Origin of the sequence: Wolbachia endosymbiont (group A) of Trypoxylon clavicerum (genome assembly GCF_947251665.1) — a bacterium.
GTDB lineage: Bacteria > Pseudomonadota > Alphaproteobacteria > Rickettsiales > Anaplasmataceae > Wolbachia > Wolbachia pipientis.
In genome coordinates this window covers 1-230686 of the sequence record NZ_OX366374.1, presented here as the reverse complement: position 1 = coordinate 230686, position 230686 = coordinate 1, and the positions used below count along the sequence as shown (strand labels likewise).

General features: G+C 35.3%; 219 protein-coding genes, 9 tRNA genes and 16 pseudogenes (1 of these 244 cut by a window edge). 126 read left to right on the top strand and 118 right to left on the bottom strand.

What is annotated here, in order from left to right:
* From infB to OPR60_RS01200, 3 genes are all read right to left on the bottom strand, one after another.
* Positions 1-1838, bottom strand: the 5' portion of a protein-coding gene (gene infB / locus OPR60_RS01210) for a translation initiation factor IF-2 (RefSeq protein ID WP_265039770.1). Its footprint begins 487 nt before the window's first position; only the first 1838 of its 2325 coding nucleotides appear in the window; it begins with the start codon at positions 1836-1838; the stop codon falls past the left edge of the window.
* Between the two features lie 9 nt (positions 1839-1847).
* Positions 1848-3419 (bottom strand): transcription termination factor NusA, encoded by a 1572-nt coding sequence (nusA, locus tag OPR60_RS01205; RefSeq protein WP_065095046.1) that lies wholly within the window; start codon positions 3417-3419, stop codon positions 1848-1850.
* 88 nt (positions 3420-3507) lie between these two features.
* The gene (locus OPR60_RS01200) at positions 3508-4539 is read right to left on the bottom strand and encodes an efflux RND transporter permease subunit (RefSeq protein ID WP_265039768.1); all 1032 of its coding nucleotides are present in this window, start codon (positions 4537-4539) and stop codon (positions 3508-3510) included.
* A gap of 88 nt (positions 4540-4627) precedes the next feature.
* Between OPR60_RS01200 and OPR60_RS01195 the strand changes: the two genes are divergently transcribed.
* Together OPR60_RS01195 and OPR60_RS01190 are read left to right on the top strand one after the other, a co-directional pair.
* Entirely contained in the window at positions 4628-5380 is a 753-nt protein-coding gene (locus OPR60_RS01195) for an IS5 family transposase (RefSeq protein ID WP_265039632.1), read from the top strand.
* Entirely contained in the window at positions 5368-6081 is a 714-nt protein-coding gene (locus OPR60_RS01190; protein ID WP_265039767.1) for a TomO hydrophobic C-terminal domain-containing protein, read from the top strand. The genes OPR60_RS01195 and OPR60_RS01190 overlap by 13 nt, the downstream gene beginning before the upstream one ends.
* On the opposite strand, the gene OPR60_RS01185 is transcribed toward OPR60_RS01190, so the two are convergent.
* From OPR60_RS01185 to OPR60_RS01175, 3 genes are read right to left on the bottom strand one after another with little or no spacing between them, the layout of a single operon-like run.
* Complete coding sequence (locus OPR60_RS01185) at positions 6026-6949, bottom strand: tyrosine recombinase XerC (protein ID WP_065094582.1); 924 nt, start codon at positions 6947-6949, stop codon at positions 6026-6028. The genes OPR60_RS01190 and OPR60_RS01185 overlap by 56 nt on opposite strands.
* Before the next feature lie 2 nt (positions 6950-6951).
* Positions 6952-8322, bottom strand: coding sequence for a dihydrolipoyl dehydrogenase (gene lpdA, locus OPR60_RS01180; protein WP_265039764.1), 1371 nt, complete (start codon positions 8320-8322; stop codon positions 6952-6954).
* Positions 8315-9424, bottom strand: coding sequence for an outer membrane protein assembly factor BamB family protein (locus OPR60_RS01175; protein ID WP_265039763.1), 1110 nt, complete (start codon positions 9422-9424; stop codon positions 8315-8317). Before OPR60_RS01175 ends, lpdA begins: the two co-directional genes overlap by 8 nt.
* Positions 9425-10012: 588 nt before the next feature.
* On the opposite strand from OPR60_RS01175, the gene OPR60_RS01170 reads away from it, so the two are divergent.
* From OPR60_RS01170 to OPR60_RS06980, 3 genes and pseudogenes are all read left to right on the top strand, one after another.
* Positions 10013-10825: a transposase family protein gene (locus tag OPR60_RS01170; protein WP_406829593.1), complete on the top strand. Its 813-nt coding sequence runs from the start codon at positions 10013-10015 to the stop codon at positions 10823-10825.
* A 63-nt stretch (positions 10826-10888) separates the two neighbouring features.
* Positions 10889-11641, top strand: a complete 753-nt coding sequence (locus tag OPR60_RS01165; RefSeq protein WP_265039632.1) for an IS5 family transposase — start codon at positions 10889-10891, stop codon at positions 11639-11641.
* Positions 11629-12537: pseudogene (locus tag OPR60_RS06980) on the top strand (IS5 family transposase). The gene OPR60_RS01165 and the pseudogene OPR60_RS06980 overlap by 13 nt, the downstream one beginning before the upstream one ends.
* Before the next feature lie 106 nt (positions 12538-12643).
* Here OPR60_RS06980 and OPR60_RS01150 read toward each other — a convergent pair.
* From OPR60_RS01150 to OPR60_RS01135, 4 genes and pseudogenes are all read right to left on the bottom strand, one after another.
* Positions 12644-12730, bottom strand: a tRNA-Ser gene (locus OPR60_RS01150).
* 29 nt (positions 12731-12759) lie between these two features.
* A pseudogene (locus OPR60_RS01145) lies at positions 12760-13368 on the bottom strand (DUF2163 domain-containing protein); the annotation flags it as partial.
* A gap of 14 nt (positions 13369-13382) precedes the next feature.
* Positions 13383-14135, bottom strand: a complete 753-nt coding sequence (locus OPR60_RS01140) for an IS5 family transposase (RefSeq protein WP_265039632.1) — start codon at positions 14133-14135, stop codon at positions 13383-13385.
* A 699-nt stretch (positions 14136-14834) separates the two neighbouring features.
* Positions 14835-14907: transfer RNA gene (locus OPR60_RS01135), tRNA-Gly, on the bottom strand.
* A gap of 172 nt (positions 14908-15079) precedes the next feature.
* Here OPR60_RS01135 and OPR60_RS01130 point away from each other — a divergent pair.
* Positions 15080-15700: a ribonuclease D gene (locus OPR60_RS01130; protein WP_065095202.1), complete on the top strand. Its 621-nt coding sequence runs from the start codon at positions 15080-15082 to the stop codon at positions 15698-15700.
* Between the two features lie 47 nt (positions 15701-15747).
* Here OPR60_RS01130 and OPR60_RS01125 read toward each other — a convergent pair whose 3' ends face one another.
* Positions 15748-15936: a hypothetical protein gene (locus tag OPR60_RS01125; protein ID WP_265039753.1), complete on the bottom strand. Its 189-nt coding sequence runs from the start codon at positions 15934-15936 to the stop codon at positions 15748-15750.
* Complete coding sequence (locus OPR60_RS01120; protein ID WP_265039745.1) at positions 15924-16676, bottom strand: IS5 family transposase; 753 nt, start codon at positions 16674-16676, stop codon at positions 15924-15926. The genes OPR60_RS01125 and OPR60_RS01120 overlap by 13 nt, the downstream gene beginning before the upstream one ends.
* Before the next feature lie 243 nt (positions 16677-16919).
* Here OPR60_RS01120 and trxA point away from each other — a divergent pair, with 243 nt between their 5' ends.
* The 7 genes and pseudogenes from trxA (at position 16920) to radA (ending at position 21694) form a co-directional block, all read left to right on the top strand.
* A complete protein-coding gene (gene trxA, locus OPR60_RS01115) occupies positions 16920-17243 on the top strand; it encodes a thioredoxin (RefSeq protein WP_065095178.1) in 324 nt (107 codons plus the stop codon).
* Positions 17244-17285: 42 nt separating this feature from the next.
* Positions 17286-17362: transfer RNA gene (locus tag OPR60_RS01110), tRNA-Ile, on the top strand.
* Positions 17363-17440: 78 nt separating this feature from the next.
* Positions 17441-18056: pseudogene (locus tag OPR60_RS01105) on the top strand (CADD family putative folate metabolism protein).
* 39 nt (positions 18057-18095) lie between these two features.
* On the top strand, positions 18096-18494 hold the full coding sequence (locus OPR60_RS01095; RefSeq protein ID WP_065095180.1) for a dihydroneopterin aldolase: 399 nt from the start codon (positions 18096-18098) through the stop codon (positions 18492-18494).
* Positions 18494-19363, top strand: coding sequence for a 2-amino-4-hydroxy-6-hydroxymethyldihydropteridine diphosphokinase (gene folK, locus OPR60_RS01090; protein WP_265039748.1), 870 nt, complete (start codon positions 18494-18496; stop codon positions 19361-19363). Before OPR60_RS01095 ends, folK begins: the two co-directional genes overlap by 1 nt.
* Positions 19364-19420: 57 nt before the next feature.
* A complete protein-coding gene (locus OPR60_RS01085; RefSeq protein ID WP_265039745.1) occupies positions 19421-20173 on the top strand; it encodes an IS5 family transposase in 753 nt (250 codons plus the stop codon).
* Positions 20174-20350: 177 nt separating this feature from the next.
* Entirely contained in the window at positions 20351-21694 is a 1344-nt protein-coding gene (gene radA / locus OPR60_RS01080; protein ID WP_065095383.1) for a DNA repair protein RadA, read from the top strand.
* Here radA and ftsY read toward each other — a convergent pair.
* Complete coding sequence (ftsY, locus tag OPR60_RS01075) at positions 21681-22592, bottom strand: signal recognition particle-docking protein FtsY (RefSeq protein ID WP_265039744.1); 912 nt, start codon at positions 22590-22592, stop codon at positions 21681-21683. The genes radA and ftsY overlap by 14 nt on opposite strands.
* Before the next feature lie 191 nt (positions 22593-22783).
* Between ftsY and iscU the strand changes: the two genes are divergently transcribed.
* Genes iscU through OPR60_RS01055 form a run of 4 tightly spaced genes read left to right on the top strand, consistent with a single transcriptional unit; the run spans position 22784 to position 25875 of the window.
* Positions 22784-23167, top strand: coding sequence for a Fe-S cluster assembly scaffold IscU (iscU, locus tag OPR60_RS01070; protein ID WP_007548853.1), 384 nt, complete (start codon positions 22784-22786; stop codon positions 23165-23167).
* Between the two features lie 12 nt (positions 23168-23179).
* Entirely contained in the window at positions 23180-23593 is a 414-nt protein-coding gene (locus OPR60_RS01065) for a HesB/IscA family protein (protein ID WP_007548854.1), read from the top strand.
* Positions 23586-24044 (top strand): iron-sulfur cluster co-chaperone HscB C-terminal domain-containing protein, encoded by a 459-nt coding sequence (locus OPR60_RS01060; protein ID WP_065095133.1) that lies wholly within the window; start codon positions 23586-23588, stop codon positions 24042-24044. Before OPR60_RS01065 ends, OPR60_RS01060 begins: the two co-directional genes overlap by 8 nt.
* Positions 24022-25875 (top strand): Hsp70 family protein, encoded by a 1854-nt coding sequence (locus OPR60_RS01055; protein WP_065095132.1) that lies wholly within the window; start codon positions 24022-24024, stop codon positions 25873-25875. The genes OPR60_RS01060 and OPR60_RS01055 overlap by 23 nt, the downstream gene beginning before the upstream one ends.
* Positions 25876-25882: 7 nt before the next feature.
* On the opposite strand, the gene lepB is transcribed toward OPR60_RS01055, so the two are convergent.
* The 5 genes from lepB to rlmB all read right to left on the bottom strand — a co-directional run bounded on the left by lepB (position 25883) and on the right by rlmB (position 30514).
* A complete protein-coding gene (gene lepB / locus OPR60_RS01050; protein WP_065095134.1) occupies positions 25883-26629 on the bottom strand; it encodes a signal peptidase I in 747 nt (248 codons plus the stop codon).
* 633 nt (positions 26630-27262) lie between these two features.
* Positions 27263-28240, bottom strand: a complete 978-nt coding sequence (locus OPR60_RS01045; protein ID WP_265040306.1) for a quinone oxidoreductase family protein — start codon at positions 28238-28240, stop codon at positions 27263-27265.
* A 170-nt stretch (positions 28241-28410) separates the two neighbouring features.
* Positions 28411-28947 (bottom strand): cytochrome c oxidase assembly protein, encoded by a 537-nt coding sequence (locus tag OPR60_RS01040; protein ID WP_265039738.1) that lies wholly within the window; start codon positions 28945-28947, stop codon positions 28411-28413.
* On the bottom strand, positions 28948-29670 hold the full coding sequence (locus tag OPR60_RS01035; RefSeq protein WP_265039735.1) for a Bax inhibitor-1/YccA family protein: 723 nt from the start codon (positions 29668-29670) through the stop codon (positions 28948-28950).
* Between the two features lie 79 nt (positions 29671-29749).
* Positions 29750-30514, bottom strand: coding sequence for a 23S rRNA (guanosine(2251)-2'-O)-methyltransferase RlmB (gene rlmB, locus OPR60_RS01030; protein WP_065094395.1), 765 nt, complete (start codon positions 30512-30514; stop codon positions 29750-29752).
* A 93-nt stretch (positions 30515-30607) separates the two neighbouring features.
* Between rlmB and OPR60_RS01025 the strand changes: the two genes are divergently transcribed.
* Complete coding sequence (locus OPR60_RS01025) at positions 30608-31102, top strand: Smr/MutS family protein (protein WP_065094394.1); 495 nt, start codon at positions 30608-30610, stop codon at positions 31100-31102.
* Between the two features lie 814 nt (positions 31103-31916).
* Here OPR60_RS01025 and OPR60_RS01020 read toward each other — a convergent pair.
* On the bottom strand, positions 31917-32951 hold the full coding sequence (locus tag OPR60_RS01020; protein WP_265039731.1) for an aspartate-semialdehyde dehydrogenase: 1035 nt from the start codon (positions 32949-32951) through the stop codon (positions 31917-31919).
* Positions 32952-33091: 140 nt separating this feature from the next.
* On the opposite strand from OPR60_RS01020, the gene OPR60_RS01015 reads away from it, so the two are divergent.
* Positions 33092-33544, top strand: a complete 453-nt coding sequence (locus OPR60_RS01015; RefSeq protein WP_265039729.1) for a hypothetical protein — start codon at positions 33092-33094, stop codon at positions 33542-33544.
* A gap of 311 nt (positions 33545-33855) precedes the next feature.
* Here OPR60_RS01015 and OPR60_RS01010 read toward each other — a convergent pair whose 3' ends face one another.
* Positions 33856-35130, bottom strand: a complete 1275-nt coding sequence (locus tag OPR60_RS01010) for an APC family permease (protein WP_265039728.1) — start codon at positions 35128-35130, stop codon at positions 33856-33858.
* A gap of 158 nt (positions 35131-35288) precedes the next feature.
* Here OPR60_RS01010 and OPR60_RS01005 point away from each other — a divergent pair, with 158 nt between their 5' ends.
* From OPR60_RS01005 to OPR60_RS00985, 6 genes and pseudogenes are all read left to right on the top strand, one after another.
* Entirely contained in the window at positions 35289-36707 is a 1419-nt protein-coding gene (locus tag OPR60_RS01005; RefSeq protein ID WP_265039726.1) for a hypothetical protein, read from the top strand.
* A gap of 489 nt (positions 36708-37196) precedes the next feature.
* Positions 37197-38363, top strand: a complete 1167-nt coding sequence (locus OPR60_RS01000) for an aspartate kinase (protein WP_065094391.1) — start codon at positions 37197-37199, stop codon at positions 38361-38363.
* A 91-nt stretch (positions 38364-38454) separates the two neighbouring features.
* The gene (locus OPR60_RS06740; RefSeq protein ID WP_007549940.1) at positions 38455-38658 is read left to right on the top strand and encodes an IS5 family transposase; all 204 of its coding nucleotides are present in this window, start codon (positions 38455-38457) and stop codon (positions 38656-38658) included.
* Positions 38659-38777: 119 nt separating this feature from the next.
* Positions 38778-39530: an IS5 family transposase gene (locus tag OPR60_RS00995; RefSeq protein WP_265039632.1), complete on the top strand. Its 753-nt coding sequence runs from the start codon at positions 38778-38780 to the stop codon at positions 39528-39530.
* 30 nt (positions 39531-39560) lie between these two features.
* Positions 39561-40838 (top strand): adenylosuccinate synthase, encoded by a 1278-nt coding sequence (locus OPR60_RS00990; protein WP_265039722.1) that lies wholly within the window; start codon positions 39561-39563, stop codon positions 40836-40838.
* A 103-nt stretch (positions 40839-40941) separates the two neighbouring features.
* Positions 40942-41670, top strand: a pseudogene (locus tag OPR60_RS00985) (IS5 family transposase).
* Between the two features lie 332 nt (positions 41671-42002).
* Here OPR60_RS00985 and OPR60_RS00980 read toward each other — a convergent pair.
* From OPR60_RS00980 to OPR60_RS00970, 3 genes are all read right to left on the bottom strand, one after another.
* A complete protein-coding gene (locus OPR60_RS00980) occupies positions 42003-42815 on the bottom strand; it encodes a transposase (protein ID WP_265040287.1) in 813 nt (270 codons plus the stop codon).
* Between the two features lie 76 nt (positions 42816-42891).
* Entirely contained in the window at positions 42892-43272 is a 381-nt protein-coding gene (locus tag OPR60_RS00975) for an RNA-dependent RNA polymerase family protein (RefSeq protein WP_265039721.1), read from the bottom strand.
* The gene (locus OPR60_RS00970; RefSeq protein ID WP_265039650.1) at positions 43260-44012 is read right to left on the bottom strand and encodes an IS5 family transposase; all 753 of its coding nucleotides are present in this window, start codon (positions 44010-44012) and stop codon (positions 43260-43262) included. Before OPR60_RS00970 ends, OPR60_RS00975 begins: the two co-directional genes overlap by 13 nt.
* 66 nt (positions 44013-44078) lie before the next feature.
* On the opposite strand from OPR60_RS00970, the gene OPR60_RS00965 reads away from it, so the two are divergent.
* Positions 44079-44828, top strand: coding sequence for a WH2 domain-containing protein (locus OPR60_RS00965; RefSeq protein WP_265039719.1), 750 nt, complete (start codon positions 44079-44081; stop codon positions 44826-44828).
* Between the two features lie 45 nt (positions 44829-44873).
* Here the strand turns inward: OPR60_RS00965 and OPR60_RS00960 are convergent, their stop codons facing one another.
* Positions 44874-45098: a hypothetical protein gene (locus OPR60_RS00960; RefSeq protein WP_265039718.1), complete on the bottom strand. Its 225-nt coding sequence runs from the start codon at positions 45096-45098 to the stop codon at positions 44874-44876.
* 83 nt (positions 45099-45181) lie between these two features.
* Here OPR60_RS00960 and proS point away from each other — a divergent pair, with 83 nt between their 5' ends.
* From proS to OPR60_RS00940, 4 genes are all read left to right on the top strand, one after another.
* Entirely contained in the window at positions 45182-46450 is a 1269-nt protein-coding gene (gene proS / locus OPR60_RS00955; protein ID WP_265039716.1) for a proline--tRNA ligase, read from the top strand.
* Entirely contained in the window at positions 46447-46827 is a 381-nt protein-coding gene (locus OPR60_RS00950) for a holo-[acyl-carrier-protein] synthase (RefSeq protein WP_065094517.1), read from the top strand. Before proS ends, OPR60_RS00950 begins: the two co-directional genes overlap by 4 nt.
* A 618-nt stretch (positions 46828-47445) precedes the next feature.
* Entirely contained in the window at positions 47446-48198 is a 753-nt protein-coding gene (locus tag OPR60_RS00945; RefSeq protein WP_265039650.1) for an IS5 family transposase, read from the top strand.
* 105 nt (positions 48199-48303) lie between these two features.
* Positions 48304-49785 carry a proton-conducting transporter transmembrane domain-containing protein gene (locus tag OPR60_RS00940; RefSeq protein ID WP_265039712.1) on the top strand — a complete coding sequence of 494 codons (1482 nt, stop codon included), beginning with the start codon at positions 48304-48306 and terminating at the stop codon, positions 49783-49785.
* Between the two features lie 6 nt (positions 49786-49791).
* Here the strand turns inward: OPR60_RS00940 and OPR60_RS00935 are convergent, their stop codons facing one another.
* The 7 genes and pseudogenes from OPR60_RS00935 to OPR60_RS00905 all read right to left on the bottom strand — a co-directional run bounded on the left by OPR60_RS00935 (position 49792) and on the right by OPR60_RS00905 (position 54542).
* Positions 49792-50451 carry a conjugal transfer protein TraJ gene (locus OPR60_RS00935; RefSeq protein WP_065094519.1) on the bottom strand — a complete coding sequence of 220 codons (660 nt, stop codon included), beginning with the start codon at positions 50449-50451 and terminating at the stop codon, positions 49792-49794.
* Positions 50452-50509: 58 nt separating this feature from the next.
* Positions 50510-51030 (bottom strand): annotated as a pseudogene (locus tag OPR60_RS00930) (hypothetical protein); the annotation flags it as partial.
* A 16-nt stretch (positions 51031-51046) separates the two neighbouring features.
* Positions 51047-51799 carry an IS5 family transposase gene (locus tag OPR60_RS00925; protein ID WP_265039632.1) on the bottom strand — a complete coding sequence of 251 codons (753 nt, stop codon included), beginning with the start codon at positions 51797-51799 and terminating at the stop codon, positions 51047-51049.
* A 78-nt stretch (positions 51800-51877) separates the two neighbouring features.
* Positions 51878-52156 (bottom strand): annotated as a pseudogene (locus OPR60_RS00920) (hypothetical protein); the annotation flags it as partial.
* 73 nt (positions 52157-52229) lie between these two features.
* On the bottom strand, positions 52230-53051 hold the full coding sequence (locus OPR60_RS00915; RefSeq protein ID WP_065094521.1) for a DNA polymerase III subunit delta': 822 nt from the start codon (positions 53049-53051) through the stop codon (positions 52230-52232).
* Between the two features lie 17 nt (positions 53052-53068).
* Positions 53069-53656 carry an L-threonylcarbamoyladenylate synthase gene (locus OPR60_RS00910; RefSeq protein WP_265039704.1) on the bottom strand — a complete coding sequence of 196 codons (588 nt, stop codon included), beginning with the start codon at positions 53654-53656 and terminating at the stop codon, positions 53069-53071.
* A 415-nt stretch (positions 53657-54071) separates the two neighbouring features.
* A complete protein-coding gene (locus OPR60_RS00905) occupies positions 54072-54542 on the bottom strand; it encodes a hypothetical protein (RefSeq protein ID WP_065094523.1) in 471 nt (156 codons plus the stop codon).
* Positions 54543-54617: 75 nt separating this feature from the next.
* On the opposite strand from OPR60_RS00905, the gene miaA reads away from it, so the two are divergent.
* On the top strand, positions 54618-55502 hold the full coding sequence (gene miaA / locus OPR60_RS00900) for a tRNA (adenosine(37)-N6)-dimethylallyltransferase MiaA (RefSeq protein WP_265039702.1): 885 nt from the start codon (positions 54618-54620) through the stop codon (positions 55500-55502).
* Here miaA and OPR60_RS00895 read toward each other — a convergent pair.
* Positions 55499-55771, bottom strand: a pseudogene (locus OPR60_RS00895) (hypothetical protein); the annotation flags it as partial. The gene miaA and the pseudogene OPR60_RS00895 sit on opposite strands and share 4 nt — an antisense overlap.
* Positions 55772-55847: 76 nt before the next feature.
* On the opposite strand from OPR60_RS00895, the gene OPR60_RS00890 reads away from it, so the two are divergent.
* Together OPR60_RS00890 and OPR60_RS00885 are read left to right on the top strand one after the other, a co-directional pair.
* The gene (locus OPR60_RS00890) at positions 55848-56600 is read left to right on the top strand and encodes an IS5 family transposase (RefSeq protein ID WP_265039632.1); all 753 of its coding nucleotides are present in this window, start codon (positions 55848-55850) and stop codon (positions 56598-56600) included.
* Positions 56588-57490, top strand: coding sequence for a phage major capsid protein (locus tag OPR60_RS00885; protein ID WP_265039700.1), 903 nt, complete (start codon positions 56588-56590; stop codon positions 57488-57490). The genes OPR60_RS00890 and OPR60_RS00885 overlap by 13 nt, the downstream gene beginning before the upstream one ends.
* A gap of 389 nt (positions 57491-57879) precedes the next feature.
* Here the strand turns inward: OPR60_RS00885 and OPR60_RS00880 are convergent, their stop codons facing one another.
* From OPR60_RS00880 to OPR60_RS00865, 4 genes are read right to left on the bottom strand one after another with little or no spacing between them, the layout of a single operon-like run.
* The gene (locus tag OPR60_RS00880; RefSeq protein WP_245611455.1) at positions 57880-58512 is read right to left on the bottom strand and encodes an amino acid ABC transporter ATP-binding protein; all 633 of its coding nucleotides are present in this window, start codon (positions 58510-58512) and stop codon (positions 57880-57882) included.
* Entirely contained in the window at positions 58505-59152 is a 648-nt protein-coding gene (locus OPR60_RS00875; protein WP_265039698.1) for an amino acid ABC transporter permease, read from the bottom strand. Before OPR60_RS00875 ends, OPR60_RS00880 begins: the two co-directional genes overlap by 8 nt.
* Before the next feature lie 31 nt (positions 59153-59183).
* Complete coding sequence (locus OPR60_RS00870) at positions 59184-59924, bottom strand: IS5 family transposase (protein WP_265040305.1); 741 nt, start codon at positions 59922-59924, stop codon at positions 59184-59186.
* Between the two features lie 38 nt (positions 59925-59962).
* A complete protein-coding gene (locus tag OPR60_RS00865; RefSeq protein ID WP_265039696.1) occupies positions 59963-60739 on the bottom strand; it encodes a substrate-binding periplasmic protein in 777 nt (258 codons plus the stop codon).
* A gap of 223 nt (positions 60740-60962) precedes the next feature.
* Between OPR60_RS00865 and OPR60_RS00860 the strand changes: the two genes are divergently transcribed.
* Both OPR60_RS00860 and OPR60_RS00855 read left to right on the top strand, forming a co-directional pair.
* Positions 60963-61715, top strand: a complete 753-nt coding sequence (locus OPR60_RS00860; RefSeq protein WP_265039632.1) for an IS5 family transposase — start codon at positions 60963-60965, stop codon at positions 61713-61715.
* Positions 61703-62173, top strand: a complete 471-nt coding sequence (locus tag OPR60_RS00855) for an arginine repressor (RefSeq protein WP_265039694.1) — start codon at positions 61703-61705, stop codon at positions 62171-62173. Before OPR60_RS00860 ends, OPR60_RS00855 begins: the two co-directional genes overlap by 13 nt.
* 53 nt (positions 62174-62226) lie before the next feature.
* On the opposite strand, the gene tatC is transcribed toward OPR60_RS00855, so the two are convergent.
* The gene (tatC, locus tag OPR60_RS00850; RefSeq protein ID WP_065094905.1) at positions 62227-62988 is read right to left on the bottom strand and encodes a twin-arginine translocase subunit TatC; all 762 of its coding nucleotides are present in this window, start codon (positions 62986-62988) and stop codon (positions 62227-62229) included.
* Positions 62985-64082, bottom strand: a complete 1098-nt coding sequence (locus OPR60_RS00845) for a type I glyceraldehyde-3-phosphate dehydrogenase (RefSeq protein WP_065094906.1) — start codon at positions 64080-64082, stop codon at positions 62985-62987. The genes tatC and OPR60_RS00845 overlap by 4 nt, the downstream gene beginning before the upstream one ends.
* A 94-nt stretch (positions 64083-64176) precedes the next feature.
* Here OPR60_RS00845 and OPR60_RS00840 point away from each other — a divergent pair, with 94 nt between their 5' ends.
* The gene (locus OPR60_RS00840) at positions 64177-64377 is read left to right on the top strand and encodes a hypothetical protein (RefSeq protein ID WP_065094907.1); all 201 of its coding nucleotides are present in this window, start codon (positions 64177-64179) and stop codon (positions 64375-64377) included.
* A 294-nt stretch (positions 64378-64671) separates the two neighbouring features.
* Here OPR60_RS00840 and OPR60_RS00835 read toward each other — a convergent pair whose 3' ends face one another.
* The gene (locus OPR60_RS00835) at positions 64672-65424 is read right to left on the bottom strand and encodes an IS5 family transposase (RefSeq protein WP_265039632.1); all 753 of its coding nucleotides are present in this window, start codon (positions 65422-65424) and stop codon (positions 64672-64674) included.
* 95 nt (positions 65425-65519) lie between these two features.
* On the opposite strand from OPR60_RS00835, the gene OPR60_RS00830 reads away from it, so the two are divergent.
* Together OPR60_RS00830 and OPR60_RS00825 are read left to right on the top strand one after the other, a co-directional pair.
* Entirely contained in the window at positions 65520-65642 is a 123-nt protein-coding gene (locus OPR60_RS00830; protein WP_406829580.1) for a hypothetical protein, read from the top strand.
* Between the two features lie 11 nt (positions 65643-65653).
* A pseudogene (locus OPR60_RS00825) lies at positions 65654-66088 on the top strand (IS481-like element ISWpi4 family transposase); the annotation flags it as partial.
* A gap of 2 nt (positions 66089-66090) precedes the next feature.
* Here the strand turns inward: OPR60_RS00825 and pth are convergent.
* Together pth and OPR60_RS00815 are read right to left on the bottom strand one after the other, a co-directional pair.
* The gene (gene pth / locus OPR60_RS00820) at positions 66091-66639 is read right to left on the bottom strand and encodes an aminoacyl-tRNA hydrolase (protein ID WP_065094970.1); all 549 of its coding nucleotides are present in this window, start codon (positions 66637-66639) and stop codon (positions 66091-66093) included.
* Complete coding sequence (locus OPR60_RS00815; RefSeq protein WP_010962412.1) at positions 66639-67250, bottom strand: 50S ribosomal protein L25/general stress protein Ctc; 612 nt, start codon at positions 67248-67250, stop codon at positions 66639-66641. Before OPR60_RS00815 ends, pth begins: the two co-directional genes overlap by 1 nt.
* Positions 67251-67395: 145 nt before the next feature.
* Here OPR60_RS00815 and OPR60_RS00810 point away from each other — a divergent pair, with 145 nt between their 5' ends.
* A complete protein-coding gene (locus OPR60_RS00810) occupies positions 67396-67695 on the top strand; it encodes an NADH dehydrogenase ubiquinone Fe-S protein 4 (protein ID WP_065094969.1) in 300 nt (99 codons plus the stop codon).
* A 95-nt stretch (positions 67696-67790) separates the two neighbouring features.
* Here the strand turns inward: OPR60_RS00810 and OPR60_RS00805 are convergent, their stop codons facing one another.
* From OPR60_RS00805 to OPR60_RS00795, 3 genes are all read right to left on the bottom strand, one after another.
* Positions 67791-68543: an IS5 family transposase gene (locus tag OPR60_RS00805; RefSeq protein WP_265039650.1), complete on the bottom strand. Its 753-nt coding sequence runs from the start codon at positions 68541-68543 to the stop codon at positions 67791-67793.
* A 251-nt stretch (positions 68544-68794) separates the two neighbouring features.
* Positions 68795-69970: a CCA tRNA nucleotidyltransferase gene (locus tag OPR60_RS00800; RefSeq protein ID WP_265039691.1), complete on the bottom strand. Its 1176-nt coding sequence runs from the start codon at positions 69968-69970 to the stop codon at positions 68795-68797.
* Positions 69971-70057: 87 nt separating this feature from the next.
* On the bottom strand, positions 70058-70984 hold the full coding sequence (locus OPR60_RS00795) for an OTU domain-containing protein (RefSeq protein ID WP_265039690.1): 927 nt from the start codon (positions 70982-70984) through the stop codon (positions 70058-70060).
* A 126-nt stretch (positions 70985-71110) separates the two neighbouring features.
* Here OPR60_RS00795 and ychF point away from each other — a divergent pair, with 126 nt between their 5' ends.
* Entirely contained in the window at positions 71111-72205 is a 1095-nt protein-coding gene (ychF, locus tag OPR60_RS00790; protein ID WP_265039688.1) for a redox-regulated ATPase YchF, read from the top strand.
* A gap of 233 nt (positions 72206-72438) precedes the next feature.
* On the opposite strand, the gene OPR60_RS00780 is transcribed toward ychF, so the two are convergent.
* The gene (locus OPR60_RS00780; RefSeq protein WP_265039687.1) at positions 72439-73191 is read right to left on the bottom strand and encodes an IS5 family transposase; all 753 of its coding nucleotides are present in this window, start codon (positions 73189-73191) and stop codon (positions 72439-72441) included.
* Between the two features lie 100 nt (positions 73192-73291).
* Complete coding sequence (locus OPR60_RS00775; RefSeq protein ID WP_265039686.1) at positions 73292-74044, bottom strand: IS5 family transposase; 753 nt, start codon at positions 74042-74044, stop codon at positions 73292-73294.
* Between the two features lie 613 nt (positions 74045-74657).
* Here OPR60_RS00775 and OPR60_RS00770 point away from each other — a divergent pair.
* From OPR60_RS00770 to OPR60_RS00750, 5 genes are all read left to right on the top strand, one after another.
* Positions 74658-75842 carry an ankyrin repeat domain-containing protein gene (locus OPR60_RS00770; RefSeq protein ID WP_265039685.1) on the top strand — a complete coding sequence of 395 codons (1185 nt, stop codon included), beginning with the start codon at positions 74658-74660 and terminating at the stop codon, positions 75840-75842.
* Positions 75835-77640 (top strand): pentapeptide repeat-containing protein, encoded by a 1806-nt coding sequence (locus tag OPR60_RS00765; protein WP_065094598.1) that lies wholly within the window; start codon positions 75835-75837, stop codon positions 77638-77640. Before OPR60_RS00770 ends, OPR60_RS00765 begins: the two co-directional genes overlap by 8 nt.
* On the top strand, positions 77624-78229 hold the full coding sequence (gene gmk / locus OPR60_RS00760; protein WP_065095341.1) for a guanylate kinase: 606 nt from the start codon (positions 77624-77626) through the stop codon (positions 78227-78229). Before OPR60_RS00765 ends, gmk begins: the two co-directional genes overlap by 17 nt.
* Before the next feature lie 754 nt (positions 78230-78983).
* Positions 78984-79736, top strand: a complete 753-nt coding sequence (locus tag OPR60_RS00755) for an IS5 family transposase (protein WP_265039632.1) — start codon at positions 78984-78986, stop codon at positions 79734-79736.
* A gap of 59 nt (positions 79737-79795) precedes the next feature.
* Positions 79796-81673, top strand: coding sequence for an ankyrin repeat domain-containing protein (locus OPR60_RS00750; protein WP_265039683.1), 1878 nt, complete (start codon positions 79796-79798; stop codon positions 81671-81673).
* Here the strand turns inward: OPR60_RS00750 and sdhA are convergent.
* From sdhA to OPR60_RS06720, 5 genes are all read right to left on the bottom strand, one after another.
* Positions 81645-83450: a succinate dehydrogenase flavoprotein subunit gene (gene sdhA, locus OPR60_RS00745; protein ID WP_065094600.1), complete on the bottom strand. Its 1806-nt coding sequence runs from the start codon at positions 83448-83450 to the stop codon at positions 81645-81647. The genes OPR60_RS00750 and sdhA overlap by 29 nt on opposite strands.
* 734 nt (positions 83451-84184) lie before the next feature.
* Positions 84185-84937 carry an IS5 family transposase gene (locus tag OPR60_RS00740; protein WP_265039632.1) on the bottom strand — a complete coding sequence of 251 codons (753 nt, stop codon included), beginning with the start codon at positions 84935-84937 and terminating at the stop codon, positions 84185-84187.
* Between the two features lie 100 nt (positions 84938-85037).
* Positions 85038-85343 (bottom strand): transposase, encoded by a 306-nt coding sequence (locus tag OPR60_RS06730; RefSeq protein WP_406829820.1) that lies wholly within the window; start codon positions 85341-85343, stop codon positions 85038-85040.
* A gap of 6 nt (positions 85344-85349) precedes the next feature.
* The gene (locus tag OPR60_RS06725; RefSeq protein ID WP_406829575.1) at positions 85350-85562 is read right to left on the bottom strand and encodes a hypothetical protein; all 213 of its coding nucleotides are present in this window, start codon (positions 85560-85562) and stop codon (positions 85350-85352) included.
* 87 nt (positions 85563-85649) lie between these two features.
* A complete protein-coding gene (locus tag OPR60_RS06720; protein ID WP_406829573.1) occupies positions 85650-85790 on the bottom strand; it encodes a hypothetical protein in 141 nt (46 codons plus the stop codon).
* A gap of 79 nt (positions 85791-85869) precedes the next feature.
* Between OPR60_RS06720 and OPR60_RS00730 the strand changes: the two are divergent.
* Positions 85870-86616, top strand: a pseudogene (locus OPR60_RS00730) (transposase); the annotation flags it as partial.
* Between the two features lie 561 nt (positions 86617-87177).
* On the opposite strand, the gene OPR60_RS00725 reads toward OPR60_RS00730, so the two are convergent.
* The 3 genes from OPR60_RS00725 to OPR60_RS00715 all read right to left on the bottom strand — a co-directional run bounded on the left by OPR60_RS00725 (position 87178) and on the right by OPR60_RS00715 (position 89422).
* On the bottom strand, positions 87178-87795 hold the full coding sequence (locus tag OPR60_RS00725; RefSeq protein WP_265039682.1) for a hypothetical protein: 618 nt from the start codon (positions 87793-87795) through the stop codon (positions 87178-87180).
* A 229-nt stretch (positions 87796-88024) separates the two neighbouring features.
* On the bottom strand, positions 88025-88699 hold the full coding sequence (pyrF, locus tag OPR60_RS00720) for an orotidine-5'-phosphate decarboxylase (RefSeq protein ID WP_065095194.1): 675 nt from the start codon (positions 88697-88699) through the stop codon (positions 88025-88027).
* Between the two features lie 30 nt (positions 88700-88729).
* Complete coding sequence (locus tag OPR60_RS00715; RefSeq protein ID WP_265039681.1) at positions 88730-89422, bottom strand: hypothetical protein; 693 nt, start codon at positions 89420-89422, stop codon at positions 88730-88732.
* 94 nt (positions 89423-89516) lie between these two features.
* On the opposite strand from OPR60_RS00715, the gene OPR60_RS00710 reads away from it, so the two are divergent.
* From OPR60_RS00710 to OPR60_RS06975, 3 genes and pseudogenes are all read left to right on the top strand, one after another.
* Positions 89517-90269, top strand: coding sequence for an IS5 family transposase (locus OPR60_RS00710; protein ID WP_265039632.1), 753 nt, complete (start codon positions 89517-89519; stop codon positions 90267-90269).
* A 100-nt stretch (positions 90270-90369) separates the two neighbouring features.
* Positions 90370-91122 carry an IS5 family transposase gene (locus OPR60_RS00705; protein WP_265039632.1) on the top strand — a complete coding sequence of 251 codons (753 nt, stop codon included), beginning with the start codon at positions 90370-90372 and terminating at the stop codon, positions 91120-91122.
* Between the two features lie 17 nt (positions 91123-91139).
* Positions 91140-91843, top strand: a pseudogene (locus OPR60_RS06975) (IS3 family transposase); the annotation flags it as partial.
* A 44-nt stretch (positions 91844-91887) separates the two neighbouring features.
* On the opposite strand, the gene OPR60_RS00695 reads toward OPR60_RS06975, so the two are convergent.
* The 5 genes from OPR60_RS00695 to rpmE all read right to left on the bottom strand — a co-directional run bounded on the left by OPR60_RS00695 (position 91888) and on the right by rpmE (position 95583).
* A complete protein-coding gene (locus OPR60_RS00695; RefSeq protein ID WP_265039679.1) occupies positions 91888-93378 on the bottom strand; it encodes a hypothetical protein in 1491 nt (496 codons plus the stop codon).
* 193 nt (positions 93379-93571) lie between these two features.
* Positions 93572-93694, bottom strand: a complete 123-nt coding sequence (locus tag OPR60_RS06960; RefSeq protein ID WP_410541807.1) for a hypothetical protein — start codon at positions 93692-93694, stop codon at positions 93572-93574.
* Positions 93682-94434 (bottom strand): IS5 family transposase, encoded by a 753-nt coding sequence (locus OPR60_RS00685; protein ID WP_265039632.1) that lies wholly within the window; start codon positions 94432-94434, stop codon positions 93682-93684. Before OPR60_RS00685 ends, OPR60_RS06960 begins: the two co-directional genes overlap by 13 nt.
* Positions 94435-94546: 112 nt before the next feature.
* On the bottom strand, positions 94547-95341 hold the full coding sequence (locus OPR60_RS00680) for an NAD kinase (protein ID WP_065094418.1): 795 nt from the start codon (positions 95339-95341) through the stop codon (positions 94547-94549).
* A gap of 38 nt (positions 95342-95379) precedes the next feature.
* A complete protein-coding gene (gene rpmE / locus OPR60_RS00675; RefSeq protein ID WP_007548602.1) occupies positions 95380-95583 on the bottom strand; it encodes a 50S ribosomal protein L31 in 204 nt (67 codons plus the stop codon).
* A gap of 128 nt (positions 95584-95711) precedes the next feature.
* Between rpmE and fabD the strand changes: the two genes are divergently transcribed.
* Positions 95712-96692, top strand: a complete 981-nt coding sequence (fabD, locus tag OPR60_RS00670) for an ACP S-malonyltransferase (RefSeq protein ID WP_265039677.1) — start codon at positions 95712-95714, stop codon at positions 96690-96692.
* 39 nt (positions 96693-96731) lie between these two features.
* Here fabD and gpmI read toward each other — a convergent pair whose 3' ends face one another.
* The 3 genes from gpmI to purH form a co-directional block, all read right to left on the bottom strand.
* Entirely contained in the window at positions 96732-98252 is a 1521-nt protein-coding gene (gene gpmI, locus OPR60_RS00665; protein WP_065094416.1) for a 2,3-bisphosphoglycerate-independent phosphoglycerate mutase, read from the bottom strand.
* Between the two features lie 33 nt (positions 98253-98285).
* Positions 98286-98357 (bottom strand) — tRNA-Asn (locus tag OPR60_RS00660).
* Between the two features lie 116 nt (positions 98358-98473).
* Positions 98474-99994 carry a bifunctional phosphoribosylaminoimidazolecarboxamide formyltransferase/IMP cyclohydrolase gene (gene purH, locus OPR60_RS00655; protein ID WP_065094415.1) on the bottom strand — a complete coding sequence of 507 codons (1521 nt, stop codon included), beginning with the start codon at positions 99992-99994 and terminating at the stop codon, positions 98474-98476.
* Between the two features lie 120 nt (positions 99995-100114).
* On the opposite strand from purH, the pseudogene OPR60_RS06970 reads away from it, so the two are divergent.
* Positions 100115-100265 (top strand): annotated as a pseudogene (locus tag OPR60_RS06970) (WPE palindromic element domain-containing protein); the annotation flags it as partial.
* An 87-nt stretch (positions 100266-100352) separates the two neighbouring features.
* Here the strand turns inward: OPR60_RS06970 and fmt are convergent.
* The 5 genes from fmt to OPR60_RS00625 all read right to left on the bottom strand — a co-directional run bounded on the left by fmt (position 100353) and on the right by OPR60_RS00625 (position 103256).
* Positions 100353-101252 carry a methionyl-tRNA formyltransferase gene (gene fmt, locus OPR60_RS00645; RefSeq protein WP_065095289.1) on the bottom strand — a complete coding sequence of 300 codons (900 nt, stop codon included), beginning with the start codon at positions 101250-101252 and terminating at the stop codon, positions 100353-100355.
* A gap of 12 nt (positions 101253-101264) precedes the next feature.
* On the bottom strand, positions 101265-101630 hold the full coding sequence (gene rplT / locus OPR60_RS00640; RefSeq protein WP_065094413.1) for a 50S ribosomal protein L20: 366 nt from the start codon (positions 101628-101630) through the stop codon (positions 101265-101267).
* A 20-nt stretch (positions 101631-101650) separates the two neighbouring features.
* On the bottom strand, positions 101651-101857 hold the full coding sequence (rpmI, locus tag OPR60_RS00635) for a 50S ribosomal protein L35 (protein ID WP_007548610.1): 207 nt from the start codon (positions 101855-101857) through the stop codon (positions 101651-101653).
* A 98-nt stretch (positions 101858-101955) separates the two neighbouring features.
* Positions 101956-102399: a PAS domain-containing protein gene (locus OPR60_RS00630; protein ID WP_010962890.1), complete on the bottom strand. Its 444-nt coding sequence runs from the start codon at positions 102397-102399 to the stop codon at positions 101956-101958.
* Between the two features lie 104 nt (positions 102400-102503).
* On the bottom strand, positions 102504-103256 hold the full coding sequence (locus OPR60_RS00625) for an IS5 family transposase (protein ID WP_265039632.1): 753 nt from the start codon (positions 103254-103256) through the stop codon (positions 102504-102506).
* A 412-nt stretch (positions 103257-103668) separates the two neighbouring features.
* On the opposite strand from OPR60_RS00625, the gene OPR60_RS00620 reads away from it, so the two are divergent.
* Positions 103669-104694 (top strand): extracellular solute-binding protein, encoded by a 1026-nt coding sequence (locus OPR60_RS00620; protein WP_065095171.1) that lies wholly within the window; start codon positions 103669-103671, stop codon positions 104692-104694.
* Positions 104695-104897: 203 nt separating this feature from the next.
* Positions 104898-105782, top strand: coding sequence for an aspartate carbamoyltransferase catalytic subunit (locus tag OPR60_RS00615; protein WP_065106858.1), 885 nt, complete (start codon positions 104898-104900; stop codon positions 105780-105782).
* A 148-nt stretch (positions 105783-105930) separates the two neighbouring features.
* Here OPR60_RS00615 and OPR60_RS00610 read toward each other — a convergent pair whose 3' ends face one another.
* Complete coding sequence (locus OPR60_RS00610) at positions 105931-106086, bottom strand: hypothetical protein (protein ID WP_265039676.1); 156 nt, start codon at positions 106084-106086, stop codon at positions 105931-105933.
* Entirely contained in the window at positions 106074-106826 is a 753-nt protein-coding gene (locus OPR60_RS00605) for an IS5 family transposase (RefSeq protein WP_265039675.1), read from the bottom strand. The genes OPR60_RS00610 and OPR60_RS00605 overlap by 13 nt, the downstream gene beginning before the upstream one ends.
* Positions 106827-106929: 103 nt before the next feature.
* Between OPR60_RS00605 and OPR60_RS06965 the strand changes: the two are divergent.
* Positions 106930-107013 (top strand): annotated as a pseudogene (locus OPR60_RS06965) (WPE palindromic element domain-containing protein); the annotation flags it as partial.
* 214 nt (positions 107014-107227) lie between these two features.
* Here the strand turns inward: OPR60_RS06965 and OPR60_RS00595 are convergent.
* The 3 genes from OPR60_RS00595 to OPR60_RS00585 all read right to left on the bottom strand — a co-directional run bounded on the left by OPR60_RS00595 (position 107228) and on the right by OPR60_RS00585 (position 111489).
* On the bottom strand, positions 107228-108079 hold the full coding sequence (locus OPR60_RS00595; RefSeq protein WP_065095053.1) for a ParB/RepB/Spo0J family partition protein: 852 nt from the start codon (positions 108077-108079) through the stop codon (positions 107228-107230).
* Positions 108076-108918, bottom strand: coding sequence for a ParA family protein (locus tag OPR60_RS00590; protein WP_006280226.1), 843 nt, complete (start codon positions 108916-108918; stop codon positions 108076-108078). The genes OPR60_RS00595 and OPR60_RS00590 overlap by 4 nt, the downstream gene beginning before the upstream one ends.
* Before the next feature lie 90 nt (positions 108919-109008).
* Positions 109009-111489, bottom strand: coding sequence for a response regulator (locus OPR60_RS00585; protein WP_265039674.1), 2481 nt, complete (start codon positions 111487-111489; stop codon positions 109009-109011).
* Between the two features lie 160 nt (positions 111490-111649).
* Here OPR60_RS00585 and hemF point away from each other — a divergent pair, with 160 nt between their 5' ends.
* The 13 genes from hemF (at position 111650) to sucD (ending at position 120433) form a co-directional block, all read left to right on the top strand.
* Positions 111650-112474 carry an oxygen-dependent coproporphyrinogen oxidase gene (gene hemF, locus OPR60_RS00580; RefSeq protein ID WP_064124995.1) on the top strand — a complete coding sequence of 275 codons (825 nt, stop codon included), beginning with the start codon at positions 111650-111652 and terminating at the stop codon, positions 112472-112474.
* Between the two features lie 261 nt (positions 112475-112735).
* Positions 112736-113548 carry a transposase gene (locus OPR60_RS00575; RefSeq protein ID WP_265040287.1) on the top strand — a complete coding sequence of 271 codons (813 nt, stop codon included), beginning with the start codon at positions 112736-112738 and terminating at the stop codon, positions 113546-113548.
* Positions 113549-113651: 103 nt separating this feature from the next.
* Positions 113652-113963, top strand: coding sequence for a hypothetical protein (locus OPR60_RS00570; protein WP_265039673.1), 312 nt, complete (start codon positions 113652-113654; stop codon positions 113961-113963).
* Positions 113964-113989: 26 nt separating this feature from the next.
* Positions 113990-114742 carry an IS5 family transposase gene (locus OPR60_RS00565; protein ID WP_265039672.1) on the top strand — a complete coding sequence of 251 codons (753 nt, stop codon included), beginning with the start codon at positions 113990-113992 and terminating at the stop codon, positions 114740-114742.
* 100 nt (positions 114743-114842) lie between these two features.
* The gene (locus OPR60_RS00560) at positions 114843-115595 is read left to right on the top strand and encodes an IS5 family transposase (protein WP_265039632.1); all 753 of its coding nucleotides are present in this window, start codon (positions 114843-114845) and stop codon (positions 115593-115595) included.
* Between the two features lie 100 nt (positions 115596-115695).
* Positions 115696-116448 (top strand): IS5 family transposase, encoded by a 753-nt coding sequence (locus OPR60_RS00555; RefSeq protein WP_265039632.1) that lies wholly within the window; start codon positions 115696-115698, stop codon positions 116446-116448.
* A 4-nt stretch (positions 116449-116452) separates the two neighbouring features.
* Complete coding sequence (locus OPR60_RS00550) at positions 116453-116827, top strand: hypothetical protein (RefSeq protein ID WP_265039671.1); 375 nt, start codon at positions 116453-116455, stop codon at positions 116825-116827.
* Between the two features lie 68 nt (positions 116828-116895).
* Positions 116896-116967: transfer RNA gene (locus tag OPR60_RS00545), tRNA-Glu, on the top strand.
* A 28-nt stretch (positions 116968-116995) separates the two neighbouring features.
* Positions 116996-117682 carry a 16S rRNA (uracil(1498)-N(3))-methyltransferase gene (locus OPR60_RS00540; RefSeq protein WP_006279818.1) on the top strand — a complete coding sequence of 229 codons (687 nt, stop codon included), beginning with the start codon at positions 116996-116998 and terminating at the stop codon, positions 117680-117682.
* 209 nt (positions 117683-117891) lie between these two features.
* Positions 117892-117965, top strand: a tRNA-Pro gene (locus OPR60_RS00535).
* Between the two features lie 199 nt (positions 117966-118164).
* Positions 118165-118365 (top strand): 30S ribosomal protein S21, encoded by a 201-nt coding sequence (gene rpsU / locus OPR60_RS00530; RefSeq protein ID WP_006279819.1) that lies wholly within the window; start codon positions 118165-118167, stop codon positions 118363-118365.
* Positions 118366-118402: 37 nt separating this feature from the next.
* A complete protein-coding gene (gene sucC, locus OPR60_RS00525; protein ID WP_265039670.1) occupies positions 118403-119554 on the top strand; it encodes an ADP-forming succinate--CoA ligase subunit beta in 1152 nt (383 codons plus the stop codon).
* Between the two features lie 3 nt (positions 119555-119557).
* The gene (gene sucD / locus OPR60_RS00520) at positions 119558-120433 is read left to right on the top strand and encodes a succinate--CoA ligase subunit alpha (protein WP_065094448.1); all 876 of its coding nucleotides are present in this window, start codon (positions 119558-119560) and stop codon (positions 120431-120433) included.
* An 8-nt stretch (positions 120434-120441) separates the two neighbouring features.
* On the opposite strand, the gene dapF is transcribed toward sucD, so the two are convergent.
* Both dapF and OPR60_RS00510 read right to left on the bottom strand, forming a co-directional pair.
* On the bottom strand, positions 120442-121230 hold the full coding sequence (gene dapF, locus OPR60_RS00515) for a diaminopimelate epimerase (RefSeq protein WP_265040303.1): 789 nt from the start codon (positions 121228-121230) through the stop codon (positions 120442-120444).
* Complete coding sequence (locus tag OPR60_RS00510; protein WP_065094450.1) at positions 121211-121798, bottom strand: nitroreductase family protein; 588 nt, start codon at positions 121796-121798, stop codon at positions 121211-121213. The genes dapF and OPR60_RS00510 overlap by 20 nt, the downstream gene beginning before the upstream one ends.
* 85 nt (positions 121799-121883) lie before the next feature.
* On the opposite strand from OPR60_RS00510, the gene OPR60_RS00505 reads away from it, so the two are divergent.
* The 6 genes from OPR60_RS00505 to petA all read left to right on the top strand — a co-directional run bounded on the left by OPR60_RS00505 (position 121884) and on the right by petA (position 127866).
* Entirely contained in the window at positions 121884-122411 is a 528-nt protein-coding gene (locus tag OPR60_RS00505; RefSeq protein WP_065094451.1) for a biotin transporter BioY, read from the top strand.
* A complete protein-coding gene (locus OPR60_RS00500) occupies positions 122408-122797 on the top strand; it encodes a DUF1284 domain-containing protein (protein ID WP_065094452.1) in 390 nt (129 codons plus the stop codon). Before OPR60_RS00505 ends, OPR60_RS00500 begins: the two co-directional genes overlap by 4 nt.
* A gap of 168 nt (positions 122798-122965) precedes the next feature.
* Positions 122966-123841, top strand: coding sequence for a tetratricopeptide repeat protein (locus OPR60_RS00495; RefSeq protein ID WP_265039669.1), 876 nt, complete (start codon positions 122966-122968; stop codon positions 123839-123841).
* A gap of 505 nt (positions 123842-124346) precedes the next feature.
* Positions 124347-124419: transfer RNA gene (locus OPR60_RS00490), tRNA-Val, on the top strand.
* A 52-nt stretch (positions 124420-124471) separates the two neighbouring features.
* A complete protein-coding gene (gyrA, locus tag OPR60_RS00485) occupies positions 124472-127174 on the top strand; it encodes a DNA topoisomerase (ATP-hydrolyzing) subunit A (RefSeq protein WP_065094454.1) in 2703 nt (900 codons plus the stop codon).
* 92 nt (positions 127175-127266) lie between these two features.
* Complete coding sequence (petA, locus tag OPR60_RS00480) at positions 127267-127866, top strand: ubiquinol-cytochrome c reductase iron-sulfur subunit (RefSeq protein WP_065094455.1); 600 nt, start codon at positions 127267-127269, stop codon at positions 127864-127866.
* A 9-nt stretch (positions 127867-127875) separates the two neighbouring features.
* Here the strand turns inward: petA and priA are convergent, their stop codons facing one another.
* The 6 genes from priA to acpP all read right to left on the bottom strand — a co-directional run bounded on the left by priA (position 127876) and on the right by acpP (position 135270).
* Positions 127876-130200: a replication restart helicase PriA gene (gene priA / locus OPR60_RS00475; RefSeq protein WP_406829562.1), complete on the bottom strand. Its 2325-nt coding sequence runs from the start codon at positions 130198-130200 to the stop codon at positions 127876-127878.
* A 167-nt stretch (positions 130201-130367) separates the two neighbouring features.
* Positions 130368-131180 (bottom strand): transposase, encoded by an 813-nt coding sequence (locus OPR60_RS00470; RefSeq protein ID WP_265040287.1) that lies wholly within the window; start codon positions 131178-131180, stop codon positions 130368-130370.
* Between the two features lie 280 nt (positions 131181-131460).
* Entirely contained in the window at positions 131461-132315 is an 855-nt protein-coding gene (gene thyX, locus OPR60_RS00465) for an FAD-dependent thymidylate synthase (protein WP_065095284.1), read from the bottom strand.
* A 9-nt stretch (positions 132316-132324) separates the two neighbouring features.
* Positions 132325-133602: a UDP-N-acetylglucosamine 1-carboxyvinyltransferase gene (gene murA / locus OPR60_RS00460; RefSeq protein WP_065094458.1), complete on the bottom strand. Its 1278-nt coding sequence runs from the start codon at positions 133600-133602 to the stop codon at positions 132325-132327.
* A gap of 122 nt (positions 133603-133724) precedes the next feature.
* A complete protein-coding gene (gene fabF / locus OPR60_RS00455; protein ID WP_265039667.1) occupies positions 133725-134996 on the bottom strand; it encodes a beta-ketoacyl-ACP synthase II in 1272 nt (423 codons plus the stop codon).
* A gap of 13 nt (positions 134997-135009) precedes the next feature.
* Entirely contained in the window at positions 135010-135270 is a 261-nt protein-coding gene (acpP, locus tag OPR60_RS00450; protein WP_006279836.1) for an acyl carrier protein, read from the bottom strand.
* A gap of 145 nt (positions 135271-135415) precedes the next feature.
* Here acpP and OPR60_RS06955 point away from each other — a divergent pair, with 145 nt between their 5' ends.
* Together OPR60_RS06955 and OPR60_RS00440 are read left to right on the top strand one after the other, a co-directional pair.
* Positions 135416-136423, top strand: coding sequence for a polyprenyl synthetase family protein (locus OPR60_RS06955; RefSeq protein WP_265039666.1), 1008 nt, complete (start codon positions 135416-135418; stop codon positions 136421-136423).
* The gene (locus tag OPR60_RS00440; protein ID WP_065094461.1) at positions 136416-137339 is read left to right on the top strand and encodes an FKBP-type peptidyl-prolyl cis-trans isomerase; all 924 of its coding nucleotides are present in this window, start codon (positions 136416-136418) and stop codon (positions 137337-137339) included. The genes OPR60_RS06955 and OPR60_RS00440 overlap by 8 nt, the downstream gene beginning before the upstream one ends.
* An 86-nt stretch (positions 137340-137425) precedes the next feature.
* On the opposite strand, the gene hslU is transcribed toward OPR60_RS00440, so the two are convergent.
* A complete protein-coding gene (gene hslU, locus OPR60_RS00435) occupies positions 137426-138916 on the bottom strand; it encodes an ATP-dependent protease ATPase subunit HslU (protein WP_265039665.1) in 1491 nt (496 codons plus the stop codon).
* A 1-nt stretch (position 138917) separates the two neighbouring features.
* Positions 138918-139472, bottom strand: a complete 555-nt coding sequence (gene hslV / locus OPR60_RS00430) for an ATP-dependent protease subunit HslV (protein WP_065094463.1) — start codon at positions 139470-139472, stop codon at positions 138918-138920.
* Positions 139473-139587: 115 nt separating this feature from the next.
* Here hslV and gshA point away from each other — a divergent pair, with 115 nt between their 5' ends.
* A complete protein-coding gene (gene gshA / locus OPR60_RS00425; protein WP_065094464.1) occupies positions 139588-140748 on the top strand; it encodes a glutamate--cysteine ligase in 1161 nt (386 codons plus the stop codon).
* On the opposite strand, the gene OPR60_RS00420 is transcribed toward gshA, so the two are convergent.
* Positions 140745-141536 carry a hypothetical protein gene (locus OPR60_RS00420; protein WP_065095282.1) on the bottom strand — a complete coding sequence of 264 codons (792 nt, stop codon included), beginning with the start codon at positions 141534-141536 and terminating at the stop codon, positions 140745-140747. The two genes, gshA and OPR60_RS00420, sit on opposite strands and share 4 nt — an antisense overlap.
* Positions 141537-141614: 78 nt before the next feature.
* The gene (hemH, locus tag OPR60_RS00415; RefSeq protein WP_265039664.1) at positions 141615-142637 is read right to left on the bottom strand and encodes a ferrochelatase; all 1023 of its coding nucleotides are present in this window, start codon (positions 142635-142637) and stop codon (positions 141615-141617) included.
* Between the two features lie 8 nt (positions 142638-142645).
* Between hemH and OPR60_RS00410 the strand changes: the two genes are divergently transcribed.
* Positions 142646-142843 (top strand): hypothetical protein, encoded by a 198-nt coding sequence (locus OPR60_RS00410; protein ID WP_156517966.1) that lies wholly within the window; start codon positions 142646-142648, stop codon positions 142841-142843.
* Between the two features lie 65 nt (positions 142844-142908).
* Here OPR60_RS00410 and OPR60_RS00405 read toward each other — a convergent pair whose 3' ends face one another.
* Positions 142909-143691 (bottom strand): hypothetical protein, encoded by a 783-nt coding sequence (locus OPR60_RS00405; protein WP_265039663.1) that lies wholly within the window; start codon positions 143689-143691, stop codon positions 142909-142911.
* Positions 143692-143804: 113 nt separating this feature from the next.
* Here OPR60_RS00405 and ndk point away from each other — a divergent pair, with 113 nt between their 5' ends.
* Positions 143805-144224 carry a nucleoside-diphosphate kinase gene (gene ndk / locus OPR60_RS00400; protein ID WP_065094769.1) on the top strand — a complete coding sequence of 140 codons (420 nt, stop codon included), beginning with the start codon at positions 143805-143807 and terminating at the stop codon, positions 144222-144224.
* 712 nt (positions 144225-144936) lie between these two features.
* On the opposite strand, the gene OPR60_RS00395 is transcribed toward ndk, so the two are convergent.
* On the bottom strand, positions 144937-145689 hold the full coding sequence (locus tag OPR60_RS00395; protein WP_265039632.1) for an IS5 family transposase: 753 nt from the start codon (positions 145687-145689) through the stop codon (positions 144937-144939).
* 459 nt (positions 145690-146148) lie between these two features.
* Here OPR60_RS00395 and recR point away from each other — a divergent pair, with 459 nt between their 5' ends.
* On the top strand, positions 146149-146748 hold the full coding sequence (gene recR, locus OPR60_RS00390; protein ID WP_174525397.1) for a recombination mediator RecR: 600 nt from the start codon (positions 146149-146151) through the stop codon (positions 146746-146748).
* 3 nt (positions 146749-146751) lie between these two features.
* Positions 146752-147972 carry a KAP family P-loop NTPase fold protein gene (locus OPR60_RS00385; protein ID WP_065094767.1) on the top strand — a complete coding sequence of 407 codons (1221 nt, stop codon included), beginning with the start codon at positions 146752-146754 and terminating at the stop codon, positions 147970-147972.
* 45 nt (positions 147973-148017) lie between these two features.
* Here the strand turns inward: OPR60_RS00385 and OPR60_RS00380 are convergent, their stop codons facing one another.
* The 3 genes from OPR60_RS00380 to OPR60_RS00370 form a co-directional block, all read right to left on the bottom strand.
* The gene (locus OPR60_RS00380; RefSeq protein ID WP_265039662.1) at positions 148018-148254 is read right to left on the bottom strand and encodes a hypothetical protein; all 237 of its coding nucleotides are present in this window, start codon (positions 148252-148254) and stop codon (positions 148018-148020) included.
* Between the two features lie 5 nt (positions 148255-148259).
* Positions 148260-148916, bottom strand: a complete 657-nt coding sequence (locus OPR60_RS00375; RefSeq protein WP_265039661.1) for a hypothetical protein — start codon at positions 148914-148916, stop codon at positions 148260-148262.
* Positions 148917-148995: 79 nt separating this feature from the next.
* Positions 148996-150342, bottom strand: a complete 1347-nt coding sequence (locus tag OPR60_RS00370; protein ID WP_265040300.1) for a pyruvate dehydrogenase complex dihydrolipoamide acetyltransferase — start codon at positions 150340-150342, stop codon at positions 148996-148998.
* 73 nt (positions 150343-150415) lie between these two features.
* Between OPR60_RS00370 and OPR60_RS00365 the strand changes: the two genes are divergently transcribed.
* Complete coding sequence (locus tag OPR60_RS00365; RefSeq protein ID WP_245610993.1) at positions 150416-150895, top strand: SH3 domain-containing protein; 480 nt, start codon at positions 150416-150418, stop codon at positions 150893-150895.
* On the opposite strand, the gene OPR60_RS00360 is transcribed toward OPR60_RS00365, so the two are convergent.
* From OPR60_RS00360 to OPR60_RS00330, 7 genes are all read right to left on the bottom strand, one after another.
* The gene (locus OPR60_RS00360; protein ID WP_265039660.1) at positions 150892-151377 is read right to left on the bottom strand and encodes a WBM0748 family T4SS-associated protein; all 486 of its coding nucleotides are present in this window, start codon (positions 151375-151377) and stop codon (positions 150892-150894) included. The genes OPR60_RS00365 and OPR60_RS00360 overlap by 4 nt on opposite strands.
* A 123-nt stretch (positions 151378-151500) precedes the next feature.
* Positions 151501-154329, bottom strand: coding sequence for a hypothetical protein (locus OPR60_RS00355; protein ID WP_265039659.1), 2829 nt, complete (start codon positions 154327-154329; stop codon positions 151501-151503).
* Complete coding sequence (locus tag OPR60_RS00350) at positions 154289-156643, bottom strand: VirB4 family type IV secretion/conjugal transfer ATPase (protein WP_065094771.1); 2355 nt, start codon at positions 156641-156643, stop codon at positions 154289-154291. Before OPR60_RS00350 ends, OPR60_RS00355 begins: the two co-directional genes overlap by 41 nt.
* Before the next feature lie 44 nt (positions 156644-156687).
* Positions 156688-157062, bottom strand: a complete 375-nt coding sequence (locus tag OPR60_RS00345; RefSeq protein WP_265026661.1) for a hypothetical protein — start codon at positions 157060-157062, stop codon at positions 156688-156690.
* Between the two features lie 101 nt (positions 157063-157163).
* Entirely contained in the window at positions 157164-158276 is a 1113-nt protein-coding gene (locus OPR60_RS00340) for a hypothetical protein (protein ID WP_265039658.1), read from the bottom strand.
* Between the two features lie 122 nt (positions 158277-158398).
* On the bottom strand, positions 158399-159427 hold the full coding sequence (locus tag OPR60_RS00335; RefSeq protein WP_065094761.1) for an NAD(P)H-dependent flavin oxidoreductase: 1029 nt from the start codon (positions 159425-159427) through the stop codon (positions 158399-158401).
* A 5-nt stretch (positions 159428-159432) separates the two neighbouring features.
* A complete protein-coding gene (locus OPR60_RS00330; protein ID WP_265039657.1) occupies positions 159433-159954 on the bottom strand; it encodes a cytochrome b in 522 nt (173 codons plus the stop codon).
* A 993-nt stretch (positions 159955-160947) separates the two neighbouring features.
* Here OPR60_RS00330 and OPR60_RS00325 point away from each other — a divergent pair.
* The 3 genes and pseudogenes from OPR60_RS00325 to OPR60_RS06690 form a co-directional block, all read left to right on the top strand.
* A complete protein-coding gene (locus tag OPR60_RS00325) occupies positions 160948-162135 on the top strand; it encodes a phosphoglycerate kinase (RefSeq protein WP_174525396.1) in 1188 nt (395 codons plus the stop codon).
* A gap of 58 nt (positions 162136-162193) precedes the next feature.
* Positions 162194-163021 (top strand): EndoU domain-containing protein, encoded by an 828-nt coding sequence (locus OPR60_RS00320; protein WP_065095034.1) that lies wholly within the window; start codon positions 162194-162196, stop codon positions 163019-163021.
* 97 nt (positions 163022-163118) lie between these two features.
* A pseudogene (locus OPR60_RS06690) lies at positions 163119-163259 on the top strand (diacylglycerol kinase); the annotation flags it as partial.
* A 30-nt stretch (positions 163260-163289) separates the two neighbouring features.
* Here OPR60_RS06690 and OPR60_RS00315 read toward each other — a convergent pair.
* The 4 genes and pseudogenes from OPR60_RS00315 to OPR60_RS00305 all read right to left on the bottom strand — a co-directional run bounded on the left by OPR60_RS00315 (position 163290) and on the right by OPR60_RS00305 (position 165748).
* Positions 163290-164042, bottom strand: coding sequence for an IS5 family transposase (locus OPR60_RS00315; RefSeq protein WP_265039632.1), 753 nt, complete (start codon positions 164040-164042; stop codon positions 163290-163292).
* 100 nt (positions 164043-164142) lie between these two features.
* Positions 164143-164754, bottom strand: a pseudogene (locus tag OPR60_RS00310) (IS5 family transposase); the annotation flags it as partial.
* Between the two features lie 12 nt (positions 164755-164766).
* Positions 164767-164895, bottom strand: a complete 129-nt coding sequence (locus OPR60_RS06685) for a hypothetical protein (RefSeq protein WP_265040281.1) — start codon at positions 164893-164895, stop codon at positions 164767-164769.
* Positions 164896-164995: 100 nt separating this feature from the next.
* Complete coding sequence (locus tag OPR60_RS00305) at positions 164996-165748, bottom strand: IS5 family transposase (protein WP_265039632.1); 753 nt, start codon at positions 165746-165748, stop codon at positions 164996-164998.
* A gap of 251 nt (positions 165749-165999) precedes the next feature.
* Here OPR60_RS00305 and purN point away from each other — a divergent pair, with 251 nt between their 5' ends.
* Positions 166000-166566 (top strand): phosphoribosylglycinamide formyltransferase, encoded by a 567-nt coding sequence (purN, locus tag OPR60_RS00300; protein WP_265039656.1) that lies wholly within the window; start codon positions 166000-166002, stop codon positions 166564-166566.
* Here the strand turns inward: purN and OPR60_RS00295 are convergent.
* From OPR60_RS00295 to ribF, 4 genes are read right to left on the bottom strand one after another with little or no spacing between them, the layout of a single operon-like run.
* Complete coding sequence (locus tag OPR60_RS00295; protein ID WP_265039655.1) at positions 166560-167879, bottom strand: M16 family metallopeptidase; 1320 nt, start codon at positions 167877-167879, stop codon at positions 166560-166562. The genes purN and OPR60_RS00295 overlap by 7 nt on opposite strands.
* Positions 167866-169206 (bottom strand): M16 family metallopeptidase, encoded by a 1341-nt coding sequence (locus OPR60_RS00290; RefSeq protein WP_265039654.1) that lies wholly within the window; start codon positions 169204-169206, stop codon positions 167866-167868. Before OPR60_RS00290 ends, OPR60_RS00295 begins: the two co-directional genes overlap by 14 nt.
* Positions 169207-169235: 29 nt before the next feature.
* The gene (gene lspA / locus OPR60_RS00285; RefSeq protein WP_265039653.1) at positions 169236-169712 is read right to left on the bottom strand and encodes a signal peptidase II; all 477 of its coding nucleotides are present in this window, start codon (positions 169710-169712) and stop codon (positions 169236-169238) included.
* Complete coding sequence (ribF, locus tag OPR60_RS00280) at positions 169709-170641, bottom strand: riboflavin biosynthesis protein RibF (RefSeq protein WP_065094575.1); 933 nt, start codon at positions 170639-170641, stop codon at positions 169709-169711. The genes lspA and ribF overlap by 4 nt, the downstream gene beginning before the upstream one ends.
* Positions 170642-170709: 68 nt before the next feature.
* Between ribF and grxC the strand changes: the two genes are divergently transcribed.
* The 9 genes from grxC to OPR60_RS00235 all read left to right on the top strand — a co-directional run bounded on the left by grxC (position 170710) and on the right by OPR60_RS00235 (position 178395).
* A complete protein-coding gene (gene grxC / locus OPR60_RS00275) occupies positions 170710-171048 on the top strand; it encodes a glutaredoxin 3 (RefSeq protein ID WP_265039652.1) in 339 nt (112 codons plus the stop codon).
* 115 nt (positions 171049-171163) lie between these two features.
* Positions 171164-172036 (top strand): hypothetical protein, encoded by an 873-nt coding sequence (locus OPR60_RS00270; protein WP_265039651.1) that lies wholly within the window; start codon positions 171164-171166, stop codon positions 172034-172036.
* 616 nt (positions 172037-172652) lie between these two features.
* A complete protein-coding gene (locus OPR60_RS00265) occupies positions 172653-173405 on the top strand; it encodes an IS5 family transposase (RefSeq protein ID WP_265039650.1) in 753 nt (250 codons plus the stop codon).
* A 353-nt stretch (positions 173406-173758) separates the two neighbouring features.
* The gene (locus OPR60_RS00260) at positions 173759-174358 is read left to right on the top strand and encodes a peroxiredoxin (protein WP_065094578.1); all 600 of its coding nucleotides are present in this window, start codon (positions 173759-173761) and stop codon (positions 174356-174358) included.
* Positions 174345-175283: a thioredoxin-disulfide reductase gene (trxB, locus tag OPR60_RS00255; protein WP_065094579.1), complete on the top strand. Its 939-nt coding sequence runs from the start codon at positions 174345-174347 to the stop codon at positions 175281-175283. The genes OPR60_RS00260 and trxB overlap by 14 nt, the downstream gene beginning before the upstream one ends.
* Before the next feature lie 85 nt (positions 175284-175368).
* The gene (locus OPR60_RS00250) at positions 175369-176052 is read left to right on the top strand and encodes an ankyrin repeat domain-containing protein (RefSeq protein ID WP_265039649.1); all 684 of its coding nucleotides are present in this window, start codon (positions 175369-175371) and stop codon (positions 176050-176052) included.
* 63 nt (positions 176053-176115) lie between these two features.
* Positions 176116-176928 carry a transposase gene (locus OPR60_RS00245; protein WP_265040287.1) on the top strand — a complete coding sequence of 271 codons (813 nt, stop codon included), beginning with the start codon at positions 176116-176118 and terminating at the stop codon, positions 176926-176928.
* Positions 176929-177072: 144 nt separating this feature from the next.
* Positions 177073-177825 carry an IS5 family transposase gene (locus OPR60_RS00240; RefSeq protein ID WP_265039632.1) on the top strand — a complete coding sequence of 251 codons (753 nt, stop codon included), beginning with the start codon at positions 177073-177075 and terminating at the stop codon, positions 177823-177825.
* Between the two features lie 153 nt (positions 177826-177978).
* Positions 177979-178395: a hypothetical protein gene (locus OPR60_RS00235; protein WP_006279382.1), complete on the top strand. Its 417-nt coding sequence runs from the start codon at positions 177979-177981 to the stop codon at positions 178393-178395.
* Here OPR60_RS00235 and OPR60_RS00230 read toward each other — a convergent pair.
* Positions 178388-178918, bottom strand: a complete 531-nt coding sequence (locus tag OPR60_RS00230) for a Na+/H+ antiporter subunit E (RefSeq protein ID WP_265039647.1) — start codon at positions 178916-178918, stop codon at positions 178388-178390. The two genes, OPR60_RS00235 and OPR60_RS00230, sit on opposite strands and share 8 nt — an antisense overlap.
* Positions 178919-179088: 170 nt before the next feature.
* Between OPR60_RS00230 and OPR60_RS00225 the strand changes: the two genes are divergently transcribed.
* From OPR60_RS00225 to dapA, 13 genes are all read left to right on the top strand, one after another.
* Positions 179089-179901, top strand: a complete 813-nt coding sequence (locus tag OPR60_RS00225; protein ID WP_406829543.1) for a transposase family protein — start codon at positions 179089-179091, stop codon at positions 179899-179901.
* A 62-nt stretch (positions 179902-179963) separates the two neighbouring features.
* Complete coding sequence (locus OPR60_RS00220) at positions 179964-181910, top strand: ankyrin repeat domain-containing protein (protein ID WP_265039646.1); 1947 nt, start codon at positions 179964-179966, stop codon at positions 181908-181910.
* A 120-nt stretch (positions 181911-182030) separates the two neighbouring features.
* Positions 182031-182480 carry an SsrA-binding protein SmpB gene (gene smpB, locus OPR60_RS00215; protein ID WP_065094569.1) on the top strand — a complete coding sequence of 150 codons (450 nt, stop codon included), beginning with the start codon at positions 182031-182033 and terminating at the stop codon, positions 182478-182480.
* A 6-nt stretch (positions 182481-182486) separates the two neighbouring features.
* Positions 182487-183278: a prolipoprotein diacylglyceryl transferase gene (lgt, locus tag OPR60_RS00210; protein WP_265039645.1), complete on the top strand. Its 792-nt coding sequence runs from the start codon at positions 182487-182489 to the stop codon at positions 183276-183278.
* Between the two features lie 279 nt (positions 183279-183557).
* Positions 183558-184310: an IS5 family transposase gene (locus tag OPR60_RS00205; protein ID WP_265039632.1), complete on the top strand. Its 753-nt coding sequence runs from the start codon at positions 183558-183560 to the stop codon at positions 184308-184310.
* A 511-nt stretch (positions 184311-184821) separates the two neighbouring features.
* The gene (locus OPR60_RS00200) at positions 184822-186567 is read left to right on the top strand and encodes a type I secretion system permease/ATPase (RefSeq protein ID WP_065094799.1); all 1746 of its coding nucleotides are present in this window, start codon (positions 184822-184824) and stop codon (positions 186565-186567) included.
* A gap of 418 nt (positions 186568-186985) precedes the next feature.
* Positions 186986-187738 carry an IS5 family transposase gene (locus OPR60_RS00195; RefSeq protein ID WP_265039632.1) on the top strand — a complete coding sequence of 251 codons (753 nt, stop codon included), beginning with the start codon at positions 186986-186988 and terminating at the stop codon, positions 187736-187738.
* Between the two features lie 42 nt (positions 187739-187780).
* On the top strand, positions 187781-189220 hold the full coding sequence (locus tag OPR60_RS00190; RefSeq protein ID WP_265039644.1) for a hypothetical protein: 1440 nt from the start codon (positions 187781-187783) through the stop codon (positions 189218-189220).
* Between the two features lie 4 nt (positions 189221-189224).
* Positions 189225-189833, top strand: a complete 609-nt coding sequence (locus OPR60_RS00185; RefSeq protein ID WP_065094800.1) for a hypothetical protein — start codon at positions 189225-189227, stop codon at positions 189831-189833.
* A gap of 4 nt (positions 189834-189837) precedes the next feature.
* Positions 189838-190653: a hypothetical protein gene (locus OPR60_RS00180; protein ID WP_065094808.1), complete on the top strand. Its 816-nt coding sequence runs from the start codon at positions 189838-189840 to the stop codon at positions 190651-190653.
* Between the two features lie 13 nt (positions 190654-190666).
* Positions 190667-190740: transfer RNA gene (locus OPR60_RS00175), tRNA-Arg, on the top strand.
* Between the two features lie 67 nt (positions 190741-190807).
* The gene (gene ssb, locus OPR60_RS00170; protein ID WP_010082448.1) at positions 190808-191290 is read left to right on the top strand and encodes a single-stranded DNA-binding protein; all 483 of its coding nucleotides are present in this window, start codon (positions 190808-190810) and stop codon (positions 191288-191290) included.
* A 9-nt stretch (positions 191291-191299) separates the two neighbouring features.
* Positions 191300-192271 carry a 4-hydroxy-tetrahydrodipicolinate synthase gene (gene dapA / locus OPR60_RS00165; protein ID WP_065094801.1) on the top strand — a complete coding sequence of 324 codons (972 nt, stop codon included), beginning with the start codon at positions 191300-191302 and terminating at the stop codon, positions 192269-192271.
* Between the two features lie 396 nt (positions 192272-192667).
* Here dapA and ligA read toward each other — a convergent pair whose 3' ends face one another.
* Positions 192668-194665, bottom strand: coding sequence for an NAD-dependent DNA ligase LigA (ligA, locus tag OPR60_RS00160; RefSeq protein WP_265039643.1), 1998 nt, complete (start codon positions 194663-194665; stop codon positions 192668-192670).
* Positions 194666-194879: 214 nt separating this feature from the next.
* Between ligA and gltX the strand changes: the two genes are divergently transcribed.
* The 7 genes from gltX (at position 194880) to OPR60_RS00125 (ending at position 203741) form a co-directional block, all read left to right on the top strand.
* Entirely contained in the window at positions 194880-196202 is a 1323-nt protein-coding gene (gene gltX / locus OPR60_RS00155) for a glutamate--tRNA ligase (RefSeq protein ID WP_265039642.1), read from the top strand.
* Between the two features lie 949 nt (positions 196203-197151).
* A complete protein-coding gene (dnaE, locus tag OPR60_RS00150; protein ID WP_065094496.1) occupies positions 197152-200481 on the top strand; it encodes a DNA polymerase III subunit alpha in 3330 nt (1109 codons plus the stop codon).
* Positions 200482-200529: 48 nt separating this feature from the next.
* Complete coding sequence (locus OPR60_RS00145) at positions 200530-201303, top strand: 30S ribosomal protein S6 (RefSeq protein ID WP_065094495.1); 774 nt, start codon at positions 200530-200532, stop codon at positions 201301-201303.
* A complete protein-coding gene (gene rpsR / locus OPR60_RS00140) occupies positions 201303-201578 on the top strand; it encodes a 30S ribosomal protein S18 (protein ID WP_007548890.1) in 276 nt (91 codons plus the stop codon). Before OPR60_RS00145 ends, rpsR begins: the two co-directional genes overlap by 1 nt.
* Before the next feature lie 7 nt (positions 201579-201585).
* Positions 201586-202140 (top strand): 50S ribosomal protein L9, encoded by a 555-nt coding sequence (rplI, locus tag OPR60_RS00135; RefSeq protein WP_006279792.1) that lies wholly within the window; start codon positions 201586-201588, stop codon positions 202138-202140.
* 236 nt (positions 202141-202376) lie between these two features.
* The gene (purB, locus tag OPR60_RS00130; protein WP_265039641.1) at positions 202377-203669 is read left to right on the top strand and encodes an adenylosuccinate lyase; all 1293 of its coding nucleotides are present in this window, start codon (positions 202377-202379) and stop codon (positions 203667-203669) included.
* Positions 203669-203741: transfer RNA gene (locus OPR60_RS00125), tRNA-Met, on the top strand. Before purB ends, OPR60_RS00125 begins: the two co-directional genes overlap by 1 nt.
* 170 nt (positions 203742-203911) lie before the next feature.
* Here the strand turns inward: OPR60_RS00125 and OPR60_RS00120 are convergent.
* On the bottom strand, positions 203912-205198 hold the full coding sequence (locus tag OPR60_RS00120; RefSeq protein ID WP_065094494.1) for an iron-containing alcohol dehydrogenase: 1287 nt from the start codon (positions 205196-205198) through the stop codon (positions 203912-203914).
* Positions 205199-205240: 42 nt separating this feature from the next.
* Between OPR60_RS00120 and dapE the strand changes: the two genes are divergently transcribed.
* Positions 205241-206437 carry a succinyl-diaminopimelate desuccinylase gene (gene dapE, locus OPR60_RS00115; protein WP_065094493.1) on the top strand — a complete coding sequence of 399 codons (1197 nt, stop codon included), beginning with the start codon at positions 205241-205243 and terminating at the stop codon, positions 206435-206437.
* Positions 206438-206554: 117 nt separating this feature from the next.
* On the opposite strand, the gene nth is transcribed toward dapE, so the two are convergent.
* Positions 206555-207193 carry an endonuclease III gene (gene nth, locus OPR60_RS00110; protein WP_065094492.1) on the bottom strand — a complete coding sequence of 213 codons (639 nt, stop codon included), beginning with the start codon at positions 207191-207193 and terminating at the stop codon, positions 206555-206557.
* A gap of 39 nt (positions 207194-207232) precedes the next feature.
* The gene (locus OPR60_RS00105; protein ID WP_265039640.1) at positions 207233-208564 is read right to left on the bottom strand and encodes a DnaJ domain-containing protein; all 1332 of its coding nucleotides are present in this window, start codon (positions 208562-208564) and stop codon (positions 207233-207235) included.
* A gap of 113 nt (positions 208565-208677) precedes the next feature.
* On the opposite strand from OPR60_RS00105, the gene OPR60_RS00100 reads away from it, so the two are divergent.
* Complete coding sequence (locus OPR60_RS00100) at positions 208678-209430, top strand: IS5 family transposase (RefSeq protein ID WP_265039632.1); 753 nt, start codon at positions 208678-208680, stop codon at positions 209428-209430.
* Between the two features lie 70 nt (positions 209431-209500).
* On the opposite strand, the gene icd is transcribed toward OPR60_RS00100, so the two are convergent.
* The gene (gene icd / locus OPR60_RS00095; RefSeq protein WP_265039639.1) at positions 209501-210937 is read right to left on the bottom strand and encodes an isocitrate dehydrogenase; all 1437 of its coding nucleotides are present in this window, start codon (positions 210935-210937) and stop codon (positions 209501-209503) included.
* A 358-nt stretch (positions 210938-211295) separates the two neighbouring features.
* On the opposite strand from icd, the gene OPR60_RS00090 reads away from it, so the two are divergent.
* On the top strand, positions 211296-212108 hold the full coding sequence (locus OPR60_RS00090) for a transposase family protein (protein WP_406829543.1): 813 nt from the start codon (positions 211296-211298) through the stop codon (positions 212106-212108).
* A 145-nt stretch (positions 212109-212253) separates the two neighbouring features.
* On the opposite strand, the gene OPR60_RS00085 is transcribed toward OPR60_RS00090, so the two are convergent.
* The 3 genes from OPR60_RS00085 to OPR60_RS00075 all read right to left on the bottom strand — a co-directional run bounded on the left by OPR60_RS00085 (position 212254) and on the right by OPR60_RS00075 (position 214730).
* Positions 212254-213006 (bottom strand): IS5 family transposase, encoded by a 753-nt coding sequence (locus OPR60_RS00085; RefSeq protein WP_265039637.1) that lies wholly within the window; start codon positions 213004-213006, stop codon positions 212254-212256.
* A gap of 26 nt (positions 213007-213032) precedes the next feature.
* Positions 213033-213188, bottom strand: a complete 156-nt coding sequence (locus OPR60_RS00080) for a hypothetical protein (RefSeq protein WP_265039636.1) — start codon at positions 213186-213188, stop codon at positions 213033-213035.
* A gap of 369 nt (positions 213189-213557) precedes the next feature.
* Complete coding sequence (locus OPR60_RS00075) at positions 213558-214730, bottom strand: NADH-quinone oxidoreductase subunit D (RefSeq protein ID WP_065095077.1); 1173 nt, start codon at positions 214728-214730, stop codon at positions 213558-213560.
* Positions 214731-215005: 275 nt separating this feature from the next.
* On the opposite strand from OPR60_RS00075, the gene OPR60_RS00070 reads away from it, so the two are divergent.
* The 8 genes from OPR60_RS00070 to OPR60_RS00035 all read left to right on the top strand — a co-directional run bounded on the left by OPR60_RS00070 (position 215006) and on the right by OPR60_RS00035 (position 223291).
* The gene (locus OPR60_RS00070) at positions 215006-216184 is read left to right on the top strand and encodes an aspartate aminotransferase family protein (protein WP_265039635.1); all 1179 of its coding nucleotides are present in this window, start codon (positions 215006-215008) and stop codon (positions 216182-216184) included.
* An 89-nt stretch (positions 216185-216273) separates the two neighbouring features.
* A complete protein-coding gene (locus OPR60_RS00065; RefSeq protein ID WP_065095075.1) occupies positions 216274-217557 on the top strand; it encodes an HlyC/CorC family transporter in 1284 nt (427 codons plus the stop codon).
* Positions 217558-217570: 13 nt separating this feature from the next.
* Entirely contained in the window at positions 217571-217837 is a 267-nt protein-coding gene (locus OPR60_RS00060) for a DUF2312 domain-containing protein (protein WP_065095074.1), read from the top strand.
* A complete protein-coding gene (locus OPR60_RS00055) occupies positions 217830-218510 on the top strand; it encodes a UbiX family flavin prenyltransferase (RefSeq protein ID WP_156518053.1) in 681 nt (226 codons plus the stop codon). Before OPR60_RS00060 ends, OPR60_RS00055 begins: the two co-directional genes overlap by 8 nt.
* Positions 218494-219372, top strand: a complete 879-nt coding sequence (folD, locus tag OPR60_RS00050; protein WP_265039634.1) for a bifunctional methylenetetrahydrofolate dehydrogenase/methenyltetrahydrofolate cyclohydrolase FolD — start codon at positions 218494-218496, stop codon at positions 219370-219372. Before OPR60_RS00055 ends, folD begins: the two co-directional genes overlap by 17 nt.
* Before the next feature lie 372 nt (positions 219373-219744).
* Positions 219745-220497, top strand: coding sequence for an IS5 family transposase (locus OPR60_RS00045; protein ID WP_265039632.1), 753 nt, complete (start codon positions 219745-219747; stop codon positions 220495-220497).
* A gap of 4 nt (positions 220498-220501) precedes the next feature.
* Positions 220502-221017, top strand: a complete 516-nt coding sequence (locus tag OPR60_RS00040) for a hypothetical protein (protein ID WP_265039633.1) — start codon at positions 220502-220504, stop codon at positions 221015-221017.
* A gap of 9 nt (positions 221018-221026) precedes the next feature.
* Complete coding sequence (locus OPR60_RS00035; protein ID WP_191111445.1) at positions 221027-223291, top strand: hypothetical protein; 2265 nt, start codon at positions 221027-221029, stop codon at positions 223289-223291.
* A gap of 110 nt (positions 223292-223401) precedes the next feature.
* On the opposite strand, the gene OPR60_RS00030 is transcribed toward OPR60_RS00035, so the two are convergent.
* From OPR60_RS00030 to OPR60_RS00020, 3 genes are all read right to left on the bottom strand, one after another.
* Positions 223402-224154 (bottom strand): IS5 family transposase, encoded by a 753-nt coding sequence (locus OPR60_RS00030; RefSeq protein WP_265039632.1) that lies wholly within the window; start codon positions 224152-224154, stop codon positions 223402-223404.
* Positions 224155-224254: 100 nt separating this feature from the next.
* Positions 224255-225007, bottom strand: a complete 753-nt coding sequence (locus tag OPR60_RS00025; RefSeq protein WP_265039632.1) for an IS5 family transposase — start codon at positions 225005-225007, stop codon at positions 224255-224257.
* Between the two features lie 277 nt (positions 225008-225284).
* Positions 225285-226307 (bottom strand): IS110 family RNA-guided transposase, encoded by a 1023-nt coding sequence (locus tag OPR60_RS00020; RefSeq protein ID WP_265039631.1) that lies wholly within the window; start codon positions 226305-226307, stop codon positions 225285-225287.
* 617 nt (positions 226308-226924) lie between these two features.
* Here OPR60_RS00020 and OPR60_RS00015 point away from each other — a divergent pair.
* Positions 226925-229705, top strand: a complete 2781-nt coding sequence (locus tag OPR60_RS00015) for an ankyrin repeat domain-containing protein (protein WP_264377396.1) — start codon at positions 226925-226927, stop codon at positions 229703-229705.
* 452 nt (positions 229706-230157) lie between these two features.
* On the opposite strand, the pseudogene OPR60_RS00010 reads toward OPR60_RS00015, so the two are convergent.
* Positions 230158-230277, bottom strand: a pseudogene (locus OPR60_RS00010) (zinc ribbon domain-containing protein); the annotation flags it as partial.
* 50 nt (positions 230278-230327) lie between these two features.
* Positions 230328-230588: pseudogene (locus OPR60_RS00005) on the bottom strand (hypothetical protein); the annotation flags it as partial.
* Between the last annotated feature and the right edge of the window lie 98 nt (positions 230589-230686).

Below are 230686 nucleotides of genomic sequence, written 5' to 3'. Positions count from 1 at the left end.
ATCCCTCCTACTGCTTTGTGTAGGATATTTAATTTCACTTGGTCTTTACCGAGTTTATCAATTGAACTTGATATTGCTTCAATAGATCCAGTTACGTCGCATTTTAAAACTACAGATAATTCTTCTATTTCACTGTTATTACGGCTGAATATATCTAAATCATCCTCATCTAAATTTTCTTCTTTTTTCTTGATTAACTCTAGCCTGTATTCAACAATTTCACGCGCCTGCTTTTCAGAATTTATAACAACAAATTTATCTCCAGCATTTGGCACACCATTTAGACCAGTAATTTCAATTGGAGCGGAGGGTAGTGCTGCTTTTTCTCTTTGACCGAGGTGATTAACCATACTACGTACTTTGCTGTATGTTGTACCAACTACCAATATATCACCAACCTTTAACGTTCCTTCCTCAACTATCAATGTGGCTGATATTCCTTTCGCTTTATCTATTTTGGATTCTATTACCCATCCAAGTGCTCGACAATCTTCTATTGCTTCTAGCTTCATTAATTCAGCGATTAACAAAATCGTCTCTTCTAGTTTATCTAAATTAGTTTTCTTTTTTGCTGATACTGGCACAATCATAACATCACCACCAAGCTCTTCAGGAATGAGATCATATTGAGGCAAACTATTAATTATTTTTTCTACATCACCAGGCTCAGATTTATCAATTTTATTAATAGCAACTATAATAGAAACATTTGCTGCTTTTGCATGATTTATTGCTTCAACTGTTTGTTTCATGATTCCATCGTCAGCTGCAACTACTATTACAACTATATTAGTAATATTGGCACCACGTGCACGCATCGCAGTGAACGCTTCATGTCCTGGTGTATCAATAAAGGTAATTTTTTGCTTATCTTTTGTCGTTATTTGATAAGCACCTATGTGTTGAGTTATGCCACCTGACTCTCTTTCTGCAACATTAGATTCACGAAATGCATCGAGCAATGAGGTTTTACCATGATCGACGTGTCCCATAAAAGTGACGATTGGTGGTTTAGGTTTTTTAGGCAGGCTTCCTCTGCCTTCTATAAAAAATAAATCTTTTTCTCTGTTGGTATCGCTCACTCGTTTAGCCGTATGATTAAATTTTTCCACTATTTCACATGCTATATCTGGATCCACCAGATCATCTACTCTATAACTCTCACCGACTTCTTCTTTGAACATTTTTAGCACACTCTTGCTATCTTCTGCCATGCGAATAGATAACTCCCTGATAGTTATTTTATCTGGTATAATAACTTCTCTTGATATATTTTTACCCTTAGTAAACTTTGACTTTCTACCTCTTATACCAAACCTTTGCTTAAATACAGGGGGTTGTTCAGTTTTTTCATCTATTGCCTGTGCAATTACCAGTTTAGAATGCTTAGAATATATATCTTTGTTGACTTTAAAAGACTTTTTATCGTTGTCCTCATGGTCAATACTATCTTCTTTTGGTTCAACTAAGTGGGTATTACTTAAAACTTGCTTATTTATTTCCTTAGATAAAGCGTCCGCTTCATTTTTCTCGTCAATCTCTTTATTGCTGTCTTCTTTTGCTGTTTTCTCTTTTTCTTCTCTCTGATTTCTTTCTTTCAGCAAAGCAGCATTCTGCACAGCATTAATGCGAAAAATTTGTTCTTTCTCTGTTAAAGAACATAATTTACTCTCGTCAAATAAATTATGTTCTTCTGCATCATGAGATTTTTTTCTTCTTTTTTTTACTATTGTAGCTCCAGTACTTGGGCTAGTTGAAGAGTTTAAATTGAGGTCTAATTTAAGCTTGCTTAAGCCTTGGAGCGTTAATTTTTTATTACTAATATCTTCATTATTCATATTATTTTATTATATTAACCCAAGCTTTTTACGTGCTTCTATGATTATTGAGTCTACTGTATCTTTTAGATTTTCTGAATTCATCTTATTATCAGCTGAGGAAGAGAGTATGCTGCAAAACTCATAACTTGATAAATCTGCTATGTCCTCTAAAGTCTTAATATCATGTTTACTAAGAGCAATTTTATTGTCTATTGATAAAGTTAAATTGATTACATCATCTTCCATACCTAGACTTTTTAGCTCTTCTATTTTTCTATCATTTTCTGCTTTCAGATACTTGTTTGCTCTATTGTGAAGTTCGTTTGCAATATCCTCATTAAAGCCCTCTATTGAAGCAAGCTCTTTAATTGAAGCGCTGGATATATCTTCTACGCTTGAAAAACCTTCTGTCACCAATAGCTGACCCATAATCTCTTCTAAGTTTAAAGCTTCAGCAAATAAAGCTGAACATTGACTAAGTTCTTTACTTCGCCTTTCTGATTCTTGCTGAGTGCTTAATATCTCAATTTTCCATCCAACAAGCTCTGAAGCTAATCTTACATTCTGGCCCTTTTTTCCTATAGCTAAACTCAATTGATCTTCAGCAACTATTAATTCTATGCAATTTTCATTTTCATCAATAATAACCTTCGATACTTCTGCAGGAGTAATGGCTTTAATAACAAATTGACCCAAATCTGAGGAGTAATTTATAACGTCAATTTTTTCACCATTTAATTCGTGTATAATGGTTTTTATTCTATCTCCCTTAACTCCAACACAAGCACCTACTGGATCAATGTTCTTGTCAGGAGAGAAAACAGCAACCTTAGACCTTGAGCCGGCGTCTCTAGCTATACCTTTAATTGTTACTAACCCATCAGCAATTTCTGGTATTTCTTGATTTAATAATGCCTCTAAAAAGCCTTCATGAGTCCTAGAAAGAATAATTTGACGTCCATCATCAGAGCGCTTAACAGTCTGTATATAAGTTTTAACCTTATCGCCTTCACGAAATGATTCACCACCGGTTAAATTTCGTAATGGAAGATATGCCCTAGTGCCATTTATGTCTATAATAAGATCTGAATATTCTACTTGTTTAACAATACCATACCTTATTTCTCCCACCTTATCTTTAAATTCCTCATATTGCTTTTTTGACTCTTCATCTTTAATTATTTGAGCAATTTTTTGCTGGGCAATTCTTGCTGAAGCAAGATCAGTGTTAAGAGAGAGTAATTCACTAACAGTATCTCCAATTTTTGCATCTTCTTTTATTAATTTAGCTTGTGTCAGCGTAATTGATTCATACTCAGTATTCTCTTCTCTATTTGATTCGTCATCAATAACTTTTAGTTTTCTGTATGAAGTAACTTTGCCTGTGTTTCTATCTATATTAACTACAATTTTACTTTTGCTACCATATTTTTGATAAGCCACTGCTTCTATAGCACTTTCTAGTGCCTTTATTACAACATCAAAATCTAAACCTTTTTGAAGTGAAAGCTCTCCTGCTGTTTTTATTACATCAAGGCTTCCAACTATGTTATTCTTGTTACTTTTCTGCTTAACACTGCTTTTACGATTAGCAATCATAATAAATAAATCCAATGTAATTAGTTATAATTATAGCTCCAACGGGCAAAGAACACTATCTTAAATGTTAAATGATTGCTAATTTAAGTCAAGTTTTTTCATGTTTTTGTATAACAAGCAACGCAGGAGTAAAGAATAAAGTTAAAACCGTTGCAACTAATATTCCACTTGCTATGGTTGTTGAAATGTCAACCCACCACTGGCTTGATGGAGCATCATATGTGATTTGTAGCGTAAAAAAATTGATATTTAACCTGGTAATCATCGGTATTAAACCAAGAACTGTGGTTGCAACGGTAAGCAATATTGGCCTAACGCGAGAAATTGCAGCGTTTATTACACATCGCTTGATGTCATTTTTGTGTACCTTAATTTGGTGATGAAAGGCATCAAGTAATAGTATGTTATTATTCACTATAATTCCCGCCAAAGCAATTATCCCCACTCCACACATAACAACTACGAAAACTTGTTGGATAAGAAAGAAAACAAAAAACACACATGTTGTGGATAAAAACACTGCTGTCATTACGATAAATGTATGGTATACATTATTAAACTGTGTCACTAATACCAATATCATTAGTGTAATCGCTAATATAAAAGCCTTTAACAAAAATGCTCCTGATTTTTGTTGATCTTCTTTGTCGCCTTTAAAATCAATTTTTACTCCCTTGTCCCAATCCTGGGCAATAGAATTCTGAATGAACTTTACTCTTTCATCAACAAGATAGCCAGTATCAACGTCAGCAGAGATTGTCACTGTGCGTAATCCATCAATCCTGTTTAGTTTGTTTACCTTTTTTTCGGGAGCATATTTTACTATATTGCTCATAGGATACGGGCCATTAACTGTATTGATAAAAAGATTGTCTATAGTCTTCATGTTGCGATCCTTTCCAGGGAAACGGAGTACAATATCGATTTCTTCATCCGTGTTATTTGGTCTATATTTTCCAATCAACACTCCATTTGTAACCATCTTTATAAAATCGCCAATGGTTGCAACACTTACTTCAGAGCTTGTAGCCTTACTCTTATCAACACTCATATTCCACTCTATTTCAGGTGCTGATCTGCTATCTTGAATATTTATAAACCCGGATGAAGGTTGGTTCATAATTTCTAGGCTCTGTGGACAAAAAATATGAAAAGAGAGAAAAAGATGGTAGTTTAGCCTAATAGGTAAAAAATGGAGAAACTACCATATGCAATATTACATCAAAGAGGAAAATTGGAAACAAATTTTAGAGTTCATAAAAAGCGTAAAAGGAATGCACAGCAAAGATGAAAAACGTTTAAGAATATTCATAGAGGCAGTGTGGTACATAGTGCGAAGTGGTTGCCAATGGAGACTTTTACCAAAAACTTATGGTAATTACAGGAGTATACATAAGCGATTTAAAAGATGGTGTGAAAGAGATGTCTGGAAAAAATTGCTTGAATATACTAAACAAGAGCCTGATTTAGAAGTTGCTATAATCGACGGTACGATCATCCGAGCCCATCCATGTTCATCTGGATATACAAAAAACTCCAAGGATCAAGAAGCTTTAGGGAGGAGCAAAGGTGGCTTTACAACTAAAATACATGCGCTTGTCGATGCACTTGGAAATCCACTTAAATTTACTCTGACTCCTGGTCAAAGAAATGAAATTACGCAGGCACAAGTGTTGACCGAAAGTATCTATAACTCTACTGTAGTAGCTGACAAGGGCTACGATAGCAATGCCTTTGTTACAAGTCTTGAAGACAAGGGATGTACAGTAGTTATTCCGCCAAAACGGAATCGAAAAGTGCAAAGGTATTACGATGAGCATATCTACAAAGAACGTCATTTGATTGAGTGTTTTTTTGGTAAAATTAAAAATTTTAGGCGCATTTTTTCCAGATTTGATAAAACTGCTGAGGTTTTTATTGGTTTTCTCAATTTTGTTGGAGCTCTTGTATGGCTTCTCTAAAATTTTGTCCACAGAGCCTAGATGATGTAAAAGAATTGGTAAAGGATAATTGCTTCATAAATCGTGCAATTGTTACTGCTGCATTGAGAAATGCTAGTGAGCCAACTGAGTCCATTAAAAATTATCTAAATGAAAAATTTCCTGCAAGTGTGGAACAACCTGTGGCAAATACGAATAATATACCAGCAGGTTTTGAGCGAGCTTTTCAAGAAGTTATAATTGAGCTTGAAAAAATAAAAGCTCAACTTGCAGAAACAGAGCAAGAGCTGGATAGTGCAAAGCAAGAGAAATTAAGTCAGCAAGCAAGGATTAGCGCTCTTACTAATCAAGTAGCTCGACTGACTGAAGAAAGAGATAGGCTTTCATCAGAAAATAGACTGCTCCGTACTAAAAGTCTGAGTAATAAAAACGAAAAATCCTCGCAAGCAATTTCTCCTGGTAGAAAACTAAGCAACTACGCTTCTGCTGCTTTTGTGTTGTCTGGAGCGTTTGCTGTTGGTGCATGTTTAGCAGTTTTATACGATTATCCAGTAATAGGTGCTTGTCTTGCAGCAGTTGCACTTGTTCTTCTTTTAGTAGGATATTTTTTATACAAAGGAGATGAAAAAGATATAGAACCTGGTAGTGCCACAGATAATCCTCGAGTTACAAGGGTTTTGGCTTCTTCTCCAAACTTTGTTGGAAATTCTTATACATATTAAAAACATCTTGATAATTGAGGTGAGTGTAAACTTGAGTGGTCTCAAGACTCGAATGACCAAGCAGTTGTTGTATTGATCTTATATCAATATCTTCCTGAAGCAAATGAGTAGCAAAACTATGACGAAATGCATGTGGAGATAAGATTTCTGGCAGATTTAATATTCTCCTTATTTTCTGCAAACGATTAGCGACATAAGTTCTCCCCAATTTTTTTCCTCTTACTCCCAAAAAAAGATGTTGTGCTTCATCAAGGTAAGGACAGGCTTTTACATATTCTTGTATACATTTTTTTACTACCGGAAGAATGAATACCTGCCTTTGTTTATCTCCCTTACCTGTTACTATTAAACTTTCATTGTTAATATCACTAACCCTAAGGTTCAACGCTTCACTGATTCTTAAGCCTGTACCATATAGCAGGACGATAATTGCAATTTCTCTTTTTACCACCCAAGGTTCACCCAGGTCGGATAGTTTCATTTCTTTTAATAAAGCTTTTATATTAGATATTGAAAGTGCTTTGGGCAAAGTTCTTCTCTGAATTGGCCTTGATAAGGAAAATACAGCTTCATTGTCTATATTGTGGTTGTTTTTTATGTACTTGAAGAAATTTCTGATTACTGAGAGTGCTCGAGTGTTGGATCTTGCGTTTACACCTCTTGCGTAACGAGAGGTAAGCCAACTTCTTAACTCAGGTACGCTCAATTTTTCCAAAGTGCCGACATTTACTTCTTCACCAATGTGAGTGCTTAGGAAATTTATGAGGTCCTTCAAGTCCCTCATGTATGATTCCAAAGTGTTTGGTGAATAAGATCTGTTGCACCTCAGCCACTCATACCATTTTTCAATGATTGAACCGAGGTCCACAATTATTTTTTAAAGAAAGCATCGATGCACGCATCACGGAAAGCTTCGTTTATATCAGGATGAGAGTGACAAATTCTGTATATATCCTCTGCTGCTGCGCCGTATGCCATTGCAACTGCTGCTTCGTTGATTAGCGTATCAGCGTATGCCCCTATGATATGCACACCTAGTATTGTATCTGCTCTGTTACAAGTTAGCACTTTCACGAATCCTTCAGCATCATCAGTTATTTTTGCTCTGCCGTTTGCAGCAAATTGACACTTACCCACTTTGTATTCACGGCCAGCATTTTTGAGTTCTTCTTCGGTTTTACCAATCGAAGAAACCGCAGGGTGAGTGTAAATGACAGATGGTATGATTCCATAATCAACGTGAGGTACTTGCCCAGCGATTATCTCTGCAACTGCTACCCCTTCTTCCTCTGCTTTATGAGCAAGCATTGCTCCACCGATCACATCACCAATAGCAAATATTCCTTTCACATTAGTTTCATATCTGTTGTTAACTTGAACGAAACCGCGATTATCTTTTTCTATTTTTTCAAGACCATCAGTACATGGTTTGCGTCCTGCTGCCACCAATACCTTATCCGCCTCTATAGTGTTTGTTTGATTATCTTTTACAGAACAAACTTTCACACTCAAAGAGTTACTACTTTGTTTTATCTCCTCAACTTTAGTGCTAAGTAAAAATTTTATTCCTTGTTTTTGTAGACTAGAAAGTAGAGACTTACTTAATTCTCCATCCATTGCTGCAGCGATTCTGTCAAAAAATTCTACTACAGTGACTTCAGACCCTAGCCTCCTCCATACAGAAGACATTTCAAGCCCTATTGCCCCGGCTCCGATTACGACAAGTTTTTTTGGTACTTCAGTTAAAGATAGTGCACCGGTGGAAGAAATAATGTCTTTCTCATCGATATTAATTCCTGGCAAAGAAATAACGTCAGAACCGGTTGCAATTACTATATTTTTTGTCTTCAGCACCTTACCTTCAACTGAAACTTCAAGATTACCTTGGTCAAAAGAAGCAAGCCCATTGATTTTAGTGATTTTGTGAAGGTTAAACAGATATTCTATACCTTTTCTGAGTTCCTGAACTCTGGCGTCCTTATAACCTAGCATTTCTTTTAAATCGAAACTTGCATCCTTAATTTTTATGCCAAGCTTCGACAGATCATTTTTCGTGTGAGCATACTGATAGGAAGAATGAAGTAGTGCTTTGGAAGGTATGCACCCAACTCGCAAGCATGTACCACCAAAAATGCTATTTTTATCTATGCAGGCAACTTTCAATCCAAGTTTTGCAGCAGCGATAGCACACTTATAACCGCCTGGACCACCACCTATAACAATCAGATCATAATCAATCATAAAGAACAAACCTATTTTCTAAAGAATAAACACCATTTCCCTCAGTTGTTACATATATTTTATCGTGAGTAAACACTGGAGTGTGAAACACATTACCAGGTACTTTGACTACCTTTCCTGCACTTTCAGATCCAGGAAAAGCAAGCATTGAACCTTTATTGCTTGTCACCCACAGTGTATGGGCATGCACAATTGGAGCAAACAATTGCGTATTTTCTATTAAATCAGATGCCCAGACTGTTTCTCCATTTTTTATATCCAGGCCGATTATTTTATTATCTTCAGTTACTATAAAAATTCTTCCGCCTTCTTTTTGTTTCTCTGCAGGAATAAGAGGACTATAATATGACTCAATGTCTGATACACTTTTTACTTGCAGTGACTTTGACCATAAAATATTTCCTGATTTCACCTCAATGCCATAAATATAAGAATTATTTGTAGCTATTAAAGTATCGCCAAGCACTCTCGGTGTAGTAGTTACATCTGTGAGCTGTGTATCCAAAAGGTTTGTAGCCAATTTTTGGCTCCACAATTTTTTACCGTCTTTATTAAAAGCTATTAACTCACCATTTGAAAATGGCGCTATTATTTTATCGTTAGAAATTGCTGGCGATATGGAATATAAACCTCGAACCTCATTGATACCGTTTTGATAAGTCCAAACGGAGCTGCCATCTTTTATATCAAACACGTACAGATAATTATCAATAGTCAATACTGCCAATTTATTGTTTATTACTCCTGCTTTCCCTCTTACTGGAGCTCTCAATTCTTTTTCCCACTGAATCTCGCCGGTTTTTGCATCTATTGTGTGTAGAACGTTATCCACTATAAAGAAAACATTTCCTCCGTGACGCAATAGGCTCATGTTACCGATTTTTTTCCTATGTGAGAGGTGTAATTTCCAATTCATAGCCTTTGAGTTATCAATATCAAAGGAATATAAAGCGCCGTGCTTGTCTGGTAAAATAACGCTATTTTCTGTAAGCACTGGAGCTACATACCCTTGAGATAGTTTTTTATCCACTAGACTTATTCGCTCGCTTGCCATTGTATAGTTGCTACACAATAACATTATTATAATAATTATTACTTTCATTACTTAGTTGAGAACAAGATTTATTAATATACATACTAGAAATCTTAATCACAATGAAAATGTTCTTGTTGTACGTTGAAACATTGATTTATGAACAGAATATCACATTATTATGTAAAAAACTATACTCTTAGAGGTAATACACCTCATCCACTATGCAGCAACGTGCATAGCTGTATGAACATTGAGATATAAAAGTAATTTATACCAAGAAGAAAGATGTCATCCAAATAGCCTCTTTTCCTGTCATCCCAGTGCTTGACACTGGGATGGCTTTGTTGCATAGCAACTGAAAAAATCTGGTGGCTACTGACAAAATTCATTATAAATAGCTATTTAACTGTTGAAGAAAAAATATGCCACAAAAAATGAGAGTTAGTAACTGCCATGAATATAACAAATTTCTAGGCTCTGTGGACAAAAAATATGAAAAGAGAGAAAAAGATGGTAGTTTAGCCTAATAGGTAAAAAATGGAGAAACTACCATAAGACCTGCTGCAAAAGGTGATTGAAAAAATGATGTGAGAGGGGTAGAAGAAGAATAAGCAGATCAAGTAAGGAAAAAAAATGAGCTTTAGTTACTATAATATGAAAAAACACCCAAGAAACTTTCGTAATATAACAGGTTTAAGTATAGAGGAGTTCGAAAAAGTAGTAGAAAAAGTGAGGTCTGGATGGAAAAAACTTGAAAAACAGAAAAAGTGTCATGGTAGAAGATCAAAACTACCAACTCTGGAAGATAAGTTGTTTTGCGTAATTTTGTACTATCGCACTTACATAACACATAGATTTTTAGGATGCCTATTCAATGTGCACAACGCAAATGTATGTAGGTTACTTAAGAGAATAGAGCCATTACTCGCCAAAAAAGTGACTATAACAAAAGATAGAAGTATGACGCCAGAAAAAATACTGAAGATTTTGGCTGATGTTACAGAACAGCAAATACAGAGGCCAGAAGATAGTAAAAAACGGAAGAAATCATATTCAGGAAAAAAAAGAACCAACACTATGAAAATTGAGATTATTATCGAAGAAGGAGGAAGAATTTTATCAGTGTCAAAGTCATACCGTGGTAGAATTAGTGATTTTCGCATAAGGAAACAAGAAAAATATTTACCACTTGATAGCATAAAACATGCTGATTCTGGATATCAAGGTTGGCAAAAATTGCAAAGCAATGTTATAATTCCATATAAAAAGTATCGTAAAAAGCCATTAACTCCAGAGCAGAAAGAGCATAATAGAAGGTTAGCATCATTTAGAATGAGAGTAGAAAATAAGATCCGAGAGATAAAGATATTTAAGATTATGTCGAATGTTTATCGCAATTTTCAGAAAAAATATAACTTGAGGTTCAATATTATTGCTGGTATTGTAAATCTTAAGCACGCCTTTTAGTTAACCTTGATTTTATTCACCCTCCTTTCCTTTTTTTTATCGCTTGATTCGCAGCAGGTCTATATGCAATATTACATCAAAGAGGAAAATTGGAAACAAATTTTAGAGTTCATAAAAAGCGTAAAAGGAATGCACAGCAAAGATGAAAAACGTTTAAGAATATTCATAGAGGCAGTGTGGTACATAGTGCGAAGTGGTTGCCAATGGAGACTTTTACCAAAAACTTATGGTAATTACAGGAGTATACATAAGCGATTTAAAAGATGGTGTGAAAGAGATGTCTGGAAAAAATTGCTTGAATATACTAAACAAGAGCCTGATTTAGAAGTTGCTATAATCGACGGTACGATCATCCGAGCCCATCCATGTTCATCTGGATATACAAAAAACTCCAAGGATCAAGAAGCTTTAGGGAGGAGCAAAGGTGGCTTTACAACTAAAATACATGCGCTTGTGGATGCACTTGGAAATCCACTTAAATTTACTCTGACTCCTGGTCAAAGAAATGAAATTACGCAGGCACAAGTGTTGACCGAAAGTATCTATAACTCTACTGTAGTAGCTGACAAGGGCTACGATAGCAATGCCTTTGTTACAAGTCTTGAAGACAAGGGATGTACAGTAGTTATTCCGCCAAAACGGAATCGAAAAGTGCAAAGGTATTACGATGAGCATATCTACAAAGAACGTCATTTGATCGAGTGTTTTTTTGGTAAAATTAAAAATTTTAGGCGCATTTTTTCCAGATTTGATAAAACTGCTGAGGTTTTTATTGGTTTTCTCAATTTTGTTGGAGCTCTTGTATGGCTTCTCTAAAATTTTGTCCACAGAGCCTAGAAAAAAGAGGAAATATTTTTCGTTACATCGATAAAGCTATCGAAAATTGGTATGAAAATAGTCCAAAAATGCAGGGCGGCAACTATATTTATAGTGATAAAGTTGTGATTTTAGTCCATATAATCGTTAATCTTTTTAGAATTGGCTTAAGACAAACAGTCGGGTTTATAAAAGGATATTTGCAACAAATAGGAAGAGATTTGGCAGTTATCAGCTATTCGCAAGCTTCAAAAAAAACTTAATATTAAGATCAATGATTGCAGAATTGATAAAAATAATATGGAAGATATCGAAATTGCCATAGATAGCACAAGCATCAGCATTTATAACAACACACAGCAAGGAAAATAGCGCTGACAGAAAATATCGTGGCTATGAACAGACAAGAAAATTGCATGTAATGTTGAATATAAACAGCAAAAAAGCCATAGCTGCAAAATACAGTAACGGTCTGATCACTATGGAGCTTGCGATTTGCTTAAAGGAGTTAATTTTCAGCATGCCATAAAAGCACTATATGCAGACAGAGCATATGACAGACATAAACTCTATAAATTGTGTGATGAATGCGGCATAAAGACAAAAATTCCTCCAAAAAAACAATGCAGCAGAGCATCCAAAGTATGGCAGAGAGAAATGCTGCAATTAGACTAATAAAGTCATACAGCGAAGATGGAATGAAGAGGTGGAAAAGGCAAACAAACTACGGAAAAAGATCTTATGTACAAAGTTTTTTCTCGCGACTGAAACAAACATTCGGGTTTAATTTTCGGAACAAATCTGAAATTAATCGTGGGAAGGAACTGCTACTCAAGTGTTATTTGCTTAATCAATTTACTGACATTGGTATGGCTAAATTTGAAATGGCTACATGAATTTATCGTAAATTACCACCGCATAGTTGTAACATTGTACCATATTACAATGTTCGTACAGTTGTGTGCGCGACCGAGGGTTTTATACTATTCTAGAAGTAACCTACGGAAAAGGGGGGATTTGAACCCCCGACATATTTTCATATGTGCACGCTTTCCAAGCGTGTGCTTTAGACCACTCAGCCACCTTTCCATGTATTCATGATATTGAAAATTGTGCTGCTAAACAATATAAAAACCTGGTATATAGGGTTCACCACGAAAATTCACAGTATTGTTAAACTTGCTTCTGCAAGTTGGAAATGTTTTATCGCAACCTGCAAGTATTGAATATTTATCTCCAGCAAAAATTTGGTATGGAGGCACAGTAAACAATGTAACTACTTTATTTTTATATTCTTTTACTACACCTTCAAATGCTGTTGAGCCAAAGAATTTCACTACTCCGTGCTTATAATATTCATCACTCTCAGTTAAATTTGTGTCTTCAAATCTTCTTTCATCTATTACTTTAGTGATTGTACTTATTTTACTAAATTTTTTAGTATCGGCTTTACATTTATCATCGCAAAATTGTGCTCTGCATGCAGGAGAGTATAATTCTGCTATGCTTCTCTCAAGCTTTGCTGAGAGCCCTCTAATTTCAACAATAAATCTTCCACTACTTAATGTCACTTTACCAAAAGTTCCTGAATGTAGATTCATTGTCTCTTGGGTCAAGTCTTTATAATTCACAAGAAATATCTCAATATTTGCAAAGTCGTACTTTCCTGATAAAACATCTTCTTCTTTAATATCAATACTATTTAATATCCCTTCAATTTCTAGGCTCTGTGGACAAAATTTTAGAGAAGCCATACAAGAGCTCCAACAAAATTGAGAAAACCAATAAAAACCTCAGCAGTTTTATCAAATCTGGAAAAAATGCGCCTAAAATTTTTAATTTTACCAAAAAAACACTCAATCAAATGACGTTCTTTGTAGATATGCTCATCGTAATACCTTTGCACTTTTCGATTCCGTTTTGGCGGAATAACTACTGTACATCCCTTGTCTTCAAGACTTGTAACAAAGGCATTGCTATCGTAGCCCTTGTCAGCTACTACAGTAGAGTTATAGATACTTTCGGTCAACACTTGTGCCTGCGTAATTTCATTTCTTTGACCAGGAGTCAGAGTAAATTTAAGTGGATTTCCAAGTGCATCGACAAGCGCATGTATTTTAGTTGTAAAGCCACCTTTGCTCCTCCCTAAAGCTTCTTGATCCTTGGAGTTTTTTGTATATCCAGATGAACATGGATGGGCTCGGATGATCGTACCGTCGATTATAGCAACTTCTAAATCAGGCTCTTGTTTAGTATATTCAAGCAATTTTTTCCAGACATCTCTTTCACACCATCTTTTAAATCGCTTATGTATACTCCTGTAATTACCATAAGTTTTTGGTAAAAGTCTCCATTGGCAACCACTTCGCACTATGTACCACACTGCCTCTATGAATATTCTTAAACGTTTTTCATCTTTGCTGTGCATTCCTTTTACGCTTTTTATGAACTCTAAAATTTGTTTCCAATTTTCCTCTTTGATGTAATATTGCATATGGTAGTTTCTCCATTTTTTACCTATTAGACTAAACTACCATCTTTTTCTCTCTTTTCATATTTTTTGTCCACAGAGCCTAGGAAACTTAACTTTACACCAGGTAATAAGAACTGGATTCCAGCGTCACGCGCTGGAATGACAGCAGTCCTACGTCATACCGCGATTCATTCGCGGTATCTCAGCTGCTAACAAGAGATCCCACTAACACGTAGCGGGATGACGATTGTCGTTTAGCCATAAACATTAAGAAATTTACCAAGCGAAAAAAAGGCAAAAGAAACCCTGGTCATTGTCTATTTTCAGTATTGGCGTTTTTTAAGTCTTAAACACTGCAATTTAGCTGCTTTTAAATGCAACTCACCTTAGTTTAAATGTTTAAGAAATTTACTAAACAGAAAAAAAGGCAAAAGAAATCCCGTGTTAGCTAGTTGTCACTCTCTAATCCTGCAAATTGGCGTACTATACTGTCTTAAACGACTTATAAGCGCGTTTCAGCTTGTGTAGGTAAAAACCTAGAAATATTGTGAAGACATAAGGTGCACATAGTGCAAAAAATTAAAAATAAGACGCCAACTACGTTGTTTTCTTGCTGTTTAATCTGCACAGATGAAGATAACTGAATACCTTCAGTTTCATGATAAGGGGGCTGACGAAATGTGTCAAGGGATTTTTGACGAAATGATTTTGAAAGTAAAGAGCGGGAGAAGGGGTTCGAACCCTCGACCTCAACCTTGGCAAGGTTGCGCTCTACCAACTGAGCTACTCCCGCAATTAAATTAACCTAAATTTACTTAATTATAGGCATATACAGCGATTTGTAAACCCCGTGTACACGAAAAATGTGAGAGCCCATAAATTTGCGTGGTTCCTTCTATGATCTTTTCGTATACTTAAGGCTCATTTTTGATTATCATAAGTTTTTAATTATTCCACAAAGCTTTATGGGAATATTTTTATATAAAGACGACTTGCCAGCTAGTTCAATACCAGATGATGTAAGGTCTATAGCTGTTGATACCGAGGCAATGGGGCTACTTCATAGCAGAGATAGATTATGCCTTGTGCAGCTCTCTTTTAATGATGGCAACGCTCACTTAGTTCAACTTAAGAACGATTATACAGCGCCAAATTTGAGAAAAATATTAGAGGATAAAAATATAACTAAAATATTTCACTTCGCGCGATTTGATGTGAGCATAATACGTTATTACTTGGAAGCTTGGGCACTTCCGTGCTATTGCACAAAAATAGCTTCACGTTTAGTTCGCACTTACACAGATAATCATAGCTTAAAAGAGTTGTGCTTAGAGCTGCTTGATACCAAACTAAATAAGCAGCAGCAATCTTCTGATTGGGGAAACGAAAATTTAACAGACAAACAAAAAAGTTATGCTGCATCTGATGTTTTGTATCTCCACAAGATAAAGGAAAAGCTAGACTTAATGTTGGAACGTGAAAATAGAAAAGAATTGGCCCAAAAGTGCTTTGAATTTCTTCCTACTCGTATTGAGTTAGACTTAATGGGTTGGGAAAACGTGGATATCTTTAACCACCAGATGTAATAGAAGTTTTTTGTTTGTGCAAAACACTTTAGATACCGTCTTGTAAGTCAACGAGAAAAATATAAAAATGTTATCTTTTGGTCCATATAAGTTTGTTCCAACAAGTTTAAAGTATAACAAAAAGAATCGCTGGAGCGTAATTGAATGTATTGATGTAATGCCGTCACTTCAAAACATAGGACAAGGAGTAGAAAATATAGAGCTAGGCTCTGTGGACAAAATTTTAGAGAAGCCATACAAGAGCTCCAACAAAATTGAGAAAACCAATAAAAACCTCAGCAGTTTTATCAAATCTGGAAAAAATGCGCCTAAAATTTTTAATTTTACCAAAAAAACACTCAATCAAATGACGTTCTTTGTAGATATGCTCATCGTAATACCTTTGCACTTTTCGATTCCGTTTTGGCGGAATAACTACTGTACATCCCTTGTCTTCAAGACTTGTAACAAAGGCATTGCTATCGTAGCCCTTGTCAGCTACTACAGTAGAGTTATAGATACTTTCGGTCAACACTTGTGCCTGCGTAATTTCATTTCTTTGACCAGGAGTCAGAGTAAATTTAAGTGGATTTCCAAGTGCATCGACAAGCGCATGTATTTTAGTTGTAAAGCCACCTTTGCTCCTCCCTAAAGCTTCTTGATCCTTGGAGTTTTTTGTATATCCAGATGAACATGGATGGGCTCGGATGATCGTACCGTCGATTATAGCAACTTCTAAATCAGGCTCTTGTTTAGTATATTCAAGCAATTTTTTCCAGACATCTCTTTCACACCATCTTTTAAATCGCTTATGTATACTCCTGTAATTACCACAAGTTTTTGGTAAAAGTCTCCATTGGCAACCACTTCGCACTATGTACCACACTGCCTCTATGAATATTCTTAAACGTTTTTCATCTTTGCTGTGCATTCCTTTTACGCTTTTTATGAACTCTAAAATTTGTTTCCAATTTTCCTCTTTGATGTAATATTGCATATGGTAGTTTCTCCATCTTTTACCTATTAGGCTAAACTACCATCTTTTTCTCTCTTTTCATATTTTTTGTCCACAGAGCCTAGGGCAATTTACAAAGTTCTTCCCTTCTCCATCTAATGCATAAGCTTAAAACATTAGATGCTTTTGACAAGATACAAGGGCAATTTTTCAAGCTCTGCGGTAAGAATTTAGTTGATTAACTGCTAATAGATACGCTATATTTTACAAAAATTTAGGTATTTTATGAGTGATGATATTACATCGGTAAATGATCAAAATTTCAAATCTGAAGTCACTGACTATAAAGGGTTTGTTCTGATAGATTTTTGGGCAGAATGGTGTGGGCCATGTAAAAGTCTAATGCCACGTATCGAACAATTGGCTAAAGACAGAAAAGGCAAGATTAAGATCTGCAAATTCGATATAGATGGAGAAACTGAAGTGCCAAGTAAGTATGGGGTTCAATCTATACCTACTTTGATTATATTTCAAGATGGTAAGGAAATTGCACGCAAAATTGGTGCAACAAATGATTTGCTAAGTTGGGTTGATAGTGAAATAAGCTAATAGACAAATTTGCTTCTGTGTGTATTATAAATATTGATAAAAGGGATTGTAGCTCAGTCGGTTAGAGCAGTTCGCTCATAACGAATTGGCCGTAGGTTCGAGTCCTACCAATCCCACCATTGTATTGATCTTAGCATGATCGTAACAATGAGAAAACTATAGTATATGAACTATATATTAATGTAATGGGGGAAATGATGGAATTTACTAAGTCTCTAAATAACAAGTTAGATGAATTGCACTTACTAAATCATCCATTTTACCAGTCATGGAATACAGGAAGCTTAAGCTTGCAAGCTTTACAAACCTATGCTAAAGAATATTATCACCACGTTGCTGCGTTTCCTCGTTACATCAGTGGTATACATTTTTTGTGCCCAGATCTAAAAATGCGACAGGTTTTACTTGGTAATTTAATAGAAGAGGAACAAGGTGATGAAAATCATCCAGAGTTATGGAAACGTTTTGCTGAAGGGCTTGGCGTTGCGCGATCTGATCTTCGTGAAAGTGCACAGATTAAGGAGACACAAGAATTAATTGATGGTTACTTTGACATTGTAAGATCAGGTTTTGCAGCAGGTCTTGGAGCCTTGTACGCTTATGAACGTCAAACTCCATTCAATAAGTGATGAGCGTTCTCTTCAATTTTTTACGGTCCATATGCATGCTGATGAATGGCATTCTGAGGAATGTGCAAATCTTATTGAAGATCTAGATGAAAAAGAGCAAGATAAAGTTATGCAGGGTGCTCAAAAGGGAGCAAGGCTCTTGTGGGGTTTTTTTGATGGAATGATGAATGCTAGCGTGTGTTAGTAGTTGTAAGTAGCTTAAACTCAGTGATGTTGGAATGCAATGTCTACATGTAATCTTCTTATATCTGACTTACGGCTTTGGGTTCACTTAGGGTGCAGTGCAGAAGAGAAGTATCATTCCCAATTAGTTAGTATTGATGTTGATTTTATTTTTAAATCCCCTCCTTTAGGGCTTACAACTGACCAGCTAAAAGACACTGTCTGCTATCTAGAGATAGTACAAAATATTCAATCTCTTGTTCAGAACAAGCAATTTAATTTAATCGAACATTTAACTCATGATATATACAGGATCATTAATGATCTTTTGCTGCAAAAAAAGCATATTATTTCTTCTGTAAGAGTAACTACTTACAAAGTTGCACCACCCGTTCCTAATGTACATGGAGGCGTTTTTTTTACCTATTGTAATGCACTGCAAGAACAGGAAGATAACTAATGATCTATATTTCTATTGGCTCAAATATGGGGAATCGCTTTTCCCATTTACAAAAGGCTGCTCAGTTACTGCAGGAGCGCTATTTTAAAAATTTAAAATCTTCAATTATTCTGGAAACTAAGGCTATTTTACCAAATGATGCTCCACCTAGGTGGGACAGGCCATTTCTAAATATGGTTGTGTATGGAAGTTGTTCTTCTTCTCCTGGAGAGCTGTTAAAGGGCCTTAAACAAATTGAATGTGACATTGGCCGTCTGCAGGTCTATGAAAAATGGGCACCTCGCGTTATTGATTTGGATATTTTGTTATGGGATGACCTGACACTTGATACACCCTACCTTAAAATTCCTCACCCAGAATTGATAAACAGACCATTTTTGCTTCACTTGATGGCAATGCTGAGTCCCATGGCAGTAGTTAACAAAACGTTTGGTACTGTTAACCCTAACATTAAGGATTGCTTTTTAAGGAGTTTTACGCTTTCGCCAGAGCTTGTAGGTATTGTCAATATTACTCCTGATTCATTTTCAGATGGTGGTCTTTATTATGATGCAGATCAAGCAACCAAGCAGGCACTGCGGCTGTTATCAGATGGTGCAAGCATAGTTGAACTTGGTGCTCAATCAACAAGACCTGGCTCCTCAATACAAACTCCAAAAGCAGAGTATGCACGCTTAAAACCAGTGCTTGATGACCTTAATCAATATATGAAAGTTGGTGACATTAAAGTCAGCATTGATAGCTTCTGGTCAGACGTTATTTTAAATGTTTTGGAACACTACAACATTGCCTGGGTAAACGATCAGAAGGGAGATCTAGATGATAATACCTTAAAAGCAATTGCTAGGCTCTGTGGACAAAAAATATGAAAAGAGAGAAAAAGATGGTAGTTTAGCCTAATAGGTAAAAGATGGAGAAACTACCATATGCAATATTACATCAAAGAGGAAAATTGGAAACAAATTTTAGAGTTCATAAAAAGCGTAAAAGGAATGCACAGCAAAGATGAAAAACGTTTAAGAATATTCATAGAGGCAGTGTGGTACATAGTGCGAAGTGGTTGCCAATGGAGACTTTTACCAAAAACTTGTGGTAATTACAGGAGTATACATAAGCGATTTAAAAGATGGTGTGAAAGAGATGTCTGGAAAAAATTGCTTGAATATACTAAACAAGAGCCTGATTTAGAAGTTGCTATAATCGACGGTACGATCATCCGAGCCCATCCATGTTCATCTGGATATACAAAAAACTCCAAGGATCAAGAAGCTTTAGGGAGGAGCAAAGGTGGCTTTACAACTAAAATACATGCGCTTGTCGATGCACTTGGAAATCCACTTAAATTTACTCTGACTCCTGGTCAAAGAAATGAAATTACGCAGGCACAAGTGTTGACCGAAAGTATCTATAACTCTACTGTAGTAGCTGACAAGGGCTACGATAGCAATGCCTTTGTTACAAGTCTTGAAGACAAGGGATGTACAGTAGTTATTCCGCCAAAACGGAATCGAAAAGTGCAAAGGTATTACGATGAGCATATCTACAAAGAACGTCATTTGATTGAGTGTTTTTTTGGTAAAATTAAAAATTTTAGGCGCATTTTTTCCAGATTTGATAAAACTGCTGAGGTTTTTATTGGTTTTCTCAATTTTGTTGGAGCTCTTGTATGGCTTCTCTAAAATTTTGTCCACAGAGCCTAGAGGGAAGCGTTCGCGCAATCATTGTGCATGAATTTAAATGGTACAACTTATGACAATTATCTTCGCACCACAACGTTTGTGAGACTCAGTGTTTAGATTTACTTCGCCTATTCAGCTAATTTTTATTACAATTATAACAAAATAATTTTGGCTCTGATGAAAACTGTATATGTATGTCAATCCTGTGGTCATAGCACTGGTAGGTGGGTAGGGAAGTGCATCGCATGTGACAATTGGGATACAATTGTTGAGGAAATAGCAGTAAAAACGGGCAAAAGAAGTATGTCTGCGCCAATTTTAATAAAGACGTTATCGGGTAGCGAAATTATCACTCCAAGTCGTTTTCTAACAGGAATAGAAGAATTAGATAGAGTTTTTGGTGGGGGTATCGTTCAAGGTGCTAGCATTTTAATTGGAGGCGAACCTGGTATTGGAAAATCCACCCTTTTGCTTAGAATTGCAGCTAATGTTGTGCAACTTTCCTCTTTTGAATGTCTTTATGTATCTGGCGAGGAATCTTTAGAGCAAGTGAGTCTCAGAGCAAAGCGTCTTAAGATAAATGAACCTAAAATTAAGCTTTTGTCTACAGTGTCTTTAACTGATGTAGTAGCAACGATAAAGGAAAACAAAAGTATTAAATTTTTAGTAATTGACTCTATACAAACAATGTATGATAGCAGAATTACATCAGCACCAGGGACTGTAACTCAGGTTCGTACTTGCGCTCATGAATTAACCATTCTTGCGAAACAATATGGTATTTCTCTCTTAATAGTTGGTCATATAACTAAGGATGGACAAATAGCTGGACCTAAAACTTTGGAGCATATGGTGGATACGGTATTATATTTTGAAGGTGAAAATAGCAATCAATACCGCATTTTACGCACTATTAAAAATAGATTTGGCCCTGCAAATGAAATTGGTGTTTTTGAGATGTCTGAAGCAGGACTTGTGCCTGTTGATAACCCATCATCATTGTTTCTGATGGCCCATGACAGAGAAGTAGTTGGCAGCGCCGTATTTGCAGGAATTGAAGGTTCAAGACCAATTTTAATGGAAGTGCAAGCATTAATAGCAGGAACTAATATGGCAACCCCAAGAAGGGCAGTAGTTGGGTGGGATATTAATAGATTGGCTATGATCATCGCGGTGCTAAATGCTCGTTGCAAAATGTTTTTGCATGATAAAGAGGTATACCTAAACATTGCAGGGGGACTCAAAATACAGGAACCATCGGCTGATCTTGCTGTTGCTGCTTCCCTTATTTCAAGTGTAGTAAATTTACCGCTGCCAACTTCTTCAATAATCTGCGGTGAAGTTGCACTTTCAGGAGAAATTAGGAATGTCTCGCATGCTGATCTCAGACTAAAAGAAGCACAAAAGTTAGGATTTAAAAAAGCAATTATGCCTAAAAATGGTAATTACTCTTCTCATGATATTGAGATAATTAAGCTTGGTCACGTAAGGGAATTAAGAGAAATCTTCAATCACAGTTAAATAGTGCTTCAGCAAATTCTTTACTAGTAAACTCCCTTAAGTCCTCTATATTTTCGCCAATTCCTATAGCATGTAACTTTACCTTATAAGCTTCTGCAAGTCCAATTACTACTCCGCCCTTAGCGGTGCCATCTAGCTTTGTTACGATTAGCCCGGTAACGTTAACCATCTTACTAAATGCCTCTAATTGGCTATAAGCATTTTGGCCGGTAGTTGCGTCAAGAACTAAAATAACGTCATGAGGAGCAGTATCATCTAATTTCTTTATCGTTCTATATATTTTTGATAATTCCTCCATAAGGTTCACATTATTTTGTAGCCTTCCTGCTGTGTCAATTAGAACGACATCAACGTTATCTTTTATAGCTTGACTTACAGCTCTATATGCCACACTCGCGGAATCGCTACCGTACTCTCCAGTAACAATCAAGCAATCAGAACGTTCTGCCCAAATATTTAATTGTTCACTAGCAGCAGCTCTAAATGTATCGCATGCAACAAGCATAACGGACTTTCCCATCTCCTTATATTTATATGCGAGCTTACCTATAGTTGTGGTTTTACCATTACCATTTACTCCACATACCATTATTATATGTGGTTTTCTGTTTAAAATTAACGGTTGCACGACAGGGTTTAATATAGCTTCTATTTCGTTCACTAATTGCTGCGTGATAATATTATACTCAACTTCTTTGTCAAATTTGATGCTTGTGAGCCTATCGATAATCAACTTGGAAGTTTTATGACCAATATCCATGCTAATTAGCAATTCTTCTAGCTCATCTAAAAGCGACTGGTCTAATTTTTTTTTGCCAGAGAAAATACTTCTCACCCCGTCGCTAAAGCGAGAAGAAGTTTTTAACAAGCCTTTATAAAGATTACCAAATAAACTCAAGGGAATGCTCCTTTTAAAATTCAAACTTAATTACAATATAGAGGATGACATGCACTACGTATATTTGTAAAGAAAAATGCACTCGCAACCGTTACATTTTACTCACAAAATACAGCGGTTGCGAGTGCATTTTTCTTTAGTTTTCAACCTAAATGTGTTATAATGTAAAATAGCAGTTTATAGGTAATTTTATGAGTTATAATGAGAAAATTTTAGATCATTATGAAAATCCAAGGAATGTTGGCTCTCTGGATAAAAATGATCCAAATGTTGGCACTGGTTTAGTTGGTGCACCATCGTGCGGTGATGTAATGAAATTGCAGATAAAGGTCAATGACAAAGGTGTTATTGAAGATGCAAAATTTAAAACTTTTGGTTGTGGTTCTGCCATTGCTTCAAGCTCTTTGTTAACAGAGATGATAAAGGGGAGAACCATCAGTGACGTTACACAGATAAAGAATACTCAAATAGTGGAAGAGTTGTCTTTGCCGCCAGTAAAAATACACTGCTCGGTGCTTGCTGAAGATGCTATAAAGGCTGCTATTCATGACTATCAAAGTAAACAAAAGAATTAAGAAGCTACGAACATGGGTGAATATCAAGAAGTAGGCGGAGGTGAAACTGTAAAAAAGAATAAAAAACTTATCACTATAACTGCGGAAGCAGTAGAAAGGATAAGGTATTTATTGGACCAAAAGAAGCATACTAACCTTGAGAAACCGGAAGAAGCAATAGGAATAAGAGTGCTAATTAAGCAAAAAGGATGTTCTGGTTTAAAATATGATATTGAATATGCATATGATACTCGTCCTTTAGAGTCGATAATTGAGGAAAACTGTAGTGATGGCCAAAAAGTTAAAGTGTTGATTGATCCAAAATCCGTCATGTTTATTCTTGGCTCTGAAATGGATTATGTAGAAGAAAAATTTTCATCGGGTTTTGTTTTCAAAAATCCTAATGAGAAAGGAAAATGTGGTTGTGGAGAGAGTTTTCATGTCTAGCAACTATTTTACATTGTTTGAAATCGAACCAACTTTCAATATCAGCTTTGATGGGCTAGAGAAAAAATATATTGAGCTAAGCAAGACTGATATAAATGAAAGACAGTCCAAAAACATGGAAAATATCAACAAAGCTTATCAAGTGCTGAAGTCACCACTAGAACGTGCCGAGCATTTGTTGAATCTTTTTGGTGTAGGAAGCCCAAAGGATCATCCAAATTCTGAAATATTAAATGAATCAATGGAAATAAGAGAATATTTGCTGGACTGCGATGATCTACAATTTGCAAGTAGGATGATTGATGAAAAAATAAAAGGTTGCATTAAAAACCTAATTAACACTTTTGCTGTAAAGAATTTTGATGGAGCTGCTACACAAGTCCTAAGATTGAAATATTTATATAAGTCATTTGAGGAGGTGAAAAAGAATGCAACCAATTCAAATTTCTGAACCGGATTCAAATGAAGTAGTTTTTGGTATAGATCTTGGTACTACCAATTCTTTAATTGCCATGGTAAATAAAGCTGGCAACGTGGAGATATTTGAAGATAAGCAGGGAAGAGAGCTACTGCCTTCTGTTATTTCGTATGAAAATAATACATTGAAAACTGGCTACGATGTTGACTCAGATGCAATTTACTCGATAAAACGTTTAATGGGTAAAAGTGTTGAAGAATTAAATAAAGAAGGCGTCAATTTTGAAATAGATCATGAAAGCGAAAAAGTTATTAGAATAAAATGCGCAGAGGAAAAGTATCTTACTCCTGTTGAGATTTCTGCTGAGATATTAAAAGCTTTATGTAAGAGGGTAAAAAAGTCTAAGGGGCTGGAAGTAAAAAAAGCAGTGATCACTGTGCCAGCTTACTTTGACGATTCAGCACGTAACGCAACCAAATATGCAGCAAGATTAGCCGGCATAGAAGTTCTTCGCCTCGTTAACGAGCCAACCGCTGCAGCGCTTTCTTACTCCATTGAAAAGAACAATAACAGTGGAATATATGCAGTTTATGACCTTGGTGGTGGAACATTTGATATTTCAATATTGAAATTGCATCAAGGAGTGTTTCAAGTTCTTGCAGTTGGTGGTGACACTAAACTCGGTGGAGATGATTTTGATCATTTGCTTAACCTTATTGTGCTTGATAAGTATAGAGAAAAGGTAGGTTTAAACAAAGAATGCTCTAGTGTCATCCCAGTCTGGGATCCAGAAAGTTTGATTACAAATGAACACACTAGAAAGTTATATAATAAGAACTGGATTCCAGTGTCAAGCACTGGAATGACAACACTTATTGAATCACGTATTGTAAAAGAATATCTGAGCGAAAACACCGTAGGTACTTTTGAATTCAACATTAACGGCAAGCCATTTAAATGTGAAATTACTAGAGAAGAATTCGAGCAGGCAATCAGTTCTTTGGTCAATAAGACTATCAATATAGTCACTCGTACTATAAGTGATATAGATCTTAAAATTGATGATATAAAAGGAGTAATTTTAGTTGGTGGTGCAACTAGAACACCATTGGTTCAAAATTCACTAGTCAAACTCTTTGGAAATAAAGTACTAAATGACGTGGATCCAGATAAAGCAGTTGCCATTGGGGCAGCTCTGCAGGCTCATGATTTAATTTCGAGCTCAAAAGATAGGAATATTCTCCTGGATGTTCTACCTTTATCACTTGGCATAGAAACTATGGGAGGCATAGTTGAAAAAATCATACCAAGAAATACGCCACTGCCAGTTTCAGAAACAAAAGAGTTTACAACTTATATTGATGGGCAAACAGCAATGAAAATTCATGTTTGTCAGGGAGAACGTGAAATGATAGAGGATAACAAATCTCTAGCGCAGTTTGAACTAAAAGGTATACCGCCACTGCCTGCAGGTTCTGCAAGAGTTGAAATAGAATTTACAGTTAACGTTGACGGAATCTTGACTGTTACTGCAAGAGAAAAAACTACTGGAATTGAGCAGACAGTTAAAGTAAATTCAAGTTTTGGCTTGAGTGAAGCTGATGTTCAAAATATGGTTAACCAGTCAATAAACAGCTTTGATGAAGATATGAAGGCTCGTTCCCTTGCAGGTGCTAAAATTAATGGAAATAAACTCATACACTTGGTTGAAAACAATAATAACCTTTCCACTGATCAAAAGTTGAAAAACCTATTACAAAATGCAAAAAACGCTTTACAAGGCAATGACTTGAATGAAATTAACAACGCTATCGCCGAGTTAGAAAATTCTTCTTTAGAGTTGTGTGAATTAACAAATAGGTAGAAAAAGCTTACACAACCTTGTGCAATACCCTATTTAATCTCAAAGCAACAGGTAACCTGAAATTAAATGGTAACCAATCGACCTTTCCTAATTTAAATGATAAACCAACTATGCTTACACGCCCAATGATATTTTCCATTGGTACAAAACCAACTTCAGAAAACCTACTATCTAAAGAATTATTTCTATTGTCTCCCATAACAAAAAATTGATCATCAGGTACATAATAAACTGGAGTGTTATATGATAGCTTATTAGAGACGTTATCTATCAAAATCTCATGTTCCTTGCCACTTAAAAGCGTTTCTATATATCTTGGTATGTTACGATTTGACTCATAATCAAAAAAACTTTCAATTTGCCTTCGCTCTACTTTCTGATCATTTAGGTATAATTCTCCCTCTATCATTTGCACTTTGTCGCCCGGTGTTCCTATTACTCGCTTAACAAACCTGATACTGTCGTTTCTTGTGGGTTTGAAAACTACTATGTCGCCACGCTTTGGAGGGGTATAAAAAATCCTGCCGCTAAAAATGTTTGGAGAAAATGGAAATGAGTGTTTACTGTAACCGTATGAATATTTACTAGTAAAAATGTAATCCCCTTCAAGTAGGGTGCTTTTCATTGAACCAGAAGGTATATGAAATGGCTCGAATAAAAAACTACGTATTGATAGCGCAATCAACAGTAAAAAAAACAATGAAGATAAAAATCTTCCCGTTCTTATCACCCAGTTTTTGCTTAGTTCTTCCAACTTTTCCAACTTTGTTTTTCTTATAGATTAAGCTTATTATAATACATAAATTAAAAAATGGTAATATGAAATTTTACTTGTGAATGTTATTCCTCTATTCAAAACAATTTTGAAAAGGCGGTTCATTTCTTTCAACGGTGTCATCCAAGTAGCGTGACACATAACTGTACGAACATTGCAATTTGCAGGTGGCAGATGAAAGTAGCTGATGCACATCTGTACGAACATTTGCTTTTGTTAAGGTAATATGGTGTTATGAAAGTAGCTGACACTGGAATGGCTTTGTTGCATCGCTACTTATGAAAGGCTAACTATAGTTAGGATTATAAGCAACCTATTGAAAATCTTGTTTTTTTGCAATCAATCTGATCAAATTTAAGAATAGTAATTTGTTATTTATATTAATAAATTTAATTCTATTGAAAATAGCTAAAGCATTGAAATTCTTGAATTTTAGCCGGATTGGTAAATGGTAGTGAAATTTCTTTTACTCAAATTTAGGTATTCATTGACCGTTCTTGTTATAAATACCAGAATAATAAGCTACTGATATTCCCTATCTTTTTTATCTTTAATCCATCAGAGCCTAGTTGATATGATTTAATGAATGGTTAGTTTAGATTACTAATTTATTTAAGAAACTTTGATAATATTTAACCCACTCGCTTTTCTATTTTCCATATCGCGATGTGCTTGAATTATTTCATCAAATTTATATTTTTTATTGATCCGTACAGTTAAAAGTTTTTTTCTTAGCATCTCAAAGATTTCCATTGTGGTAAGCACTAATGTGAATCTATCATGCTTATAATGGTATATTGAGGTTCCAGTTGCAAATAACGAACGTGAACTAAGTAAAGAAAAACTAATAGGAGCGTTACCTGATATCTGCCCATAGGAAACGTATATGCCGAACCTGCCTAAAGATTCAAAAGAGAGCTTGCTTGTAGCGTAACCTATGGGGTCATACACTGCACCTACTCCTCTGTTTTGCGTAATCTCCATAATTTTAGAAACGAAGTCTTTATCATTGTAGTTTATTGCGTATGTGCAGCCACTTTGTAAAGCTATCTTCATTTTTTCATCAGAGCTTACAGAACCTATCACTACACCTTTTTTATCCTTTGCCCATTGGCATATTATTTGTCCTAAACCACCATTAGCCCCATGAACTAGCACGAAAGCACCAGGCCTAACTTTATAAGATTGATTAACTAAATAGTGAGCTGTCATACCTTTAAACAGCACTGCAGCAGCAACTTCATCAGATATGTTATCTGGAATTTTTATCAGATATTTCTGCTGTATAATGCGCTTTTCACAATATGCCCCTGGAGGAGCTGTGCAATATCCAACTCTATCTCCGACCTTCAATCCATCACTGATTTTTTTACCAAGCTTTTCAATCACTCCCACTGCTTCCACTCCAAGCACTGATGGTAGATCTTTAATTTTGCGCATACCTTTTCTGTGCTCTAAATCATAACGATTTAAGCCGATAGTTGTGTGACGTACTAAAACTTCCTCGCCTTTTGGCTCACCTATGCTCTTATCTACAAATTCTAATACTTCTGGTCCCCCAGTTTTTTTAATTTGTATAGCTCTAACCATGATGAATATTAAGATAAAAACTTTGATTATGTTATCTAACAATTAATATTTTGCAAAGTTATTGTTTTCACAATCAATAGACTTCTTGCGTTACCTCCTGTCATTCCAGTGTCAGCTACTTGGATGACACCCTATTGATTACTGAAATGACACGGTTTGCAAACATTCTGTTACTTAAGCTTAAAGAACGTGTATGATAGTGTTATTTCGCCCAAATCTTTTGTATTACTATCAAGCATTATCTCAGGATCTATATAGAAAGATACGGGCATAGCTGCTTTTTGTTTTGGTAGCAACATTTGTTCTTCAAAACAAAAGCATGCAATTTTATTGAAATACTTACCTGCTTTGAAAGGCGTAACATTATACACCGCCATTCCAAATGAAGGCTGATCAGATAGATTTTTTGCGTAATAAAACGCTAAACTTTGTTCTCCTATGTTTACGTCAACGTAGTTAGTTTCTGATTTAAACTCCCAAGGTAGATCGGACATTATATCAGCATTGAAATAGACCCTGATCTTTTGGTTAGTTATATTTGTTGTTGTGTTAGTTACTTTTCTTATTGTGCCACCATACCCAGTAGCTTTACAGAAAATGCTATATAGAGGTACCGATGCATATGCAAGACATATCATCGACACAACTAAAGATACTAAAAAGAAAACTATAGAATTCTTACTGCCTTTCCTTAAAAAGGAAAACATCTAATCCCTATTGTTGAACAAGTTAAGTAACCTGAGTAGATTGAGAAATATATTAATAAAGTCAAAATAAAGATTAGTTGCACCGAGTATTGCCAATTTAGTAGTAGCAACTTCTGATCCGTCATTATGTTTATAATAAACGTCCTTGATTCTTTGAGCATCATACGCAGTCATTAAGGTAAAGACTATTACTGATATGAACGATATTGCAAAGTGGAGAGGACTACTTCCAAGAAATAAATTTACTATAGACGCAATGATTAACCCCCAAACTCCCATAATCAAGAAAGAGCCCATACTTGTAAGATCTCTTTTTGTAGTATTGCCATATAAAGCCATAGAGCCAAACATGATTGATGTAATGAAAAACGCCCTTGCTATATTTTCTGCAGTATAAACTATAAAAACATAAGATAAGGAAAGCCCCATTAACACTGAGAACGAGAAAAATATAGTAACGGCAGACTGAGCACTTAGGTGTTGAATTCTATAAGACATGTAGAACACCAATGCAACCGGAGATAACATTACCACAAGCGATAGAACGGGATTAGAATAAATTACTTGAAAAAGACCAGAAAATACTGTTAAAAATGCAACAAGCCCTGTGACGCCCAAAGCTAAAGCCATGTAATTATATACTTTAGTTAGGTAACTTCTAAGCCCAGTACTATAATAAACGCCTTGAGAGCGAATATCCTGTTCATTTCTCATATAAGACATAATATAACTCCTTTTATCCATTACTTAACACATTATAATATAAAATCATATTTTTATCAAGTGTTTTTATTATAAACAGCTATGCGCTGGCATTTGTTTTAATATAAATAGAATATAGGCCTATTGCTGCTGCGTTTGAAACATTTAAACTGTTAATTGCATTTGACATTGGGATTTTTAAAAGATAATCACAATTTTCTTTAACTAACCTCCGCATTCCTTTCTCTTCAGAACCAAAAATAATTACTCTTTTTTTCTCAAAACTCTTTATTTCATCTATATTTTCTTTAGCATTGCAATCAAACCCGTAACACCAGTAGCCGACCTTTTTTAAATACTGCATAGTTTTTACTATATTTGTAACGTATATTAGCGGAACAATATCTAAAGCCCCACTTGCTGCTTTTGCAATAGATGCATTTTCACTCGGTGAATGGTTATGTGGTAAAACCAATGCGTCGACATTAAAACAAGCTGAAGTTCTTAAAATTGATCCAATATTGTGCGTGTCAGTGACTTGATCTAAAATGACTATAGTAGAGCTGTCGTTTGAGCTTTCAGCTACTTCTTCGATGCTTAAGTTATAAAGAATAGGGGCAACATTTAAAGCAATTCCCTGATGGTTAGCACCTTTGGGTAAAACGTCATTAAGTATTTTGTTTTCTACTAATCGAACTTTAATGCCCTTACTGTCTACACATTGCCTAATTTCTTTTTCGTGTTCTCTATAGAAATTTTCTGTTGCTAACAGTTCTATACACCGCCTATTTTTATTTCTTAATGCTGACATGCAGGTGTGCTTTCCATACAGCCAAAAATTCTCATTAGTTTTCGACGATTTCATCGTATTATTGAAAATCTGGTTTTTTATAGAATAAGCAACATTTTACTATGTTTGGATATTGTTGTAAAATTATACAATTCGATTAATGCGTTTATGTCGGACGATGAGTTGGATTGGCAAAAAAATGTTAAGCCAATAGAATGTAGAAAAGTTACTTTGAAAGTTGATCATAAAGTAAATATAAAGTCTATGGTTGATAAAGGTACCTCCGACTTACAAGGGAATTTTCTTAATACCAATAATGGTAACTCATCATTTTGTCTTGACTACAACACAAAATCAAAGATTGATAGGGGTAAATATTTTATAAGCGATAAGCTCGATTTGCATGGCTATAATATAGAGGATGCTTACTGTAAATTGATAGATTTTATTATCAAAAATTATCGAGCAGGAAATAGATGTTTATTGGTAATTACGGGATACGGCAGTGCAACAAATAAAACAGACACTATGAAGAATAACTTAAATAAGTGGTTAAATGATACTAAAATCCAGCATATGGTTCTATACTACCAGCAAGCTACGAAAAAACATGGTGGTAAAGGGGCTTTTTATGTTTTATTAAGAAGGCTTAGGCCCTATTAGCTGCTTAAGTTTCCTTTTAAGCCTTAATTTTTCTTGTATAACCATACAGTGTTCGGCAGCGCGTGACGCACAACTGTGCGAACATTGTGATTTGGGTCTACCAGGAAGGATGTCTCCCAGTACCTCTTTTCCCGTCATCCCGCTACGTGTTAGCGGGATCTCATTTCACTTTATGAGGGTGTCATCCGAATAGCTTGACTACTTGGATCCAGATTGGATACTGAGTTGGTGAGTATAAAAGTATAGCTTATACGTCATACCGCCGCGGTATCTCAGCCGCTAACACGTAGCGGGGTGACGAGTTACTATACCGCTGCGAACCGTCATACCGCGATTTATTCCATAGCTGTACGAACATTCATTTTTGAAGGTAAACTGCACAGCAAATGGTGTCATTCCAGTGCTTGACACTGGAATCCAGCCGGCTTTGTTGCATCGCTAGCTATGATGGATTAAAGATAAAAAAGGTGGAGAATATCAGTAGCTTATTATTCTGGTATTTATAACAAGAACGGTCAGTGAATACCTAAATTTGAGTAAAAGAAATTTCACTACCACTCACTAATCCGGCTAAAATTCAAGAATTTCAATGCTTTAGCTATTTTCAATAGAATTAAATTTATTAATATAAATAACAAGTTACTATTCTTAAATTTGATCAGATTGATTGCAAAAAAAACAAGATTTTCAATAAGTTGCTTATAATCCTAATTATAGTTAGCCTTTCATAAGTAGCGATGCAACAAAGCCATTCCAGCGTCACGCGCTGCCATGTGGTATACAAATTTCCTTCGAATTACAACGTACGTGCGCTCTATATGCACTTGATTGACAAATGCTCTCTTATCAAAATCTCAAGAATCTGCACTATATTTAATGCTGCGCCTTTGCGCAGGTTGTCAGCCACTATCCACATATTTAATCCGTGCTCAACAGTATTGTCTCTTCTAATACGCGATACATATACAGCATTCTCCTGTACAACATCAATTTGAGTTATGTATTCACTATCTTCACGCCTGTTGTACACTAAAACTCCACTATCTTCGGCTTCACTTAGCACTTCACGAGCTTGTTCTTCAGTGATATGTTGATCAAATTCCACATTTACTGCCATAGCGTGACCGATAAAGACGGGTACCCTTACACAAGTTGCAGTAACTTTTATATCTTCCTCTAAAATTTTTTTTGTCTCCTCTTGCATTTTCCATTCCTCTTCTGTAGAACCATTTTCCATGAATTCTCCTACATGGGGAATGCAATTGAATGCTATTTGCTTAGAGAATATCTTGGGTTTTTTAGCTTCGTTCATAAAGATTTTTTTTGTCTGGTCATAGAGCTCATCCATTGCTGCTTTGCCTGCACCAGAAGTTGATTGATAAGTTGAAGCAACGATTCTCTTTATTTTTGCTTTTTGGTGTAATAGATGTAGTACTAGCAGCATCTGTATTGTAGTACAGTTTGGGTTGGATATTATGTTGTGGTTTTTATATTCCATAATTTTTTCTTTATTAATCTCTGGAATAATGAGTGGCACACCCTCTTTCATTCTAAAATGGGAACTGTTATCTATCACGATGCATCCAGCCTGTGTTGCAATTGGTACATACTCTTCAGAAACATGAGATCCAGCACAGAAAATGGCTACATTAGTTCCAACGAAGTCATAATCCTCAAGGCATAAAACTGTTAACTCTTTGTCACCAAAGCTCACCTTCTTCCCTTCTGATTTTTTCGATGCAAGTGCAATAACGCAATCTATCGCCTTATCTTGAAATTCAGCAAGCGTGCTTAATACCTCACGCCCTACTCTTCCGGTTGCTCCAATAACAGCAATTTTGTATCCCATATAGATGAACCTCTAATTTCAAAGTTCTATTATATTTTTACTGACAAAATTTACAATTGTTTTAATATTTTTACCTTGCAATTAATTGTAATTTAGCTATTATTATGCAATATTAGTAATATTACATAATGAAATGAAAGATGAGTAAGGAATACGATGAAACTAAGGTTAAACCTGCAATTTCTACACCTCAAGGGCCTGAAGGAACCAATGGATCAAAGGCCCAAAGTGTTCTTTCGAATAAAAGAAAGCCTACAATAAATTTTGATGATAAAAAGTATGGTGTAAAAACCTCTAAAATAGACCAACAGTCTCTAAACAAAAGACAAGAATCTTCAAAGCTAAGAGATTTCTTAAGGTCAATACCAATAATAAGGAGATTTTTAGCAAGGATTTTCACACCTGAAAAAATAGAAATCATCAGTAACCCTATATATGACAACATGAAAGCATATAAAAAATCGCAGGAAGATTACCCTAGTAAGATAAAAGATGAAACTAGTATAGATGATGAACACACAAAAGAAGTAGATAGTAAACTTGGGAAGGGTAATGTTGAACAAGTGGACAACAAGAAAAGTCGTGGTTCATAAATATCAATCATTTAAAAATTATCTCTAGCTACAACATTGTATCTGCTCAGATGCATGGCTCATGTACAAATATTGAAACAAAAATTCCAGTGCTCCCTTTCTTGTCATCCCAGTGCTTGACACTGGGATCCAGATTGGGCACTAAGTTGGTAAACACGAAAGCGATTAATCCTTTACAACGTTTTTGATGGAACTGCGCGAAAGAACTGGATGCCAGTGTCACGCACTGGCATGACACCCATTTCTTCCTATAGTTGTCTTTTCTCGTCTACCTTATTTTGCCACTCTGCTGAACAGATACATAACATTTGCTATACAGAAACTCTGCGATACCAAAATAAATAAAGAGGTACGCCACTTGCAGTGAATAAGCTTGCGATCAGCAAGGTATTCACAGAAGTTTCAAATATTACCCAACAGCAAAAGGTTGTTGCTATACTGCCAATTAAAAATTTGTAACAACTCTTTTCTTGCACAATAACTCTGAGAAAAGCAAGACTGCATGCAAGGTAAACAAATAAAAATGAAACTACAGAAAAGTCGATAATTGATGTGATCTGCTTAGCAAAATTGTTGCTTGAAGTGAGAATTAGTAGAACTGAAGTACCAACAGAGCTGATTGTTATGCCCCAGAAAGGAGAACCGTGCTTGTTTCTTTGAGCAAAAAACTGTGGCATCAGTTTATCTTTTGCAAGGCCGAGGGCCACTTGTCCACTAGCTAGTACCCAAGCGTTTAAAGTACCAACACAAAAAATGAACGCAGTTATAGAAATAATCAAGTGCCAATTGCCAGAGGCCATAATTTTTATTGCGTTAACATATGGTGCTCTTGAACTTGCTAAATCATTGCCATTTATTAATCCCATAATTGCAAGATTGTTGATAAAATACACAACAGCAACAGAGATTGTTCCAAGTACCACAGCTCTTGGTATTGTTCTAGCTGGATTATCAACTGACCCTGCAGGTGCTGTTGCCAATTCAACTCCAATAAAACCCCATAGAGTAATAAGTGTAGAACGGGCAAGAATCTGCGATGTTGTAAGATTTGATATTTCTTCACTTATGATGAAGTTATTTCTATCAAAAAAAAACAATGCTGCTATAGGTATTACAAGCAATACAGAAATTTTTATCACCGTCAATAAAAACTCAACACGTCCAGCAGTAGCTACTCCTCTAAAATTTATTAGTGTAATAATTGTAAGTAATAACATCTCTAAAAACAGATGTACGTTTTGAATATCTTCATGGAAAAATGGTGTAAGATAACCAACACCCACAACTATTACGGCTGTTGTGCTAACCCATGAGATCACCCAATACGTCCAACCAACAAAAAAAGCTGCAGCAGGGCCAAAAGCATGCTTTACATAGACGTGAGGGCCACCCGTTTCCGGAAATTTTGCGCAGAGTGAGGCAAAAACTAAAGCAAGAGATATAGCACCAAGCCCTGATATTATCCAGCTTATAAGGCTATACATGCCATATGGAGCAAGGCTAATTGGAAGCATAAAAATTCCAGAGCCAATTTGACTACTAATCACTAAGGCAAAAATAGCCCAAAAACCTATTTTATTTGACACAATAATTCTTATCTAAATAGATTAACAATATACCCTAAACTCAGAAATTTCAATCGATCTTTTAACATAAAAACTTGCATTTTTCTCAATTTATTTCTAAAATAGATTATATTAACAAGTTATTAAGAGGAGGTTATGGATCCGAGGTTAAAAGCATTTTGGTTGTTTGTGGGTATGCTTTATTATTTGTTGCTTGTATCGCAGCATGGGTTCTGTTTTTATATTTAGCCAATATGTTTCTTCAATTCTTTTTTCCTCAAGTCTCAAGTGAACCAGCCATCGAATTAATTCTTAATATACTCTCTTTGGTCATGCTTGCTGTTTTCTTGGGTATATATATACTTTGCTCTATTTTTACAGAAAAGGTTACAAGTAGCTATCGATCTTTCAAAAATGAAAACGGTGATTATGATGCCTTTTCTGAAGTGTATCATGATCCAACAATAAGTGTAAGAGATAAAATCTTGCTTTTTTCTATATATTTAATATATTGGATACAGTTGCCATTTCTGTATTGTACTTTGAAGATACTTGCCGTTAATAGCTTACTGCAAGGATGGAAAGATGAAGGATTTTCACTACCTCTTCAAGCGTGTTTCATACTTATAAATGCTATATTACTGATTCCAGTAGCACTTCTTGAGTTAATAAAGTATCCATTGATAAAGCTCTTCTCACCTTTGGGTTGGAATGTAAAGCAGCTAAGCTTTTTGTTTAATGTAAGTGATGTGGGCACTGGCAGTCAAAGTGTTCATACTAGAAGTTTTGAGAAAAGCACCATTAAATGTGCTAAAGAATTAAAGGAAAAATATGGGACACCATCAAATGAGTTAGATGAAGAGTTTAAAAGTTATATAAACGGTTTAACAAGTGAGCAAAAATACTGGATAGAACCTTATCTAAGATTGGATGATTATGAGATTGGGAAGTGGGTAAATTGGGTGGATTCACGAACCGGATTGACACCGACACAGGCTATAAATTTAGTTTTAATTGCAGCAAGAGAGCAAAATGCAGACGTAGAACATTTGAAAGTTACATTACTGGTTCGCTTTCGTGAAAGTAAACGCAAATGTGGTCCTGGAATGCTTATCCGCATCATTTATGCATTAAGTAGCCTTGAAGCAAAAAACAACTTTGCAGCTCTACTAGAGCCTCGGTCAATAGGAAAGTTGGCTGGTAATGCTACTAAAAGATTTTTTGAGAGATATATGGACAAGCATTACTATAAGATAAAAGTTTTGAAAGAAAATTTTGATGATTTGTATTCACCAGGTTCTGAGGTGGATTTAAGCAGCGTGAGTGATGAAGTAAAGGATGGCATTTCTTATACAAGAGATGCTATAAAAGAATTTGTGTTTAAGGAATTATATGTAATGTTTTATAACGGCTATGGAAAAAAAGGTATTAGAAGAAGTGAGATAAAGCAAAAACTAAGGGAATTAATAACAAATGAAATTGTAGATGCGGCAATATACTCTGAAATAGATGAGATAGAAATTCCTCCAGAACCACCTACTTATCTTGAAAAAGTAAAAACATTTTTTGGAGGTCATGCAAGGTCTTCTGCTGCTTAGTGGTTTAATTCGTGCTATATAGCTAAACTGACTTAAATTTACTGACAATTTTAAAACAACAAATTCGTCATTCCGCTACTAGTTAGCGGAATCTATACCGCGAATGAATCCATAGCTGTACGAACATTGTGATTTGAGAGCAATTTCCACAAGGGAGGATGTCATTCCAGTGCTTTGGCACTGGAATCCAGCCTTTATTATGCAGCTATCTGGTGTACTTATTTAAAATTAAGTTTTCTGGATCTCAGTGCCAAAGCACTGGGATGACACCCTTCCTGGCGGAGATTATTCTCAAATCACAATGTTCGTACAGTTATGGGCTTGACCATAGGATCCAGTCTAAAAAATCTGGATTCCAGCGTCACGCGCTGGAATGACAACTTAAATTGTTCAATACAATCATAAAATTTGTTTCAGTAAACCTAATTTGGGTTAGCTATATCTCTACAAAAACTATATTTTTCTTCAGAAGAGAGTTATATTGTAACTATGGACAAAATAATCATAAAAAAATTTGGTGGGACTTCGCTAACTGATTTAAACCGAGTTGCAAATTTGATAAAAAACGATATTGAGAAAGGTTGTAATGTAATCGTTGTTGTATCTGCTGTTGCAGGATTTACTGACCAAATGGCTTTTCAGGCTAGGCAAATCTCAAATTTAAGTTGCAGACAAGAGTTATCAGAGTATGACGTTATGCTTTCAGCAGGAGAACAAATCTCTTGCGGTCTATTAGCTATCACTCTCCAATCGATCAGAGTTAATGCTAAATCATGGCTTGCCTGGCAGTTACCAATTGTAACTGATGATTTTTATTCTGAGTCTAAAATAAAAACAATAAAGATTGACCGTGTGAAAAGATCTTTTGCTGAGGGTTATACTGCTGCGATCATCGCTGGTTTTCAGGGTATAAATGATGATAGAATCACTACTTTTGGAAGAGGAGGCTCTGATATATCAGCAGTTGCCTTCGCGATAGCCTTTGGTGTTAGAGCTTGCGAAATTTTTACTGATATTGATGGAATATATACAGCAGACCCGAGAATTGTTCCAAAGGCACGCAAGCTCAAATTTATCTCTTACGATGAAATGTTGGAAATGTCGTCATCTGGTGCTAAAATACTGCATAATCGTTCAGTACAACTTGCAATGAAACATAACATTAAAGTGCAAGTGCTATCCACTTTTAAGGAAGTAGAAGGCACCACAGTGCTACACAAAAGGGATGTACTAGAGAGATACTTAATTACTGGAATAGCTTATAGCACTAATGAAGCTCTTGTAACTTTCACTAACCTTGCAAATAACTTGCGTACTTTAAGAGATATAGCAGGAGCAAACGTTAAAATTGATATGATACATGGGTCAAGTTTTGTTATCTCCAAATTTGATATTGATTTAATGGAAAAGTTACTGAATAAGAATGAAAATTATGCTATAAACGATAATGTAGCTAAAATTTCAATAATTGGTATTGGTGTTATGTCTAACACTGAAGTGATGCACCGCACACTCAAGGTTTTAAGCGAAAAAAAGATAGAAATACTTGCTATCACAACATCTGAAATCAAAATCAGTATAATTGTTCAAAAAGAATACGCTGTAGCTTTAGTCAAAGATTTACATACTGAGTATGAGCTTGATATGCAGCACTAGGATAGGCTTGACGTCCAGTTGTCTAAGAGTATGTCTTGAAAAGGAATGAGGAAAAAAATATGATAGTGTAAGTAAAAAATAGGAGGGAAAATTGTATCCAAGTGATATAAGTGATAAGGAATGGGAAATTTTGGAGCCACATGTTGCACAAGGAAAGATAGGGAGGCCAAGAAAGCACAATATCAGAACAATTATTAATGCAATAAGGTATATAATGAGAGGTGGTTGTCAATGGAGAATGCTGCCGAAAGATTTTCCTCCATGGAAGACGGTGTATGACTATTTTCTCAGGTGACGTAGTAATGGCAAATTGGAAAAAATACATAATATGCTAGGCTCTGTGGACAAAAAATATGAAAAGAGAGAAAAAGATGGTAGTTTAGCCTAATAGGTAAAAAATGGAGAAACTACCATATGCAATATTACATCAAAGAGGAAAATTGGAAACAAATTTTAGAGTTCATAAAAAGCGTAAAAGGAATGCACAGCAAAGATGAAAAACGTTTAAGAATATTCATAGAGGCAGTGTGGTACATAGTGCGAAGTGGTTGCCAATGGAGACTTTTACCAAAAACTTATGGTAATTACAGGAGTATACATAAGCGATTTAAAAGATGGTGTGAAAGAGATGTCTGGAAAAAATTGCTTGAATATACTAAACAAGAGCCTGATTTAGAAGTTGCTATAATCGACGGTACGATCATCCGAGCCCATCCATGTTCATCTGGATATACAAAAAACTCCAAGGATCAAGAAGCTTTAGGGAGGAGCAAAGGTGGCTTTACAACTAAAATACATGCGCTTGTCGATGCACTTGGAAATCCACTTAAATTTACTCTGACTCCTGGTCAAAGAAATGAAATTACGCAGGCACAAGTGTTGACCGAAAGTATCTATAACTCTACTGTAGTAGCTGACAAGGGCTACGATAGCAATGCCTTTGTTACAAGTCTTGAAGACAAGGGATGTACAGTAGTTATTCCGCCAAAACGGAATCGAAAAGTGCAAAGGTATTACGATGAGCATATCTACAAAGAACGTCATTTGATTGAGTGTTTTTTTGGTAAAATTAAAAATTTTAGGCGCATTTTTTCCAGATTTGATAAAACTGCTGAGGTTTTTATTGGTTTTCTCAATTTTGTTGGAGCTCTTGTATGGCTTCTCTAAAATTTTGTCCACAGAGCCTAGAAAATAATGATGAATAATATTGTAATTGTTGGTCTGCAATGGGGTGACGAAGGCAAGGGTAAAATAGTAGATTATCTTTCTGAGAATGCAGATGTAGTTGTGAGATTTCAGGGAGGAAATAATGCAGGGCACACTATAGTAGTAGATGATGAGGTTTATAAATTAAATTTACTGCCCTCTGCTGTTTTGAGAACGGGCAAAATATCTATCATAGGAAATGGCGTTGCTCTTGATTCACACGCTCTAATCTCAGAAATAGAGTCATTGAAAGTTAAAGGAGTAGACGTAAACTATAACAACTTGATGGTATCCGAGAGCTGCCCATTAATACTTAGCGTACATAAGGACAAGGAAAAGCTATTTGAAGATTTAAATGGAAATCACAAAATTGGTACAACAAACAAAGGGATAGGGCCATGTTATGAAGATAAAGTTGGCAGGAGAGCTATACGCCTTTGTGACTTAGAAAACGCAGATGAGCTCAATAAAAGAGTGGATACTCTTTTGAATTATCACAATGCTATCAGGAAAGGCCTTAACTACCAGGTGGTTAAAAAAGAAGAAATATTAAAGGAAATTCGAGAGATTTCAGAAAAAATTCTTCCATATAAAAAACCTGTATGGAAGATATTAAATGACTTGATGAAAGAAGGTAAGAAAATAATATTTGAAGGCGCCCAAGGTACATTTTTAGATATCGACCACGGAACTTACCCTTTTGTTACTTCAAGCAATACTGTAGCGTCGCAAGCAATAACAGGCTCAGGATTAGCCTACAATGCTTACATTATTGGTGTGGCAAAAGCTTATACAACAAGAGTGGGCAATGGTCCATTCCCTACTGAGCAAAAGAACGAAGTGGGGAATAGCTTATTTACTATAGGCAAGGAGCTTGGAACAGTGAGCAATAGAAGAAGGCGTTGCGGATGGTTCGATGCGGTTTTAGTGCGCCAGGCCGTACAACTCTCTGGAGTTTCAAGCATTGTATTAACCAAATTAGATGTGCTTGATTCTTTTGATACAATTAAAATATGCACTGATTACAAGTACAGCGGGAAAATGTATGATTATTTACCCGCATCACATTCAATACAAGAGGAATTAGAGCCAATATATGAAGAATTTCCTGGCTGGAAGGAAAACACTCAAGGTAAAAGGTCGATTGAAGCATTGCCTATTAATTTAATAAAATATATAGACAGGTTAGAAAAATTAATAGGTGTACCAATTCATCTAATCTCAACTAGTCCAAAGAGAGAGGATGTTATTAAGCTTAAAGATTTCTAAAAACGTCTTTGTATCTTAGAGCCTGTACGTAATCTCAAAAAAGAGATAAAGTGAGAGGATAAAGTATATAAAGTAGGATATGCGAAGTTTATAACCAAGTGACATAAGTCGAGAAAAGTTTGAGATTATTGTAGCAGATCTGGAATCTTGCAGAAAGAAGACAAAACCAAGAACACTTGATTTACATGATGTATTTTGTGGAGTGTTATACGTGTTAAAAAGTGGTTGCCAGTGGAGAATGGTATCAAAAGAGTTCCCAAAATGGCGCAATTGTTACGACTATTTTAAGAAGTGGAGTGAAAAACCAGATGCAAATAAAGAAAGTGTTCTGGAGCTGGTATTAAAAAAAAATAATTGCGACAAAACAATGGTCGGAAAAGCTTCTGCATAATTGATGCACAGAGTATAAAAAATGCAGATACTGCTGAAGCTATGATGCAGGCAAGAAGATTTCAGGGCCGTATTGCAGTAGATACGCAAGCATGCAATTTATACAACAACAGCAGAGATAACTGACCGTAGCAGTGCTGTGAGAATGGTCGAAAATGCAAAAGAAAACCTCTCGGGAGTTAAAAATGTACTGGTTGATGCAGGCTATACTGGAGAGAATTTTGTAACTCAAATAAAAACGATTATTGGTGCAACCGTTGAAGTGATCAAAAGAAATGAATTACGTTCCTTTGTTGTATTGCCCAAAAGATGGGTTGTGGAGCGATCTTTTGCTTGGTTAGAAAAATGTAGAAGATTGTGGAAAAATTGTGAGCGAAAACTCAATACTAGCCTACAAATGGTAGTTCTGGCTTTCACTGCCTTACTTCTGAAAAAATTATGAACAGGCTCTTACTAACTCTTATCTAATAAAAAAAATACTTGTGTAACTTCGAATAGTCTATTATGCAAGACAGCAGTATAAACATGTAGTAAGAAATGTATAATGAAAAATAAAAGCTCAAGTTTAACACTTGCAGTTATTTTTACACAATTAAGTAATCATAAAAGTTAGTGTAGGACGAGGTTATACAGTTTGATTTCTTTTGATATATGTTAATTGATATAATATAAATATAGTTAAGGAGGCGTATTATGACTGGAAGTTTGGCTAAAGACCTGCTGCGAATCAAGCGATAAAAAAAAGGAAAGGAGGGTGAATAAAATCAAGGTTAACTAAAAGGCGTGCTTAAGATTTACAATACCAGCAATAATATTGAACCTCAAGTTATATTTTTTCTGAAAATTGCGATAAACATTCGACATAATCTTAAATATCTTTATCTCTCGGATCTTATTTTCTACTCTCATTCTAAATGATGCTAACCTTCTATTATGCTCTTTCTGCTCTGGAGTTAATGGCTTTTTACGATACTTTTTATATGGAATTATAACATTGCTTTGCAATTTTTGCCAACCTTGATATCCAGAATCAGCATGTTTTATGCTATCAAGTGGTAAATATTTTTCTTGTTTCCTTATGCGAAAATCACTAATTCTACCACGGTATGACTTTGACACTGATAAAATTCTTCCTCCTTCTTCGATAATAATCTCAGTTTTCATAGTGTTGGTTCTTTTTTTTCCTGAATATGATTTCTTCCGTTTTTTACTATCTTCTGGCCTCTGTATTTGCTGTTCTGTAACATCAGCCAAAATCTTCAGTATTTTTTCTGGCGTCATACTTCTATCTTTTGTTATAGTCACTTTTTTGGCGAGTAATGGCTCTATTCTCTTAAGTAACCTACATACATTTGCGTTGTGCACATTGAATAGGCATCCTAAAAATCTATGTGTTATGTAAGTGCGATAGTACAAAATTACGCAAAACAACTTATCTTCCAGAGTTGGTAGTTTTGATCTTCTACCATGACACTTTTTCTGTTTTTCAAGTTTTTTCCATCCAGACCTCACTTTTTCTACTACTTTTTCGAACTCCTCTATACTTAAACCTGTTATATTACGAAAGTTTCTTGGGTGTTTTTTCATATTATAGTAACTAAAGCTCATTTTTTTTCCTTACTTGATCTGCTTATTCTTCTTCTACCCCTCTCACATCATTTTTTCAATCACCTTTTGCAGCAGGTCTTATGGCATCTAATGCTGACTTATTTGGCCTATAACCATATGAATCCTCATCAAATACCTTCTCAAGTTCTGGTTCTAAAATACTTCTCACCACTTCCTGTGCTATACGATCGGCAACAGTTGGTATCCCAAGTGTCCTTGTTCCTCCTTCTGTCTTAATTATATCACAAGCCTTGACTGCTGGTGGAAAATAACTACCAGAAGATAGCCTATTCCATAGCTTGTAAAGGTTCTTGCTTAAGTCTTGATCAAACTTTTCAATTGTTAGATCATCAATACCTGCTCCTCCTCTGTTTTCTTTAACTCTTTTATAAGCCGAAAACACTAGGCTCTGTGGACAAAATTTTAGAGAAGCCATACAAGAGCTCCAACAAAATTGAGAAAACCAATAAAAACCTCAGCAGTTTTATCAAATCTGGAAAAAATGCGCCTAAAATTTTTAATTTTACCAAAAAAACACTCAATCAAATGACGTTCTTTGTAGATATGCTCATCGTAATACCTTTGCACTTTTCGATTCCGTTTTGGCGGAATAACTACTGTACATCCCTTGTCTTCAAGACTTGTAACAAAGGCATTGCTATCGTAGCCCTTGTCAGCTACTACAGTAGAGTTATAGATACTTTCGGTCAACACTTGTGCCTGCGTAATTTCATTTCTTTGACCAGGAGTCAGAGTAAATTTAAGTGGATTTCCAAGTGCATCGACAAGCGCATGTATTTTAGTTGTAAAGCCACCTTTGCTCCTCCCTAAAGCTTCTTGATCCTTGGAGTTTTTTGTATATCCAGATGAACATGGATGGGCTCGGATGATCGTACCGTCGATTATAGCAACTTCTAAATCAGGCTCTTGTTTAGTATATTCAAGCAATTTTTTCCAGACATCTCTTTCACACCATCTTTTAAATCGCTTATGTATACTCCTGTAATTACCATAAGTTTTTGATAAAAGTCTCCATTGGCAACCACTTCGCACTATGTACCACACTGCCTCTATGAATATTCTTAAACGTTTTTCATCTTTGCTGTGCATTCCTTTTACGCTTTTTATGAACTCTAAAATTTGTTTCCAATTTTCCTCTTTGATGTAATATTGCATATGGTAGTTTCTCCATTTTTTACCTATTAGGCTAAACTACCATCTTTTTCTCTCTTTTCATATTTTTTGTCCACAGAGCCTAGAGATGATAATAAGAAAGAATTAGGTCTTAATGGACAGAAATTCGGCCATACTCCATCTCAAGAACCACAAAAATTTGTGTGTAAAAATTGTACTAATCTGGAGAATAAATCAAATGTACCTACTCCTCAATCACCTCCAGTAACGTTTGGAACACAACCAAATCCAAGTGCCAATATGCTACAGCCGCCGCCTCCTCCTCTATCAAGCTGTGCACCACCACCACCTCCTCCTATGCCAACTCCTGAGCAATTGAATCAAGCAAGTGGTGCAGTACCTCCACCACCACCACCTCCTCCTCAAAATTCATCAACTCAACAGGGTAGTAATGATTTACTTAATAGTATAAAAAAAGCTGGCGGTAAGGCAGGTATAAGCAAAGAACAGAAAAAAGCACGCGATGAAAAATTAAAACAAAATAGGGAAAAACGAGAAAAGAATAGTGAAGGTGAGCAAACAGATTCCAAAAATGCTTTATTTGCAAAAATAAGAGGAGGTTTTACATTGAAACCAGTTAATAAAAATCAACAAAGCCCTGAGAAGAGTACTCCAAAAACAAAGTGTGATATGGCTTCTATTCTTGCAAGGAGAATAGCCATTGAATTCTCAGATAGTGAAAGTGAGCATTCTGATTCTATTAGCGATTCAGGTTGGACTACAGATGAAAGCAAAGACAAACAGAAAGAGATAGAGCAGGAAAAAATCTACGCCTTCAAATTCCCAATCAGACAATAAAAAAGGAACAAGCACTCCCGAGAGTGGTTATAGATCTGATGATGATCAACAATATCCTGAAACTGCAGCTCCGCCAAGCCACCAACCAAATACAAAAAAGCCACCGATACCGCCTAAGCCTGTTAATTTAAAAACGAAACCTGAAGCTCCTCCTGCAACAACAGTGACTGAAGTGAAAGACTCATCTACTTCTCTTGTTAAGGGTCTCATGGCAAAGTTTGATAAAGAAGCGTCTCCATGCCAAAGACAATTTGTTGCACGGGGAAGCACCACGCACTTCCCTTCTTTTTCAAAATAAGTTTACCTACAGGTCTGATTGTATTAAGATTGCTTAATACAATCAGATCTATTATATGCGTTTATCCAAGTATTACTTACCAACTCTAAAGGAAAAGCCTGCCCATGCTAAAATTATCTCCCATCAATATTCTTTACGTGCAGGTTTAATAAAGCAGATAGCATCTGGCATTTATTCCTGGTTACCACTTGGTCTCTTAGTGCTTAAAAATATTGAAGACATCATCAGAGATGAAATGGATAAATCTGGCGCTATTGAAGTGTTAATGCCTTGTGTGCAACCAGCAAATCTTTGGCGAGAATCAGGGCGTTACGATGATTACGGTAAGGAAATGTTGCGTATAAAGGATAGGTATGAGGAAGATATGCTTTTTGGTCCAACACACGAGGAAGTAGCAACTGATTTGATTAGAAATACGGTAAAAAGTTACAAAGATTTGCCGCTTTGTTTATATCAAATTCAGTGGAAGTTTCGTGACGAAGTAAGGCCGCGTTATGGCGTTATGAGAGGCAGAGAATTTCTGATGAAGGATGCGTATAGTTTTGATGTAGATTACGAAGGTGCACTGAATTCATATAATTTGATGTACAAAACTTACATAAAAATCTTCAAACGCATGGGACTTACTCCAATTGGAGTTAGGGCAGATACTGGGCCAATTGGAGGAAATTTGAGCCACGAGTTTCATATATTGGCAAACACTGGTGAGAGCACTTTATATTATGACAATAAATTTTCTGAACTACTAGAGAGTGAAGATATTGAAAGTTTAAAGAGTATATACGCAGTTGCAGATGATATGCATAATCCTGAGACTTGCCCTATATCACAAGAACAGTTAAATGTTAGTAAGGGTATTGAAATAGGGCATATTTTTTATTTTGGCGACAAATACTCAAAGCCTATGAAGGCAAGTGTTACTTCTCAAGATGGAAAAAATGTCAATATACATATGGGTTCGTATGGTATTGGGGTTTCAAGGCTTGTTGGTGCAATAATAGAAGCTTTTCATGATGATAAAGGAATTATCTGGCCAGAATCGGTGGCTCCTTTCAGAATTGGTTTAATCAATTTACAAACGAAAGTACCGGAGGCTGCAGATAAAATATACAAAGCTTTGAAAAGCGATGAAGTGCTTTACGATGATACGGAAGGGAGTGTAGGAGTAAAATTTTCTAGAATGGATCTGATAGGCTTGCCGTGGCAAATAATTGTCGGAAAGAAAGCAGTAAGTGAAAATATAGTTGAAGTAAAAAATAGAGCAACTGGAGAGGTAAAGGAAATGCAAATTGAGGAAGCAATAAATCACTTTAGCGCAAAATGATACACGGTATCGGCACTGACATAGTATATATACCAAGAATATTGAGAATATTACAAAAATACGGGGAAAAATTTCTCAATAGAATCTACACTGAAAAGGAAATAGAGCTAAGTAGAAAGTATAATAGTCAAGAAATGCGAGCAAGGTATTTTGCTAAACGCTTTGCAGCAAAGGAGGCTTTTATTAAAGCACTAGGCAGTGGTCAGGGTATTACAATGAAAGGTATAGAAATATATAGCGATGTAAGAGGAAAACCATATATTGCTGTCAGAAAGGATTTCATCTCAAAGGACTACAAGATTCATCTTTCTCTGAGTGACGATGGAGATTACGCTACTGCATTTGTTATAATTTGCGTCTATAGCTCACACAGATAAAGTTTACTCTTTTGTCATCCTATGCACAACTGTATGAACATTGCAATTTGGGCCTACCAGGAGGGCAATGCCTCTTATCCAAGTACCCTCTCTTGTCATTCCAGTCTGGGATCCAGGAATTTTATTAAGTTGGTAAGCATAAAAGTAGCCGTTTTATGTTAAAACACAACGTTCTTGATGAGATTACGGCAAGGCTGGATTCCAGACTGGAATGACAAAGTTACCCAAGTAGCCTCTTTCTTGTCATCCCAGTGCTTGACACTGGGATCTCATTTTACTTTATGATGATGTCATGAAAGTAGCTTTCCATCCAAAAGGGTGTCATTCCAGTCTGGAATCCAGACTTTAATTGTTATACTTGTAAATAAGTCTGGTGCAAATAAACGTTCATCTCAAAATGCAGTATTTTTGTTGAAATAGCTCAACTGGATTCCAGTGTCAAGCACTGGAATGACACCATTTGCTGTGCAATTTACCTTCAAAAATGAATGTTCATACAGCTATGGAATGAATCGCGGTATAGCTATAGCATATACTAGGCTCTGTGGACAAAAAATATGAAAAGAGAGAAAAAGATGGTAGTTTAGCCTAATAGGTAAAAAATGGAGAAACTACCATATGCAATATTACATCAAAGAGGAAAATTGGAAACAAATTTTAGAGTTCATAAAAAGCGTAAAAGGAATGCACAGCAAAGATGAAAAACGTTTAAGAATATTCATAGAGGCAGTGTGGTACATAGTGCGAAGTGGTTGCCAATGGAGACTTTTATCAAAAACTTATGGTAATTACAGGAGTATACATAAGCGATTTAAAAGATGGTGTGAAAGAGATGTCTGGAAAAAATTGCTTGAATATACTAAACAAGAGCCTGATTTAGAAGTTGCTATAATCGACGGTACGATCATCCGAGCCCATCCATGTTCATCTGGATATACAAAAAACTCCAAGGATCAAGAAGCTTTAGGGAGGAGCAAAGGTGGCTTTACAACTAAAATACATGCACTTGTCGATGCACTTGGAAATCCACTTAAATTTACTCTGACTCCTGGTCAAAGAAATGAAATTACGCAGGCACAAGTGTTGACCGAAAGTATCTATAACTCTACTGTAGTAGCTGACAAGGGCTACGATAGCAATGCCTTTGTTACAAGTCTTGAAGACAAGGGATGTACAGTAGTTATTCCGCCAAAACGGAATCGAAAAGTGCAAAGGTATTACGATGAGCATATCTACAAAGAACGTCATTTGATTGAGTGTTTTTTTGGTAAAATTAAAAATTTTAGGCGCATTTTTTCCAGATTTGATAAAACTGCTGAGGTTTTTATTGGTTTTCTCAATTTTGTTGGAGCTCTTGTATGGCTTCTCTAAAATTTTGTCCACAGAGCCTAGCAACTAGTTTACCAAAAAAACATAGCAGTTTTTCTATGATTTGAGTATAATTCCAGCTTTACCTAAACAGAAAATTTAATGTTAATGTATCTTTCCTTACCATTTTTTATTACTGAGAATTATTTATTAATTACTGCGTTGATTCCACTTTTAAGTGCGTTAGCTATTTTTTTTACTGGTAAATGGTCCAGAGTGAACAATAGTATTACTGTCACTTCTTCTCTACTTCTGTTTGCGTATACGTGTCTGTGCACTTTATATTGGGTGTATGGTGATCATTCTCAATTTATCCTCATGGATTTTGGTAATAATTTGCATATTAGTTTAAAGCTAGAGTCTAGTGGAGTGATATTCAGTTTATTAATATCATTTTTGTGGATACTAACCAGTATATATGCAATATGTTATATGCAGAATAACTATGCTGATAGCAATCACTCAAGTTTTCTATGCTTTTTTTCAATATCGATTAGCTGTACAATGTTTATTGCTTTTTCTGGAGATTTGCTTACTACATTTGTCTTTTATGAGCTTCTAACTATTAGTACATACCCCCTGGTTACTTACAACTCAACAAATGAATCAATGATTGCAGGGCGCTATTACTTTGGCGTGCTATTTTTCTCTTCTTTGGTATTATTTTTTCCTGCAATAGGCCTTTTATATAATGAATTTCATACTTTAGACTTTGTAAGTGGTGGAATATTCAAATTTGATACTTCACTCAGCACTTTTATTGCGGTGTGTTTTGCTATGCTGATTTACGGAATAGGAAAAGCTGCATTAATGCCAATGCATTTTTGGTTACCAAAAGCAATGGTTGCACCAACTCCTGTAAGCGCACTACTGCATGCTGTTGCTGTTGTGAAATCCGGAGTTTTCATCATCATAAAAGTTATATTATACACTTTCGGTGTCGGTAACATGCAACGTTTTGCGCAGCAAAGTTGGTTTGCTGGAGGGTGGCTTCCGTACGCTGCTGGATTTACTATTATTACTGCATCATTGATTGCATTAAAGCAAAAAGAATTAAAGAAATTGCTTGCTTACTCTACCATCTCTCAATTGTCGTATATTATATTATTCGCTTCAATTTTTAGTGAGCTCAGCATGAGAGTTGCAATTTTTCAATTAGTTTGCCACGCATTTGCAAAAATCACTTTGTTTTTCGTTGCAGGTAGCATAATAACGAAAACAGGCGAGAAATATATAGATAAGATTCACGGTATAGGACGCAGTATGCCAATTAGCATGACAGCATTTGCTATAGGTGCATTGTCTATGATAGGGGTGCCGCCTGCTCCGACTTTTTGGGGTAAATTTCTCATTTTTCAAGCTGTTTTCAACTCTGGCAATGTAATACTTTCTGTGTTTGTAACTTTAGTGTTAATTGTTAGTACTATACTCAACGCTCTGTACTTTTTACCGATGATTTACAATGCCTTTTTCTTAAAACCTTCTCAGAATTACTTCATTAAAAAAACGCCAATTCTTCTAGTTTTACCTCCAGTTATTACTGCTATGTGCACTTTGGTTATTTTTTTTAGCTACCAAGTAATATTTTAAATGTGATTATCTGTATTTATAACCATTAACAATAAATTTAAATGGTATTATACCAGCCAGAGTTGCTTTTATATTCGACAAAGTGAAGCTAATCTCCACAGTATCCTCCTTATTTTGCTCGGTTGTAAAAACTACAGTAGCATTTCCAGCAAATGTAACTAAGTCCTTGGTCGATCGATCAATAGATAATGTTATTACATTTATGTTGGCGATTTTTCTTTTAGATAAAGACAAATTACCAGCTTCATTATTCGTTTTTTCCTGAAAGCCTTGATAGATTTTATGTATAGAATTGTTTCTTATAAAATTTTCTTGGTACTTCGGTTCAACGATCTTAATGGACTCGTATATTTCAATGTATTTACTTATTAAGTACCTCGCTGTGGAAGTGTATTCATCTTCCTTTTTACTGAAACTAAGCTTATGCATTGCAGAGAACTCATCTTCTGTGTGGTTCATATACTTCACAAAATTTAAATCTTTTTTAATAGGAAATAACAGGTATATGTTTAATGTTAATAAACATATACCTACTAGGAGAAGCGATACTATTAATGCCATCCAAGATCTTTCTGCTACACAAAACAGATACCTATGGCAATACCATTCGACTGCTTTACTGAAATAACTTTTGTTTTTTACTGATTCAAGCAATTTATCTTCCATAACACAATGCTACCAAATCCAATTATAATAACAACAAAATTAGATACTCTAAAAAACTTTAAAATATGTCTAAATTTTCCAAAATAGGATGAATGATTATATCACCTTGTTCCGCAATAAGGTAGAATTTGTCGATTTTGCTCACATCTATATTTATCATTTTATACTGAAATTTTCAGGATTGTAAATATTACTTTCAGCACTTTTGTGATAATTATAATAATGTAATTTATTTTGATCATCAAAATAACCAAATTCATCAGCGAGGGTTCCCACTTTGCTACCTTTACCATCTTTGACTAGCCTAAATAGATCAATTGCGTGGTTTTGAGATCCAGGCTCAATAGGACCTTCTGCAGCAAAAAACTTAGGTGCATGACCAACATATTCCTTAAATTTTAGATTATGAGTCTTTTTTACACTACCAAAATCCACAAATTTATATTCATCTGAAACGCCAGAATATTGTGGATCATACTTTTTATATTCAAAAAACTCATTACCTAAAAAATTACAAAACGTTAATTTATAATTATCATGATCGGATTTAACGACTTTAAGGTAATGAAAATCTCTAGGCTCTGTGGACAAAATTTTAGAGAAGCCATACAAGAGCTCCAACAAAATTGAGAAAACCAATAAAAACCTCAGCAGTTTTATCAAATCTGGAAAAAATGCGCCTAAAATTTTTAATTTTACCAAAAAAACACTCAATCAAATGACGTTCTTTGTAGATATGCTCATCGTAATACCTTTGCACTTTTCGATTCCGTTTTGGCGGAATAACTACTGTACATCCCTTGTCTTCAAGACTTGTAACAAAGGCATTGCTATCGTAGCCCTTGTCAGCTACTACAGTAGAGTTATAGATACTTTCGGTCAACACTTGTGCCTGCGTAATTTCATTTCTTTGACCAGGAGTCAGAGTAAATTTAAGTGGATTTCCAAGTGCATCGACAAGCGCATGTATTTTAGTTGTAAAGCCACCTTTGCTCCTCCCTAAAGCTTCTTGATCCTTGGAGTTTTTTGTATATCCAGATGAACATGGATGGGCTCGGATGATCGTACCGTCGATTATAGCAACTTCTAAATCAGGCTCTTGTTTAGTATATTCAAGCAATTTTTTCCAGACATCTCTTTCACACCATCTTTTAAATCGCTTATGTATACTCCTGTAATTACCGTAAGTTTTTGGTAAAAGTCTCCATTGGCAACCACTTCGCACTATGTACCACACTGCCTCTATGAATATTCTTAAACGTTTTTCATCTTTGCTGTGCATTCCTTTTACGCTTTTTATGAACTCTAAAATTTGTTTCCAATTTTCCTCTTTGATGTAATATTGCATATGGTAGTTTCTCCATTTTTTACCTATTAGGCTAAACTACCATCTTTTTCTCTCTTTTCATATTTTTTGTCCACAGAGCCTAGGAATCTTTACTTCCTCTTCCGTAATATGATTACGTACAACAAGCTCATCATTTAGCATATGATAGCCAATTTTTGGCAAAGTAGCTATATTGATTGTCTTGTTTAGCTTAAAATTTGCTTCATAAATGCCACTTAACAACTCCTTTCCTTTTTCTAGGGTTACGTCTTGATCTGAAGCTATATTCTTAATTAAGCTTAATTTTTTCTGCATGTTCAATATGGCTTTCGTCAAAACTTCTATTGATTGCCATACAGTTAATTTATTATCAGTCAAATTATATACTTCGAGTATTAAATTAACAGAATTTTATCATGAATTTATGTTAAAAGTATTATACTTCGTAAACTTATGTCATGATATTAACTACATTAGCTAAAACATGCTTTTTATCTAAGTGGAGTTGCTTTGCGGCAACGAAAAGTTTATCTATTTTTTTCCACTGACTTAGCAGAATTTCAACACCATTTACCTCTCTCTTTATGCTTTCTAAAATGAAGGCCTGAATTATATATGATGCTAGTTCTAGTTCGATTTCGCTATTAATTACTTTATTAATCATATTGGGATTCTTTAAATCATGAAGAAATTTATAAAAGCATTTGTATGCTTCATAAGCATCACTACTTATTGCATTTATTATCATTCCTGGCATTCCAGGAAATAAAGTAATGATTTTATCAAACGTTTGATCATCAGATTTACATTGAGATGAAACAACTTGCTTTGTTTCATCATAAGTTAATGGAAGTAAATTTAGCTGGAAACACCTACACCGGATAGTGGTTTGTATATCATATGGCTTATGGCTAATTATAAATACCTTAGAATCTTTTGGCGGCTCCTCTAATATTTTCAATATTGCGTTTTTAGCGTTATTAGTCATTACCTCTAAGCTATCTATTATAGCTATTTTGTGTTCTGATTGAATGGGACTTAAGTGTAGAAAGTTTTTCATTTCTCTGACTTTTTCTATTCCGATAGTATCACCTTCAACAATGTGTAAGTCCAACGCTACTTCATTATAGTTTTTTATGAGTAACCAATTGGAAAAGGATTTTGCAAGTGTTGCTTTTCCTATACCTTTTTTACCACAGATCAGCCAAGACTGAACAGATAAGTTGTTCATTATTTTTTTTTTGGCTTGGTTGTGGCCTATTACTTTTTTCATTCTTTCTCCTATAGGTTTTAGTTTGAAAATGCGTTGTTTACTGTTTGTAATGAAATTGCACCTTCCCTTAAAACCTTAATCTTATCTTCGGTTAAGTCAATAATAGTAGATTCTATACCAGAAACTAGTTCGTCATCTTCAATCACTACAGATAAATGTTGCTTAATGGATTGTGGTATATCGTTTGCCTTACATACACTTTTTTTTCCTGAAATATTTGTACTAGTTGCAACTATTGGAACTTTCAGTTTGTTTAGTATTGAAATTGCAATAGGATGCTCAGGAATTCTGATACCTATACTATCTTTAAAGAATTCGTTTGGCAATATGTTGTTGTTTTTAAGTGGTAAAATATAGGTAATTGGTCCAGGAGAAAAGTAGTTTATTAAATCAATATATCTTTCCTTTACCTTTGCTATTTTTGTCAAATTGTAAATATCACTAACAAATATAGACAGTGGTTTATTTTGAGAGCGTTTCTTTATCTGATATATTTTTCCTATAGATTCATTATCTAGTGCATTACAAGCAAGAGCATACACTGTTTCTGTTGGAAAACACACTAACAAGTTGTTCTGTGTTGCATTTATTATTTTAGATACCATATAGCTCAAAACTTATTTATAACAACTAGATCAGTTTTGTTGCATTGTATCTTATATAGTAACTGCTAGTTTGTATCCGTTCAGGATAGCGGCAAGACCATAGAGTAAAAGTGAGTTTACAACAAATGGTGTCATCCCAGTGCTTGACACTGGGATCCAGGAATTTTATTAAGTTGGTAAGCATAAAAGTAGCCGTTTTATGTTAAAATACAACATTTTGATGATTATGAAAAAGCTGGATTCCAGTGTCAAGCACTGGAATGACATCGTTTACTATGTACCATATTGCAATGCTCGTACAGCTGTGTGTCACGCACTTTGCTTCAATATTTGCACATTAGCCACTCCTCTAAACAGATACGCTAGTTTTTGTGAATATAATACAACGCAGCTTACCATTTGTTATGCAGACTTGCTACAACCCAAACTCTTCATTGACTTTATCAACTATTGCTTGTGGTGGATCCTCTCCCCATCCTGAATACAAAATCTCTCCATAGTCTGCAACATCTATAGAGCCAGTTCTGCTTTTTGCTAGAAACATTTCTCTTTTCTCTTTATCAACTAATACATAATGCCACGCTGATTTTCCACGATCTTTACCACGGACTAAGTATACAAGATCTGACCTACTTCTTTTTGTTGCATCAGCAAAAGATCTTTCATTGACAGTTCTGCTTTTACTTTTTATGCCGCCACTTTCAGAAAAAGCTTCCTTGGATTCGGTTTTTTTGCCTGCTAATTCAGAAATTTTTCCTTTTTCCCCTAGCGCACGTTCTTTGGTGTTTTGAGACGAATACTTACTGGAAAAACCTTCCCCTGTACCGCCAGGAGTCCTGTTTGTGAAACGCTTAGTAAATGAATTATTGTCGTTGTTTTCTGCCATAAAAATCTCCAAACTTTAGATTGTAGAATCCAAACTTTTACTACACTTTATCATATGTTAATTAAATTAATATAAATGAAAAATAATATAGTAATTATTACAGGAATTACGGCCTCAGGTAAATCAGAATTATGCGATAACCTGATAGAAAAATATGGAAATATTAGTATAATAAATTGTGATTCAAAGCAGGTATATGAAGAAATTCCCATAATTACTGCTCAACCACCAAAGCAAGAAGTATTTTATAAACTATATGGTTATGTTTCAGCAAAAGAAAATTATTCCGTGGGTCTATGGTTAGAAGATTTAGAAAAAGAAGTTAATCACGCATTAGAAAATGCTCAAATACCTATCATCACTGGAGGAAGCGGGCTTTACATCAGCAGTTTAATCAAAGGCTTATCATCAATGCCACAAATAAGTCAGGAAGTGAGGAAAAATGTAAGCGAATTAAGGAAAAATTTAAGTAAAGAGGAGTTTTACAAATTAGCGCTAAGCAAAGATCCAAGGATTCAAGGTAAAGTGTTCATGAATGACTCGCACCGCCTTTCAAGGGCACTTGAAGTTATCACTGAAACTGGCAAGTCAATTTTTGTATGGCAAGAGAATAGACAGCCTCCTTTATTCAATAATTTTAAGATATATACAATTCTGCCTAAACGTGAAGATGTATACCGAAAAATAAATTCTCGTTTCATTACAATGATTGAAAATGGAGCAATTGATGAAGTAAAAAAGCTACTTAGCATGAACCTAACCCCACATTTGCCAGCTATGAAAGCACACGGAGTGCCAGAAATTATAAAGTACTTGAAAGGTGAGATTACTTTAGACGAAGCGATACAAATTGCTCAAACAAACACGAGACACTACGCGAAACGTCAGTATACCTGGTTTAAAAAACAATTTCTAAATGCTGAAGTGATTGATTGTGCAAACAAGCTCAAGATATTTTAATTCAGGCCGTGCTCATTACTACGAATAGGGGGTTCCATATTTTCCAGATGGTCGCTTACTTCTAGTGGATCGCCTAAACCATGCTCTATTTTTATTTTAAAAAATCCAAGCCTCTCGCACAATTTCTGAAAGTATTCTTTTATAATGTCAAATAAGCTTTTATCACCTATATTATAGTCCTTCAGTCTCTCAGGAACAGTAAGTGACAAGTTACCATTTGTGTATGTTACATTTTTATCATCTTGAGACTTAAGCGTGAATTCTAGGCTCTGTGGACAAAAAATATGAAAAGAGAGAAAAAGATGGTAGTTTAGCCTAATAGGTAAAAAATGGAGAAACTACCATATGCAATATTACATCAAAGAGGAAAATTGGAAACAAATTTTAGAGTTCATAAAAAGCGTAAAAGGAATGCACAGCAAAGATGAAAAACGTTTAAGAATATTCATAGAGGCAGTGTGGTACATAGTGCGAAGTGGTTGCCAATGGAGACTTTTACCAAAAACTTATGGTAATTACAGGAGTATACATAAGCGATTTAAAAGATGGTGTGAAAGAGATGTCTGGAAAAAATTGCTTGAATATACTAAACAAGAGCCTGATTTAGAAGTTGCTATAATCGACGGTACGATCATTCGAGCCCATCCATGTTCATCTGGATATACAAAAAACTCCAAGGATCAAGAAGCTTTAGGGAGGAGCAAAGGTGGCTTTACAACTAAAATACATGCGCTTGTCGATGCACTTGGAAATCCACTTAAATTTACTCTGACTCCTGGTCAAAGAAATGAAATTACGCAGGCACAAGTGTTGACCGAAAGTATCTATAACTCTACTGTAGTAGCTGACAAGGGCTACGATAGCAATGCCTTTGTTACAAGTCTTGAAGACAAGGGATGTACAGTAGTTATTCCGCCAAAACGGAATCGAAAAGTGCAAAGGTATTACGATGAGCATATCTACAAAGAACGTCATTTGATTGAGTGTTTTTTTGGTAAAATTAAAAATTTTAGGCGCATTTTTTCCAGATTTGATAAAACTGCTGAGGTTTTTATTGGTTTTCTCAATTTTGTTGGAGCTCTTGTATGGCTTCTCTAAAATTTTGTCCACAGAGCCTAGTTACTCCGCATATTGTAAAACGCATAAACAAGCGCGTAACTGATTCGTCCCCGATGCGACAAATATGCTCCAGTCAAAGAATCTCTACTGAAACATTGGATTACATTATAGAAGATTTTGACCGCGCCGGTGCAGGTTGGAGCAGTGAAACAGTAGATGATGAGGACGGTGGCAATAAGTCTAAGTATGATTTTGCAAAAGATACGGACACGCCCAAAATCCAAAAGATTTCCGTCACAACTTACGAGTTATATGCTCAACCACAAATATCACAAAAGTTACTCGATGATGCGTTTGTCGATGTTGAGAGTTGGCTGGTGGAAAAGATTGCCGAGACTTTTAGTAAGGAAGAAAGCGAAGCCTTCATTAAGGGTGAGGGCACTTTTCAACCAAAAGGAATTTTAGCTTATGAAAATGGAAACAGTTATAATAAAATAGAGCAAGTTAAAACTGAAAAATTAGATAGTGATTCAATAATGATGTTGTATTACTCTCTGGACGAATATTATTCCAAAAATGCGTCATTTTTGATGAACAGGAGTACGTTGAAGGATATCAGGCTGCTAAAATCTCAAACAGGTCAGTATCTCTGGCAGCCAAGTCTGTCGCTTGAAGCTCCAGATACTTTAATGGGAATACCAGTATATCAATCTGCCGATATGCCACCAGCGCCAAACAATCAGCTACCAGTAATTGCGATGGCAGATTTCAAACAAGCTTATAAGATTGTAGATAACAGAGGAATGAGAATATTAAGAGACCCTTATACGAATAAACCTTATGTGAGGTTTTTTGTCACTAAGCGTGTCGGCGGAGAGGTTGTAAACACCAGTGCTATTAAATTGTTGAAAGTTGCGAGCAAGTACTAAAAACTTCCGCAGCATCATCTTTATAGCTGATCAAAGCAACACGTCATACCGCGATTCATTCCATAACTGTACGAACATTGTGATTTTGGCCCATCAGGAGGGTGTCATCCCAGTGCTTGACACATATAGCTAAACTGACTTAGATTTACCGACAGTTTGAAAAACAAAAATTCGTCATTCCGCTACTTGTTAGCGGAATCTATGCTGAGATATCGCGGCGGTATGACGTAGGAAAACCTTTCTTGGGTTAGCTATAGTTTGCTATATTATGTGATTTTATTCTTAGCGTTGCTTCTTATATTATGTAATTTATTTTCCATAATATACATTATGTAATTTTCGATGCTAAGATCTGTTATAGCTCTCAGTATGATATGAGTGATTCTCTTTTAATAATTATTTTTTAAATAGTTTGTTGGTTCATCAATTTCTTTAGGATTGATATCTACAATTATTTTTCCGTTTTTTAACAAAATAATCCGATCTGATATTTTTGTTAAAAAATCCAAATTGTGAGAAGCGATAATCATAGTAATACCCATATCTCTAACTGATTGTAGTAGTTCCACAACGTCGACTATTGTTGCTACATCTAAACCAGACGTTGGCTCATCGCATAATAGAATCCTTGGATTCATCATTAAGCTTCTGGCAAGCGCAACCCGCTGTTTTTGCCCACCGGATAGATTACTAGGGTAATCATTTTTTTTAGAGGCAATACCCAAAGACTCAAGTAGTGAATCACTTTGATCCTGAGTTTTGTTTTTAAGTTTGGGAGCATATGTAAGATTTTCCCAGACAGTCATATGTGGGAAAAGTTGAAAATCCTGAAATACAAAACCAGTACTATCATTGCATTCAATGCTACCAGAATCTAAAACTTCGAGTTTTTGTATACAACGTAACAATGTTGATTTACCACTACCAGAAGGACCAGCAAGACCAACTATAGATTGTTCTATAATCAGGTTAATATTATTAAGTACTGGAACATTATTAAATAACTTACAAACGTTATGCATTTTTATCATGTATACCTTTCTGTTCAATCTTTTTGCCTATATATTCAATTAGTAATACAAGAGCGTAATAATAAGCCCCAGCAAGACAAAGTGGTATAAAATAAGTAAATTGTTCTGCTGCAAGCATTTGCGCAGAGCGCATAATATCAATACCACCAATAGTAGAGATTAATGCCGTTTCTTTAAGAAGTGCAATGATCTCATTTATCATTGCAGGAAGAATATTTTTAACAACTTGTGGTAATATAATATCTCTCCACATATAGAAACTAGGTATTTGTAAAGTTTTAGCTGCTTCAAACTGGTTTTTTGATATAGTTTCAATACCAGCTCGTAAAATCTCAGCAATATAAGCACAGCTATTTAGACCAAATGCTATAATGCCAGCACTAAATATGTTTAATTTAATTCCTGCAATGGTTGGAGTCATAAAATAAACAACACTTAAATGTAATATAAGGGGGGTGCCACGTATTACAGATATAATTCCATTAATTAATGGAATACAGATCTTATTATATCTGAGTACTGAAAATAACCCTCCTAGACTCATACCTAAAAGCAGTCCTCCAATCAATAATTTTAAAGTAAAGGCAAGGCCTGTTCCAACAAACAAGAAATTAGAAATTAATTCTTGCATCAGTTATCTCCTAGGCTCTGTGGACAAAATTTTAGAGAAGCCATACAAGAGCTCCAACAAAATTGAGAAAACCAATAAAAACCTCAGCAGTTTTATCAAATCTGGAAAAAATGCGCCTAAAATTTTTAATTTTACCAAAAAAACACTCAATCAAATGACGTTCTTTGTAGATATGCTCATCGTAATACCTTTGCACTTTTCGATTCCGTTTTGGCGGAATAACTACTGTACATCCCTTGTCTTCAAGACTTGTAACAAAGGCATTGCTATCGTAGCCCTTGTCAGCTACTACAGTAGAGTTATAGATACTTTCGGTCAACACTTGTGCCTGCGTAATTTCATTTCTTTGACCAGGAGTCAGAGTAAATTTAAGTGGATTTCCAAGTGCATCGACAAGCGCATGTATTTTAGTTGTAAAGCCACCTTTGCTCCTCCCTAAAGCTTCTTGATCCTTGGAGTTTTTTGTATATCCAGATGAACATGGATGGGCTCGGATGATCGTACCGTCGATTATAGCAACTTCTAAATCAGGCTCTTGTTTAGTATATTCAAGCAATTTTTTCCAGACATCTCTTTCACACCATCTTTTAAATCGCTTATGTATACTCCTGTAATTACCATAAGTTTTTGGTAAAAGTCTCCATTGGCAACCACTTCGCACTATGTACCACACTGCCTCTATGAATATTCTTAAACGTTTTTCATCTTTGCTGTGCATTCCTTTTACGCTTTTTATGAACTCTAAAATTTGTTTCCAATTTTCCTCTTTGATGTAATATTACATATGGTAGTTTCTCCATTTTTTACCTATTAGGCTAAACTACCATCTTTTTCTCTCTTTTCATATTTTTTGTCCACAGAGCCTAGCCATTTTTCTGCTATCTTTTGTATTACACCTTTACTTTCTAAACTTTTTAACGCCTCGTTTATTTTATCCTTTAAATCAGATCCTTTATTCACAGCAATAGAATAACCATTATCTGACTTAGCGATGGCTGACCATGATAGACCAGGATTTTTTTTGCTAAATACTTTACCTTGGAATTCATCAATTAGGACGCCATCAACATGACCAGACTTTAATGTTTCTACAGCTTGATTATTATTGTCCATAGCAATAATTTGAGCTGTTGTAGGAACATGCTCTTTTAGCCAAATTTCCATGACAGTTCCTAGTTGAACGGCTATCTTCTTGTGAGTTAAATTGTTTATACCGGCTATGGGTTTATTTTTGTGATATAGAATACCAAATTCCCCTGTATAATAACTATTTGAAAAATCAAAATTTTTTTCACGCTCTTCTGTGCTACCAATAGTAGATATAGCAGCATCTACAGAATTACTTTGTAATGTTGCAAATATAGTACTAAACTGCATATCTTTAAACATTGCTTCTTTACCTAACTCTTTTGCTACTAATTGAGCAAGCTCAATGTCAAAGCCAGTAAATTTACCATTTTTATAATATTCAAAAGGTGGATAATCTGCAGAAATTGCAAATCTAATGATATTATCGTGTTTATCTTCCTTACATCCTGTTAATAGAATACTTATCACTATAATAGCATTTAAAATATATTTTTTCATATTACTAATTTATATTCATATTTTATTCATCTTATGAGTATAGACATTAAAAATTGAATAGTCAAGGAATAATGAATATAATTTCAAATATACTTATTACATATTCAATATGAGGAAAATGCATAATGCATGACAACACACTAGGCTCTGTGGACAAAAAATATGAAAAGAGAGAAAAAGATGGTAGTTTAGCCTAATAGGTAAAAGATGGAGAAACTACCATATGCAATATTACATCAAAGAGGAAAATTGGAAACAAATTTTAGAGTTCATAAAAAGCGTAAAAGGAATGCACAGCAAAGATGAAAAACGTTTAAGAATATTCATAGAGGCAGTGTGGTACATAGTGCGAAGTGGTTGCCAATGGAGACTTTTACCAAAAACTTATGGTAATTACAGGAGTATACATAAGCGATTTAAAAGATGGTGTGAAAGAGATGTCTGGAAAAAATTGCTTGAATATACTAAACAAGAGCCTGATTTAGAAGTTGCTATAATCGACGGTACGATCATCCGAGCCCATCCATGTTCATCTGGATATACAAAAAACTCCAAGGATCAAGAAGCTTTAGGGAGGAGCAAAGGTGGCTTTACAACTAAAATACATGCGCTTGTCGATGCACTTGGAAATCCACTTAAATTTACTCTGACTCCTGGTCAAAGAAATGAAATTACGCAGGCACAAGTGTTGACCGAAAGTATCTATAACTCTACTGTAGTAGCTGACAAGGGCTACGATAGCAATGCCTTTGTTACAAGTCTTGAAGACAAGGGATGTACAGTAGTTATTCCGCCAAAACGGAATCGAAAAGTGCAAAGGTATTACGATGAGCATATCTACAAAGAACGTCATTTGATTGAGTGTTTTTTTGGTAAAATTAAAAATTTTAGGCGCATTTTTTCCAGATTTGATAAAACTGCTGAGGTTTTTATTGGTTTTCTCAATTTTGTTGGAGCTCTTGTATGGCTTCTCTAAAATTTTGTCCACAGAGCCTAGGTGAACATATTTTAAATATTATTCAAAATCATGAAATTTTAGAGCAGAGCGATTTACAGACCTTGCTTAAAGAAAGAGGGCACAACATTCCTCAGGCTACTTTATCAAGAAAATTAAAAAAACTTAAAATTGCCAAAGTTGCTGGTGTATATAAAGTAATCGATATCAACCAGTATCAATTACCATTGATACTTAATATGCAAATTTCGGATTTTGGTTTAATAGTACTACATACCCAACCAGGACAAGCTAGCAGTCTGGCTTACTTTCTAGATCAGAAGTATGTTATTTATTCATTAAATAATAGCAAAAACATAGGAATTATAGGAACTATAGCAGGTGATGATACAGTATTATTGATCATCAAAAGTAAGGCTGAACTTAACAAAGTATTACAATCAATTTATGAAACATTTCCATATTTAAGTCCTGAATAAGAATGTTGTAAGTTAAAAATGTGATATAAAGGAGATAAGAGGGATTCCTTTGTTTAAATCTTTGTCTTCTTTTTTTCAATATACCTACATATCAGAATGGACAATTCATATAGAATCAGCATAGGTATTGCAAGCCCTACTTGGCTTAATACATCAGGTGGAGTTAAGATTGCAGCAATAATAAAAATTACCACTATCGCGATTCTGCGTTTATTTGACAAATTTTGTGTAGTGAGTAACCCTACTCTCACCATTAATGTGAGTATGACTGGAATTTGAAATGCAGTGCCAAATGCAAACATAAATTGGAGAACAAGGTCTAAATATTCGCTAACTGATGGCATAAACTCTATTGGTATACCGAAAGATTTCCCACTATGTTCAAAAGTGATGAAAAACTTCCAGGCTAAAGGAAATATATAGTAATAGACTACAGTAGCTCCCGTTACAAATAAAACCGGTGTTGCAATTAAGTATGGCAACAACACTGCCCTTTCACTTTTATATAACCCAGGTGCTAAGAACATATAAAATTGCCATGCAAACACAGGAAAAGAAAACAAAAGTGCGCTCATTATTGCAACTTGGAGATACACAAAAAATGCCTCTGTTAAGTCTGTGTAAATTAAAGAAAAACCTTCGCTACCTTTTGTTGCTTCTATTAAAGGTGCGAGTAAAAAACGGTATATATTTTCCTTAAAGTAATAACAAAAACCAAAAGCAACGCAAAAAAATAGAAAGCAAAAGATAACTCTTTTTCTGAGTTCCGCAAAGTGCTCATAAAATGAGGCGTATTTGTTTGAGTTCCAGTTCATACTCTACTATAGCACAATAGTGCTATATCTAACATTCTCAGCGAAAAAGCCCACTCATTGTCGTACCACGCTGCAACTCTACAGATGTCGCCTGTAATATATGTACCAGTTAAATCCACAATTGCACTATAAGGGTTATGTACAAAGTCTATTGAGACTAAAGGTTCCGTGCATATAGAAAGTACATTTGACATTGGATAACCCTCTGTCATCTTAGTACCCTCTGATGTCATCCGAGTAGCTGACACTGGGATCCAGAAATTAGATTCCAGCGTCACGCGCTGGAATGACGTAGAGGAGAGAGCTGCATCCTTAAACATTTCATTGATTTCTTTAACGGTCGCTTTCTTATCAGTCGTAAATTTAAAATCAACCATAGAAACATTGCTAACCGGAACTCTGACGGCAGTGCCATCTAGCTTTCCTTTTAATTCAGGGATGACAGAACCAATTGTTTTTGCTGCCCCGGTTGTAGTTGGCACCATAGATAGTCCGCAAGCCCTTGCTCTACGCAAATCTTTATGATTACCATCAAGAACATTTTGATCATTCGTGTAGGCATGTATAGTAGTCATAAAACCGCTTTTTATACCTAAACTGGAGTGTAGGACTTTCACAATCGGAGCAAGGCAATTTGTAGTGCAAGAACCTGCTGATATCACTTTATGCTCTTTTTCGAGCATATCGTTATTCACACCATAAACTATAGTGACATCAGCATCCGGAACTGGAGCAGAGACAATTACTTTCTCTGCATTGTGCCTTATTGCTTCTTCACGCTTGTTAAATGCACCAGTACATTCAAGTATTACATCAACATTCCAAGGAATATTTTCAGGGCTCCGTTCTCTATATAAAGAAAACTTTTTGCCATTTATAGAAATCCAATTTTGAGACTCATTAAAATCAATATCACCACTGAATTTGCCATGAACAGAATCGTATTTAATCAAATGTGCATGCTGCTTTGCACTGAGCGATCCATTGACAGCTACAACTTCTATTTGTTTGCTATATTCCTCTATTTCGAAAATAGCACGCAATACGCCTCTGCCTATTCTACCCAGACCATTAATTCCTACACGAATCGTCATCTCTTCATTCAAAAAATTTAATTATAGAGAATTATCTTGATTAAAACTATAACATCATGTAATAGCAACATTTAAACTTTAATAGGAGCTAATTATGAGTATAAAAGAATTGCAACAAAAGCTGCTCGCAACAATCTCAGGTAGTCCTTCTACAAGACTGGAAAATGTTACCATCGAACCAGTCATGAGAAATGCTAGATTAGAAGAGTTAGGCCGAAATGCTGATCGTCCTTCTACAAGACTGGAAAATGTTACCATCGAGCCAGTTATGAGAAATAATAGATTACATTCATAGCATAACATACAGCCAGCTACCCTTCCCCCTACTTTCATCCCAGCGCGTGACGCTGGGATCTTTATTGCTTTCATAGTCTCTTTATTATTTTGTAACTAAAAAAAATACTTCCCCTTTTTAGAGAACTGCATATAATAGATTTGACATTGCAGTGCATTGTGCAAACAGAATTCCCAATACTATAACCTACAGGAGGCTTTATGAATAAGAAATTTCTCTATTCACCATTGTCAATAAAAAGCATAGGAGAAAACGGTGTATTTTCTGGTTATGCTAGGCTCTGTGGACAAAATTTTAGAGAAGCCATACAAGAGCTCCAACAAAATTGAGAAAACCAATAAAAACCTCAGCAGTTTTATCAAATCTGGAAAAAATGCGCCTAAAATTTTTAATTTTACCAAAAAAACACTCAATCAAATGACGTTCTTTGTAGATATGCTCATCGTAATACCTTTGCACTTTTCGATTCCGTTTTGGCGGAATAACTACTGTACATCCCTTGTCTTCAAGACTTGTAACAAAGGCATTGCTATCGTAGCCCTTGTCAGCTACTACAGTAGAGTTATAGATACTTTCGGTCAACACTTGTGCCTGCGTAATTTCATTTCTTTGACCAGGAGTCAGAGTAAATTTAAGTGGATTTCCAAGTGCATCGACAAGCGCATGTATTTTAGTTGTAAAGCCACCTTTGCTCCTCCCTAAAGCTTCTTGATCCTTGGAGTTTTTTGTATATCCAGATGAACATGGATGGGCTCGGATGATCGTACCGTCGATTATAGCAACTTCTAAATCAGGCTCTTGTTTAGTATATTCAAGCAATTTTTTCCAGACATCTCTTTCACACCATCTTTTAAATCGCTTATGTATACTCCTGTAATTACCATAAGTTTTTGGTAAAAGTCTCCATTGGCAACCACTTCGCACTATGTACCACACTGCCTCTATGAATATTCTTAAACGTTTTTCATCTTTGCTGTGCATTCCTTTTACGCTTTTTATGAACTCTAAAATTTGTTTCCAATTTTCCTCTTTGATGTAATATTGCATATGGTAGTTTCTCCATTTTTTACCTATTAGGCTAAACTACCATCTTTTTCTCTCTTTTCATATTTTTTGTCCACAGAGCCTACAAAGAACGTCATTTGATTGAGTGTTTTTTTGGTAAAATTAAAAATTTTAGGCGCATTTTTTCCAGATTTGATAAAACTGCTGAGGTTTTTATTGGTTTTCTCAATTTTGTTGGAGCTCTTGTATGGCTTCTCTAAAATTTTGTCCACAGAGCCTACGTAATTTGATTAAAATTTTACCATATAAAATCCACACTATTTTGACAGATAACAGTATACAATTTACCAACCAAAAACGCCATAAATACGCTTTTCAACATATATTTGATAGAGCTTGTGAAGAAAATGACATTGAACACCGTCTAACAAAAGTTAGCCATCCTTGGACAAATGGGCAAGTTGAGCGTATGAACAAAACTTTAAAGAATGCCACTGTTAAGAAGTATTACTATCAGTCTCACCAGCAACTCAAAGAGCATCTTTATGACTTTGTTATGGTCTACAATTATGCTAAAAGACTCAAAACTCTTAAGGGTCTTACACCTTTTGAGTTTATATCTTTACAGTGGACAAAATCTCCTGAATTGTTCATACTAAATCCACACCATCACACTCTGGGACCATACACTCCCTGTGTTTCGTAATATTATACAATCAAATTGATAAAAGCTGTATTATCTCCTTGCAGCATTAAGTGTATATTTTTTGCTATTTTTTCCACTAAGGGAGTAACATTATCAAAATTTGAAAATTTTGATAACACATAATCTGCTAAGCTTCTTTGATCTTCAGGTCTACCCACTCCAAATCTCAAGCGCCAATAATCGTTGCCAATAAAACTATCTATGGATTTAAGTCCATTATGTCCAGCAGAGCTACCACCTTTCTTTATTTTTATTCTTCCAAGTTCCAAATCAGCGTCATCGTGTATGACAACAATATTATCTAGCGATAATTTGTAAAAATTTCGTATTTTTGCAACAGGGATGCCTGAATTATTCATAAATGAATAAGGCTTTATTAACATGATTTTATTATCATTAATTATGCCAGAGGTTATTAGATAATCGGCTTTTTTAGAGAACGACTGGAAATTCCAATATTTGCAAATTGTATCAACTACGATGAAGCCGATATTATGATAAGTTAACTCATATTGACCACCAGGGTTACCAAGCCCAACTATCAGGTGCACTATTCCTCTGTTTCTGCTTGAGGTTCTTCAACGTCACTATCGGCAGCAGAAATTGTAACAATGGTAAAATTTTCTTCTTCATGAGCTACAAACTTAACACCTTCTGGTAATTTTACATCATTGATATGTATAGATTGGCCAATCATTTTACCGGATAAATCAACTTCTATAACCTGAGGTATTTTATCAGGAGAGCATTTAACAGCAATAGAACGACACAAAACATTAAGCACTCCACCTAATTTGATTCCTGGAGCTTTACTTTCATTCACAAATGATAGAGGTATGTCTATTTTAATTTCGCTGCCTTTATCAACAAACTGAAAATCAACATGTTGCACAGTATCCTTTACTACATGCAATTGGATATCGCGAACAAGAGCATATTCCTTTTTGCCCGAAATATTCAGCTCTATCAAATGTGCAGAAAGAGAGCCTGACTTATATTGCTTTGTGAATTCCTTTGCAGACAATGTCAAATTTACATTATCATGGCCCTTTCCATATATGATTCCAGGGATGTTTCCTTTCTTCCTTAGAGAATGCATCGCTTTTGTTTTTGTTATATCACGTAACTCTGCATTAATTGTTACTATTTCCTGTTGCGTCATCGGTTACTCCTATTCAGCTAATCCTTTTAATATAATTTAATAATAATATAACATAAAAATATTTATTTCAAACTTCATTCTTTCATACTAATTGTTTGTGAAAGGATTTATTTAGATACATATTTAAGCTTATTTAACAAGAACTATGGGCATTGACGATAAAGTAGTTTTTAGGATTTATAGACCAACAAGAACTGCAACACAATCTGGTTTAGGTAATACAAATTTCTGGCACCTGAAAATTGAATCTGGCTCTTACTACATTGAACCTTTAATGGGGTGGGTTGGCTCAAAAGATCCAAAAAAACAGATTGTATTAAAGTTTGATTCTCTTGAAAAAGCAGTATTCTACGCAAAAAAACGCAATGTTAAATACATAATTGAAATGCCAAAAAATGTTAAGAGGCTGCCAAAATCTTACGCAAGCAATTTCATACTAAAGTAAGGTTTATTGTGGTGTGCTTGTCTGTAAAAGGTAAGGCTTAATATAACCAATTTAATTCTGGGTTTTAAGTTGTGCTAGGCTCTGTGGACAAAATTTTAGAGAAGCCATACAAGAGCTCCAACAAAATTGAGAAAACCAATAAAAACCTCAGCAGTTTTATCAAATCTGGAAAAAATGCGCCTAAAATTTTTAATTTTACCAAAAAAACACTCAATCAAATGACGTTCTTTGTAGATATGCTCATCGTAATACCTTTGCACTTTTCGATTCCGTTTTGGCGGAATAACTACTGTACATCCCTTGTCTTCAAGACTTGTAACAAAGGCATTGCTATCGTAGCCCTTGTCAGCTACTACAGTAGAGTTATAGATACTTTCGGTCAACACTTGTGCCTGCGTAATTTCATTTCTTTGACCAGGAGTCAGAGTAAATTTAAGTGGATTTCCAAGTGCATCGACAAGCGCATGTATTTTAGTTGTAAAGCCACCTTTGCTCCTCCCTAAAGCTTCTTGATCCTTGGAGTTTTTTGTATATCCAGATGAACATGGATGGGCTCGGATGATCGTACCGTCGATTATAGCAACTTCTAAATCAGGCTCTTGTTTAGTATATTCAAGCAATTTTTTCCAGACATCTCTTTCACACCATCTTTTAAATCGCTTATGTATACTCCTGTAATTACCATAAGTTTTTGATAAAAGTCTCCATTGGCAACCACTTCGCACTATGTACCACACTGCCTCTATGAATATTCTTAAACGTTTTTCATCTTTGCTGTGCATTCCTTTTACGCTTTTTATGAACTCTAAAATTTGTTTCCAATTTTCCTCTTTGATGTAATATTGCATATGGTAGTTTCTCCATTTTTTACCTATTAGGCTAAACTACCATCTTTTTCTCTCTTTTCATATTTTTTGTCCACAGAGCCTAGCATCAAGTATAAGAGATAAATTTTTATCTCCAAACCAGAAAATGTGTAGTCGCGTCCTTGGGGAAAGAAATACATATCAACTTAGTGCTAACAAGGCAAGCACACCTAGTTCCTCGATGAGTCACACTAATACTGCAAGCATATATCCATCAAACCGCCAGAAAATAGTTAAAGTAGGCTCTTAGCATAAAGCACCAGCTCCTCTTTTGTTAAAGTGTAGGAGCTGTCTTCCCAATGTTGCCTGAGCAACTCTAAGTTTTTACCTAAACTTTTTCCTGGCTGGTGACCTATACTTATTAAATCATCGCCAGATAAAGGAAATTTTGGAATATTGAATGTATTAGCAAATGAAATGTATTTATCAACATTTTCTCCAGACTCAACGCCACAAATTTTTACTAAATCACAATATAATTCTCTACCAAATAAAGATATGTATTTTTTTTGCTCTTTTTCTGAGAGTTCTGTTTTGATATCGTTGGATAGTAAAAATAGCAGCTTTTTCTTTTGCTTGTTCGAAAGACGTAAAAATTTGCTTACATATTCTCCAAGACTTAGCCTGTCATTTTTTTTAGTAGTCCTAAGAAGTAACGCTAATTTTACTAGTGCACCAGTGCCAAAAAGAGGTGACGAAGACAGAATTTCGCATTTTACTTCTTTTGGGATAATTTTTTGTAACACATCAGATTCTTGCATGCTCTTAAGTGTTGGAAAAGGATCATTGCACTCCAGCAATTTAAGTATTTCATCTCTTATTCTCTCTCCAGAGAGGTTTTGGATCATATGCGAATGCTTTTTGCATACGTTTAGTATTTCATCACTCAAATCTCCGACACATATTTTTGCATGAAAACGAAATGCTCTTAAAATACGTAGATAGTCTTCTTTAATTCTATCTTCAGCGTTGCCTATAAAGTTTAACCTTCGCGCTTTTAAGTCCTCTATACCACCAAAGTAATCATATATATGGCCATGCTTATCTGCGTATAGAGCGTTAAATGTAAAGTCACGCCTTGAAGCATCCGCTTGCCAATTATTGGTAAATTCTACTTTTGCATGCCTGCCATCACATTTCACATCATGCCTTAGTGTTGTGATCTCAAAAGATCTTTGATTTAGAACTGCAGTTATAGTCCCATGTTTTAAGCCAGTTGGAATAGTTTTTATATTACAGAGTTTTAGCGCTTTAATCGTTTGATTGGGAAGCAAATTAGTAGCTAAATCGATGTCGTGGACATCACGCTGCAAAATTGAGTCTCTCACACACCCGCCGACAAGCCTAGCCTCACCACCAAATTTCTCTATGGCATCGATGATTAAACTAGTCTCATGGTCAACTTGCATTTAGGTTAGTACGTACTGCAAGTTCATATTATATGAAATGCTTGCAAAAGCCCTATATAAAAATATACAGGGCTATGAAGATTTATTTTACACTTCCAATTGTGATATTTGTTGTTGATGAAATGTTTTTTCTGTTCTTGATTCCTCCATACTACATCTTGGTGAGCTTGAAGGGTTTTGCTTTTCAGAGTGCTCTATGCGCTGCGTTATATCATGAGCGCACTGCTTTGCAACATCCATAATTTTTCCATCAGCATTTTTTGCCAATAACTCATCAAATCTCTTCTCAACCTCTGCTCTCTCAGAGATATCCTTTGAAAGGTTACAATATTCCAAGATCTCGTCTAGCTGAAGTTCTTTTGCTAATAGGAAATCTTCTTGCTCTTGCTCTTGTTTAAGTTTAGCTTCCTCTTGTAATTGTTTTGCTAAACTTTTATTTCTATCAAGCAATGGTTCGAAATGCAATCCGCCTTTGTTTATTACATGCACAATACTACTATCATCATAATCAACTTTATTGTATTCACCTGCATTTTTTGAACCTGAATTGTCTATTAATTGATGCAAAAACCGATCTTGTTGGATGTCAATAGCACGCAATGGGTTACTCTCTACAACATGCAATTTCACACCATACTTTTCACAAAGTATTCTGCCTTCAATGTCAGAATCACCCCATCTACTGTTGTTCATGATATTTGCTGTATAATCACTTACAGTCTCATTACGGCGCTGGCCATTGTTATCATAACTATTGGCAATTGCATCTATAAACCATTCTGGCGGATTCTTTTGCGCAAATTCCCTACAATCATTTCTTAATTTTTCGACAGTAACTTGCTCTCCTGTCTGTTGTTCTAGACTTTGTCTGAACGAGTCAAAAAAGCAGCTTCCATTACCAATTGCTTGCCCTACATAAAAATTGTCAGGGTAAGAATTACTATTTAAAGAAGTTACTTCACTCTCAACATCATGAAAATCACTTAGTAGCTTCTGCTTCTGAGCTGTAGTCATGGTTTTACCTCAATTTAATATATGTTACTATACCAACAAAATTATTAATAAGCAACTAATTAAGTATAGCAAAAATCTTTAAATTATGCAATATTTATATATATATTTTAGCTTTATTTAATAAACATGAGTTTTAACTGTGGCATAGTTGGGTTACCAAACATAGGAAAATCAACCTTATTTAATGCACTTACAGAGTCAAGTACAGCCGAAGCTGCAAATTATCCTTTCTGCACAATTGAGCCAAATATAGGCAAGATTTCGATAAAAGATCAGCGTTTGAAACAAATCGCAGCAATTGCAGGCTCAGAGAAGATAATTTATAATCAATTAGAAGTTGTAGATATTGCAGGTCTGGTAAAGGGTGCGAGCAAAGGTGAAGGGCTCGGCAATAAATTTTTAAGCCATATCAGAGAAGTTGATGCCATCGTTCATCTGCTCAGGTGCTTTACGGATGACGATATTAGCCACGTACACAGTAAAATAGATCCAATATCAGATGTTGAAGTGGTAGAAATGGAATTAATCCTAGCTGATATTGATAGCATAGAAAAAAGGCTTCCTCAATTGGAAAAGAAAGCAAAGCAAGGTGATAAAGAGCTAAAGAGACAACTTGAATTAATGCAAGAGGTACTGGCTACTTTAAAATCAGGTAAACCTGCAAGAAGTTTGGAGAATATCGATGGAGATGAGATGAAGTCGCTTCAATTGCTGACAACAAAGCCCGTTATGTACGTTTGCAATGTTGAAGATACAAATGTTATAACTGGCAATGAATTATCTAAAAAGGTAGAGAGAATGGCGGAGGAAAATAAAAGCAAATTTTATTGCATTTCAGCAAAACTCGAAGCAGATATTGCAAATCTTGATACTGAAGAGGAAAAACAGAGTTTTTTATCAGAATTTGGCTTACAAGAATCAGGCCTTGATGGAGTAGCGCGTATTATGTATGAAGTGCTGAGTATGATAACTTTCTTTACTGTGGGCCCCAAAGAAGCACGGGCATGGCCAGTAAAAATAGGGTCAACAGCTGACAAAGCTGCAGGTGTAATCCACACTGATTTTGAGAAAGGCTTTATAAAAGCAGAGACAATAAGCTTTGCAGACTACATAAAGTATGGAAGTGAACCGGCTTGTAAAGACGCAGGAAAAATTCGCTTTGAAGGCAGAGATTACATCGTGCAAGATGGTGATATAATGCACTTTAGGTTTAATGTGTAGTTTATTATGCAGCCACTTATTTAAAGTTAAGTTTTCTGGATCCCAGTGTCTGGGCACTGGGATGACAAGAAAGGGAGCACTGGAATTTTTGTTTCAATATTTGTACATTAGCCATGCATCTGAACAGATACCTCCCCTAAACGGATACACTGTAGAAGGAGAGTTTCTTCTCCCCAGTAAAGACTAGATTCCAGACTGGAATGACAGCAGTCCTAGGCTCTGTGGACAAAATTTTAGAGAAGCCATACAAGAGCTCCAACAAAATTGAGAAAACCAATAAAAACCTCAGCAATTTTATCAAATCTGGAAAAAATGCGCCTAAAATTTTTAATTTTACCAAAAAAACACTCAATCAAATGACGTTCTTTGTAGATATGCTCATCGTAATACCTTTGCACTTTTCGATTCCGTTTTGGCGGAATAACTACTGTACATCCCTTGTCTTCAAGACTTGTAACAAAGGCATTGCTATCATAGCCCTTGTCAGCTACTACAGTAGAGTTATAGATACTTTCGGTCAACACTTGTGCCTGCGTAATTTCATTTCTTTGACCAGGAGTCAGAGTAAATTTAAGTGGATTTCCAAGTGCATCGACAAGCGCATGTATTTTAGTTGTAAAGCCACCTTTGCTCCTCCCTAAAGCTTCTTGATCCTTGGAGTTTTTTGTATATCCAGATGAACATGGATGGGCTCGGATGATCGTACCGTCGATTATAGCAACTTCTAAATCAGGCTCTTGTTTAGTATATTCAAGCAATTTTTTCCAGACATCTCTTTCACACCATCTTTTAAATCGCTTATGTATACTCCTGTAATTACCATAAGTTTTTGGTAAAAGTCTCCATTGGCAACCACTTCGCACTATGTACCACACTGCCTCTATGAATATTCTTAAACGTTTTTCATCTTTGCTGTGCATTCCTTTTACGCTTTTTATGAACTCTAAAATTTGTTTCCAATTTTCCTCTTTGATGTAATATTGCATATGGTAGTTTCTCCATTTTTTACCTATTAGGCTAAACTACCATCTTTTTCTCTCTTTTCATATTTTTTGTCCACAGAGCCTAGGCTCTGTGGACAAAATTTTAGAGAAGCCATACAAGAGCTCCAACAAAATTGAGAAAACCAATAAAAACCTCAGCAGTTTTATCAAATCTGGAAAAAATGCGACTAAAATTTTTAATTTTACCAAAAAAACACTCAATCAAATGACGTTCTTTGTAGATATGCTCATCGTAATACCTTTGCACTTTTCGATTCCGTTTTGGCGGAATAACTACTGTACATCCCTTGTCTTCAAGACTTGTAACAAAGGCATTGCTATCGTAGCCCTTGTCAGCTACTACAGTAGAGTTATAGATACTTTCGGTCAACACTTGTGCCTGCGTAATTTCATTTCTTTGACCAGGAGTCAGAGTAAATTTAAGTGGATTTCCAAGTGCATCGACAAGCGCATGTATTTTAGTTGTAAAGCCACCTTTGCTCCTCCCTAAAGCTTCTTGATCCTTGGAGTTTTTTGTATATCCAGATGAACATGGATGGGCTCGGATGATCGTACCGTCGATTATAGCAACTTCTAAATCAGGCTCTTGTTTAGTATATTCAAGCAATTTTTTCCAGACATCTCTTTCACACCATCTTTTAAATCGCTTATGTATACTCCTGTAATTACCATAAGTTTTTGATAAAAGTCTCCATTGGCAACCACTTCGCACTATGTACCACACTGCCTCTATGAATATTCTTAAACGTTTTTCATCTTTGCTGTGCATTCCTTTTACGCTTTTTATGAACTCTAAAATTTGTTTCCAATTTTCCTCTTTGATGTAATATTGCATATGGTAGTTTCTCCATTTTTTACCTATTAGGCTAAACTACCATCTTTTTCTCTCTTTTCATATTTTTTGTCCACAGAGCCTACGTCATACCGCGATTCATTCCATAGCTGTACGAACATTCATTTTTGAAGGTAAATTGCACAGCAAATGGTCAGTGCTTGGCACTGGAATAACGTCCTCCTTTGTCATCCCAGTGCCCAGACACTGGGATCCAGTTTTCCATATAATCTCATCGAAAATGTTGTAACCACTTTCTATGCTAGTTTGCTTGTAAGCAAGCAAACTTTTCTGGATCCAAGTAGTCTGGGCACTGGGATGACAGGAGAAGGAGGCTACTTGCATGACACCATTCTTTTTTCTGGATCCAAGTAGTCAGGGCACTGGGATGACAAGAAAGGAGCACTGGGATGACATCCTCCCTAGCGGAGATTGCTCTCAAATCACAATGTTCGTATAGTAAGCACTGACCACTTTGCTTCAATATTTGCGATGCCCCTGAACAGATACAAAAAATCTATTGTTTTTTTATAAATTAAATCCTAAGGCATTTTTTACTGTAGATTAATCATTTGATTATAGTATCATTTTAATTAAGCTTATGCTTGGGATATTTATGAAAAATATTTTATATTTTATATTATTAGCTGTTGTATTCGGATCACTGAGCCTATTTGCTGTAGAGCAATTTGAAGAAAAGAAAATTGAATCAGTTCATAAAAACGAAAATGTAGGTGTAAGGAAGCAAGATAGCACAAATCAAAAAGATGAGTTAAAAAGCAACGTCGATGCTAAACAAACACAAGAGGCTGAGAGCAAAAGATTAGACGGCACTACCGATAAAGAGAAACTGCAACACAACGAGGACAAAGCTTCCGTGGTTGAAAAAACTATAAGTGAAGGTGAAAGGATTGATAAAGATTTGCCAAATGACCAGCTAGAAGGAAGCACAGATAAATTTGCTCAAAATTTACCAAATGTGGCCAATAAAGAAGTGAATAAAGATTTGAAACCAGAGCCTTTGCCTTTAAGTGCTGATTTAAATGAGAATACAGCTAACCCGCAAAAAAATCTACAAGCTGATCAGAAGATTGATATAAAAGATAATGAACTTTCAAAAAGTGATGCGAGTCAATTATTAGAGGAAAAAAAAGAAAAAGTAGAGAGTCAGTTTGAAGAAAAAAAAGTGAAAGAAACAAACAGTAATTCCAAGGACCGCAATAGAGTAAAACCTATAACTAAAAAAGATGAAAGTGAAAAGAAAAATTTACAAAAATGGACAAAGCTAAACAGAGAACCAATAAAAGAATGGGGTCATAAAGATATACAAAGCAAGTCAATATATAAACGACAATATGATAGCCTTAATGAGCATCTTCCTACAACTGTATTTATTGATGATTACAGTAAGCAATTTTTTTACTGTATTAAGAAAAATAACTTACCTTGCTTAAGAGGAATAATAAGTAAGCTAGAAAAAATTGGATTAACAACTCAAGAGATACTAAGGTTTAGAAATAAATTGGGTGATACTCCTCTCATTTATTCAGTTAAACAAGGTGAGGTAGACATAGTGCGCTTTCTCTTATTACAAGGTGCTGATCTTAGAGTAGTTAATAATAATTTTCAATCCCCAATTGATATAGCAATCGAAAAAAAGCAGATCAATATAATAAATGCGATTGCCGAAATGATGCCACACCTTTTGGAGGATAGAAAAATAGACAATAAAGAAAGCTCAGCAATGTACGATTGGGCTGTGAAAACGAAAGAAATACAGTGCGATAAGCAAGATGATTAGATTTTTGATATTAATTTTAGTTGGTCATTTATGTTATGGAAACGAAACAAATGATGAAAAAAATCAGATTAGTGATTTTTTAAACGCTTTGCGTGATGCAAAATACGTATCTTACAGTAAAAAAGACTTTGCTGAATTTTTGGTGCAGTGCCACAAAGAGGGCGTGCCAGAAGATTTTAAGAAAGGTTTTGGTTCTAACTTAAATGGAGCTAATTTTAACCAACTGTACCTAAGTAAATCTGTTTTTAATGGAGTAAGTCTGATTGGTGCTGATTTTTCTAACACCGATTTATCCGACGTGTCTTTCATTGATGTTGATTTACGTGGTGCTAATTTCTCCAATGCTAATTTACATGGCATTAAAATAAAAGGTACAAATTTGAGTTTTACAAAATTTGTTTCTGCAAACTTAACAGATATCGTATTTGATCAGTCTAATGTTAGTTATGCTGATTTTATCAGTTCCGATCTCAAAAAAGTAAGTATGCACAACGTAATTGGTTTGCATACTAATTTCTCGAATGTGAAAATGAATTTCTCCAACTTATCAAACTCGAATGTTGGCCACGTAAATTTTAGTGATAGTGAAATAAACGATACCGTTATGCAGAAAAACAACCTTGATAATGCAAGTTTCTTTGGAGTGGATGCATATAAATTAAAGATACAATTTTCTTCATTAAAAAATGCTAACATATATGGTGCAGAGTTAAAAGAATCAGACTTTACAGGTAGCAATCTTTCCGCTGCCTACCTTAATTCTTCTATCATAATTAACAGTAACTTCGACGAAACTAATTTAAGCAACACACAAATTTCCTATGTGAATGACGATAATTCAAGTTTTGTTCAATCTATACTAAATGGTTCCAAGATAAAGCATACATATGTTTCTGAAGCAAATCTTCAGGATGCTGATTTATCCAATATTGATTTTAGTTTTAGTGAACTGCATCAAGTTAATGTCTCTAATGCTGACATTCGTCACGGAAAGTTTCATAATACTAAAGTTGCGAATTCTAACATGAATGGCTCATTTTTTGACCATTCACTATTCACCTCTGCGAAGATAGAAGATTCAGACCTTTCTACAACTTCAATGTATAAGATAAAAATCCAAGACTCTCAAGTTTATAACAGTACACTTTCTCGCCATAATATTGATTCCAGTGAAATAGAAAATTCAACATTCTTTAATTTATTAGCTGATAATTCAAGCTGGTCTAATTTAAAAGTAACTAATTCAAATTTTATTGAAAGCGATTTCAGATCTTCTTTGCTTCACGCTAATGCCTTTAGGAAAACTAGCTTTTTTCTTAGCAATTTGAGCAATTCAACAATTAGTGATATGTCTTTTCTCTCTTCAAGCATATATAAAAGTTCAGTTGTTGATGCTCACTTAACAGGTTGCAAATTTGATAATTCAATTTTGATTGACAATAAAGGACAGAAAAAACTTGCAGGTTCAGAAAATGCTATAACTTCGATTAAAGATTTGCAAGAGAAAATATCACAGGGTGAAAAATTTAATGTAAATTATTCTTACTTTGAATTTAAGAATATGAATTTAGAAAATGCCGATTTTTCTAATTCAACATTGAGTAGAGCAAAGTTTGTAAACGTTAATTTGAATAAGGCAAATTTTGAAAAAACCGATTTGCGCTATACTGTCTTTGATAACTCTTCTCTTATTGGCACCAACTTATCAAATTCTAATTTAGAAGGTTCTAGCTTTTTAAACTCTGATCCAAAAAGCGCCATGTTAAAAAATGCAAAGAAAAATGACCGTAAAAAGTGAGGGCGTATTATTGGTTCTATCCTCCCCTTCTGGAGCTGGAAAAACTACTATATCAGCAAAATTACTTGAGCAATCAACTAATTTAGTTAGGTCTGTTTCTATGACTACACGCAAGCCTCGCCCCGGCGAAATAAATGGAAAAGACTATTTTTTCGTTACCGAAGAAAAATTTCACGAGTTATGCGAAGCTGGTCAGATGCTTGAATACGCCAAAGTTTTTGAGAATTTTTATGGTATACCAAGAGATTTTATAGAGCAAAACCTGAGCAGTGGAATAAGCGTTTTACTAAGCATAGACTGGCAAGGAGCATTTCACTTATTCAAGCTCATGAGAAAAAAAGTTGTGAGTGTTTTTATACTTCCCCCTTCAATGGAAGAGCTTAGGTTGCGTTTGCAAAAGCGTAATAGTGATGATGCAAGCGAAATAGAGCGCAGATTAGCCGAAGCTCAAAAAGAGATAAGCAAACGTGATAAATATGATTATGTAATAATCAATGATGATATTGACAAAAGTGTAGAAGAGATAAGCTCCATACTAAATAAAGAAAGACTTAAAAAACTAAAAGAAAAACCAAGTCTGGAAGACTGATAAAAACATTAATGTATCTGTTCAGCAGAGTGGCAAAATAAGGTAGACGAGAAAAGACAACTATAGGAACAAATGGGTGTCATGCCAGTGCGTGACACTGGCATCCAGTCCTTTTGCACAGTTCCATCAAAAACGTTGTAAAGGATTAACCGCTTTCGTGTTTACCAACTTAGTGCCCAATCTGGATCCCAGTGTCAAGCACTGGGATGACAAGAAAGGGAGCACTGGAATTTTTATTTCAGTATTTGTACATTAGCCATGCATCTGAACAGATACACATTAATTTGCAGCTATAGTTTCTTATCCTATTTTAGCCAGTAGCACGTTTCACACTTTAGCTATATTTATTATTTTTTAAGATTAAATGGTTAAAATAGTAGACAACTGTTCAAGTGAGGTTTAACTATGACGGCAAACTTTCTTACAGAAATTAATTTTCTGCCTTCTTACCTGCCTTTCTATCTGTATTTCAACTACATATAGCTAAAAGTAACTTAGGTTTACCGAAATATGTTTATGGTTAATTATAGGCGATATCTTGAGTTGTCATTCCAGCGCGTGACGCTGGAATCCAGATTTTTTAGACTGGATCCTATGGTCAAGCCATAGGATGACAGAAGCGGTCTTTGTTAGCTATATACAACGTTTGACTTAATTAAAAAAATTGAATCTTAGGCTCTGTGGACAAAAAATATGAAAAGAGAGAAAAAGATGGTAGTTTAGCCTAATAGGTAAAAAATGGAGAAACTACCATATGCAATATTACATCAAAGAGGAAAATTGGAAACAAATTTTAGAGTTCATAAAAAGCGTAAAAGGAATGCACAGCAAAGATGAAAAACGTTTAAGAATATTCATAGAGGCAGTGTGGTACATAGTGCGAAGTGGTTGCCAATGGAGACTTTTACCAAAAACTTATGGTAATTACAGGAGTATACATAAGCGATTTAAAAGATGGTGTGAAAGAGATGTCTGGAAAAAATTGCTTGAATATACTAAACAAGAGCCTGATTTAGAAGTTGCTATAATCGACGGTACGATCATCCGAGCCCATCCATGTTCATCTGGATATACAAAAAACTCCAAGGATCAAGAAGCTTTAGGGAGGAGCAAAGGTGGCTTTACAACTAAAATACATGCGCTTGTCGATGCACTTGGAAATCCACTTAAATTTACTCTGACTCCTGGTCAAAGAAATGAAATTACGCAGGCACAAGTGTTGACCGAAAGTATCTATAACTCTACTGTAGTAGCTGACAAGGGCTATGATAGCAATGCCTTTGTTACAAGTCTTGAAGACAAGGGATGTACAGTAGTTATTCCGCCAAAACGGAATCGAAAAGTGCAAAGGTATTACGATGAGCATATCTACAAAGAACGTCATTTGATTGAGTGTTTTTTTGGTAAAATTAAAAATTTTAGGCGCATTTTTTCCAGATTTGATAAAACTGCTGAGGTTTTTATTGGTTTTCTCAATTTTGTTGGAGCTCTTGTATGGCTTCTCTAAAATTTTGTCCACAGAGCCTAGCTGACAACTTAAATAGCTTTTAATATTGAGGTTTTAGTATGGATATAGATCTAAACGCACTAACTACTAATGCAAAAAAATTAGATGAATACATAGATAAAAATGAAAAGCAAGAGCGGGATAGAAAAGACGAACAATTGTATGGCATTATAGAGAGAAAGGTAAAAAAAGAAGAACACAAGCGTGAAAAACCAAGAGGTCAAGATGGAGCTCTCAAGGAGTGTAAAAGGTTATTCAAGGAAGGTGCTAGCCCTGAAGTATTAACTAAATTAGAAGAATCACTTAGAGAACAAGAAAAATATTATAGGTATTATGTCCAATGCTTCCTTCCAGTGCTAGATAAAGCAATAAAACGATCGAAAAAAATATCAAATGAAACAAAAGAACGAGTAAAGCAAGTAATTTCAGAAATTACTGATAATAGCAAATATTGTTCTAATAGTATTACCCACAACAAAAATGATCGTAGGAATAGTGAAGATAGTGAAGCAGAAAGTGGCTACGGTAGCGATATTGAAGATGATCATAAAGTAGAAATAAGCAACGAAATAACAAATAGCAATGCTCTATTACTAAAAGCGATCAAAAATGGAAATAACAGGAAATTTAAAAAATATCTAAAAGATTGTACGGATATTAATAGTATGAAAGGTGAAAAAGACAACAATATTTTACACCTTATCGTGTCGTTGGAAAAGAAACAGAAATGCAAGTTTCTAGGTACCCTAATAAAAACGGTCACCGAGGAAGATTTAGCACAACTCATTAATAGTAAAAATCAGGAAGAACAAACGCCTCTTCATCAGCTGCTTCAGCATATAAAAGGAAAGAATGAGGATCGATCATGTACAGATAGAAAATTTGAAAAAACTAAAAGGTATGAAACCCTAGAACTATTGCTAAAAAACGGTGCAGATATTACTGTGCAAGATAAAGATGAAAAAAATGCTCTGCACTATATTGCTTCATTCAAAGGAGAACAAAAAGTTACATGTTTGGAATTGATTTTAGGTTTAGTAAAAAATGGAACAATATCTAAAGATAAATTAGGTAAAGCTATAAATGCTAAGAATGGAGAAGGGAACACACCCCTAGAATTGGCATTAAAGAAAAAAGCAGAAAAAAGAAGTATCGAATACCTACCGCAAGGAACAATTTTTGATACAGCAACTGCTTATGACAATACAACAAAATTTTGTACAATGCTGCTAGAAATAGGCGCTGATCCCTGTTCTCTGGAGCTGAAAGATCCAAAATTCCATACTAAAAAGTACTATTTAACTTTACGAGATCTAAAAGATTATTCAGGGACTTCACAGAAAGCACAGGAGAAAGCTAAAGAACTAAAAGAGAAGCTTGAAGAAAAATACCACTGTAAAACTGCTTCAAAAAAATGCAAGTCTGGCATTAAAGAAGCAGGTTCTGGTATAAAAAAAGGAGTATCTGCTGTAGCAGGATTCATAGATCCAGCAAAAAGGACCCGCGAACTGTTAGCAATCACGATAACGATTACTGTTATTGCAATGGTAACATTTGCTTTCTTTCAGGGTCAAATGGCAATTGGAGCAGCCATTCCTATCATAGCTGTTGCTGGAGTTATATGCCTTACTTTAACTTTAGGATTTAGTGGTATTAAGAAACTTTTTGAAAAATCAACCAACAAAGCACAGGACACATTTAACGACAAAAACCGCTCTAATTCAACAACAGAGCAGAATCAAGCTTCGAAGAACCTTGTTAATAATGATCAACAGAATTTAAGAAATGAGACTAAAAATCAAGCAGTACAAGAGTCACCAAATCAACCAGAGCATACAGAAAACCCAGCTACTAAAATGAGCGATGTATCAATACTACGTCAATTCATGAATAAGCTAGATGGGCTGACTAATAAACCCTCTTCTCTGGCGCTATGAAATCAATCTCACCGCTCAGAGTTTTTTCAGCCACTTTTTTATAATCAATTTTTACGTTAATTTGCCCTTTCTTTTCTTCAAGCCACGCTATAGTGTGCTTCATCCAGTTTTTGTCATCACGTTCAGGAAAGTCTTCACGAGCATGGGCACCTCTGCTTTCCTCGCGATTAGCTGCGCATTCCATGGTAATAACCGCTTGTGGGATCATGTTAGCAAGCTCCAGTGCTTCAACTAAATCACTATTCCACATCATACTGCGATCCTCAAGTGAAATATCAGGCATCATTTTTGCTACCTTTTTTATAGCTTTTTTGCCTTCTTCTAAAACTTCAGCAACACGGAAAACTGATGCGTATTTTTGCATAGTGTTCTGCATTTCACTGCGTATTTTTGCTACTTTTAGCCCACCAGAAGCAAATCGCATTTTATTGAATCTATCTACTATCCAGTCTGTGCAGTCTGAATGCAATTTTTTATGTGGTGTACCGGATTTTAGTTTCTCTCTTGCTCTGAGCGCTGCAGCTCTGCCAAAAACCACAAGATCAAGAAGCGAGTTAGAACCAAGTCGATTTGCACCGTGCACAGAGACGCACGCAGCTTCTCCAATTGCAAATAGTCCATCTACCACTTCTTCCTTACCTTGCTTCAGCGTGATCACTTCTCCATGATAATTGGTTGGAATGCCACCCATGTTGTAGTGAACAGTCGGAATGACCGGTATTGGATCTTTAGTGACATCAACTCCAGCAAAAGTTCTTGCGGTTTCGCTGATGCCCGGCAATCTGAGCTTTATTACTTCCGGATCAAGATGCGCTATAGTTAAATACATGTAATCTTTTTTCGGTCCAACTCCCCTTCCCTCTCTAATTTCAATTGTTATTGCACGACTTACCACATCACGGGAAGCTAAATCTTTTGCTTTTGGTGCGTAATGTTTCATAAACTTTTCGCCCTGAGAATTAACGAGGTACCCCCCTTCACCACGGCATCCTTCTGTCATCAAGCACCCTGAGCCATATATTCCTGTTGGATGAAATTGTACAAATTCCATATCTTCAAGCGGTAATCCAGCCCTTACTACCATGCCATTACCATCACCTGTGCAGGTATGCGCACTTGTTGCAGAGAAATAAACACGTCCATATCCACCTGTTGCTAGCACCACTCTATGCGCACGAAATTTATGTAATGTACCGTCGCATAGCGACCAAGCAAGAACTCCGCAGCATGCTCCGGTTTCGCTATCCATAATTAAATCAATCACAAAGTATTCAACAAAAAATTCAGCGTTGAATTTAAGACACTGCTGATATAGAGTGTGAAGGATCGCGTGCCCAGTTTTATCTGCCGCCGCACAAGTGCGTTGAGCTGATTTTCCTTTACCAAAGTGAGTTGTCATTCCACCAAAGGAACGCTGGTATATTTTGCCATCTTCTGTACGAGAAAAAGGTACGCCAAAATTTTCAAGTTCAATAACAGCTTTAGCAGCGTTTTTACACATATATTCTATTGCATCTTGATCACCAAGCCAGTCTGAACCTTTTATTGTGTCATATGCATGCCAGCGCCAATCGTCTTCACCGATATTACCTAAAGCTGCACTAATTCCGCCTTGTGCTGCAACTGTATGACTTCGTGTAGGGAAAATTTTAGAAATGCAGGCAACTGAAAAATTAGTTGCAGCCATCCCAAGCGTTGCTCTGAGCCCTGCTCCACCTGCACCTACTACTACCACATCATACTCATGTTCTATGATCTCATACGCTGACTTATCCATATTTACTTATTTTATCATTACAGGCTTATGATATCACAGAAGTAGAAAAAATCTATACAAGTTTTCTGTAGCTATATCGCTGCGGTATTTCATAATAGATCCCGCTAACACGTAGCGGGGTGACAGCAGTCCTACGTCATACCGCCGCAGTATCTCAGCCACTAACACGTAGCGGGATGACGGTTGTCAGGGTGTCATCCCAGCGCCTCTATGACGTCATCCCAGTGCTTGACACTGGGATCCAGCTTTTTTGTAATTTTATTGAAAATGTTGTATAGTCGTTTGTTTACAATCAATTTTTCTGGATCCCAGTGTCAAGCACTGGGATGACACCCTACTTAGCCGTCATACCGCGATTCATTTGCGGTATCTCATCCGCTAACAAGAGATCCCGCTAACACGTAGCGGGATGACGAGCTTATTGTCATGCCGCCGCGAACCGTCATACCGCCACGAACCGTCATACCGCGATTCATTCGCGGTATCTCTAGATCCCGCTAACAAGCAGCGGGATGACGATTGTCGTTTAGCTATAAATATTTAAGAAATTTACCAAATAAAAAAAAGGCAAAAGAAGCCCTGGTCATTATCTATTTTCAGTATTGGCGTTTTTTAAGTCTTAAACACTGCAATTTAGCTGTTTTTAAATGCAACTAACCTTAGCTATAAATGTTTAAGAAATTTACTAGGCAGAAAAAAAAGGCAAAGAAAACCTAGGCTCTGTGGACAAAATTTTAGAGAAGCCATACAAGAGCTCCAACAAAATTGAGAAAACCAATAAAAACCTCAGCAGTTTTATCAAATCTGGAAAAAATGCGCCTAAAATTTTTAATTTTACCAAAAAAACACTCAATCAAATGACGTTCTTTGTAGATATGCTCATCGTAATACCTTTGCACTTTTCGATTCCGTTTTGGCGGAATAACTACTGTACATCCCTTGTCTTCAAGACTTGTAACAAAGGCATTGCTATCGTAGCCCTTGTCAGCTACTACAGTAGAGTTATAGATACTTTCGGTCAACACTTGTGCCTGCGTAATTTCATTTCTTTGACCAGGAGTCAGAGTAAATTTAAGTGGATTTCCAAGTGCATCGACAAGCGCATGTATTTTAGTTGTAAAGCCACCTTTGCTCCTCCCTAAAGCTTCTTGATCCTTGGAGTTTTTTGTATATCCAGATGAACATGGATGGGCTCGGATGATCGTACCGTCGATTATAGCAACTTCTAAATCAGGCTCTTGTTTAGTATATTCAAGCAATTTTTTCCAGACATCTCTTTCACACCATCTTTTAAATCGCTTATGTATACTCCTGTAATTACCATAAGTTTTTGGTAAAAGTCTCCATTGGCAACCACTTCGCACTATGTACCACACTGCCTCTATGAATATTCTTAAACGTTTTTCATCTTTGCTGTGCATTCCTTTTACGCTTTTTATGAACTCTAAAATTTGTTTCCAATTTTCCTCTTTGATGTAATATTGCATATGGTAGTTTCTCCATTTTTTACCTATTAGGCTAAACTACCATCTTTTTCTCTCTTTTCATATTTTTTGTCCACAGAGCCTAGGCTCTGTGGACAAAATTTTAGAGAAGCCATACAAGAGCTCCAACAAAATTGAGAAAACCAATAAAAACCTCAGCAGTTTTATCAAATCTGGAAAAAATGCGCCTAAAATTTTTAATTTTACCAAAAAAACACTCAATCAAATGACGTTCTTTGTAGATATGCTCATCGTAATACCTTTGCACTTTTCGATTCCGTTTTGGCGGAATAACTACTGTACATCCCTTGTCTTCAAGACTTGTAACAAAGGCATTGCTATCGTAGCCCTTGTCAGCTACTACAGTAGAGTTATAGATACTTTCGGTCAACACTTGTGCCTGCGTAATTTCATTTCATTGACCAGGAGTCAGAGTAAATTTAAGTGGATTTCCAAGTGCATCGACAAGCGCATGTATTTTAGTTGTAAAGCCACCTTTGCTCCTCCCTAAAGCTTCTTGATCCTTGGAGTTTTTTGTATATCCAGATGAACATGGATGGGCTCGGATGATCGTACCGTCGATTATAGCAACTTCTAAATCAGGCTCTTGTTTAGTATATTCAAGCAATTTTTTCCAGACATCTCTTTCACACCATCTTTTAAATCGCTTATGTATACTCCTGTAATTACCATAAGTTTTTGGTAAAAGTCTCCATTAGCAACCACTTCGCACTATGTACCACACTGCCTCTATGAATATTCTTAAACGTTTTTCATCTTTGCTGTGCATTCCTTTTACGCTTTTTATGAACTCTAAAATTTGTTTCCAATTTTCCTCTTTGATGTAATATTGCATATGGTAGTTTCTCCATTTTTTACCTATTAGGCTAAACTACCATCTTTTTCTCTCTTTTCATATTTTTTGTCCACAGAGCCTAGAAAAAGTGAGGTCTGGATGGAAAAAACTTGAAAAACAGAAAAAGTGTCATGGTAGAAGATCAAAACTACCAACTCTGGAAGATAAGTTGTTTTGCGTAATTTTGTACTATCGCACTTACATAACACATAGATTTTTAGGATGCCTATTCAATGTGCACAACGCAAATGTATGTAGGTTACTTAAGAGAATAGAGCCATTACTCGCCAAAAAAGTGACTATAACAAAAGATAGAAGTATGACGCCAGAAAAAATACTGAAGATTTTGGCTGATGTTACAGAACAGCAAATACAGAGGCCAGAAGATAGTAAAAAACGGAAGAAATCATATTCAGGAAAAAAAAGAACCAACACTATGAAAACTGAGATTATTATCGAAGAAGGAGGAAGAATTTTATCAGTGTCAAAGTCATACCGTGGTAGAATTAGTGATTTTCGCATAAGGAAACAAGAAAAATATTTACCACTTGATAGCATAAAACATGCTGATTCTGGATATCAAGGTTGGCAAAAATTGCAAAGCAATGTTATAATTCCATATAAAAAGTATCGTAAAAAGCCATTAACTCCAGAGCAGAAAGAGCATAATAGAAGGTTAGCATCATTTAGAATGAGAGTAGAAAATAAGATCCGAGAGATAAAGATATTTAAGATTATGTCGAATGTTTATCGCAATTTTCAGAAAAAATATAACTTGAGGTTCAATATTATTGCTGGTATTGTAAATCTTAAGCACGCCTTTTAGTTAACCTTGATTTTATTCACCCTCCTTTCCTTTTTTTTATCGCTTGATTCGCAGCAGGTCTATAGATGTTTCCCACAGTTGTACGAATATTGCAATATGGTACATAGTAAACGATGTCATTCCAGTGCTCCCTTTCTTGTCATCCCAGTGCTTGACACTGGGATCCAGCTTCTATGCAACTTAATTAAAAACGTTTGTTTTAGCGTAAGACAACTACCTTTAGCTCATCAGCTCAGTTATAAGCAAAATTTCTGGATTCTAGTTTCAAGCACTGGAATGACATCATCTGTTGTGCAATTTACCTTTAAAAATGAATGTTCGTACAGTTATGTGCTTGGCACTGAAATGGCATCATTTTTTATCTGTTGAAAATGTAAACCGAAAAATAGCGTGGCACTTTGTGCCACGCTTAGTACTGTAAGCTTAATCCAGTAATTAAATTAAGCGAGGTAAAATAGAAGATAATGACACTATATAATGTTCGTTCTTTTATGTCAAGCACTTTTTTGAATTTTTTTGGTGATAATTTTTATCCAGTTATTTTATTATTGTAGTATAATTTCAATGCCAGATACTATCATTATGATCACTATCTAAATTTAAATCGTAATTATCATCAAATTTATATATCCCCTCCATCTCTTCTCTATGCAATTCATGTGAATCACCTAAAGCTTTTTGATTAGAAACGTCAACACAATACTGTAACAGTGCTCTTAATGCTCCAGCACTATCTTGATCTAAATTAAAATTGCTAAAATCAAATTTCTGCATATTCTCCACATGTCCTTCTCTACATAACCTACATATCTTAGCAAAAGCCCTTTCACTTTCTCGACTCCAAGCATTAAGAAAGTAAGGATCTACTACTTTGCTAAATTGTTTCTCTATCTCTTCAAGAGAGCTCTCTGGATTAAGTTCTAATATTACTTTGAAAATCCCACTGCCATGGAATCTATAAAATTTACTAGATAAGCTATCTTTTACAAAATTAACTGCATCATCTATTGTAACACCAGAGCGAGATTCAAATATCATCTCAAATGCTCCATAACAACTATCAATACCAAAATTAATTATTTTTTCCATAAAATCAATTACCTCTTCTAAGGAAATTTGTGGCTTATTCCTCAAGATAACTTCTAAACTCTTGACAAAATTATGCCCATGCTGACCCATAGCATGGGTTTTCCCATTTATTGTATAATGATATAGCTTCTTATTTTCTATTATATGCTTATTGCACTGGTAGATATGTAGCTTATTCAATTTGCCAGAATATTCCTCTATTTCCTTATCTGGTAATTTTGAGCGGAATTCCTTGATTACTTCGCGTATTATTCTATTGATATTGCTCATGCTTATTCCTAATTAATATGTTAGTATTTTTATAAATTAAGTTATTATATTAAAATTCTTTCATGGATTTCAATATTAGCTCCGCACTACTTGTAGTTTTTGTAATGGGTCTGCCAATGACGATATAATCAGCTCCTGAATTTATTGCTTCTTTTGGTGTTGCTGTTCTTTTTTGGTCGTCATGACCTGGATCTATACGAATTCCTGGAGTAATAATTTTCAAGTCTTCACCGCATTCTCGGCGCACTTCTTGAGCTTCTAGTGCAGAACAGACTATTCCATGGAGTCCAATCTTTTTTGCAAGCTTTGCAAGCAAAATTACCTGTGATTTTGCCTCTCTTGCTACTCCAAGCTCGTTTAAATCCTCATTGCTCATACTAGTTAGCACTGTCACTCCAATCAGCTTTATTTTTGTGCCTTGCACTACACTTAGCGCTTCTTCAAGCATTTTTGTTCCACCGCTGATGTGCAGAGTTAACATTTCAACGTTCAGAACTTTTATTACTTCAACTGTTTTAGCTACAGTGTTTGGAATGTCATGCAATTTCAGATCTAAAAAAATTGGTACATTGCATTTTGCAACTTCTTGCACTCCAGAAAGACCTTGAGCAGCAAAAAATTCTAATCCCAGCTTTACCATGCCAACTTTACCACGCAGAGCATTAGCTAGAGAAATAGCCTTATTTAAGTCTTGTGTATCCAGTGCGCATATTATTGGATTCATTATCTTGCATGATTTATCTTATAATAAGACTCATTGTTGTGTTTTGCAAATACTTTCACTCTGATTGAACTGACTGCGTTCATAAGATTCTGTCAATAGTGAATTTGGCAACTTGGTCGGGGTGGATGAGCGACTGACAAATAATGATTCATATCCAAGATCTTCCAGCGAAGAAGAAGGCGTTTCGTCTGGCAAAAGCCGTGCAATTTCTCCTTGTAACGCAGACTTTAATATTTGAATCGTATCTAATATTGCTTTTCCATCATTATTTCTTATTGGTTCTTCTATATTGTCTGTTACGCATCTTATCAACAGTTGCGCAAAATTCACTTGTTTTTCTTTCTCTTTCAAAAAATCTTCTATTTGACTGTCTCGTTCTAAAAGTGAATTTCTTAAACTTTTTACTTCATTATTACAATCTTTTCTTATCCCATCTAACTCAAAAGATTGATTTTTAATTAAACCATTTGCTTCATCTAACTCTTCAAATTTCTCTTTTAATTCTTTAGATAAATTTTTCTTTTCTTTGTTGACCTCTTTAATTTTACATTGTAGCTTATCTAAGTTTGCATGCAGCCTTTCTTGTTCTTCACGTAATTCCTCTACTTCTTTAGAAAGTTTATTTTTTTCCTTATTCAATGCCTCTACTTTTTCACTAAGTTCATGTTTTTTCTCACGTAGTGCCTTTTGTACTTCACGTAACGTTTCTATTCTATCATTCAACCACTTATTCTCTAGGCTCTATGGACAAAAAATATGAAAAGAGAGAAAAAGATGGTAGTTTAGCCTAATAGGTAAAAAATGGAAAAACTACCATATGCAATATTACATCAAAGAGGAAAATTGGAAACAAATTTTAGAGTTCATAAAAAGCGTAAAAGGAATGCACAGCAAAGATGAAAAACGTTTAAGAATATTCATAGAGGCAGTGTGGTACATAGTGCGAAGTGGTTGCCAATGGAGACTTTTACCAAAAACTTATGGTAATTACAGGAGTATACATAAGCGATTTAAAAGATGGTGTGAAAGAGATGTCTGGAAAAAATTGCTTGAATATACTAAACAAGAGCCTGATTTAGAAGTTGCTATAATCGACGGTACGATCATCCGAGCCCATCCATGTTCATCTGGATATACAAAAAACTCCAAGGATCAAGAAGCTTTAGGGAGGAGCAAAGGTGGCTTTACAACTAAAATACATGCGCTTGTCGATGCACTTGGAAATCCACTTAAATTTACTCTGACTCCTGGTCAAAGAAATGAAATTACGCAGGCACAAGTGTTGACCGAAAGTATCTATAACTCTACTGTAGTAGCTGACAAGGGCTACGATAGCAATGCCTTTGTTACAAGTCTTGAAGACAAGGGATGTACAGTAGTTATTCCGCCAAAACGGAATCGAAAAGTGCAAAGGTATTACGATGAGCATATCTACAAAGAACGTCATTTGATTGAGTGTTTTTTTGGTAAAATTAAAAATTTTAGGCGCATTTTTTCCAGATTTGATAAAACTGCTGAGGTTTTTATTGGTTTTCTCAATTTTGTTGGAGCTCTTGTATGGCTTCTCTAAAATTTTGTCCACAGAGCCTAGGCTCTGTGGACAAAAAATATGAAAAGAGAGAAAAAGATGGTAGTTTAGCCTAATAGGTAAAAAATGGAGAAACTACCATATGCAATATTACATCAAAGAGGAAAATTGGAAACAAATTTTAGAGTTCATAAAAAGCGTAAAAGGAATGCACAGCAAAGATGAAAAACGTTTAAGAATATTCATAGAGGCAGTGTGGTACATAGTGCGAAGTGGTTGCCAATGGAGACTTTTACCAAAAACTTATGGTAATTACAGGAGTATACATAAGCGATTTAAAAGATGGTGTGAAAGAGATGTCTGGAAAAAATTGCTTGAATATACTAAACAAGAGCCTGATTTAGAAGTTGCTATAATCGACGGTACGATCATTCGAGCCCATCCATGTTCATCTGGATATACAAAAAACTCCAAGGATCAAGAAGCTTTAGGGAGGAGCAAAGGTGGCTTTACAACTAAAATACATGCGCTTGTCGATGCACTTGGAAATCCACTTAAATTTACTCTGACTCCTGGTCAAAGAAATGAAATTACGCAGGCACAAGTGTTGACCGAAAGTATCTATAACTCTACTGTAGTAGCTGACAAGGGCTACGATAGCAATGCCTTTGTTACAAGTCTTGAAGACAAGGGATGTACAGTAGTTATTCCGCCAAAACGGAATCGAAAAGTGCAAAGGTATTACGATGAGCATATCTACAAAGAACGTCATTTGATTGAGTGTTTTTTTGGTAAAATTAAAAATTTTAGGCGCATTTTTTCCAGATTTGATAAAACTGCTGAGGTTTTTATTGGTTTTCTCAATTTTGTTGGAGCTCTTGTATGGCTTCTCTAAAATTTTGTCCACAGAGCCTAGCAGATATTCAAAAAATATATCAAGCTTCTAAATGTAGATATGGAGCTCCTAAAATTCATGCTGAATTAAAGGCTTTGGGTAAAAGTTGCAACTTAAAAACAGTGCAAAGTATTATGCAGAAAAATGGTATTCAGGCTATATTGAGAAGAAAATTTAAAATTAAGAAACAACAAACGGACAGTAGAGTCGTAGCTCCCAATATATTAGACCAAAACTTTATTGTCGATCAACCAAATAAAGTATGGGATTACTTATATAAAAACCAAAGAAGGATGGCTATATTTGGCAACAATAATCGATCTATATTCACGCATGGTAGTTGGCTGGTCAATGAGCAGTTCAATAAATAAACAATTGGTTATGGACTCTTTATTAATGGCCGTTAACAAGCGTAAACCTGCCAAAAATCTACTATTACATAGTGATCAAGGTTCACAATATACTTCGCAAGGTTATCAATATCTCTTATCCATAAAAAACATAGATGAGTCATAAAGGTTGTTGTTACGACAATTCTGTTGTGGAAAGCTTCTTCAGTTCTCTAAAAAGGGAGTTACCAATAGACACCTCTCGGCACTCTAAACAGCATATCAAAACTGCTATATTTGAATATATAGAAATTTTTTATAACAAACAACGTAGACACTCCACTATTAACTATTGCATTCCTGAGCATTTTGATTCATCATTCTCTTTGTGAAAAACATTCCAAACTTTCTCTCCACTTTTTCTGGGTAAGGTCAATTAACCGACACTATAAACAACATCCTTACAATTATGAGATTGAACCACAACTTGCTCAAGCGTTAAGCTGCTGCGTTTAGCGTCTTTACCGTGGTTTTCCCCAAGAACATTTGTTCTTTCGTGTTTTATTTCTTCAATGAATTTCTTGTTAACGCTTTTAGGGTCAATCTTTTCCTGCGAATATATAAGATTAGTGCAATTTGTTTTTCTATAATAATGTATGCCAAAACCCACAATGAGTAATGCAAGTATACCAGAACCTATAAGTAATGATAATCCTATGTTATTAGTCAAAGGGTTTTGGTAAAATTTTTGTACACCATTAACACCATGTGTTGCAAGTAGCCCTAGAGGAAACGCTATATTTGCAGCAACTACACCAGTAAATAATGCAGTAAATATTGGTCTGTCGTTAATTACTGATTTTATTTTATTAGTTCTAGTAATTACTTTTTCGTCAATGTTAGTGAAGCCTTGTTTAGCTTCCCAAGCATTAAGTACAAAATTTGAATGAGTGTCATTGCTATATTCCAGTCTTACAGATTTTATAGCTTTATCTTTTGGCTGGTGCTCCAACACCTCAGCTAAAATTTTATCCGCATCTTTTTTTTGAATGGAATGTTCTTCAGTATCTATAAATTGCCTTGTTGCAAAAAATATTGGACCAATTGCAAGCAATGCAGCAAGTGCGATAACTGGTATAGTGATATATTTTGGGCTGTTTGTAAAAAATGCAATAAATTTTGCTTTATCTTGTAAATATAATAAAGCTGCAGATGTGCTGAGTATAATAGCATTTGCACCAAAAATTACAAAACTCTTCTGCTGCATGGCATACTTTGCTCTTGGCAAGAATCTGTTTGTTTTTTTATTTTTTAAAATTGCATCGTCATTTATGTTAAATTTACTATTTGTAAGCAAAGACTTTTTAGAGCCATCTGCTGCGCTTGTGTATGATGGTAGTGAGCCAGTTGGAGGTATACTTGAGCTGTTAGTTCTTTGTAAATCTTCTAATATTTCATTATTCCAAGGTGGACTAAATACTGTCTCTTGAGAAGGTGATCTGCTTAGAGTGGGATTTTGACTACCTATTCCACTTTCTAAACTATCTTTTGAAGATGAACTTGCTGGCATTTCTGACAAAGAAACATGAGTTGGCCCATCTTTTATTTTAGAAGGAGGGGATGGTGGTACTATAGTATTAAGATTTAACAAATCTCTGCGTTGTAAAGCTGGATTTTTTGACGGAACTGGTGGTGCTCCATCACAATCTTTCTGTCGATTTATAGATGCATAAGTAGGATCCACTTCCTCATCATCTGATTCTTCATGTGACATTCCCTGCACACGTGGTACTACATTCAGTACACTTGAGATAGCATTTCCTGCTTCTTCAGGCGATGGTGGATCTTTTAGTGTTATCTTGCTATTTTCACCTGTTTGTTCGTAGGAAGTTAATTTTACTGTTGATTTTTCGACTGACCCATGCATATTCACTCCAAAGTTAATTACTATGCTGCATTGATTACGCTATAGTTATTAAGATGTAGTAAATACCAATTTACAGATAATGTATCTGTTTAGCAGAGTGGCAAAATAAGGTAGACGAGAAAAGACAACTATAGGAACAAATGGGTGTCATCCCAGTGCCCAGACACTGGGATCCAGAAAATTTGATTGTGTACTATACAACATTTTCGATCAAAAGCTGGATTCCAGTGTCAAGCACTGGAATGACATCACAGGGGCACTGGAATTTTTGTTTCAATATTTGTAGGCTCTGTGGGCAAAATTTTAGAGAAGCCATACAAGAGCTCCAACAAAATTGAGAAAACCAATAAAAACCTCAGCAGTTTTATCAAATCTGGAAAAAATGCGCCTAAAATTTTTAATTTTACCAAAAAAACACTCAATCAAATGACGTTCTTTGTAGATATGCTCATCGTAATACCTTTGCACTTTTCGATTCCGTTTTGGCGGAATAACTACTGTACATCCCTTGTCTTCAAGACTTGTAACAAAGGCATTGCTATCGTAGCCCTTGTCAGCTACTACAGTAGAGTTATAGATACTTTCGGTCAACACTTGTGCCTGCGTAATTTCATTTCTTTGACCAGGAGTCAGAGTAAATTTAAGTGGATTTCCAAGTGCATCGACAAGCGCATGTATTTTAGTTGTAAAGCCACCTTTGCTCCTCCCTAAAGCTTCTTGATCCTTGGAGTTTTTTGTATATCCAGATGAACATGGATGGGCTCGGATGATCGTACCGTCGATTATAGCAACTTCTAAATCAGGCTCTTGTTTAGTATATTCAAGCAATTTTTTCCAGACATCTCTTTCACACCATCTTTTAAATCGCTTATGTATACTCCTGTAATTACCATAAGTTTTTGGTAAAAGTCTCCATTGGCAACCACTTCGCACTATGTACCACACTGCCTCTATGAATATTCTTAAACGTTTTTCATCTTTGCTGTGCATTCCTTTTACGCTTTTTATGAACTCTAAAATTTGTTTCCAATTTTCCTCTTTGATGTAATATTGCATATGGTAGTTTCTCCATTTTTTACCTATTAGGCTAAACTACCATCTTTTTCTCTCTTTTCATATTTTTTGTCCACAGAGCCTACATTAGCCATGCATCTGAACAGATACATTATTAGTATAGAAATTGTCTATCAAAGATCCTTTCATTCAGAGGGTAATCTTTGTCAAAAAGCAAAGTTATTGTGTTTTCGTGGTCTTTTTGTATTTTTATCTGTGATATATTATGAAACTCCTTGTAATCTGATACTACAAGTGCTGGACGGTTTTTTGTGTCGTTAATGTCAATTTGTACGATTGTATCGTTTGATATTAATGCTCCATTCCAATGCCTTGGGTAATAGCTATTGATAGAAGTGAGTGCAAGTAAATTTGAATTTAGCGGCAAGATTGGGCCTCCGGCAGAGAAGTTGTATGCAGTGCTGCCTGTGGGAGTAGATAATATTACTCCGTCCCCTCTAAATTTTTCTACTTTTAGCTTATCATTAATAGTAATATTCATTTCTACTATTTGGTTCGCTTTTCTAAAAACATATACTTCGTTTACTGCTATGTAATGATATCTCTTGCCACTTGTGTCTGTTGCTTCCATTTTTAGCAAAGTTAACTGAGTTGAAGTTGCATGCTCTATATGATCAATTAAATCTTCACTGCGGCTAAAGCATTTATTCATCAAAAACCCAACATTGCCAGTGTTTATCCCATACACATGCATGTTTTTATTTTCTATGACGTAATTGTGCAAAGTGCGTAGCATAAAGCCATCACCGCCAACAACTATCAATAGATCGATTTCGGACTTATTTTCTTCTGTTATATTGATAAAATTAAGTTTCTTTAATAGTTTAGATACTTCCTGCGATTTTGGTGATGGAGAAGCAACATAGCCTATATTTTTGTATTTATGCATGCTTCAGTAGACTCTCTAAAACTTAAAGAGGAGGAAAATTAGAAAATGCTTCCATATTTATCGTTAAACTTAGCTAATTTGCTAGTTTTACTTGCTAACCCGCTTGTCAAACTTCCAGTCCATGCAGGGTGAGTAAGAGGATCTCTATCAAGTTTTACCCTATCTCCCTCCTTTCCATAAGTGGAACGAGTTTCAAACTCTTGACCGTCTGTCATAACTATAATAATTTTATGATAATTCATTGTTGTTTATAAACTTTTAGTCAGTTAACATTCTAGTGAACTTAATTCACTAAGTCAATCATTATTCTAAAATATTGACAAAAAATAAATAAAATGTTATACTTAATAAGGAATAAGTAATAATTATCATGATTTTCGCTTTCCCTGGTCAGGGCTCTCAGTTTGTAGGAATGGGAAAGAGCTTATATAGTGAGTTTTCCGTTGCAAGACAAGTATTTAATGAAGTAGATAGCATATTGGGTAGAAAGCTGTCTCATTTAATCTTCAACGGTCCTATTGAAGAATTAACCATTACAGAAAACGCTCAGCCAGCTATAATGGCAGTATCAATTGCAATGCTACGTGTTATGGAGCATGTGTTTGGCAAATCTCTTTTCACTGATCACAATGTTAAATATGTTTGTGGGCATTCAGTTGGCGAATATACAGCGCTGTGTGCTGCAGGAGCGTTAACGCTTGAGTCTGCAATCAAGCTGCTGGAAGTTCGCAGCGAAGCAATGCATGAAGCTTCACTGAAATGTAAAGGCGGAATGGTTGCGTTGCTTGGAGCAGAGATAAATGAAGTGGAAGATATATTGAAATCAGTTCAAATTGACGGAATTTGTGAAATTGCAAACGATAACGGTGGCGGACAAGTGGTTATAAGTGGCACTAGAGAAGCTCTTGAAATGTTACCCGATTTATTCAAAAACTCGAGTGTGAGGAAACTAATTAAATTACAGGTTAGTGGGCCTTTTCATTCATCTCTTATGAAACCTGCTGATGAAAAAGTTTTGGAGTTTTTGAAGGGTATTAAAATAACCCGTCCTATAGTTCCTTTGATATCAAATGTTACAGCTAAAGAGGAGAGTGATCCCAAAGTTATAAAAACTTTACTCGCCAAGCAAGTTGTAAGCAGAGTGAAATGGAGAGAAATGGTTTTGTATATGTCAAGCCGTGGCATTAACAAATTTGTTGAAATTGGCTCTAATAAAGTTTTATCTAATTTGGTCAAAAGAATTGACCAATCTATCAGTACAAAAAATATAGATAGTATTGGTGATATTGACAGCTTCTTTAATGAATCATTAGTACTAACAGCGAAAAATTTAAAAGTTGGATTAAGTTAAAACACATCTATTTGATGTCATTCCGGTGCATAACGCTGCCTAGCTGGAATGACAGAGGGTAATGCAAGAAATCAACGAACTGCCTGTCATTTCATCCGGTTTCTTAATTCCAAGTAGCTGTAAAATAGTAGGGGCAATGTCAGATAACCTTCCGTCTCTTAGTTTTAGATTATTGCAAGACACAATAAATGGCACTTTATTTAGAGTGTGTGCTGTATGAGGTGTATTATTTTCTTCATCGAACATACATTCCACATTACCATGGTCTGCAGTGACAATTAACGCGGTGTTGCTTGACTTTTTAACAGCACTCAGCACTTTTGCAAGACAATCATCTACAGCTAGCACAGCTTTCTCGGCTGCTTTTATATTACCTGTATGCCCTACCATATCAGGATTAGCGTAATTTACAACTATCAGTGCGAATTCTTGGGAGTGAATTTTTTCTACAAGCTTTTCTGTGAGCTCGAAGGCTGACATTTCGGGCTGCAAATCGTAAGTTTGAACTTTTGGTGAGGGAATGAGAATTCTTTCTTCACCAGAGAAAGGTTCTTCTTTTCCACAATTGAAAAAGAAAGTCACATGAGCGTATTTCTCGGTTTCGGCGATACGTAATTGTCGTAATTTATTGTCTTCTATTGTTTGTCCTAGAGTATCAGCGAAAGAAGTAGGAGGAAAAATATAAGAAATTTTGAGATCTTCTTTGTACTTCATCATACTTAAAATTGAAGAGAATTTTGCTACCTTAGCGTAATCTGTTTTGCCAAGCAAAATACTTGCTAATTGTATCATTCGATCAGCACGAAAGTTAGCCAACAGCACTCCATCTTCTGGTTTTATACCTTGATAGTCACCTATTACTGCGGGCCTAATAAACTCATCAGTTATGTTATTTTGATAATTTTCATCAATCAACGATACTGTATTATCATGACAAGGTGCCTTTGCAAATGCGATAGCCTCATAAGCTTCGATTGTTCTCTTCCACCTGTTGTCACGGTCCATAGCATAGTAACGCCCAGAAACAGTAGCAATTCTTGTGTCATTTCCCTTTATACTCTTTGTAAATTCTTGAATGCATTTTTTTCCTGAATTTGGCAATGTGTCTCTGCCATCTAAAAATGCATGTATCACCACTTTTATTCCATGCTGTGATATTTTATTTGCTAAAGTTGAAATATGCTTTTGATGCGAATGAACACCACCATCGGACACCAATCCCATTATATGGCATACTCCGTTCTTACTTTTTAGATCATTAATAAAACTTTGTAGATTTACATTGTTTTCTATTGTTCCAATCTCTTGATTAATGCGCTGAAGGCTTTGTATTACCACTCTACCACTGCCAATATTCATATGGCCAACTTCTGAGTTACCTATTTGACCACCAGGTAACCCCACATCAGTTCCACAGGCGGATAAACTGCATTTTGGATAATTAGAGCTAATATATTGCCAACAGGGTGGATTTGCGTTGCTAATAGCATTGTATTTACTGTTTTCTACTCCATTTCCCCAGCCATCTAGTATACATAAAACGACTGATTTAATGCCCATATAAAATCAACACTAAAATTCAACAGAGAAGAGCTCCCCGGGCCGGATTCGAACCAGCGACCAATTGGTTAACAGCCAACTGCTCTACCACTGAGCTACCGAGGAATAAACTGGTTTCAATTTATCATATTGAGCGCTGATTGTAAACGGTTTTTGTATACAATTATGATCAAAGCAATGTTAAATGCGCGAAAAAGTGTACATTGACATGAGATACAAGCCTAATGAAAAAAGCTACGAATGCCGGTGAAAAACATGGCAATTTTATTTTCATTTGCAGCTTTTATCACATCTTGATCTTTCAGCGAGCCGCCGGGCTGAATTATAGCTGTAATTCCATGTTTTGCACTTTCTACTATGCTATCTGGGAATGGAAAAAATGCATCTGAAGCAAGCACTGCTTCTTTACACTTTTCACCCGCCTTTTTCACTGCAATGTTCACGCTATCTATTCTGCTCGTTTGCCCTGCACCGATACCGACAGCACAACCGTCTTTTGCTATAACTATTGCATTAGATTTCACATGTTTACATATTTTCCAAGCAAAAATAAGATCTTCTTTTTCTTTTTCCGTTGCAGCGTGTTCTGTTACTTGCCTCATTTCTTCTGCTTGTATTGTATGGTTATTATTTTCTTGCACCAAAAACCCGCCAACAACGTTTTTAATTTGGTATTTCACATTTTGTTGGAAAGATTTATGAATAATCACTCTTAAATTTTTCTTTCTTTGTAAAATTTTTAGTGCCTCATTGTTTACCGATGGTGCTATCACTACTTCCAAAAATATCTCGTTTAATTTTTCTGCTAGCTTTAAATCTATCTCCCGATTTAAGGCAACTATACCACCAAAACTGCTTACTTCATCACACGATAGAGCTTTTTTATATGCCTCCAAAGCATTATCACCAACAGCAGCGCCACACGGGTTATTGTGCTTGATTATCACTGCTGCAGGTTCTTCAAATTCAGAAATTATGTTAAGTGCGGACTCTATATCTACTATATTATTATAACTCAACTCTTTCCCATGTATTTTTTCCAGCGGATATTTGGTGAATTGATTGCTATAAAATGCAGCTTTTTGATGAGGATTTTCACCATACCTGAGTTCTTGTACTTTATGTCCATATAGTGCAAAAAACTCTGGTAATTCATTATTCTTACTCTGGGATAAAAACCAACTGTGAATATTAGAATCATAGTGTGCAGTGAGAGCAAATGCTTTGGTTGCTAAGTGTTTTCTATATTCCAATGGTGTTTCATTGTTATTTTTTATCATCTCAGCTTTTAGTGCTTCATAGTCTTGAATGCTAGAAATAACTGAAGTAAAACGAAAATTTTTTGCTGCAGCTCTAATTAACGCCACTCCTCCGATATCAATTTGTTCTATAATTTGCTCTTCATTTGAGCCGCTACTTACTGTCTCCCAAAATGGGTATAGGTTAGTTATAAGCAGGTCTATTGGCTCAATTTCTAGATCTTGCACTTCTTTTTTGTGCTTTTCTCGATCATAAAGTATTCCTCCATGAATTTTAGGGTGTAAAGTTTTTACTCTACCACCTAGTATCTCTGGAAATTGTGTGTAATCTGAGACCTCTTGTGTTTTTATTCCGGCATCAGATAGTGCTTTATAAGTATTTCCCGTTGAAAGCATTTCTATTTGTTGCTGCATTAAAAACGATGCAAGATCAATTATATTCGTTTTATCGTATACTGATATTAAAGCTCTTTTTATTTTCATTTTTATATGGAAAGTTTTTTAAGATTATATCTAAGAAAAGAAAATTTGTCTATATATAGCTACTACGTCATACCGCCGCGGTATCCACAACTGTACGAACATTGTGATACAAGAGACCAAGAAAGATGTCACCCAGTCTGGGATCCAGAAAACTTCACTTTAAATGAGCACACCAGGTGGCTGTACAATAGAAACTGGATTCCAGACTGGAATGACACCATCTACTACTCAAATTACCTGCAAATTGCAATGTTCGTACACCAAAACGCGGTATCTTGTTGTAGATTCCGCTAACAAGCAGCGGAATACCAAATTGTAGAAGTTGCTTTAGCCCTCCTAACCTTTCCTTCAAAGCAGTCTATTCTATAAATTTTTTTACCATGCTTGATTTCAAACCACGAATAAAATCTTCAATACTACAAGGATTTCTTCCTTCCATTTGTACAACTTTAGGAATTAAAATGCCACCTTTTAAACTTATGTGCATATTATCGTTAACAATCTCACCTTGTTCTGAAGCGAAAGCTTCAAAGTCAGCATCAAGTATCCTGATACGTTTATTCTCTATCTTGATAAACGCTTTTGGGTAAAACGCTTTAACCTTTCTATAAGCAACTTCACAGGCATCACTTGCATAAATTTTATAGTCTTCCACTTTGTCAGCGTAACATGCATCGTTATCGTTCTGTTTTAAGGGAAGCTGTTTTTCAATTTCGTTTAGCACTTTCAGCAGTAAATCACTGCCTAGCTTAGATAATTTATCATGCAATGTCTTGTAATTATCGTTCTTTTCGATAAGAAATTTTTCCTGTTTTAAAATAGGGCCGGAATCTAATCCTTCATCCAATTGCATAATGCTAACCCCGGTTTCTTGATCTCCTGCTAAAATTGTGTGCTGTATCGGGGCTGCACCACGCCACCTTGGTAGTAATGAAGGATGAATATTAATACAACCATATTTTGGAATATTCAAAATTTCTCTTGGAAGTATCAATCCATACGCGGCAACAACCGCAACGTCTGGCTTGAAATTTCTAAATTTTTCTTGCTCTGCCGAGAACTTTAGAGAGATAGGAGTACATACCTCTATGTTACTTTCTTCAGCGATAACATGTACTGGAGATTTCATTGGCTTCTGTCCACGCCCCGAAGGTTTTGGAGCCTTGGTGTATACTGCCACCACTTCGCTCTTTGATTTCAGTAACAAGCTCAGAGAATTAACAGCAAATCCTGGTGATCCCATGAAAATAATTCTCATGGTGTTTTTGCTTTAAGAATTCTCCGCTAATTTACCACTTACAGTTTCTACTAATTTGGCAAAATCATCCTTATAACTAACTGCCATCTCAGCAAGAATTTTTCTATTTAAATCAATGCCGGCAAGTGTAAGACCATGCATAAACCTACCATAAGTAAGCCCATGCTCTCTTGCTGCTGCATTAATACGTATTATCCATAAGCTACGGAAATCACGTTTACGGGTTCTTCTGTCTCTGTAAGCATATTGCAGTGCTTTTTCAACTCTCTGTAATGCAATTCTATAACAGCTTTTTGCACGTCCTCTATAACCCTTTGCTAGTTTCAATATTTTTTTATGACGAGCGTGAGTAGTGACTCCACGTTTTACCCGAGCCATTTTATTTTACCTCCATTTTGTTAAATACCGTAAGGCATATGAAGCTTAACTATACGCGAGTCAGATTTACCAAGAATCGTTGTACCGCGCTGATTACGAATATTAGATTTACTTCTCTTTACCATGCCATGCCTTTTGCCTGACTGAGTAGAAATAACTTTACCCTTAGCTGTAAGGTGAAAGCGCTTTTTCACAGAAGATTTGGTTTTTAATTTTATTTTCTTCATATTCCAAATAAATTTACAAGCACTACTATTGAGTTCTTTAATAGTAATTAAGCATTAGTATAAATAATTTTATTAAAGAATCAAATTAAAATTGTATATTAAAGGAGTTTAAAAGTAATTACGCCCAATATGTGTGTTATACCTTCTTTATTCCCAAGTGGCAACAATACTTGCCTCATTTTAACACTTTCACTTTCTTCCTCTTCATTGATCGGGCATTTACTCTCTATTACAGTATCAAGTTTATCAATAACTGCATCTATTTTATATAGTCGCAAAAATGGTGCATCAATTGCATACTTATTATCAATGCGCGTCTTTTTCTCAAAACCATAGAATTCAACAGCCTTTTCTCCTGCATTTTCACAAATATAACCTTGATCCTTGACTTCAATGACAAAACAATGCTGCCATGATTCCATTATTTCTGCAGTGTCTATTTCATGCCTTTCTGGCCAATCTCTGTCTGATCCTTTTATGTCATTCCAGTGTTGAGTCACCACATTTGCTATTCTTTTTTCTTTGCCTACATAAATTTCCATTCCAATTTCCACATATAAAACACAGATATGAGGTAAATTTATCGTGAATATATTGATTTTTTCTTACCACAAGGTGCATGTCACTAGGCTCTGTGGACAAAATTTTAGAGAAGCCATACAAGAGCTCCAACAAAATTGAGAAAACCAATAAAAACCTCAGCAGTTTTATCAAATCTGGAAAAAATGCGCCTAAAATTTTTAATTTTACCAAAAAAACACTCAATCAAATGACGTTCTTTGTAGATATGCTCATCGTAATACCTTTGCACTTTTCGATTCCGTTTTGGCGGAATAACTACTGTACATCCCTTGTCTTCAAGACTTGTAACAAAGGCATTGCTATCATAGCCCTTGTCAGCTACTACAGTAGAGTTATAGATACTTTCGGTCAACACTTGTGCCTGCGTAATTTCATTTCTTTGACCAGGAGTCAGAGTAAATTTAAGTGGATTTCCAAGTGCATCGACAAGCGCATGTATTTTAGTTGTAAAGCCACCTTTGCTCCTCCCTAAAGCTTCTTGATCCTTGGAGTTTTTTGTATATCCAGATGAACATGGATGGGCTCGGATGATCGTACCGTCGATTATAGCAACTTCTAAATCAGGCTCTTGTTTAGTATATTCAAGCAATTTTTTCCAGACATCTCTTTCACACCATCTTTTAAATCGCTTATGTATACTCCTGTAATTACCATAAGTTTTTGGTAAAAGTCTCCATTGGCAACCACTTCGCACTATGTACCACACTGCCTCTATGAATATTCTTAAACGTTTTTCATCTTTGCTGTGCATTCCTTTTACGCTTTTTATGAACTCTAAAATTTGTTTCCAATTTTCCTCTTTGATGTAATATTGCATATGGTAGTTTCTCCATTTTTTACCTATTAGGCTAAACTACCATCTTTTTCTCTCTTTTCATATTTTTTGTCCACAGAGCCTAGTTATTCACTATCCATTTTTTAAGTTGGCGTTTTTTAATGTTTTAAATAGCGCATTTCAGCTTATATTAGGTAAAAACCTAGAAATTTTATAAAGACATAAGGTGCACATAGTGCAAAAAATTAAGCATGATTTACGCCAAATACATTAAGTTTTTTGTCATTAATCCACTGCAGAGATTGCGAAGATAAATAAATAGCTTCAGTGTTATAATAAGGGGGCTGGCGAAGCTTGTCAAGGAAGTTTTTATGATTTATCTAACGAACTTTACACTTGCTAAAGTTGTACCATCTTGGTAACTTTAACTGAAAGAAGTTATTTTTTATCCAATATGAAAAAAGCCTTTATATTCACACCCTTAATAGCAATTATATTGATAGTTATTACTTATTTATACAGAAACGACGGAACTAATGACTCACAAGTGGTAAATGTTTATTCATCGCGCAAAGAAGAATTAGTACGTACTTTGTTTGATGAATTCACGAAAAATACAGGCATTAAAGTACGTTACATCATTGATGATTATTCTCAGCTACTTTCACGAATAGAAAACGGTGGTGAAGCTGACTTATTTTTGACTGCTGATGCAATCAACTTAATTCTAGCAAAAAAAAGAGGCCTTTTATCTCAAGTAGATTCAGAGGTTTTAAAAAGTGTTATACCTGCAAGATTTAGAGACAGTGAAGATTATTGGTTTGGTCTTACAAAAAGAGCTAGGATATTGGTTTACAATAAAGAGTCAGTAGACCCTAAGGACTTAAGTACTTATGAAGATTTAGCAAATGAAAAATGGAAAGGAAAAATATTAGTGCGTTCTTCTACAAGTCCATATAACAGATCGTTAATTGCTTTTATGATTGCAAATAATGGTTTTGAAAAGACGAAAGAATGGGTAAGCGGAATTGTGAGCAATATGGCAAGAAAACCAAGTGGTGGTGATACTGATCAAATTTACGCCGTAGCAGCCGGTGAGGGAGATGTTGCAATAGTAAACAGCTACTACTTTGCGAGAATTCTTTCATCAGAAAATAAAAAGAATGTTGCAGACAAGCTAGGGGCTTTTTTTCCTAATCGCAACGATCACGGTGTAATGGTAAACATCAGTGGTGCAGCAGTAACAAAAAACGCAAAAAACAGGGAAAATGCTATAGTCTTATTGGAATTTTTAGTAAGCAAGCAGGCTCAAGAGTTATACGCTAAAAAAAACCAAGAATATCCTATTATTGAAGGCGTTGAAACTTCCGATATACTAAAATCTTGGGGAAATTATTCACAAAGTGATTTGCCTCTAAGTGAACTTGAGAAGCATCTTTTTGAGGCTGTTATGATAGCGGATGAGTGTAAGTGGAAGTAATCCCCAGCGCCACTAAACATTGGGATGAAAGATTTATGCTAATATACCTTACTCTTGACTCGCTGAACTTTTTCTTCCTTCTAACTTAATTTTGACTTTACTATCTTTTTCCGTTCTTTCACCAAAACAATTGCTGCACAAGAAGTCTATTGAAAAAAGGTAATAAGAAAGTAGAATAGGTTCAAGTAGTTGAAAAGGAAACTATGAACAAGAGAAGGAATTTGTTAAACATCTCAGACCTTACAGTCGATGATGTAGAAAATATAACTAAGTTGGCCAACCAGTACCTTAAAAAAGAAGTTGCAAATAGTCATATCTTGGAAAATAAGACAGTAATAAATTTATTCTTTGAAGATTCAACGCGTACACTTGCGTCTTTTGAAATAGCAGCAAAAAGCCTTGGAGCAAATGTTGTAACTTTGCCAATAAGATCTTCTTCTATTAACAAGGGAGAAGATCTGAAAGACATGATCAAAACATTAAATGCAATGAATCCTGATTACATAATAATCAGGCATAAAAGTAGTGGTATCATTAATACACTGGCAAAGTATGTTAACTGCTCGCTAATCAATGCAGGCGATGGAAGTAGTGAACATCCAACTCAAGCTCTTGCAGACTATCTTGTAATCAGCAATCACAAAAAGCAAATAAAGGACCTCAAAGTTGTGATATGTGGAGATATTCTGCACAGTAGAGTTGCAAGATCAAATATAAGATTGCTAAAAATGTTTGGAGCAGAGATAAACTTGGTCGCACCACCAACTTTGATTTGTAAGCATTTTCCTGAAGTAGATTCAGTCCATTATTCATTAATTGAAGGTATAAAGGATGCTGACGTAATTATGCTTTTGAGATTGCAGAAAGAGCGCATGAATAATAGTTCTTCAGAGAAAGAATATTTTTATTTGTATGGACTTGATTCACAAAAGCTATCATACGCAAAACCAGATGCGATTGTTATGCACCCAGGGCCAATAAACAGAGGGATTGAGATTAGTAGTGATGTAGCAGATTGTGTTATTTTACAGCAAGTAGAATTCGGATTGGCAATACGTAAGGCAGTGCTGCACTATTATAGATATTAAAAAATGCTACACAACTAATACGAAAGAAGGGTTTTTTCATGAAATGACGAGAATGGCCACTAAGATGTTAAGGCTGAGGATATGATGTGGAATTTTTTACGAAAGCCTGAAGTCAACCAACAACCTTGCAGAACGGCAAATTAGACGGCTATCGTAAAAACAGCTTTTTCACCTGGTCAGAATGTGGGGAAAGGTTCGTGAAAAGAATGTTGTCGATATTTTTGACATCACGTCTCAATGGCCAAAATCCCTTCCAAAAGTTACGACTGCTTAGGCTCTGTGGACAAAATTTTAGAGAAGCCATACAAGAGCTCCAACAAAATTGAGAAAACCAATAAAAACCTCAGCAGTTTTATCAAATCTGGAAAAAATGCGCCTAAAATTTTTAATTTTACCAAAAAAACACTCAATCAAATGACGTTCTTTGTAGATATGCTCATCGTAATACCTTTGCACTTTTCGATTCCGTTTTGGCGGAATAACTACTGTACATCCCTTGTCTTCAAGACTTGTAACAAAGGCATTGCTATCGTAGCCCTTGTCAGCTACTACAGTAGAGTTATAGATACTTTCGGTCAACACTTGTGCCTGCGTAATTTCATTTCTTTGACCAGGAGTCAGAGTAAATTTAAGTGGATTTCCAAGTGCATCGACAAGCGCATGTATTTTAGTTGTAAAGCCACCTTTGCTCCTCTCTAAAGCTTCTTGATCCTTGGAGTTTTTTGTATATCCAGATGAACATGGATGGGCTCGGATGATCGTACCGTCGATTATAGCAACTTCTAAATCAGGCTCTTGTTTAGTATATTCAAGCAATTTTTTCCAGACATCTCTTTCACACCATCTTTTAAATCGCTTATGTATACTCCTGTAATTACCATAAGTTTTTGGTAAAAGTCTCCATTGGCAACCACTTCGCACTATGTACCACACTGCCTCTATGAATATTCTTAAACGTTTTTCATCTTTGCTATGCATTCCTTTTACGCTTTTTATGAACTCTAAAATTTGTTTCCAATTTTCCTCTTTGATGTAATATTGCATATGGTAGTTTCTCCATTTTTTACCTATTAGGCTAAACTACCATCTTTTTCTCTCTTTTCATATTTTTTGTCCACAGAGCCTAGGGTGTCATCCCAGTGCGTGACACTGGGATCCAGAAGACTTAATTTCAACCAAGTGGCTGCATAATAAAGGCTGGATTCCAGTGTCACGCACTGGGATGACACCATTCTTTTTCCTGGATCCAAGTAGTCAGGGCACTGGGATGACAGCTACCCTGACAATCGTCATCCCGCTGCTTGTTAGCGGATACCGCGGCGGTATGACGTAGAAGTTATACTTTTATGCTTACCAACTTAATAAAATTCCTGGATTCCAGTGTCAGCTACTTTCATGACACCAACAGTTGATATTGGTTTGTTGCTTTGCTAGCCAACTACTAGCTATGCCTCAAGTTTCCTATTCAAAATTTTCAATATCAAATCCAATTCATTTGGATTATCATACCGTATCATAACTTTACCCTTAGAATTGTTGTCATTAATTTTGATCTTTAAACCAAGTTGAGAAGATATAGCGCCTTCTATTACCGTCATATCTTGATTTCTAGTATATTTCTGTTCTTTTTGGTTGTTGCCTTGATGCAAATCTTTTATCAATTTTTCAGTTTGTCTAACGCTTAAGCCTTGAGAAACTATTTTTTCTGCAATATCTTCCGCATTTTCAACATTAATCAACGCTCTTGCATGACCCATAGACAACTTTTTTTCGTTGATAATTGTTTTCACCCTACAGGAAAGTGACAACATCCGAATCATATTGGTTATGTGGCTGCGGCTTTTGCCTATAGCTGAAGCTAATTCTTCATGTGTATAGGAAAACTCATCTATCAGTCTCTTATACGCTTCACCTTCTTCTATTGGATTAATATCTTGCCTTTGTATGTTTTCAATAATGGATACTTCCAAGCATTCCTTGTCGCTCAGATCTTTTATGATAACGGGTGCACTATCAAGATTTGCAATCTTGCTTGCTCGCCAACGACGTTCCCCAGCTATTATTTCGTAACCATCATCATTTGAATCTTTGCGTACCACGATAGGCTGTATAATGCCACTTTTCTTTATCGAATTTGCAAGCTCTCTTAATGATTCCTCGTCAAAATGTTTCCTCGGTTGAAATTTGCTTGGGTGCAGTAATGAAATAGGCAAATACTCTTGTCGATCTTCTTTATTATCATAATTATCGCCTATGAGACCGGCAAGACCTCTGCCTAAGCGTCTATCATCCTTCATACTACGCCCTCGCTCACTAGCTTCTTCTCCTTACAACTGCTCGCGTGCTTTTTTAAAATTTCCCTTGCCAAACTTATATATGCTTGTGCACCAGGACACTTAAGATCATACACAATAGCGGGTTTTCCATGAGAAGGCGCTTCTGATAACCGTACGTTACGTGGAATAACAGTCTCATACAATGGGATGATAGTTTTGTATACTTTATCATTTAAATACTGGCAAATATCGTTTTTAATCTGTTCACTGAGTTTGTTACGCCTATCATACATTGTTAACACTATCCCTTCTATTGCCAAAAAAGGGTTTAGGTTATTCCTTTTTATCAGCTCTACAGTTTTAACTAAATGGCTTAATCCTTCCAGAGCAAAAAATTCACACTGAAGAGGAACAATAATAGAATTAGCAGCAGTCAAGGCATTAATGGTTAGAAGCCCAAGTGATGGAGGGCAATCGATGATTATATACTCATAATTATCGCGTATCTTCTCCAATGCGCTTTTTAGTACGAATTTTCCTCGCTCAAGTTGCGATAATTCAATTTCTGCAGCTGACAAATCAACTACTGACGAAATTAGCGATAAATTCGGAATTTCCTTTATATTGAAAATTGCCGATTCTATCAATTTATTTTCGCTGCTTAGTAGTATTTTGTATATGTTTTTTTCTTCCCTACTACGATAAGAAATCCCGAGTCCGGTGCTAGCATTTCCTTGAGGATCAAGATCTACCAATAAAGTGCTTTTTCCCACAGCAGCAAAGGCTGTCGACAAATTTATACTAGTTGTGGTTTTGCCAACTCCACCCTTTTGATTTACTATTGCAATAATCTTGCTCACGCCTTTTATCTTATGTATAAAATAATTCTATTGTATATATGCAAGAAACTTTTGCATTAGAAAATTTTTTTGTTGCTAATCACACTAAAATTAGACTGTCTTTTTTGCTTTGTGTAACACACTTTGAACCTTGTTTCCTAATTCATTCAGAGTGAATGGTTTTGGCAAAAAGTGAAAATCTTCTATATTGATGTCATCACTCTTTAAAAAAGCATCTTCTGCATACCCAGAAATAAAAATAACGTTGATATTTGGCCTATGGATCAATGCTTCTTTAACTATTTCTGGGCCGCTCACCTCTGGCATGATTACATCAGTGATTATAAGATCTATATGTTGACTTTTTTTACTGATTATTTCTAGCGCCTCGCTGCCTATGCTTGCTTCTATTACATCAAATCCTTTTCTTTTGAGTGCTTTAGAGATGAATTCCCTTACTGAATCTTCATCTTCGATTAATAAAATTATACCATTACCTTTAATTTCACTTACTACCGGTTTTTCTGTTTCTTCACTATCTTCCTCTCTATCATTTTCATCTGATATGTAAACCATGGGCAAAAATATGCTAAATTTAGTTCCATGATTTACTTTGCTAGCAACATAGATGTATCCTTCAGTTTGTTTAATAATGCCATATACAGTAGAGAGGCCAAGACCTGTACCAGAGGTAATATCTTTGGTAGAAAAAAATGGATCAAAGATCTTTTCAGTTGTATCACTCGTCATTCCACATCCAGTATCAATTACTTCAATCACAACATAATTTCCATGTTCAATCGCTTCCTTGTCTGGAGAAAACATATCCTGAGGTGTAGAATTTAATGAGTCAATCTTTTGATTAAAGGTTCGTATAGTTAATTCCCCGCCCTTTTCCATAGCAGCACTAGCATTGACTGCTAAGTTAAGTATAACTTGCTCTAATTGCCCTTGATCAGCCCTAACAGCACCCAAGTCTCTACCATAATAAATGTTAAATTTTATATTTTCACCTATTAATCTTTTTATCATTTCATAAAGATTAGCTATAGTTCTATTTACATCAATAATTTTTGGCTGCAAGGTCTGTCTTCTTGAAAAAGCAAGCAATTGTCTTACTAAATTTGATCCACGCTTTGCATTTTGCTGTATCTGTATTATATCTCCAAAAGATGGATCACCAGCTGAATGCTGGAGTAAAAGCAAATCGCAAAATCCTATTATCCCAGTCAATATATTGTTGAAATCATGCGCAATACCACCTGCTAACTGCCCTATAGCTTGCATCTTTTGATAATGCTCAAGCTTTATCTCTAGGTTTTTGTGTTCAGTATTATCAATAAAATAACAAATTATGAATATCATTTTATTATGAAGAAACTTATTGAAATATATTTTTATGTTATTACCGCCGTTGAGCTGCACATCAAAGTACGCATTATTTATTCTATTACTCGAAAAATATTCACGTATTTTCACATGATAACTATCCAATATCAATGTAAAGATTGAATTATTATCTGACCCTGCAAGCTTTATTAGTGCCGTATTTTTCTTTACAAAGTTGCCGTTTATGTCACATTGTGCAATAGCAATTGATGAATTTACAAAACAAGGGTGTAATTGATAATCAACAATATTTGATTCGGTTGGTGTTATAAAGCCATATATATAGCTATGGTTGTATTTATCACAAAATATAGCAGTGCTCATATAAGCCTTGAATGGAATACCACTTATAGTAAAAAACAAAATTTCATTATCGGTTGTTGTATTGTTATATTTAGATTGAGATATAAAATCACTGATTGAGCTACCTTTTTCCAGTTTTTTCAGTTCAAATATGTCTAAAAATCTTTTATTTACAGATAAAATCACCCCTTTGGCATTTGCGATGTAAGTTCCTATACTGTGTTTTTCTATTAACTCTTCATATACCTGCTCCTTGTTTATCTGTGTTGCTTTTAACACAAAATACCCATCAGGCCTTGCTATTGGCACTAATGATAAATTTAAAATCTTATTACTATTTATAGCAATTTGGGGATTATCTGGTATCGGCTCAAAGAGCAAAAGAAAGTTAGATACTCTATTCTTCTTGTTTAAGGAAATGCATACCTGTACAGAAGAGTTATTTTTTAGTGCATGATAGAGTACTTTTTTGTCTGCTTCTGAAACATCTCCTATTTCAAGAATCTTGCCTAACGTAATGTCATCATCTATATGATCTTTAAACCTTTCGTAGAACCTTGCATCAGCATAAATAACACCCTCATCTTTATGTAAAATAAGGCAAAATTCTGTATTATGATTTAGTGCATTTGCAAATATTGCATTTTGAAATTCTATAGTATTAAGTAGGTATCTGTAGCGTTTTACATTATACATCATAAAGAGAGTTGTTAGAATGCTAACTAATAAATTAATCTCTATATTAATATGCTGACTATATATATCAAAAAAGTAGAGTATCGATATTGCTACTGGAGGTAAGAGCATAATAACTGCCATCACAACAATTGACATTCCATAATTTCTTAGTATGAAGTCAACCCTGTTCTCTTTTTTGTTATCTATGTATCTCTTATTCATTATTGTTACTTGGCATTGTTGTACATACGAAAATGTTCTATTATATTGATTTAATTATTATAGATTTATTAACGTCTTTGATAGATAATTATCATCCAAATCTAATTAAGTTCCTTAAATATCAGATATAACAATGTTAATAAGCTAGCAAGAGGATATTATGGAAAAACAGAAAACACAAGCATTTAAATGGTTTTGTGCACTAAGAGATAAGATCATAGAATCTTTCTTATTAATTGAAAAACAATCATCCGCAGAGCCAAAGATCGAAAAGAGAAAGTGGGATCGCCCAGGTGGTGGAGGTGGTGAATCTACAATTATTTTTGGTAATGTTTTTGAAAAAGTTGGAGTAAACGTTTCAAAAGTACACGGAAAATTTGCAGATTCAGCCATTAATGAAATTCCTGGTGCAAGTGAAAGTAACGGAGAGTTTTGGGCAAGCGGTATATCTTTAGTGTCTCATATGCAATCGCCCCTTATCCCTGCAGCACATATGAACACAAGGCTGATATATACTTCAAAACAATGGTTTGGTGGAGGAATGGATTTTACGCCAATATATAAAAATGAAGAAGATTGCAAGTATATCCATGAATCAATCAAAATGACATGTGATAGATTTGACACCGGATATTATCCAAAATTTAAAGAGCAATGTGACAACTATTTTTTCTTACAACACAGAAAAGAGCCGCGTGGTATTGGTGGCATTTTCTATGATAATCTGAGTTCTGGCAACTGGGAAAACGATTTTGAGTTCACAAAAGCAGTAGGTGAAGCCTTTTTGGAAATTTATTTGCACATCATACGTAAACATATACAAAAATCTTGGACAAAAGAACAACGAGAAAATCAATTAATAAAACGTGGCAGATATGTAGAATTCAACCTGTTATACGATCGTGGCACAAGGTTTGGTTTAATGACTGACGGCAATCCAGATGCAATTATGATGTCAATGCCACCACTTGTTAAGTGGTTATAGAGAGCTGCTATTAGTAAAAAATAAATCATCATAGTTTAAAATTGTACCATGGTAGTGAGCTTTTATATAGGGGTATAATCATGGGTATAATAGATAATTTTTTAATTAAATCTGTCAAAAACAATGACATAAAAGGTGTTAAACTGACTCTAATTCTCTATAGACCTGCTGCAAAAGGTGATTGAAAAAATGATGTGAGAGGGGTAGAAGAAGAATAAGCAGATCAAGTAAGGAAAAAAAATGAGCTTTAGTTACTATAATATGAAAAAACACCCAAGAAACTTTCGTAATATAACAGGTTTAAGTATAGAGGAGTTCGAAAAAGTAGTAGAAAAAGTGAGGTCTGGATGGAAAAAACTTGAAAAACAGAAAAAGTGTCATGGTAGAAGATCAAAACTACCAACTCTGGAAGATAAGTTGTTTTGCGTAATTTTGTACTATCGCACTTACATAACACATAGATTTTTAGGATGCCTATTCAATGTGCACAACGCAAATGTATGTAGGTTACTTAAGAGAATAGAGCCATTACTCGCCAAAAAAGTGACTATAACAAAAGATAGAAGTATGACGCCAGAAAAAATACTGAAGATTTTGGCTGATGTTACAGAACAGCAAATACAGAGGCCAGAAGATAGTAAAAAACGGAAGAAATCATATTCAGGAAAAAAAAGAACCAACACTATGAAAACTGAGATTATTATCGAAGAAGGAGGAAGAATTTTATCAGTGTCAAAGTCATACCGTGGTAGAATTAGTGATTTTCGCATAAGGAAACAAGAAAAATATTTACCACTTGATAGCATAAAACATGCTGATTCTGGATATCAAGGTTGGCAAAAATTGCAAAGCAATGTTATAATTCCATATAAAAAGTATCGTAAAAAGCCATTAACTCCAGAGCAGAAAGAGCATAATAGAAGGTTAGCATCATTTAGAATGAGAGTAGAAAATAAGATCCGAGAGATAAAGATATTTAAGATTATGTCGAATGTTTATCGCAATTTTCAGAAAAAATATAACTTGAGGTTCAATATTATTGCTGGTATTGTAAATCTTAAGCACGCCTTTTAGTTAACCTTGATTTTATTCACCCTCCTTTCCTTTTTTTTATCGCTTGATTCGCAGCAGGTCTTATGATGCATTAAATAGTTTTAGAAAATTCTTTTCAAAGACTATGTCTCTCAAGAATACAGGATCATTTGATATAAATAATAATCAAGCTTTAAATCAGGCTTTAGGACATGCTACAGATCACAAAATAATGGAATTGCTGATTAATCGTGGAGCTGATATCCACTCAATAGATGAGAATGGAAAGAATGTTATAATTCGTGTTATTGAGAGTTTAGCAGAATCAAAAAATCTAAAATTGGATAGTGAGAAAAACTTACCAGCAGAGATAATTCTTCACCCCACAGTTTCCTTTTTACTAGGCTCTGTGGACAAAAAATATGAAAAGAGAGAAAAAGATGGTAGTTTAGCCTAATAGGTAAAAAATGGAGAAACTACCATATGCAATATTACATCAAAGAGGAAAATTGGAAACAAATTTTAGAGTTCATAAAAAGCGTAAAAGGAATGCACAGCAAAGATGAAAAACGTTTAAGAATATTCATAGAGGCAGTGTGGTACATAGTGCGAAGTGGTTACCAATGGAGACTTTTACCAAAAACTTATGGTAATTACAGGAGTATACATAAGCGATTTAAAAGATGGTGTGAAAGAGATGTCTGGAAAAAATTGCTTGAATATACTAAACAAGAGCCTGATTTAGAAGTTGCTATAATCGACGGTACGATCATCCGAGCCCATCCATGTTCATCTGGATATACAAAAAACTCCAAGGATCAAGAAGCTTTAGGGAGGAGCAAAGGTGGCTTTACAACTAAAATACATGCGCTTGTCGATGCACTTGGAAATCCACTTAAATTTACTCTGACTCCTGGTCAAAGAAATGAAATTACGCAGGCACAAGTGTTGACCGAAAGTATCTATAACTCTACTGTAGTAGCTGACAAGGGCTACGATAGCAATGCCTTTGTTACAAGTCTTGAAGACAAGGGATGTACAGTAGTTATTCCGCCAAAACGGAATCGAAAAGTGCAAAGGTATTACGATGAGCATATCTACAAAGAACGTCATTTGATTGAGTGTTTTTTTGGTAAAATTAAAAATTTTAGGCGCATTTTTTCCAGATTTGATAAAACTGCTGAGGTTTTTATTGGTTTTCTCAATTTTGTTGGAGCTCTTGTATGGCTTCTCTAAAATTTTGTCCACAGAGCCTAGGCTCTGTGGACAAAAAATATGAAAAGAGAGAAAAAGATGGTAGTTTAGCCTAATAGGTAAAAAATGGAGAAACTACCATATGCAATATTACATCAAAGAGGAAAATTGGAAACAAATTTTAGAGTTCATAAAAAGCGTAAAAGGAATGCACAGCAAAGATGAAAAACGTTTAAGAATATTCATAGAGGCAGTGTGGTACATAGTGCGAAGTGGTTGCCAATGGAGACTTTTACCAAAAACTTATGGTAATTACAGGAGTATACATAAGCGATTTAAAAGATGGTGTGAAAGAGATGTCTGGAAAAAATTGCTTGAATATACTAAACAAGAGCCTGATTTAGAAGTTGCTATAATCGACGGTACGATCATCCGAGCCCATCCATGTTCATCTGGATATACAAAAAACTCCAAGGATCAAGAAGCTTTAGGGAGGAGCAAAGGTGGCTTTACAACTAAAATACATGCGCTTGTCGATGCACTTGGAAATCCACTTAAATTTACTCTGACTCCTGGTCAAAGAAATGAAATTACGCAGGCACAAGTGTTGACCGAAAGTATCTATAACTCTACTGTAGTAGCTGACAAGGGCTACGATAGCAATGCCTTTGTTACAAGTCTTGAAGACAAGGGATGTACAGTAGTTATTCCGCCAAAACGGAATCGAAAAGTGCAAAGGTATTACGATGAGCATATCTACAAAGAACGTCATTTGATTGAGTGTTTTTTTGGTAAAATTAAAAATTTTAGGCGCATTTTTTCCAGATTTGATAAAACTGCTGAGGTTTTTATTGGTTTTCTCAATTTTGTTGGAGCTCTTGTATGGCTTCTCTAAAATTTTGTCCACAGAGCCTAGGCTCTGTGGACAAAAAATATGAAAAGAGAGAAAAAGATGGTAGTTTAGCCTAATAGGTAAAAAATGGAGAAACTACCATATGCAATATTACATCAAAGAGGAAAATTGGAAACAAATTTTAGAGTTCATAAAAAGCGTAAAAGGAATGCACAGCAAAGATGAAAAACGTTTAAGAATATTCATAGAGGCAGTGTGGTACATAGTGCGAAGTGGTTGCCAATGGAGACTTTTACCAAAAACTTATGGTAATTACAGGAGTATACATAAGCGATTTAAAAGATGGTGTGAAAGAGATGTCTGGAAAAAATTGCTTGAATATACTAAACAAGAGCCTGATTTAGAAGTTGCTATAATCGACGGTACGATCATCCGAGCCCATCCATGTTCATCTGGATATACAAAAAACTCCAAGGATCAAGAAGCTTTAGGGAGGAGCAAAGGTGGCTTTACAACTAAAATACATGCGCTTGTCGATGCACTTGGAAATCCACTTAAATTTACTCTGACTCCTGGTCAAAGAAATGAAATTACGCAGGCACAAGTGTTGACCGAAAGTATCTATAACTCTACTGTAGTAGCTGACAAGGGCTACGATAGCAATGCCTTTGTTACAAGTCTTGAAGACAAGGGATGTACAGTAGTTATTCCGCCAAAACGGAATCGAAAAGTGCAAAGGTATTACGATGAGCATATCTACAAAGAACGTCATTTGATTGAGTGTTTTTTTGGTAAAATTAAAAATTTTAGGCGCATTTTTTCCAGATTTGATAAAACTGCTGAGGTTTTTATTGGTTTTCTCAATTTTGTTGGAGCTCTTGTATGGCTTCTCTAAAATTTTGTCCACAGAGCCTAGGGTAGATTTGTCCAAGAAAAGAGCAGAAAGAAAAGCAAAAGACATAAAAGCTAATTCTGGAACTTGCCATGGGTTAGTGCAAGATAAAGTGAATGATTGGCAAGTGAAGCTAAATGAGCTAAGTGCTAATAAGTCGATAAGTCAGCAACAGACTAATGATCAAAAAATTAAGACCAAGGCTGGCTTTAGTGTAGAAGAAATAAGGCAGAAATATGAGCGTAGAGATTCTGGCTATGATTCCGATACAAAAGTTGAACAACAATTAGAATTAGCTCCTAAATCTGAGATAGGTTCAGTGAGTATTGAGCATGGAGTAATAGGAGGCTGTCGATATAAGATTACTGATATATCCCTCTAACTATGTGATTCAAAATAATTGAATTGACTTTATATATGTAATCGATATAACCTAGTTAGATTCAAGTTGACTCTTTCGTCTAGTGGTTAGGACACCACCCTTTCACGGTGGTAACACGGGTTCAAATCCCGTAAGAGTCACTCAAGTAGAATATAATTAAAGTTTTGAATGGGAAAAATTAGGCTCTATGTTGAAGAAGCTTTATCACAAGGCGTGAGTTTAGCACTTAATCCACAACAAAGTCACTATATTTGCAATGTAATGCGGCTTAAGAAGTATGATAATCTCTCTCTTTTTAATGGAAAAGATGGAGAATGGTTAGGAGAAGTAGTTAATATATCGCGTAAATTGACAGAAGTTACACCCAAAGAATGCACTAAACAACAGCAATATGAGGAAAATTTATACCTGTATTGTGCCATGGTAAAAAGTGCTGCTTTGAACAACATAGTAAGACAGGCAACTGAAATGGGAGTAATCTGCATTCAATTTATTTCAACGGAACGTACAGTGGTAAAAAATATTAACCTAAGTAGAGCAAAATTACAAGCAATCGAAGCAGCGGAACAATCAGGTAGGATAAGTATACCAGAGATTTTGCCTCCTATTAACTTTTGTGAGTTACCTGATTCCCAGAGTAAAAATTTTGTTTTGTGTGATGAAACAGGTAAAGCTGACAAAGTGCTGAAAGGCAAAAAAAATGTTGCTATTATTGTTGGCCCTGAAGGTGGTTTTTCATCTTATGAACTTGATCTTGCCGATAAGTTTTGTCAAAAATTGAGTCTAGGAAAAAGAATTTTAAGGGTCGATACCGCTGTGGTTGCTGCACTAACTTTCACCAATTGGTGTAGCTAGATTTTTAAATATGGCTAAGATAAAGAAATCTGGTTCAGTGTTGCGCGCACAAAAACTCTGTAGACTCTCCACGAAGCAGTCTGTTGTTAAAGAGGAGCTAATAAAAAACGTATTCTAAGATAATATTAAATCTTATATTATATTTTTTCTAAAATAAACAAATGAACCTTGCATTTTGCCTGAATTATTGATAGCCTGAGTAAAGAAGTCGGGGCGTAGCGCAGCCTGGTAGCGCATTTGGTTTGGGACCAAAGGGTCGGGAGTTCAAATCTCTCCGCCCCGATGTTAGTATAATTGTAAGAACGCTGTAACATAAGAGCAATCTCCATCAGTAAGCAAGTAGCTGACACTGGAATGACATTATTCACCATGTAAATTATGGCATATTACATTTTAACGCTCAAGTTTACAAAATAATTGACAATGTTAATTTTCTAATTTATAAATAGATTTTGAAATGATTACCGAAGGAGGTATAGAGTTTGATAGAAGTATCAGTCCATTATGGTGATGTAGACAGAGCTCTTCCAGTATTGAAAAAAACAATTCAAAAGGAAGGAAGAGGGTTGAAAATGAAAAAACAATATCATGAAAAAAAATCAGAAAAAAGAGCTAAAAAGAAAGCTGAAGCTAAAAAAAAGAGGTACCAACAAGAGTGCAGAAGGCAGCGTTATGGTTGGTAGTTTGTACTCAAGTTAATAGTTTATCATTGGTTATTTTATGAATATTCACGAATATCAAGCGAAAGAAGTGTTGCATAAATTTAATGTCCCAGTGCCAAAAGGTTTTGTTGCTACATCTGCGGAAGAAGTAAAGACTCAAGTAAGTCAATTAAAATCTGACGTGTTTGTAGTTAAAGCTCAAATTCATGCAGGTGGTAGGGGTAAAGCCGGTGGCGTAAAGCTAGCAAAGTCAGTTGAAGAAGCTCAACAGTTTGTAAAGGACATGATTGGTATGACTTTAGTTACTCATCAAACAGGGCCAAGTGGGCAGCAAGTAAGAAAAGTGTACGTTGAAGAAGGCTCAAGCATTAAGAAAGAGTATTATTTAAGCCTGGTAATCGACCCGAAGCTCAGTAGGCCAATATTCATATTTTCCTCAGAAGGTGGAATGGACATCGAAGAAGTGGCAAAAAATTCTCCTGCAAAAATTGTGAAATTTGATATTGATTCTGCTACAAGTTTTGATAGCAGCAAGTTAAGCAGCAGTTTTCATTTGAGTCCAGAACAAATAGAAAAGATATCGAACATTGCAAAAAAAATATATGATGCGTTTATTGCAACTGACGCGAACCAAATTGAAATTAATCCACTGGTTGAAACAAATTCTGGAGATTTTATTGCGCTCGATGCGAAAATTAATTTCGATGATAATGCTTTATATCGTCACCCAGAAATTATGGAACTTCGTGATTATGATGAAGAAGTGAAAGAAGAGATAGAGGCTTCAAAGTATGGGCTCAGTTACATTAAAATGGATGGCAGTATTGGTTGCATGGTAAATGGTGCAGGTCTTGCTATGGCAACAATGGATATAATAAAATACTACGGAGCAGAGCCTGCTAACTTTTTGGATGTTGGTGGTGGAGCGAGTAAAGAAACTGTAACTGAAGCATTTAAAATCATATTGTCTGATAGCAACGTAAGAGGAATTTTGGTTAATATATTTGGTGGTATAATGCGTTGCGATATTATCGCAAGTGGAATTGTTGCGGCTGCAAAAGAAATGAGTATTAAAGTTCCTTTAGTGGTTAGGTTATCAGGTACTAATTTTGAGGAAGGAAAAAAAATCTTAGAAGAGTCAGGATTAAATATTATTGCTGCAGATGAACTGGGTGATGCTGCGCAAAAGATAGTAAAAGAGGTAAAATAAAGCATGTCCGTTTTAGTAAATAAAGATACAAGATTAATATGCCAGGGTTTTACTGGTGCACAAGGTACGTTTCATTCAGAGCAAGCTATTGACTACGGGACGAAAATGGTTGGCGGTGTAACTCCTGGAAAGGGTGGTAGCACTCACCTTAGTTTACCAGTTTTTAATACTGTAGCAGAAGCCAAAGAAAAAACCGGTGCAAATGCTACAGTTATATATGTACCTGCTAAATTTGCTGCTGCTGCAATACTTGAAGCAATAGATGCAAAAATAGAATTGATAGTTTGTATTACAGAGGGCATTCCTATACTTGATATGGTGAAAGTTAAGCGCGCGCTTGTTGATTCAAAAAGTCGATTGGTTGGTCCCAACTGCCCGGGAATTATTACGCCTGAAGAGTGCAAAATAGGAATTATGCCTGGCCATATCCATAAGCGTGGACACATAGGAATTATGTCTCGCTCTGGAACTTTAACTTACGAAGCAGTAGCACAAACAACTGCTGTTGGTCTTGGTCAATCCACATGTATCGGAATTGGGGGGGATCCAGTTCATGGTATGACATTTGTTGACTGTATGGAGCTCTTTTTAAAAGATGACGATACTCATGGTATTGTAGTTATTGGTGAAATAGGTGGAAACGAAGAAGAAGATGTATCACATTTTGTGAAAACAGAAAAAACTAAAAAGCCAATCGTTGGTTTTGTAGCAGGTCAAACGGCACCTCCAGGAAGACGTATGGGACACGCTGGAGCAATCATCTCTTCCAGCGGTGGAAGTGCTGGTGCAAAACTAGAAGTTATGCGGAGTGCCGGGATTGCAATTGCTGAAACCCCTGCAGTGATTGGTAAGAAGGTATTGGAAGTAATGCATCACTAGAATTAGGGTCACAAAAACCCTATATCACCGGTCATGAATACGTTATTTGCCCATTCGATTAATAACTTACCTCCTGGTAAATTTACTGAAGTCTGTTGGGCAGCCAGATATCCACGTAGTGTGGATGCAACAAGTGCTGCACAGGCTGCACTACCGCATGATGCAGTAATGCCTGTACCTCTTTCCCAAACTCTTAAAGCTATTTCTCCAGACTTTTCAACTTGTGCAATACTAATATTAATTTTCTGAGGAAATAATACGTGATTTTCCAGCTTTGGTCCTAAATTTTGCAATGGTATTTCATTTACATTATCAACAAAGAAAACTATGTGAGGATTACCAATATTTACTGCAACAGGATCTTTTAGCATTTCAAGCTCTATAGGTAAGTGAAGAGTGTCACATTGAGTAGACAAGGGAATTTCATGCCATTTTAGCAAAGGTTTACCCATGTTAACCTTTATGGATTTATCACCCACTTTAAAACACTCTAAAATGCGTTTGTTTACCAGCTCAATAGTGATATACTCAGTACCTTTTTCTGACATTATCAAATATCCAACACAGCGTGCTGCGTTTCCGCACATTTCAGCTCGACTGCCATCAGCATTATAGATATACATAAAACAGTCTGCAGCATTAGACATTGTTATAATTATCACTTGATCACAACTGCTTTGATCAGCAATTTGTCTATGGTTCCAGTCTAAATTGTTTGTTGAACGTGAGTCTATGATAACGAAGTTGTTACCAGTGCCGTGCATTTTGATAAAATTTTCAGGACCTTGGCCACTCATCATAAAAAAATATTTCTTCTATTGGTCTCCTTTTTTTCTTACTTGTTTCAGCGCCCTCTTCTTCGTAACCAACCGCTATCACTGACATTACATTAAAATCATCGGATATGTTGAATCTTTCTACTATTTTATCTCTATCAAATCCACCCATTTGATGAGCCATTAAGTTCATAGCTGCAGCCTGTAGCATAAGTGCATAATTTGCTGCACCAGTATCGTGATTAGCCCAAAAATTTTCACCTTTGTCAGATTTACGGAAATTCTTAGCGCTTAGAGATATAATTAGTATTTGTGCATCTTTTGCCCATTTTTGATTAGATTCATCAAGGCAATTTAGCAGCTTTTCCCATGCGCTTTGATTGTTCTGTTTGTTGCATATTACGTATCTCCAGGGTTCATCACCAAAACATGAGGGAGTCAGCCTTACAGCTTCCATTAAAATATCCATGTCTTCCTGAGATATTGCTCTTGTAGGATCGTATGAACGTCCGCTGTGTCTTGCTTTCATCAACGATAATAGATCTTGTTTACTCATCATTTTTAATTTAATAGTGCATAAATAATTCATTGTAGCACAATATAAGCAAAATTTAAATTGCAAAACCTCTCATATACATATATTACATTTAATAAGTTATTTTTATTGGGGAAGTATGTTTATAACACAATCTAGCAACAGATCAACACTGGCTGAAATATTGTCTTGCGTTTTACTTTTATTCTTGATGGCTCAAATAAGCATACCATTGCAGCCTGTGCCTATCACATTGCAAACTTTAGGAGTAATGCTTATTGGGCTTAAATTTAACCGCAGAACAGCATTCTATTCTGTGCTTACATATCTATCACTTGGTGCAGCAGGATTGCCTGTTCTTGCAAATTTTTCTGGTGGTTATCACGCTCTCCTTGGACCAACAGGTGGATATTTAATTGGCTGTTTAGCTGCTGTTATGGTAATGAGCAAAGTAAATGAATTACTGAACTCTAAGTATAAATCATTTGTATGTAATTCTTTAAGTTGTCTGGCTGGTACAGTTATAATCTTTATTTGTGGTGTTAGTTGGCTTGCTGTTTACTTGGGTCTAGAACAAGCAATAATGGTGGGTGTTTTACCATTTATCCTTCCTGGTTTGATAAAAATTTTTCTACTTGTAGCAGCTTTGCAATATTTGAAAAAATGATAAAATTTCGCCCTCATCATTTTATGTGCACCCTCGCGTTTCGGGGATATGGGTATTCTCAGGGTTTTGTAGAAAATTATAGGAAGATAGCAAGTGAAGTGGTTAGTACTCAAATTGAAGTAGTTGGTAACCTTGATAGTATTTGTAGTGCTTGCCCAAACCAGACTAAACAAGGTAAATGCACCGAACAAGCTAAAGTTTTAGAGCTAGATAGAAGGCATATGGAAATTTTAGGAATTAAAATTGGCGAGACTTTGACCTGGAGTGAAGCGGTAGAAGAGATTAGGGAGAAAATGTCTTTAGAGAAATTCGAGTACGCATGTGAGGGGTGCAACTGGCAGCCATATGGAATATGTAAAAATGCCCTTTTAAATCTACAAAGGTAGTTGACAAAGTGTTAAGATAAATTGAAGCATTTTTGTGGAAATAAAGCGAAATATGGAAGACAAAAGATAAATGCATTCTGAAAAGCTACACAGCATGTTCGTCCCACTAATTAATAATATCTTTATTATTGTATGAGATAGGTAATTTAGCATTTATGAATTTGTAATGTGTTACACATAGCTCAAAGAAATAAGGTTTACTGGTTATACGCTGCAGCCAATGCCACAACACTAGGACCTATGTTTATCTGCATGTTAATTTGCGTTGTGATTTTATGGAGGTCTTCTGTTACCTATGCTAGTGAAAATTTGGAGATACAGAAGGCCTTCGATAATGTTGTCAAGCATATAAAAGCTGATAAAAAATATAAAGATCTTGATGTTATTGAGAGAAAAAGTGACAAATTTAATATCAAAATTTCGCAGAATTCTGGCAAGAGTTTTGACATATACTCTACTTTAAAAAAAGCAAAAGATTCCTTTGAGTTAGGAGATAATGAAACAGCTATTTCTCTCCTTAATCAGATTATCGCAAAGTTTCCTTATCATAAAAATGCTTTGATTGGACTAGGGAATATTTATTACGCTAATAAAGAATACAAAAAAGCTGTAGAGATTTACACAAAACTGTTAAAAGAATACCCTAGTAACCCTTACATATTAAAAAATTTTCTGACAATAATCTCACAATATGATCCTGATCTGGCGTTGAGTGAAATGTTAAAATTGTATGATATACATAAAAATTATGCTCCTTTATTAGCAAATTTAGGTCTGATTTATATGAAAAAGGAGGATTATGTAAAAGGTAAAGAGTATATGACAACTGCTATTTCTCTTGATGAAAACAATATTTTTTATACCTATAATCTAGCTGTTATTCTAGATAAACTTTCAGATTTTCAAAATGCTACAATATTCTACTTAAAGTTGTTAAACATGGCTACAACTTCGAAAGATGTGAGTGAAAAAATACCTTTATACAAAGTGACAGCAAGACTAAAATTTATAAAACTTCACAGCACGCACTCAAAGATTTCATAAAAGCTTATAGCTTACCTAAATCTAATTTATCGTATCTGTTCAAGGGAGTGGCTAATGTGCAAATATTGAAGCAAAGTGTGTGACACACAGCTGTACGAACATTTGTTTGCAAAGGTAATTTGCACAACAAATGCATAACTGTACGAACATTGTGATTTTGGCCCATCAGGAGGGTGTCATCCCAGTGCTTGACACTGGGATCCAGGAATTTTATTAAGTTGGCAAGCATAAAAATAGCTGTTTTATGTTAAAATACAACGTTTTAATGATTATGAAAAAGCTGGATTCCAGTGTCAAGCACTGGAATGACACCATTCTTTTTTCTGGATCCCAGTGTCGGCTACTTGGATGACACCATTTATTGTAAGGACTTACCTCACATTTACTCTATGATTATCTTTTTAGATCACCTTGTCTACCTATTTTGCCACTCTGCTGAACGGATACAATTTATTGCTATTTTTGTTTACAATAATAATATTGAGCTATAGAATTACATCTAAAGGGGCAATTAGCTCAGCTGGTAGAGCATCTCGTTTACACCGAGGAGGTCGGCAGTTCAAGTCTGTCATTGCCCATTTGCTTAACTGAATGTTAGTATTATTAATTACTTCAATTAAAGTATAGAAAATGCAGGATAATATAGTACCAATCTCAATAGTAAAAGAGCTGGAAGATTCTTATCTCTCCTACGCAATGAGCGTTATCATAAGCCGTGCTATACCTGACGTGCGGGATGGATTTAAACCTGTTCATAGGCGCATATTATATGCAATGTCAAGAGCTGGATTCGATGCCGGTAAGCCATATAAAAAAGCAGCTCGTATAGTTGGGGACGTAATGGGGAAATATCACCCACATGGTGATGCAGCTATTTACGATTCCTTGGTTAGAATGGCCCAAGATTTCTCTCTTCTTTTACCACTTGTTGATGGGCAAGGTAACTTTGGTTCGATAGACGGAGATCCACCAGCTTCAATGCGATACACAGAAGCAAGACTTCAAAAAGTGTCGCACTTTTTACTGAATGATATTGATGAAGATACAGTTGATTTTAGGCCAAACTACGATGGAAATGAAACAGAGCCTGTTGTGCTGCCTGCAGAGTTTCCGAATCTATTGGTAAACGGTGCAAGTGGTGTTGCAGTTGGTATGGCAACCAATATTCCTTCTCACAACCTTGGAGAAATAATAGATGCTTGTATGTTATATGTAGATAATCCTGAAGTGACTTTGGATGAGTTACTTGAAGTGATGCCAGGGCCGGATTTCCCAACTGGGGGAACAATTCTTGGCAGGTCTGGAATAAGATCAGCGTTTGCCACAGGTCGTGGATCAATTGTTGTGCAAGGCAAGACTCACATAGAAGACCTGCCGCAAGATAGGCAAGCAATAGTGATTGATGAAATACCTTACCAAGTAAATAAAGTAAAATTAATTGAGAAGATAGGTGAGCTTGTAAAAGAAAAAAGAATTGATGGCATAACAGAGATTAGGGATGAGTCCGATAAGTCTGGTATTAGAGTAGTAATTGACCTCAGAAGAAATGCTGAAGCAAGTTTTATACTTAATCAAATATTGGGACTTACTCCATTAAGAAGCAGTTTTAGTGTTAACACTTTAGTGCTCAATAACAACAGGCCTGCTTTGATGTCGTTAAAAGAAATCATAGCTGCTTTTGTTGACTTTAGAAAAGAAGTGTTAATCAGGAGAACAGAATTTCGTCTAAGAAAAACGAGAGAAAAAGCTCATATATATATAGGGCTCTACATTGCGGTCCTCAGCATAGATGAAGTGATAAAAATCATCCGCGGTGCAAAAGATCCTGCGGAAGCAAGTAGAGAACTTTTAAATAAAGAATGGAAAACTTCGAATGAAATCAACACTATTATTGAGTTGATTTCAGATAGCGCAAGTTTTTTGAAAGATGGAGTGTATAGATTAACTGAGCTACAAATTAAGGCTATCCTTGATATGAAACTGCAGCGTTTAACAGGCCTTGAAAAAGACAAATTAGAAGCTGAGCTAAGTTCAATGATCAACCTGATAAAAGAATATATCGCTTTTCTTGGCTCAGAAGAGAAGTTGATGAAAGAAATAAAAAACAATTTACAAGAAATAAAGAACAGATTTGCCGTACCACGAAAGACTGCAATAGAGGAATCAGATACGGACATTGAAGCTGAAGATCTAATTCCACAAGAGGATATGGTGATAACCGTAACTATGAATGGTTATATCAAGCGTGTGAAGCTTTCTCATTATAGAACTCAGCGTCGTGGTGGAAAAGGAAAGCTAGGACAAGGATTAAAAGAAGAGGATGTAACCACAAAATTGTTTGTTGGGAATACCCACACTAGTGTTTTGTTCTTCTCTAACATTGGTCGAGTTTATAGATTAAAAGTTTATAAATTACCTCTTGCAGAGCCAACTGCACGTGGAAGAGCGCTTGTTAATATATTCCCGCTTAGCGATGGTGAAACTATAACTAATATCATGCCGTTGCCAAGTGAAAATGATGAGAATCAAAACATAGTTTTTGCTACTGCCTATGGAAACATAAGGCGTAACTCCTTAGCGGACTTTCACTATATTCCAAGCAATGGAAAAATAGCAATAAAGCTCGATGAAGGAGACAAATTAATATCGGTTAAAGTATGCAATGCAATTGATCATGTTTTTCTTTCAACAAGATTCGGCAAAAGTATCAGATTTATTGTAAGTGATGTGCGTCAATTTAAAAGTCGCAATTCAGATGGCGTAAGAGGTATCAAACTTGCAAAGAATGACAGCGTGATATCCATGACCATATTAAATGGGATAGGTGTAGCAACAGAAACAAAAGAACTTTACTTAAAAGTTCCACTTGCAAAAAGACTGGGAACTGCAATTAATAACTCCATTGATTCTAAATTGGAAAAGACTTTAAATGATTTAGGAATAGATAACGAATTATTCTTAAAACTTGCAGTGAATGAGGAGTTTATATTAACTATTACTGAAAATGGCTTTGGTAAAAGAACTTCTGCGTATGAGTATAGAGTAACTAACAGGGGTGGTGTTGGTATCACCAATATTCTTACTACTAGCAGAAATGGTAATGTTGTTGCTAGTTTTCCAGTTGAGCAGGGTGATAATATAATGCTTATTACAGATAAAGGAAAGTTAATTCGTATTTCAGTAAATGATATCAGGATTGCAGGACGTAGCACTCAGGGAGTAACTCTATTTAAAACAGAAAGTAGAGAAAAGGTGGTGTCAGTAGCGAAAATTGAAGATCCTGATTCCACTGAAGATAGTATTTCTGAAGTTGAAAACTCTATCGCTTCTTAACCGTAGTATAGGTTAAACAAAAAGCGCAAGTTTTTGTTGATTAATACACAGTATTTAATTTAAAATATATACTTATGGCTGAGTAAAGATCAATGGACAAAAATTTAACTAAAAATAAAAAACCACTGGCAAACAAAGAGGATAAAAAAACACCTCCTGTTAAAGATCTTACTAAAAATAAGAGTAGGAGAGATTTTATAACATTAACTACATGCGCTATGGCAGGTATAGGAGCTGCAAGTGGACTTTGGCCACTGGTTAAGTCTATGAATCCTTCTGCTGAAGTTTTAGCAACTTCCACAGTGGAGGTGAATTTGTCTGGAATCCAGGAAGGACACGGAGTAAAAGTAAAGTGGCAAGGTAAACCAGTATTCATTCGTAGACGCACAAAGCAAGAAATTGAGACTGCAAGAGCTGTGAATGTAAAGAACTTGAGGGACCCTGAGTCAGATGATCAAAGAGTACGCGAAGGAAAAGACGAATGGTTAATCATGATCGGAATATGTACACACCTTGGGTGTGTACCGGTTGACCACGCTACAAGAGATGGTAATGGTTGGTTCTGTCCTTGCCACGGTTCATATTATGACACATCAGGCCGAGTAATTGGGGGACCCGCACCAAAAAATATGACTGTACCTGATTATTTTTTTCCCAGTGAGAATGTTGTGGTAATTGGCAAGAAGGCTTAACGGAACTTGTTAAAAAAAACTCACAGGATCAACATCTATTATCACTGCAATACTCGAATTCAAGTTACAATTTTTAATCCAATATTTCAGCTTTTTTTGTATAGATAAACTGTGTTTATTGTGTATTTTTAGCAACACCCTATACCGATACTTATTATTTAAAAAATTTATCGCTGCTGGTGATGGGCCGAGAATTTCAAATTCCTTTTTGTCTGCACCTACATTTTTTTCCTGGATACAAGTAGTTGAGCTACTTGAATGACGGAGAAGAGATTTTACTATTTCATTCGCTGCTTTTTGTGTCGCAATCTGATTCTTACCACAAATTATAAGCGCTATTAATCTGCTAAATGGTGGCATTTTGGCTTCACGTCTTGACTTAAGTTCAATTTCATAAAATGAGTCCCTTTTTTGATGCAGCAATGCTTTTATTATTGAACTTTCAGGGTTATTGGTTTGCACTATTACCACTCCTTTTTCATTAAACCTTCCTGATCTGCCTGCAACTTGGTGCAATAATTGATACGTCTTTTCCGCTGCTCTTAAATCAGAATTTTCGAGACTCAAATCTGCATTTATTACTCCAACCAAAGTTAATTTGGGAAAATTGTGCCCTTTAGCAATTATTTGTGTGCCGATTATAATGTTCACCTCTTCTTTCAACACTAAGTCAATTACGTTACTAACCGACTTCTGATCGCTGCTTATCATCGCAGTTTTTGCGTTTGGTATTAATTTCACCATTTCTTCAAGCAACCTTTCAATTCCTATGCTGTAGAGGGACAATGGCTGTTCACTTTGGCAATTAGAGCATTTCTCTGGAAGTTTTAATTGATAAGAGCAATGATGGCACAAAAGAGCATTTTTTTTCTTGTGATATGTAAGCCAAACAGCACAATTTAAGCAGGAAATTTTATATCCACACTTTTTACAAATTGCCAGTTGTGCATACCCTCTGCGGTTTAGAAAAAGCATAACCTGCTGTTTTTTCTCTATGGTTTGTTTGATGCTTTCAAAAAGCTCAGAGGAGATCCATTGCTTGTTGTTCCTCATATCCACTACTTTAATGAGTGGCAATTCTGCACCACCAAATCGTTTAGTTAGCTTTACATGATTGTAATTCCCGTTTTTAACATGATGAATCGTTTCAAGCAGTGGAGTAGCTGATGATAAAATAATCGGAATATTTTCAAATTTGGCTAAGATTATCGCCATATCTCGAGCATTATATATAATTCCCTGTTCTTGTTTAAAAGATGAGTCGTGCTCTTCATCAACGATAATCAATTTTAGGTTTTTATAAGGCAAAAAAAGCGCTGACCGTGCACCAATAATTATCTGCGCATTTCCATTCGCTATACTGAGCCAATTATTCCGGCGAGTTTTTGGAGTAAGCCCTGAGTGCCATTCAACTAAGTTTTTTGATATCTGACCGCGAACACGATTTACCAATTGTGAAGTTAAAACAATTTCAGGTAGGAGGATTAAAACTTGTGCATTACCTTCTCCTGATGTCATTTCAACATGTTCTGGTGTCATACTAGTACGTGGCAAAGACGGTATGATAAATGTTACAGTGGGTTTTGCCTTGAGTACAAAGGTGTCATTCCAGTGCTTGACACTGGAATCCAGGAATTTTGACTGTAAATTAGGTATTGGTCTTAAGTTAAAATAAACATTTGTAATGAGGTTATATGAAAAACTGGATCCCAGTGTCAGGCTACTCGGATAACACCCTCTTGGTAGACCCAAATCACAATGTTCGTACAGTTGTGTCTCTGGGCACTGGGATGGTAAAGTCTGAGCAGCATTTGGAACGGCAGTGTAATTCTTAATCAATTGTGCAATCACAGAGAGATAAACTTCGGTTTTTCCAGACCCGGTCTCACCGTCAAGCAAAGTCACTGAATATTCGTTCAAATTGCTGATTATTTTATCACTAGCTATCTGCTGTTCAGGGCTTAATTGGCAACTTATTTCACTTGTTTCCTGCTTTTGTTCAACACAAACCAATTTATCTATGTGATTTACTTTTAACACTCCTCCCATTATCACTTTGGCAAGCATACCAATAGGTATTAAATTGTATTGTGCAACCCACTCTGCAAATGCAATCAATTTTGGTCTAATATTTGGTAAATCGATTTTTTGCTCAATAAATTTTAATTCTCGGTTACTTTTATCACTGTATTTCCAAACTATTCCGATTAAGCGTTTTTTGCCAAATGGCACCACTACGTAATCTCCAAGTAAAATCTCAGTATTTTCCTCAATTGCATATGAAAATAACTGATCAATTGGAAGTGGTAGTAATACGTCAACTGTTTTTGCCATAGTGATTGAGTTTAACATTGTTTTAAAGAGCTTGTAACTTTATTAAGCTTGGCAATATAGATGAATCGGTACAGAGAAAATCTTAACGTTTAACACATTTTTCATAAGACCTGCTGCGAATCAAGCGATAAAAAAAAGGAAAGGAGGGTGAATAAAATCAAGGTTAACTAAAAGGCGTGCTTAAGATTTACAATACCAGCAATAATATTGAACCTCAAGTTATATTTTTTCTGAAAATTGCGATAAACATTCGACATAATCTTAAATATCTTTATCTCTCGGATCTTATTTTCTACTCTCATTCTAAATGATGCTAACCTTCTATTATGCTCTTTCTGCTCTGGAGTTAATGGCTTTTTACGATACTTTTTATATGGAATTATAACATTGCTTTGCAATTTTTGCCAACCTTGATATCCAGAATCAGCATGTTTTATGCTATCAAGTGGTAAATATTTTTCTTGTTTCCTTATGCGAAAATCACTAATTCTACCACGGTATGACTTTGACACTGATAAAATTCTTCCTCCTTCTTCGATAATAATCTCAGTTTTCATAGTGTTGGTTCTTTTTTTTCCTGAATATGATTTCTTCCGTTTTTTACTATCTTCTGGCCTCTGTATTTGCTGTTCTGTAACATCAGCCAAAATCTTCAGTATTTTTTCTGGCGTCATACTTCTATCTTTTGTTATAGTCACTTTTTTGGCGAGTAATGGCTCTATTCTCTTAAGTAACCTACATACATTTGCGTTGTGCACATTGAATAGGCATCCTAAAAATCTATGTGTTATGTAAGTGCGATAGTACAAAATTACGCAAAACAACTTATCTTCCAGAGTTGGTAGTTTTGATCTTCTACCATGACACTTTTTCTGTTTTTCAAGTTTTTTCCATCCAGACCTCACTTTTTCTACTACTTTTTCGAACTCCTCTATACTTAAACCTGTTATATTACGAAAGTTTCTTGGGTGTTTTTTCATATTATAGTAACTAAAGCTCATTTTTTTTCCTTACTTGATCTGCTTATTCTTCTTCTACCCCTCTCACATCATTTTTTCAATCACCTTTTGCAGCAGGTCTCTTGATGAAGCACATGTTGCTAATGATCACCTGTTTATCAAGGGTCAGGATTTTGGAACTCTAAATGATTTTAATGAGATGTTCTATAAAAGTGATGAGTTAATGTGATGTAAAAAGCAAGATTCAATCTGGTGAACGAGAGTTAACTGACAGAGGAGATTGACGCGTATGCCTTTGTCTTTAAGATTGTTTATCAAGTATAGACATCAGCTCGTCCCATTCTCTTTTACCAATATTACTTTCTTCTCTAGTAACGTTTTCCCCTTTAATTAATTTACGAATTATGTCTAAACCAGTTCTTGAAATACAAGCTGATTCTAGGCAATATTCAACAAAGGCATTGTAGGCCAATGGGACCCACTTCTTTATTATATCCAGCATAACTTCTGCATAAACTCTGATTTCATATTGGGCATGCTTATCAGCTCTAAGCTTCAAAAAATGAAGGAGATTATGCAGGTCTATTTTCCAATAAAATTGCGTGTAGTAATTAAGCATTAGGTTAGTTCGGGCAATTTCTCTTGCAAGCCCCTGCTCAATAAATTTTTCATAATGAGAATATACTAAATTAGAGTCATTTGTTAGAGAATCTATTATTTCCTTTGAGGTATCTGGATCAAAAGCTTCCCCGCTACCTTGTTTATTATTGTCAGATTGTTTTGCAACTTGTTCTGGTTTAGGTGTATAAAATTCATTATCAAGTATTGAATACCTTGCTGAATATTCATTCACATTTGCAGTTCTATGCCTTATCCATTGCCTTGCAACAAAAATTGGAAGTTTCACGTGAAACTTAATTTCACACATTTCAAATGGAGTTGTATGATGATGTCTCATTAAATACTTTATAAGTGCTTCATCCTGACTTATCTGTTTTGTTCCCTTGCCATAAGAAACACGAGCAGCTTGAACTATAGCGCTATCAGAGCCCATATAATCCATTACTCGAATAAATCCATGATCTAGTACCTTATGCTCCTCGTACAGAATTTCATCTATTTCTTTCACTGTGACTCGTTTAGTTGTTTCATTCATAGTATGTCCTCAAGATGAAATGGAGATATCAGCTCCACATGAATTGAGTTTTTCGTGCATTGCTTCATATCCTCTCCATAAATGATGCGAATTGTTTATTATAGTTTCTCCACTGGCTACCAAAGAAATAAGTATCAAAGCTGCTGTTGACCTTAAATCAGTGGCACATAGATTAGCTCCAGATAAGCTTTTTATTCCACTTATAGTAGCTTTGCTTTTCTCAATGCTGATATTAGCGCCTAACTTTCTCAATTCATCTGCATGTGCAAATCTGTTTTCAAAAATGTTCTCTTCAATTACTGATATCCCATCAGCGATGCACATTGCAGACATCAGTTGTGGTTGCATATCACTGGGGAAATTTGGATAAGGGTTTGTTGCAATGTTAGCAGACCTAATAGAGCAATTTTTTCTGGAAATCATAACCCCCTCATTATATGGTTCAACATTAGCCCCTATAGCTTTCAATTCATTCACAATACATCTTATATCAGATAGACTTACTCCTTCTAACTCCAACTTACCACCGGTTATTATAGCAGCTAGTGCATAGGTGCCTGCTTCTATGCGATCTGGTATTATTTTATGAACACATCCATTTAATGCTTCAACTCCTGTTATTGTGATCCTTGTATCACTAATCTCAATATTAGCACCCATTTTCTTTAGGAACTCTATTAAATCAAGAACTTCCGGCTCTGTTGCAGCATTGTTTATTATTGTCACTCCTTCTGCAAGTGTTGCTGCCATTATTATATTTTCTGTTGCACCAACGCTTATTTTCTCAAGTGTAACTTCTTTTCCTTGTAGCTTTCCTTTCACTGTTGCAATTATATTACAGCCTTCAACTTCAATTTTAGCTCCCATTTCTTCTAATGCTTTGATATGCATATCAACGGGACGCTTTCCGATATTGCATCCACCAGGAAAGACTGTTGTGATTTTACCAAATCTACTAAGCATTGGACCCAATATTAGAAAAGAAGTTCTTAGCTTACTTGCGGTTTTATATGGCATCACGTGATTGTTGATATTGCTGCAGTCAATTTTCAAAGTATGGTTCGCTTTATAATTTTTATTGTGCATAAAGTTTACTTCTGCTCCAAGACTTTCAAGCAACTTAGACATTAGATGCACATCAATTAAATCAGGTACATTATGCAAAATTACCGGGAAGCTACTCAATAGACTTGCTGCCATTATTGGTAAAATAGCATTCTTTGAACCATTGATCTTGATTTTTCCAACCAGGGGTTTGTAGTTATTTCTTATTAATATCTTGTGCATTTAATTAAGCTAGATCTTACCAAATAAGTATAGTAAATCGACAGTAAAAGGCAAATTACAGATAATATAGCTATCACAGATCATAATGTTCGTACATTTTAGCTATTCAGCAGCAGAATTGATTACACTTGTCCAAAGATGAGCGATGCATTAGTGCCACCAAAACCAAACGAATTAGAAAGCGCATATTGAATTTTATGCTCCTGAGCTTTAAACGGTACAAAATTTAAATCACATTCTTCTGAAGGTTTATGTAAATTTAAGGTTGGCGGAATAATTCCATTATTTAACGCAAGAATACTGAATATTGCTTCAACGCTCCCTGCAGCACCAAGTAAATGTCCTATAGAAGATTTAGTTGAAGAAACAGGTATTTTATAAACGTAGTCACCGAATAACTGTTTCATTGCTATTACTTCAATTTTATCTCCAAGTGGTGTTGAAGTTCCATGTGCATTGATATACCCTACTTGATCGGGATTAATTTGTGCACTCTTTAAAGCAAGCTGCATTGCCTTAAATGCGCCTCTTCCTTCTGGATGTGGTGCTGTAATGTGGTGCGCATCTCCTGTGAGTCCGTACCCAACCAGTTCAGCATGTATTTTTGCCCCCCTTTTTTTTGCATGTTCGTATTCCTCCAGCACCAATATACCTGCTCCTTCACCCATGACAAATCCATCGCGTTCTTCATCCCATGGCCTTGAAGCTTCTTCCGGTTTATCGTTAAATTTAGTTGATAACGCCTTCATAGATGCAAAACCTGCAATTCCAACTCTACACAGTGCACTTTCTGCTCCACCTGCAATCATAACATCCGCTTCACCAAGTTTTATAGTTCTTGCTGAGTTTATGATTGCATGCGCACCTGTTGCACATGCGGTTACTGCTGAATCGTTTGGACCTGTAAATTCGTATTTAATAGAAATATGGCCAGATATCAAATTTATTAGACTTGCAGGGACAAAAAATGGACTGACACGTCTGGGCCCTTTTTCCTGTATGGTAATAACATTTTCCTGAATTGACGGAAGACCACCTATACCAGAGCCAATAGTCACACCAACACGTTCCCGATTGATATTTTGGCTTTCCAAAATTAATGAATCATCTACTGCCTGAATAGCTGCTGCAATACCGTAATGGATAAAACGATCTGTCCTTTTTGAGTCTTTCTCAGAAATATAATCTAGTGGATTGAAATGGTGCTTAATGTTGTCTGATTGCAACGGCACCTGCCCTGCAACCTTGCAAGCAAGATCAGAAGAGTCAAATCTATCTGTATTGATTGCTTTTATGCCAGACTCACTTTTTATTAGCCTTGACCAAGTGTTGTCAACATCTGCCGCTAGTGGAGTGATTAAACCAACACCAGTGACTACTACTCTTTTGCTCATTTAACACTAACTATTAGCCTTTTTTATTATTAATGTACTCAACTATTTGCTCCATAGTTTCCATTTTTTGTGCATCTTCATCTGGAATTTCTATTCCGAACTCTTCTTCTGCTGCCATGATGATTTCAACTGCATCTAAACTGTCTGTACCATGCTCCGAAAGCTTTGAAGAGCTGTTGAATTTCTCTACATCCTTACTAATGTGCTCTAGTATAATCTTTTTCACTTTTTCTTCTATGTCTTCTCTAGTGCTCTTTGCTAGTTCGCTATTCACATTTCTTACCAAAAAAATAACCTATTCTTTGATGTTATAAAAAATTTTTATGTTTGCAATATCTTTTATAACTGGTAAACTACAGTAAAGTTTTCTACTGCCCTAGCTGGCTAGCGTTACGTGCTAAACAATTAACAATTCAAAAATGCTAGACGAAACAACAAAAAATTTACTTATTGTAGAAATAAATAAACTTTTACCAGAAAATAGCGAGAATAAGCTTATATCAGCTATGCGTTATATACTCCTTGCTCCTGCAAAACATATACGCTCCTTTTTAGTCGTAGCTTCATCGCGAGTGTTTAACGTGGAAGCTAAAAAAGTAATATCAGTTGCTGCAGCCATTGAATTTGTTCATGCTTACTCTCTAATTCACGATGATTTACCATGCATGGACAACAGTGATACTCGCAGAAGCCAGCTAAGCTGCCATAAAAAATTTGATGAAGCAACAGCAGTGCTTGCCGGAGATGCACTACTTACTCTGGCTTTTGAGGTATTATCTTCGTTAAATGAGAAACGCTGTGAGATCATAAAAGTTCTTTCTCAGGCAATAGGAATGAGGGGAATGGTGGGAGGACAGGCTTTAGATATTAACAGTGAGCATATAGATTTTAGCCCCCAACCCTCTGTCATTCAAGTAGCGGACACTGGGATCCAGAAGGCTTTGCCTACAAGCATTTCGTGCAAAAAGCCATGCGATGGTGGAGCTGAACATGAAATGGATTCCAGTGTCAGCTACTTGCATGACACCCTTTCTACCTTAAAACCACAACATTCGTACGGCTGTATGTATAACGCTGGAATGACGTCGGGCCAAGCTGATAAAATAAAAGAAATTCATTTGATGAAAACCGCAAAACTATTTGCAGCTTCATGTGAAATAGGTGCTATAATAGGGGGTGCTACAGATGAACAACGGAGAGCATTATATAACTATGGAATAAATCTAGGGCTTATCTTTCAAGCTAAGGATGATATTGAAGACTACGAACAAGATAAAACAAATAATCTTATGTCTGTACTTGGTAAAAGTGAAGTAGAGGACTATATAGACGGCCTCTTTAAACAAGGCTTGGATAATTTGAGTGCGCTTTCAGGGGGTACTAATTATTTATATGATTTATTGAATCAAGTAAAGAAAGATGGTTAGAAAAATTATATTACAAATGCTTATTTCCGTAGTAATGATTCTCACTTTAACTTCTGCTTTTGTGTTTACTATTGTCTATATAAACAAAGGTAAACCGGAAAAAAAGGACAAGCTTTATGAGATAAATGCCACGCATGGTGGTTTGATACAGACGATAGCACATTACCTAGTGAAGCCAATACTTGAATCAGCACTTGACCGCTATATTGAAAAGCATGGGCTAACAGAATATTTAGAAGAAATGACGCAGCAAAAAGAAGAAGATTCGATAAATTTTTATGAAATTACTGAAGGCAGTGGCAGCAAGGCTTTCTGTGGCCTGGAAGTCCTATTGCAAATATATAAAATTTCTAATAATAACTCAGCAACACTCCCTAGCAGAGTTTCCGATGTTACTTTGAAAATAGGTCAAGATGACCTAAAAGAAGTGAGTTTAGGGGTAATAGGTATGAAAGAAGGCGGAGAGCGTGTAGTTACTATTGCCAATGATAACAAAATGAATTTTAATTCTTATTACGTCAAACTGATCGAAGTAAAGGATAAATATCCCGACTCAGTAAATAATCTGATGGTTTTTAATGACTTAATTAACAAGACTGGAAAACAAGTAAGGTGCGGTGATGAGATATCGGTTAAATATAGCGTAAAGGAGCATAATGGGGAATATATAGTCAAAGATCAAACAGTGCAATTTAGGGTTGGCGATAAAAAAATACCACTTGCTATAGAGCTTGGAGTTGTGGGAATGAGAGCTGGTAATAAAAGAACTATTCTTTCTCCGCCTGACCTTTTGACTATTACTGACGATATGTTAATAAAAGACATAGATTATGATGAAGAAAATATCTCAATAATTGACTTAAGCTTAGATGTTAAGCAAGAGGTCGCAGCACACCATTCTACTGTTGAAAAATAGCCTAAAGAATATAGCTGAAATTTTAGGTCTACTGGCTAATCTTCTGAACACTCTCTATACTACTTAAAGTAGGCTTTTCGTTTTTCCTAAAGTATAAACTTAGATAAATCCAATTGCTTCGAAATTGATTCAAGTTTATCTTTTACATACTTGCTGTCTATAATGAATTCTTCGCTATTTTTCTCAGAAGCAATGAAACTTATTTCATCTAAAAGCTTCTCCATGACAGTGTGAAGCCTTCTTGCGCCTATATTTTCCACTTGCCTATTAACTGTAAACGCTATTTCAGCTATGGTTTTTATACCATCATCAGTGAACTTAAGCGTCACATTTTCTGTTTTCATTAAAGCTATGTACTGCTTTAACAAACTAGATTCTGGTTCCTTTAATATTCTTATTAAATCCTCTTGAGTAAGTGCCTTAAGTTCTACCCTGATCGGTAATCTGCCCTGCAATTCCGGTAAGAGGTCAGATGGTTTAGACTGATGAAAAGCACCAGATGCAATAAATAATATATAGTCTGTTTTTACATGGCCATACTTAGTTGTAACAGTTGTTCCTTCAAGTAATGGTAACAGATCGCGTTGCACTCCTTCTCTGTTTACTTCACCTTTTACTTCTGTACGCGCTGCAATTTTGTCTATTTCATCCAAAAATACTATACCATCATTACTAACAAGATCAATGGCTTCTTTGATTATTTTATCTTCATCCATTAGCCTTTCACTTTCTTCATTAATTAATATTTCACGCGCTTCTTTTACCTTCACCGTAATAGTTTTTGTTTTTTTGCTCCCGTTAAACATCTTGCCCATTATTTCTGTTACATTCATCACACCAACTTGCCCACCTGGCATGCCTGGTATATCGAAAGTAGGTAACATACTCTTGCTCTCTCTGACGTTAATAGAAACTTCTCCGTCCTCAAACTCTTTATTCCTCAACCTTTCTCTAAAAATTTTTTTACTCTCTTCGGTTGCATCTTCGCCTACCATAGAGTTTACTATTGTTTTCTCAGCTAAAATTAAAGCCTTTTTAGCTAAGGCTTTACGGGCTTTCTCTTTAACTAAAACTATTGCTGCATCAACTAAATCGCGTATTATCGAATCAACGTCACGTCCAACGTATCCTATTTCAGTAAACTTCGTTGCCTCAATTTTTATAAACGGTGCACCGGCAAGTTTTGCTAAGCGGCGAGCTATTTCAGTTTTACCAACTCCTGTATGACCGATCATCAATATATTCTTAGGTATGATTTCATCACGCAATGGAAATGGAACCTGATTGCGACGCCAACGATTTCTGAGCGCAATAGCAACAGCACGCTTTGCGTCATCCTGTCCGATTATGAATCTATCCAATTCTTTAACTATCTTCTGTGGTGGCAGGTCATCTAACAAAACTTGAGTACTGTCATTAACTTGAACATCGCTTTCATTTGAATCAAAACCACTCTTAGTATCTTTATAGAGGTCATTTTTTTCATCGTAGGTGTCACTACTACAAGACTGCCCTTCTGAAAGGGTTATAGGCTGATTGGAAAAATTAGTGCATAAAGTTTTTTGCTTGGAAGACATATCACTCCTCTATTTTTTCAATAATTACATTATGATTTGTATAAACACATATATCGGCAGCTATCTTCATAGCCTTTTTCGCAATTTCCTCTATTGATATTCCTTTAATATCAATTAAAGCTCTTGCTGCAGATAGAGCAAAATTTCCCCCAGAGCCAATAGCTGCGACTCCATCTTCAGGCTCAAGAACATCACCTGTTCCCGTAATTACTAATGAAATAGATTTATCTGCAACGATCATCATAGCCTCTAATTTCCTCAGATATTTATCCATTCTCCAGTCTCTTGCAAGTTCAACACATGCTCTCATTAATTGTCCTGGGTGCTTGTCAAGTTTAGATTCTAGTCTTTCAAAGAGAGTAAATGCATCGGCTGTTGTTCCAGCAAAACCGGCAATTACAGAATCACCAGAAAGACGCCTAACTTTTTTTGCTCCGGATTTTATAACAGTGTGGCACATTGAAACCTGTCCATCACCTATTACTACTACGCTTTTATCTTTTCTAATTGACAGTATAGTAGTTCCGTACATTTTATTGTTATCGTGTTGAATCATTTTTCTATCACTTTAAATAAGAATCTCATTATACTTTAATCTTCAGTCAAATTTGCTAAATATGTTTAATTATAGCTTATAATATAATACCTTCCTTATAACATTTAAAGTGCAGATGCAAAACATAATTCACCCAAATTTGGAAAAAAGTATAAATAATTGGTTCGAAGCAAAATTTAACGGCCTTACATTGCCATTTTATAGCTCTATAGATCTTAGAAACTCTGGCTATAAAATCGTTCCAGTAGACGCTAATTTATTTCCTGCGGGGTTCAATAACTTAAGTGAAGAATCAAGAACGGTGGCGGCAAGATCAATAAAAAGCTACTTTGAAAAAAAACAATATAAAAAGGTTCTGATAATACCGGAAAATTATACACGCAATAAAATGTATATAGAAAACGTATTTGTTATAGAGAAAGTACTGCAACTCGCAGGTTTTGAAACTAGAATTGGTCTTTTACATAATGAAGTATACAATTTAATAGAACCGTATGAAGCTATTGTGAAGGAAACCTCTCTATTAAAGACAACTTCAGGATTTGTGCCTGATGTTATTATACTGAACCGTGATATGACGAGCCACATTCCAGACACGCTAAAAGACGTAAAGCAAGATATAGTACCAAGCCCACTATACGGTTGGCATAGCAGACAGAAATCTAAGTATTTTGAAATCTATCAAGAATTAGCGTCCGAATTTTGTAGCGAATTTAAAATCGACCCATGGCTTATTTCTGTGCTTACAGAGAGCTGTGATGGAGTTGATTTTGATGATGATTCGTCACTAGGAGCAGTAGCAACTAAAGTTGACCAAATATTGTCTCTAGTGCAAAAAAAATATGAGGAACATGAAATAAAAACACAACCTTACGTTTTTATCAAAGCAAGCAATGGCACATATGGGATGGGCATTATAACAGTAACAAGTGGAGAGGAAATATTAAACCTCAATAAAAAAAAGCGTCATAAAATGAAAAAGATAAAAGAAGGAATAGCAATCAATAGCGTTATTATACAAGAAGGCGTACCAACCATTGACATATTTAAAAGCAGTTCTGCAGAACCGCTAATATACTATATAGGAAATACTCCAACATGTTACTTATACCGATGCAATAGCAGGAAAGATGTATATTCTAGCTTGAATGCCACTGACTGTGAGTTTCATGATGTTAGCCAGGTTGTGGAAGGTAAAATTCTGTCACTTTGGAGTATTGTTAGCAAATTGGCAGTACTAGCGTTGGCAGTAGAAATAAAATCTTTTCACCTCTAACCTACTTCCACAGTGGTGTCATTGTGCTGAGTAGGGTGAGTGTTATCAAGTCCAGTAGAAGGATCAGTACTATTAACCGGTTGATTGACGAACTTATCGATATTTGATATTAAATATGCTAGACTTAATATTATACTAACTGTTACGCTTAAGTTGAAATTATAGATTATACCACTACCCAAATCTATTGGTATGGTTGCAGTTTCCATTCTTTTTAATATGAAGCTTAACAAGCCCAATGACAAAGTTATTGTGCTGAAAATAACGTCCTTCCCATATTCAGCAGACTTTTTAGGATCCTTATTATCCAGATACTTCTTCCATGTATAATAACAGCTTATGAATTCTGAAAATAGAAATAGGACTGTTGATGTTAAACCAATATAACTTATTATATCTTTATTGTTTCCAGCTAAGAAATGAATGATTTTTGTCTGCATCAATATTCCTATGATACAGTGTGTCAAGAAGGCCAAGCTACCTACAACCTGTACTGATTTTTTAGGTTCATTTTTATCATCTTGAGGTCTATATCCAGCCAAGCTGAGTCCGGAATGAAGAATATATAATGCTGATGTTGGTAATTTTATTAACTTGGCAATATCTGATACAGCAGAAATACTGGGTCTGTTATTGTCAATAAACTCACAGCAAAATTGCAGTGAAATCTTACACAATAGGGCTGTTAAACCTACTGCAATACAATACATCTTTCTGAGATCATGGTTATGGGCAGCGTGTACCCTTTGTGTGAACGTGCTCGATTTCTTTTTTAGCTTACTTGGCATGAAATAGTTAATAAAATAATAACTTTCTGTTATTCTATCACATAAAATCCTAAAAGAAAAGCACTATAAATCAGGATCTTAAGGAAGATTTATGCATAAATCAGCCAAGCATTTAATAAACAAGGGATCGATACTGAGAGTTGGCACGCGAAAGTAATATCCATCCTTGATAATTGCTTTATATTCTACATCAAGTTCCACAAGTGTTTCTGAATGCTCAGAAACAAAAGACATAGGTGATAGAACTACAGGTACACCATCAGCTTTTGCGCGTAATAGCTCACTTTCAGTGCTTGGCTCTAGCCATTTTACAGGACCAATCTTACTCTGATAACATATTGACCAATCTAAGTTATTGATAGCTAGCTTTTCTACTATTAGTCTTACTGTTTCTTCCACCTGTGAAGCGTAAGGGTCGCCTTTTTTAATAACACTAAGAGGAAGGCTATGGGCTGAAAATAGGACTCTTGGCTTATCGATTCTGCTGGCTAATTTGTAATGCTTAGCTATTAAATTAGCGTGAGCTTTAATAAAGTCTTCGTTATTATAATAATGGTGAATTATTTTTATATTGCACTTTAGACCATGGTTTTTAGCATTTTTTTGCCAATTTTCGATGGATGATAAAGTTGTGGTAGTTGAATATTGAGGGTATAGTGGCAGCAAAATTACTTCATCAGGATCAAATTGTTTTACACTTTTAATAACTTCGTCAGCAAATGGATGCCAATAGCGCATGCAGATGAATACTTTGGTTAGTTTTGGTGTCATTCCAGCGCGTGACGCTGGAATCCAGTTTTTTTTTCTAGATCCCAGTGTCTGGGCACTGGGATGACAAAAGACAGGTTTGTTAAGTTCTTGTTCAAGCGTTTCAGCTTGCATTTTTGTATTCTCCAGAATTGGCGATTTACCTCCAATTTCCTCGTATATTTTTTGTGCAGTATTTTCTCGTTTTGCAGATATAAACTTTGCTAAAAGAAACCGAAAAGGGTTTGGTAGACTTATTATTCTTCTATCATAAAAAAGGTTGAATAAAAAAGGACGGACTGCATTCAGTGAGTCAGGTCCACCAAGGTTAAATAAAATGACAGCCTTTTTCATTTGGTCTTTTGCAAATAATTGTTAAAACTACAAGGTTACTTTTTGCCGTCGTTCCAGCGCGTGATGCACAACAACATTGTGATTTGAGGGCTATTTCTACTAAGATGGTGTCATCCCAGCGCTCCGACACTGGGATCCAGGATTTTACTAAATTGGTAAGTATAAAAGCGTTATGTGAAAACAACGTCCTCGATGAAATTGTGTGAAAGTGCTGGATTCCAGACTGGAATGACAAAATAGAATACACTTAAATAACAGAAAAGAGGCACATTCAGGCTCCGCAACAAGTTGCTTTTGGGGTGCCTATAAACTCAGCTATAGGCTCATCAAATTTAGTTATAGGCACTAAATTTCTCACACTGGCATACAACAAATGGCCAGACCTCTGCAGGTTACTCTTGGTGAATGTGAAGCTCCAATCGAAAAACGTATCGACAAGAAGACTTGGCACGATTTCAAGAAGTTCAACAGCAGCTAAAGATAGCATGATACAACTTTGAAGAATCTTCAGAGGAAAAACTAAAAATGCAACGAAAAAAGAGGTGTTACTTGACTCACCCACTTGGTTAGGCGAATTATACTCAATATGCTTTCTATTTTGATCAAAAATAGGGAATTTTATGGAATCTTTTTTAAATTCCTTACTCACTGTTTCTTTTGAGCAACCTGTTTGTTTTTCTAATAACTTTTCACGTAGACTAAAAGTTCTGACAATAAAACATGTAGCTATCATTAAGGCAGCGCATACGAGTGCGCATTGTAGAAGACCAGTGAATGCAAGGCAAACAAGCGGTACTATGATTATCATTTCAAGAAATGGAATAGTATTCCTTTTCATTGCAAAGGCAGCACCTTCTTTTAATTTTGTATTATGATGTGAGCTATATTCCAAATAACTTAAAAATGCCAAACTAAAAGTCAAAAACCCTTTTGTTCCACAAAAAATTGATGACTTTAAGTTATTGACCAATTTTTTAGCGGTAGATTCAGTTTCAACCGGTTGTTTGGTAGTAGATTCAGGTTTTTCATTAGTTTTTTTACAACAAGTATGCATACAATACTCCCTTGATGGTTTGTTTTTAATTATAGATAAAAAATCACTTCTATGAAATTAAAATTTGTAATAAAATAAATCTATAAATGTACTATTCTATATAAGGAAATAATATGGCAATTGAGAAGACACTTTCAATCTTAAAACCTGATGCAGTAAAAAATAATATTACAGGCAAGATAAATTCATATATTGAAAGCTCTGGGCTGAAGATTATAGCACAAAAAATGATGTTACTGACAAAAAAACAAGCAGAGCTATTTTATGAAATTCATAAAGATAGACCTTTTTTTGGGGAGTTAGTGGAATTTATGACTTCTGGTCCTGTGATAGTTCAAGTTTTAGTTGGTGAAAATGCAGTAAGTAAATACAGACAAATCATGGGAGCTACCGATCCAAAGCAGGCAGATAAAGGCACAATCAGGGGTGATTTTGCTGATGATATTAGTGAAAATAGAGTACACGGTTCGGATAGTCTAGAAAACGCTCGTAAGGAAATAGCTTTCTTTTTTGCTGAATGTGAGTTGGTGTAGTCAACTCAGATTGGCGTCATCCAAGTAGCTGACAACATAGAAACGAAAAACCTACTTGACAAACTCCGCCAGCCCCCTTATCATAAGAATGAAGCTATTTATTTATCTTCTCTGTACAGATTAAATGACAAAAAAACTCACGTATCTGGCGTCTCATGTTTAATTTTTTGCACTATGTGCACCTTATGTCTTTAAAAATTCTACCCACATAAGCTGAAACGCGCTTATAAAGCGTTTAAAACATAAAAAAACGCCAACTTAAAAAATGGATAGTGAATAACTAGCTACCCTAGGGTTTCTTTTGCCTTTTTTTCTGTTTAGTAAATTTCTTAACGTTTATAATTTAGGTTAGTTGCATTTAAAAGCGGCTGAATCGCGGTTATTAAGCGTTTAGAATAAAAAAACGCCATACTTGAAAGTATAATGTAAGTAATTAGCCAACCACGGGGCTTCTTTTGCCTTTTTTTTCATTCGGTAAATTTCTTAATGTTTATAGCTAAACGACAACCGTCATCCTCGTCATCCCGCTACTTGTTAGCGGGATCTATGCTTTGAGATACCGCGGCGGTATGACGAGGGAGAACAGTTGCTACGTGTTAGCGGCTGAGATACCGTGAATAAATCACGGTATGACGGTTCGCGGTGGTATGACGGTTAAGTAATTCGTCATCCCGCTACTTGTTAGCGGGATCTAGGCTCTGTGGACAAAATTTTAGAGAAGCCATACAAGAGCTCCAACAAAATTGAGAAAACCAATAAAAACCTCAGCAGTTTTATCAAATCTGGAAAAAATGCGCCTAAAATTTTTAATTTTACCAAAAAAACACTCAATCAAATGACGTTCTTTGTAGATATGCTCATCGTAATACCTTTGCACTTTTCGATTCCGTTTTGGCGGAATAACTACTGTACATCCCTTGTCTTCAAGACTTGTAACAAAGGCATTGCTATCGTAGCCCTTGTCAGCTACTACAGTAGAGTTATAGATACTTTCGGTCAACACTTGTGCCTGCGTAATTTCATTTCTTTGACCAGGAGTCAGAGTAAATTTAAGTGGATTTCCAAGTGCATCGACAAGCGCATGTATTTTAGTTGTAAAGCCACCTTTGCTCCTCCCTAAAGCTTCTTGATCCTTGGAGTTTTTTGTATATCCAGATGAACATGGATGGGCTCGAATGATCGTACCGTCGATTATAGCAACTTCTAAATCAGGCTCTTGTTTAGTATATTCAAGCAATTTTTTCCAGACATCTCTTTCACACCATCTTTTAAATCGCTTATGTATACTCCTGTAATTACCATAAGTTTTTGGTAAAAGTCTCCATTGGCAACCACTTCGCACTATGTACCACACTGCCTCTATGAATATTCTTAAACGTTTTTCATCTTTGCTGTGCATTCCTTTTACGCTTTTTATGAACTCTAAAATTTGTTTCCAATTTTCCTCTTTGATGTAATATTGCATATGGTAGTTTCTCCATTTTTTACCTATTAGGCTAAACTACCATCTTTTTCTCTCTTTTCATATTTTTTGTCCACAGAGCCTAGAGATACCGCGAATGAATCGCGGTATGACGTAGGACTGCTGTCATTCCAGTCTGGAATCTAGTTCTTATTGTACATTTACTTGGTAGAGTTAAATTTCCTGGATCCAAGTAGTCGGCTACTCGGATGACAGGAGAAGGTACTGCCGTCATAAAGGAACCAGTGTCAGCTACTTGGATAATACCTTTTTTCTACTTAGTTTGGGTTATGTAAGAAGTCTATCATAATCAGGCTTTAAGTATGCGGAAGTAATTTTTTGCGTTAGAGTAAAAAATTTTTTCTATAGCTAATCAAAGTGGATCAAGAGAAACTTACCACTTTCTTTACAAAGGGTTTGATGTTACCATTTAACTACCTATTCTGAATTTATTGGATGAACATTAACATAAAAAATCTAGTTCATGCTTTCTCTAAATTGCCAAGCTTAGGGCCATCATCATCACGCAGGTTAGTTATACATTTACTCCAAAACAAAGAGAAAGTTATGCTACCACTTGCATCTTTGATTAAAGAGCTAGCAGATCTTATAATAGAGTGTGAAGTTTGCGGAAATCTAGATACTAAATCACCTTGTTCTATTTGTACTAACCCAAAACGTGACACTAAGTTACTGTGTGTAGTAGAAGAATTAGGTGATCTATGGGCGTTTGAAAAAGGAAGTATATATTCAGGTTTATACCATATTTTGGGTGGCAGATTGTCTGCGATAAATGGCATAGGTCCAAAAGAACTCAACCTTGATACTATTCTGAAAAGAGTGATGGAGTCTAAAATTGAAGAGATAATTATCGCAATTAATCCAACATTAGAGGGCCAAGTTACTGCACAATATATAACTCAATTGCTAAAAGACTTGAATGTGAAAATATCGCGCCTTGCTTGTGGCATACCAATGGGCGGAGAAATTGACTATCTTGATGAAGGAACGCTGAGGATAGCACTTACTTCAAGACAAGAATATGAGTTAAATATAAAATAAGACATGTGCTTAAAAAAACTTATATCGCTAATAACATTCAAAAAGAAAGAAATAGCGCCACCACTTAAAGTGGTGGCTTGGGAAAATGACCGTCTAAACTATAAGCAATTTTCAGGTAAATTTAACAATATAATTAAAACAATTGATCAGTCTTTTACAATAATATCTTTGGAAGGATATGATGGATGGGGCAAGACGTTTTTTTTGAAAGAATGGGTAAAAGAGTTAAAACAGCAAAATGAAATTGCAGCTTATTATAGTGCATGGGATATCAATGCATTGGACCAACCACTGCCTTCTTTTTTAAATTTCCTATTTGAAGATTTATTTGTATCGTATAAAGTAAAAAGAAGTGTTATACAACAGTTCAAGAACATAAACCAAGAGCTATTTTCTCTAAACACACTAGGAAAGCTGATCAGTAAATCTCCACTTGCTATGCTTTCAGTATTTCTTGATGCTGCAAAAGAGGCTGATAAAAAAGACATAGGTTTTGTCTTGAGTGAATTAAGTCTTCTCCAAAGAAGAAAAGAGAGTACTAGAGATTTTAAAACACAGTTAGCGGATGTGGTTAATAAAATCAGAAAAGACAAAAACATTTATATAATGGTGGATAATCTTGATGTGTGCCGTCCTAAATTTGTTGTCGATTTTTTGGAATCTATAAAGTATATGCTTGATGTGGAGGGGCTGGTTTTCATTATTCCTGTAAGTAAAGATAAGAGTAATGTACAAAGAGCAATCAGCACAATACTTGGACCAAATTTTGACCTAAAATCTTTTACTGGTCTCTCTTTACATTTACCAAAACAACCGATAGAAAAATTTACAAAAGAACTATTTGAAAATATTAAATTACCGAAAAAGTCAAAAAATTTGATTGTAGATAGTTTTATATTTTATGCAGAAAGCCTGTCACTATCGTTAAAAACAATAGAATACTGCGTAAAAAAAATAAAGCTGTGTCTTCTGAATCACACAAGAGAAGAATTACCTGATCCGAATTTGTTTTCATTTTTGGTAATACTGCAATCGATAAATATTGATATATATGAGGAATTAGGTTTTTCATATCAAAGAGCATTGGAAAAAATTGAAAATGAATATAAATCTTTAGTTCTAAATGGTCAAGAAGAATGGGAAAAACTTAAAACCTCTCTAGAAACTGCTTTTGCAGAGAGGGAGTCAAAAATTAACAAAGCTATAAAGGATATACTATTTTGAAAAGATACCCTACCTTTACATATACAAAGATAGGGTAACATTTGATTAACGCCCTTTTACTATGTCATTACCTTGTTCAAACTTTCTGATTAATTCGCTTACATTGACATTAGATAATTTTTTACCTGCAGATTTGTCATTATGTAAAGCATCAGGTTTACGAAGGTCTTCCTTACTGTTACTCCTAGTAATATTACATCTAACAATGTTTGAATTATTAGACTTATCGCTTACATCTGAAATATTGCTTTTTTCACTACATGAAGACGAATTACTCGACATATTGCCTAAGCTAAAGAGCTTTTTACCTTGATAGATTGGATTCCAATCAAGTGGATTATAAGTTTTTTGCTAGTCTCAACCTTTTGGTTATTTTGCTGTTTAGGAGAAAAACCAAGTTTTTCTCTTTCTTTCTTGCTTAGCGTTTTGAGAAATTTTACGGTTTCTAATTCATCAGTTGCTTGTACTTTATGTAAATCAAAGCTTTTTTGATGGTTATCCTGCTTAACATTTTCCATCATTTTATCTTTTATTGTTCTATCCTCATCATCAGAAGTGCTGCTACTAATATCACTGATACCACTATCCCCTGAATCACGGCGTTGTTTGTTAGGAGTGCTATGAATGTTGTCTTCCATGAGTTTTTGCATTGTTGGGCCAAATGTTCTTCCAAGATTGCTACTTACTGTTTTATTACTATCATTTGCTTGAGAATGAGGTGCATTTCGCTCAAAAATCGCTTTTATTCCAGCAAATTTAGCTTGGGAAGATTTTGGAGGAACAGGTGGATTAAGCTTTACTATTTTTTCTAACTCATTCTGCAACGATAACTTGGTCTCTGGTGCTCTTGGTGTTACCTGTGGGGCAACCATGCCTTTTGAGTTAATCTTTCCTTCATTTTTAGGAAAAATTTTTGGATTGTTTTTTTCTACTGTAGTATTCATTTTTTTACCTCTAAGCCTATTAACTAGTAGAATTATAAACTTAGAGGTATTAATTTTGTAATAACGATGCTAACAGGTTTCAAATAAGCATCGCCAGAGGATTCTCTATATAATGCTTAAAGGCGTTTAAAAATTTTGCTCCGAGTGCTCCATCAACCGTCCTATGGTCAACAGAGAGTATTACTGTCATTATTTCTGCTATCTCTATTTTCTCATTTATAACAATTGGTTGTTTTTTGGATGCACCAACTGCCATTATGCAAGACTGCGGTGGGTTGATTATAGCACTGAAGGCTTTTATACCAAACATCCCTAAGTTGGAGATAGTAAACCCTCCTCCTTGAAACTCTTCAGGTTTCAATTTTCCAGATCTTGCTCTGCTTACTAAATCTTTCACTTCTTTTGATATAGATAAAATACCCTTTTTATCAGCATTTTTTACTATAGGAGTAATTAGCCCATCTTCAAGTGCCACAGCAATTGAAATATCTACATTCGAGTATTTAAGTATTTTATTATCTATCCACGAAGAATTTATATCAGGAAATTTTTTCATGCTGAAAGCTGCAGCTTTTATGATTAGATCATTAATTGTTACTTTATTGTTTTCATCTGCTGAGTTAATCTCGTTTTTTAACGATATTAACTTATCAACCTGGCAGTCTACAGTTAAATAAAAATGTGGAACATTCTGTTTTGATTCAGTCAGGCGCTGTGCTATCACTTGGCGCATGTTGCTTACTTCAACTATGGTATCTTTCTCAGGACTTTCAGTATGTATACCACTGCCTAAAAACTCCAACACATCAGCCTTAATTATGCGACCATATGGTCCTATACCTTTTAATTGCTGCACATTAACCCCTTCATTTTGAGCTATTTTCTTAGCTAATGGGCTTATTTTTGTTCTACCTTCTGCATAACCCTCTGTCATCTGAGTAGCTGACACTGGGATCCATTCTTCTTTTCTAGATCCCAGTGTCAAGCACTGGGATGACATTGAGGGGTTGGATTCCAGCGTCACGCGCTGGAATGACACCGAAGAATAACTTATTGGCTTTCCGTTTAAATCTTGGTGTTCTGATTTTTGATTATCAACAGCACTTTTTGTCACTTCCTTTTTAACTGCACTATTGATGGAAGTTGAAGTATAGTTGTTAAGTGCACTTTCATCTTCTTCTTCTTCCAGCATTAAAGCTATTGGTTGATTTACAGGCACGCCACTTGTTCCTTCTGTTACTAAAATTTTTGCTAAAACTCCTTCATCTATAGATTCAAACTCCATTATGGCTTTATCAGTCTCTATCTCAGCAATTACATCGCCTACTTCAACTTTGTCTTGTTCTTTTTTATGCCACTTTACAATTTTTCCTCCAGTTTTGCTCATTGTCGGTGAAAGAGCAGGCATTAATATTTCTATAGGCATTGATTTTGCATTTAAAGATCTATTCAATTTTTAATTTACTCTTTATCTTATGTCAACCTAATCGTGAATTATGATGAATAAGTCTGTTACACTATCCCTCACGTTATCCCAGTGCGTGACACTGGGCAGTACTATTATCCTATTGTTTTTATTATTTAGCCCTAGCTTGTTTGCTAGCAACTTTGTTTCAACAAAATCAAATAAGATCAACATGAGAACGGGACCAGGATTTCACTATCCTGTAAAATGGATATACACTTGCAAAAATCTGCCCCTGAAAGTGATAGAAGAGTTTGGGAGTTGGAAAAAGGTCTGCGATATAGATGAAGACTGCGGATGGATAAAAGGCAATCTTCTTAGTGATAAGCGCTACGCGATTGTAAAAGAAGATACTTATGGATATCAAAAACAGAGTGTAGACAGCAAGATTACTATGAAAATAGACAAGTTTGTTGTGATGAAGATAGAAAAATGCAACGAAGAATGGTGCTTTCTTTCCACCCCAAAACGCAAAGCATGGGTACAAAAAAAACATATATATGGGGTTGATTAGGTTGACAAAAGATCTGAATTAACACTAGTTTCTGGGCCTTCTGTAGCATGCTCTTCAGATGAAGCAGAGGGTTCTTGAGGCTCTGGAGACTGTACAGGGCTATCACAGAAACTCCTTAACATCTCCTCAGCGGATGAATCTAAAATTTGTACAATAGACTTTTCACTCTGCTCTTTTAGCGATTGATCCATTCTAGAAATCAACTCAGAAAACTTGCTACCTGATTTTTCAGCTTCACTTTTTATTTTACTTTCTATGCTTGCAATATTACCTTGGTCAATTTCTTCTTTTGTTATGTTGAATGACTTTGCAACATCTTGATATCCAATCTTGCAATTTCCACAACCAATTATGCAAAAAGTAATAGAATCAGATATTTCGCTTGCAGCCCAATTATGTATAGTGTAAGCCAAATAATTGTCATGGTATTTAATGCTAAATTGTTGTTCTATTAACTCAGAAATTTTATTCTTTAGAGACATAAAGCACCCTCCTCTTACATTCGTTATACCTTTTTGTTAAGATACAGCAATTACACCATTTACTACATGCTTTACTTTAATTAATTATTAAAACAAGAGCATCATTTCCAGAGCTATATCTTTTTACCTTGATAATTCTTTTTTGATTTCCTCTTTAATTATCCCACTTATATTCACGTTAAGATCCCCTACCCAAAAATCAGTCATAGTTTCAAGATCGTATAGATCCTCTATTACTTTTTTAATAGCAGCATTTATTTCTTCTTCGTCAAATTCCTTTATAATAGGTCTAATCTTCACATACCCTGGAGAGCCTTTACCATAAATTCCTTTGCTTTTATTAATGCAGCCACCTGCACCAGATCTACTGCTTCTCAAACCACTTCCACACTCTACTGTTTCATACTTGATTTCACCATTTTCTATATATGCTATTTGATTGTCTTGTGTAGACTTCAGTTTATCTGCCTTTACAATTTTCTCCTCTAGCTTTAAATCTTGCTTATGAATTACTGTTTCCTCATAACCCTTACCACTGTATGTTCTATACTCACCTCCACCTGCAACAGTAATCAGTTGCTGGCAATGTTGCTTCTGCGAATTGCACATTTCTATGAAAACAGGTCCCCCGTCCTTATCTGAGAGGTTACTTTCCTGGTTACCCCCTCCCTCTGTGACTTGCACCTTAATTATAGGATAATTAGGATCGATTTTCAGTTTAGCTTTAATATAATCTCCTGGCATCCCTACTCTGCTTTCAGTAGAATGGCATTTTTGATTGTCACAGCCACTACCTTGTATATGACCTGCTTCACCACTTCCCCACGCTTCTATTATTTTAATACGATCAAATTTTATTGATAAGTCATCTGTATAAACATCTTTATTTTTATGATCATAGGATTTTTCATTATTTTTTTCAAGATCTGGTTTCTTATTTTTCAGCTGTTCCTTGATTATCTCTTTTAATTTTTCTTTTAATTTCTTTTTGAGACCTTCTAAATCGAACCTACACAATTTATCAGCGTAAAAGACCTCCGTTCTGTTTGCTTTTATTGGTGCTTCTGGTTGCGTGACAACGCCATTTGTATTTTGTGAAATCTTTGTATAAAAAGGTTGAGTGTTTTCTTTGTCTACATATCGTGTTGAACGGCTGCATGTTCCAGTAAAGCAGATACAACCATCATCACCTTGATTACATTTTTCTCTATGCTCTACATCCGTCAATTTGTACACTACTTTCAGTCCTTTACTAGATTTAAATGTATCGTCTATCTCATCATTTCTTTTTACACAGTAACTGCATTTCCCCTTTTCCTGTTTATTGTTGTCAGGGAAGAAAACATACCCTTGCTTATTAAATATTATTTTATCCAACTGATTTTGAGGTCTTTTCAAAAGGTCACCTATTTCCTTGCTTGGAAGATAATAGAACTGATTTGATTCCTTTGAATAAACAGAATTGTATTTAGTATATCTTGTTCCCATTAATTTTAGTGGTATTATTTTATTTTCTCTTTCAAGAACAAACTCCTCTGGTTCTGGCTGCCATCCAGAAAGACAAAGCATTTTACTGTTAGAATTTCCTTTATACTTTACTTCTATTTCTGGTTGTCCTAAGTTGTTCAATTTGCACTTATTCCCCTGAAACTCTTTACATTCCGTTTCAATATCAGGAACATAGCCATATTCTTTCAGAACTTTAAATTGTTGCGGATTACTTTCTAATATACCTTCTATAATATTATCAATATAACTTTTTTTGTTATTACTATCAGTCGTTTTTGCTACTATTGCTGGTTTTACCACTTTTAAAGATAGAGGACCAATATTTACAGGATGTTTGTGGTCGGTATTAACATTAAAAGTACATAAACCATCACTGTAGGTTCCACGTGCTTCATAAGTACAAGCGCTCTTGCTCATCTTCATTCTTATCTTTAACGTGTCACTCTGCTTTCCAGACGCGTTACTTTGTACTATTTCTACTACTTCAGGCTCTGGAGCAGGTGGTGCCGGGAAGCAGCGGATGAACTGTGGATTTTTTTCATCTATACTTTGAGTTCCAAGGTATTCAGCACAGAGCTTATCTTTTTCTCTATAAGTTTTGAAGTAGTACGTGATGCCATCTTTGTCTAAAATAGAGCACCACTCAGCTTTATTTTCTCCATACCCTTTAGGGAAATCTAATTCTTTTCCAATCTTTCCGTCTTCTTCTATTAGATCACCAGCTATTACCTTAACTTTAGGGTTGAAGTAATCATTATCTTTATCTGTTATAGGAACAATTCTAACTTGTGGAGGTGACATTGCAAGTTGCTCGCAAAATGGAGGGGGGCTAGGTGCAAGTGGCACGGGAGCACATTTTACTGCCGTTTGGTAGCAGGTATCACAGACTTTTTCCATCTCCCCAGGACGAAAAATATTCTCACCCGAAAATACTCTAGAACCCCATGAAGAAATTCCTGACATACAAGCCCCTTTTTGACTGCAAGCACATATTTTAGGAGAGTTAGCGAATCTTCTTTTTTCCTCATCAGTAACACCGTCTGCCCATTCCCATTTAAGACCCCGAGCAATTTCTCCTCCAGCTTTTGTTTTATCCCCTTCCCAATCAATAAAAGCTGCAGCAGAAACTCCAGCTCCTGTACCTTGCGTTCCATATATCTGGCGGCAGGATTCCCCACTTTGTAAGTCATAACAATAACTTTGTCCATCATAAGCACATACTCTAATTTTGGGATTAAAGTAACCATCAACTCCTTGATCTTTTATTGCTTGCACCTTAATTTCCTTTACCCAATCTCCACCAACTATTGCTTCCCACCAAGTATTACTTTCTACAAATGTTGGACAATCAGCATATCCTTGATACGAAAGACCAAGTATCAAAAAAAATATCAATAAGAAATTAAGCTTTACACTTCTCATAAAATACCGGTAACCACTCATTAACTTCTTCTCCTTTTTCTTTTATTGCCTCATACATATACTTTATAGTCTCTTTGTTAGCTGAAAGTACATGTATTTCTTGCATATCCTTCAAATCCAGATTTAAGGTTACTAATCCTTTGTACTGTTTTATCAAAAATAAACCTTCCTGTGTTGGCGTCTGCAGAATTATATTCAGCTCCTCTTTCGATAGAGAAAATGCCTTCATGTATAATCTATTTGCATTGACGTTCGGCATCAAGATTCTTGTATCAACATGTTTATCTAAATATTGAGTAAATTTGCTAGCAAATGCGAGATTTAAATTCTCAGTACTTAGGATTACTACAACATTTAGTTCCGTCATTCTTTGCATCCAGTTATCAAACTCTTTCTCTGTAGGAAAAATATTACTTATCTCCCATGCTTCATCCAAAACAAGTATTGCAGGCGAGCCATCACATTTTGCCTCAAAAGAATATAAAAAATAGTAAAGTATCACGGACATACATTCCTTTTTTTTTGTAAGGTTTGCGGTGTTGAGAGATATAATTTTTGTTTCCCAGTCAATATCTGATTCATCACCATCTTGAAATAAGTAAGCAAAGTCACCATCGTCACACCATCTACTTATCTTACCCCCAAGGAGCAAGAGCACCTCAGAAATTTGTGAAATAGAACGTGATTCCTTGGGTATAGCAAATATAGAATCCACAATTTTTCTTATCTTTTCTTCTACGTCCACCAAGCTCGTATCGGCTACCATTCTTCTGATCAGTTCAACCAACATATTGCGATTGGAAGCACTATCTTCAATGTTTAGTGGATTAAATTTTAGGCTTTTGTCCTTATATTTTGGATCGATTATGTAATATTTACCACTCACTGCTTTAGTAAAAATTATTGATTTTCCAGTGTTATCCAATATGACAATTCTTGGGTTAAACTTTCTTGATTCTGATAATAGAAAATTAATGAGTGAAGTTCTGCCTGAATTTGGAGCTCCGAGTATCGTAGTATGGCCATTATTTCTTTTTCCATGAAAATTAAAGAAGTAAGGATTTCCTTTTTTTGAGAAAAAAATCATTACCGCTTCTTTCCACCTTCTTCCTTTTAATGTACCTGACGTAAAATCGTGCAGCATAGCAAAGCTGCAAGCGTATTTTGTTAAGATATTTTTCGGTTGCGTAATAAAAGCAAAATTGCCTGGAAGTTGTGCCCAAAAATGACTTTCCATATGTAAATCAGTTCTAAACATCATGAAGCCAACTAATGACATTATAGAAGATAAATCACTAATACTTTCAGCTAACTTATTCCTATCATCTGCAAATATTGTAAAAATAATTTTCTGTTGGCAGAAGTCTATACTAGAGGTCTTTTCAAGCTCTATTATTTCTTCAATTCCTGAGCTTTTAAGTAAGGTATTATCCTCACTAATTTGCAGCATGTTGATTTGTTTTTTAAATTCTTTTATTGCTTTATTATTACTAGTAAATATCATTATTTCTGTAATGATAAATTCAGATTCAAGCTGCAAGCATCTATCTATATTACCTAAAGAGATTTCCCGGTATTCTTTTATGCTGAAAATAGAGCCAAATTTCTGTTGATTTTCAAATATTGTTTGAAACGTATTGAAACCAAAAGCTATTTTAAAATTTCTAATATATTGCGACAGGTCCCTTTCATGTATTGGATAATCTTTGTGCGTTAATGTAACAATATAGTGGAGAAATTCTATCATTTCAGAATATATTTTACCTTCACTAAACCTTAGACCCAGTTTTTTAGCTCCAAAAGGTTCTAAATCATTTTGAATTAAGTCAGTTATCTTTTGCAACTCCTGATGGCTTTCTTGTAAAGACAACTTATGCTTATTCTTTATTCTATTGAAAAAAAACGAATTATTAGTATGCTTGCCAAAATCGCTAAACAATATTACAATATATAGTTCATTTATATACTGTAATTTACTATCAGTTAGTTTATTAAACCACGTTGAATGTAGGTTGTCAGAGAAGTCTTCAGTTTTATTCCATTTCAAGCTCAGTTTATTGCGCTTTCTAACGGTATGAATCCAAACGGTAAAATACAGGCTATTAATATTTTTTGATATGCTTTTTCTAATTTCAGTTCTGAGGTCGCTGTAGTTATCAACAGAAGAATAATCTTCTAACTTGATTATTTTTAACAATTCTCCCTGTTTTGTTAGTATGGTTTCTTCATCGTAATGACAAGCATAAGGAACAAAATCTAAATCGATGCTTTCTAGTAATGCTAAGTTGTTCTTTTTTTCAAACTTAGAGTTAATCGCTGGTACTTTTAGCTGCATATGCGTATTCAATAAAGATAATTAAAAAAGATAAAAATACTATCTTAATTTTTATCTTTTTTTTCGCTATCGGATTGTAATTTTATATCTTTTGCAAAGTTAAATTTTTCTTTTAAGTAGTCTGTTGCCTTTTCTGTACTACCGAACATCAGGACCAGTACACCAAACATTATCATAAAAAAGATTAGACCTCTGAACACTACTGCAAGTATCACCGCAGCTATACACAACCCTATGATTGTTGAAGGACTCATATTTTCTACAGTATCTTTAATTGAAAATGAAGAAATAAAATTTTTTACCGTTTCTTGTACATCCTTTAACTCATCACTCACCGAACTTGCTTCGCTAGAATATGATGCAAAAATGAAACTTAATAAGGCTATAAAAACCAAAACTTTATTCAATTGAATGCGCATCAACTAAACACCTTTTAAACATTCTTCAAATATAACAACTTTTATATCAATAGGCAAGAACTGAATTCACTTATCCACTACAAGTAACACATATTTAATTTTTACCGCTGTGAACATGCTGTAAGCTCTTTATCATCAACAAGAGGACTCACATTAATGGATGTTAATTTACTTGATAGGAAGTTTGAATGCAATTCAGCTACTGCTGCTATAGCAAACACTGCAGCCATAGCAAGTAGTCCTGCTCCTATCAATCCTGATGTCATTGCTCCTGCAACAATGCACCCTATTGTGGAGAGAGCACAACCTGCTACAAGTGCAACGTGAAGATTTCTGTTATTGGGTTGTTTTTCAAGTGGAGTATCTTCACCCTTTTTCTTATTCAAAGGAAATTTCTGCACGATTGTAATGGCGTTTTTTCTGTCCCTTTTTTCTTCGGGTTGCATTGAATCTTTTGCCTGGCTGCCTGTCATCTGAGTAGTTTGACTATTTGGATCCATACTTTCTTTTTCTCTGGATCTCAGTGTCACGCACTGGGATGACACCTGTGGCTCTTCTTCTGCAGTCTGCTCTAGTTGCTTTTGATTCCCAGTATCTTCTTTTTGTGGATCGTTATTTTCTCCAGCAGAGCTTAATATTGAGCTCATACTGCTCCTTCTACTACTTATTGGTGATTCTAAACTTTCTTCACTCGGTTTGCATGAACTTACTCCACTATCTGAGCTACTAGCACATACTTCTTCTTTAGTTGGACTTTCTACATTATTTTCTGTCATCCCAGTGCTTGACACTGGGATCTCTTTTTTTATGGAATTAATAGGTTGTTCTTCTATTTTTGAATCTTTATTGCTGCTCCTTTTAATAATCCCTGAAATTATTTCTAATATTTTCCCTCTTCTTGTTGGTGATCTTTGTAATTGTTCTCTTTCATTGTTAGATACTGAAAGCTCGACCTCTAATTTCATTACTTCTGTTTCCAACACTGGAAGAAATTTTTTGGTGTAATAATTATAAGATTCTTCTTGCTCTTTCAGTGATTTTTCTAATTCAATTAATACATTAGGATTAGCCTCTTTCTTGAACAACTCTATGCATTTTTTGATAGTTCCATCTCCATTTTTTTTTGGGCTTTCATGATTATGTGTTTTTTTTGTTACCTTTTTGTATATAGTGTCGTGCAATTGTTGGTTAATATCTTTTTTAGAACTTAGCATAGACTCCTCCATACATAACAAAATGTATAGATACCTCTTTAGCGTTAATTTTACATTAAAACTGGGCAATTATGCCATATTATAAATAATTGCGGCAACTTGCTTATTGGAAGGTCGCTTAACTATTTGCTTTCTGGGCTTTCTACTTCTACAGATTTGCGTTCAATATGATTGTTTGCTTGTTGAACTAATATATCTATCACTTCTTTCACAGGCTTTTCCCTATCAACCATGCCAACACTTTGACCGGCCATTAAAGATCCTGTTTCAACATCTCCTTCAATCACTGCCCTTCTTAAAGCTCCAGCCCAGAACTTTTCTATTTCAAGCTGCCCATCTTCTTTTGAGATCTGTCCCTTTTGGTATTCATCAATAACTTCTTTTTGACGCTTCATGAAGTCATCGCTTGCTTTGTTGGCTATAGCTCTTACAGGAATTACAGGAAAATCAGCACTTATCTGTACAGAAGGTATTGCATTACGTGCGGCCGATTTAATAAACACTTCCTTAAAATTTTTGTGGGCAATTGACTCATTAGTGCAGACAAATAATGTACCTATTTGACAGCCACTTGCTCCCATTTCCAGGTAATTAACTATCATTTCACCTCTTCCTATTCCACCTGCAACAAACACTGGTATTTGTTCATTTTTAAAATGAGGCAATATCTCTTGTGCAAGAACAGAAGTGCTAACTGGACCTATATGCCCACCTGCTTCCATTCCTTCTATTATTAATGCATCTACTCCCATTTTTACTAACCTTTTCGCAAGGCTTAATGCTGGTGCAAAGCACATAACTTTAATGCCTGCACCCTTGATTTTTTCTATATTAGGCTTTGTTGGCAGTCCACCGGCAAGCACTATATGGCTCACTTTCGTTTCAATACACACATCTATCAACTCACTCAACTTTGGGTGCATAGTAATTAGGTTTACACCAAATGGCTTGTTAGTTAATTTTTGTGTCTCTATGATTTCTTTTTCCAGTAAGTCTGGGAACATTGCACCACATGCAATCACACCAAAACCACCAGCGTTTGAGATTGCTGAGACCAAGTTTCTCTCTGAAACCCAGCTCATAGCACCACCCATTATAGCAAACTCACTGCCAAGAAAATCTGTTCCTTTTTTCCAGAGGCTACTTAACATATAACCTATATCATACGTTTAAAAATGTTTTGTTTATCTATAAATGTGTGTTTTAAGGCGCCAAGTATATGTAAGATTATAAAGAGTACCATAAAATATGCAAGCATCGAATGTAGCTCGTTAGCCGTGTTAGCTAGATCTTTGTTTTGATTAATCAACAAAGGGATATGAAAAAAATATTTGATCTGTTTGCCAGAAGCAGAAGACATGACATAGCCAGATAGTGGCATTAGCACCATCAAAGAATATAAACCAAAGTGTACTGCTTTACTTATATTGATTACAAACCGAGAAAAATTTGCTGGAAGTGGTGGAACATAAGTCAAGACGCGAAAAAATATGCGTACTATGATTAATCCAAGAATAGTGATACCGCAAGCCTTATGAATAGCGTATATGTTGAACTTAATTTCATTGCTAAGTGGTAAGCTTTTCATATAAAGTCCAGAGCAAAGCATACCGATAATAAAAATAGCCATCAACCAATGGATAACTCTTAAACCTAGGCTATATTTATTGTCTTCCATTTTGATTACCCTAAAGTAGCATTTATATAATAGAAAAACTATTTTTCAATCAAAATTATTAAAGCAATTTAGATTTACTGACAATGTAGCTATACAAATTCGACCCAGCCGGAAGTCAAGGGCACCTAAGCCATAGAAACGGATTAAACGAAAAACTTACTTGACAAACTCCGCCAGCCTCCTTATCATGGCACTGAAGGTATTCAGTTATCTTCATCTGTGCAGATTAAACAGCAAGAAAACAACGTAGTTGGCGTCTTATTTTTAATTTTTTGTACTATGTGCACCTTATGTCTTCACAACATTTCTGGGTTTTTACCTATATAAGCTGAAACGCGCTTATAAGTCGTTTAAGACAGTATAGTACGCCGATTTGCAGGATTAGAGAGTGACAACTAGCTAACACGGGGTTTCTTTTGCCTTTTTTTCTGCTTAGTAAATTTCTTAAACATTTGCAGCATAGGTTAGTTGCAATTAAAAGCAGCTAAATTGCAGCGTTTAAGACTTAAAAAACGCCAATACTGAAAATAGACAATGACTAGGGCTTCTTTTGCCTTTTTTTTCATTTGGTAAATTTCTTAATGTTTATAGCTAAAAGAGCCCAAGAGAGGTGTCATTCCAGTGCCCCTGTGATGTCATTCCAGTGCTTGGCACTGGAATCCAGGAATTTTATTAAGTTGGTGAGCATAAAAATAGCTGTTTTACGTTAAAATACAATGTTTTGATGATTATGGAAAGGCTGGATTCCAGTGCCAAGCACTGGAATGACACCATAGGGGCGCTGGGATGACACCCTGACAATCGTCATCCCGCTGCTTGTTAGCGGGATCTAGAGATACCGCGAATGAATCGTGGTATGACGGTTCGTGGTGGCATGACGATAAGGTTCCAGTGTCAAGTGTTTGGCATGCAAATTTCCTTAAACGTTCGTAAGCTTAAAACTTTACTTTAGATCAAACTGCTGTATAGTGACTTTATAGCTTCAATTTTATAATGAATATACCTAGTATAGAAAATTGCGATCTTCACAATAAAGCCGTCTTACTCAGAGTTGACTTCAATGTTCCTATAAAAGATGGAGAAATTCGTGACGTCACTCGTATTTTGAGAGTATTGCCTACTATTCAGTATTTAGTGAATGCAAGTGCAAAGATTATTATTATATCGCATTTCGGACGCCCAAAGGCTAGAGACGATAATCTGTCGCTAAAAAATATAATTGACACTTTATCACAGTTACTAAATAAAAAAGTGAAATTCATTGATGATTGCGTTGGTGAAAAAGTGCAAAAAGCAGTGAGTGCTATGGATGCAGGAGATATAATATTACTGGAGAATCTAAGATTTTATGAAGGGGAAAAGGAGAATGATGCAAACTTTGCCAGACAATTAGCATCTCTAGCGGATATATATGTAAATGATGCATTTTCTTGCTCTCACAGAGCTCACGCTTCTATTTCACGCATTACAGAATTTTTACCTTCTTACGCGGGATTTTGCTTGCAAGATGAGCTAAAGTATCTTGAAAAAGCTGTATCATTTAAAGCTAAACCTATTACTGCGATAGTTGGGGGAGCTAAAATATCAACTAAAATAAAAGTGCTTATGAAGCTAACAGAAAAGGTTGATTACCTAGTTCTAGGTGGTGCAATAGCCAATAATTTTTTGTCATTTAGCAAAGTAAATATAGGGAAATCTTTCTTTCAAAATGGTGTTGACGACCTTCTACATAATATTGTTGAAACAGCAAATAAAAACAATTGCAAAATAGTTGTGCCAGAAGACGTTCTGGTTGCAGTAAACTCTGATTACAGCACTAGTATTTCAAGAAGAACTGAGTCCATTTTGGACGGTGATATAATTTTGGATATCGGACCACAAACTTTGAGTACAATAAGCAGTATAATAGCAAGCAGTAAGACTCTGCTGTGGAATGGACCTATTGGTGTTTTTGAACATTCAGCTTTTGCAAGTGGTACAATAGGGGTAATGAAAATCGTAAGTGACTTAACGCACAAAGGAAAGTTAACCAGCATAATAGGGGGAGGCGATAGTCTATCTGCAATAAGCGCTGCAGGCTTTACCGATAAGGATTTTACATATGCTTCCACTGGTGGAGGAGCGTTTTTAAGTTGGCTGGGTGGTGACGAAATGCCAGGAGTTGCTGCTCTGCAAAAATGATTAGATTAAAACTTTTTTAAATTGTTTCTTGTAAGTTAGCTTTTTTGTGAACGTGATTATGTCGAAGACAGTTAAACTAATTTTGTGTTTAATAATACCAATAATAGGATTTATTTTTTATATTAAGGGTCATTATTTTCACACCAGCTATGTAGAAGAAAATGTTGAGGTCAATTTTGAACCATTTTTCAGTTCACAACCAGGTTATATGCCACCGTTTCCAGAATTAACTGACTTCGATAGAGGAGCGTTGAAAGTTTGTGGAGATTGGGGAGCACATCCAGAGAAAGAAGATTTCAAAATTTTACTTAGTTGTCCGCAACATCAAGAAGTAGTGAAAGGAATATATGATAAGCTTAATCATCAAGTGATTACGCCAGATGCGGATTTGGAGTTATTTAAAGATGAACTGGCTAACATTTGGTTTACAAATAGTGGAAGTGAAAAAGAAACTATAGGGTTTGGACATATTTTTTGTGGTGAGCCAAATGATAAATTAGGTGGTATGCATTTTGTAGGTAGATATGTTGAAGCTCAAGAAGATAAATGGGCAGGTGCGATTTGGAATGATGAATCCCTGTGCAATAAATCAGATATTAAGCCGCCAATTTATACATTTGGAATGAAATATTTGGGCAAGGATGGAAAAGTAAAAGTTAAGTGTCCAAATGGATATGCATATAACCTTCATGCTGATGATATTTTAATTTTTGCAACTAAGGCGTTTAAGGAATTAGGAAAAGATGGAATGTGCCTATATAAAATGGAAGATGACAATTATCAATCAGTGTTTGTAAGAAAGAATGATGCCATACTCACGTTCTATCCCGACTTAACACCAAAATGTGATGATAAGAGTACTTATTGTAGTTGCAGTAAATCTTAATTTCAAAACCAATAGGGTGAACAAATGATAAAAATGCTATAGGGTATAGCAAATCCAAATGAGTTAAAATTTTGATTAAAGGGTTTTGTGAATAATAATGAAGAAGGGCATTATTCGTCTAATAAAAGCAATTCAATACTCTTGTGAAGGAATAAAATCAGCTTTTATATCAGAAATTGCGTTCAGACAGGAGTTACTACTTTTTATAGTATGTGTTTCAACTTTGTTTGTTTTGGATGTAAGTAATCTAGGCTCTGTGGACAAAATTTTAGAGAAGCCATACAAGAGCTCCAACAAAATTGAGAAAACCAATAAAAACCTCAGCAGTTTTATCAAATCTGGAAAAAATGCGCCTAAAATTTTTAATTTTACCAAAAAAACACTCAATCAAATGACGTTCTTTGTAGATATGCTCATCGTAATACCTTTGCACTTTTCGATTCCGTTTTGGCGGAATAACTACTGTACATCCCTTGTCTTCAAGACTTGTAACAAAGGCATTGCTATCGTAGCCCTTGTCAGCTACTACAGTAGAGTTATAGATACTTTCGGTCAACACTTGTGCCTGCGTAATTTCATTTCTTTGACCAGGAGTCAGAGTAAATTTAAGTGGATTTCCAAGTGCATCGACAAGCGCATGTATTTTAGTTGTAAAGCCACCTTTGCTCCTCCCTAAAGCTTCTTGATCCTTGGAGTTTTTTGTATATCCAGATGAACATGGATGGGCTCGGATGATCGTACCGTCGATTATAGCAACTTCTAAATCAGGCTCTTGTTTAGTATATTCAAGCAATTTTTTCCAGACATCTCTTTCACACCATCTTTTAAATCGCTTATGTATACTCCTGTAATTACCATAAGTTTTTGGTAAAAGTCTCCATTGGCAACCACTTCGCACTATGTACCACACTGCCTCTATGAATATTCTTAAACGTTTTTCATCTTTGCTGTGCATTCCTTTTACGCTTTTTATGAACTCTAAAATTTGTTTCCAATTTTCCTCTTTGATGTAATATTGCATATGGTAGTTTCTCCATTTTTTACCTATTAGGCTAAACTACCATCTTTTTCTCTCTTTTCATATTTTTTGTCCACAGAGCCTAGGCTCTGTGGACAAAATTTTAGAGAAGCCATACAAGAGCTCCAACAAAATTGAGAAAACCAATAAAAACCTCAGCAGTTTTATCAAATCTGGAAAAAATGCGCCTAAAATTTTTAATTTTACCAAAAAAACACTCAATCAAATGACGTTCTTTGTAGATATGCTCATCGTAATACCTTTGCACTTTTCGATTCCGTTTTGGCGGAATAACTACTGTACATCCCTTGTCTTCAAGACTTGTAACAAAGGCATTGCTATCGTAGCCCTTGTCAGCTACTACAGTAGAGTTATAGATACTTTCGGTCAACACTTGTGCCTGCGTAATTTCATTTCTTTGACCAGGAGTCAGAGTAAATTTAAGTGGATTTCCAAGTGCATCGACAAGCGCATGTATTTTAGTTGTAAAGCCACCTTTGCTCCTCCCTAAAGCTTCTTGATCCTTGGAGTTTTTTGTATATCCAGATGAACATGGATGGGCTCGGATGATCGTACCGTCGATTATAGCAACTTCTAAATCAGGCTCTTGTTTAGTATATTCAAGCAATTTTTTCCAGACATCTCTTTCACACCATCTTTTAAATCGCTTATGTATACTCCTGTAATTACCATAAGTTTTTGGTAAAAGTCTCCATTGGCAACCACTTCACACTATGTACCACACTGCCTCTATGAATATTCTTAAACGTTTTTCATCTTTGCTGTGCATTCCTTTTACGCTTTTTATGAACTCTAAAATTTGTTTCCAATTTTCATCTTTGATGTAATATTGCATATGGTAGTTTCTCCATTTTTTACCTATTAGGCTAAACTACCATCTTTTTCTCTCTTTTCATATTTTTTGTCCACAGAGCCTAGGCTCTGTGGACAAAATTTTAGAGAAGCCATACAAGAGCTCCAACAAAGTTGAGAAAACCAATAAAAACCTCAGCAGTTTTATCAAATCTGGAAAAAATGCGCCTAAAATTTTTAATTTTACCAAAAAAACACTCAATCAAATGACGTTCTTTGTAGATATGCTCATCGTAATACCTTTGCACTTTTCGATTCCGTTTTGGCGGAATAACTACTGTACATCCCTTGTCTTCAAGACTTGTAACAAAGGCATTGCTATCATAGCCCTTGTCAGCTACTACAGTAGAGTTATAGATACTTTCGGTCAACACTTGTGCCTGCGTAATTTCATTTCTTTGACCAGGAGTCAGAGTAAATTTAAGTGGATTTCCAAGTGCATCGACAAGCGCATGTATTTTAGTTGTAAAGCCACCTTTGCTCCTCCCTAAAGCTTCTTGATCCTTGGAGTTTTTTGTATATCCAGATGAACATGGATGGGCTCGGATGATCGTACCGTCGATTATAGCAACTTCTAAATCAGGCTCTTGTTTAGTATATTCAAGCAATTTTTTCCAGACATCTCTTTCACACCATCTTTTAAATCGCTTATGTATACTCCTGTAATTACCATAAGTTTTTGGTAAAAGTCTCCATTGGCAACCACTTCGCACTATGTACCACACTGCCTCTATGAATATTCTTAAACGTTTTTCATCTTTGCTGTGCATTCCTTTTACGCTTTTTATGAACTCTAAAATTTGTTTCCAATTTTCCTCTTTGATGTAATATTGCATATGGTAGTTTCTCCATTTTTTACCTATTAGGCTAAACTACCATCTTTTTCTCTCTTTTCATATTTTTTGTCCACAGAGCCTAGTTTAAGCTGGGTACATGGGGCTATTCGTTATTTTTGTGTTGTCCAATGAGGTCCAAAATTAGAGGTCCACTGATAAAAGAGTTTAGTTTACCTTCTTTGCTATAAAATAAGTTTTCCTTTTGAGCTGTTTTGTTAGTATTAACTAAATCCTAAACTAACTGTGCTATAATGAAAAAGATAAAACTCGGAATACTAATTTCAGGTAGGGGGTCAAATATGCAGGCCTTGATAGAAGCATGTCAAGATCAGAATTTTCCCGCAGAAGTTGCATGTGTTATCACAAATAATAGTGAAGCTACTGGTCTGAAAGCAGCAGGGCAAGCAGGAATCCCAGCGTTTGTTGTTAAAGATAAACCACTTGATGCTGATAAAATTCACAAAATACTTGTTCAACATAAGGTTGATTTAATTTGCCTTGCAGGGTTTATGAGAATTCTCAAAGCTGATTTTCTGAGTAAATGGCATAACAAGGTGATAAATATTCATCCTTCTTTACTTCCGTCTTTTAAAGGCCTAAACGCTCAAGAGCAAGCTCTAAAAGCAGGTGTAAAAATTACAGGTTGTACTGTACATTATGTCACTCCTGAGGTTGATGCTGGAGCCATGATTGCTCAAGTTGCTGTGCCAGTGCTACCGAATGATGATGTTCAAAGCCTCTCAGAACGCATTCTAGCTGAGGAGCATAAGTGTTATGTAGAAGCAGTAAGATCAATAGCAGAAAGTATTAATTATTGATCATAAGTGTTTCTTCCAACTTCAACAAAAAATAAATTTTCAGGTTCCAGTAAAGAACTTGCCAGTTCGTTTACTTCCTCTAATTTAACATCATTAATGACATTCGCATAATTATTTATACGGTTAACATCACGATCATTTATCTGCATATCATCGAGCAGCATTGCTGTATTTGTGTTATTGGACAGGCGAAGGACAAGATTATTTACCAAGCCAATTTTTACATCCTTGAACAATTGTTCGTCAATTCCTTCCTTTTTTATTCTGCTCAATGTATCTTTTACCGCTGATATAGCTTTGCCAGCAGTAGAACTATCAGTATTCATAAATCCAAATATAATATTTCCATGTTTATTGGGAATAATACTTGCATAAACACCATAAGTAATACCCAAGTTTTGCCTCAGTTCTGTCATTAATATTGAATTCAGCCTCATGCCACCAAGTGCATCAATTAAGACACCAGCGTTATAATAATTAGGATCTTCATAAGTTATACCTTTTTGAGCAAAAAGTATCACACTCTGTGGTATATCCATAAAAATATTCTTACTTTCTGCAGGACCAAAATCATTTTTCACAGGTATTTTTCTAACTTTCGATCTTTTTGATGGCAATTTAGATAAATATTTATCTAATAGCGTAATAATTTCTTCTTTCTTTACACAACCAACAACACTGATAACGATGTTATCTTTAGCAAAATTACGCTTTATGTATGTTAAAACATCGTCTCTAGTAATGGTCATTACAGTGTCAAGAGTTCCATATTCACTTTTTGAGTAAGGATGCTTTTTAAATAGCAACGTTTCCAATTCCCTTTTGGCAACAAAGCCAGGATCTTTTTCAAGATGATTAAAATTCACTTTAGCAACCTCTAATACCCTATGCAACCCTTCAGGGTCAACCTTAGGACGCATTATAGTATCGCTCAGTAACGAAATTGCATCCTCTAGATTGTCAGACAAAGTATTTAATGAAACCCTAAATGCTTCTAAATCAGCAATAAAATTTAAACTAATCCCTTTATCTTCAAGCTTTTTCGCAAAATCTTTGGCATCATTTTTTCCTGCCCCTTCTTGAATTATAAGAGAAGTAAACCAGGTAAGTCCCTGTTTTTCTGCATTCTCATACACGTAACCTGCATCTTTGAACGATATATTGAGTGAAACTTTTGGCAAATCATGATTTTCTACAAATAAAAACTTAAATCCTTTACGGGTGGTGACCTCCTCTATATTTAGGTTACCACTTGCTTGTAAATTAAAGCCTAGACAGAAAAAAAATAGAAATATAATTTTACTTATTCTCATTATTATCTCCTTTTGGTAATAAACGACCAATTAACTTATTAGCAGAAAAAATAGCACGGATTTTATTATTTACATCCTCTAGATTGACATCATTAATCTTGCTATATGAAATATCTATTTCATCAAGTGGAATGCCAAGTGCTAGGTGCGGCACATAAAACATTGCTATATGAGTTAAGTCAGATAGATTATCAAACTGTGCTGCTTTGTATCTATATTTTGAGCTTTGTAATTCCTCGCTCGTCACCCCTTTAGATACGAAGCCATTAATAGTATTATCTAACTCTCTTTCAACAATATCTAAATTAGCGCCACTTTTTGGAATTATCATAATATCAATGTAGCCATCACTAAAAGCTAGGCTATTATAATAAGCAAACACTGATACTGCCACATCTTTATCTAAAACCAAATCTTTATACAGTTTGCTGGATTTGCCGCCACCTAAAATGTCAACCGCTAAATGAGCAGCGGAAGCTTTGTTTATATGCTCAAATAAGGGTACACGATAACGAAAATATAAAACTGGTTCTTTTACTTCAGTGCTTTCTAAGGTCACCGATAGACCTGCGTTATGTACTGGGTCCTGATTAGGGTAATGCCTAATTATAGGCTTAGCTTTAATTTCGCCATACTTTTCTTCTGCTAATTTCACTACTTCATCAAGTTCCACATCACCCACAATCAGTAATATTGCATTGCCGGGGTGATAATAGTTATCATGAAACCTCGTTATGTCATCCTGATTGTAAGTTTTGATATCGCTCTCCCAGCCAATAACAGATCTACCATAGCCAGTACGATAAAATGCACTATCCATTTCTTCCCACAACAAGTTATGAGGTTGGTTATCAAATCTCATTTTTCTTTCTTCCAGTACAATGTTTTTTTCTCTATCTATTTTGTCTTGAGTAACATTAAAGTTTCCCATTCTATCTGCTTCAACTTCCATTGCCAGTGGTAAATCTTTTTTGGGGACCAACTCATAATAACAGGTATATTCTTTAGTGGTAAGCGCGTTAAATTTAGCCCCAATGCTACTCATAGTGGCTTCTATGTCTTTAAACTTTCCTGTAGTTTTAAACATTAAGTGTTCAAAGTAGTGAGCCAATCCTGCTTTGCCGATTGGATCATCCATTCCCCCAACTTTATATATTACTGCATGTAAAACAGATGGAATCCGATGATTAGGAACAACATAGACATCTAGTCCGTTACTGAGTTTAGCATATTTTATGTTGTGCTCTATGCTCAAAGCCTTCAAAGAAATTGGGTAAGTAAAAAAAAGTGCAGGTAGTATAAGAAAACTAAAAAGCTTATGAAGCATTATCCTAACCTAATATAAACATAATTACTTTATTCCCCATTTTGTTTAGAAATAAGCATATCGTATATATACCACTTATATAACAATGTAAACATTCCACAAACTATAGATAAATCCGCTAAATTAAAAGCTGGCCAATACCAATCATCAATATGAAAATATATGAAATCATATACAGCTCCCCAATAAATCCTATCAACTACGTTTCCGATTGCTCCACCAATCATCAGAGAAAACCCAAGGTAAGTTGACTGATCATCAGACTTGTATATCAAGTATGCAAGTATACCAATTATTAGTATTGAAAATGCTGAAAAAAAGAAACCGCCATGCGGTAAAGCGCTACACATTCCAAAACTAATGCCTGAATTCCAAACTTCAACTAGCTTTATAAAGCTAGCGATCTCAATTGATTCTCCCTCATCAATCAATGAGTTTATGTACAATTTGCTCGTTTGGTCAATCAATACTATAATTAATATAACAATTAAGCATAACTTTTTCATAAATTTGCCTTTAACCTATAAATTTTAAGTATATCATAATTTATCTGTTTTGTTAACTCCTCAATACTATGGAATTTTTTTTCTGACCTTATGAATTTTAAAAGTTGTATATTAACTTTATGATTATATACGTCTTCATCAAAATCGAATATGTGCATTTCTATTATGGGCTTTTTCAGATCCTTAAATGTAGGTCTCATACCAATATTGACTACTCCATATAACCAATTTGGGTTATTATAAGAAAACATCACTTTAGCGTAATATGTACCAAATTTTGGTTTTATCATGTAATCTTCTATAGGAATATTTATGGTTGGAAATCCCATTTCTCTACCTCTACATGCACCTTTTGTCACAACACCAGAAACTTGATAAGGTCTGCCGAGCAATTTATTAGCAATTTCTATTTCGCCCCTTTGTACATACTCCCTTATTGAAGAAGAAGAGCAAATTTTGCCGTCAATTATTAATGGCTCTAATTTAGTCAAAGAGTATCCATATGTTTCAGAATATTTCTCTAGAGTTAATATATTACCCAATCGTTTATGACCAAAAGTGCAATTTTCTCCGACAATTATGTGTTTAGCGCCATATTTATCTATTAAAATCTTACTGATAAAGTCATCGCAGCCAACCTCAGAAAAACCTCTATTAAAATTAATAATATACAAGTAATCTATACCATAGCTGCTGATCAGTTCCTTTTTTTGTTCTTGGTCTATTAACCTAAAATTGTTTCTACCAAATAAAACAGTTGATGGGTGAGGCTCAAAAGTTAAAACTGCAGAGGGTAATCCTCTTTCTTGTGCTACCTTCTTTAGAGTAGAAATTGCAAACTCGTGTCCTAAATGAATGCCATCGAAATTTCCGAAGGTTAGTGCTATATTATTTTCTATCCCTTGCTCACAATTATAAATAATTTTCATACAATTTGATGTTTTTACATGTTTCTTATATATAATAACTATATTTTAGCAAGCTACGGAGATAAATTGTGAAAAATGTTGTGATATATGTAAAGAAGGGCTGTCCATACTGCATAAGGGCAAAGGATTTACTAGATAAAAAAGGTGTGAAGTATGAAGAAATTGATGTGCTCAAAAACTCAGATCTATTTAACGACATAAAATCAAAGTATAACGTTAGAACAGTTCCACAGATTTTTATCAACAATAAGCACATTGGGGGGTGTGACAAATTGATGGATCTTGAAAAAGAAGGAAAGTTGGATGATATGCTAAATAATAATGACAATCACACTGATGTCACAACCTACACAAACAGCAATGATGAATGTGGAGAGTGTGTTATACCACATGATGATTTTATGTAACTTTTTATCTTGTTTTGTCGTGTAATACGTAAATGAAAACTAGTATGCTCACTTTAAACAATTCTTAATGAATTAAAAATACAATTCATTCAGTGAGTTTTTTTAGTGGGAAAAAATGACAAAAAATATTTCAATTATTAGCAGAAACTTAATTAGTATCGAATTAGTTAACAAACAAGATTTAGAGAATTTCATCAAGATTTTCACAGTGCTTGATAAACATATAGCAGCTAAAACACTTTTTACAGAAGAAGTGAGAATAGAGTATAAACAGCACAACAATATAGAAGTTGTTGAATTGCTAAAAGATACAGACTTTACATATCATGAGGTTGAAAATGTATTGAACCACCTGAGTAAACATGGAATGAAGGTGCCCAGCAGTGTTATAGCACACACCCTTTTTGCTGCATACAATCACGCACTTGAATTTAAGGATGTAGCATTTTCCTTTTCTGAAGGCTTTCCACAATTTAACATCAGAGTGAGTAAGAACACCTTCATAATAACTCCTATGAGTGAGGAGAATTTGGAATTGAATTCACAAAGTAGCAAGAAATTAATAGAGTCGTTACAGAGCGAAAAAAATATTTATGATTGTATAGTAGAAGAAAATACCATTAAAGTTATAGTGCATTCTGAAATACATCAAGCTATAAATTTGATTATAAAATCACTGATAAAGTCTCGCCTTTTAGCAAAAGAGGAAGAAGGAAAATTCAAAGAGAAATTGAGACAACTTGCTTTTAAGGATCAAGCTTTTGTTGAGTATTCCAGTATCAAAACCATCAGTAGGTATCCACATAATCATCCTCTGAGGAAGCATGAAAGTGTTACTAAGGATATAGAAAATATTTTATGTGATTTCATAACAAATGAGAACAGCGAGTTTGCTATAGAGCGACTAAATAGGCTGAGCTCAGCAGTTTCTCCGGATACTCCAAGAATCATCACTAAAACTATAGATAAACTTGTTAAGTTTCACTAAGGTATACGAGAGCCAATAGATTTCTTGTATTACCTTTTGTCATCCAAGTAGCCAGGCCTACTTGGTTCTTTTTTTGGGTTTCAGCGCTATGTACATAGCTGTACAAACATTGTAGCCGTTATTTAAGTAGTCCACAGAAACGAAAAACTTACTTGACAAACTCCGCCAGCCCCCTTATCATGAAACTGAAGCTATTTCATTTAACTTCGCAATCTGTGCAGATTAAAACGACAAGAAAACTTGTATTTGGCGTCTTATTTTTAATTTTTTGCACTATGTGCACCTTATGTCTTCACAACATTTCTGGGTTTTTACCTATATAAGCTGAAACGCGCTTATAAGTCGTTTAAGACAGTATAGTACGCCGATTTGCAGGATTAGAGAGTGACAACTAGCTAACACGGGGTTTCTTTTGCCTTTTTTTCTGCTTAGTAAATTTCTTAAACATTTAAACTAAGGTGAGTTGCATTTAAAAGCAGCTAAATTGCAGCGTTTAAGACTTAAAAAACGCCAATACTGAAAATAGACAATGACTAGGCTCTGTGGACAAAAAATATGAAAAGAGAGAAAAAGATGGTAGTTTAGCCTAATAGGTAAAAAATGGAGAAACTACCATATGCAATATTACATCAAAGAGGAAAATTGGAAACAAATTTTAGAGTTCATAAAAAGCGTAAAAGGAATGCACAGCAAAGATGAAAAACGTTTAAGAATATTCATAGAGGCAGTGTGGTACATAGTGCGAAGTGGTTGCCAATGGAGACTTTTATCAAAAACTTATGGTAATTACAGGAGTATACATAAGCGATTTAAAAGATGGTGTGAAAGAGATGTCTGGAAAAAATTGCTTGAATATACTAAACAAGAGCCTGATTTAGAAGTTGCTATAATCGACGGTACGATCATCCGAGCCCATCCATGTTCATCTGGATATACAAAAAACTCCAAGGATCAAGAAGCTTTAGGGAGGAGCAAAGGTGGCTTTACAACTAAAATACATGCGCTTGTCGATGCACTTGGAAATCCACTTAAATTTACTCTGACTCCTGGTCAAAGAAATGAAATTACGCAGGCACAAGTGTTGACCGAAAGTATCTATAACTCTACTGTAGTAGCTGACAAGGGCTACGATAGCAATGCCTTTGTTACAAGTCTTGAAGACAAGGGATGTACAGTAGTTATTCCGCCAAAACGGAATCGAAAAGTGCAAAGGTATTACGATGAGCATATCTACAAAGAACGTCATTTGATTGAGTGTTTTTTTGGTAAAATTAAAAATTTTAGGCGCATTTTTTCCAGATTTGATAAAACTGCTGAGGTTTTTATTGGTTTTCTCAATTTTGTTGGAGCTCTTGTATGGCTTCTCTAAAATTTTGTCCACAGAGCCTAGGGCTTCTTTTGCCTTTTTTTTGTTTGGTAAATTTTTTAATATTTATATGGAAGGTGTCATTCCAGCGCGTGACGCTGGAATCCAGGAATTTTATCAAGTATAAAAGTTATATTAAAATGCACCATTTATGGAAAACTGGATCCCAGTGTCAAGCACTGGGATGACATCATAGGGGCTACTTTCATGACACCATTCTTTTTCCTGGATTGTATCTTATCAGTAAAAAAGAAGAGCTATTTTAGGAAGTTTTTATAGGACTAAAACCAAAGAAAACTTGCATATAAGTTTATCAAGATGTAAAATTGAAGTTATTTTAAAAGAATAGGTTAATTATGAATCTTGTAACAAAATCTGCTATCGATTTTACTGCTTCATCTGTTCTCTCTGACGGAGAAATTGTTGATGATTTCTGTCTGAGTAAGCACATAAAAAATAAGTATGCTGTCCTTTTTTTCTATCCACTTGATTTTACTTTTGTTTGCCCAACTGAATTGATATCGCTCAATAATAGAATAAATGAGTTTGCAAAGCGTGGTGTTGAAGTGATAGGAATAAGTGTAGATTCAAAATTTTCACATTATAAATGGCGAAACACTCCAGTTAATGATGGTGGTATTGGAGAGATTAGCTACACTTTAGTGTCTGATATCAAAAAGTCTATATCAAGAGACTATGGGGTCTTATATGATGACTCAATTGCGCTGAGAGCAACTTTCGTTATTGATGATAAATTTATTGTACGTCATCAATCGATAAATGATTTGCCTTTAGGGCGTAATATCGATGAATTCGTTAGAATCGTTGATGCAATTAAACATAATGAGGAGCATGGTGAAGTATGTCCAGCAGGGTGGAAGAAAGGTAAGCCAGCAATGCAGGCAAGCGATGAAGGAGTAGCTGATTATCTAAACTCATACAGTGAAGAATTATAAATTTAGTACAAAAGTTCTTATTATTGGATCTGGGGCAGCGGGTTATGCTGCCGCTATATATGCAGCACGTGCAAACTTAGAGCCGATTGTAATAACGGGAATGCAGCCTGGTGGTCAGCTTACAATTACTACAGATGTTGAAAACTATCCTGGTTTTGTTTCAATACAGGGTCCAGAACTAATGGAGCAAATGAGGTTGCATGCAGAAAAGGTTGGAGCAAAAATAATAGATGATGAGATAAAAAGCGTTGAACAACTTGAGGATTTTAATGAGTATAGATTTAGATCTTCTGGTAATACTAATGACTACTATTCAGATGCAATTATAATTGCATCCGGTGCGCAAGCAAAATGGCTTGGTTTGGAGAGTGAAAAGGAATTTCAAGGTTACGGAGTTTCAGCTTGTGCAACTTGTGATGGTGCATTTTTTAGGAATAAAGTTGTAGCTGTGGTTGGTGGTGGAAACACTGCTGTTGAAGAGGCGATATTTTTAACTCGATTTGCCAAAGAAGTGATATTAATACACAGGCGTGATAAATTGAGAGCGGAAAAAGTAATGCAAGATAGGCTCTTTAAAAATGATAAAATAAAAGTAATGTGGAACCATACCGTAGAGCAGATTCTTGGAGAAGAAAATCCGAAAAAGGTTACTGGTATTATAGTTAAATCAACGGAAGCTCAAGAATTAAAAGTGGATGGAGTGTTTATTGCAATCGGACACGCACCAAATACGGGTATTTTTAAAGGCTTTGTTGAAATGGATGAACAGGGTTACATCATTACAAAACCTGGAACAACTTTAACTAGTAAAGCAGGAGTATTTGCTGCAGGTGATGTTCAAGATAAGGTATATCGTCAGGCAGTAGTTGCAGCAGGAACAGGATGCATGGCTGCGCTTGATGCAGAAAAGTTTTTGGAGTCGTAGTTAATTCTAGGATTTTAGATAAATTGCTTGCAATTTTCCTTTTCTTTTACATAATTATGTTAGTAAATTATTAGATGGGTTTAATATGCTTTATGGAGAGAATAGGACAAATACTAATGGTTACAGATATCAGAGAACTCTAGATGCACCGACACAAAAGTTATTTAAAGCTATTGATGATGAAAACCTAGAAGCTTTTAAACAAGCTTTGGAAGGAGATGCGGATGTTAATGCGTTTGATGAAGAAGGCATGACACCTTTGATGTCTATTGCTAGAGCTTGTGATGTCACTTATGGTAGACAACCCATGTTAGAAAAAATGGCTAAATTGCTTATACAAAATAGCAGTATCGATATTAACGCTCGAAGTAGGGAATATGTTTATGAGGAAAGGCAAAAGAAAGACAGCCAAGGTCATGTAGTTTTTCAATACCTTGGAAAAGAAATAGTACGTGATGGTTTTTCGGGTTCCAAGCGCTTTACACTAAGAAATGGACGGGGATCAATAAACGCTAGTAAATTCAAGTACATTGATAGTAATGAAATAGTAACGAAAGATGATAATGAACCTATATGGTTTACTACTGATCATTTTGTAGGATATCATGAAGAAAATATTGGTTTCAAGGTTTTGACAGAAAGCTATGACGGTGTAAAGGAGGAGATAAGGACACCCTTAATACAAAAAAATACAGCCCTACATATTGCTTGCCAAGTTGGAGCTAGAGATATAGACCTGCTGCAAAAGGTGATTGAAAAAATGATGTGAGAGGGGTAGAAGAAGAATAAGCAGATCAAGTAAGGAAAAAAAATGAGCTTTAGTTACTATAATATGAAAAAACACCCAAGAAACTTTCGTAATATAACAGGTTTAAGTATAGAGGAGTTCGAAAAAGTAGTAGAAAAAGTGAGGTCTGGATGGAAAAAACTTGAAAAACAGAAAAAGTGTCATGGTAGAAGATCAAAACTACCAACTCTGGAAGATAAGTTGTTTTGCGTAATTTTGTACTATCGCACTTACATAACACATAGATTTTTAGGATGCCTATTCAATGTGCACAACGCAAATGTATGTAGGTTACTTAAGAGAATAGAGCCATTACTCGCCAAAAAAGTGACTATAACAAAAGATAGAAGTATGACGCCAGAAAAAATACTGAAGATTTTGGCTGATGTTACAGAACAGCAAATACAGAGGCCAGAAGATAGTAAAAAACGGAAGAAATCATATTCAGGAAAAAAAAGAACCAACACTATGAAAACTGAGATTATTATCGAAGAAGGAGGAAGAATTTTATCAGTGTCAAAGTCATACCGTGGTAGAATTAGTGATTTTCGCATAAGGAAACAAGAAAAATATTTACCACTTGATAGCATAAAACATGCTGATTCTGGATATCAAGGTTGGCAAAAATTGCAAAGCAATGTTATAATTCCATATAAAAAGTATCGTAAAAAGCCATTAACTCCAGAGCAGAAAGAGCATAATAGAAGGTTAGCATCATTTAGAATGAGAGTAGAAAATAAGATCCGAGAGATAAAGATATTTAAGATTATGTCGAATGTTTATCGCAATTTTCAGAAAAAATATAACTTGAGGTTCAATATTATTGCTGGTATTGTAAATCTTAAGCACGCCTTTTAGTTAACCTTGATTTTATTCACCCTCCTTTCCTTTTTTTTATCGCTTGATTCGCAGCAGGTCTCTAGGCTCTGTGGACAAAAAATATGAAAAGAGAGAAAAAGATGGTAGTTTAGCCTAATAGGTAAAAAATGGAGAAACTACCATATGCAATATTACATCAAAGAGGAAAATTGGAAACAAATTTTAGAGTTCATAAAAAGCGTAAAAGGAATGCACAGCAAAGATGAAAAACGTTTAAGAATATTCATAGAGGCAGTGTGGTACATAGTGCGAAGTGGTTGCCAATGGAGACTTTTACCAAAAACTTATGGTAATTACAGGAGTATACATAAGCGATTTAAAAGATGGTGTGAAAGAGATGTCTGGAAAAAATTGCTTGAATATACTAAACAAGAGCCTGATTTAGAAGTTGCTATAATCGACGGTACGATCATTCGAGCCCATCCATGTTCATCTGGATATACAAAAAACTCCAAGGATCAAGAAGCTTTAGGGAGGAGCAAAGGTGGCTTTACAACTAAAATACATGCGCTTGTCGATGCACTTGGAAATCCACTTAAATTTACTCTGACTCCTGGTCAAAGAAATGAAATTACGCAGGCACAAGTGTTGACCGAAAGTATCTATAACTCTACTGTAGTAGCTGACAAGGGCTACGATAGCAATGCCTTTGTTACAAGTCTTGAAGACAAGGGATGTACAGTAGTTATTCCGCCAAAACGGAATCGAAAAGTGCAAAGGTATTACGATGAGCATATCTACAAAGAACGTCATTTGATTGAGTGTTTTTTTGGTAAAATTAAAAATTTTAGGCGCATTTTTTCCAGATTTGATAAAACTGCTGAGGTTTTTATTGGTTTTCTCAATTTTGTTGGAGCTCTTGTATGGCTTCTCTAAAATTTTGTCCACAGAGCCTAGCTTTAATGCTTAGATATTGTGCTATTTTTGTATAATATACTACTATAAGTATATATTTTTGTAATCGCGTTATTATTTATTTAACAAAGTATTAGTATAATTTATTACACTGAATTAAATGGAGAAAGTTCAATGAGTAAATTACCGAACAATGCAAAAATAGGTAAATCTCAGGTTACTCAGTGGGAGGTAATAAAAAATTGTGAATATGCTGATAATTGCTTGTCAAAAATAGTAACTTTGTACGTTATTAGAATAACTCAGCTATCAGATTTTTATACGAGTGACGAACCTGAAATTAACACTGTTTTAGCAAGAATAAGCGTGACAAGTGAAAATGTATTTTTAAACAAGGCTACTACTATTGAAGTTATGGAAGGTATTTTTCCGTATAAATTTAACAGCAAGAAGAGAAATAACATATTAAGGTTAGAAGATTTATATAATTATTTATGTTCTATTGTTAACAATAGCCTTCCAAAAGAAATGCTTGAAAGTCTTGTAAGGGAATATAAGGATGCTGTTAACTTATTTAAAGCAATTACTTAACTGAACGTAGTATTTTTAAGATTTTATTTTCTATTTCAGAAACGCCGCTTTCAAGGTTTTTATCTATCAAGCATATGGTAGACAAATACGTTTTTTGCTTGCTTTCAACATTGATAGTTAAAGTTCCAGGAGTGATTGTAACTGAACTAGCAAATAATGCAATGCTTTCATCATTATGCCCTTTGCATTTTCTTAGGATAATGATCGGTTCAAGCTTAGATTTGAGTTGTAGCACCTTTTTTGTTACATAAACACTTGATAAAATGATTTGGTACATTAACCACGGTATATAACTTCCGAACTTATAAAACGACAGTCTACTCGTACCATTTAAAATCTGACTAAGAGCGCTTTCAGCGTTTATCAACCGTCTAAAGATAAACAATGTGAATATAGAGGAAAACACTCCACAAAAAATAAAAAACGGCTCAAAATAACCAGACAATACAGTCCATAAAACAAATAAAGTTATAAACGACAGAGAAAAAAATTTGATTTCCTTCCTAAAGTTGAGGTTTTTCATAGTCTGTAATATAACTTAAATGACTCTTTAAGGAAAGATAATAACGAATATTTAGGTTCTTGACTTCTATAGACCTGCTGCAAAAGGTGATTGAAAAAATGATGTGAGAGGGGTAGAAGAAGAATAAGCAGATCAAGTAAGGAAAAAAAATGAGCTTTAGTTACTATAATATGAAAAAACACCCAAGAAACTTTCGTAATATAACAGGTTTAAGTATAGAGGAGTTCGAAAAAGTAGTAGAAAAAGTGAGGTCTGGATGGAAAAAACTTGAAAAACAGAAAAAGTGTCATGGTAGAAGATCAAAACTACCAACTCTGGAAGATAAGTTGTTTTGCGTAATTTTGTACTATCGCACTTACATAACACATAGATTTTTAGGATGCCTATTCAATGTGCACAACGCAAATGTATGTAGGTTACTTAAGAGAATAGAGCCATTACTCGCCAAAAAAGTGACTATAACAAAAGATAGAAGTATGACGCCAGAAAAAATACTGAAGATTTTGGCTGATGTTACAGAACAGCAAATACAGAGGCCAGAAGATAGTAAAAAACGGAAGAAATCATATTCAGGAAAAAAAAGAACCAACACTATGAAAACTGAGATTATTATCGAAGAAGGAGGAAGAATTTTATCAGTGTCAAAGTCATACCGTGGTAGAATTAGTGATTTTCGCATAAGGAAACAAGAAAAATATTTACCACTTGATAGCATAAAACATGCTGATTCTGGATATCAAGGTTGGCAAAAATTGCAAAGCAATGTTATAATTCCATATAAAAAGTATCGTAAAAAGCCATTAACTCCAGAGCAGAAAGAGCATAATAGAAGGTTAGCATCATTTAGAATGAGAGTAGAAAATAAGATCCGAGAGATAAAGATATTTAAGATTATGTCGAATGTTTATCGCAATTTTCAGAAAAAATATAACTTGAGGTTCAATATTATTGCTGGTATTATAAATCTTAAGCACGCCTTTTAGTTAACCTTGATTTTATTCACCCTCCTTTCCTTTTTTTTATCGCTTGATTCGCAGCAGGTCTTATGTTAAAAGATATAACAACTAAGTTATGTATTTTAAGTGAGGAAGTTATGAAATATGACAAATTTATGGAAATATTAAAAAAAATAAATGACCTTTCAGATTTGAGCAAGGACAATATGGTTGAAAAAATAAAAGCTAAGTTACAAGAAGAAGATCCAGATTTATGTCAAGAGTGGGAAAAGAGTAAACCTGACAACGATAGTGGGTCTGGCATAAATTACATATTTACTATATCTTGTGGTCAAAATTCTAAGAAAGTCAAATTGTTACATCTTGCTTCTTATTGGAACTGTGCAAATGTAGCAAAAGCTCTGATTGAAAACGGGGCAGATATTAATGCAGAACATGATAATAAAATTACTCCTTTACATATTGCTGCTCACTATGGCCACGAAGATGTAGTAACCATTCTAACTGGAAAAGGAGCAATTGTTGATGCAAAAAATGGTGATGGATGGACTTCTTTACATTTTGCTGTTGAAAAGAACCACGAAAATGTAGTAAACACTCTAATTGGAAAAGGAGCAGATGTTAATGCAAAAAATGATAAAGGATGGGCTCCTTTACATCTTGCTATTACAAATGGCCACAAAGAGATAGTACAAGTTCTATCAAAAGCAAAAGGAATCGACGTTGATGCAAAAAATAGTGATGGGTATACTCCTTTACATTTTACTGTTGCAAAGGGCCGCGAAGATATAGTAGAAATTCTCATTGCAAAAGGAGCAGATGTTAGTGCGAAAGATAATGATGGACGTACTCCTTTAATGCTTGCTCGAAAAGGCCATGAAGCGATAAAAAAAGCTCTATTAAAGGCACAAGAGAACATCAAAGCTTTGCCTTCAGCTGTTAAACATAATAATGAGGAGGAGGAGGTGAAAAACCTATTAAATAAAGGAGTAAACGTTAATGCAAAAGATGATGATGGATGTACTCCTTTACATCTTGCTGCCAGAGAGGGCTGCGAAGATGTAGTAAAAACTCTCATTGCAAAAGGAGCAAATGTTAATGCAGAAGGTATTGAGTACAAGACTCCTTTACATCTTGCTGCTGCAAAGGGCCATAAGGATGTAGTAGAAACTCTAATTGCAAACAAAGCAAATGTTAATGCAAAAGATGATGATAGATATACACCTTTACATCTTGCTGCTGAAGGGAACCACATAGAGGTAGTAAAAATTCTAGTTGAGAAAGCAGATGTTAATATAAAGGATGCTGATAGATGGACTCCTTTGCATGTTGCTGCTGAAAATGGCCACGAAGATGTAGTAAAAACTCTAATCGCAAAAGGAGCAAAGGTTAATGCAAAAAATGTTGATAGACGTACTTCTTTACATCTTGCTGCTAAAAATGGCCACGAAGATGTAGTAAAAACTCTAATCGCAAAAGGAGCAGAGGTTAATGCAAACAAAGGTGATAAACGTACTCCTTTACATCTTGCTGCTGAAAATGGCAAGAGAAAAGTGGTGGAAGCTCTGCTAGAAGCTGGAGCAGACTCTTCATTAAAAAATGTTGATGAAAAAACGCCAAGAGACCTTACTAAAGATCAAGGTATAGTTCAGCTTTTAGAGGAAGCGGAAAAAAAGCAAACGTTAAAAAATGAGAATAAAAAAACGCCAAAGGATCTTACTGAAAATAAAGATGCAATGCAGCTTCCAGAGAAAAAGGAAGAAAAACAGGTTGGAAAAAATGCAATTATGAAAGAAAAAGAACAGTCTGCAAAAAATGCAATTGTAAAAGGTGTTATTGTGTGTTTTGTAACTGCAGTGATAGTTGGTGTTGCACTTGCATTTGCTACTGCCCTATCCGTACCAGCAATAATTGGACTAGCTGCAGGATCTGCGCTCATAGTTGGTGCTGGTCAATATATAATGTCAAAGCCTAAAACTGAAATGAAAGAAGTAAAGGAACTTGTGCCTAGAGAGACAGAAAAAGCACTTACTTGATTTTTGTTATCCTGTTGCTATCAGACTAGCCTGGCACCTTATATTTATTGGGATAACTGTTTTATTATGAATTAAGTCAAAAACTCTGTAATATATTGAAGCTTAAAGATATCTTTAGATATGGAAGTTATTGCAGAAAATAGGAAAGCAAGGTTTGAATATTTCATCTTAGAAGAATTTGAAGCGGGTATGGTCTTATTAAGCAGTGAAGTTAAATCGCTAAGAGAAAGAAAAGTAAATATTTCCGACGCCTACGTTGTTGAAAAGAATAGCGAAGTATGGCTGCACAATATGCATATTGCAGAATATAAAGCTGCGAACCGAAAAAATCATAAACCAAAAAGGGAACGTAAATTACTCTTGCATAAAAAGGAGATAAATAAACTAATTGGTCAAATCAAGACTGCTGGGATAACTGTTGTGCCGCTTTTGGTCTATTTTAACGATAAAGGATTGGCAAAAACTAAAATTGCCATTGTAAAAGGAAAAAAACTCTACGATAAGAGAGCAACCATAAAACAGAGAGAGTGGGATCGTGAAAAAAGTAGATTGTCTAAGAATAATTTATAGCAAAATATGTCTTTAAATCCAGTAATTTTCAGCATCGGTCCTGTTTCTATATATTGGTATTCCTTAGCCTACGTTTTGGGTATAGTGTTTGCATATTGGTATTTACATAGGCTAGATGACCAAAAAATATTTACTAAGAATTTTTACGATTCGTTATTAACAGCCACTATTGTAGGTATTATCCTTGGAGGTAGACTTGGCTACGTATTGATATATGATCCAGTTCTTTATATAAGCAACCCTATTGAGATATTGAAGACCTGGGAAGGAGGGATGTCATTTCATGGTGGTGCTATAGGAGTTTTGCTTGCAGTAATAATTTCGTGTAAAAGACATAACATTCCTATATTTTATGTACTGGACCTAATTTCTTGCGGAGTTCCCATAGGTTTATTTTTAGGTCGCATAGGCAATTTTATAAACGGAGAGTTATTTGGCAGAGTTACAACTATGCCATGGGGTATGGTATTTCCAGAGAGTGGTGATAATTTGCTGCGTCATCCAAGCCAGCTTTATGAGGCACTTTTTGAAGGACTGCTACTTTTTGCAGTTGCAAATTCACTGTTTTTCTTAACTAGAATAAGACTGTATCACGGTGCGTTAACTGGTATTGCAGTTATGTGGTATGGAATAGCACGTTTTTTCGTTGAGTTTTTTCGCGAACCAGACTATCAAATTGGCTATTTGTGGCTTGATTTAACTATGGGGCAGTTGCTTTCTATACCTATGGTTTTGCTAGGAATGCTTGTATATCTAGGCGCATTAAATTTAAAATTTAATACGAAATCTGTCACATAGAGAAAAGGTGAGTTCAATAGAAAAATGTAGCCAGAAGCCCCACATTATGCACAATTGTACGAATTTTCTGCGTTGCAGTAGAATGAATCGGTGGGCTTTGTTGCATCGCTAGCTATGATGGATTAAAGATAAAAAAGGTGGAGAATATCAGTAGCTTATTATTCTGGTATTTACAACAAGAACGGTCAGTGAATACCTAGGCTCTGTGGACAAAAAATATGAAAAGAGAGAAAAAGATGGTAGTTTAGCCTAATAGGTAAAAAATGGAGAAACTACCATATGCAATATTACATCAAAGAGGAAAATTGGAAACAAATTTTAGAGTTCATAAAAAGCGTAAAAGGAATGCACAGCAAAGATGAAAAACGTTTAAGAATATTCATAGAGGCAGTGTGGTACATAGTGCGAAGTGGTTGCCAATGGAGACTTTTACCAAAAACTTATGGTAATTACAGGAGTATACATAAGCGATTTAAAAGATGGTGTGAAAGAGATGTCTGGAAAAAATTGCTTGAATATACTAAACAAGAGCCTGATTTAGAAGTTGCTATAATCGACGGTACGATCATCCGAGCCCATCCATGTTCATCTGGATATACAAAAAACTCCAAGGATCAAGAAGCTTTAGGGAGGAGCAAAGGTGGCTTTACAACTAAAATACATGCGCTTGTCGATGCACTTGGAAATCCACTTAAATTTACTCTGACTCCTGGTCAAAGAAATGAAATTACGCAGGCACAAGTGTTGACCGAAAGTATCTATAACTCTACTGTAGTAGCTGACAAGGGCTACGATAGCAATGCCTTTGTTACAAGTCTTGAAGACAAGGGATGTACAGTAGTTATTCCGCCAAAACGGAATCGAAAAGTGCAAAGGTATTACGATGAGCATATCTACAAAGAACGTCATTTGATTGAGTGTTTTTTTGGTAAAATTAAAAATTTTAGGCGCATTTTTTCCAGATTTGATAAAACTGCTGAGGTTTTTATTGGTTTTCTCAATTTTGTTGGAGCTCTTGTATGGCTTCTCTAAAATTTTGTCCACAGAGCCTAAATTTGAGTAAAAGAAATTTCACTATCACTCACTAATCCGGCTAAAATTCAAGAATTTCAATGCTTTAGCTATTTTCAATAGAATTAAATTTATTAATATAAATAACAAATTACTATTCTTAAATTTGATCAGATTGATTGCAAAAAAACAAGATTTTCAATAAGTTGCTTATAATCCTAATTATAGTTAGCCTTTCATAAGTAGCGATGCAATAAAGCCATCCCAGTGTCAGCTACTTTCATGACACCATTTGCTGTGCAGTTTACTTTCAAAAATGAATGTTCGTACAGCTATAGAATGAATCGCGGTATGACGTAGCTTCGCTATAGGCAACGAAGGAAATATCAACTATACTTCTTTTTACCATTGTTTATATTTCCTATTCACATATATTAATATTTTACTCACTTAAAGTAAGCTAACTACCGTTATTAATATTTTTGTAATAAAAATTGTATATGGTGCATGTAATCAAATTAAGAGGAAGATTGTGGAAATTACGCCATCAATAAAAAAAGAATTGAAGCAAAGTACTCTATATATTTGCCTAGAAAAATGCAAAAGTGCATTTTGGTTTATCTTTTGGTTTAGTGCGGGAATCAATTTATTAATGTTATTCCTACCACTTTATACCTCTCAAGTGCTTGATCGGGTGATATCGAGCGAAAGTGTATCAACACTAACTATGCTGACAATTATCACTTTATCTGCATTTGCATGTTCTGCAATGCTTGAAACTTGTCGATATTTAGCCATGGCGAAAATAGGTGATTGGATCGATAAAACTGCAACACCAGATTTGATAGTAAGGTCAATTAGATTAACATCAGTGCAGAGCTCAACTTCAAGTGGTGAAGCAATACGAGATCTCGGAGTGATAAAAAATTTCATTACAGGAAATGGCATATTCTCACTGTTTGATACTCCATGGTCGTTAATTTACCTTGTTGTGATTTTCATGATACATACCTCCACGGGGTTCATAGCTATTACTGGAATCATCATATTAGTCTCTATGGCAATATGGAATGAACTTGCCACTAAACGAATATTACAAGAAACCAACGAAGAAACTATACGGAATATCAATGCTATAGATGTTGCAACAAGAAATGCAGAAGTGGTTGAAGCTATGGGCATGTCAGAATTCATAGTCTCTGATTGGTGTAAACGAAATGATCAGAACCGAGCAATGCAAATTAAAGCACAAAATCGCTCTAATGTAATTACTGGAATCACTAAATTTTTGCGCTCAACTCTGCAAATATCAGTGATTGGAACAGGTGCATTACTTGCAATCACAGCTCATAAGACTGCCGGTAGCATCATCGCTGCTTCAATTTTAATGGGTAGAGTATTAGCACCATTTGATGCTGCGGTTCATACTTGGAAGTTTTTAAATCAGGCTAGAATGTCATATGGAAGGCTACAAAGACTTATATTAACATCGCCAAAAAGAGAGCAAACGATGGCTCTACCAGAACCTGAAGGAAAATTGGAATTTGATAGAGTATTTTTTACTCCTTATGGAAGCAATAAGCCGACAGTAAAAGGAATATCATTCATTATAGATCCTGGAGATGTAGTTGGTGTTATTGGTGCAAGTGCTTCTGGTAAATCCACTATCGCAAAATTAACTGTTGGTGTATGGAAGCCAATATCTGGTGTAGTCAGACTAGATGGCGCTGATGTATATACTTGGAATCGAGAAAATTTTGGTAATTATGTTGGCTACTTACCTCAGGATATTGAGTTATTTAACACTAGTGTCAAAGCTAATATTGCTCGCATGAGGCCAGATCCAAATCCTGAAGAAATAATCAAAGCAGCAAAAATTGCAGGAATACATGAACTAATACTAAGCTTACCAAATGGATATGATACAACAATAGGAGGTCCTGGAGGAGTAACGCTCTCTGGCGGCCAAAAACAGCTTCTTGGACTTGCCAGAGCTTTTTATGGTCACACAAAACTTTTAGTACTTGATGAACCAAACGCTAACTTAGATAGCAATGGAGAGGCATGCTTAATTAATGCAATTGGCATTGCAAGAAAACAAAATACTACTACTGTTATCATCACTCACAAGCTACCGTTATTGTCCGTAGTTGATAAGGTGATCCTCATGTCAGATGGTGTCATTTACGCTATGGGACCAAAAGATGAGATTTTGAGCAAATTAGTTGCTCCATCATCAAGTACCACAGAAGATGAGCGCTCTTCAGCAAATGGTTAGTTTACTTACAATAAATTCTGTATCTGAAATAACAACTGTTCCAGAAAAATATATATTTCTTTACCATTAGAAATAATATTACAAGAATAGTAAATAGATTAATAACTCTTATTAATTAAAGTCAATCGGCAGATATAGCTAAAGTGGCTTAGGTTTACCTACAATTTGAAAAACAACAAATTCGTCTTAATGAATTTTCTTAATTTGTTATCTAAATAACTTAATATTAGTGGTAATTTTATAAAAAATTATAATATAAATAATGTTGCTGCGAAAATTTATAACAATATTTCCCTCTAACGTTTAATGAATTTCAATAAATTGCCTTTTTAATTCTAGGCTCTGTGGACAAAAAATATGAAAAGAGAGAAAAAGATGGTAGTTTAGCCTAATAGGTAAAAAATGGAGAAACTACCATATGCAATATTACATCAAAGAGGAAAATTGGAAACAAATTTTAGAGTTCATAAAAAGCGTAAAAGGAATGCACAGCAAAGATGAAAAACGTTTAAGAATATTCATAGAGGCAGTGTGGTACATAGTGCGAAGTGGTTGCCAATGGAGACTTTTACCAAAAACTTATGGTAATTACAGGAGTATACATAAGCGATTTAAAAGATGGTGTGAAAGAGATGTCTGGAAAAAATTGCTTGAATATACTAAACAAGAGCCTGATTTAGAAGTTGCTATAATCGACGGTACGATCATCCGAGCCCATCCATGTTCATCTGGATATACAAAAAACTCCAAGGATCAAGAAGCTTTAGGGAGGAGCAAAGGTGGCTTTACAACTAAAATACATGCGCTTGTCGATGCACTTGGAAATCCACTTAAATTTACTCTGACTCCTGGTCAAAGAAATGAAATTACGCAGGCACAAGTGTTGACCGAAAGTATCTATAACTCTACTGTAGTAGCTGACAAGGGCTACGATAGCAATGCCTTTGTTACAAGTCTTGAAGACAAGGGATGTACAGTAGTTATTCCGCCAAAACGGAATCGAAAAGTGCAAAGGTATTACGATGAGCATATCTACAAAGAACGTCATTTGATTGAGTGTTTTTTTGGTAAAATTAAAAATTTTAGGCGCATTTTTTCCAGATTTGATAAAACTGCTGAGGTTTTTATTGGTTTTCTCAATTTTGTTGGAGCTCTTGTATGGCTTCTCTAAAATTTTGTCCACAGAGCCTAGATAAGTATATGCTTTGTTAATATGTTTAGTTCAAAATCCAAAAGTAAGTTTATGCTTTCTATTGGAGAAGAAGGCATAATGTTACTATATTTTAAAAATAATACTTTAAATAAAAGGTATTTTGTTAAGGGCAAAAACGATAAAGCAGTTTCCGATTTAATTTCATGTCTTTCGTCAGATAAAAAAGCACCTTTATACCTGGTGCTTAATCATGCAGATCAAAATTACTCGCTACAGTTTATTACAAGGGCAAACAAGATTAGTGCCTATCTATCAGCAAAAACAAAGATGGAGCATTTTTCTCGTAATAATGACATAAGTTCAGTTTTTTTGGTTGAGAAGCCAAACAAATTCAATCAAAACTGGTGCTATCTTCTTGTTTCATCAAAAGCAAAGCATTTAGTAGAATATTGGTTGAATGTGTTTATTGAGATAGGCTCCAACTTTAAGGGAATATTAATGTTTCCTATAGAAATAAGTAATATAACAAAAAAGATTCTACATAAAGATCCTAATAATTGGAAAATTATAGTTGCTGCAACTAAAACGGGAGGCTATAGACAAGTGGTTCTTAAAGAGAATAAAATGGTATTTACGCGCTTAACATCATTTACTAATGATAATTTACCAGGAATTATCGCTGGTGGAATATATCAGGAAGTGCAAGATACTATTCGATCCTTAACTAAGTTTGGGTTTGAAAAAAATAACCCTATCGACCTTTGTATCATAGTGTCAGAAGATATCAAAGCTAGTTTATCAGTCATAAATTTTTCAGAGAACAGTGTGAACATATTAACTCCATATGAGTTAGGCAAACTATTAGGAGCAGAACTAGCTATAAGTGAAAAAGATAACTTTTGCGATACCATAATTTTGTTTCATAGCTTTAAGAATAAATTAGCAGCTATTTTTAATACAAAGGAAACTAAAGAATTTTATCTATTCAATTACCTTTATTTAAACTCTCCTCGAATTTTTCTATACTTCGCCCTGGTTTTAGTTATAACAAACACCCTTTGTTTGCTAAATTTGTATTCAAATTTCAATGTCGCTGATAATTTATCAGCAAAGCAGAACACCTTAAATAACCAATTAACAAAACTTAGCCAAAGCTATAATGTAAAAAAAATAGATGAAATTTATGATTTTATTAATATCAATAATATTTTATCAAAAATAGAATGCTCTCCTCTTACACAAGTTAAGTATGTAGAAAAGTTAAAAATACCAGGTATAGAGCTTCGATCATTTGAATGGAATTATAATGAGGCAAAAAGTTATATTACCACAACTTTAAAGTTTAATTTTCAATCCGGTAAAAATATTTCTCATCAATACGAGAAACTACGAAAAAATTTAAACGATAATTTTCGTACCTATGACATTAATATTTCTAGCTTACCTGCTGCTAAAGAGCAAAATCTATCTATTGATGTTGAAATAGGAGAGGCAATGTAGATTAATGACTATCTCTCAATTAAAAAGAAAAGCTACAATTCAGTTTATATCGTATTTGTTATTATCTGTTGGATTAATAGGGTTATTAACATATGTTGTTATCTATAACGAAAAGATTTATAATAAAAACCAAATTGCGATTGATAAAATACGTTCTATTAATTTACAGATTACTGGAATTCAAAAAAAGGAAGTTGTTCTAAATAAAAACCTAGATTTATGGAAAAAAATTTCTTCTTCAAATTTACATAGTAGCAGATACATTGCAAATTTAAATTTCGAGCTTAGCAAGTTATATAAAAAGTACTATATATTAGAACCTGAAATATCAATTTCTATACCCGAAGAAGTTGAGCTCCACAACAAAAGTGAACGCACAAAAGTAATAAAAAGTGAAGTGGTCCTAAATTTAAGCTCAATCAGCGATAAGCATATTTTTTTATTTCTACAGTCTATTCCAAATCTGCCCGGTTATGTTATGATCAAATCTCTTATTTTAAATAAGCAGAGAAATATTGATGCTGCAACTATGAATCAGATTTTGAATGGTAATATGATAGAGATAGTGAGAGCTAATATAGTCTTTGATTGGTATACTATATTAAGTAGATAAGGTGATGAACATAAAGCTGTTTTTTATTTTTACGCTACTCATTTCCAATGTTAATGCATATTGCAGTTGTGAAGATATCATAGAAAGCATAGAAATTTGTAAGGAGTATTCTTGCCGACAATATATTGGCAATGAAGATTTTATTGAGCATAAAATATTAGGATTAAATAGTGGAAATTTATGCGTATATATAGAAAAACAAGGTAATGATGAAATGGTTTGTCATCATTCTCAGTATGGAATGATGATAGAAAAAAGATATTTTGAAAGTATTCTTAAAGTTGGCAATCAAGAAATCGACGATTTTATTGATATAGCAAATTTGCGTGCAAAAGAGTGTTTCTTTATCAACAATCAAAAACTAAGCTATACAGATCGGGACGATATAATAAGAGAAGCAGTGGAAAGTGACTTTGACGTTTTGTCACAATATAGTAACGTAAAAAGCATTTTTTTTGATGAAGAGCCAGTTAATAGAATGGTCAATGAAATGGAAAAGTTCAATTTACGATCTTCAAGAGCTGTAAAAGAGGAGGTATCAGATAATTTCAACTGTAAGGTAGTGAGTTTAGACTCAATTTTATATCTTTCTCCCGATACATGGAAAATATGGGTAAATGGAAAACTGTTTATAAATACCAAGGATTTAAAAGTGCACTCAGTCACTGAAAATTATGTAACTTTTGTATGGACCGTAGATCAAAAAGCAATAAAAAAGCATGCGAATGATTCTCAAAATGTATATTTTGGATATGGGAGTATTATGTTTACGCTTTATCCAAAACAAAAATTTGACTTGGATGGCTTATCTATTAAATAACTTAAATATATATGCGCTTGTAGCTCAGTTGGATAGAGCGTTGCCCTCCGGAGGCAAAGGCCGTGGGTTCGAATCCCTCCAAGCGCACTTTTAATTAAATTTGACAATAGTATTTTCACATAAGATAATAAAAGGATTTATTTAGAGCATAATTATGTCTGGTGGTACCATAAACAAAGTCATACTAGTTGGTAATTTAGGAAAAGATCCTGAAATTAGGACTACACAAAATGGAAAAGAAATGGCAAGTTTTTCAATAGCCACGTCTGAAAGTTGGACTGACAAACTTTCCGGTATGCGCTCTGAAAAGACAGAGTGGCATAATATCGTAATTTTTAGTGAAGGATTAGTAAAAATCGTCAAAGATTTTGCACGCAAAGGCAGTAAAGTTTATGTTGAAGGTTCTTTGAGAACTAGAAAATGGACTGACCAAAACGGTGGTGAAAGATACACAACAGAGGTGGTTCTATATAATTTTAATAGCGCTCTTACTCTCTTGGATTCACGAAATAGTGCGCCAAATTCTGATTACAAGCCAAGTGAATACAAACAAGGTGAAACAGAACAAAAAGATAAACACGAAAGTTTTGACAACGATATAAAAGATGAACTACTCGACGATGAAATACCATTTTAACAATTTAAATTGAAATCTACATTTTTATGGACTGCTTGTGTTACTCCTTTTAATTGCAATGGGGATAGCATAGATTATAGCAGTTTGCAGCGTTTACTGACAATGCAAGTTAAAGCTGAAAATGGCGTAGTGTTGCTGGGTAGCACAGGTGAGAGCCTATCGCTTACTGATTCTGAAAAACGCGAGTTAGTTGAATTTGTATGTAAGCTAAAATTAAATACAAAAATTATAATTGGCGTACCAGGGGTGAATCTATATCAGGCTCTTGAATGGCTTGATTTTTGCAAGGGTATGCCTATTCACGGCTATCTAATGACAACTCCCATTTATGCAAAGCCCGGAATTATGGGGCAGACTTTATGGTTTGAAAAGCTACTTGAAAGAGCACATGTGCCGGCTATGCTTTATAATATTCCATCAAGAGCAGGAGTGAGTCTCCACGCTGAAACTGTACGCAACTTATCCAGCCATGAAAAATTTTGGGCTATCAAAGATTCCAGTGGCACCGTTGATACTTTAGCTCAGTATAAGAAAGTTGCACCAAATATTGAGGTCTTTTGCGGAGATGATAATATGATATCTGATATGGCCGCTTATGGTGCGGCTGGTCTGGTTTCTGTTGCTGCCAATGTTTGGCCGCGTGTAGCGCATGAATACGTTAAGCAATGTCTGAACGACGAACTCTCTTCACTGTCATTCCAGCGCGTGACGCTGGAATCCAGAAGGAAACCTGCTCAAATGACAGAAAATGACATGAAAAGTTCAACAGATATCTGGCAACAAGCCTGCAAAGCACTATTTATTGCCAGCAACCCAATACCTACTAAAGCACTTTTGCATGATATTGGTCTTATAGAACATCAAACTGTCCGCCTACCGCTCAGCACAGAAGACTTGCCGTCTGTTGATGAGATAAAAAAAGCAACCGAAATAATTCTAAATTTGGAGAAAGTTAATCATTGTTGTCATCCTATGGCTTGACCCACAACTGTACGAACACTGCAATATGGTACGATATCATATAGTAAACGACGTCATGAAGGTAGCTGACACTGGTTCCTTTATGACGGCAGTGCTTGACACTGGGATGGCTTTGTTGCATCGCACCTTATGCGGTAGTAATTTACGATAAATTCATGTAGCCATTTCGAATTTAGCCATACCAATGTCAGTAAATTGATTGTATCTGTTCAGGCAATGGCGTCAACTTAAGGAAAAATATCAGCGATAGTGTATAAAATTTCTCTCTAAATTTTTTATCATTAAATTATCCAAAGAGTGCAATAAACAGCACTTTTGTTTCTGTTTTATTTCAACAAAGAAGTCTAAAATGTGTCCTTAAGTTGACGCCATTGCCTGAACGGATACATCCAAGTGTCATTTGAGCACTCCCAAACTTATCACTTTATGCCACTGGTCTTCATCTAAAATTTCTACACCTAATTCCACTGCCTTTTTATATTTGGATCCTGGTTTTTCTCCTGCAATTAGGTAGTCAGTTTTAGCAGAAAGATGTGAGCTGACCTTTGCTCCTAGAGTTTTGGCTCTTACTTTTGCCTCTCCTCTACTCATAGCAAGTAGCCTACCAGTAAACACTATAATTTTATTATTTAAAACAGAGTCACTAGAGTTGGAGCTCGCAGGAAGAATTTGAAGACAAGCAGTAAGATCATTTAACATTTTAATGTTATGTTCCTTAGAAAAAAATGATTCCAAAGATTCAGCCACTTTTTTTCCTATGCCGTCTATACCTACTAGCTCAGTATTATCTGATGACAGTTCAATCATCGAATTATACCAATTATCATAAGAAACATAATAATCTGCGAGCAATTCTGCTGCAACTTGGCCAATAAATCTAATACCTAAAGAAAATATAAACCTATCTAGAGTTATTACCCTTCTGCTTTGTATAGCATTTAATAAATGAGCTATTGATTTCTTGCCCCAACCAGACTGTTCTTCCAGATTAAATTCATCCAATTTTTCTTCTAAAGTAAAAATATCATGGATTTGTTTTATCAGACCAAGGTCGTAAAAAAACTCTATCTGCTTATCACCAAGGCCAACAATGTCAAATGCATCTTTCGATACAAAATGCTTTAGTTTTTCTATTATTTGAGCTTTACAGGCAAATTCCTCAGGACATCTTACTGCCGCCTCTCCCTCAACCTGACGTACTTTACTACCACATTCAGGGCATACTTCAGGAAACACAAATTCAGGTGTATTTGGAAGACGAGAATCTCTGCTTACTTCAACGATCTGGGGAATTACATCCCCTGCTCTTTTGATTGTTACAATATCTCCCTCTCTTATGTCTTTACGTTTTATCTCATCTTGGTTATGCAGACTTGCTCTACTAACTAGCACCCCACCAACATTGACTGGCACTAAATCTGCAACTGGAGTTAAAACCCCTGTTCTGCCCACCTGTATAAATATCTTGTTTAACTTTGTTTTTGCATAAACCGCAGAAAACTTATATGCAAGTGCTGAGCGCGGTGCTTTGTGAGTATTCCCTAGACGATTTTGTAGTACCAAATCATTTACTTTATAGACTATTCCATCAATATCATAATCCAAGTTATAGCGACAATTATAGATCTCGTTATAGAACTTCAGCATTCCATCCAAACTACTCGTTAAGGACTGATGCTCATTTACGCAAAAACCAAGTACCTCAAGCTTATTTAGTATTTCACTTTGACTTTTCTCTGCCCCACCAATTAAAGAATAAGCAAAATATCTAAGTGGTCTACTTGCTGTAATGTTTGCATCCAATTGCTTTAGAGAACCAGCGGCTGCATTTCGAGGATTGGCAAATTCATCGTTTTCATTTAACTTTAAAAAGTCGCTGTTACTGATGTATATTTCACCTCTTACTTCTAGTCTTCCTTGCACACCTTGCAAAAACTTAGGAAAGCCTTTTATTGTTGCAACATTGTGAGTGACATCTTCTCCTACAAAACCGTCGCCTCGAGTTGCAGCTTTAACAAATCTTCCATCCTCATAAATTGCAGAAAACGACAACCCATCAATTTTTGGCTCACATAATATCTCTATTTTGTCCTCAATTAAAAACCTCTTTATTTTAGACAAAAATTTCTCTACACCTTGTTCATCATAAGCATTCTCAAGGGAAAGCATAGGTTCTTGATGTTCCACCTTAGAAAACCTCTCATCAGGTGAAGCACCAACACTATCTTGTGTTGCATAAGCTTCTGGAAGTTGTGCCTTTATTTCAGCTAACTTTTTCTTCAGTTCATCATATTCAGCATCACTTATTTCTGGCTTATTTTTTTGGTGATATAAAACATTATGATAATTTATTTGATCTTGTAGTTTTTCTCTCATCTTTTCTAAGTTAGTCATGATACCAATATAATGCTACATTAGCCTTTGTTGTCAAGCTGTGAATTTTCTTGAATTTATCATATGGTCTTAATCCATCAAATATCAAAGGTGCCACAATGCTATAGCCATACTTATTCTTCTCTTGCTCAATTGTATTAGCAGATCTCACTTGCTTTAGCCATATGTTTATATAAAATTAAAATAAATTAGAGTAAACAATATTGCTATTTAAATGCTAACAAGATTCGCTCCAAGCCCAACTGGCTACCTCCACGTAGGAAACGTACGAACTGCTTTGGTTTGTTGGATGTACACACGCAATCAAAATGGAAAATTTTTACTCCGTTTTGATGATACTGACCTTCAGCGTTCAGATGTCAAATATATAAATGATATCATACAAGACTTGAAATGGATTGGCATAGATTGGGATGCAAGTTTCAAGCAATCAGAGCGCTTTGAGCGTTACAATGAGGTGTTTTTGCAGTTAATAAAAGAAGGGCATATTTATGCATGCTATGAAACAAGAGAAGAGTTAGACATTAAACGAAAATTGCAGTTAAAACAAGGACTTCCCCCGGTATATGACAGAAGCGCGTTACTTCTAACTGAGCAAGAGAAAATTCGTTATGAGCAAGAAGGAAGAAGACCACATTTTAGATTTAAATTGGATAGAAATGAAGTTGTTAAATGGAATGATGAAGTTAAAGGTGAAATAAATATTGCAACCAGTAGCGTCAGCGACCCTGTGGTAAAAAGAGAAGATGGAATTTACACATACATGTTACCTTCTGCTATCGATGATGTTGACTTTAATGTAACTCATATTGTACGCGGGGAAGATCATGTAACTAATACCGCAGTTCAGATCCAAATGATTAAAGCATTAAAAGCGAAAATTCCTATGTTTGCTCACCTTTCTCTGCTACATTTTGATGATAGCAAGATATCGAAACGGAAAGGCGGGCTGGATATCAAGTCCATAAGAGAAGATGAGACTGAACCAATGGCGCTAACTAGCTATTTAGCAAAACTTGGAACATCTGATCCGATAGAAGCTCATGTTGACATACAGTCTTTAATTGACTCATTTGATATTAAAAAATTTAGCTCAGCATCTGCACAATTCAGCTTGAGTGAAGTATACAAGCTAAACAGCAAAGTGCTGCAACAAATGCCATTTGAAATGGTGCAAGACCGTTTAGATCAAATTGGAGTGGACTCCTCAGAGTTTTGGTATTTTATAAAGAACAATATAGAAAGGTTTTCTGAGGTGGCTAAGTGGTGGAAAATATGCAAATCTGATATAGAGCCTGTGATTCTTGATAAGGAGCTTATAAAAATCGCGCTCAATACATTGCCTCAAGACGATTATAATGAAAACACATTATCAGAGTGGGTCAAAGCCATTCGACAAACAGTGGATATAAAGGCAAAAAACCTATTTACGCAGTTGCGTTCAGCTTTAACAGGAACAGAAACAGGACCAGAGCTCGCTAAATTATTAATTTTTATCGGCAAAGAAAATATCATTGCAAGGTTAAAAGAAAAGTGAAAACTAAAGAATTATAGCTAATGCAATCCCTACATTATACCGCGATTCATTCGCGGTATCTCTTAGCCGCTAACAAGTAGCGGGATGACGATTGTCAGGGTGTCACTCCAGCGCCCCTATGATGTCATCCGAGTAGCCGACACTGGTTTCCATCCAAGACGGTGTCATTCCAGTGCTTGACACTGGAATCCAGACTTTAATTGTTATACTTGTAAATAATCTGGTGAAAATAAACGTTCATCTCAAAATGCAGTATTTTTGTTGAAATAGCTCAACTGGATCCCAGTGTCTGGGCACTGGGATGACACCATAGGAGGCTACTTGGATGACAAAAAAAGGAGCTCTGGAATGACACCTCTCTTGGGCTCTTTTAGCTACAAACATTAAGAAATTTACCAAATGAAAAAAAAGGCAAAAGAAGCCCTGGGGTTATTATCCGCTTTAAAATATTGGCGTTTTTTATATTTTAAACGCTTGACAAGCGAAATTCAGCTGCTTTTAATTGCAACTAACCTACGCTGCAAATGTTTAAGAAATTTACTAAGCAGAAAAAAAGACAAAGAATCCCCGAGTTAGCTAGTCTTTTACTATCTCTGTCGAGTATTGGCATTTTTTGATGTCTTGTAACGCTTTATAAGCGCGTTCAGCTTATTTAGATAAAAATCTAGATGTAGATGAAGTTTTGTAAAGACATACAGTATCTATATACTGCAAAAAATTAAACATAAGACGCCGATACATTAAGTAATCCTTACCTTTTAATCTGCAGATTGGCGAAAGCAAATACAATAGCTTCAGTTTCATGATAAGGGGGCTGGCGGAGTTTGTCAAGTAAGTTTTTTGTATTTTAACCTTAGATTTGAGAAATCTTATAGGCTTTTGTTCTCATGAAAATTATGTTCTCATGAGTAAATTAATGTTATCCTTTTTTGTTGATCTAAAGTTTCTTATGTTCATACACTTACGTGTTCACAGTGTTTATTCGCTTCTTGAAAGCTCGGTTAAAATTGAGGAGCTGATCGGCCTTTGTTTGCGAAATAAAATGCCAGCGGTTGCAATTACTGATTCAGGTAATTTATTTGGTTCACTTGAGTTTGCAGAATATGCAGCAAGTAGAGGAATACAGCTAATAATAGGATGCAATATTATAGTAAAACATTCAGAACAAAATTTACCTATATTATTGCTTGCAAAAAATGAGCAAGGATATACTAATTTAGTCACTTTGGTGAGTGAGTCTTTTAGAAAGCGCAAGAATAACAGTGATATTCCTTACGTTGATTTTGATGAGCTATTGAATTTAAGTACGGGTCTGATCGCTTTAACCGGTGGATGTTTGGCTCAACTATTGTTGGGGCAAGATAAAGAAACGGTTGAAAAACTGCTTTCAGCATTCAATGGTCATTTATATGTTGAATTGCAGCGTCATGGGTTGAATAAAGAGCTAGAGCTTGAAGAAGCTTTGATAGACTTTGCTTATCAGCGCAATATACCACTAGTTGCAACGAACGATGTATTTTTTCCAAATAGGTCTGACTATGAGGCTTATGATATATTAACGTGTATATCGGAGGGGAGTTATGCCCTGGAGAATAACAGAAAGAAGTTAACTACCGAGCATTACTTCAAATCTGTGGCAGAAATGGAGGAGCTGTTCAGCGACATTCCCGAAGCAATTCATAACACTTTAGTGATAGCTAAGCGGTGCTCTTACATGCCAAGAAGCAGGCAGCCTATTTTGCCTAAATTTCCTTGTCGAGAAAATAAAACTGAGAATGAAGAACTGAGGGAGCAGGCAGTTGCAGGATTAGAATTCCGTATTGCGAATGAGACAGACATAGACCTTAAACAATACTACGATCGGCTGAATTACGAACTGAGTGTGATAACTTCGATGAACTACGCTGGCTACTTTTTGATAGTTTCTGATTTCATTCGTTGGAGCAAAGCAAATGGCATTCCAGTTGGTCCAGGAAGAGGCTCTGGTGCTGGATCAATTGTTGCTTGGGGCTTGCAGATTACAGACCTTGATCCAATAAAGTTTGGCCTAATATTTGAAAGATTTTTGAATCCTGATCGTGTATCGATGCCTGACTTTGATATCGATTTCTGCCAAGAGAAAAGGGACCTGGTTATTGATTATGTTCAGAAAAAGTACGGTTATGTTGCTCAAATAATCACTTTTGGTAAATTGCAAGCAAGGGCAGTATTGCGTGATGTTGGTAGAGTATTACAAATGCCTTACTCTCAAGTGGATAAAATATCTAAAATGGTTCCATTTAATCCAGTAAATCCTGTAACTTTATCGCAAGCGATAGAGTTTGATCAAAATCTGCAGAAAGAACGGGATAGTGATGAAGTAATTGCAAAGCTCCTTGCTATATCTCTTAAGCTCGAAGGAATATATCGTCACGTTTCAACTCATGCTGCTGGAATTGTAATATGTGATCAAAAGTTGGAAAATTTTGTTCCTGTGTACTACGATCCAAATTCGGCTCTGCCAATCACTCAATACAGCATGAAATATGTGGAAAAAGCTGGGCTAATAAAATTTGATTTTCTTGGACTTGGTACGCTAACGCTAATAGATCATGTGTGTCGTTTAATTAATCGTGATGAAAAAAAGATCGATATTTCTTTAGTTTCTTTGAATGATCAAAAAACCTATGAGATGCTCTCTAGCGGTGATTCAATTGGAGTGTTCCAGCTTGAAAGTTCGGGAATGAGAGAAGCTTTAATCAAGTTAAAACCAGACTGCATCGAGGACATCATCGCTTTAATCTCCCTTTATCGTCCAGGACCTATGGATAACATTCCAACTTATGTTGCAAGAAAACATGGACTTGAAAAGCCAGATTATATTCATCCGTTACTCGAGGAAGTATTAAAAGAGACATTTGGGGTAATAATTTACCAAGAACAAGTGATGGAAATAGCCCGTATTCTTTCCGGCTATAGCTTAGCGGAAGCAGATCTGCTGAGACGTGCTATGGGTAAGAAAATCAAGGAAGAGATGGATAAACAACGTGAACTTTTCATCCAAGGGGCAACGAAGAATGGCGTTGATTATGACAGGGCAAGTTATATTTTTGACCTTGTTGCAAAATTTGCTGGTTATGGGTTCAATAAATCTCATGCTGCAGCATATGCGGTGATATCTTATCAAACGGCTTACCTTAAAGCTAATTATCCATTAGAATTTTTTACAGCACTAATGAATCTGAATATTGATGATAGAGATAAACTGAATTTATTTTATCATGCAGCAAAGTTTAGTGGCGTTACCGTTCTTCCACCTGATATAAACAAGTCTCAAGCTGAATTTTCAATAGAGGATGAACGCATACGTTATGGTATTGCTGCCTTGAGGAATGTTGGTTTTTCTATAGCAGAAGGAATAGTGAACGTACGTTCAAGCGCTTGTAAGGACATATGGGAATTCATTCAAAATTCAGGTCATACAATAAATAAGAGAGCGCTAGAAAGCCTGATTAAATCCGGAGCATTCGATAGCGTGCATAAGAACAGAAAGCAGCTATATGAGTCAATGGACACGCTGATTTACTTTGCAAATAAAAACAAACAGGATAGAGAATCAAGTCAAGCTGCTTTGTTTGGTAGTCTTGATGTCCTCAAACCGAAACTTGAGAATGTGGAAGATTTTGATGAAGAGGAAAAATTAGAACATGAGTTATTTTCACTAGGATTTTATTTAACTAATCATCCGCTTGAAAAATTTAGAACTCTTCTGGAAAAGTTAAATATTGGGTTTATCGGAGAAAATAGAACAGCAAAAACTGCTGGGGTAATATTAAATACACGTATGAGAACTTCAGAGCGTGGAAGGTTTGTTATCCTCACACTTTCTGATCCCCATAACGTTTCTGAAATAGCATTCTATAATAATGAAATAATAGAAGAAAAAAGAGATTTATTTTCACCAGGAACATTTGTGATAATTGATCTTGAAGCTTCGGAAAATACAACAAGATTGGCAGGCAAAGATATATCTGAGTTTACAAAAAGAATCACTTCTACAATAAAAGAATTAGTTCTCACCACTGAGTGCACGGATTCGCAAAAAGCCGCTATGGAATTAAACACAATATTGAAAGATGAAGGCAGAACCAAAATAATGCTAAAACTTCTTCTCGAAAAACATAAAGTGAGCATCTTATTACCAGGTGCATACTCAATTGCTCCTCAAGTAATTTATGAAATATCTAACTTAAGCTGGATTAAAGGCGTAGAAATTAATACAAATAACTTGCTTATATAAAAAAGCTTTATATAATGAAATATTTAATCGGTATTAAAGGAAGATATAGTGAATCTTTATGAATTTACTTTTATAACACAACAAGGATTATTACAGCAAGAAGTAGAGGAGATGGTCCAAGAGCTAGCTGTTTCATTGAAAAATATTAAAGCAGATGTTATGTTCCAGCAAATCAGGGATATTCTGAAAAAAGGAAATGACAAGCTTACAACACAAGAGTTAGAAGTGCGTGCTGAAAACATTAAAGAAGGTCTAGTTGCTTACTCTGATTTCTTGGAAGATCTTACAAAAATTTTATGGGTTGAATTGGAAGAAGATCTTTCAAATTTGAAAGAAGTGAAGTCAAAAATCGATAAAGAGTTGAAAGATGACCTAAAAGATTTAGGAATAACGCAAGATTTTACAAAATTTCTAGGAGGCAGTACTAAAAGTGCGTTTATCCATAACGCAGTAAATGCTTTGAAGAGAAATATTTCAGAACATCTAATAAAGATTTTTCAAGATATTTTGAAAGATTTTAGAATAAACGGTCCAACTCAATCGAGCAAAGCGTTGGAAATGCTTTTGAAAAACATTGAAGCATCAGGATTAATCAAGTATGAACATTGGGGTCTTTTGGATTTTGCATATCACAAAAATAAAATGAAGAGCGGTCATTATTGTATAATGTGCATAAGTTCTACTGCAAGCATTCTGGATGAATTTATGCGTAGAATGAAACTTAATGAGAACGTTATTCGCCACTTTCCTGTGCAGGTTGATAAAATTTTTGAAGGTAAATCTCATATGATGAATAAACAAATTGAGGAGCAAAGCGCATAATGATGAAAAGACGAAATAGTTTTAATAATTCTTACGTATCTGTAAATAATAGGACTGGCTTTAGGCGTTCTAAAGTTTGCCCTCTTGCTGCGTCTAAAGATGAAGACATAGATTATAAGAATATAGATTTATTATCCAAGTTTACCTCTGACTATGGTAGGATATTACCTAGAAGGTTAACAGGTGTATGTGCAAAAAAACAAAGGAAGTTACGCTTAGCGATCATAAGGGCACGTTTTTTAGCTCTTATTCCTTACTGTACTAAAAAAGTTTAGGTAATTTATGTTGATAATTTTAAAGGAAAATATAAGGACTTTAGGTAAGCTTGGTGAAGTTGTCAAAGTTAAACCAGGTTATGCACGTAATTTTCTTTTTCCACAAAGAAAAGCGGTGAAAGCTACCAAGGAAAATTTAACAAAGCTAGAGGAGCAACGTTTATTACTGGAAGAAGAGAATATAAAAAGATTAAATGTAGCAAAAGAGCTTGCATTGTCACTACATGATAAGTTTGTGGTATTGATAAAGCAAGCTTCAGAGGATGGTAAAATTTTTGGTTCTGTAACAACACGTGAAATTGCGAAAATTTTACTACAAGAAGGACATGTGATAGATCACCGTAGTTTATCTTTTGGTGGAGTAAGCATCAAAAACTTGGGTGAATACCAAGTAAACGTAGAATTACATAGTGAAGTAGTAGTACCAATTACTATATACGTCGTGAAATCCGAAACAGATGCAAATGAGCTAAGGCAAGTAAAATTGCAAAATCAGAAGTCTGAGCAACAAGAGGCAGAGCAAGATGCGAATAAAGAAGCTACTGATGGTGATGATAGCTGATCAAAGATGATCCCTTGTTATAGTCGTAAAGAAATGTCTGCCATGGCTAAGCTGATGTCATCCCAGTGCTCCCCTCATGTCATCCCAGTGCGTGACACTGGGATCCAGTTTATTTCATCATGGACATTATTTTATGCTTCTAGAATCCGTTGTCCATTGAATAATTTGCAAATACTTTTATACCTGGATTCCAGTGTCACGCACTGGAATGACACCATTATTGGAATAAATCAAAAATGATTCCCCGCTATAGCAGAAAAGAAATGTCTTCCATTTGGGAGGAAAATAATAAATTTAATATATGGCTTAAAATAGAAAAATTAGCGTGTGAAGCTCAAGCAAAGTTAGGAGTGATTCCGAATAATATTGCTGAGAACCTCTCTGGTGCTATTGAATTTGATGTTGAATGTATCAACGAAATTGAATCCATTGTAAAACATGATGTTATAGCTTTTCTGACATATATTGCTAAAAAAGCGGGAGTTGATGTTCGTTATCTTCATTATGGAATGACAAGTTCTGATGTTTTGGATACATGCCTTGCGGTGCAACTGAAAGAGTCCTGTGATATTTTGCTCGAGAATCTAAAAAATTTACTTGCAGCATTGAAAAAAAAAGCTGAGGACTATAAAGATATTGTTTGTGTTGGACGCAGTCACGGAATGCATGCAGAACCAACAACTCTTGGAATAAAATTTGCCAGATTTTATGCTGAATTTAAACGCAATTATCAGAGATTAATTAGCGCGCAAAAAGAAATCTCAATTTGTAAAATATCAGGTGCAGTAGGTAATTTTGCAAATGTTGATCCGTTTGTTGAAGAATATGTAGCGAAAGAAATAGGACTCATACCTGAAATCATATCGTCTCAAGTCATTCCTCGTGATAGACATGCTATGTTCTTTTCAGTTTTGGGAGTGATTGCAAGCTCAATAGAAAATGTTGCTGTTGAAATTCGTCATTTGCAAAGAACTGAAATCGGCGAAATTTCTGAGCATTTTTCCACTGGGCAGAAGGGAAGCTCTGCTATGCCACACAAATGTAATCCTATTTTAAGTGAAAATCTGACTGGACTCTCACGTTTAATACGCAGTTATGTTTTTCCTGCGTTAGAAAATGTTGCATTGTGGCACGAACGTGATATATCACACTCGTCTGTGGAAAGATGCATTGCTCCTGATGCTTGTATAACAATGGATTTTGCTTTAGTGCGATTAACAGATTTGATAGATAAATTGGTGATCAATAAGGAAAACATTGAAAAGAACTTAAATTCTTCAAAAGGTTTATTTTTCTCACAGCGTGTATTGCTTGAGTTAGTAAATAGTGGTTTGGCGAGGGAAGAGGCGTATAAAATTGTTCAGAGCAATGCAATGAAAGTGAAACAAAACAACAGTGATTTTCTGGCCGAATTGAAACAAGATAAACCCTTACTTAAGGTTATTAACTCGGAAAAACTTGAATCTTTGTTTGATTTGAAGTATTATACGAAACATATAGATCGTGTGTATAATAAGGTTTTTAATTAGGCTGAGTAGCTCAGTTGGTAGAGCAGGAGGATCATAATCTCTTGGTCGGGGGTTCAAGTCCCTCCTCAGCCACTCGAACTAAACTATGTTTAGCAAAGCAGTGCTATTGGTGAAACCCAGTGTCAGTTACTTGGAATGAGTTGTATATCCACTCAGGTGAGGAGACAATGGATAAGAGATTGTGAAAAGGGTTTAGCTTTTGGCCTATGATCTCTTTAAATGACAGAATTTCACTACAAAACTTAACTTTCTTCTATGCAGTTAGCTAAGTCAAGAAAGGTGAATCTATCTCTTGTTGTAAACGCAAGATCAACCACTTTACAATATTGTTCTTTATTCCAACTGAGGTGCTCTGGTAAGTGTGGAATTGATAGATCTTCAAATATTTTTTGCAGGTGTTTTGCAGGTAGTAAATTTTGCTTAATTAAACTGGAAATATTATGCCATTCTTTACAAATAATCTCTTGGATTTTTTGCTGCATAATTTGCTTCTGTTCAAAAGTTCTTACAAATTCGATATTATCAAAGCACTGAGTTATATGTTTTACATCTAAAGTGGTCGGTTTGATAATCGGGTTTTGTATTGATAATATCTTTTCCTGCAAATTAGCCATGGTAATCGTCGTAACAGCAATTTTTTCGCCATGTAGTAAGGAATGATCTCTTGTTACCATTTCCATTGCGTGAGCTATCATATGCTCTCCTTGGCTTGCAGAATAGCTGCCTTTTGATATTACCATTCCAAGTCCTGAAATTAGTAGAACTTCCATAAGTAATAGGACCACTTTTCTACTTCTTTTAGTAAGCGCCGTATACTCTCTTAGCAAAATTTGCTCCAAATCGCGAACAAGTGTAAAAGGTAATTCATTGTATTCTGTGCCAAGCAACAAATGAGATAGTAGCCAGTCAGCCTGAACTGTTGAACGACAAATGAAATCTGCAAATCCGCTTAATGTGAGACGCAGTGGTGCATTGGCAAGTATGTCTATATCTATATATACTGCTCTTGGAAGATGTGCTTTGAACGATTTTTTATATCCATTTACTAATATTGAAGCATTTGCAGAGGTATATCCATTCATAGAAGCGGCTGTTGGGAACGATATATAATCTTTTTTCTCGAGGTAGCTTGCATATTTGCAGATATCGTTAACAGTGCCGCTACCAAATGCAACTATTAAGTCACTGTCTTTTGCTTTGTTTCTAACTAGATTTACGGTTTCAAGAGAGGCAGCTCTGCTTGGTGTCATGCAAGTAGCTGACACTGGGATCCAGGAAAACAACTTATGGATTCCAGTGTCACGCGCTGGAATGACAGGTGGAGGTGGAGCTGGAATAATTAAGTTAGGAATTTTATTAAGTACGTTTTTGTTTAAAAGTTTTGCTGTATTTTTATCTGCAACTAGAAAGACGTCATTTCCGTGTCGTGTGCATATTTCATAGATATCATCAGCAAGGTAGTAATCTGTTATTACTTCCCTTAGAAAAGTTTGTTCGGTTTGATGTAATATTTGTTTTAAATAGTGCATAGAGTGTTTACAATATAGCAGTATAAGTATTTTAAGATTGACATGAAAATTGACCCTGTAGAGCTAACTAGGAAATTGATCTCTTTTGAGAGTATAACACCAGAAGACAGCGGGGCAATAGAGTATATAGCAACAATCTTCAAGAAGAGCGGCTTTGATTGTGAGATTTTAGAATTTGGTGATAAAGTTAAAAATCTTTATGCGAAATATATAAATGGAGTACCAAATTTGTGCTTTGCTGGGCACGTTGATGTTGTACCACCGGGTCAGTTAAAAGATTGGGCATTTGGTCCATTTAATCCAGAAGTGAGGGATGGAATGCTATATGGAAGAGGGGCCGCTGATATGAAAAGCGGAGTAGCTGCATTTATTGCTGCTATGGTAAATTTGATTGCAGAGAAGTTTCAATTTAATGGTTCGATAAGTGCATTGATTACCAGTGCTGAAGAAAGCATGGAAGAATATGGAACAAAGGCAGTTTTGGAATGGATGAAAAATAAGCAGAAAAAGATAGATTTTTGTGTGGTTGGCGAACCAACCAGTAGTGAGAAATTAGGTGATACCATAAAAATAGGCAGAAGAGGTTCTGTAACATTTGAATTAATTTGCCATGGAAAACAAGGGCACGTTGCCTACCCAGACCTAGCAGATAATCCAATATATAAGGTAATATCGATATTGAGTAAGGTAAAAAATGCTACTTTTGATCGTGGTAATAAATATTTTCAGCCTTCACATTGCGAAGTTACTACTATCGATGTTGGAAATAATACTAGCAATCTAATACCTGGCTCAGCAACTACATGTTTTAACATTCGATATAACAATGAACAAACACCGGGTGGCCTATATAAGCTGATTGATGAAATATGCTCTAGTGTAACTAACGATTATAAGCTTTTTATGCATAGCAGCAGGGACGTTTTCCTCTCTACTCCCGATAGGAATACTGATATTATGCTTGATGCAATAAATAAAGTTACCAGTATTGATGCTGCGCTGAGCACAAGTGGTGGCACATCTGACGCTGCGTTTATCAAAGATGTTTGTCCAGTGATTGAATTTGGTATAATCAACAAAACTGCACATCAGATAAACGAATGCGTATCAGTAAACGATATACACAAGTTAACAGCTATATATAAGGAATTTATAGAAAATTATTTCAATCCCACTAATAAAATATTGAATCAGGTCAACGTGGTTAGTAATATATCTAGTGGTCCATTGTTAGCTTAGATGTAATCAGATCTCTTGCATAACTGTTGTTTGAATAATAACTTGTATCATTCCAGCAAAATGTGTCAAGTAAGTTTTTTCGTTTCTATAGCTACTTGGATGACAAAAAAAGAAATACTAGACTTTATACCTTTTGCACTCAAATTCACATAAATCATGAATTATGCACGTTTCACACGAAGGTTTCTGTGCTTTGCAAACATATCTACCATGCAAAACTAGCCAATGATGAGCATAAAGCAGGTATTTTTTGGGAACCACATTTAAAAGAGATTGTTCTGTTTTAAACACATCTTTTTCTTTCACAAGCCCGATTCTATTGCTCACTCTAAAAACGTGAGTATCAACTGCCAATGTTGGAATGCCAAGCCCCGAATTTAAGAACACATTAGCGCTCTTTCTTCCCACTCCCGGCAAAGACACCAAATCATCGAAATCAGTAGGCACTTTGCTATTGTACCTCTCAATCAATATTTTGCTGAGCCCGATTATGTTTTTTGCTTTGGAATTATATAAACCAATACTGCTTATGCATTTTTTCAGCTCACTCTGCCCAAAGCTCAGCATTTTTTCTGGCGTATCAGCGATATTAAATAGTTCTCTTGTAATTTTATTAACGCTTACATCAGTTGTCCGCGCTGATAAAACTATCGCAACCAGTAACGTAAAATGATTGGTATAATTTAGCTCTATTTTTGGCGCAGGATTTGATTGTTGAAACTTTTCAAATATTAGTTCTACTTTTTTTGAGTCCATGCATAGAGCTAAAAGTTTATACTATACCGTAATATTCTATTATGCAAATTCAACCGCTTGAGGTCTAGGTGGCTGTTCAGTGTTAACATCAGACATATTAGTGTTTACTTCATCGAAATTCCTCTCAGCAAATTCGCTTGCCACCTCTGTAAAACACTTTCTAACAAGAGGCATAATTATTGGCATTAATAGCCTTCGTGGATCATACCGTCCTAACAGATCAGTTTCCTTTTGCACTCTATCTCTTAGATCTTCCTCAAGTAAATCTTTCATGTGTTTTTCAGTGTATATTTCACAAGCCTTTGAAAATGTAGGACTAAATATCTCAGTAGCTAGCAGTGCTAACAATGACAAAGTACCAAATATTGTCACATCAACATAAAAACTGCCAGAGATAAAACCCTCTATCATTAAAGAAGTAAAAAAGACAGGCAAAGGGTAAAAAACAAAAAGCTTATAGCATAAGTAAATACAATTTATTCTATTTACATATTGATCAGTAGAAATTTCAGAGTTTTTGTATTTTTTTTCGTAATGTTGTGTTAAAGCAGATAAAATCTCTGTCATAATAAGATTTAATGCTACTAGTGGCAAGCATAAACACATCAAGGTATTACTGGCAATTAACCAAGTAGGTAAGAAAATATAGCAATAAGTTGCTTCAGCAAAGGCTAAAAAAAGTAAAGTATATGCCTTGGTCTTAAAAAGACTAGATAGCAAATCGTCTCTACGCTTTATAAACTTTTGCATTAGCGCTTGTTTGTCTTCCCTTATTAAACTTCCATTCTTTGTTAAAGGGGCGATATAACTAAATAATTGTATGTTAGGTTTAAGCAAGTGTTCGTCAAGCTCATTTCTCAGCTCTTTGACTTTATCATCGAAAAGTGAGCCATATCTTGTCCAATAATTTATATCATGGATTAATTTATTTTGGTGTTGCAGATCCTGTATTAGCGAGCTGCTTTTTTTTTCAAGTATAGAAGCAAGCTCAGCAAAATTCCTTCCTCTAACTTCCTCTTCAGTGATATTCAATTTTTCAAATAATTTCTTCCTATAATGGAATTCACGCGCTGTTAAATGCCCATCACTTTCAGCATCAACGCTAATTTTAACACAAGGGTCCCCTGACTTTAAAGGTTCAATATATGCATTTAATTCTTTATAAGCTTTGTCAAGATTTTTAAATCTTTCTTCATTTCCACCTTTATCAGGGTGGTGTACAAGAATCAATTTTCTATATTGTTTTTTTAAAACGCTACTAAGCTCTTGATGATCCTTACCTATAACTTGCTTAGCTTCTATTTCCAATACGTTGAACAGATCAGCATTATCACAAAACTCCTGACCAGTTAACTTGAAATGTTGACCCATTACTACATCTCACATAAATAAATTATATCTCTAGGCTCTGTGGACAAAAAATATGAAAAGAGAGAAAAAGATGGTAGTTTAGCCTAATAGGTAAAAAATGGAGAAACTACCATATGCAATATTACATCAAAGAGGAAAATTGGAAACAAATTTTAGAGTTCATAAAAAGCGTAAAAGGAATGCACAGCAAAGATGAAAAACGTTTAAGAATATTCATAGAGGCAGTGTGGTACATAGTGCGAAGTGGTTGCCAATGGAGACTTTTACCAAAAACTTATGGTAATTACAGGAGTATACATAAGCGATTTAAAAGATGGTGTGAAAGAGATGTCTGGAAAAAATTGCTTGAATATACTAAACAAGAGCCTGATTTAGAAGTTGCTATAATCGACGGTACGATCATCCGAGCCCATCCATGTTCATCTGGATATACAAAAAACTCCAAGGATCAAGAAGCTTTAGGGAGGAGCAAAGGTGGCTTTACAACTAAAATACATGCACTTGTCGATGCACTTGGAAATCCACTTAAATTTACTCTGACTCCTGGTCAAAGAAATGAAATTACGCAGGCACAAGTGTTGACCGAAAGTATCTATAACTCTACTGTAGTAGCTGACAAGGGCTACGATAGCAATGCCTTTGTTACAAGTCTTGAAGACAAGGGATGTACAGTAGTTATTCCGCCAAAACGGAATCGAAAAGTGCAAAGGTATTACGATGAGCATATCTACAAAGAACGTCATTTGATTGAGTGTTTTTTTGGTAAAATTAAAAATTTTAGGCGCATTTTTTCCAGATTTGATAAAACTGCTGAGGTTTTTATTGGTTTTCTCAATTTTGTTGGAGCTCTTGTATGGCTTCTCTAAAATTTTGTCCACAGAGCCTAGTATAATCTATTTAAATGTTTTATACAATCATAAGAATGTCAAACGATCATTAAGAGAAAAACCCCTCTTTCCCATCATACAAATACAATTTGTCCATTCTCACCACGTCAAAATTGTGTTCTTCGATTTTGATTAGCAAGTTATTTACATCACTATTTGTAATAGCTTGCTTTTCATTATTTGCGATAAACCTACAGGTTATTTGGTCACTTGAAGGTTTTGAGTTTCCTGGCCAAATCGCAAGTCCTTTTGAGTATATTGCTATCATTTGCAGATTACTTGATTCAAATAATCCTACTATTTGATCAACATTACTGGATTTGTCCCAAGCGAGAGTTATATCACTACCCACTAGCTTTTTAACTTTGTAATCTTGTTCGTAATTGTCTTGTACTTTATTTATTTTACTATCCAAATTTATTTTACTATCCGAACCACTGCCAATTATAAGCTCAGCAGGTTTCTTTCCTAAATTATCTATAACAGCTTCTGCAAATTCTTTGGTACCAACTTTCTGTTTACTTCTTTTCTCCTTATATAAATCGGCAGTGTGTATTCCATCCTCCAAAGTCTTGAGCCATGCATCGTAGATTAGTTTTGCAGTACCCACTTGACCTATGTAAATTAGCATATGCACTGCAGCATTTAAAAGACCAGAAGGATTGGCTATGTTTTTTCCTGCAATATCAGGGGCAGAACCGTGCACTGCTTCAAACATTGCGTATTCATTCCCGATGTTGCTACTTCCGGCAAGCCCCACAGATCCAGAGGTTTGTGCGACTATATCTGATAATATGTCGCCATATAAGTTTTCGGTTACTATAACATCAAAATTCTCCGGTTCTGTTGCAACACGCGCCATTCCAATATCAACTATATAATGTTCTGCCTTTATATCTGGGTATTCCTTTGCAATGCGATCAAACGCGGCATGGAAAGTTCCGTCAGTCATTTTCATGATGTTATCTTTAGTCAGGCAAGTTACTTTTTTTCTGTTGTGTTTTTTCGCGTATTCAAAAGCGTACCTGCATATCTTCTCTGAGCCAGACTTAGTAATAATTTTAGTGCATTGGTAAGAGTCACCAGTGAGCCTATGCTCTATTCCGGTGTAAACGTCCTCTTCATTTTCACGTATCACTACGATATCAAACTTATCGAATTTATTTTCTATAACAGGATGATATGAAATGCATGGTCTGATATTTGCATACAACCCTAGATTTTTTCTGAGTGCAACGTTTAAGCTTTTGTGGCCTTTACCTTGAGGAGTTGTTGTCGGAGATTTTAATAATATTTTTGTCCTTTCAATTGATTCCCAACCACTTGGAGAAATTCCGTGAGACCATTCTTTACTATAAACACGCTCCCCTATTTCAATAATATCTATTGAGATTTTCGCTTCTGCTTCGCGCAATATCGACAGCACCGCTTCCATAATTTCTGGCCCGATACCGTCGCCATACGCAACTGTGATTGGTGTTGACATAACTTCCCTAGTTATAAATGATTTAATATTAATTTAAATAATAGAGTGGCACAAGTAGCTAATATTACCCAAGTTAGTATATTTACGGTTATTTAATAACGTATTTTTATATTATATGATGATATTATGAAATATAGGTGGGTTATGAATACTGAAATAAATGTTAAAGTAAATTATGTAGGATTTACAAGGCGTATTGTGGCAGAAGTACTTGACTTTCTCATATTTTCCCCTCATTTTATCTTCGGTTTTATCTATAGACCTGCTGCAAAAGGTGATTGAAAAAATGATGTGAGAGGGGTAGAAGAAGAATAAGCAGATCAAGTAAGGAAAAAAAATGAGCTTTAGTTACTATAATATGAAAAAACACCCAAGAAACTTTCGTAATATAACAGGTTTAAGTATAGAGGAGTTCGAAAAAGTAGTAGAAAAAGTGAGGTCTGGATGGAAAAAACTTGAAAAACAGAAAAAGTGTCATGGTAGAAGATCAAAACTACCAACTCTGGAAGATAAGTTGTTTTGCGTAATTTTGTACTATCGCACTTACATAACACATAGATTTTTAGGATGCCTATTCAATGTGCACAACGCAAATGTATGTAGGTTACTTAAGAGAATAGAGCCATTACTCGCCAAAAAAGTGACTATAACAAAAGATAGAAGTATGACGCCAGAAAAAATACTGAAGATTTTGGCTGATGTTACAGAACAGCAAATACAGAGGCCAGAAGATAGTAAAAAACGGAAGAAATCATATTCAGGAAAAAAAAGAACCAACACTATGAAAACTGAGATTATTATCGAAGAAGGAGGAAGAATTTTATCAGTGTCAAAGTCATACCGTGGTAGAATTAGTGATTTTCGCATAAGGAAACAAGAAAAATATTTACCACTTGATAGCATAAAACATGCTGATTCTGGATATCAAGGTTGGCAAAAATTGCAAAGCAATGTTATAATTCCATATAAAAAGTATCGTAAAAAGCCATTAACTCCAGAGCAGAAAGAGCATAATAGAAGGTTAGCATCATTTAGAATGAGAGTAGAAAATAAGATCCGAGAGATAAAGATATTTAAGATTATGTCGAATGTTTATCGCAATTTTCAGAAAAAATATAACTTGAGGTTCAATATTATTGCTGGTATTATAAATCTTAAGCACGCCTTTTAGTTAACCTTGATTTTATTCACCCTCCTTTCCTTTTTTTTATCGCTTGATTCGCAGCAGGTCTTATGGTGTATTCATCGTATCATTACAAGATCAAGATAAAGACTCTTTTCAGGAACTTGCACAACTAGGCTCTGTGGACAAAATTTTAGAGAAGCCATACAAGAGCTCCAACAAAATTGAGAAAACCAATAAAAACCTCAGCAGTTTTATCAAATCTGGAAAAAATGCGCCTAAAATTTTTAATTTTACCAAAAAAACACTCAATCAAATGACGTTCTTTGTAGATATGCTCATCGTAATACCTTTGCACTTTTCGATTCCGTTTTGGCGGAATAACTACTTTACATCCCTTGTCTTCAAGACTTGTAACAAAGGCATTGCTATCGTAGCCCTTGTCAGCTACTACAGTAGAGTTATAGATACTTTCGGTCAACACTTGTGCCTGCGTAATTTCATTTCTTTGACCAGGAGTCAGAGTAAATTTAAGTGGATTTCCAAGTGCATCGACAAGCGCATGTATTTTAGTTGTAAAGCCACCTTTGCTCCTCCCTAAAGCTTCTTGATCCTTGGAGTTTTTTGTATATCCAGATGAACATGGATGGGCTCGGATGATCGTACCGTCGATTATAGCAACTTCTAAATCAGGCTCTTGTTTAGTATATTCAAGCAATTTTTTCCAGACATCTCTTTCACACCATCTTTTAAATCGCTTATGTATACTCCTGTAATTACCATAAGTTTTTGGTAAAAGTCTCCATTGGCAACCACTTCGCACTATGTACCACACTGCCTCTATGAATATTCTTAAACGTTTTTCATCTTTGCTGTGCATTCCTTTTACGCTTTTTATGAACTCTAAAATTTGTTTCCAATTTTCCTCTTTGATGTAATATTGCATATGGTAGTTTCTCCATTTTTTACCTATTAGGCTAAACTACCATCTTTTTCTCTCTTTTCATATTTTTTGTCCACAGAGCCTAGATCTCTTGCTACTTTTGCAACTGGTTGACCTACCTTTCTTTGTTCATTTGCCAGCTTAACAGCTTCCAATTTGAATTCTGCCGTATATTCTCTTGCCATTTCTAATCCTCCAAAATTTTATTTTACCCGAAAAAACTCCTTTCTTTCTCTCCACTTTTTCTGGGTAAGGTCAGTTTAGCTATAGGTAGCAATTTTCTGTATTTATTTTAAATTGAAGGAAGCTCAAATGAAAGATCATGTTTTGCTAAAAATCACAGAATGCAGTCTAACAGTGAACGGTTACGCTTTTGATCGAAAATGTTGTATAGTACACAATCAATTTTTCTGGATCCAAGTAGTCAAGGCACTGCCTTTGTGTTTGAGGCAAAATCGGCTATAACACTTAACATACTGCCTTTGCAAACAAATGTTTGTACAGTTATGTGTCAGCTACTTGCATGACGCCATTGCCTGAACGGGTACCAATGATTACCTATCAATCTCACCAAAAACTATATCGAGTGAGCCAATAATTGCTGCAACGTCAGCAAGCATGTGTCCTTTTGCCATAAAGTCTAAGGCTTGTAAATGCGCAAAGCCAGGTGCTCTTATTCGGCACCTATAAGGTCTATTGGTACCATCTGAAACTATATACACTCCAAACTCACCTTTTGGTGCCTCAACAACTGCGTAAGCCTCACCTTCTGGTACGTGATATCCTTCTGAATAGAGCTTAAAATGGTGAATCAGAGCTTCCATAGATTTTTTCATCTCTGCTCTTGACGGTGGAGAAATTTTTCTATCTTCAGTTTTTATTGGCCCTTCAGGCATTTTCTCTATGCACTGCTTCACCAAACTGATAGATTGCCTAATCTCTGCCATTCTAACTAGATAACGGTCATAACAGTCGCCATTTTGGCCGATCGGTATATCAAAATCTAGTTGATCATATATCTCATATGGCTGGCTTTTTCGCAAATCCCAAGCAAGCCCAGCAGCGCGCAACATTGGGCCACTAAAGCCCCAATCAAGTGCCTGTTTAATTGATATTTCACTAATTCCTACAGTGCGTTGCTTCCATATCCTATTTTCTGTTAAAAGTTCATCAACATCGTCTATATACTTTGGAAATTGCTCTATAAACTTTGCAATATCCTCAATCAAACCTTCTGGAACATCTGCTGCAATTCCACCTGGCCTGATGTAAGCTGCGTGAAACCTTGCACCTGAAGCTCTTTCGTAAAATTCCAGTATTTTTTCTCTTTCTTCAAAGAGCCATAAAAGAGGGGTCATTGCTCCAACATCAAGTGCTTGAGAAGAAACGTTCAGTAAATGATTTAGTATCCTCGTCAGTTCACAAAACAAGACACGTAAATACTTTGCCCTAATTGGCACTTCACATTGCAACAATTTCTCCACACAAAGTGAATATGCATGCTCTTGTGACATTGGTGATACGTAATCAAGGCGATCAAAATAAGGCAAAGCTTGAAGATACGTTTTATGTTCTATTAATTTTTCAGTACCGCGGTGCAAAAGCCCAATATGGGGATCTGCCCTCTCGATCACTTCACCATCCATCTCTAAAACAAGACGCAACACTCCATGTGCAGCTGGGTGCTGAGGTCCAAAATTTAACATCATTGTCTTTAGATCGGGCATGTCCAGTAGTTTAAGATATTAAAATTGTATAGGCTAAAGTGCGCTCAAAGTCAATAAACTTCTTGCATAGGCTACAACTATCATTCAATAGAAACAAAAACTTTTACAATGGCTAATAAGTGTTGGTAAAACCAAGTCACTTTAGCTATAGAATGACAAAAAAGGTTTGCATTAGCCAAATTTTTAGTTGAAGTAGCATAAGAGGTTAAAGGAAAAGCTTTGTGTTAATGGATTCATTTCAGGTATAGTATAGATAATACCACAATACTTATAAAATGGATCATGTTGTTAATGCGTATAATAGACTTGACACTCCTATAGTCAGGGGAGAAGGGGCATATCTTTTTGATAAAGATGGTAAAAAATATTTAGATTTTGCTGCAGGTATTTCTACAACTTCTTTAGGGCATTGTCATCCATACATTACAGATAAGCTGAAAGAGCAATCGAGTTCATTATGGCACTGCTCTAACATTTTCACTATTCCCGAGCAAGAAAGGCTTGCTGACCGTTTAACAACCCTTACTTTTGCAGATAAAGTTTTTTTCTGCTCAAGTGGACTTGAAGCAACAGAAGCTGCAATTAAGTTTATTCGTCGTTACTTTTATTCAAAAGGGCAAGCAAAACGTAATCGTATTGTTACAATTGAAGGAGGGTTTCATGGCCGCAGTATTGCTGCAATTTCTGCTGGAGGTAATGAAAAATCACGCGAAGGTTTTGCTCCGCTTCTTTCTGGTTTTGATAAAGTGCCAAGAAATGACACTAAAGCATTAGAAGAAAAAATCAATAATGAAATAGCTGCTGTGTTTTTAGAGCCCATACAAAGCGAAGGCGGAGTATATCCACTAGACGTAGAATATCTTCAAAAAGTAAGGGAAATAACAAAAGCTCAAGGAATAATTTTGTGCTTTGATGAAGTGCAGTGCGGATATGGACGCATCGGTTCTTTATTTCATTATCAAAATGTCGGCATTGAACCTGATATGCTAACCTGTGCGAAGGCTATGGGTAACGGTTTTCCTGTAGCTGCATGTTTAGTGAAAGATTACATAGCAGAAGCAATTACTCCAGGAACTCATGGATCAACCTATGGTGGCAATCCACTTGCCATGACTGTTGGTAATGCAGTGCTCGATATAATGCTAAAAGAAGGCTTTTTTGATCATGTTAAAAGAATTAGTAAATATTTAAAAGAAAAGCTGTTGCTTTTAGCTAAAGAATTTCCTGAGATGATTTTAGAAGTTCGTGGAGAAGGGTTACTAATGGGAATAGAACTAGCAACTCCTGTAGCTGATAAAATTATTAGTCGATCTCTTGATAAAGGTTTAATAATAACTAGGGTTTTAAACAACAAAGTAGTAAGGGTAACCCCACCACTTATCATTGAGGATGAGCATGTGAACGCAGCGTATAATATGCTTTATGATTTGTTTTTTAAGATTAAAGATATATAACAATTCGGCAATATAAATTCAGGCTTGCAAATGCCTCTCATAACATGTAAAATTAATTTTATTTTTTATCACAATAACATCGTACTTTAATGGATTGGTTATTGGTCTTGGTGTCATCAGCAATTTTTGTTTTGTTAGTTTTATCGTTTTTGTTCTCAGGAGCAGAAATAGGCTTAACCTCAATTAGCCGTTCTCGAGTTAATAAGCTAAAGCTAGACGGTAACAAAAGAGCCAAGATAATAGACCGCTTATTAAATAGGAAAGAATTGACAATAGGAACAGTATTGCTCGGCAATACAATTATTAATATTACTTGCTCTGCTTTATTTACAGCAATATTTATCAATCTTTTTGGAAATGAGGGCATTCTCCTATCAACAATTATAATGACATTTTGTATTTTATTGTTCTGCGAAGTTCTACCAAAAACTTATGCTATTCAAAATCCTGAAAAATTTGCATCATTTTCTGCTTATTTTGTATTGTTTTTTGTAAAGATTTTTTCTCCATTGACACTAGGTATTCAATTTATTGTTAACCTCATCCTCAAATTATGTGGGCTGCATAAAGATAAGGAAGTGATATCTGCAGCGGATGCAATGCGTAATATGATTACTCTTCACCGCAGTGAAGGAACTATGTTGCAACAGGATTTAGATATGCTAAGCAGCATACTTGATTTGGCTGAGACAGAGATATCACAAATTATGACCCATAGAAGAAACCTATTTTCTCTTGATATAGATCGGAATAAAGAAGAGTTAATAAGAGAGATTTTAACCAGCAGTCACAGTAGAGTACCTTTATGGCAGAAGGAACCAGATAACATTGTAGGTGTAATTCACGTGAAAGCTCTAATAAATGCTTTGCGTGAAAAGAATAATAAAGCGGAAGAAGTTGACATTACCCAAGTTATGTCAAGGCCTTGGTTCATACCAGAAAGTACACCGCTCAGCGTGCAACTTCACAACTTCCGTAAGAACAGGAAACACCTTGCATTTGTTATTGATGAGTATGGAGCACTGCAGGGAATTGTAACTCTTGAGGATATACTGGAAGAAATAGTTGGAGAAATTTCGGATGAACATGATTTGATTACGGAGAATTTTATAAAGAAAATATCTGATAATATGTATCACATAGAAGGAAAATCTACTATTAGGGACATTAACAGGCAGTTATACTGGAATCTCCCTGATGAAGAAGCTACAACTCTAGCAGGTATGATTGTGAATGAAATAGAGCGCATTCCTGACGAAGGCGAGGAGTTTTCCATGTATGGTTTTCGCTTTAAGATTTTAAAAAAAGATAAAAATATTATTACTGTTGTTGAAGTGCAAGTAAAAACTGGTAATATTAGTAGCAGCAATTAATTAGTGGAGTTTCATGGAAGATACAGTAAAAATAACGACTGAAGAATTGAAGGGTTACATAGAGAGAATCGAAAAACTTGAACAAGAAAAGAGGGATGTGCAAGATCACATTCGTGATGTATATGCAAAAGCCGCAGATGAAGGTTGGGATATAAAAGTGATGAAACAAATTATTAGGCTGAGGAAGATGGATGATGATGACAGAGAGGAACAGGAAATATTGCTTGATACCTATAAACGTGCATTGGGAATGAGTTGCGAAGAAGAGTTAAGTGAATAGCAGAATTGTAATTGGAATAAGTGGAGCATCTGGTTCTATTTACGGTGTACGTATTTTAGAGGCGTTAAGAAATATTAACAAATCTCTTGTACAATCCATCGGTCATCCAAGTAGCTTGACTACTTCCATCCAGAAAAAGTGTATAGATTCCAATGTCAGCTACTCAAATGACACCAAACCTGGTTATGAAACTCATTTAGTGATAAGTCGTGCTGGAAAAACAACTCTAGCTCATGAGATTAAAGAAAAACTTGAAGATATTATATCACTTGCAGATTTTTACTATTCTGAAGAAAAAATAGGAGAAAAAATAGCAAGCGGCTCATTTAAAACCTCAGGAATGATTGTAGCACCATGCTCTATGAAGACAATGTCTGAAATCGCATCAGGTGTCACTTCCAATCTACTAACAAGAGCTGCAGATGTAACGTTAAAAGAAAGAAGAAAATTAATTCTTATGGTGCGAGAGTCACCACTACATCTTGGGCATTTACAAAATATGTTAAAATTAACGGAGATGGGAGCAATTATTACTCCACCGGTGCCAGCTTTTTATATTAACCCGAAATCGTTGGATGATATTATTAATCATTCTGTTGGCAAAGTATTGGATTTATTTGATATCAAATTACCCAACTTTAAGGAGTGGCAAGGAAGTGACAATTATTATTGATGGTAAAAAAATAGCAAACGACCTGTGTGAGAGGCTATCACAAAAGATTCATGTTCTAAAGAGGGAGCATAATATTTTTCCTTGCCTAAAAGTAATTCTCGTTGGTAGCAATCCAGCAAGTCAGGTCTACGTTCGTAATAAACAAAGAAAAGCAGAATCAATAGGCATAAGTTCTGAAACTATTGTTTTGCCTGATAATATTTCAGAAGATGAGTTAATTGGAAAAATTAATGAATTCAATGAAGATCAATCTGTACATGGAATTTTAGTACAGTTGCCTTTACCAAATCACATTAGTGCAAGCAGAGTAATTAATGCAGTGAGTATTGAAAAAGATGTAGATGGCTTCCATGATGAGAACGTTGGCAAATTAGTTAAAGGTGAAAAAAATTGCCTTATACCTTGCACTTCTAAAGGTTCTTTGCATTTAATTAAATCAATTGAAGAAAACCTCTCTGGTAAAAACGCAGTTGTGATTGGCAGGTCAAATATCGTAGGTAAACCAATGTTTCATCTATTGTTGCAAGAAAACTGCACTGTTACCATCTTGCACTCACAGAGTAAAGATTTAGCTGAATATTGCTCTAAAGCGGATATAGTAGTTGCAGCAGTAGGAAAGCCAAATTTTGTTCAAGCAGACTGGATAAAGAAAGATGCAATAGTGATCGACGTTGGCATAAATAGCGTTAACGTAGGAGAGCTTGTAGGTGATGTTGACTTTGAAGGAATAAAAGGGAAAGCCAAAGCTATGACCCCAGTACCCGGGGGCGTTGGCCCAATGACCATTGCATTTCTAATGATGAACACTGTTATTGCTGCTTGCTTGCAAAAGGGAGTTGATGCTTCTGATTTCATTAGTTGAGGTATGAAGAGGAAAGCTATATGAAGATAGAATGTACCATATCACAATTAATAAAAAATTGAGATTTTTGAAATTCCTCAGTAGTCAAATTTATTAAATATTTAGGATCATCATCTATTCTTTTTTCTCTACAAGTATAGCTAAAGTGGCTTAGGTTTACCTACAATTTGAAAAACAACAAATTCGTCATTCCGCTACTCGTTAGCGGAATCTATGCTGAGATACCGCGGCGGTATGACGTAGGGAAACCTTTCTTGGGTTAGCTATAGTTAGTGGAATTGCAAAGTTTCTAGGCTCTGTGGACAAAAAATATGAAAAGAGAGAAAAAGATGGTAGTTTAGCCTAATAGGTAAAAAATGGAGAAACTACCATATGCAATATTACATCAAAGAGGAAAATTGGAAACAAATTTTAGAGTTCATAAAAAGCGTAAAAGGAATGCACAGCAAAGATGAAAAACGTTTAAGAATATTCATAGAGGCAGTGTGGTACATAGTGCGAAGTGGTTGCCAATGGAGACTTTTACCAAAAACTTATGGTAATTACAGGAGTATACATAAGCGATTTAAAAGATGGTGTGAAAGAGATGTCTGGAAAAAATTGCTTGAATATACTAAACAAGAGCCTGATTTAGAAGTTGCTATAATCGACGGTACGATCATTCGAGCCCATCCATGTTCATCTGGATATACAAAAAACTCCAAGGATCAAGAAGCTTTAGGGAGGAGCAAAGGTGGCTTTACAACTAAAATACATGCGCTTGTCGATGCACTTGGAAATCCACTTAAATTTACTCTGACTCCTGGTCAAAGAAATGAAATTACGCAGGCACAAGTGTTGACCGAAAGTATCTATAACTCTACTGTAGTAGCTGACAAGGGCTACGATAGCAATGCCTTTGTTACAAGTCTTGAAGACAAGGGATGTACAGTAGTTATTCCGCCAAAACGGAATCGAAAAGTGCAAAGGTATTACGATGAGCATATCTACAAAGAACGTCATTTGATTGAGTGTTTTTTTGGTAAAATTAAAAATTTTAGGCGCATTTTTTCCAGATTTGATAAAACTGCTGAGGTTTTTATTGGTTTTCTCAATTTTGTTGGAGCTCTTGTATGGCTTCTCTAAAATTTTGTCCACAGAGCCTAGGAGTTATACTCTTCTTCTCTCCTCACTTTCGGACATGATGCTCGAAAATTCTGAGTCAACTATTCAAGCTAGGGAAGCTATAATGAACCTTATAAAGTGTGGTAATTTCAATAATCATGAGGGGCGTGAGGAAAAAGCTGCGGTATTTTTTTCTAATGGAAGGGTTCCGATTAAGCGTGCGCTTGCAGGATTGATTGTCGATTGGCAACTTGGTTGTACAAAAAAGGAAGAGGTGTTAAAGGTACTACAGTTTGCCAAAGAGTTTTGTGCAGTTGAAAGTTTTATGTATTTTAAAAAATCTGTTGTTGATAACCTAAAAATGGTTGGTAGGGATGGTATGAGAAAAAATATAGACTATGGTAAATTAGCAGAAAAGTTGTTTGCTGAATTAGATACGGTATCCGTGCCTAACGGAAGAGGTGATTTTGGTGGAGCTGGTGACCCACAGTCTACACTAGGAAGCACTGAAGTTAGTAGTTTTTCTGGTCGCAATAAGTAGGAGTATTTTATGCATGGGTTAGTTAGAAGTTTAATAAATGGAAATTGTGGAGAATTCACGGAAAAGTTTGAATATTTCTTGGATTCATGTCCATCTTTTCTGCATTCAGTTGGCAAAGATCACTTTTTTCCTGCGTTCTTTTTTGGCATGTTTGCTACTGCACATGATTCTGGTGTTGCAAACAATGATGAAAGAATCTTCTTTCGTTTTGATAATGATCCAGGTAGTCCTGGAAGGGGAAATCTAAAGGTTGCAATTCTAACAACTGATGGAAATAACAGAAGAGTTGTAAGGTGCTATACTATTGCTGACAGAGAGAATAGCTACGGTTCTAGGTTTAGCCAGCAGGAAAGGGAGCAGCTGGAAGGTATCCTGCGAGATGAAGAGCTTGAATGGCAAGAGTATAAAACATTTATATGGGCGGATAATCAAGGTGAAGATGAAGAAGAGGAAGCAGTAAGATGTAGGATATTTCAGGCAGGACAAGGGCCGTTTACTGGAAATCATGCATCTTATTTAACTCGTAGACATAGTTTTCAAGAGATTACCAGAACACCTGGGCTGCAAAATAATTATTTACCGGATTTGATGAATCAGCTAGAAAGTGATGATGCAGATGATGTACACGACACTACTGAGGAAGTGTTTCAGCATATTATTGGTGTCTACGATAGATATAGTCAGGCATTGGACTTCTATGGTAGAGAGTCTGACTATCATGGTTTTGTTTCCGGTGTTTTGATGCATTTTAGATATCGCAATGTAGCCAATATTTACCTTGAGCTGTTTGTAGGTGGTGGATATGCAGATATTACTTCTATTGTACGTGGTACACAGAGGTTAATTAATTCTGTTCCCTGTGTAACTGAACTTAAGGCAGGCAGAAGAGCAGATAGGAATGCTGGCCGTGCATTAGAGCAGGCTGGAAATTATGTTAATGGATGTCCCGTTTCATCCATATCTATTCCAACATTATCACCAAGAGCTGTCTGCGCTGGAGTGAATTTCGATTTTGGTAACCCAGGACGTTTACAGCTTGGTGTGAGGGCTTTTTTAGCAAAAGGTTCTTCTTTAATGGAAAGATTATTTGAACCTGTAGAGGATGAGGAGATTGGAGAAAATGTTAGGGATTATCTACTCCATCCAGCCTTTGGTGTACCTGCTGTACCAGGTATTAGGAATAGGGGTGGTGTTAACGCTAGAGATAGAAGAATATTTCTCTATACAAGTGGATTTGCTTTCGCAAGTATTGCATTTGCAAAAGGAACTGTGCCAATAGAAGGAAATCGTGCAATAGTAGATAAGCACTTGTTTCACTATGACGGTAATGCAAAAATGTTAGATGAGCAAAGATACAATACACAAGTAAATATTGGAGATCGTGCTTTGACTATGGTTTTGCATGTATCACGAGGTAGAGACCAGAAGGAGGAGGTGATCGTATTTCATGTTCGCCACGTATTGGCTAATCAACTTTTTCCGGACAATGGATTGGATCTATCGCGTTGGCCGAATGCTATGGTACATGAAGTGGTGTGTAATTTGACCATAAATAGAAGGACAAGAGGAGTAAATGATAATCTTGGTTTAACTGTTAATGTAGAAACATTTGACTCGCCTGCTGACTACCTGCTTGATAGAGGTAATCAGCCTTTTCAAGGTGAGCTTTTACGAATAGGTGGCGTTAGTAATGTGCATCGCGCTGCAAATGTAATGATGAATACTGGCTGGGAAAATGAAGATCCAGACAGTCATGAACGGTTTTACCAAGCAATTTCCAACGTGCTAAATCCACCCCAGCCAAATAATGCAGGACTCCAATCATTAGCATGGGTAGTGAACAGAGATAATGCTAGAGAAGCTGGGTTTCATGCTGCATTGCATGGATTATTTTACACTTGCGATAATCCTGCTAGGGTAGTTAGTGAATTTCAGGTTGGAGGAGGAGGAAAGTTAGACTTAGTATTGTCACGAGCTATAGGAAGGATGGGAGGTACTCATCCGATTGGAACAGAGCTAAAGTTTGCTGCCACTGAAGCAGACGTACAAAATAGAGAAGAAGAAGCAGATGAACAGGTGGAGGGTTATCTGCAGAGTAGAGGGTTTGATCGCATTACTGATGGAGATAAAATGGTTTTCTCGTATGCCGTATTTAATGATCAAGCGCCAGCACCAGCACAAAATGTCCCAAATACCCTTATAGCAGTTAGTAATGTTCTACGCATAAAAGATAACTTAGGAATTGACACTGTGGACGACTTTCCTTATAGATAAAAGGGATTATTGAGAGTTTAATTGTCTGTCATAAATAGCAGACGCCGTCTTGTCAGTCAACAAAAAAATTATAAAAATTGTCTCATTGCCTAGGCTCTGTGGACAAAATTTTAGAGAAGCCATACAAGAGCTCCAACAAAATTGAGAAAACCAATAAAAACCTCAGCAGTTTTATCAAATCTGGAAAAAATGCGCCTAAAATTTTTAATTTTACCAAAAAAACACTCAATCAAATGACGTTCTTTGTAGATATGCTCATCGTAATACCTTTGCACTTTTCGATTCCGTTTTGGCGGAATAACTACTGTACATCCCTTGTCTTCAAGACTTGTAACAAAGGCATTGCTATCGTAGCCCTTGTCAGCTACTACAGTAGAGTTATAGATACTTTCGGTCAACACTTGTGCCTGCGTAATTTCATTTCTTTGACCAGGAGTCAGAGTAAATTTAAGTGGATTTCCAAGTGCATCGACAAGCGCATGTATTTTAGTTGTAAAGCCACCTTTGCTCCTCCCTAAAGCTTCTTGATCCTTGGAGTTTTTTGTATATCCAGATGAACATGGATGGGCTCGAATGATCGTACCGTCGATTATAGCAACTTCTAAATCAGGCTCTTGTTTAGTATATTCAAGCAATTTTTTCCAGACATCTCTTTCACACCATCTTTTAAATCGCTTATGTATACTCCTGTAATTACCATAAGTTTTTGGTAAAAGTCTCCATTGGCAACCACTTCGCACTATGTACCACACTGCCTCTATGAATATTCTTAAACGTTTTTCATCTTTGCTGTGCATTCCTTTTACGCTTTTTATGAACTCTAAAATTTGTTTCCAATTTTCCTCTTTGATGTAATATTGCATATGGTAGTTTCTCCATTTTTTACCTATTAGGCTAAACTACCATCTTTTTCTCTCTTTTCATATTTTTTGTCCACAGAGCCTAGGCTCTGTGGACAAAATTTTAGAGAAGCCATACAAGAGCTCCAACAAAATTGAGAAAACCAATAAAAACCTCAGCAGTTTTATCAAATCTGGAAAAAATGCGCCTAAAATTTTTAATTTTACCAAAAAAACACTCAATCAAATGACGTTCTTTGTAGATATGCTCATCGTAATACCTTTGCACTTTTCGATTCCGTTTTGGCGGAATAACTACTGTACATCCCTTGTCTTCAAGACTTGTAACAAAGGCATTGCTATCGTAGCCCTTGTCAGCTACTACAGTAGAGTTATAGATACTTTCGGTCAACACTTGTGCCTGCGTAATTTCATTTCTTTGACCAGGAGTCAGAGTAAATTTAAGTGGATTTCCAAGTGCATCGACAAGTGCATGTATTTTAGTTGTAAAGCCACCTTTGCTCCTCCCTAAAGCTTCTTGATCCTTGGAGTTTTTTGTATATCCAGATGAACATGGATGGGCTCGGATGATCGTACCGTCGATTATAGCAACTTCTAAATCAGGCTCTTGTTTAGTATATTCAAGCAATTTTTTCCAGACATCTCTTTCACACCATCTTTTAAATCGCTTATGTATACTCCTGTAATTACCATAAGTTTTTGGTAAAAGTCTCCATTGGCAACCACTTCGCACTATGTACCACACTGCCTCTATGAATATTCTTAAACGTTTTTCATCTTTGCTGTGCATTCCTTTTACGCTTTTTATGAACTCTAAAATTTGTTTCCAATTTTCCTCTTTGATGTAATATTGCATATGGTAGTTTCTCCATTTTTTACCTATTAGGCTAAACTACCATCTTTTTCTCTCTTTTCATATTTTTTGTCCACAGAGCCTAGGCTGTATTGTAAAACTAAAAAATACTTCCAACTCACATCCTGTATAGCGGATACAGATTATAGTTATGTTGATAAGTAAATTTCTGCTGTCTTGTATATATAAAACTAATTTACTTATCAACATACCAATTACATTCAATGAATTTGTGTAAGATGCCATTTTACATAAGATAGAAAGGAAGCATTTTTTGATTTTAAAGTACTAAACCTTCAGTTAACCTCCTGGCCCTGTAGTTTTTGATATGGTCAGGATCAAAAGCCTTTTTTGATCTTAAAATACCAAAAACAATATGAAGTAACTTACGCATTGCAGACCCAACTATGGCCATATTATGCTTACCCTTTTTCTTTAATCTCTGGCAAAAGCTCATAATAATAGGATTGTGATTCTTAGCTACTATGGCAGGAAAGAAAAGTGCCTTACGTAATGGTTGTGAACCGGATTTACTTAATCTGGGTTTGGCATATACAGATGAACCTGATGTTATATTTCTCGGTATAACTCCTGCATATGCTGCCAATTGTCTGGCATTTCTAAAAACTTCTATGTCAGGAACCTCAGCTAAAATAGCTACTGCTGATTCCTCTCCTATTCCTGGAATAGTCAGTAGAAGTTGAAAATTTTCCAACAACTCTTTGTGTTGCTTTAATAGTTCACGTACGGAGTTTTTTATTGTTTCTATTTTTTGAGCTATATTCATTGCAAGGTCTTCCCAAGCATTTGCAACTTCTTTGGGCAGTCTCTCTTTTTTTTCTAAGTGGTTATTTACTAATATCAATTCATCTTTTAACGCAACCGAGCAACGATAAAGATGTTTTAATTTTTTCAGTTCAGGAGAAGGTGGTGTCCAACGAGTAGGTTCCTGTCTTTGGCAACAATCAGCAATAATTTCTGCATCAGTCTGATCATTTTTTTGCCGTGTAAGCTTACTTCTTGCGTAGGATTTTATGCAATAAGGATTTACAACACTAACAAAATGTCCAGTATTGTGTAGAAATTCAGCCAAAGCTTCACTATAACAACCGGTAGCTTCCATGCAGGCTTTTACTTGTTCTACATTATGTTTTTGTAGAAAGCTCAGTAAACCTTGAAACCCATGATCATCGTTCTTAAAGCTCCTTTTCCTAGTTTCACGTTTTCCTTTTTTACTTATAAATGAGAGAAAAACATCAAAGCGATCTTTTGATACATCTATGCCAAGAAAGTTGTTGATCATATATAACCCCATACGTTACCATTAAAAATGAAAAGTAAGGCTAACCTTGTTAATACAGAATTAGAACCATTTAGGTCTTTCTAAGACGCCGTCCAGCCTATACTTTTGAGAGGGAGCTCTTATCTGCAAAACAGATTTTATATCTAAGGTTTATATCAGAGTTCCTCCCTTCTCCAACTAATGCTTAAGCTTAAAACATTAGATGCTTTTTTCAAGATACAAGGTTTATAGTTAGAATTGGTTGATAGTGTTATATTGACTACTTCATTTTGTAACCAGATCGGCTTTATTGAGTAGTGGATTACAGATGGGCAGGCAAAAAAATCCGTGTAGTAAGTTCAAAATCAATGTCGGAGAATTTTATAGAAGTGTCAAGTTGAAGTTGATGTGGAAGGAAAGAGACTATAAATTCTGCTATGTTGATTGCTTAACACTCTGAATCAAGGTTGCAAGTTTACTATCCTATCAGGCATCTTTATTAGGTTAAAAGAAAGTTTATGTAAACACCTGAACTTACTACAAAAACTCAAAAATTGCAAAATAATAAAAATATTATATTAAAATCAGCTTGACTCATATTATATATTGTACATAATATATCAAGCTAGGAGGAAAATATGGTTATTGCTGAAGCTATCAACGGGCAAAGTAAACAAGCGAGCAAAAAGCTAGAAGAGAAATTAAGTCCTGGACAAGAGTGGTCAGAAACAGACAAACTATTGGATGAAGAGTACGAGTTAATTAAAAAATATTTATGGGTTCCATCTGAATTAAATGGAGGTAGATCTCTAGTTGATGGTCAATGTTCATTTGAGGAGCTGGTGTGTATATGGCTTGCTCATACAACAAATTTGAACGAGAATCAAAAAAAGTTAAATAAAGAATTACTAAAAACTCTTAAGGGTATAGGTTCTTATCTTCATGAGTACGATACTAAAAAACTTGAAAATTTTTTAAAAAATAACAAGGACGATCAAGATTTAAAAGTTGTTCTTAACCTTAAAAGGGGAGAGTCAGGATTAACGTTATTGCATGCTGCTTCAAGACTCAATGATGATCAGAGCGGTCCTACTTTAGTCAATTTACTTCTACAAGCAGGGGCTGATCCTAATATAGAAAGCAATGAAGGGAAAACACCTTTACATTATGCTGCTGATAGTAACTATAGGTATCTCACTATAAATCTACTCTTGGAGGGAAAAGCTGATCCTAACATACGGGACAATAAACGAAAAACCCCATTACAAACTGCTATTGATAATAATAACTGCCACATTTTAGAATGCTTCTTAACTGACAATCAGAAAAAGTTGAGTAAAGAGCTGTATGATATACTTTTAGGTATACTCTCGCCTGAAGATTATAAAAAACCTCATGTTATAGGTGAAGTTTTTAATCGTCAGGCTATTGAAAATTTAGGCAAGTTTCTGGATAAACATAAGAATAGTCAGGATCTCAAAATGATTTTCATTGTTCAGGATAGAGTAGGTATGTCAAAAGTACTTAGTTATGCTAGAGCTACTTGCAAAGAAGCAGTGGATTTACTTCTAAAGGCAGGAGCAACTGATCCTAAAAAAGATGCAAATATGTGCAATAAGAAGAAAAAGTGTTTGCTTCCACCTAGGACTTTATGGAGTATCCCAAACCAACAGATAGTGCTAGGTGGATTTTTAAATGACATATCTCAAGTTGAAAGTATGGATCAACTGGAAAAAGTTGTAGATAGAGCTATAGATTTCGGAGTAATGTTAAATTTCGCTAAAAAATCTTCTCAAGGTGAAAAGTACAACTTTACAGATTATGTAATAAAAGAAATTAGTAGATTAGAAAAGAATCCTAAAGTTGCAAGTGATATAGTATGTAAGTTGGTATCGTGGGGAGCAGCGTGCTATACTAAAAACAGTATAGATGTAATTGGCGAACTGGAATTAGAATTTAAAGATCACAAAGCTAATATGATAAAAGCTCATGAAAAGTATGTTAATTGTACTCAGAAATTCCTGAAAATCGCAAAAAATGCGACCAACGGCAAGTTAAATCGTGCAAAAATGGATAACGCTACTTTTTACTTAGAATATTCAGAGGACAGTACAATAGATGTTGCACAAATTACAGATGGAACAAGGGATTTAGGGCTAACCCATGGAGATGTAAAGTGTGGAAGAAATATAGTAAAGATCGGTAATAGTGAAGTAGAGATTATCACAAAAGATGGTGTAAGGAATTACACAGATCTTACAGAAGGTGGTGATATAGTATTAACTTTCTATACCATTCAGGGGGAACTAGAGGTCAGGTTATATCCTGATACACAAAATAAAGATCTAATAAGAGTAGAGGTGAACGATCAAGATTTACTGGAGGAATTAAAAAATTGTAACGAAAAAATAGGTAAGAATTGCTTACTAGGGGGGTTACCAGTTGATCAAGCCATAGAACGAGGTTTCTTTACTAGATCAGGAAAACTTTGTCAATATTCCGAAACAGTTAGTTCAGCTGCTCAAACTGTAAATGAAAAGCAACAACTATTACAGGATTTACGCTATATTGAGTCTAATATTGTAAAAAAGGAGAAGAATTTTGACATAAAAACTCACCTGGTAGAAATCTTTAAAACTTTATCTAGATTCTGTGAAGAAAAAGGGGATATTTCTAAAACAGACTTAGCTAAAGCAGCAGAAAAGGAAAGTAAAAAATTGGGGTTAGAAGGTAAATATAACTGGAGTAAGATTTTTGGTTTAGAGAAAGGAGTTATTGAAAAAGCAGAAAAACAAGGTGATAAAGAACAAAAATCAAACATACCTGATAATTTCTATTTAGGACAAGCAATTGAAGATGGAAACTGTTTTTTTGATTCGTTTAGACAAGAACTAGAACAACAATTAGGGATAAAAGCTACTGTTGAGCAATTGCGACAATATTGTAAAGAGTTTGCACGAAATAACCCACCAGAATGGTTCATAAATGCTATTACTAACAGTCATGATAATAATGGCGTGGTGCGTAGGGAAACTCCAGATTTTTATGCAAAAAATATTCTAAATAACAATAGATGGGGTGATCCTGAGGTTGAAGGTAGAATACTTTGCGGAAAGTATGGTGTAAAATTGCATGTTGTAGAGAGTAATCCATTACATGCTACTGATGAACAACAAGATCCATCCTTGCATCAACTAATAGATAGTTTAGGATCAAGAAGTACAGGTGAGTATAATAGGATAGATTATGATGACAATAATGTCTTACATATAGTAAATAAGGGACATGATCATTTTGAACCACTGTTTAATAGTAATAAAATCTTGGCAAAATGCTATTCAAGCTTACCAAGGTGTAGTATGGACGAGTTAAAGATAGAATCTCACCAACATAAGTCACTACTTGTAAGTGGATCATAGCTCCGTATATGACTTGTTACACAGCAATGATGGAGGAAGTTTATTTAGATGGTTAAAAAAGAATTTACTTAGCACTTATGAATTTTCAAGTACGCTTTCAGGTTCAAAGGAAGCTGTAGATTAGTCCACATGTACTACTTTCTCGAGTTGTATGCTGGGATTTAGAGTATTGTACGTTGCATTTTTCGATTTCTATAGAATTTTTCCCCAGATCTATTATTAAAATGTGCAGCTAAAATTCGATACATTTTCTGCCATTGTCGTATCTAGCATGCTAAAATCTTCGTCATTTATATTGATATTTTTGCATAATTGAGTGTCAGCTTTTATAACATTGATTTGCTTTTTTACATCAATCTTGACTTCCTCAACATCTTTTGGAATGGCCCTTCGTATCAGCTCCTTCTGGCACGTACTCTTTCTGTTACTTTTGTAAATTAAGACGCCATTCCTTACAATTTTTCCATCTGCTCACTCCACAACACCGGTATTTCTCTCAAATCAACTAATTTCAAATTTCTTGGCTGCCTCCCATTTACTATATCTTTTTTAATCTTTGGTGCTAAATAATTTCACCTTTTCTTTCCCTATTAAGAACTTCACAAACTCAAGATTTTCATGGTTATAACTGACAGCATGGTGCACAGCCATCTTCTCGACGTACATAATTAACATTAGCCCCTTTATCAAGTTGAGCTTCTACTCCACTGCGGTCTTTTCTCTTGACAGCATCAAGAAGTAATTCATTTCTTAGTAAACTTTCAACTTCTTCATGTCCTCCATCATTTGCAAGTTCCAATGGTGATCTATTATTGGAATTTTTAATATCAATTCTTGCTCCTTTTTCTATGAGAAACTCTACAGCTGATAAATGTCCTTCCTTGGCAGCATAGTAGACTGATCTGTGGTTTTAGAATTAATAAATGATTCTTGTTGTTGCTTTTATATTAGAAGCTTTACAATCCCTAGGCTCTGTGGACA

Bases quoted from the DNA above. Each gene is read 5' to 3' on its own strand.
- radA (WP_065095383.1), top strand. From the start codon at position 20,351: ATGAAAACTGTATATGTATGTCAATCCTGTGGTCATAGCACTGGTAGG.
- OPR60_RS01015 (WP_265039729.1), top strand. From the start codon at position 33,092: ATGAGTAAGGAATACGATGAAACTAAGGTTAAACCTGCAATTTCTACA.
- OPR60_RS00265 (WP_265039650.1), top strand. From the start codon at position 172,653: ATGCAATATTACATCAAAGAGGAAAATTGGAAACAAATTTTAGAGTTC.
- lspA (WP_265039653.1), bottom strand. From the start codon at position 169,712: ATGAAAAAGTTATGCTTAATTGTTATATTAATTATAGTATTGATTGAC.
- OPR60_RS00835 (WP_265039632.1), bottom strand. From the start codon at position 65,424: ATGCAATATTACATCAAAGAGGAAAATTGGAAACAAATTTTAGAGTTC.
- OPR60_RS00750 (WP_265039683.1), top strand. From the start codon at position 79,796: ATGGATATAGATCTAAACGCACTAACTACTAATGCAAAAAAATTAGAT.
- OPR60_RS00505 (WP_065094451.1), top strand. From the start codon at position 121,884: ATGTTTATAACACAATCTAGCAACAGATCAACACTGGCTGAAATATTG.
- OPR60_RS00615 (WP_065106858.1), top strand. From the start codon at position 104,898: ATGAACAAGAGAAGGAATTTGTTAAACATCTCAGACCTTACAGTCGAT.
- OPR60_RS00070 (WP_265039635.1), top strand. From the start codon at position 215,006: ATGGATCATGTTGTTAATGCGTATAATAGACTTGACACTCCTATAGTC.
- OPR60_RS00875 (WP_265039698.1), bottom strand. From the start codon at position 59,152: ATGCAAGAATTAATTTCTAATTTCTTGTTTGTTGGAACAGGCCTTGCC.
- OPR60_RS00815 (WP_010962412.1), bottom strand. From the start codon at position 67,250: ATGACGCAACAGGAAATAGTAACAATTAATGCAGAGTTACGTGATATA.
- hslV (WP_065094463.1), bottom strand. From the start codon at position 139,472: ATGATTCAACACGATAACAATAAAATGTACGGAACTACTATACTGTCA.
- OPR60_RS00205 (WP_265039632.1), top strand. From the start codon at position 183,558: ATGCAATATTACATCAAAGAGGAAAATTGGAAACAAATTTTAGAGTTC.
- hemH (WP_265039664.1), bottom strand. From the start codon at position 142,637: ATGAAAAAGGCTGTCATTTTATTTAACCTTGGTGGACCTGACTCACTG.
- dnaE (WP_065094496.1), top strand. From the start codon at position 197,152: ATGTTCATACACTTACGTGTTCACAGTGTTTATTCGCTTCTTGAAAGC.
- OPR60_RS00080 (WP_265039636.1), bottom strand. From the start codon at position 213,188: ATGGCAAGAGAATATACGGCAGAATTCAAATTGGAAGCTGTTAAGCTG.
- OPR60_RS00975 (WP_265039721.1), bottom strand. From the start codon at position 43,272: ATGGCTTCTCTAAAATTTTGTCCACAGAGCCTAGTGTTTTCGGCTTAT.
- OPR60_RS00710 (WP_265039632.1), top strand. From the start codon at position 89,517: ATGCAATATTACATCAAAGAGGAAAATTGGAAACAAATTTTAGAGTTC.
- OPR60_RS00020 (WP_265039631.1), bottom strand. From the start codon at position 226,307: ATGATCAACAACTTTCTTGGCATAGATGTATCAAAAGATCGCTTTGAT.
- OPR60_RS00090 (WP_406829543.1), top strand. From the start codon at position 211,296: ATGAAAAAACACCCAAGAAACTTTCGTAATATAACAGGTTTAAGTATA.
- nusA (WP_065095046.1), bottom strand. From the start codon at position 3,419: ATGATTGCTAATCGTAAAAGCAGTGTTAAGCAGAAAAGTAACAAGAAT.
- OPR60_RS00740 (WP_265039632.1), bottom strand. From the start codon at position 84,937: ATGCAATATTACATCAAAGAGGAAAATTGGAAACAAATTTTAGAGTTC.
- rpmI (WP_007548610.1), bottom strand. From the start codon at position 101,857: ATGAAGAAAATAAAATTAAAAACCAAATCTTCTGTGAAAAAGCGCTTT.
- hslU (WP_265039665.1), bottom strand. From the start codon at position 138,916: ATGTCTTCCAAGCAAAAAACTTTATGCACTAATTTTTCCAATCAGCCT.
- OPR60_RS00915 (WP_065094521.1), bottom strand. From the start codon at position 53,051: ATGAAAAAAGTAATAGGCCACAACCAAGCCAAAAAAAAAATAATGAAC.
- OPR60_RS00840 (WP_065094907.1), top strand. From the start codon at position 64,177: ATGAGTATAAAAGAATTGCAACAAAAGCTGCTCGCAACAATCTCAGGT.
- sdhA (WP_065094600.1), bottom strand. From the start codon at position 83,450: ATGGATAAGTCAGCGTATGAGATCATAGAACATGAGTATGATGTGGTA.
- OPR60_RS00380 (WP_265039662.1), bottom strand. From the start codon at position 148,254: ATGTCGAGTAATTCGTCTTCATGTAGTGAAAAAAGCAATATTTCAGAT.
- miaA (WP_265039702.1), top strand. From the start codon at position 54,618: ATGAAAAATAATATAGTAATTATTACAGGAATTACGGCCTCAGGTAAA.
- purN (WP_265039656.1), top strand. From the start codon at position 166,000: ATGAAAAAGATAAAACTCGGAATACTAATTTCAGGTAGGGGGTCAAAT.
- OPR60_RS00980 (WP_265040287.1), bottom strand. From the start codon at position 42,815: ATGAAAAAACACCCAAGAAACTTTCGTAATATAACAGGTTTAAGTATA.
- OPR60_RS01170 (WP_406829593.1), top strand. From the start codon at position 10,013: ATGAAAAAACACCCAAGAAACTTTCGTAATATAACAGGTTTAAGTATA.
- proS (WP_265039716.1), top strand. From the start codon at position 45,182: ATGCGTTTATCCAAGTATTACTTACCAACTCTAAAGGAAAAGCCTGCC.
- OPR60_RS00075 (WP_065095077.1), bottom strand. From the start codon at position 214,730: ATGCCCGATCTAAAGACAATGATGTTAAATTTTGGACCTCAGCACCCA.
- OPR60_RS01035 (WP_265039735.1), bottom strand. From the start codon at position 29,670: ATGTCTTATATGAGAAATGAACAGGATATTCGCTCTCAAGGCGTTTAT.
- OPR60_RS01020 (WP_265039731.1), bottom strand. From the start codon at position 32,951: ATGGGATACAAAATTGCTGTTATTGGAGCAACCGGAAGAGTAGGGCGT.
- OPR60_RS01065 (WP_007548854.1), top strand. From the start codon at position 23,180: ATGGGTGAATATCAAGAAGTAGGCGGAGGTGAAACTGTAAAAAAGAAT.
- OPR60_RS06960 (WP_410541807.1), bottom strand. From the start codon at position 93,694: ATGGCTTCTCTAAAATTTTGCCCACAGAGCCTACAAATATTGAAACAA.
- OPR60_RS00330 (WP_265039657.1), bottom strand. From the start codon at position 159,954: ATGGAAGACAATAAATATAGCCTAGGTTTAAGAGTTATCCATTGGTTG.
- OPR60_RS00625 (WP_265039632.1), bottom strand. From the start codon at position 103,256: ATGCAATATTACATCAAAGAGGAAAATTGGAAACAAATTTTAGAGTTC.
- OPR60_RS00195 (WP_265039632.1), top strand. From the start codon at position 186,986: ATGCAATATTACATCAAAGAGGAAAATTGGAAACAAATTTTAGAGTTC.
- OPR60_RS00555 (WP_265039632.1), top strand. From the start codon at position 115,696: ATGCAATATTACATCAAAGAGGAAAATTGGAAACAAATTTTAGAGTTC.
- OPR60_RS00540 (WP_006279818.1), top strand. From the start codon at position 116,996: ATGGGAAAAATTAGGCTCTATGTTGAAGAAGCTTTATCACAAGGCGTG.
- OPR60_RS00860 (WP_265039632.1), top strand. From the start codon at position 60,963: ATGCAATATTACATCAAAGAGGAAAATTGGAAACAAATTTTAGAGTTC.
- tatC (WP_065094905.1), bottom strand. From the start codon at position 62,988: ATGAACTGGAACTCAAACAAATACGCCTCATTTTATGAGCACTTTGCG.
- OPR60_RS00370 (WP_265040300.1), bottom strand. From the start codon at position 150,342: ATGCCTATAGAAATATTAATGCCTGCTCTTTCACCGACAATGAGCAAA.
- hemF (WP_064124995.1), top strand. From the start codon at position 111,650: ATGGAAAAACAGAAAACACAAGCATTTAAATGGTTTTGTGCACTAAGA.
- OPR60_RS00685 (WP_265039632.1), bottom strand. From the start codon at position 94,434: ATGCAATATTACATCAAAGAGGAAAATTGGAAACAAATTTTAGAGTTC.
- dapE (WP_065094493.1), top strand. From the start codon at position 205,241: ATGAAAATTGACCCTGTAGAGCTAACTAGGAAATTGATCTCTTTTGAG.
- OPR60_RS01190 (WP_265039767.1), top strand. From the start codon at position 5,368: ATGGCTTCTCTAAAATTTTGTCCACAGAGCCTAGATGATGTAAAAGAA.
- OPR60_RS00795 (WP_265039690.1), bottom strand. From the start codon at position 70,984: ATGACTACAGCTCAGAAGCAGAAGCTACTAAGTGATTTTCATGATGTT.
- OPR60_RS00045 (WP_265039632.1), top strand. From the start codon at position 219,745: ATGCAATATTACATCAAAGAGGAAAATTGGAAACAAATTTTAGAGTTC.
- OPR60_RS00705 (WP_265039632.1), top strand. From the start codon at position 90,370: ATGCAATATTACATCAAAGAGGAAAATTGGAAACAAATTTTAGAGTTC.
- ligA (WP_265039643.1), bottom strand. From the start codon at position 194,665: ATGACTAACTTAGAAAAGATGAGAGAAAAACTACAAGATCAAATAAAT.
- OPR60_RS00800 (WP_265039691.1), bottom strand. From the start codon at position 69,970: ATGCAAGTTGACCATGAGACTAGTTTAATCATCGATGCCATAGAGAAA.
- OPR60_RS01195 (WP_265039632.1), top strand. From the start codon at position 4,628: ATGCAATATTACATCAAAGAGGAAAATTGGAAACAAATTTTAGAGTTC.
- OPR60_RS00365 (WP_245610993.1), top strand. From the start codon at position 150,416: ATGAATAAGTCTGTTACACTATCCCTCACGTTATCCCAGTGCGTGACA.
- OPR60_RS00420 (WP_065095282.1), bottom strand. From the start codon at position 141,536: ATGCCAAGTAAGCTAAAAAAGAAATCGAGCACGTTCACACAAAGGGTA.
- OPR60_RS00570 (WP_265039673.1), top strand. From the start codon at position 113,652: ATGTCTCTCAAGAATACAGGATCATTTGATATAAATAATAATCAAGCT.
- petA (WP_065094455.1), top strand. From the start codon at position 127,267: ATGGACAAAAATTTAACTAAAAATAAAAAACCACTGGCAAACAAAGAG.
- OPR60_RS00935 (WP_065094519.1), bottom strand. From the start codon at position 50,451: ATGGAAGATAAATTGCTTGAATCAGTAAAAAACAAAAGTTATTTCAGT.
- OPR60_RS01055 (WP_065095132.1), top strand. From the start codon at position 24,022: ATGCAACCAATTCAAATTTCTGAACCGGATTCAAATGAAGTAGTTTTT.
- OPR60_RS01040 (WP_265039738.1), bottom strand. From the start codon at position 28,947: ATGTTTTCCTTTTTAAGGAAAGGCAGTAAGAATTCTATAGTTTTCTTT.
- OPR60_RS00355 (WP_265039659.1), bottom strand. From the start codon at position 154,329: ATGAGTGGTTACCGGTATTTTATGAGAAGTGTAAAGCTTAATTTCTTA.
- iscU (WP_007548853.1), top strand. From the start codon at position 22,784: ATGAGTTATAATGAGAAAATTTTAGATCATTATGAAAATCCAAGGAAT.
- OPR60_RS00030 (WP_265039632.1), bottom strand. From the start codon at position 224,154: ATGCAATATTACATCAAAGAGGAAAATTGGAAACAAATTTTAGAGTTC.
- OPR60_RS00100 (WP_265039632.1), top strand. From the start codon at position 208,678: ATGCAATATTACATCAAAGAGGAAAATTGGAAACAAATTTTAGAGTTC.
- OPR60_RS00290 (WP_265039654.1), bottom strand. From the start codon at position 169,206: ATGCTTCATAAGCTTTTTAGTTTTCTTATACTACCTGCACTTTTTTTT.
- OPR60_RS00995 (WP_265039632.1), top strand. From the start codon at position 38,778: ATGCAATATTACATCAAAGAGGAAAATTGGAAACAAATTTTAGAGTTC.
- OPR60_RS00015 (WP_264377396.1), top strand. From the start codon at position 226,925: ATGGTTATTGCTGAAGCTATCAACGGGCAAAGTAAACAAGCGAGCAAA.
- OPR60_RS06720 (WP_406829573.1), bottom strand. From the start codon at position 85,790: ATGCAATATTACATCAAAGAGGAAAATTGGAAACAAATTTTAGAGTTC.
- OPR60_RS00305 (WP_265039632.1), bottom strand. From the start codon at position 165,748: ATGCAATATTACATCAAAGAGGAAAATTGGAAACAAATTTTAGAGTTC.
- OPR60_RS01175 (WP_265039763.1), bottom strand. From the start codon at position 9,424: ATGAAAGTAATAATTATTATAATAATGTTATTGTGTAGCAACTATACA.
- OPR60_RS00880 (WP_245611455.1), bottom strand. From the start codon at position 58,512: ATGCATAACGTTTGTAAGTTATTTAATAATGTTCCAGTACTTAATAAT.
- OPR60_RS01045 (WP_265040306.1), bottom strand. From the start codon at position 28,240: ATGGTTAGAGCTATACAAATTAAAAAAACTGGGGGACCAGAAGTATTA.
- OPR60_RS00855 (WP_265039694.1), top strand. From the start codon at position 61,703: ATGGCTTCTCTAAAATTTTGTCCACAGAGCCTAGGTGAACATATTTTA.
- OPR60_RS00385 (WP_065094767.1), top strand. From the start codon at position 146,752: ATGTGCTTAAAAAAACTTATATCGCTAATAACATTCAAAAAGAAAGAA.
- OPR60_RS00065 (WP_065095075.1), top strand. From the start codon at position 216,274: ATGGATTGGTTATTGGTCTTGGTGTCATCAGCAATTTTTGTTTTGTTA.
- OPR60_RS00320 (WP_065095034.1), top strand. From the start codon at position 162,194: ATGTCGAAGACAGTTAAACTAATTTTGTGTTTAATAATACCAATAATA.
- OPR60_RS00225 (WP_406829543.1), top strand. From the start codon at position 179,089: ATGAAAAAACACCCAAGAAACTTTCGTAATATAACAGGTTTAAGTATA.
- OPR60_RS00630 (WP_010962890.1), bottom strand. From the start codon at position 102,399: ATGGAAATTTATGTAGGCAAAGAAAAAAGAATAGCAAATGTGGTGACT.
- folK (WP_265039748.1), top strand. From the start codon at position 18,494: ATGATCTATATTTCTATTGGCTCAAATATGGGGAATCGCTTTTCCCAT.
- OPR60_RS00180 (WP_065094808.1), top strand. From the start codon at position 189,838: ATGAACATAAAGCTGTTTTTTATTTTTACGCTACTCATTTCCAATGTT.
- OPR60_RS00945 (WP_265039650.1), top strand. From the start codon at position 47,446: ATGCAATATTACATCAAAGAGGAAAATTGGAAACAAATTTTAGAGTTC.
- OPR60_RS00315 (WP_265039632.1), bottom strand. From the start codon at position 164,042: ATGCAATATTACATCAAAGAGGAAAATTGGAAACAAATTTTAGAGTTC.
- gyrA (WP_065094454.1), top strand. From the start codon at position 124,472: ATGCAGGATAATATAGTACCAATCTCAATAGTAAAAGAGCTGGAAGAT.
- OPR60_RS00105 (WP_265039640.1), bottom strand. From the start codon at position 208,564: ATGGGTCAACATTTCAAGTTAACTGGTCAGGAGTTTTGTGATAATGCT.
- OPR60_RS00440 (WP_065094461.1), top strand. From the start codon at position 136,416: ATGGTTAGAAAAATTATATTACAAATGCTTATTTCCGTAGTAATGATT.
- OPR60_RS00345 (WP_265026661.1), bottom strand. From the start codon at position 157,062: ATGCGCATTCAATTGAATAAAGTTTTGGTTTTTATAGCCTTATTAAGT.
- gmk (WP_065095341.1), top strand. From the start codon at position 77,624: ATGACCGTAAAAAGTGAGGGCGTATTATTGGTTCTATCCTCCCCTTCT.
- OPR60_RS00950 (WP_065094517.1), top strand. From the start codon at position 46,447: ATGATACACGGTATCGGCACTGACATAGTATATATACCAAGAATATTG.
- OPR60_RS00375 (WP_265039661.1), bottom strand. From the start codon at position 148,916: ATGAATACTACAGTAGAAAAAAACAATCCAAAAATTTTTCCTAAAAAT.
- OPR60_RS00575 (WP_265040287.1), top strand. From the start codon at position 112,736: ATGAAAAAACACCCAAGAAACTTTCGTAATATAACAGGTTTAAGTATA.
- murA (WP_065094458.1), bottom strand. From the start codon at position 133,602: ATGCACAAGATATTAATAAGAAATAACTACAAACCCCTGGTTGGAAAA.
- rplI (WP_006279792.1), top strand. From the start codon at position 201,586: ATGTTGATAATTTTAAAGGAAAATATAAGGACTTTAGGTAAGCTTGGT.
- rpmE (WP_007548602.1), bottom strand. From the start codon at position 95,583: ATGAATTATCATAAAATTATTATAGTTATGACAGACGGTCAAGAGTTT.
- gltX (WP_265039642.1), top strand. From the start codon at position 194,880: ATGCTAACAAGATTCGCTCCAAGCCCAACTGGCTACCTCCACGTAGGA.
- OPR60_RS00185 (WP_065094800.1), top strand. From the start codon at position 189,225: ATGACTATCTCTCAATTAAAAAGAAAAGCTACAATTCAGTTTATATCG.
- OPR60_RS00035 (WP_191111445.1), top strand. From the start codon at position 221,027: ATGCATGGGTTAGTTAGAAGTTTAATAAATGGAAATTGTGGAGAATTC.
- OPR60_RS00865 (WP_265039696.1), bottom strand. From the start codon at position 60,739: ATGAAAAAATATATTTTAAATGCTATTATAGTGATAAGTATTCTATTA.
- OPR60_RS00325 (WP_174525396.1), top strand. From the start codon at position 160,948: ATGAATATACCTAGTATAGAAAATTGCGATCTTCACAATAAAGCCGTC.
- OPR60_RS01095 (WP_065095180.1), top strand. From the start codon at position 18,096: ATGTCTACATGTAATCTTCTTATATCTGACTTACGGCTTTGGGTTCAC.
- ndk (WP_065094769.1), top strand. From the start codon at position 143,805: ATGGCAATTGAGAAGACACTTTCAATCTTAAAACCTGATGCAGTAAAA.
- gpmI (WP_065094416.1), bottom strand. From the start codon at position 98,252: ATGGGCATTAAATCAGTCGTTTTATGTATACTAGATGGCTGGGGAAAT.
- OPR60_RS01120 (WP_265039745.1), bottom strand. From the start codon at position 16,676: ATGCAATATTACATCAAAGAGGAAAATTGGAAACAAATTTTAGAGTTC.
- ychF (WP_265039688.1), top strand. From the start codon at position 71,111: ATGAGTTTTAACTGTGGCATAGTTGGGTTACCAAACATAGGAAAATCA.
- gshA (WP_065094464.1), top strand. From the start codon at position 139,588: ATGCAAAACATAATTCACCCAAATTTGGAAAAAAGTATAAATAATTGG.
- OPR60_RS00755 (WP_265039632.1), top strand. From the start codon at position 78,984: ATGCAATATTACATCAAAGAGGAAAATTGGAAACAAATTTTAGAGTTC.
- OPR60_RS01125 (WP_265039753.1), bottom strand. From the start codon at position 15,936: ATGGCTTCTCTAAAATTTTGTCCACAGAGCCTAGCTCTATATTTTCTA.
- OPR60_RS01060 (WP_065095133.1), top strand. From the start codon at position 23,586: ATGTCTAGCAACTATTTTACATTGTTTGAAATCGAACCAACTTTCAAT.
- rplT (WP_065094413.1), bottom strand. From the start codon at position 101,630: ATGGCTCGGGTAAAACGTGGAGTCACTACTCACGCTCGTCATAAAAAA.
- trxA (WP_065095178.1), top strand. From the start codon at position 16,920: ATGAGTGATGATATTACATCGGTAAATGATCAAAATTTCAAATCTGAA.
- OPR60_RS01025 (WP_065094394.1), top strand. From the start codon at position 30,608: ATGTCGGACGATGAGTTGGATTGGCAAAAAAATGTTAAGCCAATAGAA.
- OPR60_RS01130 (WP_065095202.1), top strand. From the start codon at position 15,080: ATGGGAATATTTTTATATAAAGACGACTTGCCAGCTAGTTCAATACCA.
- OPR60_RS00240 (WP_265039632.1), top strand. From the start codon at position 177,073: ATGCAATATTACATCAAAGAGGAAAATTGGAAACAAATTTTAGAGTTC.
- OPR60_RS00395 (WP_265039632.1), bottom strand. From the start codon at position 145,689: ATGCAATATTACATCAAAGAGGAAAATTGGAAACAAATTTTAGAGTTC.
- OPR60_RS00805 (WP_265039650.1), bottom strand. From the start codon at position 68,543: ATGCAATATTACATCAAAGAGGAAAATTGGAAACAAATTTTAGAGTTC.
- OPR60_RS00695 (WP_265039679.1), bottom strand. From the start codon at position 93,378: ATGCATGGGTCAGTCGAAAAATCAACAGTAAAATTAACTTCCTACGAA.
- OPR60_RS00970 (WP_265039650.1), bottom strand. From the start codon at position 44,012: ATGCAATATTACATCAAAGAGGAAAATTGGAAACAAATTTTAGAGTTC.
- OPR60_RS00770 (WP_265039685.1), top strand. From the start codon at position 74,658: ATGAAAAATATTTTATATTTTATATTATTAGCTGTTGTATTCGGATCA.
- OPR60_RS00780 (WP_265039687.1), bottom strand. From the start codon at position 73,191: ATGCAATATTACATCAAAGAGGAAAATTGGAAACAAATTTTAGAGTTC.
- purB (WP_265039641.1), top strand. From the start codon at position 202,377: ATGATTCCCCGCTATAGCAGAAAAGAAATGTCTTCCATTTGGGAGGAA.
- ssb (WP_010082448.1), top strand. From the start codon at position 190,808: ATGTCTGGTGGTACCATAAACAAAGTCATACTAGTTGGTAATTTAGGA.
- smpB (WP_065094569.1), top strand. From the start codon at position 182,031: ATGGAAGTTATTGCAGAAAATAGGAAAGCAAGGTTTGAATATTTCATC.
- OPR60_RS00890 (WP_265039632.1), top strand. From the start codon at position 55,848: ATGCAATATTACATCAAAGAGGAAAATTGGAAACAAATTTTAGAGTTC.
- OPR60_RS01140 (WP_265039632.1), bottom strand. From the start codon at position 14,135: ATGCAATATTACATCAAAGAGGAAAATTGGAAACAAATTTTAGAGTTC.
- OPR60_RS00220 (WP_265039646.1), top strand. From the start codon at position 179,964: ATGTTAAAAGATATAACAACTAAGTTATGTATTTTAAGTGAGGAAGTT.
- purH (WP_065094415.1), bottom strand. From the start codon at position 99,994: ATGAAAATAAAAAGAGCTTTAATATCAGTATACGATAAAACGAATATA.
- OPR60_RS00335 (WP_065094761.1), bottom strand. From the start codon at position 159,427: ATGTTAAGTAGCCTCTGGAAAAAAGGAACAGATTTTCTTGGCAGTGAG.
- OPR60_RS00620 (WP_065095171.1), top strand. From the start codon at position 103,669: ATGAAAAAAGCCTTTATATTCACACCCTTAATAGCAATTATATTGATA.
- OPR60_RS00605 (WP_265039675.1), bottom strand. From the start codon at position 106,826: ATGCAATATTACATCAAAGAGGAAAATTGGAAACAAATTTTAGAGTTC.
- OPR60_RS00260 (WP_065094578.1), top strand. From the start codon at position 173,759: ATGAATCTTGTAACAAAATCTGCTATCGATTTTACTGCTTCATCTGTT.
- sucC (WP_265039670.1), top strand. From the start codon at position 118,403: ATGAATATTCACGAATATCAAGCGAAAGAAGTGTTGCATAAATTTAAT.
- OPR60_RS00680 (WP_065094418.1), bottom strand. From the start codon at position 95,341: ATGCATAAATACAAAAATATAGGCTATGTTGCTTCTCCATCACCAAAA.
- OPR60_RS00765 (WP_065094598.1), top strand. From the start codon at position 75,835: ATGATTAGATTTTTGATATTAATTTTAGTTGGTCATTTATGTTATGGA.
- OPR60_RS00725 (WP_265039682.1), bottom strand. From the start codon at position 87,795: ATGGGTCAGCATGGGCATAATTTTGTCAAGAGTTTAGAAGTTATCTTG.
- OPR60_RS00025 (WP_265039632.1), bottom strand. From the start codon at position 225,007: ATGCAATATTACATCAAAGAGGAAAATTGGAAACAAATTTTAGAGTTC.
- OPR60_RS06955 (WP_265039666.1), top strand. From the start codon at position 135,416: ATGCTAGACGAAACAACAAAAAATTTACTTATTGTAGAAATAAATAAA.
- OPR60_RS00810 (WP_065094969.1), top strand. From the start codon at position 67,396: ATGGGCATTGACGATAAAGTAGTTTTTAGGATTTATAGACCAACAAGA.
- ribF (WP_065094575.1), bottom strand. From the start codon at position 170,641: ATGAAAATTATTTATAATTGTGAGCAAGGGATAGAAAATAATATAGCA.
- rlmB (WP_065094395.1), bottom strand. From the start codon at position 30,514: ATGAAATCGTCGAAAACTAATGAGAATTTTTGGCTGTATGGAAAGCAC.
- OPR60_RS00340 (WP_265039658.1), bottom strand. From the start codon at position 158,276: ATGCTAAGTTCTAAAAAAGATATTAACCAACAATTGCACGACACTATA.
- OPR60_RS00775 (WP_265039686.1), bottom strand. From the start codon at position 74,044: ATGCAATATTACATCAAAGAGGAAAATTGGAAACAAATTTTAGAGTTC.
- OPR60_RS00565 (WP_265039672.1), top strand. From the start codon at position 113,990: ATGCAATATTACATCAAAGAGGAAAATTGGAAACAAATTTTAGAGTTC.
- fabF (WP_265039667.1), bottom strand. From the start codon at position 134,996: ATGAGCAAAAGAGTAGTAGTCACTGGTGTTGGTTTAATCACTCCACTA.
- OPR60_RS00360 (WP_265039660.1), bottom strand. From the start codon at position 151,377: ATGTCTCTAAAGAATAAAATTTCTGAGTTAATAGAACAACAATTTAGC.
- OPR60_RS01085 (WP_265039745.1), top strand. From the start codon at position 19,421: ATGCAATATTACATCAAAGAGGAAAATTGGAAACAAATTTTAGAGTTC.
- OPR60_RS00585 (WP_265039674.1), bottom strand. From the start codon at position 111,489: ATGAATAAGAGATACATAGATAACAAAAAAGAGAACAGGGTTGACTTC.
- OPR60_RS00190 (WP_265039644.1), top strand. From the start codon at position 187,781: ATGTTTAGTTCAAAATCCAAAAGTAAGTTTATGCTTTCTATTGGAGAA.
- fabD (WP_265039677.1), top strand. From the start codon at position 95,712: ATGATTTTCGCTTTCCCTGGTCAGGGCTCTCAGTTTGTAGGAATGGGA.
- OPR60_RS00940 (WP_265039712.1), top strand. From the start codon at position 48,304: ATGTATCTTTCCTTACCATTTTTTATTACTGAGAATTATTTATTAATT.
- lgt (WP_265039645.1), top strand. From the start codon at position 182,487: ATGTCTTTAAATCCAGTAATTTTCAGCATCGGTCCTGTTTCTATATAT.
- OPR60_RS00905 (WP_065094523.1), bottom strand. From the start codon at position 54,542: ATGGCAGAAAACAACGACAATAATTCATTTACTAAGCGTTTCACAAAC.
- OPR60_RS00120 (WP_065094494.1), bottom strand. From the start codon at position 205,198: ATGCACTATTTAAAACAAATATTACATCAAACCGAACAAACTTTTCTA.
- OPR60_RS00405 (WP_265039663.1), bottom strand. From the start codon at position 143,691: ATGCATACTTGTTGTAAAAAAACTAATGAAAAACCTGAATCTACTACC.
- OPR60_RS00245 (WP_265040287.1), top strand. From the start codon at position 176,116: ATGAAAAAACACCCAAGAAACTTTCGTAATATAACAGGTTTAAGTATA.
- OPR60_RS00560 (WP_265039632.1), top strand. From the start codon at position 114,843: ATGCAATATTACATCAAAGAGGAAAATTGGAAACAAATTTTAGAGTTC.
- sucD (WP_065094448.1), top strand. From the start codon at position 119,558: ATGTCCGTTTTAGTAAATAAAGATACAAGATTAATATGCCAGGGTTTT.
- nth (WP_065094492.1), bottom strand. From the start codon at position 207,193: ATGGACTCAAAAAAAGTAGAACTAATATTTGAAAAGTTTCAACAATCA.
- rpsR (WP_007548890.1), top strand. From the start codon at position 201,303: ATGATGAAAAGACGAAATAGTTTTAATAATTCTTACGTATCTGTAAAT.
- dapF (WP_265040303.1), bottom strand. From the start codon at position 121,230: ATGAGTGGCCAAGGTCCTGAAAATTTTATCAAAATGCACGGCACTGGT.
- OPR60_RS00470 (WP_265040287.1), bottom strand. From the start codon at position 131,180: ATGAAAAAACACCCAAGAAACTTTCGTAATATAACAGGTTTAAGTATA.
- OPR60_RS00595 (WP_065095053.1), bottom strand. From the start codon at position 108,079: ATGAAGGATGATAGACGCTTAGGCAGAGGTCTTGCCGGTCTCATAGGC.
- thyX (WP_065095284.1), bottom strand. From the start codon at position 132,315: ATGAATGAAACAACTAAACGAGTCACAGTGAAAGAAATAGATGAAATT.
- icd (WP_265039639.1), bottom strand. From the start codon at position 210,937: ATGTCAACACCAATCACAGTTGCGTATGGCGACGGTATCGGGCCAGAA.
- OPR60_RS00500 (WP_065094452.1), top strand. From the start codon at position 122,408: ATGATAAAATTTCGCCCTCATCATTTTATGTGCACCCTCGCGTTTCGG.
- OPR60_RS00270 (WP_265039651.1), top strand. From the start codon at position 171,164: ATGACAAAAAATATTTCAATTATTAGCAGAAACTTAATTAGTATCGAA.
- OPR60_RS00925 (WP_265039632.1), bottom strand. From the start codon at position 51,799: ATGCAATATTACATCAAAGAGGAAAATTGGAAACAAATTTTAGAGTTC.
- OPR60_RS00085 (WP_265039637.1), bottom strand. From the start codon at position 213,006: ATGCAATATTACATCAAAGAGGAAAATTGGAAACAAATTTTAGAGTTC.
- OPR60_RS00295 (WP_265039655.1), bottom strand. From the start codon at position 167,879: ATGAGAATAAGTAAAATTATATTTCTATTTTTTTTCTGTCTAGGCTTT.
- OPR60_RS00230 (WP_265039647.1), bottom strand. From the start codon at position 178,918: ATGAAAAACCTCAACTTTAGGAAGGAAATCAAATTTTTTTCTCTGTCG.
- pyrF (WP_065095194.1), bottom strand. From the start codon at position 88,699: ATGAATCCAATAATATGCGCACTGGATACACAAGACTTAAATAAGGCT.
- OPR60_RS00510 (WP_065094450.1), bottom strand. From the start codon at position 121,798: ATGAATTATTTATGCACTATTAAATTAAAAATGATGAGTAAACAAGAT.
- OPR60_RS01200 (WP_265039768.1), bottom strand. From the start codon at position 4,539: ATGAACCAACCTTCATCCGGGTTTATAAATATTCAAGATAGCAGATCA.
- OPR60_RS01165 (WP_265039632.1), top strand. From the start codon at position 10,889: ATGCAATATTACATCAAAGAGGAAAATTGGAAACAAATTTTAGAGTTC.
- OPR60_RS06685 (WP_265040281.1), bottom strand. From the start codon at position 164,895: ATGCAATATTACATCAAAGATGAAAATTGGAAACAAATTTTAGAGTTC.
- OPR60_RS00990 (WP_265039722.1), top strand. From the start codon at position 39,561: ATGAATAATATTGTAATTGTTGGTCTGCAATGGGGTGACGAAGGCAAG.
- priA (WP_406829562.1), bottom strand. From the start codon at position 130,200: ATGGCAAAAACAGTTGACGTATTACTACCACTTCCAATTGATCAGTTA.
- OPR60_RS00610 (WP_265039676.1), bottom strand. From the start codon at position 106,086: ATGGCTTCTCTAAAATTTTGTCCACAGAGCCTAAGCAGTCGTAACTTT.
- OPR60_RS00885 (WP_265039700.1), top strand. From the start codon at position 56,588: ATGGCTTCTCTAAAATTTTGTCCACAGAGCCTAGTTACTCCGCATATT.
- OPR60_RS00235 (WP_006279382.1), top strand. From the start codon at position 177,979: ATGAGTAAATTACCGAACAATGCAAAAATAGGTAAATCTCAGGTTACT.
- OPR60_RS00060 (WP_065095074.1), top strand. From the start codon at position 217,571: ATGGAAGATACAGTAAAAATAACGACTGAAGAATTGAAGGGTTACATA.
- fmt (WP_065095289.1), bottom strand. From the start codon at position 101,252: ATGAGAATTATTTTCATGGGATCACCAGGATTTGCTGTTAATTCTCTG.
- OPR60_RS00845 (WP_065094906.1), bottom strand. From the start codon at position 64,082: ATGACGATTCGTGTAGGAATTAATGGTCTGGGTAGAATAGGCAGAGGC.
- OPR60_RS00250 (WP_265039649.1), top strand. From the start codon at position 175,369: ATGCTTTATGGAGAGAATAGGACAAATACTAATGGTTACAGATATCAG.
- OPR60_RS00910 (WP_265039704.1), bottom strand. From the start codon at position 53,656: ATGGTATCTAAAATAATAAATGCAACACAGAACAACTTGTTAGTGTGT.
- lpdA (WP_265039764.1), bottom strand. From the start codon at position 8,322: ATGATTGATTATGATCTGATTGTTATAGGTGGTGGTCCAGGCGGTTAT.
- OPR60_RS00350 (WP_065094771.1), bottom strand. From the start codon at position 156,643: ATGCAGCTAAAAGTACCAGCGATTAACTCTAAGTTTGAAAAAAAGAAC.
- OPR60_RS01000 (WP_065094391.1), top strand. From the start codon at position 37,197: ATGGACAAAATAATCATAAAAAAATTTGGTGGGACTTCGCTAACTGAT.